We start from the raw sequence: 221,605 nt of genomic DNA on the forward strand, positions 1-221,605 counted from the left end.
CCCACCCCCCCGGGGCCGGGGGGGCGGCTTTTTTTTTAATACTCACCCCCCCCCCCCCACCCCCGCGGGGGGGGGGCGCCCCCCCCCCCCCCCCCCGCCGGTGTTTGGGGCGCCCCGCGCCACACCGGCGAGACCGACCACGGTGTTGGCCACCACCGGCAACAGCGAATAGAGGAACAGCGCGACGAAAGCCGGCGCGGTGCCGATACCGCGAATGCCGATCGCCGCCGCCCCAGGTATATGCGCGGCAACCCAGCCGAGTGGTGCGATCAGCAGGCCGAACAGCGCGATCGAGGGAATGGTCTGGATGATGTTGAGCACGTTGAGCACGCCGGCTCGGAGCCTTTCGACCCGGTGGCACAGGATGCCGAGCGGAAGGCCGCCAATCACCGCGGCAAGCAGCGAGCCGAGCGCCAGCGTTACATGCTTGGATCCTTCGGCCCAGAAACTGTCGGCACGGTTGGCGTATTCCTTGAGGATGGATAGGTCGTTCCAGCTTCCCGACATCAGCAGCAGTCCGATAGCAATCGCGGCAGCGACAAGTATGCCGAGGCGCGCCCATGGCGACAGGTTGAGCCGTGTCAGCACGTCGGCCAGCAGCAGTGTGAAGGCAAAGATGAACATCCAGAAACCGGAGGCAGGCGAGACTCTCGCAAAAGTGTTGCCCGCCGGTGTGAGGAAACTGCCGGCGACACCGATCAGCAGAGCGAGCGCGGCAAGCGCCACCACGCTGGCGGCGAAGCGAAGCACAAGCGGCGTCCTGAACAGCGCGACAAGCAAGGCCGCGACCACGATGGCGAGCAGCAACGGCCCGGTCGCTGCCGGCAATGCCTCGAGAATCGAGCGCGGCTGGCCGGGAACGATGCGATTGGCGCGGAAGGTGGCGAACGGGGCGAGGAGCGCCGCATAGGCAGCGATGGCTGCGATGACGACGCCGAGCTTGTCGAAGCGGGCGGTCATGAGGCGCATCTGTGCGAAGGGACAGACGCTTGGAGAGATGCGGCTGCGCTGATGTAACCTCTGCGCGAGGCGCCCCCCTCTGGCCTGCCCGTCCTCCGCAGCTGCAGCGCAGCTGCTGCGGAGGGTGGACCGGCCATCTCCCCCTCAAGGGGGGAGATCGGATATCGTGATGGCTTTCGCCAATTCTCAACGCCGTAGAATGAAGCGGAGCGCAGAAGCTGCCAGTCTCCCCCCTTGAGGGGGAGATGTCCGGTCCACCCTCCGCAGCAGCTGCGCTGCAGCTGCGGAGGACGGGCAGGACAGAGGGGGGTGCTTCGCACCGGTGTCCCGATCCCGCGCTGATTACTTCAAGAAGCCGTTCTTCTTCAAAAAGTCCTCGGCGACGCCCTTGACCGGCTCGCCGCCGACCTGCACGCGGCCGTTCAGTTCCTGCAATGTGACGAGGTCGAGCTTGGCGAAGACCGGCTTCAGCAGCGTCTCGATCTCGGGATGCTGTTTGAGCACCGCTTCGCGGATGATCGGCGCCGGCTGGTAGACCGGCTGCACGCCCTTGTCGTCTTCCAGCACGACCAGGCCGGATGGCGCGATGCCGCCATCGGTGCCGTAGACCATGGCGGCGTTGGCGCCGCTGGTCTGATTGGCGGCCGCCGCGATGGTCGCCGCCGTGTCGCCGCCGGAGAGCGTGATCAGTTGGTCCGGCTTCAGCGTGAAGCCGTACGTCGTCTGGAAGGCCGGTAGCGCGGCCGCCGAATTGACGAACTCGGACGAGGCCGCCAGCACCACCTGGCCGCCGCCAGCGACATATTTGCCGAAATCGGAAAGGGTGGCGAGCTTGTTGGTCTCGGCCACCTCCTTGCGCAGCGCGATCGCCCAGGTGTTGTTGGCCGGCGACGGCGACAACCAGACGATCTTGTTGGCGTCGTAGTCGAGCTTCTTGGCCGTCTCATAGGCCTTGGCGGCGTCCTTCCACACCGGATCGTCGGCCTTCTCGAAGAAGAAGGCGGCATTGCCGGTGTATTCGGGATAGATGTCGATCTCGCCGGCGGTAATCGCTTTGCGCACGACAGGCGTGCCGCCGAGCTGGATGCGGTCTGACGTCTTGATGTTGTTGGCGTTGAGAACGAGTTGGATGATATTGCCGAGCACGCCGCCCTCGGTGTCGATCTTGGACGAGACAACCACCTGGGCGCCGGCGGAGCCCATGGTGATGCCGAGCGCCAAAATCGCGCTGGCCAGAACCTTGACTGAAAACATCGTGAAAACCCCTTGCTTGGACCGGAATGCGGTGGCCGCATATGAGCATGGCTTCAGCGGCCAGTCGGGGCACACGGTTTCATAACAAGGGGCTCGGGCGCAATAATTTTGTTTCGGTTGGGCAGATTCTGCCGAACCAATCCTGACAGCACCATGTCAACCTTGCAGCGATCCGGATCAGGCGCTGGCCTTGCGCAAGCCGGTCACCTTGAGGGCGCCGAGCGCGGCGAAGCACAGGATGACGACCGGAAAGATCATCCAGTTCAGCATGGTCCAGCCCCAGGCATTGTAGACCATGCCCGACATCAGCGATGCGCAAGCGACGGAGCCGAACAGGACGAAGTCGTGAAAACCCTGAACCTTGCCCTTTTCCGACGGCCGGTAACTGGCCGCCACGATCGCCGTGGCGCCGATGAAGCCGAAGTTCCAGCCAAGGCCAAGCAGGATCAGCGACGTCCAGAACTGCCACAATGCCAGACCCGACAGGGCGACGATGGCACAGCCGATGAGCAGGACCAGCCCGGTGGCCACGATCCGCTCGGCGCCGAAGCGGTGGATCAGCGAACCGGTGAAGAAGCTTGGCGCGAACATCGCCATGACGTGCCAGGAGATACCGAGCGTCGCGTCGTTCTCGGACAGGCCGCAGCCAACCATGGCGAGCGGCGCGCCGGTCATGACGAAGCTCATCAGTGCATAGCTGCCGACGGCGCAAAACAGCGCGGCGACGAAACGCGGTTTCGTGACGATTTCAACCAGGGGCCTGGCGTCGCCGTCGGCAATGTCCACCTTGCCAGTGGCCTTCACCGGCAGGCGCAGGAACGACAGGATGATAGCGCCGACCGCGGCCAGCGGCAGGATGGAAGCGAACGAACCGGCAAACATGACCGGCGCGAACAATTCGCGGGTGAAGATGACGATCTGTGGTCCGAGAACAGCGGTGACGATGCCGCCGGCCAGCACGAAGGAGATGGCGCGCGCCTTGAACCCCGGCGGCGCATTGTCGGCGGCGGCAAACCGGAACTGCTGGACGAAGGCGCCGCCGACGCCGATGGTCAGCAGGCCGAAGGCGAACAGCCAAAAACTGCCGTGGAAAAGCGCCAGGGTGGCGACCAGACCGCCAACCGCGGTGACCACGGTTCCGGTCATGAAGCCGCCGCGCTGGCCCATCCGGCGAATGATGGCCGCCGCGGGCAGCGCGCCGAGTGCGACGCCGAGATTGAAGCCGGTAATCGGCGCCGTCGCCAGGGATTTGTCGGCACCAAGCAGATACTGCCCGGCCAGCGCACCCATCGAGATGGCGATCGGCGCCGCCGAGCCGATGATCGCCTGCGAAGCGGCGAGGATTAGAGCGGTGCGCCGCGCCTCCCTCCCCGCCTCGATGGCGATTGCCGTCACGATGCGTCCTTGCCGCGCCCCTCGCCGCGCACCCGGCGTGACACGCGGTCGAGCACGGCATTGACCAGCTTCGGCTCGTCTTCTTCGTAGAAAGCCTTGGCGATATCGACATATTCGGAGACGATGACGGCGACCGGCACATCCTCTCGCTTCATCAATTCATAGACGCCGGCCCGCATGATGGCGCGCAGCGTCGAATCGAGCCTCGACAGCGGCCAGTCCTCCGTCAGCGCCTGCCGGATAATTGGATCGATGGTCTTCTGGTTCTCGACCACACCGGTGAGAATGGCGCGGAACCATTGCGCGTCCGCCTCGCGATACAGCGCGCCATCGACTTCCTTGCCGAGGCGAAACGCCTCGTATTCGGCGGTGATCTCGAAGACACCGCTGCCGGCGACATCCATCTGATAGAGCGCCTGGACTGCTGCGAGGCGGGCGGCGCCGCGTTTGTTGGCGTGGCGCACCGTTGGCTGTCCGGTCGAGGCGGGCTCGGTCACGATTGCGCTCCGAGTTGTTGTTTCAGCGCGATCATGGTCAGCGCCGCGCGCGCCGCGAAGCCGCCCTTGTCGCCCTCCGAACGCTTGGCCCGCGTCCAGGCCTGAGCGTCGTTCTCGGTGGTAAGGATGCCGTTGCCGATGCAGACCGCTTCCTGCACCGACAGGTCCATCAACGCGCGGCTCGATTCATTGGCGACGATGTCGAAATGATAGGTGTCGCCGCGCACGACCGTGCCGAGCGCGACGAAGCCGTCATAGCTGGTCCCGCCCTCGACGGCGCCGTCCAGCGCGAAGGAGATCACCGCCGGAATCTCCAGCGAGCCGGGAACGGTGACGACGTCGTAGCTTGCGCCGGCCTCGTCCAGGGCGCTTGTCGCGCCTTCGAGCAGCGCGTCGGCAAGGTCGTCGTGAAAACGCGCCTCGACGATGAGAATGTGCGCCTTGGTCTTCGGACGAATGAACGCCTTGCCGTGTTGGGATGTACCAGCCATTAATGTCTCCGGGGTCGCCGGTGACTTAGGCCGAAGCCGGGTTGATCGCAAGCACAAGATTGCCGAACCGACATCGCCCCCTCATCCGCCGACGATCCTCGCCTCGCGAAATCGCGCCGCGCGATCTTTCGGGACGTTCCTTGGCTAGGCAGGCGATGCCTCGAGGATCGCGATCGGTGCTCCGGTGCCGATCACCCGCTCAAGCTTCAGACCTGCGCCTTCGAACAAGCTGGCAAATTGCGCCTCAGTCCGCTCCCGGCCGCCGGTGATGGCGAGCATGACCACGTCGATGGATTTGATCTGGGCCGGCTCGTCGCCCGGAGGCACGAGCGTCTCGGCGACGAGCACCCTGCCATGCTTTGGCATGGCCTCGCGGCAACGCCGCAGGATCAACCCCGCGCGTTCATCGTCCCAATCGTGGATCACCTTCTTGAGTACATAGACGTCGCCACCGGGGACGCTGTCGAAGAAATTTCCGGCGACAAACTCCGTGCGCGGCAAGTCGCCTCCGGCCCCCTGGCGCGCCGCCGCAACACCGGAGGCCAGATCCACAAGAACGCCGCTCAAATGGGGATTGCGGGCCAGGATGGCCGAAAGAAGCTGTCCATGTCCGCCCCCGACGTCGACGACCCGCGTATATGGGCCGAAATCATAGGCCGCCGCGACGGCCTCGTTGCTACCTTGGCCTAATGCGACCATGGCTCGCTGGAACAGGGCAGCCTGCTCCGGGTGGGCCGACAGCCAATCAAATCTCGAACTTCCGAACACCTTTTCGAAAGCGGGCTTTCCTGTGCGAACGGAATGCAGAAGCTGCTCGAATGCAAGATAAGCCTCGCTGTTGATCATCCGGATGAAGTCAAGCGGTCCGGGTCGATCGGACCGAAGCGCCGCCCCGACTTCAGTCAAGGCGAAACAACGAGGACGAATTTCAGTGAACACCCCCTCGGGCGCCAGAAGCCGCATGACTCGATAGAGCGATTCCGCATCCGCCTTCGCGGCGGTCGCCAAGTCCTCGACCGACTGTCCGCCGGCGGCCAGAAGATCGGGAATGCCGAGTTCGACAATGACGCGCAGCGCCTGTGACACGGCAAATCCGAGCCCCAGCCTCATGATTTGTTGCGACGGGTTGATCATGGCTTTCCCTCCGGCCCAGGTGGGAGCTTACGAGAGGTGCAAGAAGAAGTGAAGCCGGTCTGACGGCGACCTCCCCACAACCTGCCATTTAGCGATCCGGGTCGCCTTGCTGGACCCGCCTGACCGGGTTCAAAGCCCTTCGGCCGCCGCTTCAGCCAGCCGCGCCGCGTAGCGGGCCATGGTGTCGATTTCGAGATTGACGCGGTCGCCGACCTTGCGCTCGCCCCAGGTGGTGACGGTCAGCGAATGATGAATCAACAGCACGTCGAAGCGTGTGCCCTCGACCTTGTTGACGGTGAGCGAAGTGCCGTCGAGCGCCACGGAGCCTTTCGGCGCGATGAATTTCGCCAGGTCGCGCGGCGCCTCCAGCGTGAAGCGCACCGCGTCCCCCTCGTCCTTGCGCTCGATGATCTCGGCGGTGCCGTCGACATGGCCTGACACGATATGGCCGCCGAGTTCGTCGCCGATCTTCAATGCCCGCTCCAGATTGATGCGCGTACCCGATTTCCAACCCATCGCCGTCGTCAGCCTGAGTGCCTCTTCCCAGGCCTCGACCTCGAACCAGCGGGCATTCGAGCCGCTGTCGGGCAGAGCCGTGACGGTCAGGCAGACGCCGCCGCAGGAGATCGAGGCGCCGATAGCGATGGTCTCGGGGTCATAGGCGGTGTCGATGCGCAAACCCACGCCTTCCCGCAGCGGCTTGACGGCCGCGACGGTGCCTATATCGCTGACAATTCCCGTAAACATCAGATTCTATCTTCCCGTTTGGCCATGACCTTGTCCGAAAACCAGTTCCCACTTTTCGGGATCATGGCCTAGATATCCCTTATCCATTCGCCGTAGCTGTCCTCGCCAAAGCGCATCTCGCGCAGCTTGCGAAAGCCCGGCGGGATGTGGTCGGCGTCGATGGGGGACGCAATGCCGTCATCGCCGATCGCCTCAGGCCCTTGGAACAGTACGATGCGGTCGACCAGCCCATCGGCCAGGAAAGCGCTGGCTACCCTGGCGCCGCCTTCGACCAGCACACTTGCCATGCCAAGTGCGGCCAGGTCCTCGAGAAGCTCCGGCAGCGCCACGCCGCCTTCATGCGTTTCGGTGCCGATGAAGCGCACGCCGGCGCGCTCGAGTGCCGCGCGCCGCAGCGGATCGGCCTCCAGGCTCGCGGCGACATAGAGCGGCACCCGGTCTACGCCCGAAACCAGTTTCGAGGCCTCCGGCAGCCTGATCTGCCGGTCGAGCACGATGCGCGCCGGCGAGCGGTTCTCCAGTCCAGGCAGGCGTACCGTCAGCGCCGGGTCGTCCTCAAGCGCGGTGCCGATGCCGACCAGAATGGCGTCGGCCTCTGCCCGCATCAGGTAAACTTCGCGGCGCGCGACATCTCCTGTGATCGCGACCTGGCCGGCGCCTTGCCTGCCGATCTTGCCGTCACTGGAAAGCGCAAGTTTCAAAATCACTTCCGGGCGTTTTTTGAGGGATCGAATCAAATAACCGGCCATCTGCTCGCCAGCCTCCGCCGCGAGCACCCTCTCCACCACTTCAACCCCGGCGGCGCGCAGGATGGCGTAACCCTTGCCGGAAACACGCGCATCTGGATCGCTGGCAGCGCCAACGACGCGCGCGACACCCGCATTGACCAGGGCATTGGCGCAAGGCGGCGTGCGGCCGTGATGGGCGCAGGGCTCCAGCGTGACATAGGCGGTGGAGCCACGCGCCAGGGCGCCCGCCTCGGCCAGAGCCTCGGTCTCGGCATGCGGCCGGCCGCCGACGGCGGTGACGCCGGTGCCGACGATCATCGGCCCCGCGCCGTCATCGCGCACGATCAGCGTGCCGACGGAAGGGTTGGTCGAGGTCCTGCCCGCGTTCCTGCGCGACAATCTCAGCGCCGCGGCCATGAACCGGCGATCAAGGGCCGCCTGTTCGGCCCCGCTCAGTTGCGGTGCTGCCATGCTCAGCCGGCGTCCTCTTCGCTCTTTTCGTCCTCGCCCTTCAGTTCGCCCAGCAGTTCATGGAAATCCTTCGCCTCGCGGAAATTGCGGTAGACCGAGGCGAAGCGCACATAGGCGACATCGTCGAGCGACTTCAGCGCGTCCATGACCAGCCGGCCTACCTCGCCGGAGGCCACCTCGGTCTCGCCGGAGCTTTCGAGTTGGCGCACGATGCCGGTCACCGCACGGTCGATGCGCTCGGGATCGACATTGCGCTTGCGCACCGCAATCTCAACCGAGCGCAGCAGCTTGTCGCGATCGAAAGGCACTTTTCGACCTGACTTCTTGACCACGACGAGATCGCGCAGTTGTACGCGCTCGAATGTGGTGAAACGGCCACCGCAATCGGGGCAGACACGCCGGCGCCGGATTGCCGCGCCGTCCTCGGCGGGGCGCGAATCCTTCACCTGCGTATCTTCGGACTGGCAATAGGGACAGCGCATGGAGAGCCTTGGGTTCACGAATCTGGCGAGGCGAAAGGTTTAGTGCCTTTCCGGTCGGGATTGAAGCAATTCCGTCTCCGCGACGGCCTGCCGATCAGAGATAGCGAGGCGCGAGGAAGATTGCCAGCGCGGCAACCGGCCAGACGGCAATGCCGCCGACGACCGCCAGGCGGCAATCGACCCGGTCGACAGCCAGGAGGCGCGCTCGATCCTGCCGGACCGCCGCTTCAGGGCGCGACGTCGGCTGTGGCGAAACCACAGGACGCACCGAGATTGCGATAGGCCTTGGAGAAGCCGTCCATCGAGATACTGGCGACCGGCTGCTTGCCGAAGACCACGTCAAGCGCGGATGCGCGGCGCATGGCGCGCAGCAGAGCCAGGCTGGTCTTGGTCTGATTGACGACCGTCCAGCCGAGGCGGCCAGCGACGGCGTTGTCGGAATAAACCGTCGCCGACACCTGGCCGCCGGTGTCGCCGAACGTCGCGGCGATCTTCTTGCCCATCGGAAGATCCTTGTTGGCGACAGCGATCGTCACCGCCGGATAGGCGTCCGGCGGCAAGGCGTCGCCGTTCGAGATCGCAAGCGTCAACGTGCCCGGATTGCCGGCGGGATCGACGAAAGCCGTCGAAGCAGCGCAGGTTTTGCGCGCGTCCTGGCCGGTGTCCTGAATGTCGACAATGGTGGTCCACCTGCCGAAGGTGCCGGTGGCGGGTATGTCGGGAGGCGGTTGGGTTTGCGCGAAGGCAGCCCCGGCCAAGATCAGCAAAGCGGCCAGCCAGGCGGCGCCAAGGGGAACGAGGCGGGATTCGTGCATCATCTGGTCTCCGGTTCGGCCCGCCGCCCGGTCATGGGGCGGCACGCCGCTGGCGGATAAGAGACGACGCTTCGCGCTGGGTCAACCGAGATAGGGATAGAGCGGGAAACGATCCGTGAGCGCCACCACCTTGGCCTTCACGGCCGCTTCGACCGCGGCATTGCCGTCGTCGGAATTGGCGACCTTCAACCCATCCAATACCTCGGCGATCAACTTGCCGATCTCGCGGAACTCGGCCTGGCCAAAGCCGCGCGTGGTGCCGGCCGGCGTGCCGAGCCGCACGCCCGAGGTGACGAAGGGCTTTTCCGGGTCGAAGGGGATGCCGTTCTTGTTGCAGGTGATGTTGGCGCGGCCGAGCGCTGCCTCGGCGCGCTTGCCGGTGGCATTCTTGGGGCGCAAATCGACCAGCATCAGGTGGTTGTCGGTGCCGCCCGACACGATGTCGAGGCCCGTCTCCTGAAGGCTGGAGGCCAGCGCCTTGGCATTGGCGGCGACGCTTTCGGCATAGAGTTTAAAGCTCGGCTTCAGCGCTTCGCCGAAAGCGACTGCCTTGGCGGCGATGACATGCATCAGCGGACCGCCCTGCAGGCCGGGAAATACCGCCGAGTTCATCTTCTTGGCGATGTCTTCGTCATTGCACAGGATCATGCCGCCGCGCGGGCCACGCAGCGATTTGTGCGTGGTGGTGGTCACCACATGCGCATGCGGAAGCGGCGACGGATGAACGCCGCCGGCGACCAGGCCGGCGATGTGCGCCATGTCGACCATCAGGTAGGCGCCGACCGCGTCCGCGATCTCGCGGAAACGCTTCCAGTCCCAGATGCGCGAATAGGCGGTGCCGCCAGCCAGGATCAGCTTCGGCTTGGTCTCGTGCGCGGTCTTCTCGATCGCGTCCATGTCGAGCAGATGGTCGTCCTTGCGCACGCCGTAGGAGACGACCTTGAACCATTTGCCGCTCATGTTGACCGGCGAACCGTGGGTCAAATGGCCGCCGGAATTGAGGTCGAGACCCATGAAGGTGTCGCCGGGCTGCAAGAGCGCCAGGAACACCGCCTGGTTCATCTGGCTGCCGGAATTAGGCTGGACATTGGCGAAGTTGCAGCCGAACAGTTTTTTCGCGCGCTCGATCGCCAGTTCCTCGGCGACGTCCACGAACTGGCAGCCGCCATAGTAGCGCTTGCCCGGATAGCCCTCGGCGTATTTGTTGGTCATGATCGAGCCCTGCGCTTCCAGCACGGCGCGCGAGACGATGTTTTCGGAGGCGATCAGCTCGATCTCGTGGCGCTGACGGCCGAGCTCGTTGCGGATGGCGCCGAAGATCTCAGGATCGGCATCCTCGAGCGTGGTTTCGAAGAAGGATTCGAATTTGTTCGACGCTGCCGCTGCTGTTGCCATGGCCTGAAATCCTCGGGGTTCGGGGTCTGCCGCGCCATTAACACAGTTGTTTTCGCCCCGCCACGTTTGCGGCGCGAAATTTGCTGGCCGGATTGCGGCAAGGATGGCCGCCGACGCTATTTCCGGTCAAAACAGTTCCGGTCCGTCCTGAAAACAAAAAGGCCGCCCGGAAGGCGGCCTTTTGCGATACAGAGAGGCTGCTCAGAGCGAAGACGTGATCTGCAGCTCGTTGGCACCGTCGAGCGCGTAGACGTCGTCGCGGAACTGGACGACGCCCGGTCCTGTCGACCATGCCGAAAGGTAGAGGAAATGCACCGGCACCGGGTTGGTAACCTGGATCGGCGTGTTTTCGCCGGTCTTGATGGCTGCCTCGAAATGCTGGCGGTCCCAGCCAGGCGTGTCGCGCAGGATCCAGGTGACGAGATCGCGCACGTTCTGCACGCGCACGCAGCCCGAGGAATCGAAGCGCATCATCTTGCCGAACAGGCTCTGCTGCGGCGTGTCGTGCATATAGACGCCATCAGGGCTCGGGAAGTTGATCTTGACCGAGGCCATCGCGTTGCCCGCACCCGGATCCTGGCGGAAGCGATATTTGGCCGCGTCGTCAGTCGACCAGTCGACATTGAGCGGATCGACCTCGCTGCCGTCCGGCGCGAACAGGCGGATATGGCTGTCCTTCAGGTAGTCAGGATTTTTCCGCATCAATGGAATGATATCCTTGCGCACGATCGAAACCGGCGCGTTCCAGTACGGATTGACGATGATCTCGTTGATCTTGGAATTGACGATCGGGGTCTGGCGATCGATCTTGCCGACGATCGCGGTGTGGCGAAGCACGACACGATCGTTCTCGACAGCCTCGATCTGCGCCGCCGGAATGTCGACCAGCACATAACGGCTGCCGAGCGTGCCGGCCTTTTCGCGCAGGCGCTGCAGATTTGTCTGCAACTGGCCAAGCCGAATCTGTGCCGATACGTTCATTGCCGCATAGGTGTACTTGCCCAAAGCGCCGTCAGCAGGCAGGCCATGACGGGTCTGGAAGCGCTTGACCGCTGAATCGACATAAGAATCGAAGGCGGTCGAAACTCCAGCGCCTTGCGCCAGGTCGCCGGAAACCATCAACCGCTTGCGCAACGGCACGACATCGGGATCATCGACGCCGAGCTGCAACTTCTTGGTCGCGGGAACCTCTACCCAGCCGCCCTGCCCGACGATGTTCTGATACTGGGCGACAGCCTGTTCGGTGAAAGCGACGGTCTGCAGGCTGAAAATCGGCAGCGTCGAAGCCACTTTGCCGCCTTCGCTGGCGCGGGCGTCGAACTGGTCGTCCCAATTGCCGCGGGCCGAGGATTTCAGGATATCCCCGATCACATCCTGAGCACTCGCGTGGCCCGCCACCATGGCGGCAGCGAGCGCTGAGGCTCCGGAGAGGAAAAAACGGCGGCTGGTTCTCATGGACGTTCCAGACATTTGTAGCAGTTCGTTCACTTGTTGCGTTGATCATCGGGCGATCTCGCCCGCACTCTAAAATTGGCAATCTTAACAATTAGCCAACCATGGTCCGCATCGTCGAGCGCGAACGGGTGCCGGCGCGACGCGGTTTGCGGGTGAACGCTTGGTCTTGACCACAGCATCACTGCCATCCTCGGTTCCATTGGATTATGGCGGCAACGTGGCCTCGTCTCCAAATCGGGCCAGGCAGCGCTCCGAAAAGAAAAGACCGGTGCTTTTCGGCACCGGCCCTGACTGAAGGTCGCTGTTTCGGCCGCGCTTCTATGGCGCGGGCCAGATCCGATGCGGCGGACGTCAATTACATCCGGTAGGCGATGGTGTCGTTCCAGAAGCGGTCGAGCCGCTGCAGGGCGCGGTTCATCTGCTTGAACTCGTCGGTGTTGATGCCGCCGACCTGCTCGATCGAGCCGACATGGCGCTCGTAGAGACCGGCAACCACTTCCGCCACCTCGTTGCCCTTCGGCGTCAGCGAGATACGGACCGAACGGCGGTCGATGCGCGAGCGCTGGTGATTGATGAAGCCGAGATCGACCAGCTTCTTCAGATTGTAGGAGACGTTCGAGCCGAGATAGTAGCCACGCGAGCGCAGTTCGCCGGCCGTCAGCTCGGAATTGCCGATGTTGAACAAAAGCAGCGCCTGGATGGCATTGATGTCGGAACGGCCGTTGCGGTCGAATTCGTCCTTGATCACGTCAAGCAGACGGCGGTGCAGCCGCTCTACAAGCTGGAGCGATTCCATGTACAGCGAACGGATTGCCTCGCGGCGGTCGTCGGAAACGTTGGCGGTCTTCGCCGCCGGACGCGAATTGATCATTGTCTTTGCCTCTCGTTTGTCGCCCTGGTGATTTTTTGTTTTTCACCTTGATCGCGACACTATCGAATACTCATAAAATTCGACTTAAACGCTAGGGCTAACAAGAGCTTACCGGTAACAGGTTTCGAAAGAGGCTTAACGAACGGTCACCCGAACAAGGATGATTAACCTAAAGATTTAGGCAATGTTCCGAGGGCGGAATCCGGGATATCGCCAGGTCGCCAATCCGCTCAACGGCTTACCCCCGCCTCGGCCGTTTCTGCATGTAGATGACGATGCGAAAAACGATATAGAGCAGCGTCACCGCGGCATGCGAGACGACAATGAGCGGACGGTGGCCGAAGAGCTCGGGGAAGCCGGCGTACATGACCGTCTCGGTCACCGCGCAGATGAACCAGATCACCGGGCCCCAGGAGGCCAGCATCCACAGGCCGGCGGCGGCAAAGGGAAAGAACACGGCGAGCACCACCGCCGCCACTTGCCAGTGCACCGGCATCAGGTCGAAGCGCCACAGGGGGCCTGGATAGAAGCCAATCAGCTTGATCCAGTAGAGAACGCCGAACAGCAGGCAGTAGCCCGATACGACGCGCTGGAACCAGGCGAAGATAACTTCCACCCCGGAGGGCTGAAGTACGACGCGTCTGGAGGTCACCTCGCTCATAGCCGAAGCTCCCGTTCGCCGAGCGGGGCGAAATAGGCGTCGACATCCGCCTCGCCGACCGCGTCCAGGGTTGCCGGCCGCCATTGCGGCGTCGATCCCTTGTCGATGATGGCGGCGCGGATGCCCTCGTAGAAATCGTGGCCGGCAAGCATGCGGTTGAGAATGCGGAACTCCATCTTCATGCAATCGTCCATGGACAGGGTCGACCCGGCGCTGATCTGGCGCCAGGCGACGCGAAGGCTGGTCGGCGAGCGCGTGCGGATCGTCGCCAGCGTTCTTGCGGCGAAATCGTCGGCGCCCGCGGCGCGCTCCAGACTACCGATGGCGTCCTGCAGCGACGGTTGGGCGAAATGGCTGGAGATCGCCTCCAGCGTCGGCCTGTCGGTCTCCCGCCTCGCCTGGACGAAGAAACCACGCAGCACCGATTCCGGATCGCCGGTCAGGGCCAGCCGGTCGAGGAAGCCCGACTGGTCCTCGGCCTTGATGGTGTGGGTAGCCAACCCCGACCACAGCGCGTCGCCATAGCGGATGCGGTTGCCGGTCAGGGCCAGATACATGCCGAAGGAGCCGCCGAGATCAGGCAGCAAATGGCTGGCGCCGACATCCGGGAAAAAGCCGATGCCGACTTCCGGCATGGCGAACTGGGCATTCTCGGTCATCACCCGGTGCGAACCGTGGAAGGAAATGCCGACACCGCCGCCCATGACGATGCCATCGATCAGAGCGACGTAAGGCTTCTTGAAGCTGTTGATGCGGGCATTGAGCCGATACTCGTCGGCGAAGAATTCGACCGGCGGCTTTCCGGCCCGTCCGGCCTCGTAGATGTGCAGGATATCGCCTCCGGCCGAAAACGCCCTGCCCTCGGCCTTGACGACGACGACGTCGATGCCCGGATCCCGCTCCCAGGCGCGCAAAGCCTTTGCCAGAGCGTTGACCATGCGATGCGTCACCGCATTGAGCGCGTGCGGCCGCGTCAGCGTGACGATGCCGGCCCGGCCCAGATGCTCGAAGCGGATCTCGTCGCCTCCGCCAAAATCCATCGTGAAAGAATCCCTTCCCGTGCCGCCGGGACTGAAGTGCTAAAGCGTGGCGCATGGATGCGTCAATGCCGGGACGCACCGCACGGCTCCGAACGTTGGCAAAAGGCGGCTAACACCGGCGGTGCCGGCGCTTTTTATGCCGGCAGCTTTTCACGATAGGAATTTTTTCTTGACAGGGTGAGTGCAGCTATGGTAGATATTTACCTATGGTGCAGATTTGCGCCAATGACCCGCCGCACAGGCGGGTTTTTCGTTTGATGCTTCTCAACCAACGCGCCGGCGAACGCTCCAGTGGAGCGCCGGCGAACGCTCCAGTGGAGCGCCGGCGAACGCTCCAGTGGAGCGCCGGCGAACGCTCCAGAGGAACCCGTTGAACCGGGTTTCGTTGCCGTGCCACCGCAACCGCTTGGCTCGCGTCGGGGGCCGGTGCTAAAAATCGAACCGTAATGCCGGCAACGATGAGAAACCGGGCGGCATGCGTGCTGCAACGCGGCGCTGGCGGGTCTTTGAACGGGGGGTGTCCATGACTCGATTTTTGCGCCGAGCACTGGTGTCGATGGCGCTGATCGGCATCTGCCTGGCTGTCCATCCAGCCTTGGCGACAAACCTCGCCGAACTTTACCGATCGCAGACCATCGTCAACGGCAAGTACGAGAAAAACCGCCAGTCCGGTTTCAAGCGCTGTCTCGACGCGGTTCTGGTCCGGGTTTCCGGCGATCAGCGCCTGCCGGCCAAACCGGAGATGTCAGTCCTGCGCGAGAAGGCCGGCAGCTTCGTCGCCGGCTTCAGCTACCGCGACCGCATGGAAGGCATTCCCAACCATGACGATCAAGGCACGTACGATCGGCCGCACAACCTCTATTGCCAGTACACGCCGGCGGTGATCGACCCGCTGCTGGCATCGCTCGGCAGCAAGCCGTGGCTGATGGAGCGGCCACGGCTGGCGGTATTTTTGGCGACCGAGCGCGGCGCCAGGCATTTCGCGCTCGATGCCGACGATGAGCGCGGCCTGCTGATGCGCGAATCCTTCAGCAATGCCGCCGCGCCGCTTGCCATGCAGGTGGCGTTTCCCACGGCAGTGCAACTGTCGCAGGCAGCGTTGGACGACAGAAGCCTGCGCGACGCCGAGATGATGGTGCTGGACGCTGTTGCCAAGAAAGCCGGCGCCGACCAAGCGCTGGCCGGCAGTATCGTGTGGAGCGATAAGGAACTGGGCTGGATCGCCGACTGGCGCCTGGCGACGGCTGGGAATACCTATCGCTGGCAGGTGCGCGGGGTTTCCTTCGACGATGCCTTTCGCGTCGCCATGCGCGGCGCGGCGCAGATCCTGTCGGGCAATGGGCAACCGGAATAGAACGCGGCCGCTTGCACAAACGTGTCGCATTGGTCAGCGGCAAGGGGCCGTGGTAAAAACCCACCGATCCGGAGTTTAGGCAAATGAACAAATTCACCCCGACAAAGCCAGCCGGCGCGCGCAGCGTCGACGACATCACCGGCAGCCGGCGTTTGCGCCGCATGCGCAAGGCCGACTGGTCGCGCCGTCTGGTGCAGGAGAACCGGCTCACGGTCGACGACCTGATCTGGCCGATCTTCATCGTCGATGGCAAAAATGTGCGAGAGCCGATCGCCGCCATGCCCGGCGTGTTCCGCCTGTCGATCGACCTTGCCGTCAAGGAGGCTGAACGCGCGGCAAAACTTGGCATTCCCGCGCTTGCCACCTTCCCCAATGTCGACATCTCGTTGCGCGACCACACGGGCTCGCACATCCTCGACCCGGAAAACGTCATCAACCGCGCCACGCGGGCGATAAAGGACGCGGTGCCGCAGATCGGCATCATCACCGATGCCGCGCTCGACCCCTTCACCAGCCACGGTCATGACGGCATCCTGCGCGACGGCATCATCGTCAACGACGAAACGGTCGAACAGGTCGCGGCGGCAGCCGTGGTCCAGGCGGCCGCCGGCGCCGACATTATCGCGCCGTCCGACATGATGGACGGCCGGATCGGCGCCATCCGCCACGCGCTCGACGCCAACGGCTTCCAGGACGTGGCGATCATGTCCTACGCGACCAAATTCGCCTCGGCCTTCTACGGCCCCTACCGCGAGGCGGTGGGGACCGCTGGCCTGCTCAAGGGCGACAAGAAGACCTATTATATCGATCATGCCAATTCCGACGAGGCGGTGCGCGAGGCGGAGCAGGACCTCGCGGAAGGCGCCGACATGCTGATGGTCAAGCCCGGCTTGCCCTATCTAGACATCATCCGGCGGCTGAAGGACGAATTCCAGATGCCGACCTTCGCCTACCAGGTGTCGGGCGAATATTCGATGATCAAGGCGGCTGCCGCCAATGGCTGGATCGATGGCGAGAAGGCGATGCTGGAATCGCTGCTCGCCTTCAAGCGCGCCGGCTGCGACGGGATCCTGACCTATTTTGCGCCCGAAGTGGCGGAGCTGCTGAAGGGATAGCAGTCCGGCCGTTTTGGAATTTTGGCAACAATCCGCTAGAATGAATTTATGAGCAGGAATGACGTCATACGGCAGTTGCAGAGAAACGCGGATGCTATCAAAGGCATGGGCGCGACTTCGCTTTATCTGTTCGGATCGATGGCGCGGGACGACGCGCGGCCGGACAGCGATCTCGATCTGTTCATCGATTATGATCCTGCGAAGCGTTTCTCGCTGATCGACCTGGTCGGCATCAAGCAATTTCTCGAAGAGACGATGTCAGCAGAGATTGATATCACCACCCGCGACAGCCTTAACCCAATGTTGAAGGCCGATATCGAACGATCGGCTGTGCGCATATTTTGATGGCAGCGCGTCGGATCGAACCGATTCTAGCCGAAATAATAGAGGCTTTGGATGGTATTATCGCTGCCACAACCGGTAAGACTCTGGATGACTTCAACAGCGACTGGCTGCTTCGACATGGCACCGAGCGCGGGATCGAAATCGTTTCCGAAGCTGCGCGACATATTCCGGAGGATCTGACAGCTCTTGCTCCTGAGATTCCATGGAAACAAGTTCGTGGAATAGGCAACGTTTTGCGTCACGAATACCACAAGACTTCCGGCGCGATAGTGTGGGCCGTGGTGACGGATAACCTGCTCCCCCTACGTCTTGTCGTCGAACGTATGCTCGAAGCGTCGAAGCCCCGATAATTCTGACTTCCAGCACGAGCTGCGGCGCACCCTGTTTCGCCCACTGTGCAAGTGCGATGTCGCTCTCGTGATATACAACCTCTCTCCTGACGATGAAGCATTTCGGACGTCGGCTTCGTCGGGCGTCGTCGAAAAATACCGCTTGCAAATCGCAATCAGTTTGCTACAAGGAAACTACTTGCAAAACACAATCGGTTATCGAGGAGACCTTTCATGTCCAAGCTTCGCGTCAATGCATTCAGTCTGTCGCTTGACGGCTATGGTGCCGGTCCGGACCAGGATCTGCAAAATCCGCTCGGCGTCGGCGGCCCAGCCGTGCACAAATGGGCCTTCAGCACCCGCACCTTTCGGAAAATGTTCGGCGAAGAGGGCGGCGCGACGACCGGCGCCGATGAGGATTTTGCGGCGCGCAGTTTCGAGAATGTCGGCGCATGGATCCTCGGCCGCAACATGTTCGGGCCGATCCGCGGCGAATGGCCTGACGACAGCTGGAAAGGCTGGTGGGGCGACAACCCTCCCTACCACGTGCCGGTCTTCGTGCTGACGCACCACGAGCGGGCACCCATCACGATGGAAGGAGGCACGACCTTCTATTTCGTGACCGACGGCATCCATTCGGCGCTGGAGCAGGCGAAGGCGGCGGCGGGTGGCAAGGATGTGCGGGTCGGTGGCGGCGTCGCCACCATCCGGCAATATCTGCAGGAGAGATTGATCGACGAGATGCATCTGGCGATCTCGCCGGTGTTGCTTGGGAGGGGAGAGAGCCTGTTTTCAGGGTTGGATATGCTCAAGCTCGGCTATCAATGTACCGAGCAGGTAGCTACGGCGCTTGCCACGCATGTGGCCATCAAGCGGGCTTAAGAAATAGTGTGAACGTGTCGTCTGCGACTGTGGTGATTGGCAAAACCCGTGGTGCGGATTTCTTTCTCCCCGTCACTATACGGGGAGAAATGCCCGGCAGGGCAATGAGGGGCGGCGCAACCGGTCGAATATTGCGTCGCCGGGAATATCACTGATGGCAACATGGTAGCAGAATAAATTGAGCCTACGCAGCGATTTGTGAGGATTCAACCATCGACGTCGGCGCCGCCCCTCATCCGCCTGCCGGTCCTCCGCAGCAGCTTCGGAGGGTGGACCGGCACCTTCTTCCCGTATAGTGACGGGAAGAAGGGAGTAGTCCATCAATACTTCTCCGGCACGTAAAGCTCGCCGGGCAGCACCTGGCGCTCGTATTCCGGGTTGAAGACGCGCTCCGGCAGCGATATCTCCTCGTGCGGCACTTCCTCGTAGGGAACCTGCTGCAGCAGATGGTCGATGCAGTTCAGCCGCGCCCGCTTCTTATCGTTGCCCTCGACGATGAACCATGGCGCCTCGGGAATGTTGGTGCGGGCGAACGTCTCTTCCTTGGCCTTGGTGTATTGCTCCCAGCGCACGCGCGACTCCAGATCCATCGGCGACAGCTTCCACTGCTTCATCGGATCGTGGATGCGCATGAGGAAATGCATCTGCTGCTCCTCGTCGGTGATCGAGAACCAGTATTTGACCAGCGTGATGCCGGAGCGCACCAGCATGCGCTCGAACTCCGGCACGTCGTGGAAGAACTCTTCCACCTGGTCCGGCCCGGCGAACCCCATCACCCGCTCGACGCCGGAGCGGTTGTACCAGGAGCGGTCGAAAAGCACGATCTCACCGCCCGCCGGCAGATGCGGGACATAGCGCTGGAAATACCATTGTGACTTCTCGCGCTCGGTCGGCGCCGGCAGCGCCACGACGCGGCAGATGCGCGGATTGAGCCGCTGGGTGATGCGCTTGATGACGCCGCCCTTGCCGGCGGAATCGCGGCCCTCGAAAATCACCACCAGCTTCTTCTTGTGATGGGCGACCCAGGACTGCAGCTTGATCAATTCCGACTGCAAGGCGATCAAGTCGCGAAAATACTGCATGCGATCGATCGAGGGCGGATGCGAGTTCTTGTAGATCTTGGCGATCTCCATCGACAGCGCCGGCTCCGATAATTCGAGCTCATAGTCTTCGTCGAGCGTGTCGGCGAGTTCTGCTTCGAGCCAGTCCTTGGCGGGAGAATTCTGTTTTTCCTCGGTCATTTTCGCTGCTCCGCTTGCAAGCCCTGTCGGTCACGTCAGGCGCTCCAAGCTCCTGACCTGCGTCCGGGAATGGCAACACCTGAGCCGACTTCAGTATAGGCCGGCAATGACGGTTTTATTGCAGCCTGGTCTTGACCGCCGCCGCCGCTACAAATCCGCGAGGCATGATCGATCCGTCGTCGTGGCATGGCGACAAACGATCCAAATTGTCCTACAAATACCTGCTACATCGGGGCTACCCTTCCCCTCCTTTTCCCAATGCAATCGCGAGGACCGACATGGAATACCGCACCCTCGGCCGTTCCGGCTTGAAAGTTTCGACACTGACCATGGGAACCATGACCTTCGGCGGCGCCGGCGCGTTTTCGGCTGTCGGCAAGACCGACCTCGACGAGGCACGCCGGATGATCGACATCTGCATCGATGCCGGCATCAACCTGATCGACACCGCCAATGTCTATTCGAACGGCATTTCCGAGGAGATCATCGGCGAAGCGCTCGGCGGCAAGCGCAAGGGCGACGTGCTGATAGCCTCCAAGGCGCGGATGCGGATCGGCAATGGTCCCAACGATGAAGGCCTGTCGCGCTATCATCTGATCCGCGAATGCGAGAAGAGCCTCAAGCGCCTGAAGACCGATGTCATCGACATTTACTTCCTGCACGAATGGGACGGTGCAACCCCGCTGGAGGAAACCATTGCCGCGCTCGACACGCTGGTTACCCAAGGCAAGGTTCGCTATGTCGGCTGTTCCAACTATTCAGGCTGGCAGGTGATGAAGGCGCTCTCCATCAGCGACAGCCACCACCAGCCGCGCTTCGTCACCCAGCAGATCCACTACACGCTGGAGGCGCGCGAGGCCGAATACGAGCTGCTGCCGATTTCGGTCGACCAGGGGCTGGGCGTGCTGGTGTGGAGCCCGCTCGCCGGCGGATTGCTTTCCGGCAAATACCGCCGCGACAGCCCGACCGCCCGCCAACTCGCCGGCTGGTCGGAACCGCCGATCCGCGATGAGGACCGGCTGTGGCGGATCGTCGATATCCTCGTTGAGATCGGTACTCAGCGCGGCGTGTCGGCCGCGCAGGTGGCCCTCGCCTGGCTGCTCGGCCGGCCTGCCATCAGTTCGCTGGTGATCGGCGCGCGCAGCGAAACGCAGCTCAAGGACAATATCGCAGCCGCAAGCCTTGCGCTCTCGGACGACGAACGCGGGCGCCTCGACACGGTCAGCAGGCCGCCCCTGCTCTACCCCTACTGGCACCAGCAACTGACGGCAAAAGACCGTTTTGGCGCCGCCGACCTCGTGATTGACCGATGCGGCGTCTGACCCGCGATTTTCGATCATCTGGCGGGCGATACCCGCCGGCGGCTAACCCGAAATGAAGCGCCAGACCTCTGCGTCCGGTTTGACCTGGCCGCTGAGCACAAAGTATTTATAGAGCACGAGCAGGGAGATCGCCTGCTCGGTCCGCTCGTCGGCGAATGTCCGGCAATAGGCGTTCGCGGCGGCGATGATGCGTTCGGCCCGTTCGGGGTGCCGCTCGAAATAAGCCACGCGTTCCGCGAGATCGGCGAAGTCCGATTCGAGCGGCACATAATGGACATCGGGTTCGAGTTGCTTTTCGGCAAACCATGTCTCGTATGTCGGCGGCGGCATCAAGCAAAGCGAGTTGGAATTCAGGATCCATTTGAGATTGGTCGCCACGTCATTGCCTTCGAGCGAAACAATGTAGCGATAACGCTGGTGCTGGCTGATGCTGAGATAGGGTTTGCTGTACTCGGCCGGTGCGTTCGGCTTGTGCGAGCCGGCGTCGCAGAACCGCAGGTCACACACCGCATCCAGAAATCTTGTCCGGATCGGATTGTTGAGATCGCCGCGCCAGACCACGGCCGGGAGCTTGTCGGCGAATGCGGTTGCATCGGCCGGCATCTGGAAGTGACGGAACTTGTCGAGCTTCATGATGACCGCGTTCTTGTCGTCGGCGCGGATCGGCCTATCCTTGACGATCGACGGCACCTTCGGCACGTCGATCACGTCGCCGAACTCCAGGTCGATCAGCAATCCGGGATCGAAGTAGCGGGCAAATTCCTTCAGGTCGTAATAGTACATGGTCGGCGTGAAGGGCAGCCTGTTGATGCGCACGGCATCGGGGCTGGGCACGAAGCCATCCTGCAGCTTGTTGTAGTAATTCAGGCGCCGGCGCGCCGCTTCGCCCGAAAGCCTCGCCATCTCCAGGTGAGCGCCCAATCTGCGGCGGAACAATGCCTGCGGGACGGCATCGCGCGCAAAGTTGCGCGCATAGTAGAAAACCCTTGCGGTCGTTCGCGCAATTGTGGCCATAGCTCACTTGATCAAGATAAACAGGCAGCTCTCAATAGGTCGGCGCCCCGGCACTTCCTACACCATTGTGCCGCGCATCTTGCAAGTCCCCGAACAGATCGTTGTGACGTCCGGATAGTTTCGCTCCGGCTGTTGTGTTTGGCAGCCAATGCTCCTAGGCAGGGTCAGAGCCCCAGGGCCAATCAAAAAAGGAGCCGGTATGGCGCGAGCACCAAACTACGATCAGGAACGCAAGGAACGCGACCGCCAGAAAGCGGCCAAGAAGGCCGAGAAGCAGGCGGCCAAGGTCGCGGCGCGGGAACGTTCGAAACCCGAGGGCGAAGGCGAGACTGAGACCGAAACGGAAGAATGACGGCATGCGGCCCGCGAATGCGGGCCGTGCCTCAATCTCCATTGTCGTCCTGTAATCAGGCAGGAGCCTTGTCGCTGACGAAAACGTCCACTTCACGCGCCGCCGCGATAAAGGCGCGCCTGGCGTTCATGGCCGGCTTGTCCCCGGCCAGCGCGTCGTGGCAGGCCTGCAGCGCCGCGCGATGCTTAGGGCTGCGCTTTCCGGGCCAGCTGTTGAGAAGGTAATCGGAAGCCTCCCTTGCCGAGCGCAGGACCTGAGTGCTTCCCGCCGTGACGGACTTGACGGTCACGGGTGTTTCAAATCGGTTGTTTTCCATCGCCGCTCTTACGCCATCGGCGCCCGTGAAGCGAGGCCGAAAGTGCGCTTCACGTTCGGCCGGAAACTTTTCGCATGGCCCTGCCCCAGCTAGGCAGCGACGACGGCAAATCCCCTGGCGCGAAGACCGCGTCGATCGTTGGCGAGCGACGTGACCAGCCGGTCGCGGCTGCCGATGATATGGGCCGAAAGCAAGCGCGCGGCTCCATCGCCGTCGCCAAGGCGTGTCGCCGCCAGAATGGCGCGATGCTCGGCCCAGGCGCGAACAAGCGCAGCTTGATCGCGAACCTCCAGCCAGCGAGCCCGCGACAGCCGTGTCATGGCATCGCGAACGGCCCGGAACAGGAATTCGTTGCCTGACAGGCGCGCCAACTCGATGTGAAAATCCATGCCGATACGATGCCATTCCTCGCGCGGCGTTTCGTTGTCGCAGGAATCGAGCATTGCCTCGATCACATCGACGGCGCTTCTGTCGGCTTGGGCGCTCGTCAGCCGCACAGCCGCGATCTCGACCGCCTCGCGATAGACCGCGATCTGCTCGAGTTCGGCCAGATTGATGGGTGAAACCGTCCAGCCGCGCCCGTCCCTGCCGACCAGCCCCTCGGTCTCCAGCCGCAGCAGCGCCGCCCTGACCGGGGTGCGCGAGGCGCCGAAGCGGCCTTCGATCCAACGCTCGGTCAGGCGCTCGCCGGGCCCGATCTCCAACCCCAGGATCATCTCGCGAAGCTGCCGCTCGACGTTCTGCATTTGCGACATCGCGTTTCCCTTTCGAGGCCGCATTGACAGCGGCGAGGCTGAGGTCCATGACGGATACCAGCTTGGTATCCCAAATTGGTATCCGCTACAATCCCCCCGACATTCGGCAGGCAAGGCAATGGCACAGGACAATACGCAACAGCAGGGCTACAACATCCACTGGCGGCGCAATCTCGCCGTCTGCTTCGCCGGCTCGTTCAGCACGCTCATTGCCATGACCCTGCTGTTGCCTTTCCTGCCGCTCTACGTCGAACAGCTGGGCGCCGAGGGCCATGTGGCGATCGTGCAGTGGTCGGGCATCGCCTATGGGGCGACCTTCTTCGCCGCGGCGATGGTCGCGCCGCTGTGGGGACGTCTTGGCGACCGCTACGGCCGCAAGCTGATGCTGGTGCGGGCCAGTTTCGGCATGGCGCTCTGCATGTCGCTGACGGGAATGGTCGAGACCGTCTGGCAACTGGTGCTGCTGCGCCTGCTGATCGGTTTTGCCGGCGGCTATTCCTCGGGTTCGACCATATTGGTGGCCATGCAGACGCCGAAAGACCGCTCCGGCTGGGCCCTGGGCGTGTTGTCGGCGGGGATCACGGCAGGCTCGCTGGTCGGCCCCCTGCTGGGCGGCGCGCTGCCGCCACTGATCGGCATTCGCGCGACCTTCCTGTTGTCCGGCGGCGTCATCTTTGTTGCCTTCCTGGCAACGACGTTCCTGATCAAGGAGAACACGCGAACCGAGGCGGCAAAAGCCGCGTCGGCGGCGAAACCGAAAAGCGGCTGGTCGCAGGTTCCCGACAAGCGTCCGGTCGTCGCCATGCTGACCACCGGCATGCTGCTCGCCTTCGCCACCATGTCGATCGAGCCGATCATCACGGTCTACGTGCAGCAGCTCATCGAGGATCAGAGCCGGGTGACGCTGGTCGCCGGCGTCGTGATGTCGGCGACAGCGCTCGGCGCGATTGTCTCCGCCTCATGGCTCGGCAAGCTTGCCGATCGCGTTGGCCACTGGAACGTCGTCGTCGGGGCGCTGGCCGTCTCGGCCCTGCTGCTCATCCCGCAGGCCTTCGTCACCAATAGCTGGCAACTGATCGGCCTGCGCTTCCTGATGGGCCTGGCGCTTGGCGGCCTGCTGCCGTGCATCACCAGCGTTATCAGGCACAATGTGCCGGACGGCGTCGGCGGCAATGTGCTGGGCCTGTCGATCTCGGCGCAGTATGTCGGACAGGTCGCAGGGCCGCTGGCCGGCGGCTTCGTGGGCGGCCGTTTCGGCATGCCGGCTGTGTTTCTCGGCACATCGGTGCTGATGGCAGGAGGAGCGGTCTACAACTGGATTGTTCAGTCGCGGCGAACGCGGCATATGATGCTTGAGGCAGGCGAGCCCTGAGGGTTTGCCCGGCCGGACCAACCGCACAAGGGAGCGCTCCAACATGAACCTCGCCGATCCAAACGGCAGCCGTGTCCTTGTGTTTGCCGGCGGTCTCGTCGGCGCGGCGGGGGTGGCGCTATCGGCGGCGGCGGCGCATCGTGGCGGCGCCTTCACCGGCACGGCCGCGTCCTTCCTGCTGATGCACGCCCCGGTCTTTCTGGCCGTTGGCCTCATTGGCGCGAACCGCTTCCTGCGGATCGCCAGCCTCGTGCTTTTGGCCGGGCTCCTGCTTTTCGCTGGCGACCTTGTCGCGCGCGATTTGTCCGGCGCGAGATTGTTTCCGATGTCGGCGCCAATCGGAGGCAGCCTGCTCATCGCCGGGTGGATGGCGATCGCGGTCTCCGCCCTGGTGCGTCCGCGTCCCTGAGCATTCGGCGAGGCTCAGTCCCGACGGCGTCCTGGCCGGCCCCAGAAGTCACGGTTGCGCGTGGCGGGCTTTGCCAGGCGCCGCGCCTCCGGCCGCTCGGCAGCCGGCGAGATGCCCCAGTAATTGCGGTAAATGTCTGCGAACAGATGATTGATGGGATGCATGGTCTGTCTCCCTGTGCTTGAATCGATCCAATCGATGGGCAAAAAAATGCCGCCGGTCAGCTCCGCTTGCGCCTCACGAGAAAACGCAGGTCGCGAACCCACGGGCCGGCACCGTCGCGCGGCTTACGCCTGGCGGTGGTGGGCCCGATATTCCAGTCGTTGCGATAGATATCTTCGAACAGATAGTTGACGGGGTGCATGATGCTCCTCCTCGGCAATCCAGCAGGCGAATGTGCCACTTTGGATCGATTCAAACATAGGTCTTCGGCCAGCGCCGGTCAAGCAATAAATTGAATCGATCCAACGAAAATACTAGATGCAACTCAAGAACGTGCTAAATGCAGGTCAGGAGGCACGCAGAATGGCGCCACTTACCGCAGGCAATCGACGACCCGTCCGGCTGGCCGACATCGCCAAGGCTGCCGGTGTTTCGCACGGCACCGCATCCAATGTTTTCAGCCGCCCCGAGATCGTGCGCGAGGAAGTCCGTGAACGGGTCAAGGCTGCGGCCGAGGCGATGGGCTATGGCGGCCCGGATCCCAAGGGCCGGCTGCTGCGGGCCGGCAAGGTCAACGCCATCGGCGTGGCGACGGCAGAGCCCCTCTCCTACTTCTTCGACGATCCCTTTGCGCGTGTCATGATGGCCGGCATCTCCCAGGCCTGCGACGCAACGGGGGCCGGGATCTCCCTTGTTTCAGCCGCCAACAGCGAACAGCTTGCCTGGAACATCCAGAGCGCCCTGGTCGACGGCTTCATCGTCTTCTGTATCGAAGGCGGCTCGCGGCTGGTCGAGCTGGCACGAGAGCGCAAGCTTCCCTTTGTGGCGCTCGACCTGGATTCCGAGGACGGGTCAGTCGCGGCGATCGGTGTCGACAACATCGCCGGCGCCGGCCTGGCGGCGCGTCATCTGACGGATCTCGGGCATCGCCGCTTTGCCGTGCTGGCGCTGCCTTTCGCCGATGGCAGGACAGGCCTTATTTCGCCCGAGGAGCTTCGCGCCGCGGCCTATGCCGGGACACGCGATCGCCTCACCGGCTATTTCCGCGAGCTTTCGCGGGTTGGCATCGATACGTCCACAGTGCCCGTCTATGAAACCGCCAACGATGCCGCCAGCACAAAGGCCGGGCTGGAAACGATCTTTGCTTCCGGCGAGCCACCCACGGCCATCCTGGCGATGTCGGACAGAATGGCCCTGGCAACGCTCGAATGGCTGAGCGCGCGCAACTTGAACGTCCCCGGCGACGTTTCCGTCGTTGGCTTCGATGGTGTTCCGGAAGGAGCGGTATCGGAGCCGCCATTGACCACGATCGCCCAGCCGATCGCGGAGATGGGGCGCCTGGCCGTCAAGGCGATCCTGGAAAGCGATGGCCAGGCTCGCCGGCAGCAACTGCCTGTCGAACTGATCGTGCGGGGTTCGTCGGCTCCCCCAGCCGGCTGAACCGCCCGAAGCAATTCCGGGAAACAGCTCCAGGCGACTCATCGATTGGCTCTCGCCGCCACGGCCGAGATGCCGAAAGACGCACGGACGGGTTGGGGCGTCCGGGCCTTGCCCGAACCGCCGATGGCCGACAGCCATTCGAGATAGAAGGCAAGCGCGAACTGCATGGCGATGCCGGCCGATATCAGCAGGCCGTCATAGGCAAGGCCACCCGGATTGATCAGTTTCATCACCTGGGCGACCATGGCGATCACCGTGCCGGCGATGAAGACCGGCAGCGAACGCTTGCCGAGTATCGCCAGCGGATGATCGGGGCTGGTGCGGAACAGGTTGGAGAACGCCGGCAGAGCCACGAACAGGTAGCTGACCGCGAGGATATGCAACAGCCGCGGCAGCGACAGGAAGGTCTTGTCGAAACCGCCGAGCACCACGGGCAGGTTGAACCACGTTACGTGTCCCCAGAGCGGGCTGTGCACCCATACCGCCGCCGTCAGCACATAGGCGGCGGCCGCGCCGACCAGCCAGCGGTTGACCGGAATGACACCGCCGCGCCTGATATGCAGCATGGCGGCAATGCCGATGTTGAACAGGAACTGCCAGGACAGAGGATTGAGGAACCAGAAACCAGGCTCGGGATAGTTCGGCGGAGCGATCTGCCAGATGCCGGCGAAAAGCCACAGCAAGCCCGACACGGTCAGCCCAGCAAGCGGCCTGTGGCCGATGAACAGGACAAAGACCGGCGCCATCAAAAGCAGCGCGGCATAGACCGGCAGGATGTTGTTGTAGCCGAGCTGATGGCCGAGCGTGACAATACCGACCAGCACTTCGGGCGTGTTCTTCATCAGCGGCTCGATGTTGATCAGCTTCAAGAGCTCCGGCTTTTTGGCGAACACCGCCACGGCGCAGAACAAGCCCATCACCACCATTGTCGTCACGATATGGGCGATATAAAGCACACACGCCCGCCGCCACATCTTCAATGTCGCGAGAAGACGGCCGCCCGGCCGGAACTTCGTGCCATAGGCAAGCGCGACGGAGATGCCGGAGATGAGCACGAACGCCTCGGCGGCGTCCGAAAAGCCGAAATTCTTGTAGGTCAAGGCCTCGAAGGCCGTACCCGGCACATGGTCGATGAAAATGGTCAGCAACGCGAGCGCGCGCACCACATCGATACGCGTATCGCGTTCCGGCGAAGCAGGGGTGGTCATCGAGAAAAGGCCTCAAAGCTGGTCGTTCATAGGGGCAATGCGATGCCGGCGCACCGCTTCGATTCCTCCCGCAGGAAATGTATCGGCCCGAAAACGGGCTGGAGTGCGCCCGGTTCAATCAACTTTCGCAGAGCATGAAAATATTGCGTTTTGAAGCCGGCAAATTGAGCGAAACGAAATGTAATCAAAGGGATGCGGAATGACCGACGAGAACGTCGAAAACGGCAAGCTGCTGCTGGATCTGGCCTTTCCCTATCGTCTTGACGCAGCCGGCGGAACCAGCCGCGCATGCCTCTTCCTGCTGCATGGATCGGGCGTCGACGAGACAAGCCTGTTGCCACTGGCGAAAAGAATAGCGCCCGGTGCCACACTGGTCGCGGTGCGCGGACGCGTCCCCCAGGAGGATGGCTTCCGCTGGTTCGAGCGGATCACCCCGACGCGCTTCGACCAGACAAGCATTCTTGCCGAGACGGCTGCTTTCGGGCAGTTCGTCGCCAAGGTCGGGGATCGGCACGGGATCGATCCCGCAGGCGCGGTCTTCCTCGGCTATTCGAACGGCGCCAATCTGGTTTCCAGCCTGATGCTGCTCCATCCAGGCATGGTCAGGGCGGCGGCGCTGCTCAGGCCAATGCCGGTGCTTGACCAGGCGCCGGCGACGGATCTGCGGGGAACGCGGACGCTGATCGTCGCCGGCGCCGCCGACGAGACCTACGGGCCCTTCGCACCGGCGCTGGTGAGGCTGCTCAGCGAGCACGGCGCCGAGGTCGACGCACGCATTATTTCCTCAGGCCATGAAGTCGGTGATCCAGACGCTGCGATCGTCAGGCAATGGTTGGCAGGATCGGCGGCGGTGGCGCAGGCAAGCTGACCGACCCGCACGAATCGATCGCGGCGCGGAGTAAGTGAGATCCGTCTCTCTCAGATGGTCTCTGGGTGGCCCTAGCCCCGCCCCATCCTGTTCCAGGCGTCGAGACCGGCGATCTTATAGGCTTCGGCGAGCGTCGGATAGTTGAAGGTGTTGTTGACGAAGAAGTCGACGGTGCCGCCGAGATTGATGACAGCCTGGCCGATGTGAATGAGTTCGGTTGCCCCTTCGCCGACAATATGCGCGCCGAGCAGCCGGCGCGTCTCGATCGAAAACAACAGCTTCAGGAAGCCGGTGTTGACGCCCATGATATGGCCGCGCGAGGTCTCGCGGAAGCGTGCCACGCCAACCTCGTAGGCAGCACCGCTCTCGCGCACCTGCTCCTCGGATTGGCCGACGGTGGAGATCTCCGGCACCGCGTAGATGCCATAAGGAAAGGTTTCCGGCGGCGGCGGCAACGAAACACCGAAGGCATGGCAGGCGGCCACCCTGCCCTGCTCCATCGAGGTCGAGGCGAGGCTCGGAAAGCCGATCACGTCGCCGGCAGCATAGATGTTGGGCACGCTCGTCTGGAAAGTCTGCGGATCGACCTTGATACGGCCTCTGGGATCGGCATCGATGCCGACGACGTCCAGCCCCAGGCTGCCGACATTGCCGGTGCGGCCGGCGGCATAGAGCACGACCTCCGAACGGATGGTGCGGCCATCGGCCAGTTCTACTTCGGCTGCTTCAGGCTTGGAGCGGATTTCCTTCACCGCGCTGCCCAGCCTTATCGTCATGCCGCGATCGCGCATCTGGTGAATGAAATCGTCGACGATCTCGCGATCGACGAAATCGAGCATGGAGTTGCGCGGCTCGACCAGCGTCACCGGCACGTCGAGCGCCGAGAAGATCGTGGCGTATTCGACACCGATCACGCCGGCGCCGATGACGGTCAGCGTGCGCGGCAGGCGGTCGAGTTCGAGCATCTCGTCGCTGTCGAAGACGCGGCTTTTGTCGAAAGGCACGTCGCCCGGCCGGTGCGGCCTTGTGCCGACCGCGATCAGCGCGTTGGAAAAACCGACTTCGCTGTAGTCGCCATTATCTGATGTCAGGCTGACCTTGTTGGGGCCAAGAAACTTCACCGACGCACGCGCGCTCTTGACCGTATTGCGCATGAACTGGTGCTGCAGCACCTCGACCTCGTGATCGAGTGTCTTGTGCAGGCGCTCGATCAGATCGCCGACCGAAATATCCTGCTTGACGCGGTAGCCGCGGCCATAGAAGCCACGTTCGCGCCAGCCCGAGAGGTTGAGCACCGTCTCGCGCAACGTTTTCGACGGAATGGTGCCGGTATGGACGGAGACGCCGCCGAGGCGCCGGCCTCGGTCGACCACCAGCACCGACTTGCCGAGCTTGGCCGACTGCACGGCGGCGCGGCGCCCGGAAGGGCCGCTGCCGATGACCAGCATGTCGTAATCCATATTGCCCCGTCCCCTTTGCCCCAGAACGCTCTGTTGCGCCGCAGCAAGCTAATGCCATCCGTGCGGCAAATTCAACCGGTCCAGATTGTACCTCACCCCTTTCGGGCCTTGCGTGCGCTGGGGAAGCTCAACCTTGATTCCGCCGCGTGTCTTCACCATTTCATTGCTGAGCGGCCCACACCCTATGTCGGGCCTTGTTACGAGGAAATAACATGAACGCTCGCGTTCTCGACGGCGAAATCATCAACACCCGGCTCGACGATGTCAGGGCCTATGAAGGCGTGCGCACAAGGCGCATCCTGGCCTTCGTGCTCGACTACATCATCGTCGCCTTGCTCACCATTCCGTTCGCCATACTGGTGTTTTTCCTCGGACTTTTGACGCTCGGCCTTGGCTGGATGCTGTTTGGCATCCTCGTTCCGGCCGTTGCGATCCTCTACATCTGGAACACGCTGGGCAGCGCCGACCAGGCCACCACGGGCATGAAAATGATGGGCATCCGCCTCGACCGGCTCGACGGCAGGCCGATCGACGGCCTGACCGCGGTCGTCCATTCCGTATTGTTCTGGGCCGGCAACGTCATTCTCTCGCCGCTGGTCCTTCTGGTGACCCTGTTTGCCGACCGCAAGCGCACGCTGCACGATCTTCTGCTCGGCACGGTGGTCAGCCGCACCGGCCATTGACGGCATTTCTGGGAAGCGCTACCGGCGCGTCAGCGCAAATGTGAAGGCGTTCACCCAGCCGCGCCTTCATAATCCTGTTGAATTTTTCGCTTTCCGCGCCAAAGGTAGAGCGACTCGAAGGAGCGTATCCTAGACTCGATGACGCAGCATCCGACCCAGTCGCCGCAGTTCTTCCTGACCGCGCCATCGCCGTGTCCCTATCTCGACGGCCAGTTCGAGCGCAAGGTGTTCACGCATCTGGTCGGCGACAAGGCTTCGGAGATGAACGATCTCTTGACGCAAGGTGGCTTCCGGCGGTCGCAGAACATCGCCTACAGGCCGGCCTGCGAGACCTGCCGCGCCTGTGTTTCCGTGCGCATCCTCGCCCAGGAATTCGTTGCCAGCCGCAATATGAAGCGCGTGCTGCACAACAATTCCGATCTGGTCGGCGCGATGCACAATGCCGAGCCCTCGACCGAACAATACTCGCTGTTCCGCAGCTACCTCGATGCCCGCCATCGCCGTGGCGGCATGTCCGACATGACGGTGCTCGACTACGCCATGATGGTCGAGGACACCCATGTCGACACCAAGGTGATCGAATACCGGCGGCGCGGCCCCGACACGTTCATAACCGGCAAGGGCCAGGGCGAGCTGATCGCGGTGGCGCTGACCGACAAGATGGCCGACGGCCTGTCGATGGTCTATTCCTATTTCAATCCCGATTACGAGGAACGTTCGCTCGGCACGTTCATGATCCTCGATCACATCGCCCGCGCACGGGCGATGGGCTTGCCCCATGTCTATCTCGGCTACTGGGTCAACGGCTCGCGCAAGATGAACTATAAGATGCGCTTCACGCCGCAGGAGCATCTCGGCCCGAAAGGCTGGGAGCGCTACACCAACGAAGCGGTTTCACGCTGAGTTTTCCCACGGTCCACGCTTAAACTGTTTCAAGGCAGGGATGCTGGTCTTTCCACCGCTTGGCTGGAGAGTGCGCCATCGCACCGGTCACACCTGCATTTCATTGCGAGAGCTGCCGCATGTCTTCCCACAACGATCACCAGAAGGGCCTGCTGATAACCGCCATCGGCGGCCTGACCCTGACCGTCGACATTCCCTTGATCCGCCTCGCCGACGGGGAGGCTTGGACGATCCTTCTGCTGCGCGCCGGCACGACCCTGATCGCGTCGCTGATCATCTGGGCGGTCTGGCGTGCCCTGAGCAAGGATGCGCCGCAACTCATTCCCGGCAAGGCAGGACTGGTGGTTGCCACACTCTACGGACTCGGTTCGATTGCTTTCATCACCGGCGTTTTCCACACCTCGACGGCCAATCTCGTCTTCATCCTCGCCTTCACCACCATGTTCTCGGCGCTGCTGTCCTGGCTGTTCCTGAAGGAGCGGCCACGGCCGCTCACGCTGGCCGCGCTGGCGCTGATGATCCTGGGAATCGCGATCATCGTCGGCGATTCCATCGGCACCGGGCATCTGTTCGGCGACCTCATGGCACTGTGCTCCGCGCTGTGCATTGCCTGCGCTATCACCATTTCGCGTGCGAGCGGCAAGGATATGGGCTTTACGGCGCTGGTCGGCGTCGCCCTGCCCTTCGCCGTCGCCGCATTGATGGTTTCGAAGACCGGCATCCAGGTGAACGCGCCATGGTGGATCATCTTCAACGGCGCTGTCATCATGCCGATCTCGTTCTTCTGCCTCGCTGCCGGGCCGAAGTACATTTCAGGACCGGAAGTGGCGATGTTCTACCTGCTCGAAACCGTGCTGGCGCCGATCTGGGTGTGGATGGTCTTTGCCGAGACACCGAGCCGTAACAGCATGATCGGCGGCGCGATCCTGATTGTCACGCTTGTCGCCCACTCGCTTTGGCAGTTGCATCAGGGACGCAAGCGCCGCAGCGACTTTGCGGTGCATCATCCGGCCTGATACCCGGGTGATCCCGGCCTGCAAACGGCAATTTCCCACGTCAGGCGCTGGCCTTCTTCGCCGCGCCTGGCTCCGGCAGAATCTCGATCTGTGGACCGGCCTCGATTTCGGCGGCCGAGCCTGAGGCCATCTCGTCAGCCAGCTCCACCTCGCGCAGCCATTCGCGCCAGATCGCGACCAGCAGTGCCATCAGCACCGGACCGATGAACAGGCCCAGGAAGCCCATGGTCTTGACGCCGCCGATCAGGCCGAAGAAGGTCGGCAGGAAGGGCAGCTTGATCGGCCCGCCGACCAGCTTCGGACGCAGCGTCTTGTCGACGATGAACAGTTCGACCGCGCCCCAGATGAACAGTGCCAACCCAGCCATCGGTGAGCCGCTGGCCGCCAGGTAGATCGAGACCAAGGTGAAGGACAGCGGCGCGCCGCCGGGGATGAGCGCCATGACGCCGGTCAGGGCGCCGAGCGTAACCGGCGACGGGACGCCCGCCAGCCAGTAGGCGATGCCCAGCACCAGCCCCTCGCCAATGGCAATCACGGTCATGCCGGTCACTGTCGAAGAGATGGTCGCCGGCACGACGCGGGAGATCCGTTCCCACCTCGTCGGCAGGATGCGCTCGCCGAGGCGGTCGACCTGACCCGCGAAGTGCTCGCCGTCGCGATAGGCGAAAAACAGCGCGATCATCATGAACAGCAGCGTCAACAGCAGCCCGAAGGCACTGCCGCCAGCGGCCAGCACACCACGGTAGATGCTGCCGATATTGGCGCCGCTGACCAGTTGGATCAATTCGCCGATGCCGCCGGGATGACCAAGATTGGTTGTCCACTGCTCGTTCAGCCACTCACCCACGATGGGCAGCGTCGCGATCCAGTGTGGCGTCACCGCGCCATGCCGGTTGGTCTCGATGGCCCAGCCGACCCATTCGCGCACTTCGTTGATGGCGTATGTGCCGGCAAGCGCGATCGGGATCACCAGGAAAGCAAGGATGAAGAGGATGGCAAGGGTCGCGGCGATGGTGCGGTTGCCGCCGACGCCGGCCAGCAGCCGCCGGTAGAGCGGCCAGCTGGCGAAAGCGATGACAAGCGCGGCGAGCACCGGAAACAGGAAGCCGTGGAAGAAATAGACGCCGGCGGCGACGATCAGCACCAAGAGCCAGCGCGCCGCCGACAGCGGCGGAATGACGGCGGCCCGCAGCGGCGTCGACAGTCCGAACAGGCGCTGCTGCCGTTCTGGTTTCTGGATTCTTGCTTCCTTCAAACGCCCGTTTCTCCCGACACCTTCCCGTTTATGCCCTGATATAGTGCAGTAATCGTGACGATAGTCCAAATGGTGATGACGACGCTGTAATCTCCCTCGAGGGGAAGATGGCCGGCAGGCCAGAGGGGGGTCGCCGGGCAGCGAGCGCCAGCCTGCTTCGTCCGCAAAAAGAGGTCGCGTCAGGACGTACCGACCCCCTCTGTCGCCTTCGGCGACATCTCCCCCTCGAGGGGGGAGATCGCAGCTTCAACCAAACTTTCCAGTCCTCGGAAATCCCTTCGGCACCATGCGCCCTGCCGATGCCCGGGCGCCGATCCATTCGGCCAGTTCCTCGCGCGACCTTGTGAACGTGCGGTCGGCCGAATCCTGCCAGGAAAGGCCGCTTTCCAGCGTAAACGGCTTGAGGTCGAGAAGGCCGCCATCCTTGTACTTCTGCAGCCGCACGCCCTTGCCGCGGCCCATCTCCGGGATATCGGAGAGCGCGAACACCAGCATCTTGCGGTTCTCGCCGACGATGGCGAGATGATCGCCGGTGACCGGTATGCAGCGCTTGGCCTCGTCCGGCGCCTTGACGTTCATCACCTGCTTGCCCTTGCGGGTGTTGGCGATCACCTCCTCCTCCGGAACGATGAAGCCGTTGGCGTCATGTGAGACCAACAGAAGCTTGCGCTTCGGGTCGTGGACGAAGGCGGTGACGATGTCCTGGTCGTTGTCCATGTCGACGATGATGCGGATCGGCTCGCCATGGCCGCGGCCGCCCGGCAACCTATCGGCGCCGATGGTGTAGAACTTGCCGCCGGTGGTGAAGACCAGCACCTTGTCGGTGGTCTGTGCATGGAAGGCGAGCTTGAGGCTGTCGCCCTCCTTGAAGGTCAGCGTCGAGAGATCGGCCAGATGCCCCTTCATCGCCCGCAGCCAACCCTTTTCGGAAACCACGACGGTGACCGGCTCGCGCTCGATCATGGCGTGCGCGATGTCGGTCAAATCGTGCTCGGGCGCGTCCGCGAATTGGGTGCGGCGCTTGCCGATCTCGGTCTCCGGACCGAACTTGTCGCGGATGTTGGCGACTTCCCACTTGATCGTCGCCCATTGTTTGTCGTTCGAGGCAAGCAGTGCCTCGATCTGCTTCTTCTCGGCGCTCAGGCCATCGAATTCCTTGCGGATCTCGAATTCCTCGAGCTTGCGCAGGGCGCGCAGGCGCATGTTGAGGATGGCTTCGGCCTGGGTATCGGTGAGTGACCAGCGGGCCATCATCACCTGCTTGGGCTCGTCCTCCTCGCGGATGATCCTGATCACCTCGTCGATGTTGAGATAGGCGATCAGATAGCCGGCAAGGATCTCCAGCCGTCTTTCGATCTCGCGCAGCCGATGTTTCGAGCGGCGGATGAGCACGTCACGGCGATGATCGAGCCATTCCTGCAGCACGCCCTTCAGCGACAGCACGTTGGGCACCTTGCCGCGCGACAACACGTTCATGTTGAGCGGAAAACGGCTTTCAAGCTCGGTGAGCTTGAATAGCGATTCCATCAGGATGCCGGGATCGACCGACCGGCTCTTCGGCACCAGGACGACGCGGATGTCCTCGGCGCTCTCATCCCTGATATCCTCGAGCAGGGGCAGCTTGCGCGCCATCAACAGCTCGGCGATCTTCTCGATCAGCCGCGCCTTCTGCACGCCGTAAGGGATTTCTGTGACGACGATGCTCCAGGTGCCCCTGCCCTGATCTTCCTGGTTCCATTTCGAGCGCACGCGAAAGCCGCCGCGGCCGGTCTCATAGGCTTCGAGGATCGAGGCGCGGCTGTCGACGATGATGCCGCCGGTCGGAAAATCCGGACCCTGAACGAAGTCCATCAGCTTCGCCACCGGCGCGTCGCGATGCTCTATCAGGTGCAGCGCGGCATCGCAGAGTTCGGCCGCGTTGTGTGGCGGGATCGAGGTCGCCATGCCCACGGCGATGCCGGACGAGCCATTGGCCAAAAGGTTCGGGAAGGCACCGGGGAGCACAACCGGCTCCTCGTCCTCTTCATTGTAGGTCGGCCGATAGTCGACGGCGTCCTCGGTGATGCCGGACAACAGCTCGGTCGCCACGTCGGTCATGCGCGCTTCGGTGTAACGCATGGCGGCGGCGTTATCGCCGTCGATATTGCCGAAATTGCCTTGCCCGTCGACCAGGGGATAGCGCATCGAAAAATTCTGCGCCAACCGCACCAGCGCATCATAGATCGACTGGTCGCCGTGCGGGTGGAACTTGCCCATCACCTCGCCGACGATGCGGGCGCATTTGGCGAACCCCTGGTCAGGATTGAGGCGCAGCAGGCGCATGGCGTGCATGATGCGGCGGTGGACCGGCTTCAGCCCGTCGCGGACATCGGGCAGCGCCCGATGCATGATGGTCGACAGCGCATAGGCAAGATAGCGCTCTTCCAGCGCCTTCTTCAGATCCACCGGTTCGATATGATCGCCGCCGCCATTTTCAGGCGGCAAAAGCCTTTTTCCCATGGGCTCGACCTAGCCGAGCGGGTGATTCGCGGCAAGAGCGCATGCGGAGCCGGTGGAGTTGCGCGCGCGGTTTCTGCAACATGAAACCGCAAGGTCGAACTTGCCGGCCAACATCAACCTGTTACACGCCGCATCTATTGCAAAGCGCGATGGCACTCATCGGTCGGGTCTTCATTCCAAATTCACCGCTTTGCCCGATGACGTCCGGATCGGGTTTGCCTTTCGCCGGGATTTTTGACCAATGTGGCGGGATGCGCCATTTTCCCGTCCAGTTCGTCGCGGCATGGTGATGGTGCAAAGAATTCAAAAACAATTTCAGGCTCTCAGGGAATTTGCGATGACAATCAAACGCTCAACTCTCAGGAAATTCGCTTTTTCGACCTTTTTGCTTACGCTGCCGCTGAACGCGGCCCTGGCCCAGGATACCGCGGTTGCCGACCGGCTGAAGGCGGCGCTTGCCGCCCAGGGCGTCGACATCTCCTGGACCGGCGTAACCGGCGACGATACCGCCATGGTGCTGCAGGGCGTGTCGGTCAAACCGGCCGCGGAAAAGGAGGCGCTCCCAATCGGCGACGTCAAACTCGAGGGCGTGACCGAGGCAAACGGCGGCTATGATATCGCCACCGTGTCGACATCGGCCTTCGAACACAGCAAGGACGGCGTCACCCTCAATCTCAGCCCCTTCGTCATCCACGACATGACGGTCCCGGCCGATGGCGCCACCAGCCCGCTGGGCTCGTTGATGATGTACAAGTCCGCCGAACTCTCGAACATGACAGTCAAGGTCGCCGACAAGACCGCGTTCTCGATGGACGGGCTTGCCATCGAGATCACACCGCCGGCAGACGGCAAGGCGATGGAATTCACCGGCACCACGGAAAAATTCAACGCCGACCTGACGCTGGTCGAGGATCCCAAGTCGAAGGAAGTCATCAATGCGCTCGGCTACCAGAACATCTCGGGCAATCTTGAGATGGCCGGCACTTGGCAGCCCTCGGACGGCAAGTTGGAGCTGTCCAAATACGACATCTCGGTCGAGAATGCCGGCACGCTCGGCATGACCTTCGACCTTGGCGGCTACACGATGGACTTCATCAAGTCGCTGCAGGAGATGCAGAAGAAGATGGCGGCGCAGCCAGAAGGTGCCGACAATTCGGCGCAAGGCATGGCCATGCTCGGCATTTTGCAGCAGCTTTCGTTCAACAGCGCCTCGATCCGCTTCGACGACGATTCGCTGACCAACAAGGTGCTGGACTATGTCGGCAAGCAGCAAGGCATGTCCGGCAAGGACATCGCCAACCAGGCCAAGGCGATCGTGCCGTTCGGGATGGCGCAGCTCAACAATCCGGAACTGACCGCGCAAGTGACCGCCGCCGTCGGCAAATATCTGGACGATCCGAAGAGCCTCGAAATCTCGGCCGAGCCGCCGGCATCGGTGCCGTTCGCGCTGATCATGGCCGGCGCCATGTCCAATCCGCTCGACCTGCCGAAGACGCTCGGCGTCAGCGTCAAGGCCAACGAAGACTGATCGAAGTTAGCTCCCTTCTCCCCGTCACTATAGACGGGGAGAAGGTGCCGGCAGGCGGATGAGGGGCAGCGCCGACGCCTGCAAATTGCAATTCAATGCCGAACCGATTGCCTGACAGCAGGTGTCAGTTTGCTACGGCCGTTCGCCAATCACATGCAGCCGCGCTGCCCCTCATTGTCCTGCCGGACATTTCTCCCCGTATAGAGACGGGGAGAAAGGGCAGTTGCAACGCTGCCGTCAGTCCTTCTTGGGCGTCGCGACGCGCAGTGCCAGTTCGCGAAGTTGCTGCGGGCTTGCTTCCGACGGCGCACTCATCAAGAGGTCGTAGGCCTGCTGGTTCATCGGGAACATGGTCACCTCGCGCAAATTCTTGGCCCCAACCAGAAGCATGACGACGCGATCGATGCCAGCCGCCATGCCGCCATGCGGCGGCGCGCCGTACTGGAAAGCGCGGTAGAGACCGCCAAAGCGCTCCTCGACCGTGGCGCGATCCAGCCCGACCGTCTCGAACGCCTTGACCATGGTTTCGGGCAGATGGTTGCGGATACCGCCGGAAGCGATCTCGAAGCCATTGCAGACCATGTCGTACTGGAATGCCTTGATGCCGAGCAGATCGTCGCCATTGAGCGCATCGATACCGCCCTGCGGCATCGAGAACGGGTTATGGGCGAAGTCGATCTTTTTCTCCTCCTCGTTCCATTCGAAGAACGGGAAGTCCACGATCCAGCACAGTTCGAAGCGTTCGCGATCGACGAGGTTCAGCTCCTCGCCGGCGCGGGTGCGCGCGGCACCTGCAAACGACACGAATTTCTTCGGGTCGCCCGCGACGAAGAAGGCGGCGTCGCCATCGGCAAGGCCGAGCTGCTGCCGGATCGCCTCGGTGCGTTCCTCGCCGATGTTCTTGGCCAGCGGACCGGCGCCTTCGAGCTTCTCGCCCTCCTTGCGCCAAAAGATGTAGCCCAGCCCCGGCTGTCCCTCGCCTTGCGCCCAGGAGTTCATGCGATCGCAGAAGGCGCGGCTGCCGCCGGTCTTTGCCGGAATGCCCCACACCTCTGCCTTCGGGTCGTTGGCCAAAATGTTGGCAAACACCTTGAAGCCGGAGTCGCGAAAATGGTCGGAGACGGCCTGCATCTCGATCGGGTTGCGCAGGTCGGGCTTGTCGGTGCCGTATTTGCGCATGGCGACGTCGTAGGGAATGCGCTGGAAGTTCTGCGTCACCGGCTTGCCGTTGGCGAAGGTCTCGAACACGCCGCGCATCACCGGTTCCATGGTCGACAGCACGTCGTCCTGCTCGACGAAGCTCATTTCCAGGTCGAGCTGGTAGAATTCGCCCGGTAGCCGGTCGGCGCGCGGGTCCTCGTCACGGAAGCAGGGCGCGATCTGGAAATAGCGGTCGAAGCCGGACACCATGATCAGCTGCTTGTACTGCTGCGGCGCCTGCGGCAGCGCGTAGAAAGTGCCGGGATGAATGCGCGACGGCACCAGGAAGTCCCGCGCGCCTTCCGGCGACGAGGCGGTCAGGATCGGCGTCGAGAATTCCGTGAAGCCGACATCGCCCATGCGCTTGCGCATCTCGGCGATGATTTTTGTCCGCGCAATGATGTTCTTGTGCAGTGTCTCGCGGCGCAGATCGAGGAAACGGTATTTCAGCCGGATGTCTTCGGGGTAGTCCGGCTCGCCGAATACCGGCAGCGGCAATTCCTTGGCCGCCGACAGCACTTCGATCTCGCGGGCGAAAATCTCGATCTCGCCGGTCGGCAAATTGGCGTTGGTAGTCTCTGGCAAGCGCGCCTTGACCTCGCCGTCGACGCGGATGACCCATTCGCCGCGTACGGTCTCGGCAACCTTGAAAGCCGGCGAATCCGGATCGGCGACGATCTGCGTCAGGCCGTAGTGGTCGCGCATGTCGATGAACAGCAGGCCACCATGGTCGCGCACGCGGTGCACCCAGCCCGACAGGCGAACGGTCGAGCCGACGTCGCTCTTTCTCAACTGGGCACAGGTGTGGCTGCGGTAACGGTGCATTGTCATTGCTAAAAGTCCGGGGTGCTGGGTTGCGGGCCGAAGCATCAGAGCCCGGCCTGAAAATTTGCGCGAAAAGCGCATGGGAGGCCGGATTTGTCAAGGCAAGCGGACTTCGGGTTGTCTCACGACATGACCTTCAGGGTTTAAGTCTTTGCCTGCCTTGGTGCATTGCCACTAGAAGTGCTTCCTACGACCGCGCAATTATCAAGCGATCTGGAGATGCTTCGTGCCAAAACGCACTGTCCCACCGGTCATTGGGCCACATAATGGCCGCGAGTTGGAAATGATGCTTCGGGGCGACAAGCCAATGGCCTTGTTCGCGGCGGAACCGGGCATGGACGCGGAAGATGTCTTGCCGCCCCAATGCCTGCTTGGAATTGCCGCTGGCGTTGGCGGAAGCGATGGTCCAAAAGAGATCACCGATACGTGATTGCCTCTTCATGTCCTCCATCCGCCCGCTGATACCGCTCCTTCTCGCCGCAGGCATCCTGCTTGGCGGCAACGGGCTGCAAAGCACGCTGATCGCGCTGCGCGGCGCGCAGGAGGGGTTTTCGGCTTCCTACATCGGCCTGATGGGCACATTCTACTTCGCCGGTTTCCTGCTCGGCTGCCTGGCCATCACGCGCATCATGAAAGCCGTCGGCCATGTCAGGGCGTTTTCGGCGCTGGCGGCGATCGCCTCGGTCGGCACCTTGCTCCTGGTGCTGGTTCTCGATCCGGTGATGTGGTGCGCGGTGCGCTTTGTCGGCGGGTTCTGCTTCGCGGGGCTGTTCACGATCGTCGAAAGCTGGCTGAATTCCGGCGTCAGCAATCATGATCGCGCGCGCGTGCTGGCGATCTACAGGATGGTCGATATTGGCTCGGTGACCGGCGCCCAGTTCCTTATTCCCGTTTTCGGCGCCGGCGGTTTCGCCATCTTCGCCATCATGTCGATGATGATCACGCTGTCGCTCGTGCCGGTGTCGCTCGGCGACCGTTCCAACCCGACGCCGCCGGAAGAGGTCAAGCTCGACCTGGCGCGCGTCTGGCGGATCTCGCCGCTGGGCTGCTTCGGCTGCATCGCCGTCGGCGTCACCAACAGCGCCTTTCGCACATTGTCGCCGGTCTATGCCGAACAGATCGGCATGTCGGTCGCCGATGTCGTCACCTTCGTCAGCGTCGGAATCTTCGGCGGCGCCATCATCCAGTATCCGCTCGGCTATCTCTCCGACCGCTGGGACCGGCGCCGGGTGCTGTTGATGACAACCTGCTGCGCGATGTTTTCGGCACTGGCGCTGGTGTTCATCGCCGGCAGCAATCCATTGCTCAACTTCGTCCTCATCTTCGTCTTCGGCTGTTTCGCCATGCCGCTCTATTCATTGTCGGCGGCGCATTCCAACGACCGAGCCGACACGGGGGAGTTCGTTCTGATCAATGCGGCGCTAATGCTCTTCTACTCCTTCGGCGCCATTGGCGGCCCGTTTGCCGCCTCGACGGCGATGCAGTATTTCGGGCCGAGCGCGCTGTTCGTGTTCAGCGCCATCGTCTATGCGATATTCATCGCGGTCATTCTCTTGCGCATGCAGGCCCGGTCCGGCGTGCCGGCAGGCAAGCGTAGCCGCTTTACCGCGCTGTTGCGCACCTCGACGATTTTCGCGCGGCTGGCCAGAAAAAGCGGCGATGCCGACGGCCCGCCGGAACCGTGACTATGGCGCCACGGCTTGACGAAAGCCCTGCCGGCTGAAATCTAGGAAGACCTTACTCCTGCCAAAAGCGATTTGATGCACGTCATCACCACCCAGCAAGAGCTCGAGACCGTTCTCGCCGCTTTCGAAAAGTCGGATTTCGTCACCGTCGACACCGAATTCATCCGGGAAACGACCTTCTGGCCGATCCTGTGCCTGATCCAGATGGCCGCACCCGGGGTGACCGCGCTGATCGATCCGCTGTCACCAGACATCGACCTGAGGCCGTTCTTCAGGCTGATGGCCAACGAAGCGGTGGTCAAAGTCTTCCACGCCGCGCGGCAGGACATCGAAATCATCGTCCATCTCGGCGATCTCGTTCCGCACCCGGTGTTCGACACGCAGGTGGCGGCGATGGTGTGCGGCTTCGGCGACAGCGTTTCCTACGATCAGCTGGTACAGCGCATCACCGGCGCGCGGCTCGACAAGTCGTCCCGCTTCACCGACTGGCGCCACCGTCCGCTTTCCGAGAAGCAGCTCGAATATGCACTGGCCGACGTCACCCATCTGATCGAGGTCTATCGGCATCTCAGCGCCGAACTGGTGCGGGAGAACCGCGCCCACTGGCTCAACGAGGAAATGGACGTCCTGACCTCGCGCGAAACCTACGATCCACATCCCGAGGACGCCTGGAAGCGGCTGAAGATGCGGCTGCGCAAGCCGCAGGAACTGGCGATCGTGCAGGCCGTGGCCGCATGGCGCGAGCGCGAGGCGCGCGAGCGCGACGTACCGCGCGGCCGCGTGCTCAAGGACGACGCGATCTATGAGGTGGCGCAGCAGGGGCCGCGCGATATGGCGGCCTTGGCCAAGCTGCGCACGACGCCGAAAGGCTGGGAGCGCTCCTCGACGGCCACGGCTTTGCTTGGCGCGGTCAATACCGCGCTTGCCCTGCCCAAGGAGCAGATGCCGAAGCTGCCGAAGAACTTCCAGCCGCCCGAAGGGTCGAGCGCTGCGGCGGAGTTGTTGAAGGTGCTGCTGAGGATCGTCGCCGAAAAACAGGGCGTGGCCTCGAAAGTGCTGGCCTCCAGCGACGACATAGACCGCATCGCGGCGGAAGGCGAGGATGCCGACGTACCGGCTTTGCAAGGCTGGCGGCGTGCCGTGTTCGGCGAGGCGGCGCTCAAGCTGGTGCGCGGCGAAATCGGCATCAAGTTCGACAAGCGCAAGATCGCGGTATTCGACCTGTAGCGTCAGCCGCGTGTCTCATCTCCCCTTGCTGGCGAAAGGGAGTTGGCGCAACACATGCGCCGATATCGTGGTCCGGTCTTGAGGTGCCGGCCCAGCCATCTGTACAGCGTCAATCCTGGCGTCGTCTCTGGTCAACCAGGGTGAAAGCCGCCACGACGACCACCGGGATGGCGAGAAGCGCGAATTTGGTCACGATCAGCGCCGAGGCGAACGACAGCGAATCCGGGTTGGCATATAGGAAATCGGACAAAAGCCGCGCCACCGCGATGTTCTGGGCATAGTCGGCGATCGTGTAAGGCAGCACCAGCACCAGCGCGAAAATGGACTGGAGCTGCGCCGGCATGGCGCGAAAACTCTTCAATCGCCGGCCAGTGGCCAGGATCAGGCTGACCAGCATCACCGACAACAGCGCCGGAAACAGCAGATCGAAGGTCAGGTAGTGCCAAACGAGAATGATCTCGCCGCCGCGCCGGCCGAGTGCCGTCAGCCAAGCCATGCCTTCGTCCGGAGTGAAACCGAGAATGCGCATGTCGAGTGACGGCAAGCCGCCGCTCAACTGGCGGAAGTAGAAGAATTCCAACGCTGTCATGGCGATGAAAACCGCCGCCGTCAGGAAGCAGAACGGGGCGGCGTGACGGGACAGCCGCAGGATCGCCGCCGTCAGGCTCCGCCCGAGCCCGTATTGGTCAGGCTCCACCGGGATAGTTCGGGCTTTCGCGGGTGATCGTGACGTCATGGGCGTGGCTTTCACGAAGTCCGGCGTTGGATATGCGCACAAAAGTGGCGCGCTCGCGGAAATCGGCAAGATCACGGCCACCAACATAACCCATAGCGGCTTTCAGGCCGCCCGCAAGCTGGTGCAGCACGCCAGACACAGGTCCTTTGTAGGGGACCTGCCCTTCAATGCCTTCCGGCACCAGTTTCAGCGTGTCGCGCACCTCGGCCTGGAAGTAGCGATCGGCGGAGCCGCGCGCCATGGCGCCGACCGAGCCCATGCCGCGATAAGCCTTGAAGGAGCGACCCTGGTGCAGATAGACCTCGCCCGGGCTCTCGTCGGTGCCGGCCAGCAGCGAGCCGATCATGGCCGCACTGGCGCCGGCGGCAAGCGCCTTGGCGAGATCGCCGGAATATTTGATGCCGCCATCGGCAATTACCGACACGCCAGATTTATACGCGGTTTCCACCGCCGACATGATCGCCGAGAGCTGCGGCACGCCGACGCCGGCAACGATACGGGTGGTGCAGATGGAGCCTGGACCGATGCCGACCTTGACCGCATCGGCGCCGGCGTCGATCAGCGCCTGGGTGCCTTCGGCGGTGGCGACGTTGCCGGCCAGGATACGCACCGAATTGGAGAGCTTCTTGGCACGGGTCACCGCGTCCAGCACGCGCTGCGAGTGGCCGTGGGCGGTGTCGATCACCAGGAGGTCGACGCCGGCCTCGATCAGGCGTTCGGCGCGCTCATAGCCGTCATCGCCGACGCTGGTGGCGGCTGCCGCGCGCAAGCGGCCCTGCGCATCCTTGGTGGCGTGCGGGTTGAGTTGCGACTTCTCGATGTCCTTGACGGTGATCAGCCCGACGCAATTGCCTTGCTTGTCGACGACGACAAGCTTCTCGATCCGGTGCTGGTGGAGAAGCCGCTTGGCCTCGTCCTGGTCGACATTCTCCTTGACCGTGATCAGGTTCTCACGGGTCATCAGTTCGTAGACTTTCTGCGCCGGGTCGGACGCAAAGCGGACATCGCGGTTGGTCAGGATGCCGACCAGCCGCCCGGTCTTGTGGCCGCCGCTGCCGCCATTCTCGACCACCGGAATGCCCGAGATCGAGTAGGTGCGCATCAGCGAAAGCGCATCGGCAAGCGTGGCGTCGGGGCCGATGGTGACCGGGTTGACCACCATGCCGGATTCGAACTTCTTGACCTGCCGTACCTGCTCGGCCTGTTCGGCAGGCGAGAAATTGCGGTGGATGACGCCGATGCCGCCGGCCTGGGCCATGGCGATGGCAAGGCGCGCCTCGGTTACGGTGTCCATCGCCGCCGACAGGATCGGAACGTTGAGGTCGATGTCGCCCGCGATGCGGGTACGCACATCGGTTTCGCCGGGCATGACCTCGGAATGACCGGGCTGCAGCAGCACGTCGTCAAAGGTCAGCGCCAGTGCGCCGGTGGACGTTTCGATGATTTTTGCCATGGCCAGTCCTCGGAATACAGAAAAAGCGCTTGACCGGAATGGACAGCGCCGACTCGTCTTCTTCCCTTTCAGGATTGGCGCTGGCTCGTAACACGTCCCGCCGCAGATGAAAAGCCGATCGTTGCATTGCAAAGCAACAGCATCGAGCGGCTTGGGGCGCCACCCCTGGTTGCGGTCGCACGAAAGTGAAAGCAATTTAACACGACATCGGCGCCGAGCCGTGATAACCGCCCAACGTGCCGGCTTGCCTCGATCGGCGATGTCGGCGACACACAGAATCAAGTCCGGACGCGTTTTGTGAACCGCACCATTCCGCTCATCCTGGCGGTCGCGCTTTTCATGGAAAACATGGATTCGACCGTTATCCACATCGCTGCCGGCGATTGCCGTCGACATCCACACCAGCCCGATCGCGCTCAAGCTGGCGCTGACCGCCTATCTGGTATCTCTGGCGATCTTCATTCCGATCAGCGGCTGGATGGCCGACCGTTTTGGCGCCAAGAATGTCTTTCGCAGCGCGATCGCGGTCTTCATCGTCGGCTCTATCGCTTGTGCTCTCTCCGGTTCGCTGCCGGCTTTCGTGGTTTCGCGTTTTCTGCAAGGCATCGGCGGCGCCATGATGACGCCGGTCGGGCGACTGGTGCTGGTGCGCGCGACGCCGAAAAGCGAACTCGTCGCCGCCATGTCATGGCTGACCGTACCGGCGCTGGTCGGGCCATTGGTCGGGCCGCCCGTGGGCGGCTTCATCACCACTTACTTCACCTGGCACTGGATCTTCCTGATCAACGTTCCGATCGGCCTGATCGGCATCTGGCTGGCGACACGTTTCCTGCCGCAGACCGAACCGATGGAGAACCCGCCGCTTGATTTCATCGGCTTCGTGCTGAGCGGGCTGGCGGCATCCGGCCTGGTGTTCGGCCTGTCTGTGGTCAGCCTGCCCTATCTGCCGCCGATGGCCGGTGTCATCACGGTGGCGGTCGGATTGGTGTCGGGCGGGCTCTATTTGCTGCACGCGCGCCGCGCCAAAAATCCGCTGCTGGCGCTCGACCTGTTCCGCAACCAGGTGTTCCGCTCGTCGGTGCTGGGCGGCGGGCTTTTCCGCATCGGCATCGGCGCGGTACCGTTCCTGTTGCCGTTGATGTTCCAGATCGGCTTCGGGCTGACGCCTTTCCAGTCCGGCATGATCACCTTCGTCTCGGCGATCGGCGCGATCGGCATGAAATTCGTCACCGCGCTGATCTTCCGCGTCGCCGGATTCCGCCGCGTGCTGGTCGTCGGCTCGCTGGTCGCAGCGGCCTCCATCGCCATCAACGGCCTGTTCACGCCGGACACACCTTATTTGCTGATGTTGGCCATGCTTCTGGCCGGTGGCTTCATCAGGTCGATGTTCTTCACCGGCGTCAATGCGCTTGCCTATGCCGAGGTATCGGCCGCCGACACCAGCAAGGCGACGCCGATCGCCGCGGTATTCCAGCAGCTTTCGATCGCGCTCGGCGTGGCGCTGGCCGGCGGCATCCTGGAAGTGTCGACATCGATCCATGGCGGCCCGCTGACGCTGGACGATTTCCACCTCGCCTTCTTTATCGTCGCGGCGGTAGCGGCGGCGGCTTCGCTGTCGTTCGTGCGGCTGGCACCGGATGCCGGCAATGCCGTTTCCGGCCACGGCCGGCTGACAACGCCCAAGACACTGGAAACGGTCAGATCGCCGGGAGAGTGATGCGCCCTTTCCCTTCTCCCCTCGTGGGAGAAGGCAAGGCGCTATTCGCCGTCCCCCGGCCCTTCGCCATGGCTCCGGGCGCTCGAGTCCTTAACGTCCACTGGACGTTCCGATCCGGCTGATGGCGGATCGGACTCTCGCCCCTTGAAGTCCTTGGCCAACAGGTAGAGTTCGACCGATTCGTCGCGCGACGCCGGAGGCTTGACGTGATGAACCGAACGGAAGTTGCGCTTGAGCATTGAGAGCAGCTCGTTCTCGGCGCCGCCCTGAAAAGTCTTGGCCAGGAAATGCCCGCCCGGTTTCAGGACGGACAGCGCGAAATCGGCCGCCACCTCGCACAGATGCATGGTGCGGATGTGATCGGTCCGCTTGTGGCCTGTGGTGGGGGCGGCCATGTCGGACAGCACGACATCGGGTTCGCCACCCAGTGCCTCGGCCAGTTTTTGCGGCGCCTGCGGATCGAGGAAATCCATGAGCAGCACCGGCGCGCCGGGCACGGCGTCCATTTCCAGATAGTCGATGCCGATGACATGCGGATTTTCGGCCGTCGATTTGGTGCGCGCGGCCGCGACCTGGCACCAGCCGCCCGGGGCGGCGCCCAGATCGATCACCTTCATGCCGGGTTTCAGCAAATGGTGCTTGTCATCGATCTCGATCAGCTTGTAGGCCGCGCGTGAACGGTAGCCGTCAGCCTTTGAACGCTGGACGTAGGGATCGTTGATATGACGCTGCAGCCAGCGGCGCGACGATTCCTTCAGGCCGCTCTTCTTCTTGATCCGCGTCTTCAGCACGCGAATGCTGGCTGATCCTGGCTTTTCCGGTTTCTTGGTCATTGTCTGATTTCTTGTTTGAGTTTTCTCGTTTGCCGAGTTGTGGCGGTTTTTCGGATGCTGCGCGTTTCGTGAACGGCTTCCCCCACTCCGTCGCTGCTTCGCAGCGCCACCTCTCCCCCCTCCGGAGGGAGAAGGAAGGGTGCCAGGGCCTGCGACCTCGCGCCCTTCGAGATCAGGCTCTGCCACGCCCATCATTGCGCCAGACGCCGTCATCCGCCATCAGCTCGCTCAATATGCCCTCGCGCAGGCCACGGTCGGCGACGCGCAGCCGCTCCGAAGGCCAGACCGCGCGGATCGCTTCCAGTATGGCGCAACCGGCAAGTACGAGATCGGCGCGATCCGCACCGATGCAAGGATTGGCGCAGCGCTGCTGGAAATCCCAGCCGACCAATCGTTCGACCATGCGATCGACGCTGTCGCGATCCATCCACAGCCCGTCGACGCGGCGGCGATCGTAGCGTTCGAGGTCGAGGTGAACGCCCGCCAGCGTCGTCACCGTACCCGAAGTGCCGAGGAGATGAAAATTCGGGCTGGCCTTGAGATGGCTCAGCCGGTCGCGGCCGTCGAAGGCGGCCAGCCGGCCGGCGACATCGTCAACCATGGCGGCGAAGATTTCGCGCGTCACCGTGCGGCCGCCGAAACGCTCGGCCAGCGAAACGACGCCGACCGGCAGCGAAGTCCACGACACGATATGGTTCGCGAGCCGCGGCGAACGTCGGCCGGTGAGATCGATCAGCGCGATCTCGGACGAGCCGCCGCCGATATCGAACAGGACGACGCCTTGCGTGTCGCGCTCGACCAGCGAGCCGCAGCCCGAAACCGCCAATCGCGCTTCGGTCTGGCGATCGATGATTTCAAGCTTGAGACCGGCCTCGCGCTCGACGCGCTCCAGGAATTCGACGCCGTTCTCGGCCGAGCGGCAGGCTTCGGTGGCGATCAGCCTTGCCTTCTTGATCTTGCGGCCGCGCAATTTGTCGCCGCAAACCTTCAGGGCCTCGACCGCGCGGTCCATCGCCGGCTGGCCGAGCCGCCCATTGGCGGTAAGCCCCTCGCCCAGCCGCACGATGCGCGAGAAGGCATCGATGACCCGGAACTGACCATGGCGCGTGGGAACGGCGACCAATAACCGGCAATTGTTGGTGCCGAGGTCCAGAGCCGCAAAGACAGGCAATTCGCGTGCCGGCGGCCGACGGGTGCCCTGCTCCGGTCGCGGCGCTGGAACGAGAAGCGAGACGACCGAATCCGGCGGCGGGTTCGCCTCGACCGCCGGGTCGGCGGCTTTGCCTGGCGTAGGCGATCTGTTTTCCTGCGGACGCGTTTCGTCGCGCGCGAAAACCTTGCGCCCGCGCCGTCGCTTGCGCCGCTTCTTCGGCTTGCTCTTCTGGTTACGGGTCGCGTCGCCCGCCTCCCCGTTCACGGAGCGAAGCTCCGACGGGCGGCGTTGCTGCCAACTGGCGGTCCCCGAGCCTGACGGCCCTGGGGAAGCGCTGGACGCGCCCACCTCCGGCGCCCGGGCGCCGGTGTCGCGGTCTTCCACTATCGTTCCTTCCGGCGCCGCGCGAACCGATGACGGACGCAGCAGGCGCTTCAGTGTTTTAAGTTGCCGCCAGACTAACAGTGCTGCGCCAGATCACCAAGAGCCGTGTGCCGAATTTTGCCGGCTGGGCGGGCAAGCGACGTCTCTGACCATTCGGCGTAACGTTTCGGCAAGCCGGGATCGGTAGCGGAATACCTTCCCGATTCCGACAGCCGCCGGTGGAAAAGCCTTCGCGGTTGAATAGCCGGCTTCAATGAGGCATTTCTGAAATGCAGGGAAGAAATCGGAATCGCCAAATCGGAATCGCCGATGTCTCCCGCCACCGACAGAAAAGGAACGGGCCGCAACGCATGGCAATCTGGCGATGAACTGGAGACGCTATTTCTGGCCGGTGGTCGGCATCGCGGCGGTGATATTCTCGCTGCTGCTGCTCTGGCACGAACTGCGCGGCATTTCGCTCGACGATGTCTGGGACGGCCTCGCCGCCATCCCGACCCGCGGCTGGATCCTGGCGGCGCTGAGTTCGGTCGTCGCCTATGCCTCGCTCGCCGGTTACGACCACATCGCGCTCATGCACATCGGCAAGAAAGTCTCGTGGCTGTTCGTCACCCTGTGCTCCTTCACCACCTATGCGCTGTCACACAATATCGGCGGCTCGGTCTTCTCCGGCGCCGTCATCCGCTACCGCGCCTACGGCACCAGGGGCCTGACCGGCCAGGATGTCGGCGTGCTGGTGGCCATCTGCTGGATCACCTTCGTGCTGTCGACGGTCCTCGCCTCGGGCCTCGTGCTGGTCTTCGAGCCCGAGATTCTCGACCGGTTTTCCGGCATCGCCCATCATGGCCTGTCGGAAGCCGCGGGCATCGCGATGCTGGTCCTCGTCGCTGCCTATATATTCGGCAGCTGGCTGCATCTGCGCCCGCTGAAAGTCGGAAGTTTCCAGTTGCACTATCCGGCGCTGCCGATCGTCGCCAGGCAACTGCTGATCGGCCCTATCGAACTTCTGGCGGCCACCGCTATCATCTTCTTCGCCCTGCCCGAAACGCACAACCCCGGCTATTTCGTCATTCTCGGCGTCTTCCTCGTCTCTTTCTCCATCGCGCAGATCTCGCATGCGCCGGGCGGGCTCGGCGTGTTCGAGGTGGTGTTCCTGGCCGGGCTTTCGGACATGGATCCGGTCGGCGTGCTGGCTGCGCTGCTGGTGTTCCGGCTGTTTTATCTCATCATCCCGCTGTTTCTCGGGCTGGGCATCGTGCTGTTCTTCGAACGCTCGCAGTTCGGTCGCAGCCAGAGCTGAAACGCAGGATTGGACTTCAGGCCCGCGCGGCACTCGAAACGCATCATCCGAACCGGCCGACAAAACGTTGCGAATGAACCGCCGAGCAGGCTTGACTATTTTCCGCTGGCGGCTACAAGGCAGCGCTCACAGCGGCTTGCCCGCTCGGCCCGCGCGGTTCATGGCCGCGCCTGCTGGGGAATAGGTTAACGGTAGACCCACGGACTCTGACTCCGTTAGTCCTGGTTCGAATCCAGGTTCCCCAGCCATCTTTTTTCCCATTAAGATCAAACGCTTGGACATATTACGCCTTTGCAGGCGTGCCCTTCTGAATCATCTGGCGGGCAGAAAAAGCAGTAGCCGCCAATCTAAAAAGCCCTGACTCGGCGCTTTTCAAGAACGTGCGTTATAATGATCTCAAGATCGCCGCGCCGTGGCGAATGCACCGCGTCCCATTGTCGAAGCATTTCGAGGAATCTGCGGGTAGCCAGGTCAGCGCTGGCGACGTCGACCGCGCGGATCTCAAGCGCCATAGCGTCGATTAATTGGGGTCGCCGGACCTTGAGCCGCCGTGGGCTCCGCCGCCGGCGTTGTCCGATCCGCCGTGGCTGTGGAACTGACTTCGCCTGAACGTGACACTTTTAACGGGGGGGCCGACGGGAACGTGGTTGTTGTCGCCCGATCCTTTGCCGGGATGCGATCCGCCTGATTTGGCTATTGCCCCAGAGTTCAAACTCGTGCCGAGCAGAAGTGTCATGGCCGGCGGTGTCACGGCCGCAAAGCGGCCGGCCCGCTTCAGAAAGTCACGGCGCGCTTTGGCCTCCGAGACCAGCTTGTTGTTCCCTGTGCTTTCAGTTGCCATCTCAGCACTCCCCTTTTAGCTATCCTAGTCTTTCATTGGGAAAAATAGTATTGCTCCAAAAGGCTTACGTGGCGTTTGTCAGTTCTTGCGTTTCAGTAGGGAATGGCCTGCTTTCGGCGGCGCTTTGCTCTGTTCGACATTGGTGAAGCTGCAATGGAACACGCAGCCAGCCCCGAAAGTTGAACGCCAGAGCCGATGCATCGCAAACCTGGCAATCGGCATCGAAAGATCGACCAAGACATGAGCCGATGAGCACCTTTCCACTGCCGCTCGACACCCCTCCGATGGAGGCCAGGATTGCCGACGCAATCCCCGAGAACGACGGCTCTTGGCAATACGAGCCTAAATGGGATGGATTTCGGTGCCTGGCCTTCAAGAATGGCGACGCGGTCGACCTGCGTGCCAAATCCGGCAAGCCGCTCGGCCGATATTTTCCGGAAATCGTAGCCGTTCTGGGAAGTCTTCAGGCCAAACGCTTCGTCATCGACGGCGAGATCGTGATCGAGGTTGGCGGCGAGTTTTCCTTCGAGGCGCTGCAGATGCGCCTCCATCCGGCGCAGAGCAGGATTCGCAAACTGAGTTCGCAAACGCCTGCTGGACTGGTGCTCTTCGACATGCTCGCCAAACCGGGCGGCGAGATCATCACCGGCAAACCGCTGGTCGAAAGGCGGCGGGCGATCGAGGCCTTCGTGACTTCCTCGAACAGCCCGGATCTTCGCCTGTCGCAGTGCACACACGACGCCGCCACGGCAGCGCGATGGCTGAGCGGCGCCGGCCACGGGTCGACCGACGGTGTCGTCGCCAAGTTGCTCGACGGCCACTACCTGCCCGGCGAGCGCGCGATGGTCAAAGTAAAGCGGTTGCGTTCAGCCGATTGCGTCGTCGGTGGCTTCCGCTATCTCGCTGGCAGCCGCGAAGTCGGCTCGTTGCTCCTCGGCCTCTACGATGATGGCGGCAAGCTCGATCATGTCGGCTTCACCTCGACCATCGCCAACGCCGACAGGGCAGCGCTCACGCGACGGCTGGAGGGCCTGCGGGCGGAGCCCGGGTTCACCGGCAAGGCGCCGGGCGGACCAAGCCGCTGGAGCACCGAACGCAGTGGAGAATGGGAACCGCTGAAACCCGAACTGGTGGTCGAGGTCCGCTTCGATCATGTCACCGGCAAGCGGTTTCGCCATGGCACCAAGCTGCTGCGCTGGCGGCCCGACAAGGCGCCACGGCAATGCACGTTCGAACAGATCGAATAGGCCGTTATCGTTGGCCCTTCGAAGGCATGTCACGATTTTCCGCGCAAAGGGAACCAACTCAGGATTTGCCGGTTCGGACACCATCCACCGGAGGTTTCCCGACATGCCAAATGCAGCAGAAATTCTGGTCGACACTCTCATCGCCTGGAACGTCGAGGTGGTGTTCGGCTTGCCGGGGGACGGCATAAACGGCGTGATGGAGGCGCTGCGCACCCGGTCCGATAAAATCTCGTTCGTGCAGGTCCGGCATGAGGAGTCCGCCGCATTCATGGCATGCGCCTACGCGAAATGGACGGGGAAGCTCGGCGTGTGCCTGGCGACGTCCGGCCCCGGCGGCACGCATCTCCTGACCGGCCTCTACGACGCCAAGCTCGACCAGGCGCCGGTGCTGGCGGTCACCGGCATGCAGTTCCACGACCTGATCGAGACGTTCACGCAACAGGACGTCGACCTGACGCGCGTTTTCAACGACGTTTCCGTCTACAACGCCCATGTTTCGGATGCGGCGCATATGGAAAACGTCGCCAGCCTCGCGTGCCGCACCGCACTGGCGCGCAAGGGCGTGGCCCACCTTTCGATCGCCAGCGATGTCCAGGAGCAGGAGGACGACCCTTCGAAGCGCTCCAAGCGCAATCGCCCTGCCCACACGCCGCAGGACATGTTTGCCGGCCACAGCATGCCGCTGGACGCCGAACTGGACAAAGCCGCCGCCATTCTCAACGAGGCTTCGCGGGTAACGATCCTGGCCGGACGCGGCGCGCTCGGCGCGGCTGCCGAACTCGAACACACGGCACGCCTGTTGCAGGCGCCTGTCGCGAAGGCGTTGCTCGGCAAGGCCGTGCTGCCGGATGACCATCCCCACACGACCGGAGGCATCGGCATCCTCGGAACCCTGGCTTCGCAAGAGGCGATGGAAAGCTGCGATGCGGTTCTGATCGTCGGTTCCACCTTTCCCTATATCGAATACTACCCGAAACCCGGGCAGGCACGCGGGGTTCAGATCGACTGCGATGCACAACGGATCGGGCTGCGCTTTCCAGTCGAGGCAGGCCTTGTCGGCGACGCGGCCGAGACCTTACGCGCCCTCAACCGGCGGCTGACACAGAAGCCTTCCAATGAATTCCTGAGACGTTCCCAGGAGACCATGGGAAAGTGGCGTGAGATGATGAGGCAGTCGGAAGACGCGCGAGCGCATCCGCTGAAGCCGCAGTTGATTGCCCGTGCATTCGGACAAAGATTGGCCGACGATACGGTTTTGGCCACCGACTCCGGCCAGAACACCGAGCTTGCCGCCCGCCATGTCGATCTTCGCAGCGGCCAGGCGTTCGGTGTGTCCGGATCCCTGGCATCCATGGCCTGCGGCCTCGCCTACGCAATCGCCGCCGGCATCGCATTTCCCGGCCGACCGATCGCCGCCATCGTCGGCGACGGCGGCTTTGCCATGCAGCTCGGCGAATTCTCGACGGCGGTGCGCTACAAGATTCCACTGAAGCTGCTGGTCATCAAGAACAACATGCTCAACCAGATTGCCTGGGAACAGATGATGTTTCTGGGCAACCCGCAATTCGGTTGCGAGCTGCAGCCGATCGACTTCGCCAAGGCGGCGGAAGCGATGGGCGCAAAGGGCTTGCGCATCGATCGGGCCGACCAGATCGAGACGGTTCTCGACGAAGCTTTCGCCACTGAAGGGCCCGTAGTGATCGAAGCGCTGGTCGATGCCTACGAACCGATGATGCCACCCAGGATGCCGCCCGACTACGCCAAGAATTTCCGCGAGGCCTTGCCGGATACGCCGGGGCACGAACGCATCGAGAAAAATATCGCCCGGGAACCGGCGAAGTCGATGATGGATGCTGAGTGACCGGCGCCGACCGGCTGCGTCGCCGCATCGATGAATGGCTTCGGCGCATGCCGCTGCCGCCGCGCCGCAGGCATTTCGCACAGGCGATCCTCGGCCGAAAGCACTCCTGCGGGGTCACCCTCACCGTTGAGCTTCCTCGGATGGGCGCTGCAAGGCCGCGCCGCGGTCTTCGGTGCTCGGGAACAGCACCTTCAATTTGTGCTCCGCGCCGGCCCAGCTCCGCGTGTGGAATTGCCACAAGCCCCAAATGCTCGCGGCAAAGGCCAGGATGCCGACGACCAGGGCGAGAGCGATAGTCACGCCAAGGACGGCCTTGACCGTCACGCCGACAAAGACGCCGGCGATTGCACCGTTGACGACGTTCACCATGCCCGCGGTGCTGGTGAAAGCCTGCCAGGGCCTGGGCTTGAGGCCGACATCGGCCAGCAGAGCCAGATTATCGTCGTGGGTGGAGTGAACGAGATATCGCGCCATCGAAGGCGCGAGCTCCGTATAGTAGTGCCTGATGCGCGCCATGCCACGGGCGTGAACCATATCCTCGATGGCGACCTGTACGGCCCTGACGAAGGTCACCAGTCCAATGAAGTAGAGGCAAGGCAGCAGGATCAGGCTGAACAGCACGAAAGGAAGCCCCATCCTCGTCACCTGGGCCACGAAAGCGAGCGCGATCGTCGCGCTCGACACGGAAGTCAGGAACAGATTGGCGCGCTGGTTCGCCTCTTGGATGGTGGCCGCCCTGGCGGTTTCCAGCACGAAATGTTCCGTGGTCATCATCTGCAAGAGCTGCTGCCGGCGCTCGCTTTCGTTTGTTCTGATTTCCTGTGTATCGGGCATCGCCAAGAGCCTATCGACGGTCGCTGGATTGCAGGGAGCGCAGGCTGATCTTCGGCTGTCGATCCCGGCCCTGGCGCCGGTGCCAACTGGCGAACGAGCAGTCGTCGACCCCAGGAACGAATGCCGTTGGCCAGGGTTCCAGCCCCGATCGACGGCCGTTCCATGATTGCGGCCGGAAAGCGGAACCGAAGGCGATCCCCATTCGGGCAATTTTATCCCCGGATGACGAAACAATTGCCCCCGAGCATCGTTTCGCCACCAGCGATGAGCTGGTGAGGAGGCCACGATGAGCGCGACCGGTATGGATGTTTTCGACAAGACGCTGCAGACCACGAATATCTGGCTCGACGAGATCATGGCCGACCTTGGTCCGGACAGGCGCATCGCCTGGCACATATTGGGCGCTGTTCTGCGCACGTTGAGGGACAGGCTGCAGGTCGGGCTCGCCGCCAAGCTGGGAGCGGAGCTGCCGCTCCTTGTCCGCGGCGCTTATTACGATCGCTACCGCCCAGCGGCTGAGCCCGACAAGACGCGCTCGCTGGAAGAATTCTCGCAGCACATCCACGAGGAATTGAAGTCCATCCGTCCCGTCGATCCCGAGGACGCGGCGCGCTCGGTGTTCCGAGTGCTTGCGCGGCACATCGACCTCGGGCAGTCGGCAAAGGTGCGGGATGCGTTGCCGAAGGAAATCCAGGCGCTCTGGCCCGAAAGCGTCGGCGTCAAGTGACATGGCCGGCGAACCAATAGAAGCCGCCCCTGGGGCGAAGGAGAGCCCCCACGAGCGTTCGCAACGAAAGCCCGTCCCGGTTACTTCTTGACGTAGGCGCCCGGCTGCCGACCCCCTTTGGGAGCTTTGGCGTCCTTGGAGCGCTCGGCGACCGCTGGGCCGGCGCCGGACGTCTTTTCGGTCGCCGCGCTCGGGGTGGCCTGGCTTGGCGTTGCTCGTCTTGGCATTGCTTTTCTAGGCGGGTTTTGTCCTTCCGACTGGCGGGTCTTGTCTTCCACCTCTCCCAGCCGCCGCGTCAGCCCCATCCCACTGGGCGGCTTCCTGTTGCCGGCCGCCGCCTGGGAGAATTCATCCGCGGCGTCCGCGCCGGTCTTGGGCGGGTACTTGGTTGCGCCGGTTTCGTAACGGGTCTCGTTCTCGGTCATGGCATCTCTCCGATTGCATGAGGAGTAAACTTTTCCGCGCTGCGCGGGTTCCGACTGCCCGCGGGTGCATGCGGATTTTGCAGCGGGAGATCCCGACGGCTGCGCCACGTCAACGTTGGATTTTGCTGTTGCTTGTTGCCACTTCCGCGGCTTTCGCGCGTTGAGGCATGTTCAATGGGCGCGCCACACGTGACCGATCACAGTCGGATTTTTTCGGAGCCGTTTCCCGGCGGGTTTACCCGATGAGCTTCGACGCGCTCTTCTCGACCTCCATCTGCTACGGCAACGGCGCCCCGCAAGCCGGCTGGACGCTGGCATTGCCCATCACACTGCCGCTCGCCGCGGTCGTGTGGCTCTACATCGCCGGCGCTATCCGGCTCTGGCGGCGGAGCGGGCGCGGACGTCGGTTGCGATCCCGGCAAGCCTTGCTGTTTGGCGCCGGCTGGTTCGCCTTGGCGGTCGCGCTGGTCAGCCCAATCCACGCTCTGGGCGAACGCGTGTTTGCCGCCCATATGATCGAGCACGAATTGCTGATGGCGGTCGCGGCACCTCTGCTGGTGGCGTCCTGCCCGGCGGCGGCGATGATGTGGGCGCTGCCGGCGCGAATGCGCCAGGCACTCGGCGCGACCGGGCATACAGCCACGCTTCGGGCGATCTGGACCGTCATGAGCCGTCCCGTGGTGGCAACCATCCTGCATGGAGCGGCGATCTGGGCGTGGCATATCCCGGCGCTGTTCGAGGCTGCACTCGAGCAAGGTTTCTTCCACTATGCCCAGCATGCCAGCTTCCTCGGCAGCGGGCTGTTGTTCTGGTGGGTGCTGCTGCCTCGTCCCGGTCGTGAGCAGGCCTGCGGCAGCGCGGTCATGCATCTTTTCCTCACTTCGCTGCACACCGGCCTGCTCGGGGCGCTGCTCGTGGTTTCTCCAAGGCTCTGGTATCCGCAAAATGCCGTCGGCTCGAATTTATGGAATCTCAGCCCGCTCGAGGATCAGCAGGTCGCAGGCCTGGTGATGTGGATTCCCGCCGGCCTGATCTATGGCGGGGCGGCGCTGCTGATGGCGGCTCTCTGGATCCGGGCAAGCGGACACCGGCAGGCCCCGCATGACCTGCGCGCCATCTGAATCGAAACAGTCGGCCACAGGGCGATCTACAGCGCCGTCAGGCCGAGCCTCGTCCCGGCAATTGTGTCTGTTCGCTGACCTGCTTGCGCAGCTCTTCACGGGCGCGTTCCACCTGGTCCTCGCCGGCGGATTGCGAGGCGCTGCGCCCCGACCGGTCCTGCCTGTCCAGTTCATGCTCCACCGTTTCGCGCGAGCCCTCCGCCGGGTCCTCTTCCGGATGGTTGCCGCCCGCAGCCTGGTCTTGCCGCGTTTCTCCCTTGCCCCTTTTGCGCGTTTCGCCCTGTATGGGATCGTCCTTGCCTGGGACGCTTCGATTTCCGCTGGCCGTTTTGTCTGTGTTGCTCATGGGCTAGGTTCCTAGGCTTCATGGCGTGGAACCGTCCGATGCGCGTTCCGCGCCTTTTGCCTGGAGGAACGGGCATGTCCGCCATTGGTTGCGCTCGCGCGCAAGCATGCGTGCGGCATCACAGAGCGGCGAAAGCCGATTGCGAACGGAACCTTCGATTTCGGTCACGGTTAGGGCTCGGACAGCGCTATTCGAGGGAGTGGACCATGGCTCAAGCCCAGCAAGAGCTGACCGAATTTGTAATCCGCAAGGCCTTCGAGCCGGTTATGCGGGCGAAAGCGGACGGCAAATCCGAGGCCGACCGCAAGGCCCTGGAGCACGTGCAGCAAGCCACGAGGGCCGAGATCGAACGCTACCGAGGTTACAGCTCGGCCCAGGAGGTCGCCACCAACTTCAAGCGCGATCTCAGCTCCGAGCCCGCCAAGAAACTGCATGCTCAACTGCGGCGCCTGCATCTGCCGACGATCGAAGATATTCGGGAAGACTTCGACGACAAGGCCGGCAAGCTCGGGGTTAAAGCTTCTTCCTGAAGGACGCGTAGTAACGCGAGCGTCCGGCTGCATTGTCCGGCACAAAACAGCCGGGCGTAATCGTCACACAGCATGGAGTTCGGGAATCATGGCCTTTGCCCTCACAAGCCCCGCCTTCGCCGATAACCAGAGAATGCTGCCGCGATACGCGCGCGACGGTGAGAATGTATCGCCACCATTGGAATGGACGGATCCGCCGCAGGGAACCAAGAGCTTTGCCCTGGTAGTCGAGGATCCGGACGCCCCCTCGGGCATGTTTCGCCACTGGGCGGTCTACGACATCGATGCACAGCGAAATGCTCTTCCCGAAGGGACGACCTCGGGCGCCAAGACCGAGAGCCTCGGACACGGCGTCAACGATTTCGGCAATCCTCATTATGACGGTCCTCAGCCGCCGCGCGGGCACGGCCTTCATCACTATCATTTCCGGCTTCTCGCGCTCGACGTCGAGACACTGCATCTCGACGAGAAAGCCTCCATCGACGACATTCTCAAAAAGGCAAAGCCGCACGTCCTTGGCCAAGCCGAACTTGTCGGGACGTTTGAGCGAACCTAAGGGCCCGCCAGGCTCCAGCAGCCGGATGATGGACGCGGCTTCATCGGCAGCGTCTTCCAAGCCCATGCCGCATCCGTTTTGGCCCGCGACGGTTGCTGCCAAGCATCCTTTTAGAGCGATCCGCGTTATCGCCTTGGCATCCATGGGGGATTTACATGGCAAGGTGCACGGGCCCGTTCATCCGCCTCCGGCAATGGCGACGACCATCGATTGCACCCGCCTTTGCACGTTCAGCCCGAACCGCCTCCGGCAACCGTCTTCCAGGCGTCCTGAAATGGGCCGGCCCTGCGTCGACATTGGTGTCAATACTGGTCTTGAGCGGGTGCAGCGACTGGCAATCCTCGCTCCATGCACATGGTGCGAATGCCCGTGCGATTCTCGATCTCATCTGGTCCTTTGGCGCGGTTGCAGCGATCACTTGGCTGCTCGTCATGCTGGCCCTGACAATGGCGCTCTTCCATCACCGCCGGGTTCAGGCAGCGCCCCCGCCGTTACGCATCGACAGCCATCAGGAGCGCCGGTTTGGCCGCGCGGTCGGAAGCGGCGTTGCGTCGACCGTGCTGGTTCTCGCCGCGCTGACCATAACAAGCTTCTTCGCCGGCAAATCCATTGCCTCGCTGAGCGGAAAGGAGACCCTCACCGTCCGCATCACGGGGCACCAATGGTGGTGGGAGATACGCTATCCCAACGATGATCCGTCGCGGACGATCGTCACGGCGAACGAAATCCATCTTCCCTTCGGCGAGCCGGTAAAGGTGGAACTCGACTCGACCGATGTGATTCACAGCTTCTGGGTGCCAAGCCTCGCCGGCAAGAGGGACCTCATTCCGGGCCGCCCGAGCGAACTCACCCTCGTTGCCGACAAGCCCGGTACCTATCGCGGCCAGTGCGCGGAGTTCTGCGGCTACCAGCATGCCCATATGGCCATCACTGTCGTCGCGGAAAACCGGGAGGCGTTCGACGCATGGCGATCGAGGCAAGACGCCGTGGCGGTAGCACCCGCCGGCGACGAAGAACGTCGCGGCCAGCGAGCGTTTCTTTCCACCGGCTGCGCGCTCTGCCACACCGTAAGGGGCACGGCGGCCAGTGGAACCATTGGACCTGACCTTACGCATCTCGCCAGCCGACGCGCGCTGGCCGCGGATACGCTGGCCATGACGCCAGGCGCCCTTGCCGCCTGGATCGCAGATCCGCAATCGACAAAACCTGGCGCCAAGATGCCGCGCATCGACCTTAGCGCCGACGATCTCAACGCTGTCGTCACCTATCTTGGAAGCCTTGAATGAGCGGCACCACGGGAACGGCAGCCGGGCAAGAACAGGATGAGGGCGTTAAAGGCGTACGCGACACCGGGCTCGAAGCGGCGCGGCTGCGCGCCTACCTGGCGCATGCCTGGCAGACGCCGAAAGGCCTGTATGGCTGGTTGGTGACGGTCGACCATAAGCTGATCGGCCGGCGCTATATCGTGACGGCTTTCCTGTTCCTCGTTCTCGCGGGTCTGTCGGCGCTCGCCATGCGGTTCCAGCTTGCCACGCCCGAGGCCGGCCATATCGGCCCCGATTTCTACAACCAGCTCTTCACCATGCATGGCACGACGATGATGTTTCTGTTCGCCGTGCCGGTGATGGAGGCGTTCGCCATCTATCTGGTGCCGCTGATGATCGGCACTCGCAACGTCGCCTTTCCGCGGCTCAACGCCTTCAGCTACTGGGTCTATCTCTCTGGCGGCCTGATGATCTGGATCGCATTCGCTTTCGATACCGGTGCGGATGCCGGCTGGTTCTCCTATGTGCCGCTCACCGGGCCCGAATACGGCATCGGCAAGCGCCCGGATTTCTGGGCACAGATGGTGACCTACACGGAGGTGTCCGCACTCGCGGTCGCTGTCGAGATCATTGCCACGGTATTCAAGCAGCGCGCTCCGGGCATGACGCTCGACCGCATCCCGATCTATGTCTGGTCGATCCTGGTCACGGCTTTCGTCATATTGTTCGCCATGCCCGCCGTGATGGTGTCGAGCACGATGCTGATCCTCGACCGGCTGGTCGGCACCAAGTTCTTCGATCCCGCGGCCGGGGGCGACGCGCTGCTGTGGCAGCACCTGTTCTGGTTCTTCGGCCATCCCGAGGTCTACATCATCTTCATTCCCGCGGTCGGCTTCGTCTCCGCGATCCTGCCGACCTTCGTGCGCCGTCCGGTCTTCGGCTATCTCGGGATCGTGCTGTCGCTGATTGCCATCGGCTTCCTTTCCTTTGGACTGTGGGTACACCACATGTTCGCCACGGGCCTGCCGCAGCTCGGCGAAAGTTTCTTCACCGCCTCCTCGATGATGATCGCCATTCCGAGCGGCATCCAGATCTTCTGCTGGATCGCGACGATCTGGGGCGGCCGGCCGATCTTTGCCACGCCGTTGCTTTTCGTGCTCGGCTTCATCTTCACCTTCGTGATCGGCGGCCTGACCGGGGTCATGGTCGCCTCGGTGCCACTCGACCTGCAGGTGCACGACACCTATTTCGTCGTCGCGCATTTCCATTATGTGCTGATCGGCGGCGCCGTCTTCCCGCTGCTCGGCGCTGTGTACTACTGGTTTCCCAAGATCACCGGCCGCATGCTGTCCGAGAGGCTCGGCCGCTGGAACTTCTGGCTTGTCTTCGTCGGTTTCAATTTTACTTTCTTCCCGATGCACATTCTCGGCCTGCAGGGCATGCCGCGCCGCGTCTACACTTATCCGCCGGCGAGCGGCTGGGGCGAGATCAACCTGTTCATCAGCATCTCGTCCCTGGTGGTGTTCATCGGCTTTGCACTTTTCTTCCTGAACATCCTGCTCAGCCTACGCAACGGCCGCATCGCGGGAGACAATCCCTGGGGGGCCAGCACACTAGAATGGGCGACGACGTCGCCGCCGCCTTCCTACGATTTTTCGCGCCTGCCAGCGGTAACCCACCGCGAGCCGCTCTGGGCCCAACCCGACATACTCCCGGTCGTCGAAGGCCTGCGCGTCGATGCGCGCGAGGTGCTCGGCAGCACGGTCGCCGACGCCGTGCCACAACTGCGCGTGCCCTCGGCCGACAATTCGATCTGGCCGCTGCTGTCGGCCCTTGCGGTGGGCGGCGCGTTTCTGGGTTCGATATACACGCCATGGGCTGTGGTCTGGGGTGCGATACCGGTTTCGATCGGCTTCATCTGTTGGTTCTGGCCGAAAGGCGAACCGGAGGACGAGGAATGAAACAGCGTCCAGTCGCCGACGTCAGCCACCTGCCCACATATGATTTCGGAGCGGCGAGCCCGATGTGGTGGGGAACCCTCGCTTTCATCGCGCTTGAAGCCACCGGTTTTGCCTTGGGGATCGGCACCTATTTCTACCTGGCTGTGCTGGCCACGCATTGGCCGATCGGAGCGCCCGCGCCCGACCTGCTGCCGGGCACGGCAATATTGATCATTCTGCTTGCCAGCCTGATACCCAATCATCTGGTCGAACTTTGGGCGCGGCGGCAGGACCTTGTCAAAGTTCGCATCGGCATCATCGTCATGTCAATCGCCGGAATTCTCCCCCTGATCGTGCGCGTCTGGGAATTTCCCGCGCTTCGCATCACCTGGGACCAGAACGCCTACGGATCGATCGTCTGGTTCCTGCTCGGGCTGCATACGTCACATCTTCTCACCGATGTCGGGGATACGATCGTGCTCGCCGTTCTGATGTTCACGCAACAGGGCAAGGCCGGGCGCCGCTTCAGCGACGTGTCGGACAACGCCTTCTACTGGGACTTCGTGGTCGTCTCCTGGATCGTGCTCTATCTCGTCATCTATTGGTTCCCGAGGATGTGAGATGCAGGCGATCCGCACTGGTGTTTCGTGGGCAGGCCTTGCCGCCGGACCAACCGCATGGGCGATATCGCAGCAGCTCGGTTATTCGATAGCCTATTGGCAATGTCATGCCGGCTTTCCCCTCACCGCCTTGTTCTCCCTGGCGGGCGCCGCCGCCGCGATGGCGGGCGCCCTGTTGTCGTGGCGCGCCGGTCGTAACCGGAGGCACGGCACAGGCCCGCCCCTCAGAGCGCGCACACGCGCGTTTCTGGCCGACGCCTCGACCGGCATCGGAGCGCTGTTTGCGCTGATCCTGCTGGCGCAAATGGCGGCTGGACTGATTTTCAACGGGTGCGAATTGTGACCAAGCAAAAGAGCTTGGTCATCCGCCATCAGCGGCGCTCGCCTTTGCCCATCGCAAGCGTTCCGGCCCTGCCCATCCTCTTTCGGGCGAGCGCGGCCTTTTTGGCATTGTTGGCCCTTTGCACGCAGTTGCGGGCGGATGACATCCAGAAAGGCGAATATCTCGCGCGGGCCGCCGATTGCGTGGGCTGCCACACGTCCGATCCAAGCCGCCCGTTCGCCGGAGGATATCGCGTGCCGACACCGTTCGGCGACGTCTATTCCACCAACATCACACCGGACCACGATACCGGCATCGGGCGCTATTCCGCCGATGAGTTCGTACGGGCGGTCCAGGAAGGGGTCAGGCGCGACGGGGCCGATCTTTATCCGGCCATGCCCTATGACAGCTTCGCCAGGATGAGCCGCGAGGACGTGTTAGCGATCCGGGCTTATCTGCTGGCGCAAGCGCCGATCTCCCAGCCGCGGCCGCAGAACATCCTGCCGTTTCCATTCGACCAGCGCTGGGCGCTCCGTCTGTGGAAACTCGCGAACTTCCACACCGGCAGCTTCGTGCCGGATCGAAACAAAACCGAGGCGTGGAACCGGGGCGCCTATCTGGTCGAGGTGCTTGGCCATTGCGGTGCCTGCCACACGCCGAGGAACATGACATTCGGCATGGATGAGGATCGCAGGCTTGCCGGCGGCACCGCCGGCATCTGGCAGGCCTTCAACATCACCAGTGACAAGACGGCAGGCATAGGCGGCTGGAGCGATGATGAGCTGTTTCGGTTTCTCAAGACCGGCGCCACGCCTGGAAAAGCCTATGCGGGCGGTCCGATGGCGGAAACAATCATGAACAGCCTGCAACATCTTTCCGATGACGATATTCATGCCATGGTCGCCTATCTCAAGGATGTGCCTGCGCAGTCGGGAGACGAGAAGCAGCCACGCTTTTCGTGGAGCAATCCGGCTGCGGTCATCATCGATGCCGGAATGAAGGACAAGGTGCCGGGCAGTGGGACTTCGGCAAGCGACGATCTCTACCGGTCGCTCTGCTCAGGGTGCCATGGCATGGATGGAGGCGGATCGCCGGATGGTTCCTATCCGTCGCTGACCCGCAACACCACGCTCGGCGCGGCCGCTGCCGAGAACGCCGTCATGACGATCCTTACCGGCGTGAAGGCCGGCGACGTCGCGGGTCGGAAATCGATGGCGGCCTTCGGCGGCTGGCTGGACGACGGCCAGGTGGCGAACCTTGCCAATTATGTGACTGCGCGCTTCGGCAATCCTGAAGTCAGCGTCACGGCGGCCGACGTGCGCCAGATGCGGGCAGGCTCGACAACAGCGCAGACGGTCATGCTTCTGGTGGCCAAGGCACTGGTGGCGGGCGGCGCTGGATTCGTGTTGGGTCTGCTGCTTCTGTTGGCAAGGCGCCTTGGCCGTGGAGCAATCCCAGGAAAAGTATGAAACGGTTTGCCGTCCGGAGTTGCGTCGAAACGAAGCACAGAAATCCGCCCGGGCCATCTCACGTTCGGGCATAGAGATAGGCGGTGATATCACGCGCCTCTTGCGGAGACAGATTGGTGTTGGGCATGGCGGTCTTCGGATCGACGTCCCGCGCCCTGCTGATCCAGCCCATCATCGCGTCTGGAGATGTTCGCAAGGCGGTACCTGCCACATACTTTCTCGAGCAACACCTCGCAGAGAGGGACCGACCGTGCCATGAGCCCCAGGGACGCCCGGAATCTCATGGCATCCGCCGCAGCCATTGCGGATCATCGCTGGAATGGCCCGCCCTGCATCCGCGCCGACCGCCTGCACGATGCTGGTCTCGCGCAAGCTGTCACTTCGGATCGCTTCGATTCCGTACGCCGCCAGGATGAGGACGACCGCTATCGACGTGCCTTCCACCCATAGCGGCTCTGATGTCGTTTGCTTGGTGGGAGCAGTCCGTCGACCCATCGATCTGCGCCTGCCTTGAATTGCCGTCGCAATGGCGCTGCCGGCGTGTGGAGGCCCGACGGGAGGGGCCAGCCTCCGACAGCGCTTTGGGGCAGCAGCCTATTTGTTGCAGTTCTGCATATTCGACGTCGTCATGCCCGTGGGAGTGTTGTTGTCGACATCGTTACCGGCGGCATCCTTGCAGCGGTCATTCATGCCGTTCGACTTCATTGTCGAACTCGTCGCGTTTGGATCGACCGGCGTTGTCGACGGTGTCGTGCCGGTGCCCATCGTACCATTGGCGCCAGTGGTGCCGGCCGTGGTTCCCGTGCTTGTACCGTTCGTGTTGGAGCCGGAACCGTTCGACTGCGCCATCGCCGACGTAGCCAGGGCGATGGTGATCAGGGATGCCGAAAGAATTTTCGTAATCATGTAAACCTCCATCGGTTCGTGAACGCCACAACAAAAACGAACCTTATTTGGGGAGGTTCCGCTGAACAAAGCACGATTTGAGGTGTTCGTGATGCTTTTCAGCTGGATCCTGCTGATGAGCTCGGGAAGCGGTGCGCCGAAATCCTGGAGATTCATCGACGGGTCCGGTCACTCTCGATTCTTCATCAAAGAAGAACCCGGAATGTTTGGGTGATGTAGCCATTCTACTTACGCGGGTGAAAGCTACTTACGCGGGTGAAAGCCGCAAAGGCTCCGCGCTTCCACGCGCGGAGCCTTCTGCCGGTCGGCCGAGAGAATTTTACGGCTCGTCTATGTCCTGCTTCGAGGGGTTGTGCGAAATCATGCGCTCCTCCTCGTCCTCGGGCAGCGCCTCATCGCTTTCCTGGTATGCGTTGTCGTCTTCTTCCTCGGGCAATTCACCGCTTTTCATCGTGTCGTAACGGCTGTCTCCGTCTTGCGGCACGCCATCCGGCAATATCTTGCCGCCTCTAATCGCATCCCAATCCTGCTTTTCGAATGCCGGTCCTTCGGATGTATCGACTGGTTTCCTGCGTGGTGCCATCGGAGTTCTCCTGCGCATCGGCGCCTGAAACCTGCCTTCGCCCTACCGGGGTTGGCGCCTTGCCAGCACCCCGGCGCGCGCCGAACGGCGAAGGCTCAGGTCACTGCCAGTAGGGTTGGACGTGCCAGTAGCCATACGAAGCTTCGCGCGCCGGCCTGCCATCGTCGACCGTAAGTTCATCGATCGAATAGGCTGGGGCTGCCTTGAGCTGTTCAGTGCTGAAAGGCACGACGTACCCGCCTCGATCTGGATCGTAATCCAGAAGCGACCACGGCACGGCGTGGTATTTTTCACCGATGCCCAGGAAACCGCCGAAGGAGATGACGGCGAACATGATGCCATTCGCGGTCTTTTCGAGCATCACGTCGTCGATCGTTCCGATGTCTTCACCGGCCGTATTGTAGACGGTCGTGCCGATCACACGCGAAGCGCGGATGGCGTCGGTATGTCCGCTTGGGGTTGTCATATCCATGGTCTCCTATGTCCGAAATTGGGTATCTCTCAAACGAGCAGCCGGAGGCGATGTTCCAAAAAAAGCAGCCGATACCCGTTCAAAGATGCAGACTTTTTCGGTGCGAGACCGTGATCGACTTTGCGAGATTCCGCCGCTCCAGACCGAGTGACTTGGGGCGGTGCGGAACCCGCTTCGCCGTATCGCCGGGACGATGGCCCCGTGCCCTTGCCACTGATTTGGCGTTTGCGGTTTCACGAACTTCTGCCGTTCGGCGGTGTGCCGTTTTCATCCCCGATGTCGTCGGCTTGCGTGTTGTCGCGAACTGCCATGTCGGCGAGATTCAGCAGGCGTTCGGAACGGAACGGCACCGTGGCTGTTTCAAGGAGATAGGTGAGCTCGAATCTGGGAAGAGAGAAGAGCCCGTGACCCACCCCGATCCGAACAATCCCGTGCCTGTGCCGGACAATCCCAACCCGGAGCCATCCCGGCCCCCTGCCCCGCCGGAAACGCCGCCCAGCGAACCGCCTGGCGTCCCGCCGCCCTCACCCGATCCCATTCCCGAGCCGGGAAGAGCCCCACCGGAAATTCCACCGGGCACGCCGCCGGAAATTCCCGTCGAGCCCTCGTTTCCCGGCCCGACGGCCTGAGTGCGCGAGGTTTGAGTCAGCGGGTTCGCTCACCCGCCGGTCCGTTCGATCATGCCGATGATCTCCTTGATGTCGCGCGGCTCAATTGCGAGTTCCTCCAGCCCAGGCATTTCCGCCGCCACGATGTTGTCTAAGCGCATGAGATCGACCTGATTGCGGGTGATCGGGGCGCCAGGCACGAACTCAGCCACGGCCGCAAGACAGCTCCATAACCCAAACGGCACCGGCACCAGCATCGGACGCGTGTCCAGGCTTGCGGCGACTTCCTGGACCAGCTGCTTGTAGCTCAAGACACGCGGGCCGCCCAACTCGAACGTCGTGCGGTCGTGTTTGCTGCCGACCAGCCGGCTCACCGCTTCCGCGACATCCTCGACATAGACCGGCTGAAGCCGAGTTTCTCCGGCCCCGAACAGCGGATAGATCGGCATGAGCCGAAGGAGCTTCACAAGCGTGGTGAGCAAGGCATCGTCCGGTCCGGTCATGACCGCGGAGCGGACGATGATCGCGCCGGGGAAAGCATGTCGTACGGCATCCTCGCCTCGTCCTCGTGCCCCTATGTAATCCGAATGCGATCCGGGATCGGATCCGATTCCTGAAACCTGGACAAATCCTTCCGCTCCGGCCTCGCGTGCGGCGCGAGCGAGGTCTGCCGCTGCCTCGACATGCATGCGCTCGAACGTCACGTCGCCGTGTTCGACATAGAGACTGACCGCATTGACCACCGCGTACGATCTGGCCACGGCCGATGCGATGGAGGAGGGATCCAGCATGTCTGCCCTGACAGGTTCGGCCGCCGTCGACGAATTTGCGGCCGACTTTGCCGTCGTCCGGTGCGGATGACGCGACACCGCTCGAACCCGGAACGCTTTCTCAAGGAGCCGTTGCACGATCCGGCGGCCGAGAAACCCCGTTCCGCCAAAAACGGCTACGATCCGTTCCGCATTGGAGTCGTTTCGATCCATTGATCCGGTCCCTTTCAGACCGCTCGCCGCAAGGCTTGCGCGCGCTTGGCCGTTTGGAAGAATAACGCCGCGGGCGCTCTACTTGTTGCGGCGATCGACGATCGCCATCGTCGAGCCGCCGACCAGTCGCAAGAGAAAAGCGTCGGAACATTTCATCCAGCTTGCGGTTTTTGAAACGGAAGTCCTTTTCGAGGGAGTTGTCTCATGCCTGGAACCAAACATCCAAAATGGAAAGAACCGAGCGATGCCGACCTGGCCAACAATCCGGGAATCGGAAGCTCGAAAGGAACGATCAAGGAAGGCGAAGATCTCGAACTCGAAGGCGAAAACACGACTGAAGGTGACGTCGAAAACGATACGACGGCAGCCGGCGGAATCGATCCGAGACAGAAGATGCGAACCAACAAATAACGTGCCATCGCACGGGAAGGATGGCGTCAATGGCCGGAAACAAAACCCATGAGCAAAACCTTCGCATAATCGAAAAGCGCGAGAATACGAAGAATGCCGACAAGGACTTCGATGCTGACAAGGACCTGCGAAAGACCGAGGCCGAACGCGCTGCATCCAGGCAGGACAACCTCAGATCGGACGTAAGGGACATCGCCGACCGTGATGACCGGAACATCATCCGGGGAGAAAACCAGGAGAGTTCCCACAACAAGCACCGGACGGATCGCTGAGCGACCGGCACGCTTGCCGGCGCGGCGGTGGCGCGATCCGATTGGTCCCCGAAGGAGTGAACCATGCCCCTCACGCTTAGCAGTTCCGCCTTTGCGGATGGCGGAAGGATTCCCGAAAGATACACTCGCGACGGCAAGAACGTATCGCCGCCGCTGAAGTGGTCCGGTGTGCCGGACGATACCAAGAGCCTCGTTCTTGTCGTCCAGGATCCCGACGCGCCGAGCGGAACGTTCGGACATTGGGCGGTGTTCAACATGTCTCCCGAGGTTCAGGAATTACCCGAGGCGGAAAGCGGCAAACCGGGCCCCGAGGCCCTCCGGCAGGCCAGGAACGATTTCGGCAACGCGTACTATGACGGCCCTGAACCGCCGGTCGGGCACGGTGTGCATCACTACCATTTCCGGCTGGCCGCGCTCGACACGCCGAACCTCGCCATCCCTGCGAGTACCGGCGTCGAGCGCATCTGGCAGGAAGCGCAAAAGCATCTGCTTGAGCAGGCGGAACTCGTCGGGACTTACGAACGCGGCCAATAATTTGAATGGGGTCGGCTAGTCCCGATCGCGCCACGCATGAGCGGAACGGTTCTTCTCCTTGCCGGTTGTGTGGGAAAGGAGATGTCCCATGTTTGAAAGCATCATGTGGTTGGTTGTCGTCGCCGGCGGACCGTTGTTGCTGCTCGTATTGCTGGCCTATGTTCTTGTAACGCGACGACGCCGTGGCCCCGCAGAGCGCAGGGAAAGCGAGCGCGCGACCGACCGGCTCTACCGCCAGGACAAGGGTTGATCCTCTTGGGTTTGCAATCCTCTTGGGTTTGCAAATAGAGGGGATCGTATCGTGGCAAGCACGCGACGATCCCCAGTTAGGTCAGGACATTATCCTTTGCCTTAGCCATGCAAAGAACTTGTTCCCGCCTGTGGTGGCGCGAACCCGCGTGGCAGCCCACCTTGCTCTCATCGTAGCGCCGACATGGCAATCGCAGACGATGTCGTGCAGTTGCCAGTCGCTCAATTCGAAGAAGCGCTTTGCCTCACCATATGTGTCGTTCTTCAAACCCGAGGCGCGCAGAACCGGATCTTCGAAGGCGACAGCAATTGCAGATCCTTCGCCACGCACCATGGCACGTGACTCAGGATGCAAATGCTCTGTACCTGCGAACGCTCCGAGGCATCGCTCCGGATTCTGTTCGAGAAGTTCAGCCCAACGCTCGATACGCTGGCTTCGTGTCATTTCCGCAGCTGGCGCCGAGGGTTCAATGCTGGCGACGGCATGCAGTTGATCGAGTGTTTGATGTTTCATGGTCAGCTCCTGTCGAGGCGGAGAAGAGCCCACGCCTTCAAAGGAATTATCGCGCGGCGATGCTTCGACAAGAGCGGACGACTGGAAGAATTCGATGCCGCCGAATTTCAGCTGGCTGGATCGCGAACGCGACGGCAGCGTTCATTGAATGGGGCAGTTCCCACAAGCCAGTGATCCGAGATCAGGACGCGTCCAATGCTCATCCAGCCGATCGACTATTTCCTTGTTGTCTGGTTCGCTCTTGCCGCCGCTTCGACGCTCTATGTCGGCTTCGACCAATACCGCAACAACCCCGAGCCAGCGGTAATGAAATGGGGTTTCATCCTGGTGACCCTCTACATGGGTCCGCTCGGTTTGCTGCTTTATGTGCTTGCCGACAAGGAACCGCGACCGGGCGAGCACGAGGATTTCACCAGGCCGCTGTGGAAACAGGGCGCCGGTTCGACCATCCACTGCGTTGCCGGAGACGCGACAGGCATCATTCTCGCTGCCGTCGTCACGGCGACGCTCGGCCTGCCGATGTGGCTCGACCTCATCGTGGAATATGTCTCCGGCTTCGCCTTCGGCCTCTTCATCTTCCAGTCGCTGTTCATGAAGTCGATGATGGGCGGCACTTATTGGGAGAACGTGCGCAAAAGCTTCCTGCCCGAATTCATCTCGATGAACTTCATGATGGCAGGCATGGCGCCTGTCATGAGTTTCCTGATGATGGGTCGCGACATGCGCGCGATGGAACCGACCGAGCTTCTGTTCTGGGGCGTCATGTCGATCGGCGTCATCGCCGGCTTCATGCTTGCCTATCCCGCCAATGCCTGGCTGGTGGCACGTGGGCTGAAGCACGGGTTGATGACGCAGCGCCCGCAGACTACCGAAAGGGACGCTCGGCAGCCGGCGCGTCAGCGGCAGGGACAAGACCACGGCATTGCCGCCCACAAGGGTGGAGGCAGCAGCGGCCACCAGATGGAAACGGACGCTACGACGCCGCAGATCGCCACGCTCGGCCTTGTGTCCGTGCTTGCGCTGGCGATGGGCATGGCAGCGCCGGCGAATTGGCTGAACCTGACGCTGTCGGCCCGTGATGTCGGCGGGGTGATCATGCCGCAAGGCATGATCATGGACCGTGACACGCCGGCGGAAACCATGCGGGACATGGCGGCGGCCGACCCGCGCCGGGTGACGGCCTCCTATGACCTCGCCGCAAGAGGCGACCAGCAATTGCCGTTCCGCGTGGAGAATGGCGTCAAGGTTTTCGAGCTCAAGCCATCGGTGATCGGCTGGCAGATACTGCCTAATGTCAGGGTGGATGCCTATGCATACAACGGCCAGATTCCTGGTCCTCGCATCCGTATTCGCCAAGGCGACAAGGTCCGCATCAACGTCACCAACGACCTGCCGGAGGAAACGACGGTGCATTGGCATGGCATGATCCTGCCGAACCAGATGGATGGGCCCGCCGAGATCACCCAAGCACCGATCGAACCCGGACAGTCATACTCCTATGAATTCACCGCGACCCAGCACGGCACCTATTTCTACCATCCGCATGCCAAGCCGGACCGCACCCAGGCACTCGGCCTCTATGGGGCGCTGATCATCGACCCCGCCAATCCCGCGGACGAGGTTCAGGCCGACCACGACTATGTGATCGAGCTTCAGGAATGGCTGGTGCGCGAAGGGCTGACCTATCCCTCGATGCCTATGGATGGCGGCATGCCGAACTACTTCACCATCAATGGCAGGGCTTATCCCTCAACCGACACGATCCGCATGAAGGTCGGAGAGACGCTGAAGGTGCGTTTCATCGGCACCAACAATGGCTTCATCCATCCGATGCATATCCATGGCGGTCCTTTCGAGGTCGTCGCCCGCGATGGGGAAACGCTGGCTCCCTCGGCACGCTTCCTGGCCGACACGGTCAATGTCGGGCCGGGGCAGCGCTACGACGTCGTCTGGAAGGCGCAACGCCCCGGCAAATGGCTGATTCACTGCCATATCCCTCATCACACCACGAACAACAATTCCGAGGATAAGGGTGGCGGCGGACTGATGGTCGTCATCGATGTCAGCTAATCGACGAGTGTCACCGCCGCCCTGGCTTCAAATCAGGTCAGAATAGCCACGATGGTGTACGAGTTCGGATCGACGATGACAATCCTGCCGTCGGCCAAGACGAAATACTCGTAGGCTTCATAGGCGGGCACGATCTTGACGATCCGCTTCGGAAGCCGATGCAGCCGCACCTTCTTCGGCACCGTAACGCCGACCGATATGTCCACGCCGATGTCGGCAACAGGCTCGACCTTCGTCTCTCTGATCACGTTCGTGATTTCGGTTTTTTGCTCGACGGTCACGTTGTTGATCGAGGCGGTTGAATTCTGGTCGGTGGTGGTTCCGGTCTTACCTTGCGCCTGCTGATCCGTCGTGGTCGCTGTCTTACCTTGCGTCTGCTGCTCGGTCGTGGTCGCGGCCTTGCCTTGCGCCTGCTGCTCGGTCGTGGTGCCGGCCTTGCCCTGCGTCTGCTGCTCGGTCTTGGTGCCGGCCTTGCCTTGCGTCTGCTGCTCGGTCGTGGTGCCGGCCTTGCCCTGCATCTGCTGCTCGGTCGTGGTGCCGGCCTTGCCTTGCGTCTGCTGCTCGGTCTTGCCATTCTTGCAGTTGGTCGAGCCGGTTACGCAATTGCCGGATTCATCCGATTGCGTCGCTCCACCGGACTGCTGAGTCTGGGCGATTGCCGCTCCACATCCGACGCCGAGCGCCAACACACTGGTGATCAGAATGGTCTTCATGAGAGTTCTCCTTGAAAGGTCGTCCCTCTCGGCGCGAACTCTCCCCGCATGGCTTTGTTCCACCTCAAGCTAATATATCTGAAAGTTGGAACCGACCGCGGTTTGAGCAGTTCGGGCACGGGTTGCCCGCGGCCGGCATTCCGCTGGCGAGAGGTGGCTCCGACGAACGTTCGATGGAGAAACACCGATGAAAACATATCTCATAGGGACAGCAGCCAGCGTGCTCTTTCTGGCGGGTGCCGGTGCAGTTGCCGCACAGGATGTGGTGATCCAGCCGCAGGAGGAAACCGTCATCAAAGAGTACGTGAAGAAGCAGCCGCTTGCGTCGATCCAGGTTCCGGGAGTGGAACTCAATCTGGGTTCAACGTTGCCGGACACCGTTGAACTTCACGAAGTTCCCGACGTGAAATATCGTTATGTGGTCATCGACAATCGGACGGTTCTCGTCGACCCCAGCACCCGCAAAATCGTGCAAGTCATTGAGTGATCCGCAGTCTCGCCTACAGCCTGTTCGGCGCCAACCGGGCCGCGATTGCATATGCTGCGAACGACAGGAAATTCCGAGACTGATCGTCCCAACCGATGTCCGCCGCGAACGGCGGCGGACACCGCCATTGTCGCGGTGCCGCTCGCCAAGGCCATCAATCGCCCTCGCCCGGGTATTCTTGGGCCTTCAGCAACGCGGCCAGATGGGCCGCATTTGACGCCGCCATTTCAATCATCTTCACCATCGGTTCCGGTGTTCCAGGCAGATCGACGTAATTGGTATCGCCCATTGCTTGGCCCACCCAGTAAACGCCGCCATTGGCTGGCAAGGTAAAGCCGACATCATTCAGTGCTTGAAAGCATGCGGCGTGACATGCATGCGCGCCGTCCTCGTTGCCGACGATCGCCACCAACGCGACCTTGCCGCTGGCCGGCATCCGGCCCTTCTCGTCGGTCTCCGACAGAAACGCATCCATGCGTTCCAATACACGTTTGGCCACGCTAGACGGTTGGCCGAGCCAGATCGGCAGTCCCAGCACGAAGATATCGGCCTCGGCGATCTTCCGACGCAATTTCGGCCAGTCGTCTCCCTTGCCCATGTCCGACAGCACGCCGGGCCTGATGTCGTGGTCCAGCGCTCGAGCGATTTCCGCGGTGACACCGTGCGGCACCATCGCCGACAGCAGATCGGCAAGCAGCCGGTCCGTGGACGACGGCTCCGCATCCCCAGGCATTTTCAGCGTGCAATTGAGCGCGAAGGCCTTAAGTCGCATGAGGTGCTCCTGTGCGGGTTCTCAGCCCAACCGGCGAGGCCCAAACCGCGCCCGATAGGACGAGGCAACACAATTGTCGCTCCGCGACGACTTCGGCCGTCAGCGGCCCCGCATAACGCTCGCCAATCGCGGTCAGCCCGTAGCGTGAATTGGCGGCTCCTCGTTCTCGTCGGGGTTGGGCAAAGGCGTCTCGTCCGGCAGCCCTTCCGGGTCGGGCTCCTCGATCGGGTCGGGCTTCCAGTTTGGTGCCGGCATGGGCGCATCGCGATTGGGGTCGGGTTCTCTTGGCCGCTGCATCGAAATCACCTCCGTTCAGTGGAGACAACTCGTCCGCCTTGCCATGGTTCCTGGCAGAATCCACGCCATTGCCGGACCACGCATCGCCAGCGACCGCAATGCGCTATCGACAGTTTTGCAAATCCTTCGGAACCGGTCCGATTTTGAAGCCGTTGTTTTTGACAATGACCGAGGAGAACCGTCGTGAACGATAAAGCAGCAGATTTGGACAACACCTTGCCGCAAATAGCCATCGACGATCGGCAGGTAGCGCAGTTGGCGGCCACGGCCGATCTGCCTTCGAGGCAGGCCCGCGAACTGGTGCGCCGCCACGGCAACGACCCCAAGAAACTCGAAGAACTGGCGAAATCGATCAGCGCCGCGAACTGAACTCCTGCCAAAAGCTACAGTTGTACCGGTGCCGCTTCAGATCTCGATCAGGGCGTAGGGACGGCCACTCGGCTTGGCCACATGCATGGCGACGTTGTAGACCTTGGCTCCGCCGGGCGTTTGACCCTCGTAGGAGCCGCGATGGGCATGACCATGCACGACCGCACTGACCTGAAAACGATCGATTGTTTCCGCCAGGCGCGATGAGCCGAGAAACGGGAATATCTCCAGCGGCTCCCCTGCGACGGTCTCGATAATTGGCGCGTAATGGAGGATCACCAGCGTCCGTTTCGCGCGGACCTGGCGCATCGCGTTTTCGAGTTGCATTGCCTCGTTCACGCTTTCCGCGACCATCGCCTTGATCGCCCGTTCGCCGAACGAGCCAAGCATGCGCGACCCGAAGCCGCCAATGAAACCCTTCACTCCGACAAAACCGACCTCTTCGATTTCGACCGCCTGCCCTTCGAGGAGATGAACATCCGCCTGGCGCAGGATGTTCGTGACGTCTTCCACCGCGTCGGACTCATAGTCGTGGTTGCCAAGCACACCCACCACCGGGATGGAGCAGTTGCGCAGATCCTCGGCCAGCAACTCCGCTTCACGCGGCTTGCCAAGGTTGGTGAGATCTCCCGTGAGGACGAGAACATCGGCCTGGCGCGATATTTCCCCAAAAAGATCGCGATACGAGGCCTGAGCGTCTTCCCTGACATGCAGATCGCCCATCGCGGCAATTTTGAGCGTGCGTGCGCCGTCGGTTGGCGTGGCGCTCTCGTTGCGATCAGCCATCACGAAATTCTCCTACGCCGCCAACGCCGGCAAAGCCCCATTCCTTGACGTCGATTTCGTAATCGGTTTGCGAAAGCAGGCGCCCGCGACAGATCTTCATCCGGGGGGCCGGCAATTGCCTTTGCTTGCCGAGGCGCTCGAGCAGTTCATCGAGCAGCCACGCCGGAACGTGGTCTCGCTCGCTCGGATAGATCCATCTGAAATTGAGAAGCTGCATCAACAGCAGCTCCCAGTGAACCTCCAGATAGGAAAGCAGCCTGTGCCAATCGATCTGCTCGTGCGCCTTGAGAATCGTATGAGCTACGTCGGCTCCGTCGTGGCGCCCTCTGTCCTGGATGAAGCATTTGGACCAGATCAGCTCGGTCGGCCCGATGATCCTCACCCTGCTGCCCAGCAACTCCGTCTGGCGGGCGTGTTCCAGCCACCCGTCGCCGACAGGCATCATGCCATTCGCAGAGCCGAATATGACGTCGAAGAAATGCGTGCCCTTGAAAACTTTCCCAAGCCACCGGTCATCCACGATTTCGACCGCGTATCCAAGCACCTTGAAATGGGCAAGGATACGCGCGAAGTCGCCGGCCTTGCAGAAGATATCGAGGTCCTTGGTCTGGCGGGCGACGCCTGTATAGGCGCTCACCGCATAGGTTCCGGCGACGAGAAAAGGGATGTCCGTGGCGGAAAGCTCGCGGATCGCCTCGGTGTAAAACACCTCCGCCTCGGCGTTCTTGAGCGTAGGCGCCGCCTTCGCATCGATCGTGGGAAGCGCGACCAGAACGTTCTCGGGTAAAGGACCATTGGTCATGAAACGAGCGACTCCGAATCCGGTCCTAGGGTAACAATGTAGACCCGGCCCGGTTCCGCCGTGCAGCGGACGGGCCAGGATTCATCGCCGCGATGATGTGGGGACGTCCTGCGGATTCAATGCCGCCGTGCGGCGCACAATCGAGAGCCCACCTCGATTTTCGGGACGGGCTCGCCGGGATTTGCGGACAGTTGCGGTTAGCGGTTCTTGTGGCTCTGTTCGCCGGCTCTCACATGCTGTTCATGAGTGCCGCCACGCGTCCTTGAACCATCGCCCTGCTGCCGCTGGCTGTCGCCCGCCGCCTGCTGTTGCTGGCGGCCCTTGTCCATGTTCTTGTGGCTCTGCTGGCCGGCCTTCACATGCTGTTCGTGGCTACCACCTTGATTGGGCATTCTTCTTCTCCTTTGCAGTCACGAGAGGCGATAACCGCCTCCCTTGGATTAAAGAAATTGCCGCGGGAACGTTCCCAGACGTAACATTTCGTGAAGGGGGTCCGACGCGTGCGGCGTTGAACGCACTTCCGCAACGGGAAAGCCGATCGGGCGAATGACGCCAGTCACAGGGCCAATCAGCCAGTCGCGGCCGGGCCGCACTTGCGGCGGATCAGAACTTGCGGCTTAGATATAGCGAGCCTCGCAATCCAAACCGCCACTCCGCCTCCGCGGCCTTGGAAAGGCCGATTCTGCGTCCGATCAGCAGAGCAGGATCAGACATCGGCCGCGGCATGAATTCAAAGGGCAACGCATCGAGTGGCGCCCCATCGTAGGAGGCATCCACGCCGAGCGCCTGACAGAGGCGTCCAGGCCCCGAGCAGAGCAGGCGAATGTCATCAAGTCCGCGATTGGTCCGCATTGTTTCCAGCCCCGATTGGGGCTCGATTGCACGGACGAGGACCGCGCTGCCGGGAAGGCACACGGCGTTGAGGCACCAGTGCAAACCGTAGGAGCGATAGACATAGGCTGTACCTGGAGAACCGAACATCGCCTGATTGCGGAGCGTTTTGCCGCCAAAGGCGTGTGATGCCGGGTCGTCAGGGCGATACGCCTCGGTCTCGACGATGGTTCCGCCGACCCCATGCAACCGAAGCGTCGCGCCAATCATGTCGCGTGCCACAAGGTAGGCATCACGATCGAAAAAACTGCTTATTGGCAACACTGCATCCTGAACCGGCGAAGAGAACGAACCCGCCGCACCGAAACAGCTTGGTGCCACTCAGGAACGACGGGCGTCAAGGCATGACGGGAAGTGCCCAGGGCAACGACTCCGGGCAGCTGGCAGCACCGCCGGTGTTGGCCGTCTCGGGCCATTTGCCAACCTGAGTCGGAGCCGTGGGGAACTGCCCCCGCGAGGCTTGTCTGTCGTCAGGGCCGGTTGGTCACGCGGGTGCTGTCGCCGCGATCGGTCCTGTCGCGAGCATACTCGCCTGCATTGGCATCGAACCTCGTCCAGCCGCCGGCTTCGTATGTCCTGCGACGCTCCTTCAGGTCGACCGACCCGGACTGTCCAAGAATCTCCTCGGCGTTGAGAGCAAGCTCATCCTCCACCTTGGCGGTGACCAAGGTGCCGCCTCGGCGTACGCCCTCCGCATAGACGTGGGCATCGGTTTCGGGCACGCCCGATCCTGTCAGGCCGCCGACAATTCCACCGGCCGCGCCCCCCGCTACCGCACCGGCAACCGCGCCGGTGGCCGTGGCGGTAAGCCACCCGGCCGCGACCACGGGTCCGACGCCCGGAATGGCCATGACGCCCAACCCTGTCAGCAGTCCGCCGGCACCGCCGATCACGGCCCCTATTCCTGCGCCACTGGCAGCATCTTCAGCGGCTTCGGAACGATTTCCGTCGTACCAGCCATCGGCGTTGTTGGCGACGATGCTGATGTCCGACGCCGGGATTCCCGTCGCTTCCAGTTCACCGACCGCGTCGGCCGCATCGTCGTAATTGTCGAACAATCCAGTTACCGTTTTCATTTGATCTCTCCTTGCTCAGTTGCTGCTGGCGACGACGTTGCCCTGGTAGTCGAGCCCAACGGCGAAGCTTGCACCTGCCTTGCTCGCTTGGCCGCGCCAGATGCCCTGGTTGTCCTTCGTAAGCTTCGATACGTTGGAATAGCCCGCATCCTCGATGCGGCTCTTCGCCTGCGTCTCGGTGAAACTATTTGCGCCGGGGACGAGAGTGGCGGCGTTGGGAGTGTTCGTGGTCTTCACCGCGGGCGTTGTCGCTCCAGTGATGGAATCCTGCGCGGCGGCGATCTTTTCAATCATCTCCCTATGCAGCCTCAGCGTATCGACCGTCTGCTGGGCGAATGTCTTGAGGGCCGCGTTGTCGCCGTCCCGGGCATAGGTTTCGAACAGCTTGACGGCATCGGCGTGCGCCTTGCGCTGCATGTCGACATAGGCTGGATCAATTGGGCCTTGCGCCTTCTGAAGCTTGTCCAGATCGCCCTGGTGTTGGGCGTCGAGCGCCGCCGGCACTTTCAATTTTTGTTCGCCGGCAACCGCCTCCAGCTTGGCGTTGGCCGCGCCATGGTCACGAATCATCGTTCGCGCGAAATCCTTGACGCTTTGATCCTGAGCCTTGTCTTGGGCAATCTTGCTCGAATCCACTTCGAACTTGCCGCCCGCAGCGGCCTTATCGACGAAATCCTGCGCGCCGTCGGCAGCGAAAGCGGGCATTGCGAGAACAATGGAAGCAGCGGCGAATGAGGCAAGAAGGTGTCGCGTTTTCATTGGCTTTGTCCTGTCGGTGCGCGATTTCGCGGACCGCCCTAACAAGTCGAAAAGCCCTTTGTTCCGACACCGAGATGTGCCGGAGCGGACGGCCGCTGTGGGACAATTTGCCGGCTCCCGCCCTTCAGGACGAGAAGCCTTGCGACGTCGCCAAAAAGCTACTCGCAAGAAAAATATCTCGCGGCGGGAACAAATCCGCGGCTGCGCGATTGGAGGAGTGCTCTGCCGCGATGCGGCCGGTCTGCTTTCGCGGGGGGTGCCGTGCGTACAGGACATTTCAGAAAGCCAATTGTCATCCAGCCTGGCCGGATAGACCGCGACAGGGTCGTGGTTTCGGTGCCGGACGCAGCTCAAGTGCTGCTGCGCGACTGGCCGAAACCAGCATGCGCCAGGCGTCTCGCGGCAATCGAAGCGTGCCTTGCCGTCATGCGCGGCGAGAAACCGCCCAGGGTTGCACGACAAGCGTTCATTGTCGCGGCCAAGGACGCCAGAATCCTGCTCAGCGATCAGATCTAGATGGCCGAGTTCGCTCCGGCGGCATACGAAGATGCTCGGCATTCATTTCTCTGGAGATGATCATGGCCAAGGTTCCCAAATCCAGTCTTGCCGCGACCAGAGGTGAAATTCAGGCGGGCGCCACGCGCGACAAGACGCCAGGATTCGACCCTGCGGTGGCACCTCTTGAGACGGATGCCGAAGCGGCCGATACCCAGAACCCGATCGCGGATGAGAAACATACACGCCAGCCAAAATTCACGAACGATGCGACTTTCGCCAATGCGATGCGGCCGGTGGCGAGCGAGCCTGAACTTCAGCCCCGCAGCAATTGGCCGCTGCTGGTGATCGGAGTTGTCGTTCTGACGGCAGCCGCGGCCTTTTTGGCGGCAAGCATACTGCGCTGAAGCCTTCACGGCGGTGCGCCGAAACGGGACCGCCCAATCATCGGCCCTACCTGCCGGTTTGACCAGGACCGGGATTGCCGTTCATGCGCGGAAGCTCCGTCATCGGACGAAGCAGCCTTGGCCGTGCCGGATCGGAGATGTCGAGCATGTCCCAGGGAACGCGATACAAACCCTCGCCGCGGCGCAGCCGAAAGAAATCGAGCACCGCCGTGCCGATGGCGGAAGCGGATAAACGCTCGAACGCAGCATAGACGCCGATATGGAATTCGGTCACCACGAGATCGTCGCCGTCCTGCTCGGCGTGTATCTCCTCGATGTGACCGATGCTTTTGCCGCGCTGCGAGAGCACGCGGCGTCCTGCCAGATGTTCGAGGTTGACCGTGGTCATCATCAAGCTCCCGGGATGCGTCCGATGACATGATCGCGCAACCAGTCCTGCCAGGCGAAAATCGACGTCTCGCGGACATCGATATCGAATTGGATATCGACGCCGATATCTTGCACCTTGTTCCACGCTATCCGGTGCGGCTCGCCATGCCGCTTGCCGCCCAGCCTTGCCGCGAGTTGCGCCGTCCAGCGCCCGGGCCGCGCCCCAAGACGACGGGCCAGGGTGATGGCGCCGAGCTCGATCGCAACGATTCTGGGCGGCTTGCCTGGCCGCAATTCGGCGACCAGCCCGTCGACCTTGCCGATCTTGACCTGCTCGCGGTCGACCACTTGCTTGTCGAGGATATCGCGCAGCAAATCCATCATGTGCCTCCGAATATCTGCAAGGGAATGGTCACGACGGCGAGCACGAAACCGAGCGCGATGATGAAGATGACCGCGGCATTCGAGATGACGCCGTTGCGGTGCTCGCCGACATAGCGCTTGTCGTTCAGCAGGAAGAGGAAGGGAACCACGCTAAGCGGCAGGCTGGCGGCCGTCAGTGCCATGGAAAAGATGGTGAGCCGCAGCGGATCGAGGCCGAGCGCGATCGGAACGGCGGCGAGAAACGTCGACAAGGTGTAGACGCTGCTGAACCCCGGATTGTCGCGCGGCTTCTGGTTCTCGCCCCAGGTCCAGCCGAAACCCTGCGCCACCAGATAGGCTTGTTGCAGCCCGACTTCGAGCGCGGCGCCGAAGCAGGCGATGGCCAGCGAGGCGACGAACAGCACAAAGCCCCAGAAACCGAATATCGGAATCAGCATCAGCGGCAATTGATGATAATCGTCCACCTGATCGATGCCGTTCGTCGCGAGCACGAGAGCCGCCACGATCAGCACACTGACCGAGATCGTGCCACCGAAGGTCATACCCAATCCGGCTATGGCCCGATTGGCTCCAAGGTAGCTTTCGTCCCACTGGTCTTCGATCGCGCCCGAGGAATAGAACATGAACAGGTAGGGCGATATCGAGGCGCCGAGAATGCTGACTGCCATGAACCAGTAAGTGGCCGCGTCATGCGCCGGCAGAGTAGGCACAGCCCCCGTCGCGACCGCTCTCCAGTCGGGCTTCAGCATCACCGCCCCGACGACGAAACACAACGTCACCAGACCAAGGATCGATACGCCTTTCTCGATGAAGCCGAACGTGCCTTTCCACAGCAACAGCCATGCCAGAAAGGCCACCGGCAGAGCCCACCACTGGAAGCCAATGCCGGTGGCAAGTTCGAGCGCGATGGCAACGCCGCCAATCTCGGCGGACATCACCAGGAAATTGACAAGGAGGATTGCAACCAGCGGCCAAAGAAAGGCGGTGAAGCCAAATCTTTCCCGGATTCCGTCGGCGATGGTGTGATGGCTCACGGCGGCGAACCGTCCGGCCATCTCGACGAGAAAGATGATGCAGATGGTGCCGAGAACCACCGCCCAGATCAACTGAAAACCAAAGGCTGCACCCGCCTGGGCCGCCGTCGCCATCGATCCGACTTCGAGGAATCCGCCAACGCTGGTAACGACGCCGAGCGATATTTCCAACAGCTTCTTCATGGCTTCGGCGCGAAGTATCTGGCGTAGGCGGCGGCGAGCGAGCGCGAAGCTGCCCGAACATCTTGTTGCGCCTCTTGCACGTCCGGGCGACGGCCCGCCAGCACCCCTGCCCGAGCGCGCGCCACGGCGACCGACATGTCCTTGACCGCAGCCGCCAAGGCGGTTTGCTCGCCGAGTTCGGCAAATCCGGCCGATCGGATCTGCGCGTCGATGTCGGTAAGGGTGTTGCCGACCGATTGCAGTGTATCCGAAGTGTATGCGGATGGTGCCGTCCCTGCCATCCAGCCATCGAGCGTCATGGAAACGGTCCGCGCCGCGGAGGCGGCAGTGCGTGATTGCTGCTCGATCGGGTCGGAGGGCGAGCATGCAGACGACACGGCCATGAGCAACAGCAGGACGGCGCAGTCGAGACCAAGATGACCGCCTCGAAAGGCTACAGCAGGCGTTCGGTGCGCCACGCGAATGGTCTCCCCCGCCACCTGAACGAAACAGTGTCAGGCGCGCCACATTGATTTAGAGCGCCCGGTGAGCCCGTCAAATCGAAGCCGCCAATCAGTGGTGGTCAGCTAAAAGCCCGCGGGGAGCTTTGTGGTACGGCCTGAAAGCCGCAGCGGAACAAAGCATCGATCGCCGGATTAAAAAGCACGAGGGAGGCGCCACTCTAAAGCGGCAAGCTCACAGCCGGACTGATGTACGGACGTCTGACAGGAAGGATACCCAATGCCTCGTCTCATCGCCTGGATAGTCATTGTGCTGATCGTGGTGTTCGCGGCCTGGCTGTGGTTCGGGCGCGAGCCGACCGGGAACGGCGGGAGCCAACCAGCCCCTCATGCAATAGACCAGAACGGCTAAGCCGGACGATCTGTTTCGGTGCCGGTTTGAGGATGGTCGATCCTGTACTCGCGGATCAGGCCGAGAATCTGGACTCTGACCGTCTCGCGCGCCTCGGGCTGGACGAAGGGCATCAGCCGTTCGACAGTATCGGTGACCGCCTGCGGGAGGTCCGCAGCCGGATCGGTCAGCTGGCTGCCATGCTCATAGACATTCTCCGTCAGCTTCTTGTCGAGATCGGAAAAGAACCCCATCATCGTACTCCGGACCGGTACTCTGCCCCTTCAACAGCCGGACCTGCAGAAATGTTCCGCAGCAGACACCGGCATTCCAGCCCGGCTGGGACGTCATGCCCGATGCACCGCGATCGGTACGAATTGCTGCAATCGCGTCAGCGCAATGTTGTCTGGCCGGGATTGCCTCGCCTTGCTTTCGGCGGGATCAGTCGGCCGGCGTTGGCCCGCAACCCCCTGACGAACTCCTCCACATAGGGGAGCAGTTCGAAAAGCAGGATCACGGTCATCACGCAGGCGATGTAGGTCACGGGCAGCTGCTGCGATTTCCAGACAATTTCGAAGCGTGCGGTTTCCGGCCCTGCCCCGAACAGGGCGAGAAACTGGCCCCAATGAAGCGAAACGACGCTGACCAGCCCCATCAGCGGGATCATTTCCAGGAAGCTGTGAACATGCTGTTCGACCGGCGCGACGGTACGCGCCGTCGTGGCGTAGCGCACGTCCCATATCGCCGTCGCCTCATGGACGAAGAAGGCGACGATCATGACGGCGATCACCAGGGCATTCACGTCGAGGAACATGGCGGCCAGCAAGGGTATTCCCACCTCGGCGAACATCAGCAGATGGATCAGGGATTCCTTGGCGCCGGTCGTCGATTCGATGTGGGAGGCTCGATGACAAAGCCAGTCGGCAAATCCGGCTGCCAACCAGACTGGCAGCACGAAATACATCAGGATCAGCACGGTAGGATCGGACAGCATCTTCCCCTCTTCGCATCGGTGGGCCGGGAGCCACTCCCTGTCGGAGCTGGCCCTGTTGCTATCGAGCCGCTGCCTATGGCTGCCGCGGCATCTCGGTATTTTCGTTCGGATTTTTCTTGATGCCGGCGGCCGGCGAAGTGTCCTGCGGGGCGTTGCCGCCCTGGTTCTGCTCGGGCGCCCGTTTCAATGGCGAGGTGCGCCAGCCCATGTCGGCATAGAGGAAGCCTATCAGAAAGCCGATGATGACGATTGCCGCTATCACCAGCGAAATCACTGCGTTGCGTCGCTCCATTGCCCGCCTCCTTCCCTTGCCGAACAGCCAATCATGAAAATAGTTCCACAGGCGGACCGCGATCGGTGCCGCCGAACCTTGGAGATTGACGCCGGTCGAAATTGATCACGCGATGTCCCGAATTCACGGACGCGCGGGAACAATCAAGGGCGGGCCGGGTTCGGTATCCGTGCTTGCGAGGACGCCGTCCATGAAACCCGCCGTAGCCGATCGCATCGAAACGAAGAAATACGATCACCCGACAGGAGGATGGGGATCGCTGAGGTCATTGGTCCGCAAGGCATATGGCGAAGGCCTGCTTCTATCGGGAATATGGAGCACGCTGCTCAAGCAGAACAAGGCTGATGGCTATATGTGCGTCTCATGCTCGTGGGCGAAGCCGGCCGAGCCGAGGCCCTTCGAATTCTGCGAGAACGGCGCGAAGGCTACCATCTGGGATCAGACCAAGCTGCGCTGCGGCCGCGATTTCTTCGCCCGACATACGGTCACAGAGCTGCTCGACTGGCCGGACCGCGACCTGGAAAAGCAGGGCAGACTTACGGATCCCTTGCGCTACAACGCCATCACCGACCGGTATGAACCGGTCTCCTGGGATGACGCCTTTGGCGAGATCGGGATGGAGCTTCGGCGGCTCGATCCGAAGTCGGTCGTTTTCTACACGTCCGGCCGGGCCTCGCTGGAAGCCTCTTTCATGTATCAGCTCTTCGCGCGCATCTACGGGTCGTCGAACCTGCCGGACTCGTCCAACATGTGTCATGAATCCACCTCGGTCGGCCTTCCCGAATCGATCGGCTCGCCCGTTGGAACCGTGCAGCTCGACGATTTCTCCAAATGCGACATGATGTTCTTCTTCGGCCACAACACCGGGGTGACGGCGCCGCGGCTGCTGCATCCGTTGCAGGACGCGCGTCAGCGCGGAGTGCCGGTATTCACCTTCAACCCGTTGCCGGAGCGAGGGCTGAAGCGGTTCAAGAATCCGCAGGATCCAGTTGAGATGCTGTCGCCCGGCCCCGGCACCAAGATGTCGAGCGATTTCTTCCAGATCCGCGCCGGCGGCGACATCGCCGCCATGACCGGCATTGCCAAGGCGGTACTGGCACTCGATGACGCTGCGAGGAACCTCGGCGCCCCGCGTGTTCTCGACACCGATTTCATTGCGGAGCACACGCACGGCTTCGCCGAATTCGAGGCCTACCTGCGCGCCACCAGTTGGAAAGACATCGTTCAACGGTCTGGCATCGCGCGGACAGATCTGGAGCACGTCGCTGAAGTCTATGGCCGTTCGGACGCGGTGATCGGCAATTACGGCATGGGTCTGACGCAGCATCGGCATGGCACCGAGAACGTCCAGATGCTGTGCAATCTGCTGCTGATGCGCGGCAATATTGGTAAGCCAGGCGCCGGCATTTCGCCGCTGCGTGGCCATTCCAACGTTCAGGGCCAGCGCACCGTCGGCATATCCGAAAAACCCGAACTCGTTCCGCTCGACAAGTTCGCCGAATTCTATTCTTTCGAGCCGCCGCGCGAGAAAGGCCTGGACACGGTCGAGACTTGTGAAGGCGTGATCGCCGGCTCGGTGAAGGGGTTTGTTGGCCTGGGCGGTAATTTCACGCGTGCCGTGCCCGAAACCGGCCTGGTCGAGAAGGCATGGCGCGGACTTGGCCTGCATGTCGAGATCGCGACCAAACTCAATCGAAGTCATCTCCTGCCGGGAGCAGTCACCTATCTGCTGCCTTGCCTGTCACGGCTGGAAAGAGATCATCAGGCTAGCGGCGATCAAACAGTTTCCGTCGAAGATTCCACCGCCTGCATCCATGGCTCCTTCGGCTCGCGCCCCCCCGCTTCGCCCAATCTGCTGTCGGAGCCGATGATCGTGGCGGAACTGGCCAAGACCACGGTGCCGGGCATGAGTTCGATCCCGTGGGATGACTGGGTCGCCGACTATTCTCGCATTCGAGACGAGATCGAGCGTTGCTATCCGCAGCATTTTCGACAGTTCAACAGGCGGTTTCTCACCCCCGGAGGGTTCCACCGCGATATCAAGGCATCGAAACGCGTTTGGGAGACCCCCAACAAGAAGGCCAATTTCAAGCTGCCGACGACGCTTGAAGCAAATCCCGATATCGATGTCACTGGCCGCAATGTGCTTACGCTGATCACGGTGCGTTCGAACGACCAATTCAACACCACCGTCTATGGTTATGATGACAGGTTACGCGGCATCCACGGCACCCGCATGGTGTTGCTGATGAATGAGGCGGACATCCAGCGGTTCGGGCTGAGCGCCGGGCAGGAGGTCGATCTCGAAACCCATGCCGATGACGGCGTGGAGCGGCGCGTACGCGGCCTACGCGTCACGCCTTATTCGGTGCCGGAGGGCAATTGCGCCGGTTATTATCCGGAACTCAACCCCTTGGTTCCGCTGTGGCATCGGGCCAAGAAGGCTCACGTTCCAGCGGCCAAGTCGGTTCCAGTCAGAATTGTCAGCCAGGCAGGCCGGGTTCAAAGGGCAGGCGCAGGCCACGCCTCGATGTCGCCAACCAGATGATTGAAATGGGCGATCGATAATCGGGCCTTGGACGGTATCCAGCCCGAACGACTGAAACTAACCGCCAGAAGGCTTGGGAGATGCCGGCTGGCTTGGTTGGGTGCCCTGTTGATCCCCGCCGGTCGTGGTCTGCGGGGTTGGATTCGTGTCTGTCGTCGGGTTTTTGTCGACCGGCTGGCTGTTCGTCGTATCGGTCTTGGACTTGACCGGATCGGCGTTGTTGTTGCACCCAGCCAGGGAGATCAGAGCCGTCAGCGCAAACAAAGCCGCTCTCATCCCGGTCCTCCTTGGTCGGATGCCGGCAACGCAGCGTGCCAGTGCCCTTTCCGGTCGAATCGCACCGAAAGGCCCTGTTTGAAGGCGCTCCGGGCCAACATGTTGTCCAGTTCGGTATCCTCGACCGGGCTCCGCACCACTTCCCGAATGGCCTTGCAGGCCAATTCCGTCGAGACGAAATCGTATCTTCTGCTTCTGGCGAGAACGTATTGTTCCACCAGCATCTTCACGCGCCTGAGCGCGATTTCTTCGGCGTATTGCATTCTGTTGCTCCTGCGCGCCGAACTGCCGGACCCGCGGGTTGTTCCCGCTCGAACCAGAAAACCTGCCGCGCTGGAGTGACAAAGCTGCCCGCGCTATCCCTGGCACCGCAAACAACGCCATCGACAGCGTCGTTGACGGCTGCGGAACTTTCGACAGTGCCGGCGATTGACCTTCGGAACATCCACGGGCCAGAGGAGATATCGTCATGGTCAACGACAACTCCACATCCAAACCCGCCATCCGCTCGCCGAATGCCGGCGGCCTGCCGCATCCAAAACGGGATGCCAGCGATACGGATGCAGGTGCAAAACCGCCAACGCCAAAGACCGCCGGAGCGCCCCGGCCATCAACCGTTCCGCTCGACAATCCCGTGACCAACCGCAACGCCGGCGCGCGGCGTCAGTCGGGCACCACACCGCGGCCTACCGACAAGCCAGTGGATTGAGCGGCTACCCTTGGGATAATGGCGGGATAAAGGCCTTGCGAGGCGGCGCGAGGAGATCGGCCACCGTGGCCAGAATGGCGGCTTCGATTGCGGGCTTCGGCACGTACTTGCAGTCGTGGAATGGGGCCGGAACGTCTCGCTCTCCGAATCCGGTCATGAACGCGAAAGGAATGCCGCGCGCCCGCAATGTCTCCGCGATCGGCAGACTTGTTTCATTGTTCAACTGAATATCCAGCAATGCCACGTCGATTTTATCTGTGTCGACGAGTTCGAGGGCCGCGATTACAGACGGGACCGGGCCGACCACCTGGTAGCCTGCGGCGCGCAGGCCAGCCGCGGTATCCTCCGCGATCAGCCATTCGTCCTCGACGATCAGAACGCGCGGACTATCGTTCACGACCCCTCCTTGTGATTTGCCGGGAACAGGATCTCGACGCTGAGACCATCCTTAAGGAAGGCCGTCTCGACCTTGCCGCCAAGCCTGTAGCCGATCTCCCCTTGCAACAGGGTCAGGCCGAAGCCGGTGCTCGCGGGTTCCTTGACAGCGGGGCCGTCTTTCTCCCGCCAAGCGAGCGTGAACACGTCATCGTCACTCGACCACTTCACGACCACCTTGCCCCGAGGCTTGGACAGAGCGCCATATTTGGCCGCATTGGTGGCCAGTTCATGGATGGCCATACTGAGGGAAAGCCCCTGCTGCGGGCCAAGTTTCACCTCTTCGCCTTCGAGTTCGAACCGGTCGATACCAAACGGTTCGATTTCCTGGTGAAGCAACTTCTTGACCGAGGCTTCCTTCCAGCGTTCCCGGGACAGCAGGCCGTAGGCCCGTGACATGGCATGTAGGCGGCCGATAAGCGCCTGTGCGAACTCCTCTTTCGTTTCCGAACTTTCCCGGGTGCGATTGGCGATGCTGACGATGACCGCCAGCATGTTCTTGACCCGATGGTTGAGCTCCGAGATGAGCACTTGCTGATGCTCTTCCGCCTGCGCCAGGACGGTCACGTCGACCAATGTCACCACCACGCCCTGGATCCTGTTGCTCTTATCCCGATAGGGATTGATGTGGACCATGTGGAACCGGCCCTTGGTATCGCGCGCGAGGTGATGGTTCAGGGTCTCGCCTGTCTCGAATACCTTGTCGATATGCGGCTTCAACTGGGGATAGTCGAGTTGGCTCGACAGATCCGTCAACGGACGGCCGACGTCGGAGGGACGCAGGCTGAAGAAGGACGAAGCCGCCGGGGTGAAGGTCCGCACCACCAGATTGCGGTCGAGGAAAATGGTTGCGATCTCAGTGCTCTCGAACAGATTGCGCAGATCGCTGTTAGCGTGATCGAGTTCCTCTATCTTGCTGGTCAACTCCGCATTGATGGTGTTGAGCTCCTCGTTGAGCGACTGCATCTCCTCCTTCGAGGCTTCAAGCTCTTCATTGGTGGATTGCGCCTCCTCATTGACCGAGACAAGTTCCTCGTTCGACGACTTCACCTCCTCCAGAGCGGTCTCGTATTCCTCGATCGTCGATTGCAGGCGCTCTCTTGTGTCGCGCAACTCCCGTTCGAGATCGGCTGTGCTGTCGCTTTCGCGGCTCTCGCCATCCATGCCGGACCGGGCCTGCACTGGGCCTGACGGTTCGAACAGGACGAGATAAAGCGGTTCACCATTGTCGCGCTCCGCCAGCGGCTCGATCGTGAGCTTGATCGGCTGGACCCGTTCGCCGTCCTCCTCGACGGTGAGGTTTTCCCGCACGACGGTACGGCGTGTCGTCGTCGCTTCCCTGAGCGCGGCGCGCAGGTCGAGCCTTAGCCCACGGCGCGCCATGGTCAGCAACTGCCGGCTGGGTATGCCTTGCGGTGCTTCGAGATATCTGCCGGTGCGGGCGGAATAATAAACGACGTCGCCATCGCCATTGACCAGTACATGCGGTGGCGCGAAACGCTCGAGCACCTGCGCCTCGACTGCCTGGCGAAGCGGATAGCCAGGCGCTCCCTTCCTGGCGCCGGTACTTTCGTGCGGGAAGGCGCCCGACCGGCCATCGCCGATCAGCACCGGCAGTCTGACATGCGGCGACGCGTGTTCGCGCGCCTGGAAGATGCGATGTTTCTTGTCGACAGTGGCGAACAGATCATCGTGCTGGCCGACGCTTTCGGATGTGCCGAGGAAAAGATAGCCGCCGGGTTTCAGTGCGTAATGGAAAACGGGGATTACGCGATTTTGGATGCCTGTGCCGAAGTAGATCAGCAGGTTGCGGCATGAGACCAGATCCATGCGCGAGAAGGGTGGATCGCGAATGACGCTGTGAGGCGAAAAGATGCACAGCTCCCGAATTTCATTGCTGAGCACATAGCTCTCGCCATCATTGTTGAAGAATCGCTCCCGGCGTTCGGGTGAAAGACCTTTCAGCAAGGCCTCGGGATAACGTGCGGCGCGCGCCACCGCCAGCGCCGGTTCGTCTATATCGGTAGCAAATATCTGGACGCGCGGTGCCGCCGGAAGCTTCTCCATATGCTCGCGCAACAGCATGCCGATGGAGAACACCTCCTCGCCGGTGGCACATCCGGGCACCCAGACCCTGACGGCATCGCTGGCGTCCTTGCCTTCGAAAAGCTGCGGTACGATCAGGTTCTCCAGCACTGCGAAGGCCTCGGGATCGCGGAAGAAATTAGTGACGTTGATCAGCAGGTCGCGCAACAGGTTCATCACCTCGCGAGGATCCTCCTTCAGCCATTTGATATAGACGCTGATCGACTGAAGCTGAGCGATCTGCATGCGCCGCTTTATGCGACGCAGGAATGTCCTGGTCTTGTAGCCGGAGAAATCATGGCCCGAGCGGCTGCGCAATATGCCGTAGATTTCGTCGCGGACCTTGTTCAGCTCCGCCGTTTCGTCACTGTCATCGTCCGCCAGACCGTTCAGCGTGTCGAAGCTGCGGGCGAATGCGTCCAGCTTCGCCCCGATCTCCTCGGCGGGCACCGCTATATCGACGAGCCCGCTGGAAATCGCGCTCTGCGGCATGTCGGGGTTGCGCGGACCGTAGCCGTCGGACATTTGGGCGACGGTGAGCCCGCCCCGCTCCTTGATCGCCTTGGCCCCTAACGTGCCGTCGGAATCCCCCCCGGACAAGATGACGCCGACAGCGTACTCGCCCTGGTCCTCGGCAAGCGCACTGAAGAAGATATCTATGGGTTTGCGCTCCTGGCTGAACCCATTGGGCCGCCGCAGGTGCAGAACACCCCTGTCGATGGTCAGAACGACGTTCTGCGGCATCACATAGACATGGTTCGGTTGAACGGTCATGCCGTCCTCGATCACCGCAACCGGCATTGCCGTGTAGCGCCTGACAACCTCATGCAGCAGGCTTTCCCGTTTGGGGCTGAGATGCGTGATGATGACGAATGCCATGCCGGGTTGACCGGTCACTCCCTTGAACAGACCCTCCATGGCGGGAATCCCACCAGCGGACGCGCCTATTCCCGCGATGGGAAATCTCTTCAACTGCGTTGTCACGGCATGCCCCCGCTCTCGGCCAGCCCGAACACGGAATCCTCTCAAGGACCCGGCTGGACAGGACATGAGGATATAGCGCGCGGGAGAGGCGGAACAAGTCGGTGGGGATGACGTTAATCCGGTGCCCATGGTGTTCCAATGACAAGACGTCCTTCTGAAATAAGGCTCGGGACGCAAACCACGTCAGCCTCGCCGGAATTGCTCGACCATTCCGATACGGGACCCGTGCCGGACCGGATGCTGGTGCTTGCGAAACGCCTGCAGGTCGCGGTGGATGACAGATGTCGGCAAGCTCGGGCTGTCCATGCTAAATCCCGATCGAAGAAAGGATGACGAGATGCACGATCTGCGGGGTGTGCATATTCTGATCGTCGAGGACGAATGGATGCTGGCAGGCGATCTTGCGCGATATTTCAGCAATATGGGCGCTATCGTACTTGGTCCCGCGGCGACGATCGAACAGGCATCCGTTCACACCGAGGCGGCGGAGGCTGCAATCCTCGACGTCAATCTCAATGGCCGTCGGGTATTTCCGATCGCCGACGAGCTGATGCGTCGCGGCGTGCCGTTCGTGTTCTTTAGCGGCGATAGCGATATCGCCATTCCCCAGCATCTTCGCTATGCCAGCAATTTGCGAAAGTCCTCTGGCGGCCAGGCTGTATTCAATGCCCTTTTCCCGACGCAAACGTCGGGCCGGGTGGCCGGCCCCGCGCCAAATTCGTCTGACGACGTGTTTTCGCTTTTGCCCAAACTGCGGCTTGCGGCGCGCCTTTTGCTCGGAGACGTCGATGCCTCGGACCGGCTGGTCGAAAGGACGCTCGAGCGAGCGATCCAGGACATTGACCGCAGGCAGGCCGGCTTGTCGACCGAAGACTGGCTCAACGGCATCATGAGGGACGTGGCGAAATCCAGCGGCGCAAACCTCTTGCATTGAGTTTCACCTTCCGAGCCGAAGCTCCCTTGGCTGAAACGACCAAGCCCACCGCGCCATGAACCTGCCCGTGGCGTAGCTGCCCTGCTGCGAGCAAGCAGGACGTCATCAAGACCAGTTCGGCCGGTTGGCGGCCTGCTCCGATAGCTGTAAATTCAGTTCAAGGCCGAAGCGCTTGGGTCATCAATTGTTCCACCGCATCGCAAACATTTCGCAAGCCCGGCAGCCTGCCTGATCAACTCTTCTGGTTACGCTCGACGAACTTGTTGAAACGGCTGGCTTTCCCGCCGCCGGTCTCGTCCTGGTAAAGAAAAGCCAGGTCGTTCTCATCGAATATCCGGAAGAATTCATCCCATTCAATGGGCTCGAATGCCTCCTCGGGCGCGCCAAAGTCGATCCGCAGGATGCCGCCCTCGCCCTTGGTCCGTACCACTGCCGGCCTGCCTTCCCTCTCCTCGGCCCATTTGCGTATCTCGTCGTGATTGGTGGTCGTCCGTGATTGCGACATCGAAATCTCCTCTCGGTCTCGGTCTTCGCCAATTCGGCGGCGGCAAGTCGTGCTTCCTAACAGCACGGAAGCAGCAATGTTCCCGAACGGCGGGGCTGGTCGAGGGGCGTTTTCCTGCTCCTGGAAGACATCAGCCGAGGAACTTTGTTGAAGCGCGGGAACAAACCTTTTGCCAAAAAGTTCGGAACGCCAAGGCCATTTGCCCGAGGAGTTGTCGTGAAACGCATATTGGTTACAGGGGGCTGCGGTTTCATTGGCCGCCACGTCGCCCAGGAACTCATTGAGCACGATTATTCGGTATGCATTCTAGATGCGCTGCTGGAACAGGTGCACGCGGGCGAAGCGGTCAGCCTTCCCGCCGGAGCCGAATTGATCAAAGGCGACGTTCGTGATCGCGAAGCCGTCGCCAAGGCACTGGCAGGTGTCGACGCGGTCATTCATCTGGCCGCCGAAGTCGGCGTCGGCCAGTCGATGTACGAAATCGCCCGCTATGTCAGCACCAACGATCTCGGCACCGCGACGCTGCTTGAGGCGTTGATCAAGCAACCGGTCGAGCGGATCATCGTCGCTTCGTCGATGAGTGTCTATGGCGAAGGCCTCTATGCCACGCCCGATGGCCGGCGCATCGACAATGCCCGGCGTCAGGCGAGCGACATCAAAAACGGCCAATGGGATCCTCGTTCGCCGGACGGTGAACCCCTCTCGCCATTGCCCACGGACGAGGAAAAGCCGGTCGATCTCGCCTCGATCTACGCGCTCACGAAATACGCGCAGGAACGCGCCGTGCTTATCTTCGGCGAAGCTTACGGCATTGATGCGGTCGCGTTGCGCCTGTTCAACGTGTTCGGCGCCGGGCAGGCGCTTTCGAATCCCTATACCGGCGTCTTGGCGAACTTCGCCGCCCGTCTCGCCAATGGGCAACGGCCAATGATCTTCGAGGATGGCGAGCAGAAGCGTGACTTCGTTCATGTACGCGATGTCGCCCGCGCCTTTCGCCTGGCGCTCCAGCAGCGCCAGGCGAAAGGCCATGTCATCAACATCGGCAGCGGCCGGGCTTATACGATCAGCGAGGTCGCCCGGCTGCTGGCCGAGGCCATGGGAACGCCGGACCGCTCGCCCGAACTGCTCGGCAAGGCACGTTCCGGCGACATTCGTAACTGCTTCGCCGATATCTCCAAGGCGCGTGAACTGCTCGGTTTCGAGCCGCGGCAGAAACTGGAGAACTCGCTCGACGGCTTCGTTGCATGGGTGCGCAACACCGGCGCCGTCGATCGCGGCGCCGACATGAAGCGCGAACTCGAAGAACGCGGATTGGTGTCATGAGACCGGGTACTCGCAACCGTCGCGAAGCCCCCGTCGCCGTCATCGGCGGCAGCGGCTTCATCGGGTCCAACCTCGCCGACAGCCTGTTGTCGGACGGTGTGCCGGTGCTGGTGATCGACAATCTCAGCCGCCCTGGCGTCGAACAGAACCTCGAATGGCTGGCGCACAAGCATGGAAGCCTCCTTGCCGTGGAAACCATCGATGTGCGGGACTCCGTCGCCCTGGCGCCGGTGTTGCGGCGATCCAAGGCGATCTTCCACCTCGCCGCGCAGACCGCCGTCACGACGAGCCTGGTTCAGCCGGCCGAGGATTTCGACATCAACCTCCGGGGAACTTTCAACGTCCTGGAGGCGGTCCGGCGGAGCGGCGACCCCATCCCGGTGATCTTCGCCAGTACCAACAAGGTCTATGGCAGTCTCCCCGACGTCGCGGTTCGCGACGAAGGCGACCGTTGCGTGCCTTGCGACCCCGCTATCCGCGCCAGTGGCATCGACGAGACCCGCGGGTTGGATTTCCGCACACCCTATGGCTGCTCGAAAGGCGCGGCCGATCAGTATGTGCTCGACTACGCCAAGTCCTACGGCATCCCGACAGCGGTCCTGCGCATGAGCTGCATCTACGGCCCGCGTCAATTCGGCACCGAGGATCAGGGCTGGGTCGCGCACTTCTTGCTCAGCGCATTGTCAGGACGGCCGATCACCATCTATGGCGATGGCAGGCAGGTGCGCGACATCCTGCACGTCGCGGATGCGGTTGCGGCCTACCGGGCCGTGCTCAACCGGATCGAAACCATCAAGGGTGAGGCGTTCAATCTTGGCGGCGGACCGGAAAATGCCCTCAGCCTGCGCATGCTGCTGAGCGAAATCAGCCTCCTGACCGGTCGAGAGCTATCGATCCGCTACGAGGGCCAACGGGCGGGCGACCAGCCCTACTTCGTCGCCGATACAACCAAGATCAAAACCACGCTCGGCTGGAAGGCCCATGTCTCCTGGCACGAAGGTGTTCGCGACCTCACCGATTGGCTGCAGCGCCATCGGCTGGGACCGCAGCCCCAAGCCGTGAGGTACGTCGCATGAAAATCGCCCTGGTCAACCCGTTCTGGACCTACGACGACAGCATCTATTTCGGCTGCCGCCAACCGCATTTGCCGCTGGAACTCGGCTACTCGAAAGCCCTGCTCGAAGCAGCCGGCCATGAGGTGCTCATGTTGGATGGGCAACTTCAAAAGCTGGACAATTCCGGTCTTGCCGAACAAGTGGCTGATTTCGAACCGGCAATGACCGTCGTCACTACCGCGCCGACCTATCTGTTCTGGCGCTGCGCACCGCCGGAGTTGCGCGTCCCGGCCGATTTCCTTAACCGTCTTGCCGGACGGGGCGGACGCACCGTCGCTGTTGGGCCGCATGGATCGGCGACGCCGGCGCCGACATTGCGCAAGCTTGGCGTCGACATCGTCGTCCGCGGCGAATGCGAGGGGATCGTCGCGGAACTTGCCCGGCGCGACGATTGGAGCGCGGTGACGTCGACCGCCCATATCGAGAATGGGAAGGTGATCTCAAACGGCGGTGTCCACGCCAGTTCGTTCGTCGATCACCCGCCGCTCGAATGGCCATCGGAGTGGATCGCCGCCCACTCGCATCACCATCACAGGTTCGACGATGAACAGGTGGGTTTCGGCGCGGAGGTCGAGGCGTCGCGCGGCTGCCCGTACAATTGCAGCTTCTGCGCCAAGATGGATTTCCGCGATGCCTATCGCCGCCGGAAGCACGAGTTGGTCGTGACCGAAATAGATCGCCTGATCGCGCAAGGGGTCGGCTACATCTACTTCATCGACGAGATCTTCCTGCCACAGAAGGCCTTGCTGGAGGCATTGGTCGATCGCGACGTGAAATTCGGCGTGCAGACCCGCATCGATCTGTGGAAGCCGGAGTTGCTGGAATTGCTGGGCGCCGCCGGTTGCGTCTCCATCGAAGCGGGCCTCGAGAGTTTGACGGTCGAGGGCCGGGCCATGCTGGCGAAGCGCTGCCGGCTGGGCACCGAGGAACTCGCCGCTCTGCTGGTCGACGCGAGACGTCACGTTCCTTTCGTCCAGGCCAATTTGATCGGCGTCGTCGAGGATGACCCTGCCCTGGTCGACTACTGGCGGAAACACCTGATCGACAACGGCGTATGGGCCAACGAACCGGTGCCTCTCTATCCTTATCCGAGTTCACCCAGCTATCGCGAGCTTTGGGGCGAGCCCGACGACCTCGCCTGGGAACGGGCGCATGACCACTACCTCGCATCCTTCCAGACGTTCAGCGACATCCAGGAGAAGCGCCCGCGTCCGCTGGCGGAGCTGGAGGCCACATGTTGCGGACATTGACCCCGCGCTCGCGGCGCATCCTGATGACCGTTGATGCCGTGGGCGGCGTCTGGCGTTATGCGCTGGACCTGGCACGGGAACTGGTCAAGGGCGGCGACAGCGTCCTGCTTGCCGGTGTTGGTCCCCAGCCGTCCAGCCAGCAAGCCGAGGAAGCACAGTCCTTCACGACGCTGATCTGGCTGAACACGCCTCCAGACTGGATGACCCGCAACGCCGGTGATCTCGATGCACTGTCGTACGAACTGCGTGCGCCCATCCGTGACCATGCGATCGACCTCGTCCATCTCAACGCGCCGACGCAGGCGGCTGGGTTCGACGCGCCCTGCCCTGTCGTGGTGGTCTCGCATTCCTGCGTGGTGACCTGGTTCCATGCCGTCAAGGGACAGGCGGTGGACGGCGCGTGGGCCTGGCAGATGGAGCGCAACAGGCGTGGCTTCGACCGGGCGGACGCCGTCATTGCACCGAGCCGCAGCCATGCCGACATGCTCGGGACCTGCTATGGGCCGATCGCGCGCCTCAGCATCGTCAGCAACGGTGCCCGCCCGGTCCCGAAAGCAGAAAGGCGCCAACCGCTTGTTTTTGCCGCGGCTCGCTGGTGGGACGAAGGTAAGAATGCGGCGGTTTTGGATCACGCCGCGCCCCTGATTGAATGGCCCATCTTCACAGCCGGCTCGATGCAAGCTCCCGATGGTCAACGTGCCGTCTTCAAGCACGCCGTCCCTCTCGGCCCGCTGCCGTATGAGGAGGTGCGCTCATTGATGACGCGCGCCGGCATCTTCGTGTCGCCCTCGCTTTACGAACCGTTCGGCCTTGCCGTGCTGGAAGCCGCGACGTCGTCGATACCCCTGGTGCTCGCCGACATCCCCACCTACCGCGAACTATGGGACGGGGCGGCGCTGTTCTTCGACGTGCGGGATCCACACGATCTTGCCATGTGCATCGGTCATCTCTCCAGCGATGCACAGCGAAGGCGAGAGCTCGGCGAGGCCGCCGCCCGCCGGAGTCGCAAATTCTCGCTCGCACGCCAGGCGGTGGCCATGCGCGGCGTATACGACAAAGCGGCTTCGGCCATGGCGGAGCGCTGACCATGCGCTTCTTGTTCTACACCCATTCGGTCGTTTCGGACTGGAACCATGGCAACGCTCATTTTCTGCGCGGTGTGATGCGGGAACTGTTCGCGCGCGAACACCAGGTGATCGCACTTGAGCCGACAGACGGCTGGAGCCGCTCGAACCTGCTGGCCGAGAAAGGAACGTTCGCCATCGAGCGCTTCAGAAGGGATTTTCCGGAGCTGATGCCGGTGACCTACGATGCCGGCTTTGACCATGAGGCCTGGATCGCCGACGCCGATGTGGTGATCGTGCATGAATGGACGGATCCGGATCTTGTCGCTCGCATCGGCCGTGCCCGGGCCAGTGGCGGAAATTTCATCCTCCTGTTTCACGACACCCATCACCGGGCCGTATCGGCGACCGAGGCGATCTCGGCGTTGCGGCTGGAGCACTACGACGGCGTTCTCGCTTTTGGCGAAGCGTTGCGCGAAAGTTATCTTCGCGCAGGCTGGGGTAAACGCGTCTTCACCTGGCATGAGGCGGCGGACGATCGCCTGTTCAAGCCGCATCCGGAGATCCATCCCACGTCGGACCTGATCTGGATCGGCAACTGGGGCGACGACGAGCGAACCGCAGAACTCGAGGAATTCCTGATCGAGCCGACACGCGAACTCGGTCTCGACGCCACCGTTCACGGCGTGCGCTATCCCAGGCAGGCACTAGCCGATCTTACTGCCGCCGGCCTGCGCTACGAAGGCTGGATCGCCAACGCCGACGTACCGAAGGCGTTCGCGGCTCATCGTGTCACGGTGCATATTCCACGGCGCCCCTATCGGGAGGGCCTGCCCGGAATTCCGACGATCCGCATGTTCGAGGCGCTCGCCTGCGGCATTCCGCTGATTTCAGCACCGTGGTCCGACGTCGAGCAGATGTTCAGGCCAGGCATCGATTTCCTGTTTGCAGAGAATGGCTCTCAGATGCGGCATCACCTTCGCGCCGTGCTGGACGACGCGGATTTGGCCGCCTCCCTGGCTGCGTCGGGCCTCGAGACCATCCGCCTGCGGCACACCTGCCGGCACCGCGTGGACGAGCTGCTCGGCGTGCTCGCCGAATGCGGAAGCCAACACACCATCAATCCGACCTCCGCAAAGGAAGCCGCTGCATGAAGATCGCGTTTTATGGATCAAGCCTGTTGTCGTCATACTGGAACGGCGCCGCAACTTATTATCGTGGACTGCTCAAAGCTCTGTCTCAACTGGGTTACGAGATCACCTTTTATGAGCCCGATGTCTACGACCGGCAGAAGAACCGCGACATCGACGCGCCGGATTGGTGCAACGTGGTTGTCTACGAGGCGACCCAACATGCGCTGATGCAGATGGCGGAACGCGCCGCAGGGGCCGACATCGTCGTCAAGGCGAGCGGCGTCGGCTTCGAGGACGACGCCCTGCTGCGCGCCGTGCTCGACCACGCCCGCGCCGACTCGCTTGTCGTATTCTGGGACGTGGACGCCCCGGCCACGCTTGGCCAGTTGCGCGACGAACCGGACCATCCGCTGCATCATGCGCTGCGGGAAATCGACCTCGTGCTGACCTATGGCGGCGGCGACCCCGTGGTCTGGGCCTATCGGGCCATGGGCGCGAAGGAATGCGTGCCGATCTACAATGCGCTCGATCCCGAAACGCATCATCCAGTCGGCCGGCACGCCCGTTTTGCCTGCGATCTGGCCTTCCTTGGGAACCGGCTGCCGGACCGTGAAGCGCGGGTCGAGGCGTTTTTCCTGGATCCTGCCAGCGGTTTGCCGGAGCAACGCTTCCTGCTCGGCGGATCGGGCTGGGGCGACAAGCCGCTTCCCGCCAATGTCGGCTGGCTCGGCCATGTCGGCACCCGCGACCACAATGCTTTCAATGTCACTCCCAAGGCGGTGTTGAATATCAGCCGCGACAGCATGGCGGCGAATGGCTTTTCGCCCGCCACGCGCGTCTTCGAGGCGGCGGGCGCGGGTGCCTGCCTCATCAGCGATGCCTGGGTCGGCGTCGAACTTTTCCTGAAACCCGACGAAGAGATCCTTGTGGCGCGCGACGGCAACGATGTCGCCGAAATCATGCGCACCCTGACGCCCAACCGGGCAAAGGCGATCGGTGCGGCGGCGCTTCGCCGCGTGCTTGGCGAACACACCTACGCGTTGAGAGCGGACGTGGCTGACGCCGTCTTCAGGAGGCACTTCGAGCGCGGGACCGTGGAGGCAGCGGAATGACCAACCGGCTCGACATCGTCTTTCTCGGCCTATCGCTCTCCTCGTCATGGGGAAATGGCCATGCCACTACCTTTCGGGGACTGCTGAAAGGCCTGCATGAACTTGGCCACCGCGTGACCTTCCTGGAGCGCGACGTGCCGTGGTACGCCAATCACCGCGACCTGCGCGACCCTGAGTTCTGCGCCTTGCGCTACTACGAAACGACCCAGGAGTTGCACCGCGATTACGCCGGATGCCTGCAGCGGGCCGATATCGTGGTCATCGGATCCTTCGTTCCGGAGGGGCGCGCCGTCATCGACATCGTCGCTTCGCTTTGCAAGGGGCAGCTCTGTTTCTACGACATCGATACGCCGGTGACGCTTGCAAAACTTTCGGCGGACGATTGCGACTATCTGAGTCGGCGCCAGATCCCGTATTTCGATGTCTATTTCTCCTTCACCGGCGGGCCGACGCTCGACCATCTGGCGGCAAACTTCGGCGCCCGTCGCGTCGAGCCGCTCTACTGTTCGGTCGACCCGGAACGGCATCATCGGACAGCCGACCCGATCCGCTGGGATCTCGGCTATCTCGGCACCTACAGCGCCGACCGGCAGGCAACGCTGAGCGCCCTCTTGCTTGAGCCGGCACGGCGCATGCCGGACCGCCGTTTCGTCGTCGCCGGCGCGCAATATCCGCCCGACATCGTGTGGCCGGACAATGTCGAACGCATCGAGCACCTGCCGCCGGCCGAACATGCCGCGTTCTACAGCCGCCAGCGTTACACGCTGAACGTCACACGCAGTTCCATGATCGCCGCGGGATGGTCGCCCAGCGTACGCCTCTTCGAGGCGGCCGCTTGCGGCACGCCTGTCATCAGCGATCGCTGGCCAGGTCTTGACAGCTTCTTTCCCGCGTCGGCAATCCACACCGCCGGCCGGACGGAAGAGGTCGTCGGGACCCTGGCCAGGGAATCCGATCGCGCCAGGCTCGCCATGGCAAGCAGGGCGCGCGGGCTCGTCCTTGCGGCACATACCGGTGCGGCCAGGGCGCGCGAATTCATCTCGCTGCTGTCACGACCAAAACCGGCGATCCTCGATGTCGATATCGGAAGTGCAGCATGAGTGGCAGACAGGAGAAAACAGAGATGCGACGAACAAGAAAAGCGCGAGGCACCAAGACAGTGCTTGTCGCCGGCGGCGCCGGTTTCCTCGGCTCGCACCTTTGCGAAACATTGCTCCACAACGGCTGGCGCGTGATCTGCGTCGACAATTTCCTTACCGGTCGCATGGAGAACATCATCTCGATGATGGACGAGCCGGAATTCCGGCTGATCGAGCAGGACGTCTGCCGGCCGTTGGAAATCAGCGAGCCGGTAGATCGTATTTTCAACCTGGCGTGTGCTGCTTCGCCGCCGCGCTATCAGGCGGATCCGATCCACACCACGCGGACCTGCGTCATCGGAACGCTCAATCTGCTCGAACTCGCCGCCCGCAACGACGCGCGTTTGCTGCAGGCGTCGACGAGCGAAGTGTATGGCGACCCAGAACAGCACCCGCAAAGGGAAGACTATGTCGGCCATGTGAACTGCACGGGCCCACGCGCATGCTACGATGAAGGCAAGCGCACAGCCGAAACGCTTTGCTTCGATTATCTCAGGGCCGCAAAGGCTGACATTCGCGTTGCGCGTATCTTCAACACCTATGGCCCGAGGATGGACCCCGCCGACGGCCGCATCATCTCGAACCTGATCGTGCAGGCGCTTGAGAAGCGCCCGCTGACGATATTCGGCGATGGCTTGCAGACCCGGTCCTTCTGCTACGTTTCCGACCTGATCGAGGGGTTGATGCGTCTGATGGACATCGATCCCAATCCGGGCAAACCGATCAATCTGGGCAACCCCGGAGAATTCACCATCGTGCGATTGGCGGCGCTGGTGAAGACGATGACCGGCACCAAGTCGGATCTGAAGTTTCTGCCATTGCCGCAAGACGATCCTCGCCGCAGACAGCCTGATATTTCGCGTGCAAAGGCACTGCTCGGCTGGGCGCCAAAGGTGCCACTCAGGCAAGGGCTGACGCAGACGATCGGCTACTTCGCCGGGCTCGAAAGCAGCCGCGTCAATGGTCGGATGACACCGATTGCAAAGCTGAGATCCGCATCGGGCAGGATGCAGAACATCCCAGCCTGAAGCCCGCCTCCAGCCGCCTCTACCGCATGACCGTCCAGCATGGCCATGCGGTCTTCAACGACACTTTTGCCGATCACGGGAACATCCGGCCAAGCTTACGGTTCTGGCAATGGGATCCGATATGGAGAACGGAGCTGTGCAACCCAAACGATCCGCAAAAGATATCGAGCACATCGCTGAAAGGGAAACGGCTGCCTTTCTGCGGCGGGCCTCTATCACTTATCTCGAGTGCTGTGTCAGCCTGATGATGACGCATCTGCAGCGGGAGGAAGTGGCCCGGATCCTCGAACAGGAAGCAGACATGCTGCGAAGGCTGGATTGAAGCCGAACAGATCGGCGCCGGCGCCCTCCCGTATTTTCAAAGGGCTGGTCGATTCAATTCGCTGCTGGATGTCGTTGCGCGGCGACAAGCTTCGATCTGTCCAGGAACTGTATAAGGCCGGTTTCATAGCGCTTCGCGGCGCCGGTCAGCCTAACCTTTTCCGGACCGTCTTCGGATCGGGCGGCCATGCTCCAAAGTCCCATCTGAAATCCCAGATAGCAAGGTTCGAAGTAATCGATGAGGCCGGCATCGACGTGCCGCTTGGCGTCTATTTCCATACGGTCGGACAGGACCGCAACCTCGCTGTCTGAAAATCCATACTCGACCCGGGCGCCGGCAACATCCCATTCTATGCTCTGGCAGCCTATCAAATCGTGCCCCCGGCAATGATCGACGGCGTCCGTCTTGACCAGCCTCCCGTCGGCGCAAACGAGAAACTCCCAGGGGTGAAGCCTTCCGTCGACCTCGACCCGGAGCAACCCTTTCGTTGGAGCCTGCTTGGAGAACCAGTTCCGCAGTTCCGCCGCACGGCTCTCCCCAACGGCTTCGGAGGCGTTGTGCACGGCCATGTCCGCGAGCATCGGCAACGAAGCACCGGTCTCCAAAGTTCGCAGATTGACCGCACGCCAGGCCAGATAGCGTGCGAGACGCTCGATAAGTTTTTCTCTCGAGACCCCTGATTGATCCATGGTTATGCCGTCGACCCAGCGCTCGACCAGAAAGCCGTGGCAGAGCCCGACGATCTGTGGGCCGAACCCGGCATCGTGCAGCATCTGGGCGGTTTGCGCCTTGCGCTGCCCGGCTTGGCCAAGACCGGTAAATTTGACGAGCCAGCGATCGCGACCCGCCGACGCCAGGAACTTTCGCCGCTCCGCGCCGCGTTGGCTTGGAGGCCAGCGATCCTCACTGGCGTAGTGGAACTTCCGCCACTGTCCGCCGGATATCTCGATCAGGCTCAGTTGCGGACTGCCTACCGCCTCGGCTACCCAATCGCGGAGTGCCGGGATTTGCGGGCTGCCAGGAAAAGTGTGCTCGAAGGCCATCGCCGCATGTTTCCGGCAGCGCGACCATGTCTCGAGCGCATCTTGCGAAGCTTCGGCACCCGGTCCGCCCGAATGGCTGGGAAACAGGTGAATGCGCTCTGTGTCGATGCCCGATTCCCGCAACCATGCGACGACGGCGTGCATCGAACTTCCCGACAGGCCCGGCCCCTCGTCGACGATCGCGAAGCGGGCCGACGGGCTTTTTCTCCAGTCGCCGATCAATGCCGGATCGGCACGGATGCGCCTATGGAAAGGATGGCCGACTGGGCGCACGCTGAGCGGCGCCGGCGCGCCGAGCGCGGCGGCCACGATAGCCGCAAGTCCGAGACCTATGCTGCGGATGCCGATGACGCATGTGTCCGCGTCGAGACCTGATTTCTGCGCCGCGCCAAGATAGCTTTCGGGATAAAGCGCGTAATGCGCGTAGCCCTCGGCCGTGCCGGTCAGAACCTCACCGCGGCAGTCGAGCGCAGCCAGCATTTGCCGCAGACCGGGATCGATGGCGCCGCTTACGGCGAAGCCGCTTCTCCAGGACCTCGCTACTTCGAAGGCAAGACCGGCCAGCAGTCTGGCGCCTTGCCGCTGCCGCGGCGGATTGATGTCCGCGCCGTTGGCTTCGAAGTCGACGTCGGCGAGCGCCTGGACCAGTTCGGACACACTGACGAACAGCTTCACCAACGCCGCATGACGCTTGATGCCGCAAGGCATGCGGCCGAGGCTCTCGGCCATTTCGTCGGCGGCCCGGCGGAGTTGTTGCGCGTTTTCGGTCCTTTTGTGGTCGCCATAGGTGATCATCGGTGGATTTCCGCTGCCTGCCGTGCCGCAACGCGGTGCGCGAGACTTTGATCCGTGCCGGCATGCGCAATTTTTCCATGTGCCAAGGAACATTCCGGCAAGCTGGCGGTTCGGCGCAAGGAACTTACCTTCAAACAGCACAGGGCGGCAGTTTCGTGGGATCGAAAAAGGTTCGTATCGGTATCGTCGGAGTCGGCAATTGCGCATCCTCCCTGGTGCAAGGTCTCTCCTACTACCGCGAGGCAAGAGGCAATGAGCCGATCCCTGGCCTGATGCATGCGGACCTCGGCGGCTATCATGTCGACGACATCGAGGTCGTCTGCGCGTTCGATGTCGCCAAGGGCAAGGTTGGGCGCGATGTGGCCGAGGCGATCTACAGCGCCCCGAACAACACTTTCCGCTTTGCCGATGCGACGACGACCGGTGCTCGCGTCGAGCGCGGGCCTACGCTTGACGGCATCGGCAAATATCTGCGCGACGAGATCGAAGAAGCGCCTGAGCCGGTCGCCGATGTCAGCGAAATCCTGCGTAAAAGCGGCGCCGATGTGCTGGTCTCGTATCTGCCGGTGGGCTCGGAGGAAGCGACGCGCTTTTATGCCGAATGCGCGATCGAGGCCGGTTGCGCGTTCGTCAACTGCATACCGGTTTTCATCGCCTCACGCCCGGAATGGCGCCGGCGCTTCGAACAGCGCGGACTGCCGCTGGTCGGCGACGACATCAAGAGCCAGGTCGGCGCGACCATCGTGCACCGTTTGCTGGCCAACCTTTTTCGCGAACGCGGCGTGCGCATCGATCGCACCTATCAGCTTAATTTCGGCGGCAATACCGACTTCCTCAACATGCTGGAACGCGAGCGGCTGGAATCGAAGAAGGTCTCGAAGACGCAATCCGTGGCCAGCCAGTTCGACGTGCCTTTGGAGCCAGGCAACATCCATGTAGGCCCCAGCGACCATGTGCCTTGGCTTACCGATCGCAAGTGGGCCTATATCCGCGTCGAAGGCACGACCTTCGGCGGCGTGCCGCTGAATGCCGAACTCAAACTTGAAGTCTGGGATTCGCCCAATTCCGCCGGGGTGGTTATCGATGCGGTGCGCTGCGCCAAGCTGGCGCTCGACCGCGGCATCGCCGGCGCGCTGACCGGCCCGTGCAGCTATTTCATGAAGTCGCCTCCCGAACAGTTCACCGACGCCGAAGCGCGGCAGCGCACGCTCGCCTTCATCGCCGGCAAGGACGAGCCGATGCTCGATGCCGCGGAATGACCACGATCTTCTTTCTGATCCGCCATGCGGCACATGACAATGTCGGCTCCTATCTCGCCGGGCGAATGGGCGGGGTTCGCCTTGGCGAAGCCGGCAAGGAACAGGCGTCGCGCCTTGGCGGCCGCATGGCCCGGGAATCGATCGCGGCCATCTTGTGCAGCCCGCGTGAACGAACGCAGGAAACCGCCGTGCCGATCGCAACGGCCTGCAATGTCGGCGAAATCGGGATCCGCGCGGAACTGGATGAAATCGATTTCGGCACCTGGTCGGGAAAGACGTTCGAGGAATTGAGCGGCGATGCCGCCTGGCGAGCCTGGAACGATCGGCGACAGGAGGCAAGTACGCCCAGCGGCGAGACCATGCTGGATGTCCAGCAACGCATCGCTTCGCTCATGGACCGGGTTCGCGAGCGGCACCAGAACCAATGCGTGGCGTTGGTCAGCCATGCCGATGTGATCAAGGCGGCCGTCTGCAAGGTGCTTGGCTTGCCGGTCGGCGACTGCTTTCGCTTCGACATCGATCCGGCCTCCGTCACCACGATCGTGTCCGGAGACTGGGGCTCCAAGCTCATTCGCTTGAACGAAGTTGTTTGACGAGGATCTGCCGGATGCAGATGGTCATTTTCGGACTCACCGTCACATCCTCGTGGGGAAACGGCCACGCCACCCTGTGGCGCGGGCTGATCCGGGCGCTTGCCCGGCTGGGTTGGTCCGTCACCTTCTTCGAACGCAACACCCCCTACTATGCCGGAGCGCGTGACCTCGATCAGCTGGACGGCGGGAATATCGTACTTTACCCGGACTGGGAGGACATCCGCCGGGTCGCCGAGCGGGCGATCAAGCAATCGGACGTCGTCATCGTCACCTCCTACTGCCCCGACGCCGTGGACGCCTCGCGCCTGGCGCAGCAGGCATCTCGCGGACTGCGGGTCTTCTACGACCTCGACACTCCGGTCACGCTAGCCCGCATCGAGCAGGGGGAACGCCCGTCCTATTTCGGGCCTGAAGGGCTTGCCGATTTCGACCTCGTCCTCAGTTATACGGGTGGATCGGCGATCGACGCGCTGAAGACGATCCTGGGCGCGCGCCACGTGGTGCCGCTCTATGGGCATGTCGATCCCGACCAGCACCGACCGGCAGAACCGAGGGCCGAATTCGCGGGCGATCTGTCCTACCTCGGAACCTATGCGGCAGATCGCCAGGCCGGTGTCGAAAAGCTGCTGGTCCGCCCGGCCGCACGCCTGCCGGACCACCGCTTCGTCATTGGCGGCGCGCAATATCCGCAGGAATTCCCGTGGAGCGACAACATCTTCTTCGTCAGGCACCTGCCGCCGGCCGACCATCCGGCCTTCTTCTCATCGTCGCGCCTGACGCTGAACGTCACCCGCGAGGCGATGGCTCAAAAGGGCTGGTGCCCCTCGGGCCGGTTGTTCGAAGCGGCGGCATGTGGCGTACCGATCGTCACCGACACCTGGCCGGGCCTCGACAGCTTTTTCGAACCCGGCAGCGAGATCCTGCTGGCGCACGACACCGACGACGTGGTCGCAGCGCTCAAACTGCCGGTGCGGGAACTCGACGCCATTCGAAGCCGGGCGCGCGAGCGGGTCTTGGACGAACACACCTCCGCGCGCCGCGCCGCGGAACTCGATCGCATTCTGAGCGAAGCGGCGCGAAATCCGGCCGGCGAACCGATGAAGGAAGCAGTCTGATGTTGGGCATCGTGCCCGCTGCCGGACGAGGCAGCCGCATTCAACCGCTTGGTTTCTCGAAAGAGCTGCTGCCGGTCGGCAGCCGGATCGATGGGCAAACCGAGCGCCCCTGCGCGGTGAGCGAATATCTCGTGCGGCGGATGGTGCGCGCCGGTGTCGACAAGATCTGTTTCATCATCGGGTCGGGCAAATCAGACATCCTCGAATATTACGCCGCCGGCTACGGCACCGCGGCCGCTCTGTTTGTGGCGCAACCCACCCCCGTTGGCCTTTGCGATGCGATCTTCCGGGCAGCCCCCCTCGTCGCCCCGGACGAAACGGTTCTGATCGGCCTTCCCGACACGATCTGGTTTCCGGAGGATGGTTTCTGCCGGCTGGCGACGGACGAGCTGTCCTTTCTGCTGTTCCCGGTGGAGCGTCCCGAGCTCTTCGATGCCGTGGTTCTGGACCAGGACCACCGCGTGACGGAAATCCAGGTCAAGCAGCAGGACGCCGCCACGAACTGGATCTGGGGCGCCTTCAAGATGCCGGGTCATATCTTTCACCAACTTGCGGCGCTCTGGCGCGAACGGGACCGTTACGACGAATACATCGGCACGCTGATCAACGCTTACCTGGCGGCCGGTGGCAAGGCGTACGGCGTCAGGGCAGGTACCGCCTATGTCGACGTTGGAACTTTCAACGGCTATCGCACCGCCCTTCGGCTGCTTGAAAACGGCGCCACATCCGAACAACACCAACCCGCCATGATCGTGCCTGAAGTGCACCCGCAGGTGCCCCATCCGGGGTGAAGGAGCATAGTCATGCTGCATTCCGACGCCGAAATCCGCCGTCGTATCGATGCCCTTGGCCCATGGTTCCACAATATGGAACTGGCCGGCGTCGAAACCGCTCCCGATCATTTTCTCGGCAATTACCCGCTGATCAAATGGCGAAAGTTCGCCGATGTCATTCCTGCCGACCTTGCCGGCAAGGCCGTGCTCGATATCGGCTGCAATGCCGGTTTCTATTCCATCGAGATGAAACGGCGCGGCGCCAGCCGTGTCCTCGGCATCGATTTCGACGACGCCTATCTGGCGCAGGCGCGTTTTGCGGCCGAGATCGCGGACTGCGACATCGAATTCCAGAAGCTTTCGGTTTATGACGTCGGCGCCCTGCGCGAGAAATTCGACATCGTGCTGTTCATGGGCGTGCTGTACCATCTGCGCCACCCCTTGCTTGCTCTCGACCTGATCCGCGAGCATGTCGCCAGCGACCTGATGATTTTCCAGTCCATGCAACGCGGCAGCGCCGACCTGCCTGCGCTGGAGCAGAATTATCATTTCTGGACGCATGACCTGTTCGACCGGCCGGAATTTCCGAAGCTGCATTTCGTCGAACACCGCTATGCCGACGATCCGACCAACTGGTGGATTCCGAACCGCGCCTGCACCGAGGCCATGTTGCGCAGCGCCGGCTTCGAGATCTTTCTGCACCCTGAGCAGGAGGTTTATTTTTGCCGCGTTGCCGGAGAGCCGGATGGCGGCGGCGCCGTCTACCCGTTGAAAGGACTGCCCCATGATTGAAGCCGCGATGATCTGGAACGAGCCCAACAACAAGTCGCATTGGGATCCCGAGCTCGACCCCGATTGGAGCCGCTTCGCCACCATGGCAAAGCTGTCGGCCGATGCGATCGCTTCGGAGAACCCTGCCCTGACCAAGGTGCTTGGCGGCATTTCACCGATTGACCCGGGCTTCATCATGCGCATGAAGGAGCTCGGCGTGCTGGACCATGTCGATGCCGTTGCCGTGCACGGCTTTCCGCTCGACTGGAACCTGTGGCAGATCCAGGAATGGCCGCAGAAGATCGGCGAGATTTCGACCGTCACCGATCTTCCTGTCTGGGTCAGCGAAGTGGGAGTGTCGACATTCGGCGCTGACGAGATCCAGGTCTGGGGACTGCGGCGCACCGCCGAACTGCTGCTCGGCAACGCACCGCGCATCCAGTGGTACAGCCTCTATGACCTGCCGCGTGAATGGGAAGCGACGACACGCCATCGCGAGGCCGAAGGCTCCTCTTACTATCGCCATTTCCACATGGGCCTGCTGCGCCAGGACGGCACCCCGAAACCGGCGCTCGAGGAGTTTGCGCGCTACACGCCGGACATGGGCCTGGTGCAATGGTTTCATTTCGAGGATCCGCGACTGGACGACGCCGTCGCCTGGATGAAGCGGCTTGGGGTCACCAATCTGCGCACCGGGCTTTCCTGGGCAGACAGTTTCAGGCCGAATGCGCTGGACTGGTTCGACCGGCAAATGGAAGCGCTTGCCGATTTCGACGTGACCGTCACCTTCTGCTTCACGCCGGAGCATCGCGGGATGATGCCCCACCACACCAGCCCGCCGCTGGTACCGGAAGAATTCGCCGCGTTTTGTGCAAACATGGTCCACCGCTACGCGCCCGGCATGATCTCCGCCTCGCTTCCGGCGCAGCGGGTCTCCGCGGCGTGAGGCTCCCATGCGGCCCACGAATCAATCGTCTGAGACGCTGGCCGAATTCACCGCCCTTTTGACGGGCAACGACGGAACTCACGGCTCCGCCATCATGGTCGTCGTCGCGCATCCGGATGACGAGACGATCGGCATCGGCGGACATCTTGCCGGATTGCGGGCATGCCGCATCATCCATGTAACGGACGGAGCGCCACGCGATCTTGCCGATGCGCATGCCCATGGCTTCGAGACATGGCAGGACTACGCCGCTGCCCGCCGTGCCGAACTGATGGAAGCCCTGGCCGCCGCCGGCCTGCCGACGGAAGCTCTGACCGCGCTTGGCTATCCCGACAAGGAGGCCACTGCAAATCTCGTTGCGCTGGCGCAGGAACTCACGTGCCTTTTTTCCGATCCCGGGATCCGGTTCGTCTGCACACATCCGTTCGAAGGCGGCCATCCCGACCATGACGCGACCGCCTTTGCCGTTCACGCCGCCTGCCATCTGCTGCGCCGCGACCGGCGGCCGGCGCCCACCATCGTCGAAATGGCGTTCTATTCGGCTGGTCCCGACGGTCCAGTGTTTCAGGATTTCGTCAGCAATACCGGCGGCGATTGCATCGAGGTCTGCCTGACCGAAGCAGCCTTTCAGCAAAAGCAGCGCATGCTGGCCAGGCATCTCACGCAACAGCGAACGCTGGCGCCTTTTTCGACGCGCACCGAGCGCTTCCGGCTGGCTCCGGCCTACGATTTCCTGAAGCTGCCCAACAACGGCAGGCTCTACTATGAATCGCTGCCGCTGGGCTTTGAGCCTGACAGCTGGTTGCGTGCAAGCGCCCTCGCGCACGAGACGCTGCGGCTGGACCAGCCATGACGCTCACCGTCCTCAACGTCGCCTATCCTCTCGCGCCTGTCGGGCCGGACGCGGTCGGCGGTGCCGAACAGGTGCTGTCGATGCTCGATCAGGCGCTGGTGCGTGCCGGTCACCGGTCCATCGTCGTCGGTTGCCGAGGTTCCAGTGCGAGCGGCATTCTTGTGGAAACGCCGGCCGCGGCCGGCGTGCTCGACGAGGCGGCGAAGGGTCGGGCACAGCGGGCTCATCGCGCCGCGATCGCGACCGCCCGCGGCCAATGGCCGATCGACGTGATTCACCTGCACGGCATCGATTTCGACGCCTATCTGCCCGACGATGGCCCGACCCTGGTGACGCTTCACCTGCCGCTCGGCTGGTACCCGGCCGAGGCGCTACGTCCGGCGCGCGACGACCTCTGGCTTCACGCCGTATCGGCGGCCCAGCACAAGACCGCGCCGCCGGACGCCAGGCTGGTTGCCCCGATCCCGAACGGCGTCGACATCGAAGCGCTGAACCTGCCGCAGCCAAGGCGCGACTTCGCGCTGGTACTGAGCCGCATATGTCCGGAAAAGGGAATCCATCTGGCGCTGGATGCGGCCAAGCAGGCCGGCGTGCCGCTGGTCATTGGCGGGAAGGTCTATCCATACGAAACGCATACGCGGTACTTTCACGACGAGGTGAAATCCCGTCTCGACGGCCGGCGCCGCTTCCTCGGCCCGCTCGGCTTCACCGCCAAGCGGCGTTTTCTCAACGCAGCCCGCTGCCTGGTCGTCCCGAGCCTTGCGGCCGAGACCAGCTCGCTCGTCGCCATGGAAGCCCTCGCCTGCGGCACGCCGGTCGTCGCGTTTCCGAATGGTGCGCTTCCGGATGTGGTCGAACACGGCAAGACCGGGTTTCTCGTCAACAATGTCGACGAGATGGCGCAAGCCATCGTCGCGGCATCCAGCCTGGATGCAGAGACATGCAGGACCGAGGCGCGCCGGCGATTTTCGCTGGAGCGGATGATCTCGTCCTACATGGACGCCTACCAAGCGTTGGCGCGGCTTGGCACCGGCCAGGCGCACTTGGCCGCATCACTGTGAGCGAGCCCCGGCTCCGAAGCGAGATCGTCGGCGACCCCACGCAATTCGAGGCGCTGGCGCCGCACTGGTGGAAGCTATGGGAGCGGAGTTCCTCCGCCACGCCCTTTCAATCTCCAGCCTGGCTGGTGCCGTGGTGGCGCTCGTTCGCCCCGGGCGAGTTGGCAACGGTCGCCGTGTGGCGCGGCGACGATCTGGTGGGACTGGCGCCGCTCTATCTCGAACATGGGACGGCGAGCTCGAAACTGCTTCCGATCGGAATTTCGCTCAGCGACTATCTGGACATCCTGTGTGTTCCCGGCATCGAGACCTCCGTCGGCGCCGCCATTGCCGAAAGGATCCTCTCGATCGGGTGGTCGCAATGGATCTTGTCCGATCTGCCGGCAGGCAGTGCCGGCCTGGCGATCGCGCATCCCGAGTTGCCGGCATGTCAGCCAGTCGGCCATGCGGCTTGTCCCGTGCTCGCCATCGCCGGCGACGACACGCTTGCCGGGTGCGTGCCTGCGCGACGGAGACGCCAGTTGCGCCGCGCGGGCCGGGCCGCATCCAGGCGCGGCCGCGTCGCGGTAGTGCCGGCACAGGGTGATTGCCAGACATTCCTCGATCAGCTGATCCGCCTGCACGGCGCGCGCTGGGCCCGGCACGGAGACGGTGTGTTGGCCGATTTCGCTGTGGAGGAATTTCATAGGCACGCCCTCCCCATGCTTCGCCCACGAGGTCTGGCCCGATGCTGGCTGATCGCGATCGATGACAGGGTCGTCGGCGCCTATTACGGATTTCACCATCGCGGCCGCGCCTATGCCTATCTCGGGGGGTTCGACCCGGCCTATGCCGAGGAGAGCCCGGGGGCGATCCTGATCGGCCATGCGATCGCCGAATCGATCCGCGAAGGTGCGCGCGAGTTCGATTTCCTGCGCGGCCAGGAGGCCTACAAATACGGTTGGGGTGCCGTCGACAGATGGACGATGCGAAGGGTTTGGACGCGAACATGAGCGCGACAGGACCGATATCAGCGCATCGCCGGACAGCGGTCAGGCTGGCGGTGGAAGACTGCATGGCGGACGGCGCTTGCGCCGAGGCGGTCATCGCCAGGTTGGCACTGCATCTCGATACGGGGATCGGGGCAGCGGAATTGGCGGAGATCGTGCTGGACATCGATCCGGTCGACGTCCGGGACATAGCAACGCTGCGACGGATCGCCAACCTGCTTCGCCGCAGGCCGGATGTTTTTGCCACGCTGCGGAAGACGGGCGCCGCCGTTCGCCACGAACGCGACAGGGACGAGACGGATGCCGCTGTCGTCAGGCGGCTGGCCTCGGGCTTCGACGCTGCGGCGGCGATTTCGCGAGCGGCAAGCGTGCAGCTGTCGTCCCTCGGCGATGAGGAAAAGCTGTCGGCCACGACCGCCGAGATCGTCGCGTGGCTGGAAGCGCAAGACTTCACCGGAAGCGGACGAAACATTCTGGATATCGGCTGCGGCATCGGGCGTTTCGAACGCGCTCTGTCCAAATCCTTCGGCCAGGTGGTCGGCATCGACATATCGCCGCGGATGGTCGCCATCGCCCGCGAGCAATGCGCCGCGCTTGGCAATGTGGAGTTGCGGCAAACCTCCGGCCTCGACCTGGCCGAGTTCGGCGATGCATATTTCGATTGCGTGCTGGCGGTCGACAGCTTCCCCTACTTGGTGCTGGCTGGCGTGGCCGAGCGGCATTTCGAGGAAATCGCGCGCGTCCTGAAAAGGCCGGGCAGACTGGCCTTGCTGAACTACTCCTATCGCGGATCCCTGTTCTTGGACCGCGCCGACATCCGTCGGCTAGCCGAAACTTACGAATTACAGATCGTCATCGATGGCGAAAAGCCCTTTGGGTTGTGGGACGGCGATGCCTTCCTGCTTGCACGGAGCGACGGAACATTACCGCCCAATGCCAGTTCGGACGTCAAGCAAAGGGACACCGCGCAGTATCGCCAATTCGAAGGAGATCAGCATGGCATCCGGCGGCAAGAAGCACATCGGCAGCGGCAGTCAGGGCAAGGGTACCGGCGCCGGCGCAATGACCGACCTGGCCAAGGATAGGATCGAGGAAAACGCGGTTCTGTCCAACCGGGACAAAAAGCAGCACAGCGAGGAACGCGGGCAGGACGGCAATCGAATCAAGTCCGATCAATACCAGGATCATGCCGCGGACCGATTGCCCGAGGACTGAATGCTGACGCGCCGTTTTGGGGACTTCGGCCGGGCAAGGAATGAGGAAATAAATCTGTGCAAGGGGGCGGCCGGTGACGGGATCGCGCTGCGCATAAGCTTGCAAAGCCAGGTGCTGGGCACCACACTAAGAGGAGGGGAGCAAAGTGAGGGGCTCACGTCCAAGAGAATAATATGTCTCGTTCGAGCGATGATAGCACAGACCCGCATATCGGCATGGCGGTGGATAGGGAGATTGCCTCTCTGCTGACTGCCATCGAGCAGGAGCAGGTTCCCGATCGATTGACCAAGCTGGCGATCGAACTGCAGAATGCGCTCGTTGAGAAACGTCGGCGTGACGTGAGGAACTAGCTATCTGCGACCATCGACTTCCATGTCGAACTGCCCTTCCGACAGGTGATTTCGTCTTTCCATAAGCGTCTGCAACGAGCTTTCTCCAAGAAATTCGAGGACGTTGGCGCGAGCGCGGTTCAGCCGGCTTTTCACCGTTCCCACCGCGCAACCGCATATCTCGGCCGCTTCCTCATAACTGACGCCCAGAACGCCGATCAGCATCAAGACCTCGCGCTGATGTTCCGGCAGCCTCTGGATAGCGCCGTGGACCTCCTTGCTCTGAACGGACCATTCCTGAGTGGCTTCCGAAATTGGTCTCAGGGATGCGCAGTCAAGCAACCCCGGCGCTTCCCTGGCCGCGGCCTTGGCGCGCGTGTAATAGGTATTGCGCATAATGGTGAAGAGCCACGACTTCATGCGCGTCCCGGGCTCGAACTTATCGATGTTGGCGAGACCCTTGGTCAACGTCTCCTGCACCAGATCGTCGGCATCGTCGGGGACGCGGCAGAAGGTGCGAGCGAACGCCCGTAACGCGGGTATCAGGTCAACGATGGAGATTTCGCCGCTTTCCTGATTGGCCAAAGCATAGCCTCTGGATGACAATGGTCCAGCTCCCAAGAAACCAATATATGAACCCCGCCCCCGCTAAATGCATAGAAGTTTGTATCGTTCCGGGTATTGAAGGTAACTCCTTAGAAAATTGCCCGCCGGCCGAGACATCGGCCGAATCCGGCGTGTTCGCATCGCCTCACCTGCACCTTCTGCGGCTCGGTTCACAGGCTTTGCGCGCGTTTCTTTCGGGGACAATGCACCCGGACGCGTATGGAACGCTGATGACGCTAGGCACCGCGGCTTCGGCCCGGGAAGCAGCCGTCAGGCTGTGATGAACACCACGCCGGTGGCCCTAGATAGACGCAGGCTAGCGGCCGTCTGCTCCGCTGTTCTCTTGCCGCTGCTTCTTCAGAACCTCATCGGTGCCAACCAGCTTCTTCGCCCGGCCGGCGATGGTGGTGGACACCACGGCCGGCGGGTCGCTTGCGGGAAAGGAATCCTCCAGCCCTGCCTGCAGTTGATCCTCCAGCGTTTCCGGCTCTTCCGAGCGACCAGACGTTCTGCGGGTTTCGACCCTCTCCAGCGGCTGTTTCGCGTCCGGCGAAGCGCCGGCCTCCTTGATCCAGCCATAAAGCTGCTCGACCGCGAATTCCTTGATCGTCTCGAAATCGGGCCGCTCGTCCCGCGTTGCCTCGATCTGATCGATCATGGCTTTCTCGAACCGATCGAGACCATCGCTTCCGCACACCCGGGAAAGACGCCGCAACGCCTCGCGCAGCATCATCGGAGCGAAATAAGCCGAAGCCTCCGTCCTGAGTTGCTCCAAACGCTCAGGGGTGGCAGCTTGGAAGTTTGACATGGACAGCCCCTTTCTCTCGCAACTATGTCAACGACGGTTGGCTGCAGATGTTCCACCGCGGCTGAACGTCCTTTCCTGCCGGGTTACATGAACCAGGTTGCCACCAGCCCTGCCGACGCCGCAAAGATCGTTACCGTCGTCACGCCACCCAGGATATTCGTGCTTCTGCTGTTGACCTTGTCGCCCATGATCTTGCGATTGTTGGTCATGATGAGAATGAGGAGCAGAAGCGGAGGCGTTGAAAAACCCTGCACGATACCCGACCAGACCAGGGCCTTCATCGGGTTAAAGCCGAAAAAATTGAGCCCCACGGCCACCAGAGTGATCACGCCGGTCGCCATGTAGAATTCTGGCGCCTGCCGCGGCCTGGCATTCAAGCTGTTCTTCCATCCTACGGCCTGGGCGAAATCGAAGGCGGCGCCGGCCGTCATGACCGGAACCGCCAGGAAGCCGACGCCGATCACGCCGGCTGCGAAGAGAATTCCGGCAGCGTCACCGGCAAGCGGCCGCAACGCTTCGGCGGCCTGTGCCGCCGTCTCGATCTGGGTCTGCCCCGCTTCGTACAGCGTCGATCCCGTCGAAAGGATGATGAAATACATGATCAGATTGGAAAACGTCATGCCGATCAGAATATCGCGCCGAGACCGGCGAAGCTCACCTTCAGTGGCTCCCTTGCGCTCTTCGAGTGTCGTCCTGCCCTCTGCGATCTCCTCCTCCACCTCCTGGTTGGACTGCCAGGTGTAGAGGTATGCGGAAAGCGTCGTGCCGATGATGGCGACGAGTATCGACAGGTATTCGGGGCTGAATTCGATTCTCGGCAGCAGAGTACCCCGCAGGACGGAAGCCGCATCCGGCTTGGCAAGAACGGCTGAAATCACATAGGCGAGCAGAGCCAGCGCCAGCCAACGGAATACGTTGCGGATCAATTTGTAGGATCCGAATACCTGCAGCGCAAAAATGACGAGCGCGACGACAACCACGATCAATGGAGCAGGAAGCGGCACGAACAGGATGATAGCCGCCGCCATGGCGCCAAGATCGGCAGCTGCCTCGACCGTGTTGCCGATCAGCACACCCACCAGAACCGACCATAGCAGCCAACGCGGATAGAAGTCGGAAATGACCTTGAAAAGGCCGCGGCCCGAGACTTGGCCAAGCTTGGACGAGAGGTACACGACGGTGTACATCATCGGAAGGGTGACCGGCGCCGTCCACAAAAGTTCAGGTCCGAACCGGGCTCCGGCGCTTGCGTAGGTGCCAATGGCCGAGCAGTCGTCGTCGGCCGCACCGGTAATCAGTCCGAGGCCCAGGCTGCGGACGATGCCGCCATTCCGCCCGTTCGTTGCTCGGCCAACCCCGTTCGTTGCTTGGCCAACATTGTGACGAGCCCGCCCGGTCATGAAGCAGGCATTTCAGACAGAACCACGAGGGAAACCGGGACGAGCCTCATGACCATCGCTCCAGCCAGATGCCGCCGCAGCGGTCCATGAGCCGCACCAGGATTGGGATTCGAACATCCGATCGAATGTTTTGTTCCCTGATAGTGGCCGTCCCGCACGCCGCGGATTGCCCCAGGCACGACGCCGTCGACGTCATGCTAGCCAGACGTGCCGATCACCTCGTCATGCCTGTGCAGCGAGCATCGAGGAGGCGCCGGGCTGTTGTCATCGAGATGATGGCAATCTTGGCCGGCCTGGCGCCTCAATTCACACCTGAATCTAGCCCAGCCACTTCTCGTAGTCGGACACCAGCAGGTGCACCGGCGCGACATCCTCGTCGATGTTTGAGAAGCGGCCGATCGGATCGCGGAAGACGTTGTCGGTGAGATCGTCGTTGACGGTCGACACCTCGCCGATCAGCACATCCTTGCCCTCGGCCCAGAAGGCATGCCAGACGCCGGGCAGCAGGGTGACGCTCTGGCCTGGATCTAGCTTCAGAAGCCCGCCCGCCGGCAGTCTGTGGATAGTTCCGTCGACAGGAACCGACACCTCGGCCTTGGGATCGATGCCACCGTCGCGATCGTGCATGAACAGTTCCAGCACCAGCTTGCCGCCGCCACGGTTGATGATGTCCTCGGCCTTGATGTTGTGGCGGTGCATCGGCGACAGCTGGTCCTTGCGCGAGATCATGATCTTCTCGGCATAGAGCATGCCCATGCCCCTCTTCATGTCCTCGTAGCGGCCGTTGCGAACGGTGAACAGGAACAGACCGAGTTCGTCGAACTTCTCCTGGCCGTAATCGGTGATGTCCCAACCGAGCCGCGAGGTGAACACGGCCGAGGAATCGACCTGGCGCGCCTTCGCCTCCTCCGGAGACCAATAGGCGAAGGGCGGCATGATGTAGCCGAACGAGCGGATGAAAGCGTCGGCTTCGCGGATGATGTCGTTGATGGCGGAGCGTTTCATGATCGTGGTCCTCAGGTGTCGATTTTTCCGACAAATCGCATAGCCGAACGCCGATCCGGTGTCGATCCATCTTGCCTGCACGAACCTGGCGCTTACAGCGCATGGACCACAAACCCGAGCCGCTGGCCGCATGACATCGCGCGCTTTGAGGGCCATAACCCCTGCGGATTTGCCACAGGGTGACAGATGATGCCGACAATCAACGACCTCGATACGCCATCGATCCTGATCGACGCCGCGCGCGCAGAAGCCAACATCGCGCGCGCCCAGGCCCATGCGGACAAGAATGGACTGAAGCTCAGGCCTCACATCAAGACGCACAAGCTGCCCTATTGGGCGAAGAAGCAGGTCGCGGCCGGCGCCGTCGGCATCACCTGCCAGAAGATCGGCGAAGCCGAGGTGATGGCCGATGCAGGACTGACCGACATCTTTCTTCCATACAACATTCTGGGCCGCCCCAAGCTGGAGCGGCTTCTGGCGCTACACCGCCATGTCACCCTGTCGGTGACGGCGGACAGCATGGAGACCGTCGAGGGGCTGGCGGCCACTTTCACCGATACTGGTCACCCTCTTCCGGTGCTGGTCGAATGCGACACCGGCATGGGCCGCTGCGGCGTGCAGACGACCAGTGAAGCGGTTGCGCTGGCAAGGCGGATCGATAGGGCCGCAGGCCTCGTTTTCGGCGGACTGATGACCTATCCGGCCGCCGGCCGCGCAGCCGAGGCCGAAACCTGGCTTGCCGACGCCAAGCGGGCGCTGGCCGCTTCCGGTCTCGCTTGCGAACGCATCTCCAGCGGCGGCACACCGGATATGTGGCGCTCAAACAAGGCATCGGTCGTCACCGAATATCGTCCGGGCACCTACATCTATCTCGACCGCTACCAGGTCGCCAAGGGCGTCGGCAAACTCGACGATTGCGCGCTGACGGTGCTCTCGACGGTGGTCAGCCATCCGACGACAACGCGCGCCATCCTCGACGCCGGCAGCAAGGCGCTGTCCAGCGACACGCTGGGGCTGGCCGATTTCGGCGAACTGCTTGGCATTCAAGGAGCGCGAGTAACTGGCCTGAGCGAGGAACATGGCACCGTCACGCTTTCGGGCGACGGCAAGCTGCACATCGGCGAACGCGTGCGTGTCGTGCCCGATCATTGCTGCGTGGTCACCAACCTGTTCAACGAGGTCAATTTGATCGACGGCGAGACGGTGCTGGAGACGCTACCGGTGGCAGCGCGCGGCCTGATGGGGTGAGACGAGCGCTGCCGTAGCGGACGGAATTTTCAGACGCTATTCGACGAAGCTCAGTTGGCCTGCCGTGCCGCGATACGACGCATGGCGATAATCCGGCGGCGTCGGATTTCGGTGCGCATCGCCATCAGGTGCAGCGCGAAGAACAGCACCGTGAAACCGACAGCCATTACCAGCAGCGGCCACAGCAGGCTGGGGTCGATGGTCGGACCGCCAAGCCGGAACACCGAGGCCGGCTGATGCAGCGTGTTCCACCACTCGACCGAGAATTTGATGATCGGAATGTTGATGAAGCCGACCAGCGTGATGATGGCGGCGGCCCAGGCGGCGCGTCCGGCGTCGTCGAGCGCGCGGGTCAGCGCGATGATGCCGAGATACATCAGGAACAGCACGAAGACCGAGGTCAGGCGCGCGTCCCAGACCCACCAGGTGCCCCACATCGGCTTGCCCCAGATCGAACCGGTTATAAGCGCCAGCGCAGTGAAGACGGCGCCGGTGGGCGCGGCCGATTTCAGCGCGACATCGGCCAGCGGATGCCGCCAGACCAGCGTGCCGAGCGCGGAAACCGCCATCAGCGTGTAGCACATCATGGCGAGCCACGCGAAAGGCACGTGGATGTACATGATGCGCACGGTGATGCCTTGCTGGAAATCTTCAGGCGCGGTGAAGCTCATATAGAGCCCGGCGGCAAGGATGAGGGCGGCAATGGTGGCCAGCCACGGCACGACCTTGTCGGCCAGCCCGACAAAGCGTGTCGGGTTGGCAAGATCCATCCAGCCGGCCAAGCGTGAACTCGTGTCGCTCATGCGGCCTTAAATAGACCGGCAGCGTGGCTGGGGCAATCGAGTGCTGGTGTCGCAGGTCAAGTCTTACCTTCTCCCCCTGGGGAGAAGGTAAACACCGCCTTTTACGCGGCCTCGCCCTGCACTGAGCGGCTGAGGCGGCGAACCTCCTCGTCGTTGAGCAGGCCGCCGGCGCGCAGCAGGCTGGCGAAGCGGCCGTTGCGCAGCGACAATTCGGCGAAGCCACCCATTTCGACCACCTTGCCCTTGTCCATGAACACGACCAGATCGGCGTCGCGAACGGTGGTCAGGCGGTGGGCGATGATGAAGGTGGTGCGGTCGCGCCGCAATTCGTCGATCGCTTCCTTGACGCGGTCCTCGGTTTCGACGTCGAGCGCGCTGGTCGCCTCATCGAGCACCAGGATCGGCGCGTCCTTCAGCACGGCGCGGGCAATCGCGATACGTTGACGCTCGCCACCCGACAGCTGACCGCCGCGCTCGCCGACCACCGTGTCGTAGCCATTGCTCTTGGCCAGGATGAAGTCCTGCGCAGCGGCCGCGTTGGCGGCTGCATGGACCTCGTCATAGGTCGCATCGGCGCGGCCGACCCGGATGTTGTCCTCGATCGAGCGGTTGAGCAGGCCTGCATCCTGGAACACGGTCGCGATCGCATGGCGCAGCGACTTGCGGGTCACTGTGCGGGTATCGACGCCGTCGATCAGGATACGGCCGTTGGACGGCGAGAAGACGCGCTGGAGCAGGTTGATCAGCGTGGTCTTGCCCGCACCCGTCGGGCCGACGATGGCCACGGTCTGACCCGCCTGAACCTCGAAGGACACGTCGTCGATGCCTTGCCCCGAATTGGCGAATTCGAAGCCGACATTCTCGAAGCGGACATGACCGGTGACATTGGTGAGATCGCGCATGCCGTCCGGCTCGGCGGTATCGGCTGCCGAGTCCTCGAGATGATAGAACTCCTCGAGCTTGGCGCGGGCTTCCGAAATCTGGTTGGCGAAAGCCGACATCTGATCGAGCCGGGCGATCAGCAGCGTCGCAAAGCCGGTGAAGGCGATGACGTCACCGATGCGCAGCTGGCCATGGGTGACCAGGTAGGCGCCGATCAAAAGCACAACCATCATCGAAATGGTCGACGACAGGCGATGCAGCGCGTTGGCCATGGCCCACCAGTCGAGCACCGGGTTCTGCGCGTCGAGCAGGTTCTTGACGTAGCGGCGCAGCGTGTCGGCCTCGTGGCCGAGGCGATTGTAGCTCTGCAGCACGGCGACGTTGCTGACCGAGTCGGTCACATGCGCGAACACCTTGTGATAGTGGCGCTCGACGGCGGCCTGGCCCTCCTTGGTCCGCCGCATCACCAGCCGGCCGATGCCGACATAGAGAACGCCAAGCACCAGCAGCACCATCGACATGCGCACGTCCATGCTGATCGCCGTCGGGATCAGCAGAAACAGCGCAACGGCCGTGGACAGGTGCTGACGCATGAATTCGAGCCAGAGGCTGAACAGGGTCTCGACCGCGCGCAACAGCGTGTGCAGGGAATTGGAGGTGCCGCGTTGGTGATGCCAGGCAAGCGGCATGGTGATCACGCGCTCGAACGACTGGCAAAGCACTTCGCTGCGCCGGGCATGGGCAAAGCGATCGGCGCCGCGCGCGACCATGACGAAAGCGATGATGTTGAAGGCACCGAGCCCAGCCCAGAGCGCGAGCGTCGAGAACACCGAGCCGCGGTCGGAGATGGCGTCGATGACCCGGCCGAACATGATCGGCTCCAGGATGGCGATGATGGCCAGCGCGATATTGGCGCCGCAAATCAGCGCAACGCGCTTCTTGTCCGAGGCCAGATAACCCAACGCTCTCCAATAGATCTGCAGAAGTGACACTTCAGCTACTCCGCCAACTTTCTATTGTGCTCAATTTCAATATTGTGCACTGCACCATTTCCTGACACGTAACGGTTGACGCGTCGCAAAACAATGCCCCTCTATCGCTTCCGTTCCCATTTAGCGAACAAAAGATGACGACGATGCGAAATCTGACGTGATCGCCTAACAGTTTGAGATAAAAGGTGAAATGTCAGCCTTGCGGCGAAATAGTGGCAGCAGCCGAGCGCTGCCACATTTTTAATCACGGCGGACTTATACCGCCTGCGCCGAGGAAACGCAGCGGAGCCGCCCCAGGGCGCGCGCAAGTAAACGGTATATTGCAACGCACGCCCTCAAGGGCGCGCGATCGATTGATCTAACGTTCTGATTTCACGCGGGTATCTTGACGACAACCTCAGTCTGGTCACCAGCTTTGGGTTCGAAGGCCGCGGCTTTTGTTTTCGAACCATTGACTTCAAGCGAGATTGTCTTGGCTTTTTTATCGCGGACGACACGGACCTTGATCTCGGCGCCCAGCATCTTGAGCGAAGCCTCGTAGCCATCCCAATGGCTGGGGAGTCTGGGCCGGAACGTGATCTGCTTCCCGCGCCGTTCGATACCCAGTATGCCCTCCACCGCCGCACGGTAGAGCCAGCCGGCCGAGCCGGTGTACCAGGTCCAGCCGCCACGCCCGCCCTTGTCGTCGCCGGCATAGATGTCGGCTGCCACGACATAGGGCTCGACGCGATAGTGCTCGGCCGAAGCCTCGTCGAACGCGTGGGTGACCGGGTTCAACATCGAGAAGCAGCGATAGGCTTCATCGGTCAGCCCCATTTCGGCGAGGGCGATGACGAACCATGTGGCGGCATGGGTATACTGGCCGCCATTCTCGCGCACGCCGGGCGGATAGCTCTTGATATAGCCGGGATCCTTGTCCGTCTTCGAAAAAGGCGGGGTGAACAGCTTGACGATCTTGAGCTTGTCGTCGACCAGCAGCTTGGTCGCCTGCTGCATCGCCGTAGTCGAACGCGCCGGGTCGCCTTCGCCCGAAAGCACGCTCCAGGACTGGGCGATGGAGTCGATCTTGCATTCCTGCGACGCGCGCGACCCCAGCGGCGTGCCGTCATCGAAACTGCCGCGCCGATACCATTCGCCGTCCCATGCGGTGCTTTCGAGCGCCCGCTTCAGCACATCGGCATGCTTTGCCCAGGCCTGCGCGCGCTTGGTGTCGCCTTCGGTCTTGGCGACAGCGGCGAAGTCGCCCAGGGTCTTCAGCAGGAACCAGCCAAGCCAGACACTCTCGCCCTTGCCGTGCTCGCCGACGCGGTTCATGCCGTCGTTCCAGTCGCCGCCGAGGATTAGCGGTAGCCCGGCGGGACTGCTGCGCTTGATGGCAAGGTCGAGCGCGCGCGCGCAATGGTCATAAAGCGACACGGTCTTCTTCAGGACTTCCGGGGTGAAGAATGCATCGTGCTCGCCCTCGCCCAGCGACTGGCCGTCGATGAAGGGCAGTTGCTCCTTGAGGATCGTGGCGTCACCAGTCACCAGCAGGTAGCGAGCCGTGGCATGGGCCAGCCAGACCACGTCGTCCGAGATCATGGTGCGCACGCCCGCGCCGGTGCGGGGCAGCCACCAATGCTGCACGTCGCCTTCGGGAAACTGCCGGCGTGCCGCATTGAGTATCTGGTCACGCGCCAGTGTCGGATCGTGCGACAGCAACGCCAGCGTATCCTGCAGCTGGTCGCGGAAGCCGAAGGCACCACTTGCCTGATAGAAGGCCGAGCGGGCGCGGATGCGGCAGGCAAGGCTTTGATAGGGCAGCCAGTGATTGACCATGGCATCGAGCGCCTTGTCCGGCGTCTCGACCTGAATGGTGTCGAGAAAACCGCGCCACTCCCGCTCGTTGTCGGCCAGACGCTGGTCGAAGTCCTTGGCGCGATGCTTCTGCACGAGACCGATGGCCTCTGGGGCAGAGTCGGCGTCACCGAGCAGCCATAGCAGCGTGACGTCGCCACCGGCCGGAATCTCGACATCGCGGGCGATCGCCGCGCAGGGATCGTCTCCGGCCTCGACACGGCCCGACAGCGCCGCGCCGCTCAGCACCGCCTGCGGAAGCTCGCTGGAACCATGCCGGCCGAGAAACTCCGCACGGTCTGCTGTCACTGAATGAACGCCGGCATCGGCGGCGAGGAAGGCCACCCGCTCGCTGAAGTCGAGCCCATAGGGATTTTGCGCCAGCAACGCGCCGGTGGCGACATCGCGGGACGGGATTATGGTTGCCGCCGTACGCGAGCGATGCCCGCCCAGCACCCATTCGGCATAGGCATAGACGCGCAACCGCGCCGGCACCGAGCCGGAATTCTGAATGCGCAGCCGTGAGATCTTCACCGGGTCGACCGGATCGACGACATGGGTCAGGTCCATCGACAACGGCCCGCGCCTGGAGCGGAAGGTGGAGAAACCCTGGCCGTGCCAGGCCTCGTAGGTCATCGAGGGATCGCGCACCATGGCGGCGATCGGCGAGAACGCCTTGCCGCTAGCCTGATCGTAGATGTAGATGCCCTCGCCCGGCCGGTTCGTGACCGGATCGTTCGACCATGGCGTCAGCTGGTAGTCGCGGCTGTTGCGGCTCCAGGTGAAGGCAGCGCCTTCGGCCGAGGTGTGGAAGCCGAACGAGGCGTTGGAGACGACGTTGATCCAGGGTTGCGGCGTGGTGCGGCGACCAGCCAGGCGCACCACATAGTGGCGTCCATCGCCTTCGAAGCCGCCAAAGCCGTTCCATTGGCCGAGCCCGGTCCCGTCGGCGCGACTATCCTGCTGCGAGGCCGACCATGGTTCCCGCAGGACTGGCAATCCTGCCGGTTGCGAAGCGTCGCGCGCCTGCAGGGCAGCCGCCTCGGCCCTTTCGATCTGATCGAAGATGGTGCCGTTGCGCGTATGCAGGACGATACGAGCGACGGCCAGCAGCGTCTTGTAGGTGGTCTCTTCCATCAGATCGCGGCGCACCGCGAAAATGTGCTGGCGCGGACCGAGTTCCTTGCCGCGCAAGCGGCTGTTTTCGCACACCGATTCGACCGCCCGCTGCAGATCCTGGACATAGGAGGACGCCTGCTCGTTGACGACGACGAAGTCGATCATCATGCCGCGGGTGCGCATGTATTCCTGGAAACGTAGCGCCTGGGCAACGATTTCCAGGTCGGCGACATCGCCGATCCTGACCAGAAAGATCGGATAGTCGCCTGAAATACTGGTCGGCCACAGGCTCGATTGCTTGCCCAGCCCCGAGACGATGGATTCGGCCGGGAGCCGCAGGAACGGATCCGGATAGATCAGATAGCGCGCCAGCTTCTGCACATTGGCGGCGTCGGCCAGGCTGAGACCCAAATGGCGGGTCTGCACCTGCGAGCGCGTCCAGGCAAGCATGGCCTGGCGGGCAAAGCTCTCCTGATGGTCGAGCCGGTTCATGGCCTCCACCAGCTCCGCCCGGTTGGCGCCGACGACGGTCCAGAAGGTCAGCGATATCTTCTTGTTGGCGGGCACGCGTACCTGGCGGCGCAACGAGGCGACCGGATCGAGCGTGAAACCGGAATGACCGCCAAGCCTGGCACCGGGGTCGAAGGCGGCGGCGTCGACGATGGTGCGGCCACGGCCGATAAAGGCACGCCTGTCCGTCTCGGCTTCGGCATCGCGTGCCGGCCCCGACGGGTCGGTGACGAAATGCACCATCGTGATATCGGGCTCGCTGGTCTCGCGCTTGCGGCGCGTGGCGAAGATCGCCCCGTTATTGGCGGCGATTTCGGTTTCCACGAACATCTTCGAGAAGGCCGGATGCGCATTGTCGGAGGCCTCCAGTCCCAGCACCAGTTCCGTGAAGGACGTCACCTCGATGTAGCGATCGGCCGGGCCTTCGTTGAACAGGGTCACGCGCCTGCCTTCGCCATTGCCTTCCGAAATGACGATGCATTCGACCTCGGATCGCAATGTGCCGACCGATTTCACGAAGCTTGCCTTGTCGTCGGAGAACAGGGTCTGCGCCTTTTCCTCCGGCGCCTGCTTCGGCTCCGACGTCGCGGACCACCAGTCGCCAGAGGTGGCATCACGCAGGAAGATGTAGGATCCAAGCCGATCCTCGGTCGGATCCGGTTGCCAGCGGGTGACCGAGAGATCGCCCCAGCGGCTGTAGCCCGAGCCGGTCGCGGTCACCATCACCGAATAGCGGCCGTTCGACATCACACAGGTGGAACGCAGCGCCCGCAATGGATCGAGCACGATGCGGGTGTCGGGACTATCGAGCTCGGTCTCGTCCTTTGCCCGCTCGTCCGCTTCGGTCCTGACGGTCGCGGTCGGGATATCGCGCGGCGCCCTCTCCTGCAGTAGCAACTCGGCCGATTCGATCACCGGATCGCTGTGGAAACGATCACGAAGGCGGCCTTCGAAAATGGCGTCGGCGACCGCCGCGATCGACATGCCCGAGTGGTGGGCCATGTAATTGTGAACCACGGCATGGTTGGTGCCTTCCGGCACGCGTTGCGGCGTGAAGTCGACCGCATCGTAGTAGCCGTGGCGGCCAAGCGCGCCGATTTCGCGTAGCCTGGCGAGGTTCTGTACCGCCTCGCGCGGATTGAACTGCGCCGCCAGCACGGTAGCGTAAGGCGCAATCACCGTGTTCTGGCCGAGACCGCGCTTCAGCCCGAGGCCCGGCACGCCGAAATTGGTGTACTGGTAGGTCAGTTCGCGATCACGGGCATTGTAGGCCGCTTCCGAAATGCCCCACGGCACGTTCTTCTGCCGGCCGTACTGGATCTGGCGCTTGATGATCAGCTTGCTGGTCTGGTTGAGAATGCTGCCTTGCGGTTCCTTCATCACCAGCGGCGGCATCAGGTATTCGAACATCGAGCCGGACCAGGACATCAGCGCGCCCTGGAAGCCGATCTCGACGATCGGGCGGCCAAGCCTGAACCAGTGCTCGGTCGGCAGGTCGCCCTTGGCGATGGCGAACAGGCTGGTGAGCCGGGCCTCCGAAGCGAGAAGATCGTAGCAGCTTTCGTCGAGCTGGTGTTCCTCGACCCGATAGCCGATCGACAGCAGCTTGCGCTCCGGCCGCATCAAAAACGAGAACTCCATCTCGAAGGCAAAGCGGCGCGTGCGCTCGCGCAGGGTCAAAAGCTTGGCGCGCAGCGCTTCGACCGCATTGTCGTCGCTGTGGGCGTCTTGGACATGTGCTTCGCAGGTGGCCTCAAGCCTGGCCGCCCAGTCGACGATGACGTCGCTCTGTGGCGATGCCGCCTCGGTGTCGATGGCGGTGGCCAGCTTGCGGATCTCGCCCGCCAGCACGGCAAGGTTGATCGTGCGGATCGAAGCCATTTCCGGCTGTGCCTTGACCGTTTCGACCGCGCGCCGCATGCCGTCGAGACGATCGGCCAGACGCTGGCGCAGGGGGCGCAACTGGCGGCGATCGTCGGGGAGGTCGTCGAGGCTTTCGGCAAGAATGGTCACCGTGTCCAGAATGCCCTCGAAATCGCCCTGGAGGTGGACGGAAGGCGCCTCCGCCCACTCGGCGCAAGCCGCCGCCACCGCCACCAGATGACCGGCGAGATTGCCGCTATCGACAGCCGAAATGTAGAGCGGATAGAGCGGCTTCAGCGTCGTGGTGTCGTACCAGTTGAACAGATGGCCGCGACTGCGCGGCATGCTCTCTATGGTCGTCATCGTGGCGTCGATGCGGGTGATGGCGTCCGACAGGCTGATCCAGCCGAAATCGCGCGCCGAGATGACCGACAGCAGATAGACGCCGATGTTGGTCGGCGAAGTGCGCGGCGCGACGACGGGCGCGGGGCTTTCCTGGAAATTGTCCGGCGGCAGATTGTGATGCTCTGCCGTCACGAAAGTCTCGAAATAGTGCCAGGTGCGCCGCGCCACCGTTCGCAGCACATGGATGTCGGCCTGCGATATGCGCAGGCGATCCTCGGTTTCAGCCGAGCGGCTGATCCAGCTGGCGATCGCCGGCGAGCCGATCCAGAACAGGGCGAAGAAGAAGGCGACGAAGGCGCCGGTGGAATCGGCCAGCACCGGAATGGCGAGACCGACGAAGCCGATGATCACGGCGCCATGCATCATGCCGTAATAGGAACCGACATCGTTGTCGCCAGCCTTGTGCGCCTGCGAGGCGGTGCGCCATTCCAGGAGGTTCTGGCGGCTGACGAACAGCCGGTAGAGCGTGCGCACGATGGCGTCGCCCATCATCCAGGCATTATGCGCCATCAGCACGATTTTCAGCGCCACCATGGCGGTACCGAAGGCGACATCGCGCGCCAGGGCCGAGAAATGGCCGCGCGGCGTCTGGTCGCCGCTCTTGGGCAGGATGGCGTTGACGACGTCGAAGGTCGGCGCCATGAACAGGCTGAGGATCAGCAAAGCCTGCCATTGCGCGGCCTGCGTGAAGGGCAGCAGGGTCCAGCCCGCGATCGCCGCCATGACCCAGAAGATCGGCGTCAGCGAGCGGCGCAGGTTGTCGACCATTTTCCAGCGCGACAGGGCCGGAACGCCCGAGCGCGGATCGAGGATGAAGCCGAGGAGCTGCCAGTCGCCACGCGCCCAGCGATGATGGCGCGAAGCGTCGACCGAATAGCGGGTCGGGTAGTCCTCGACCAGTTCGACGTCGGTGACCAGCGCGGAACGCGCCAGCGCGCCTTCGAGCAAGTCGTGGCTGAGGATGGTGTTTTCCTCGATGCGGCCTTGCAGGGCGGCCTCGAAGGCATCGACGTGATAGAGGCCCTTGCCGGTGAAGGAACCGTCGCCGAAGACATCTTGATAGAGGTCCGAGACGGCGAACACGTAAGGGTCCAGGCCGCGATTGGCCGAAAACACGCGCTGGAAGAACGATGCCTCGTCGCCGCTGGTGAGCGAGGCGGTGATGCGCGGCTGCAGGATCGTATAGCCGGCGGTGACGATGCGCTTGGTCGCATCGAAATGCGGGCGGTTGAGCGGATGGCAGAGCTTGCCGACGAGGGTTGCCACCGCGTCACGGGTGGTGCGGGTATCGGCGTCGAGCGTCATCACGTGAACGACTTTTTCCGGCAGCGGCACTTCGAGCGGCAGGAACGTGGTGTCGCTGTCGCCACGCAACAGAAGGTCGAGTTCGTGCAACTTGCCGCGCTTGCGCTCCCAACCCATCCAGCATCCCTGCGCGGCATTGAAGAGCCGCCGGCGGTGCAGGATGTAGAAGCGCGGCGCGCCTTCCGAAGGATAGCGGGCGTTGAGGCGGGCGATCTCGGCGCGAGCGAATTCGAGGATCTCGGCGTCGGCCGAGTCGATCTCGGTCTTGCTGTCGGGCCAGTCCGACAGCAGGGCGAAATGGATCTCGTCCGCCAGATTGGCGAGGTGATGCACTTCGATGTTGCGGATGTTTTCCTCGACATCGTCACGCGAGCCGATCAGTGACGGCACAACCACCAGGGTGCGTGCCTCGGGCGGCACGCCGTGCCTGTAGTCAAAGCCGATCAGGCGTGTCGGCTTGAGGAACAGCGAAGCCACGGTGTTGAAAAAAGCAAGCGCGCCTTCGCTCGCCGGCACGGCAAACAGCACCAGCATCAGCACGATCGACGGGACCGACAGGCCGAGATTGGCAAGAGCATTGCCGGAAACGACGAGCAGCAACGCGGTCAGCGCGAAGACCGGCAGGACGATGCCCAGCCACCCGGTCCTGGCGAAGGTGCGCTTGACGGTCTGGCTGATCGTCGGCCGGTAGCCGATAGCCTTTTCAAGCTCCAGCCGGCGTGGGCCGACGAGGAAGAAACCGACGTCGGTATGCGCGGACGGAGCCGCAACGGTATCGGCGTCATCGCCAACCGCCGCATTTTCACTAGCGGCCTCGCCGGCCAGTTCGATCGCCTTTTCGGCGACGCGATACTCCGACAGGTTCGAGCGGCGCGCCAGTTCCTCGATCGCGGTCCGGTACTGATCCCGCGAGAAAAAGTCGAGCGCCGCGAAGTCCGTGCGCTCGCGCAGCACGGTATCGATGCGGCTGACGCCTTCGAACCATACCGTCCAGTCGACATCGTTGATGAGACGCAGGCCGCGAACGATGTTGCCGGTCGTCACATTGCCGCTGGACAGCGTGTGATGCTCGGAGATGATGATCTCCTCTGCATCGGAGCCAGTTTTCTCAAGCTCGCCTTCCAGCCACTCAAGGGCTTTGCCGGCATTCTGCGAGCCGTCGCGCAGACGATAGAGCAGTTGGGTGGCAAAGGTGGTGTCCTGCGCGTGCGTGCTGAAATTGGCCAGGATCGCCTGCCGGTCGGCGCTGTCGTCGGTTGCCAGGACCCTGTCGGCCGCATCGTTGGCGATCTGGCGCATCTGGCGAGTGCGGTTGACCCTGACCGCCAGCCGGCGAAGATTTTCGATCAGCACGAAGCGCAGGAGCGACGGCAACGCCCACAGTTCGCCGATCTTCAGAGGCTCGACCGACTGAAAGCCTTGGACGATCGCCTTGAACATCGTCGCCGAGACGGAACTGTCGGAATGCGCCACATAGGTCCAGGCCAGGGCCAGTGCGCGAGGCACGCTGCCGCCATTGGGCAATTTCAGCGTCGGCAGCTGGCGATAAAAGCGGCGCGGCAGATCGCGCTTGACCTGGAAAATCGTCTCCTCGACCAGGTAGTTGTTATCCAGCAACCATTGCGCCGCGGGAGTGATCGTTTCTCCCCTGGCCTGCGCCGCGTTGGTCGAACGGTAGACTTCGAGGATCTTCTTGGCGCTGTCGCGGATGCGTGCCTGGAAATCGAACGGCGTCAGGCCGAACACATCCGTGAGATCGCCGTTGGCCAGGCTTTCGCCGAGCTGCCGAAGGCGCTCCTCGGGCAGGAACGTGGATCTGATCGGCTCTTCCGTAACGGCCGGGAAGCTCGCGCTTGTCTTCTCAATCTGTGCTGGGTTCGTCTGAATATTCATTGAAAATTCCGTAAGCGGGCACTCAGCGGCGTCACCGCCACGGCAATGGCCCTAAAACCGATTCAAATGCAATTGGTTGCATGTTCCCACTTGCCGAAAGTTGTCCCCGCACCATGACAGGGCGTCATCTCTCGACAAAACTCAAAGACGAGCGCCCCTCGCTCCCGTCAGCTCTGATCGGCGAAGAGAATTCGGGCTTTTTCGTGATGCCGGCGGGAGCTTACGCTATATTTCGCCGGCATCGCGATCATGTTTGGAAACAGGCGTTAATCGTTGCCGGAGATGCCGTCGATACGGATCACGAAGAGCGTCGTGTCGCGGGTGGGCTGGACATGTACGCCAGCGGTGCCCGGACCGGCCTGCAGCGTGTCGAGCGGTCCGAGGCGAACCGGATCGGCGCCGGCGATGACGACCTCCCCGCTCAGGCACAGGATGAGGGTTGCCCTCGCCTCGGTCCGTATTTCCACCGGCGCCGAAATCACCAGCCGTTCGACGGAATGCATCATACGGCTGCGGCGGGTCATGACGTTGAGGTCAGTGATCGGTCCGCCAATCAGCGTGGCCGCGGTCCGCACGTCGGCCGGGAAGGACAGCGGCGCCGTCGCCCTGGTGACCGAAGCCGGCGGGTGGCCGGCAATATCGAGCACGATGCCCTCGCCTTCGAGCACGGCAAGGGTGCGGTCGATCCCGGCGAATTGCGAGAATGGGCCGCTGCCTTCGATACACGCCATCGAGACGCGCCAGTCGAAATCATCGAGCCCGGCGTGGGCGGGCGAGATCGCGATCTCCGTCGTCACCCCGCCGCCGTTCTTCCACGGCATCGATTTGTATTCGGCTGCCCGCGTCACGCGCATGAGATCAGCCCATCACCCGAGAATGCCGGGCAGGTTGAGCTGATGCTCCTTGGCGCAGTCGATGGCGATGTCGTAGCCGGCATCGGCGTGCCGCATGACGCCGGTCGCCGGATCGTTCCACAACACCCGCTCCAGGCGTTTGGCGGCGGCAGGCGTGCCGTCGGCGACGATGACCATGCCGGCATGCTGCGAGAAGCCCATGCCGACGCCGCCGCCATGGTGCAGCGACACCCAGGTGGCGCCGGACGCGGTGTTGAGCAGCGCATTGAGCAGCGGCCAGTCGGACACGGCGTCCGAACCGTCCTTCATCGCTTCGGTCTCGCGGTTCGGCGAAGCGACCGAGCCGGAATCGAGATGATCGCGGCCGATGACGACCGGCGCCTTGAGCTCACCCTTGGCCACCATTTCGTTGAAGGCGAGGCCGAGCCGATGCCGATCGCCGAGACCGACCCAGCAGATGCGCGCCGGCAATCCTTGAAAGGCGATGCGCTCGCGCGCCATGTCGAGCCAGTTGTGCAGATGGGTGTTGCCGGGTGTCAGTTCGCGCACCTTGGCGTCGGTCTTGTAGATATCCTCAGGGTCGCCGGAAAGAGCCGCCCAGCGGAACGGACCGATGCCGCGGCAGAACAGCGGGCGGATATAGGCCGGCACGAAACCTGGGAAGGCAAACGCATTGTCGAAGCCTTCTTCCTTGGCAACCTGGCGAATATTGTTGCCGTAATCCAGCGTCGGCACGCCGGCGTTCCAGAACGCCACCATCGCTTCGACATGCTCGCGCATCGAGGCGCGTGCGGCCTTCTCGACCGCCTTGGGGTCGGACGTCCGTTTCTCCCGCCACTCAGCCAGGGTCCAGCCCTTGGGCAGATAGCCGTTCAGCGGATCATGCGCCGAGGTCTGGTCGGTGACCATGTCGGGGCGCACGCCGCGCCGCACCAGTTCCGGCACGATGTCGGCGGTGTTGCCGACCAGGCCGACGGACTTCGCTTCGCCGGCCTTGGTCCAGCGTTCGATCTTTTCCAGCGCATCGTCCAGCGTGTCGGCACGCTCGTCGACATAGCGGGTGCGTAAACGGAAATCGATGCGGTCGGGATCGCATTCGATGGCCAGGCAGCAGGCGCCGGCCATAACGGCGGCCAGCGGCTGGGCGCCGCCCATGCCGCCGAGCCCACCGGTCAGTATCCATTTGCCCCGAAGGTTGCCGCCATAGTGCTGGCGGCCGGCCTCGACGAAGGTCTCGTAAGTGCCCTGCACGATCCCTTGCGTGCCGATATAGATCCATGAGCCGGCCGTCATCTGGCCGTACATCATCAGGCCCTTTCTATCGAGCTCGTTGAACTTCTCCCAGGTCGCCCAGTGCGGCACGAGGTTGGAGTTGGCGATCAGCACGCGTGGCGCGTCCGGATGGGTGCGGAACACGCCGACCGGCTTGCCGGATTGCACCAGCAACGTCTCGTCATCCGCCAGCGTTCTCAAGGAGGCGACGATGCGATCGAAATCGTTCCAGGTGCGCGTCGCCCGGCCGATGCCGCCATAAACGACCAGCTCGTTGGGGTTTTCGGCGACGTCGGGGTCGAGATTGTTCATCAGCATGCGCAGCGGCGCTTCCGTCAGCCAGGAGCGGGCACTGATTTCCGTGCCGCGCGGGCTGCGGACTTCGCGGATGTTGTGGCGGGGATTGTTCATCATTGTCCCTTTCGAAGGCCGCGCGTCAGCGCCCGGCCCAGTCGATGGCGGTTTCGAGTATCTGCTTCAGCGTGACGCGGATGGGCGCGGCAAAGGCGGCGTCATAGGGAACCGGCCAATTGTCTGGCGCGCCCCTCTCTTCGGGCTCGCGCATATAGCCGCGGTTGGAGAGCTCCATTTGCAGCGCATGCACACCCTGTTGCGGCTGGCCGAAATGGCGCGTGATCCAACCACCCTTGAAGCGGCCGTTCACGACAGAGGTCTCGCCGGTTTCGGCCATGATCTGGCCGATCATGGCCTGCAAGGCCGGATCGGCACTCTTGCCGTCGTTGGTGCCAAGATTGAAAACCGGCAGCGTACCCTCGAACAGTCGCGGCAGGACCGAGCGGATCGAGTGGCAGTCGTAGAGGACGATCTTGCCGTGCAGGGCACGCAAGCGGTCGATCTCGGCCTGCAATGCGGCATGATAAGGCACGAAGTATTTTTCGCGACGTTCGTCGATCTCCGACGGTCCCGGCTCTTCGCCTTCGCGGTAGAGCGGATCGCCGTCGAAGGTTTCTGTCGGGCACAGGCCGGTCGTCGCTTGACCAGGGTAGAGCGAGGCGCCGGACGGATCGCGATTGACGTCGATGACGGTGCGCGAAATGGCGGTGTGCACGACGGTTGCGCCAAGGCCGGCGGCGAAATCATAGAGCTTGTCGATCCACCAGTCGCAGTCGCGACTGCCAAGCCAGGGCGATACTAGCCGGCTCTCGAGACCGGCAAGATCGATGCCGGTGTGCGGGATGGAAACCAGCAACGGTGCGGTGCCTTGGGTGACGGTGAGCCAGGAAGGCGCGGTCATGAGAAATCCCCCAGCGCTGGCGTTCTAGTATTCGGCCTCATGAGGCAATTCCCGGCAGCGCCACCGCGCTCGCTGCCTTCACCGCCGCACCACTGCGCACCATGGCGATGGCTTTCTCCATGTCGGGATGGAAATGCCGGTCATTGTCGAGATGCGGCACCTCGGCGCGGACCAGCCCGCGCACTGCTTCCAGAGCGTCGCTCGATGCCAGAGGCGCATGGAAATCGCAGCCTTGCGCGGCGGCCAGCAATTCGATGCCGATGATGGCGGTTGCATTCTCCACCATGCCGATAAGCCGGCGCGCGCCATGCGCAGCCATCGAGACGTGGTCTTCCTGGTTGGCGGAGGTCGGGATCGAATCGACGCTGGCCGGATAGGCCTTCTGCTTGTTCTCGGAGACAAGGGCTGCCGCCGTAACCTGCGGGATCATGAAGCCGGAGTTCAGGCCGGGTTTCGGCGTCAGGAAGGCTGGCATGCCGGACAGCGCGGGATCGACCAGCATGGCGATGCGCCGCTCCGACAGCGAGCCGATCTCGCAGACGGCAAGCGCGATCATGTCCGCGGCGAAGGCCACCGGCTCGGCGTGGAAATTGCCGCCGGAAAGCGCCGTGTCGTCCTCGGCGAAGATCAGCGGATTGTCGGTGACGCCGTTGGCCTCGGTGCCGAGCGTATCGGCCGCCTTGCGCAGCACGTCGAGGGCGGCGCCCATCACTTGCGGCTGGCAGCGCAGGCAATAGGGATCCTGCACGCGCTCGTCGCCGACACGGTGCGATTCCCTGATAGCACTGCCGGCCATCAGATTGCGCAGTGCGTCCGCCGTCTCGATCTGGCCGCGATGCTTTCTCAAGAGATGAATGCGCGGATCGAACGGGGCGTCGGAGCCCCTCGCCGCGTCGGTCGACAAGGCGCCGGCGACCAGCGCCGACTGGTAGAGCACTTCGGCCTCGAACAGGGCGGCCAGCGCATAGGCGGTGGAAAACTGCGTGCCGTTGAGCAGCGCCAGGCCTTCCTTGGCGCCCAATGTCACCGGTTCCAGGTCGTGCGAGACGAAGGCGACCTTGGCCGGGAAACGGCCATGCGGAGTAAAGCATTCGCCGACACCGATCATGACAGCCGTCATATGCGACAGCGGGGCAAGGTCGCCGGAGGCGCCGACGGAACCTTGCGCCGGCACTACCGGGATGACATCGTTGGCCAGCATCGCCTCGAGCAACTCGATGGTCTGCGGCCGCACGCCAGAGGCGCCCTGCGCCAGGCTGGCCAGCTTCAGCGCCATCATCAGCCTGCAAATGGCGACCGGCATCGGCTCGCCGACACCGGCGGCGTGCGACAGCACGATGTTGCGCTGCAAGGCCTCGAGATCCTCCGCCGGAATGCGGACACTGGCGAGTTTGCCGAAGCCGGTGTTGATGCCGTAGACCGGCTGGCCCTTGGCGACGATCCTTGCGACAGCCTCGGCGCTGGCCTTGATCTTTGGCCGGCAGGTGTCGTCCAGTTTCGGCGCGGCACCGCGATAGATGGCACGCCAGTCGGCCAGCGTCGCATTGCCGGGCTTCAGGATCAGTTCGGTCATTGTCCTCTCCAAATGCGGGCATGCAGCGGGTTGAAGCCCATGCGATAGACGAGTTCGGCCGGGCTCTCGATGTCCCAGATCGCCAGATCGGCGGATTTTCCGGCTTCCAGCGTGCCGGTTTGTCCCAGGAGGCCAAGCGCACGGGCGGCCTCGCGGGTGACGCCGGCAAGGCACTCATCGACCGTCAGCCCGAACAAGGTCGCCGCCATGTTCATGGTCAGAAGCAGCGAGGTCAGCGGCGAGGTGCCTGGATTGTTGTCGGTGGCGACAGCCATCTTGACGCCATGCTGGCGAAACAGGCCGATCGGCGGCTTCTTGGTTTCGCGAATGAAATAATAGGCGCCGGGCAGGATGGTCGCCACGGTCCCTGCCTCCGCCATCGCCACGGCGCCTGCCTCATCGGTGTATTCGAGATGATCGGCCGACAGCGCTCCGTAGCGGGCGGCGAGTTCGGCCCCATGCAGGTTGGACAGTTGGTCGGCATGGAGCTTGACTGGCAGGCCAGCCGCCTTGGCGGCATCGAAGACGCGCGCCATCTGCCCGGGGGAAAAAGCGATGCCCTCGCAAAAGCCGTCGACCGCATCGGCCAGCCCCTCGGCAGCGATGGCGGGGAGAATTTCCTTGGCGACCAGATCGATAAAGGCGTCCTTGTCGCCCTTGGCTTCCGGCGGCAATGCATGAGCGCCTAGGAAGGTCGTCCGGATCGTCACAGGCCGCTGTTCACCCAGTTGGCGGGCGGCACGCAGCGATTTCTTCTCGTTTTCGAGGTCGAGCCCATAGCCCGATTTAACCTCCACGGTGGTTGCGCCTTCGGCGATCAGCGCATCGAGACGCGGCAGCGACTGCGCGACCAGGTCGCTCTGGCTCGCGGCACGTAGCGACTTGACCGAGGAAACGATACCGCCGCCTGCACGGGCAACCTCTTCATAAGTGGCGCCGGCCAGCCGCATCTCGAATTCGTTGGCGCGGTTGCCTGCATGGATCAGATGGGTGTGGCAGTCGATCAGGCCGGGCGTGACCCAGCGACCTTCGCAATCGATCGTTTCGGCGTCCTGGGCAAGCGCCGCGGGCAGCCCCGATTCAGGGCCGGCATAAACAATGCGGCCGTCGCGTGCGGCGACCGCACCATGTTCGACAACGCCAAGGCCGGCGGAACTCTCGGCCATGGTCGCCAGGCGCGCATTGCGCCACAGACGAATGCCCCCTGCCCGGCTTTTGCTTTCTTCAGCCATCATCTTTTCCGTTTCAATCGGTGGCGATTATGTATATACATATTGAAACGCACTGCAAGTAGCATCATCGCATGTAAGACAGGGAAGCGGAGAGAAAAGTGACCGACATCTTTGCGGAACAGGCGCTCCTTCCCAATGGCTGGCACAGCAATGTTCGGCTCACCTTGGCCAATGGGCGCATCGCGGACGTCGAGCTGGATAGCGCTGCGTCAACTGACGACGAGCGCCATTCCATTCTGCTGCCCGGCATGCCCAATCTGCACAGCCACGCCTTCCAGCGTGGCATGGCCGGTCTTGCCGAGCTTCGCGGTCCCTCCGCCGATAGTTTCTGGAGCTGGCGCGAGGTGATGTACCGCTTTGCGCTGTCGATGACGCCCGATCAGGTCGAGGCAGTTGCCGCGCAGCTCTACGTCGAGATGCTCGAGGCTGGGTTTTCCCGCGTCGGCGAGTTTCACTACCTGCATCACGATCGCGATGGGAAGCCCTACTCCAATGCAGCCGAAATGGCCGAGCGCATCGCGGCCGCGGCAAGCGAAACAGGTATCGGCCTGACGCTGCTGCCGGTGTTTTACGCACACTCCTCTTTCGGCGGCGCTGCCCCGAATGACGGCCAGCGCCGTTTCATCAACGATGTCACTCGGTTCTCCCGGCTTGTTGAGAAAAGCCGCGAATGCGTTCGCACTTTGAATCAAGCTGTCGTCGGGGTCGCCCCGCACAGCCTGCGCGCCGCGACGCCGGAAGAACTCACTGCGGTTGCAGCGATGGCGCCGGACGGGCCGGTCCACATCCACGTTGCCGAGCAGGTGAAGGAAGTCGACGACTGCCTTGCCTGGACCGGCGCGCGGCCGGTCGAATTTCTGCTTGGCCATGCCAAGGTCGACCAGCGCTGGTGCCTGATCCATGCCACCCACATGACCGACGCGGAAACCATCGGCGTGGCCAGGAGCGGAGCCATCGCCGGCCTTTGCCCGATCACCGAGGCAAATCTGGGCGACGGCACTTTTGCAGCCCCGCTGTTCAGGGAACATGGCGGCCGCTTCGGCGTCGGCTCGGATTCCAATGTGCTGATCGGGTTGCCCGACGAATTGCGCCAACTCGAATATTCGCAGCGTCTCGCACACCGCGCCCGCAACGTGCTGGCGGTGGCCGGCGGCTCGACCGGGCGCGCGCTGTTCGACGCCGCGCTCGAGGGCGGCAGCATCGCTCTTGGTGCCGGCGCATCACAGATCGCCGCTGGCGCATCCGCAGATCTCGTCTCGCTCGACGCCGGCAATCCCTCGCTGGCCGGCAAGACCGGCGACGCGATCCTCGATGCCTGGATCTTCGCCAATGGCAGCAAGGTCGACTGCGTCTGGGTCCATGGCAACAAACAGGTCAGCGGCGGCAGGCACACAAGGCGCGAGGCGATCGCCAGGCGTTTTCGTAGTGTGATGACGGCGCTTTCGGCATGAGCATGATCGAGGCAGCGGATGCATACGGTGGCGGCTCGCTACACCAGCGCATCCTGTCCGACATCAGCGACAAGATCCTGTCCGGCGCGTGGGCGCCCGGCCATCGCATCCCGTTCGAGCACGAGTTGACGGTCGAATACAATTGTTCGCGAATGACGGTGAACAAGGCGCTGTCGCAGCTTGCCAAGGCCGGACTGATCGAACGCCGGCGCCGTTCCGGAAGCTTTGTCCGTCGGCCGCAGTCGCAAGCCGCGGTGCTGGAAATCCACGATATCCGGATCGAGGTCGAGGCGCTCGGCCTGCCCTACCGTTACGAACGGCTGGCGCAACTGAAGCGGCGCAGCAGCGCCGAGGATCGCGCGCTGCTGGAACTTTCGGCATCAGGACCGGTATTGGCGCTCGAATGCCTGCATTTTGCCGGCCACCGCCCATTCGCGCACGAACAGCGTCTGATCAATCTCGCCGCCGTACCCGAAGCAGCCGATGAGAAGTTTCTCGACATCGCGCCCGGCCCCTGGCTGATCGGCCGCGTGCCTTGGAGCGAGGCCGAGCATCGGATCCGTGCCATTGCCGCCGGCACGCAGATGGCGACTGCGCTGGACATCAAAGCCGGCGCTCCTTGCCTGGTGGTCGAGCGGCGGACCTGGAGCGCTGAACATCCGGTCACCCATGTGCGCTTCACCTATGCAGCCGAGAGCCACACGCTGGTGGCAAGGTTCACGCCGTCACAGGGATAGCCGATCTCCCCCCTTGTGGGGGAGATGTCCGGCAGGACAGAGGGGGGCGCCGTAGAGTGCCAACCTTCATTTGCCTACCGGGAATTTTGTCCAAGTGGTTTTGATTAGCTGAAAGGCCGGCGGGACAGCGCCCCCCTCTGCCCTGCCGGGCATCTCCCCCACAAGGGGGGAGATTGGCAGCTTCAGCGTCGTCTCAGATCGCCGCCGTCACAATAATCTCGACCAGATATTCCGGCCCGGCGAGCTTGGCCTCGCCGGTGGCGCGGGCCGGTGTGTTGCCCTGCGGCACCCACTTGTCCCACTCCGAGTTCATCTCGGCAAAGGTGCTCATGTCGGCCAGCCAGATGATAGCCTGCAAGATCTTGGTCTTGTCGGTGCCGGCCTTGGCCAGCAATTCATCGATGGTCGCGAGAATGTCCCTGGTCTGGGCGGCGACGTTGCCGCCGGGCTCGCCGACCTGGCCAGCCAGATAGATGGTGTTGCCATGGATGACGATCTGGCTCATGCGCGGGCCAACATCGATGCGACGAATGCTCATGGGAGGTTCCTTCCTTTGTGGTCGCGCCTCTTTAGGGTCGCCACCCGCTTCGGGCAAGACCGCCGCGGCCAAATCCCCTTGGACCAGCGAGGACCAAGAAGCACCAAACGAAAAACCCGCCAGTGCGGCGGGCCGTTGGCGCAAATCTGCACCATGGACAAATATCTACCATAGCTGCACTCACCGTGTCAAGAAAAAATTCCTATCATGCCGGCACCGGCGATGCTGGCCGTCGTCAGGCCTTTTGCCAAGCTGCGTTCGGGAGGCCTGGATTGGCTTGTTGACTAATGTAATAACATCACATATCCAAGCCACCGCGGCAGCAGCCGAATTTCGCCGCCCCACGGATACCAGAATGACAAATACCTGCCTGACATTCCGCGACTTGACGCTTGGCTACGGCAGTCATCCGGCGATCCATCATCTCGACGGCACGATCCGCAAGGGTTCGCTGACGGCTGTGGTCGGCGCCAACGGATCCGGCAAGTCGACGCTGATGAAGGGTATTGTCGGGGTGTTGCAGCCGATGGCCGGCGAGGTCATCCGCGCGCCCGGCGTGCGGGCAGCCTACCTGCCGCAGCAATCGGAACTCGATCGCTCTTTTCCGGCGCGGGTGGTCGATCTGGTTTCGCTCGGCCTGTGGCCACGGCGCGGGCTGCTCGGCCGCTACACCAGGGAGGACCGGGAGTCGGTTAGTCAGGCGCTGATGGCGGTTGGCCTGGGTGGCTTCGAGAAGCGCCCGATCGACACGCTGTCCGGCGGCCAGCTGCAACGCACGCTGTTTGCCCGCGTGCTGCTGCAGGATGCAGATCTCATCCTGCTCGACGAGCCGTTCAATGCCGTCGATGCCAAGACGGTCGGCGACCTGATTGCCCTGATCAAGCACTGGCATGGCGAGGAACGCACCATCATGGTCGTGGTCCATGATCTGGACCTGGTGCGGCAGAATTTCCCTGAAACGTTGCTGCTGGCGCGCCAGCCGATCGCCTGGGGCGAGACCAGGGAAACACTGAAGCCGGAGAACCTGTTGCGCGCTCGCCGTTTTCACGAGGCCTGGGAGGAGAATGCGCCCTGGTGCGAGCCAGACGAGCACGCTCATGGTCATGGTCATGGCCACGATCACCATGCTCACGGGCATGATCACGACCATCATCACGGCGCCGGACCGAGGGCCGCCTGATGGACACGCTTTACGGCCTTTTCATCGCGCCTTTCGCTGATTTCGGCTTCATGCAGCGGGCGCTGTTCGGCTCGCTGATGTTGTCGCTCGGCGCTTGCCCGGTCGGCGTCTTCCTGATGCTGCGGCGCATGAGCCTGTCCGGCGATGCCATGGCGCATGCCATCCTGCCGGGTGCCGCCGCCGGTTTCCTGCTCTATGGACTTGAAATCCTGCCGATGACCATTGGCGGCCTGATCGCCGGCATCGTCGTCGCGCTTGGTGCCGGTGCCGTCTCGCGCTTCACCATCCAGCGTGAGGACGCCTCGATGGCGGCCTTCTATCTCATTTCGCTCGCCATCGGCGTGCTGATGGTGTCGATCCGCGGCTCCAGCGTCGATCTCATGCATGTGCTGTTTGGCACCGTGCTGGCGCTCAACGACGAAGCGCTGACGCTGATCGGCGGCATTGTCGCGGTGACGCTGGTCAGCCTCGGCATCTTCTGGCGGGCACTTGTCGCCGAATGTCTCGATCCGCTGTTCCTGCGCTCGGTAAGCCGGCTGGGCAGCCCGGTGCATTTCATCTTCCTCGGCCTGGTCGTGCTCAACCTTGTCGGCGGTTTCCAGGCGCTCGGCACGCTCCTGTCGGTCGGATTGATGATGCTGCCGGCGGCAGCCGCCCGCTTCTGGACGGCGCGCGTCGAGCCGATGTGCGTTCTGGCCGTGCTGATCGGCTTTGCCTCGTGCATCGCAGGGCTGTTGTTGTCCTATCATGCATCGCTGCCGTCCGGCCCGGCCATCATCCTGTCGGCCGGCGTCGTCTATTTCGCCTCGATCCTGTTCGGCACGCGCGGCATTTTGCGCGCCCGCATCGTCCATCACCGTCATAGAACGGCCTGATATCCATCCCGCCCCTAAAGGAGACTAGTCCATGCTGAAATCGATCCGCGCCGCCTTGGCGATGAGCGTTATAACATTAACCGCTTTTGGCGCATCGTCGGCCTTCGCCGCGCCGCTGAAAGTCGTCGCCAGCTTCACCGTCATCGCCGATTTTGCAAAAAATGTCGGCGGCGACCGTGTCGACATCACCACCATCGTCGGGCCGGATGGCGATGCCCATGTCTACGAGCCGAGCCCGGCCGACGCGGTGGCAATGGCCAAGGCCGACATCGTGCTGGTGAACGGCCTGCATTTCGAAGGTTTTTTGCAGCGGCTGGTCGATGCCAGCGCTACCAAGGCCTCGATCATCACCTTGACCAAGGGCGTGACCGCAATCGATTTCAAGCCTGAATTCGCCGATGCCGACGCGGCCGAGGGTGCCAGCACGGGCGGCGGCAAGACGGTCACCGATCCGCACGCTTTCCAGTCGATCGCCAACACCAGGATCTATGTGAAGAACATCGCCGATGCTTTCTGTGCGGCCGACTCCGAAGGCTGCGTCACCTACCAGACCAATGCCGCCGCCTACACCAAGAAGCTCGATGCGCTGGAAGGTGAAGTGAAGACCGCGATCCAGTCGATTCCTGAAGCAAAGCGCGTCGTCATCACCTCGCATGACGCCTTCGGCTATTTCGAACACGAATACGGCCTGACGTTCCTCGCCCCGCAAGGCATCTCGACCGATTCCGAACCGTCAGCTGCCGATGTCGCCAAGCTGGTCGAGCAGGTGAAGCAGGACAAGGCGGCGGCGATCTTCGTCGAGAACATCACCAACCCACGCCTGGTCGAGCAGATCGCCGGCGAAACCGGCATCAAGGTGGGCGGCACGCTCTATTCCGATGCGCTGTCGCAGCCCGACGGGCCGGCCTCGACCTATATCGACATGATGCACAACAACATACGTCAGATCAAAGGCGCCATTCTCGGCAGCTGAATCTGAACTGCCAGCCAGCCGGGTCGTATCGGCCCGGTTGGATTTTGCGGCGCGTAATGTCTATTTGGCAGAGAATTCCCTCAATGCGGATTGCCGCGAATGGCGGGGAGTGGCAAGACTGGCGCTAAATCAGATTGCGAGGATGCTGCCATGGAATACCGCGAAATCAGCGAGGACTATTCGGTCTCGGGCCAGATCCAGCCGGAGGACGTCGCCGCCATCAAGGCCGCCGGCTTCAAGAGCGTCATCTGCAACCGGCCTGACGACGAGCAGCCCGGACAGCCTTCGGCCGATACGCTCAAGGCGGTGGTCGAAGCCGCGGGGCTCGCTTTCCGCTACATCCCGGTGATCAGCGGCCAGATCACGACCGAGAATGTCGAGGATCAGGCCGAGGCGCTGGATGAGTTGGAAGGGCCGGTGTTCGCCTATTGCCGCTCCGGCGCACGCTGCACCAATCTCTATGGGCTGATCCAGCAGTCGAAGGGTTAAATCGGCAGCGCCCCAGTCTCCTTGAGCGTTTCGAGCACGATCGCCGTCTTCACATGCTGCACGGATTCGTGTGGCAGCAGCACGCCGTTGACGAACTCGGACAGCGATTTCAGGTCGGGCGTCACCACTTTCAGGATGTAATCCATCTCGCCGGTCAGCGCGTGCGCCTCCTGCACCTCCGGCAGCCGCGCCACCAGTTCGCCGAAGCGCCGCGCATTGTCGCGGTTATGGGTGGCCAAAGTCACCGAGATGACATTGACCAGCGAGAAGCCGAGTTTGTCGCGGTCGAGGACGGCGCGATAGCCCCTGATATAGCCATCTTCCTCAAGCCGCTGGCGGCGGCGTGAACATTGCGACGCAGACAGGTTCACGCGCTCCGACAGATCGTTATTGGTAAGCCGCGCATCGCCCTGCAAGAGAGCCATTATCTTGCGGTCAAACTGATCGATGCGCGTCTCATCCATGACTTTATCCCTCATCATGCACGTTTCTCGCACGAGATGATCATTTCAAGCGTTTGAATGCAAGCACCATGCGCTACCTCCGCGCTATGATGACGTCAGATGGTCTTTTCAGGCCAACCAGCTTCGGAGGAATGCCATGGGTCCCTTCCCGCACGACGCCCCGCCCGCCAAGATCAGCAAGGACAATCCGGCCGGCACCGACGGTTTCGAATTCGTCGAGTTCGCGCATCCGGAGCCGCAGAAGCTGGCCGAGCTGTTCACCCGCATGGGCTATATGGCGGTGGCGAAGCATCGTACCAAGAACATCACCGTCTGGCGCCAAGGCGACATCAACTATGTCGTCAATGCCGAGCCGGGCTCGCATGCGATGAAGTTCGCCGACAAGCACGGGCCTTGCGCGGCCTCGATGGCCTGGCGGGTGGTCGATGCCAAACACGCGTTCGACCACGCCGTCGCCAAGGGCGCCATACCTTACGAAGGCGACGACAAGGCGCTCGATGTGCCGGCGATCGTCGGCATAGGCGGCTCGCTGCTCTATTTCATCGAAACATATGGCAAGAAAGGCTCGGCCTATGACGCCGAGTTCGAATGGCTGGGTAAGCGCGATCCGCGGCCGCAAGGCGTCGGCTTCTACTACCTCGACCACCTCACCCACAATGTCTATCGCGGCCAGATGGACAAGTGGTGGGATTTCTACCGCAACCTGTTCGGCTTCAAGCAGATCCATTTCTTCGACATCGACGGCAAGATCACCGGACTGGTGAGCCGCGCCATCACCTCGCCCTGCGGCAAGATCCGCATTCCGCTCAACGAATCCAAGGACGAGACCAGCCAGATCGCCGAATATCTGAAGAAGTACAATGGCGAAGGCATCCAGCACATCGCCGTCGGCACCGACGAGATCTACGCCGCCACCGACAAGCTTGCCGAGAACGGGCTGAAGTTCATGCCCGGCCCGCCGGAAACCTATTACGACATGTCGTATGACCGGGTGAATGGCCACGACGAGCCGACCGAGCGGATGAAGAAGCACGGCATCCTGATCGACGGAGAAGGCGTGGTCGACGGCGGCACGACCAAGATCCTGCTGCAGATCTTTTCGAAAACCGTGATCGGCCCGATCTTCTTCGAATTCATCCAGCGCAAGGGTGACGAAGGCTTTGGCGAAGGCAATTTCCGCGCGCTGTTCGAATCGATCGAGCAGGACCAGATCAAGCGCGGCGTGATCAAGGTGCAGGCCGCGGAATAATCTGGTCAACTCGGAGTTCTTGCGGCTCGTCCCTTTATGACCTAAATTCAGGTCATAAAGGGTTCTTGACGATGAACGTTCCCATGGCGAAAGCGAAGGCCCAGCTCTCCGAGTTGGTAAAGCGTGCCCAGGCCGGCGAAGAAATCCATCTGACCCGGCATGGAGAGGTTGTCGCGACCTTGAGTGCTCCCGCCCGGCCCGGCGGCAGCAAGCGCCTGTTGGGAGCCCTGAAAGGCCAAATTTGGATATCGGATGATTTTGATGAACTTGGTCCCGAATGGGACGAGTATATTAAATGAGCCGCAAATATCTGGTCGACACTCATATTCTGCTTTGGGTACTCAACGCCGATTCACGTCTTTCGGATCATCATCGCGACATCTTTGTCGCAGGCAAGGACGTGATCGTCAGCGCCATCTCGGTCGCGGAGATTGCCATCAAGAAAGCGCTCGGCAAAGTCACGCTCACAGGCGACATCGTGGAGATTCTGCGATCGAACGGGATTCCAATCCTCGGTGTAAACGAACTCCACGCAGCAAGGCTTGAGCATTTGCCGCTCCATCATCGCGATCCCTTTGATCGTTTGCTTATTGCACAAGCTCAAATCGAAGCTCTGACGTTGGTGACCGCGGATCGGCATTTCTCAGCCTATGACGTTGCACTCGTCTGATTGCCCAGTCCCAGCCGCTCCACCTCGGCACTCCTGAGCCTGAGGTCATAATCGAGTAGGAACTCATCCAGCTGCGGCGGCTTGACCGACGTGCCGGACAGCATCGCGTGCACCTGTCCACGATGATGGATGTCATGCAGGAAGACATGGGCGAGGATATCGCCGATCCTTTCCGGGATCATGCCGTCCCCACGCCGGTCAGTGATGACCCGGCGGTCGAGGTCGGCCTCCGACAGGGCATTGCAGAAGGCGATCAGCCTGCGGTCGAATTCAGTCTGCGCCGCCGCCAAATCGGCTGCGTCATCGAAAGACGCGAAATCGTCATAGGCCTTAGCGCCGATACCGCCCTCCTCCAGGAAATCGATATAGAGAAGATCGACGGCAAGGATGTGGTTGAGCGTCGCCTTGATCGACGGAAAGAAGCTGGTGCGCGCGGCTTCGAATTCACCCGGCTTGAGCTGCAACACGGCGCGATAAAGCCGGTCGTTCGACCAGAGATTGTTGCCGGCCATGCGGCGCAGGTGATCCAGCAAGGTCATGGCGTCATCCGGCTCACCGCACCGATACAAGCCCGTTCACATAACCACAAATCCAGCGAGAACGATCAACAGCAGCCGTCATTCCATCACTCCTGCTATCGCTCGTATTTCTCGACCCTCTGCTCGATGGCGCCGAAGATCGAGTGGCCGGCCTTGTCCTTCATCTCGATGCGCACCGTGTCGCCAAAGCGCAGGAACGGCGTTTTGGGTGTGCCGGCCTCGATGGTCTCGATCATGCGCAGTTCGGCAATGCAGGAATAGCCGGCGCCGCCGGCCGAGACAGGCTTGCCCGGCCCGCCGTCGAGCTTGTTGGAGACGGTGCCCGAACCGATGATGGTACCGGCGGCCAGCGGCCGCGTTTTCGCGGCGTGAAGGATCAACGCCGGAAAATCGAAGGTCATGTCGACGCCGGCATCGGCGCGGCCGAACGGCTTGCCATTGAGGTCGGCAAGAAGCGGCAGGCTGACCTTGCCACCGTCCCAGGCGTCGCCCAGTTCGTCCGGCGTCACCGCCACCGGCGAAAACGCCGAGGACGGCTTCGATTGAAAAAAGCCGAACCCTTTCGCCAGTTCCGGCCCGGTGAGCGCGCGCAGGGTCACATCGTTGACCAGCATGACCAGCCGGATCGCGGCACGCGCCTCATCGAGGCTTGCACCCATTGGCACATCGTCGACGATAACCGCGACCTCCGCCTCCATGTCGATGCCGAAGGCCTCGTCGGCCATGCGGATTGGATCGCGCGGCGGAATGAAAGAATCCGAACCGCCCTGGTAGATCAGCGGATCGGTCCAGAAGCTCGCGGGCATCTCGGCGCCGCGCGCTTTCCGCACCAGTTCGACATGGTTCACGTAGGCAGAGCCATCGGCCCACTGATAGGCTCGCGGCAACGGCGAATGGGCAACATGCTCGTGGAAGCGCTCCGACGGGACCGCATTGTTCTCCAGCGATTCCGCGATTGTAGCGAGGTGCGGCGCGACGCGGCGCCAATCGTCGATTGCCGCCTGCAGCGTCCGCGCCAGGAACGAGGCGTCGGTGAAGCGCGTCAGGTCCCGCGAGACGACGACAAGTTTTCCGTCACGCGTTCCGTCCTTCAATGTGGCAAGCTTCATGCGGTTCCCTCTCCTTGTGCAGCATTCCCGCTGCTTTGGTTTCTTGTTTTGCGCGTGATCTTTCCCAAGAACCGGTTCCTCTTTTCGCCGACGCGGTCCTTCGGGTCGGTATCATGCGAGTTCCACAACAAGGCCGTCGCGAGCGATCGTCAAGTCGCCGGACCATGTTTTCCTGACAGCTGCGGTCCAGTCGGCCTCGCCGATCTCGGGATCGTCGGCCGGAATGAGATGATTGAGCACCAGCCTCTTCACGCCGGCATCGCCGGCGATGCGCCCGGCCTCCTCGGCAAAGCTGTGGCTGGCGAGCAGATGGTCTCTAAGCCTTGCGCCGTTGCCGGTCTTGGCCACCAGCCGCTCGATACCTTCTTCCAGCATCGCCTCGTGAACGAGGATATCGGCACCTTCGGCAAACCTGGCGAGCGGCGGAAAGAAGGCTGTATCGGCGGAGAACGCCACGCTTTTTCCGCCATGCTCGAAGCGCAGGGCAAAACAGTCGACCACCGGCGGGTGGTCGACGCGTAGCGCCATCACCTTCAAGCCTCGCTGCTCGACCACCTCGCCTTCGCCGAATTCGACGATCGAAACCAACTCACGAATGTCCGGCCGGCCCTCGTCGGCGATGCGGATCTCGATGTCGAATTCCATCGCCTGGCAAAAGTGCTGCCAATGGTGATCCGTGCCGGGCGGGCCGAACACGCCGACCTGGGTAGACAGACCCGCCGTCCAGGCGGTGTGTATCAGAGGGCCCAGTTCCAGCACGTGGTCGGAATGCAGATGTGTGATGAAGATCAGGTCGAGCGCTTTCAGGCTGAGGCCGGCGTCCGCCAGACCGCGCGTCACGCCAAGGCCGCAGTCGACGACGATGTTCCGGCCGCCAATCCGCAGCAGCGACGAACTCGGCCACGGGCCGCCCGGCCGTAGTGCCGGGCCGCCTTTCGAGCCCAGAAGCACCAGCCGGTCCGGCGTTGGCGCGCGGCTCAAGACCAGTCGCCCTCGGGCGTGCCGTTGAAGCGCTTCTTCAGGTCGGCCCAGCAGTCGATGTAATTGTCCTGCCGGGTTTCCAGTTCGGCGCCGTAGCGGGTCAGCATCTGCGGAAAGCGCGTCTCGAACATGAAGGCCATGGTGTTGTCGAGTTTGACCGGTTTCAATGCGGCGCGCGAGGCTTTTTCGAAGCCAGGCGCATCCGGGCCATGGGCCAGCATCAGATTGTGCAGGCTGATGCCGCCGGGAACGAAGCCTTCTTCCTTGGCGTCGTATTGGCCGTGGATCAGGCCCATGAACTCGCTCATGATGTTGCGGTGATACCAGGGCGGCCGAAACGTATCTTCCGCCACCAGCCAGCGCGGCGGGAAGATGACGAAGTCGATGTTGGCGGTGCCCTCCTCGCCGCTTGGCGCCGTCAATACCGTGAAGATCGACGGATCGGGGTGGTCGAACAGCAGAGCACCGACAGGCGAAAAGGTCGCCAAATCATACTTGTAGGGCGCGTAATTGCCATGCCAGGCGACGACGTCGAGCGGCGAATGGCCGAGCTCGGTGACATGGAAATTGCCGCACCATTTCACGACTAGCCGGCACGGCGTTTCCTTCTCCTCGAACCAGGCGCAAGGGGTCTTGAAATCGCGCGGGTTGGCAAGGCAATTGGCGCCGATCGGGCCGCGATCGGGCAGCGTCAGCTTGGCGCCGTAGTTCTCGCAGACATAGCCGCGCACTTCGGCATCGACGAGTTCGACCTTGAACACCAGTCCGCGCGGCAGCACGGCGATCTCGCCGGGCCGCAATTCAATGACGCCCATCTCGGTGACGAAGCGCAAAGCGCCAACCTGTGGCACGACCAGCAATTCACCGTCGGCGTTGAAGAAATGGTCGTCGGCCATCGAGCGGTTGGCGACGTAGACATGGGCCGCCATGCCGGTCTGCCCGAGCACGTCGCCGGCCGTGGTGATCGATCGCATGCCGGCGATGAAATCGGTAGGCTCCTTGGGCATCGGCACTGGGTTCCAGCGATACTGACCGAGGGCCAGCTCATGATCGCCGACATTGGGCGCGCTCTTCCACAAGGGATAGGTCGCCGGTTTGAAGCGGCCGGTGTGCTTGACGCTCGGCCGGATGCGGTAGAGCCAGGAGCGTTCATTGGTGCCGCGCGGGGCGGTGAAGGGCGAGCCGGAAAGCTGCTCAGCGTAAAGGCCATAGGCCGGCCGCTGGGGCGAATTCCGCCCTTGTGGCAGCGAACCAGGCAAGGTCTCGGTTTCGAAGTCGTTGCCGAAACCCGGCATGTAGGAAAAGGCCATCGCTTCCTCCTCGCGAAATGCTTGACCAAATTGGTTTCATTTGTAACCATCGAAAATGTAACTATCAATACCGTTTGCCGGTGGCTGGTCATGGAAATCCTGGAACTCGAAAGCTTTCTGCCCTACCGGCTCTATCGCCTTGCAGACGCCGTCAGCCGCGAATTCTCCAGGATCTACAAGGAGCGCCACGGCCTGACGCGGCCGGAATGGCGCACGCTTTCCGGGCTCGGTCAGCGCGGCACAATGACCGCGACGGAACTCGGCGAACAGTCGGCAATGCACAAGACGAAAGTGTCGCGGGCCGTGGCCGAACTCGAGCGGCGGCGCTGGCTGACGCGCACGCCCGATGAGAACGACCGCCGCGTCGAGCACCTGACGCTGACCAAGTTAGGGTCGGCGGCGTATGGCGAGATGGTGCCCTTGGCGAAAGCGTTCGAGCGGGAGCTGCTGGAAAAGCTGACCGCTGGCGAGCGTGCCGCGATCGCGGAAGGATTGGCGGCGCTGGAGAACGCGGTGAGCAAAGGCTAGGTCGGGAGCAGAAATTGGCATCTTGGCGGGACAGCGCGCCTCTATCCGGCAGGACAGGGGGGCGCCAAGGATCGCAACCGCTCTATTAGGCTTACCAGTCCATCACCACCTTGCCCGAGCTGCCGCTGCGCATCGCGTCGAATCCAGCCTGGAAATCGTCGATGCCGATGCGATGCGTGATCAGGCCAGAGACATCGAGCGGGCCCTGCACAAGCGCGATCATCTTGTACCAGGTCTCGAACATTTCGCGGCCGTAGATGCCCTTGAGATGCAGCATCTTGAAAATGACCTTGTTCCAGTCGATCTCGAAGCCGGTCGGCGCGATGCCGAGAATGGCGATCTTGCCGCCATTGTTCATGGTGTCGATCATGTCGCGGAAGGCGGGTGCGGCGCCCGACATTTCGAGGCCGACGTCAAAACCCTCGGTCATGCCGAGCGCCGGCATGACGTCGCGTAGCTTCTCCTTCGAAGCGTCGACGACATGCTGGACGCCAAGCTTCTTCGCCAGCGCCAGCCGTACCGGATTGATGTCGGTGATGACAACCTTTCGCGCGCCGACGCACTGCGCCACCAGCGCGCCCATGATACCGATCGGCCCGGCGCCGGTGACCAGCACATCCTCGCCGACCAGGTCGAAGGACAAGGCGGTGTGAACGGCGTTGCCGAGCGGATCGAAGATCGCGGCGATCTCGTCCGGCACGTCGTCGGGGATCGGCACGACATTGTGCTGCGGGATCGCCAGATATTCACCGAACGCGCCCGGCCGGTTGACACCGACGCCGAGCGTGTTGCGGCACAGGTGTCCCCTGCCCGCGCGGCAGTTGCGGCAATGACCGCACACGATGTGGCCTTCGCCCGACACGCGCTGGCCGACTTTGTACTCGGTGACCGCAGCACCGAAATCGGCGACCGTGCCGACGAATTCATGGCCGGTCACCATCGGCACAGGCACCGTCTTCTGCGCCCACTGGTCCCAATTGTAGATGTGGACGTCGGTGCCGCAGATCGCGGTTTTCTTGACCTTGATCAGCACATCGTTGGGGCCGATCTCCGGTACCGGCACCTCTTCCATCCAGATGCCCGGTTCGGCCTTGGCCTTCACCAGCGCCTTCATCATGTTCGACATTGTTCTGTTCCTTGAATCTCTTGATCCGGAATCGTTTTTGGGGGGCGGGCCGTTCAGGAAATCACGCCCAGTTCCTTGCCGATAGTGCCGAATGCTTCCACGGCGCGATCGATGTCGGCGCTGGAGTGCGCCGCCGACATCTGGGTGCGGATGCGGGCCTGGCCCTTCGGCACCACCGGAAAGGAAAACCCGATCACGTATATGCCGCGCTTCAGCATGCGCGCCGCCATCTCTTGCGCCAGGCTCGCGTCACCCAGCATCACCGGAATGATCGGATGGTCTGCTCCAGCCAGCGTGAAGCCGAGCTTGCCCATCTGCGACCTGAACCGCGCCGCATTGGCGTAGAGGCGTTCGCGCAAGCCGTCACCATTGCGGATCAGGTCGAACACCTTGATCGAAGCGCCGGCGATCGCCGGCATCAGCGTGTTCGAGAAGAGATAGGGCCGGGAGCGCTGACGCAGCCAGTCGACCACTTGGCTTTTGCCGGACGTGTAGCCGCCGGACGCGCCGCCCAGCGCCTTGCCGAGCGTGCCGGTGATGATGTCGACCCGCGCCTCGACGCCGCAATGCTCGGCCGAGCCGCGGCCGTTGCTGCCGACGAAGCCGACCGCGTGGCTGTCGTCGACCATGACCATGGCATCGTATTTGTCGGCAAGATCGCAGACGCCCTTGAGATTGGCGATGATGCCGTCCATCGAGAACACGCCATCGGTGGCGATCAATCGGAAGCGGCAATCCTTGGTTTCCTTCAGCCGCGCCTCGAGATCGGCCATGTCGTTGTTGGCATAGCGGAAGCGTTTGGCCTTCGACAGCCGCACGCCGTCGATGATCGAGGCATGGTTCAGCGCATCCGAGATGATCGCGTCATCCTCACCAAGCAGTGTCTCGAACAGGCCGCCATTGGCGTCGAAGCACGAACCGTAGAGAATGGTGTCATCCATGCCGAGAAATGCGGATATCGTCGCTTCAAGCTGCTTGTGCTCCTCCTGCGTGCCGCAGATGAAGCGCACCGAGGCCATGCCGTAGCCATAGCGGTCGAGCGTCTGCTTCGCCGCCTCACGCAGTTCCGCACTGTCGGCGAGGCCAAGATAGTTGTTGGCGCAGAAATTCAGCACCTTCTGCCCGCCGACCTCGATCTGCGCCGATTGGGTCGAAGAGATCACCCGCTCGGACTTGTAGAGGCCGGCCGATTTCAGCCCCGCAAGTTCGTTGTCGATATGAGAGAGAAATGCCGTGGTCATGGTCGAGCCTCGTTTGACGTGGGCAGACTGTCGTCCCGCCCGCTCGAAAAATCCATCGCAAAAGCGACCGGGTCGGTGGAGGTGCCGCCAACGGGAATGTCATCCGAGCGCGACAGAGGGATACCGGTACGACAGCAGTCGCGAAAGGGGCAGCAGTCGAGGCAAGTCAAATGCGGGCCGGCCGCGAAAGGAGCCGATAACCATCTCGCGATGTTCCGACGCCTCCCCCTTGCCTGTCGGCTGTCGATTTCCAGACCTGTTAACATTTGCAGGTTCATGGTCCTTCTCACAGCAATCCGTTGGCGAGAGGGCCGCCCCCGAAAATGTCGCAGCAGCCGGTGCAAACCGTTTCAGGCAAGCTCATATTGGTGATCAAGGCCGGCTATTGGCTGGCGCTGCTGATCATCGCGGCGATGGTGGTGGCCTCCTTCACACTGCTCCAGCAGATGATGGCCACGCAGCAAAACAACAATACCTTGCTCGACATCGTCAGCACGCAAAAGACGCTGTCGCAGCGCATCGTCTTTCTTGCCGGCGCAACCGGCTCTGCTTCTCGCGACCAGCAGCCGGCGCTGGTGAGCGCGCTCAAGCAGGCCACGGCGGAGTTCGAGACGAATTATGACCTGCTGCTCACACAGACAGCGGTAGATCCGGCATCGCCGGCCAAGCTCGATCCGAAATCGATCGAGAGCGTGCTTTTCGCTAAGCCTTTCCATCTCGACTATTTCTCGGTCGGGCTGATCGCCAATGGCGACCGGCTGGTCTCGGCCTTCGAATCTCAGTTCAATCATCCCGACAATGGCGGCTACAAAGGTGGCGACGAACGCGTCCACCTCGATGCCTCTGTCGCCAACGCAACCTTGTCGGGCTATGCCGCACTTGGCCAGCGCATCAATGCCGAGGCCGATGAGCGCTCCGAAAAACTGCTGTCGCTCCATCGCACGTTGTTCTACGCCACCCTCGGCGTCATCTTGCTGGTGGCGCTGTTCATCTTCAGGCCAATGTCCAACGCCATCCTGCGCAAAACGCGTGAACTGGTCGACGCGCGCAATTCGATGGCCTTCATCGCGGTTCACGACGGCCTGACCGGCCTGCACAACCGCACCTTTTTGACCGACCATTTCGACACGCTCATCAAGGGCGCGCATCGGCGGCGCGAACGCCTCGCGGTGGTCCAGCTCGACCTCGACCGGTTCAAGCAGATCAACGACACGCTCGGCCACGCGGCCGGCGATTATGTGCTGGTCGTCACGGCACAACGGATGCGCGATTCCTGCCGCGCATCGGACCTGTGCGTGCGCCTCGGCGGCGACGAGTTCGTCATGATCCTCAACGGCGCCGGCGGCACCGAGGACATCAACATGCTCGCCCGGCGCATCCTGGTGCACATCAACGAGCCGGTCGTATTTCAGGGCACGACCATCCTTCCGGGCGCCAGCGGCGGCATCGCCGTTTATCCGATAGACGCCGACAACGCACAGGATCTGTTGGTTCACGCCGACCTGGCGCTCTATTCCGCCAAGAAGATGGGAGGCGGCAACTTCTCGTTCTTCTCCGAGGAGCTGCGCCGCGAACTCGATTATCGCAAACAACTCGAGCACGACATCAAGGTCGCCGTCTCGGAGCGGGCATTCCAGGCTTATTTCCAGCCGCAGGTTTCGCTGACCACCGGCGCGATCAGCGGCGTCGAGGCGCTGGTGCGCTGGAACCATGCCGAGCGCGGCATGATCGCGCCCGGCGAATTCATTCCGGTCGCCGAGAAATGCGGCTTCATGCCGGAAATCGGCCGCATCGTCATCAGCAAGGCGATCAACGAAGCCGCCGAATGGAACCGCGCCGGGATTGCCTTCGGACGGCTTGCCGTCAATGTTTCCGGCACCGAACTGCGCGAGCATGATTTCGATACGTTCCTGTTCGAGACGCTGGAAAAGGCCGGACTGCCGCCACAGAAGCTGTCGCTTGAAATCGTCGAATCCGTCATTCTCGACGACGAGAAGACCGGAATCGCCGCCAAACTGCGCCAGATAAGAGCAGCCGGCGTCCATCTGGAACTCGATGATTTCGGCACCGGCTACGCCTCGCTCAGCCATGTCAACCCGAACGAGATCGACCGGCTGAAGATCGATCGCCGGTTCGTCCAGAACATCCACGAGAATGGCGACAACTCCAAGATCGTGCGCGCCATCACCGAGCTTGCCCGCGGCCTCGGCATCTCGATCGTCGCCGAGGGCGCCGAAACCGAGGCCGAACTCGATTCCCTGATGGCGATCGGCTGCGACCAGGTGCAGGGCTATTCCATCGCCTTCCCGATGCCGCACGACAAGGCGCTGGAATGGCTGACCGCCCGCACGCCGAAGAAGGCCCGGCTGACCGTGCTTCAAGGAAGCCTGGCATAGGCACTTTGAGAAGCAGTCGTCGGATGGCGGCTTGTCGTGATCCTAGACGGATATCGCAGCCGATGACACCGTTTCGGCTTGTACTGGCGGCAGTGTTGATGCTCACCGTCCCCGCCTACGGAGCGGATCGCACCATCTATCTTACCTTCGACGATGGCCCGCTGAGCGGCACAAGCAACATCCTCGACGTGCTGGAAGCCGAGCAGGTACCGGCGACCATGTTCATGGTCGGCATGCATGCGCAAGCGAGCGCCGCCAGCAAGGCGCTGGTCCAACGTGCCAAACAGCTTCCGTTGGCGACGCTCGGCAACCACAGTTTCAGTCACGCCAACAATCACTACCAGCACTACTACGCCGACACGGAAGGCGTCGTCGCCGACATGTTGCGGGCAAACGAGGTGCTCGGGCTGAAGCCGGTCGTGCACGCGCGTTTGCCGGGGCGCGACGTGTTCCGGCTGCCGTCGATGTCGAAGAACGACACCTCGCTTGGCCTGGCCCAGGAGGGACAAGAGGACCCCGACTACGAATTTGTCGCCGCCTCAGGTTTCTATCTCTACGGCTGGGACCACGAATGGGTACACAAGGACAGCGGCGAGCCGGTGCAGAGCGTCGATCATCTTGTCAGCGAGATCGATCACCTGTTCGGCTACGGCCGTTTCGTCAAGCCCGGCAGGCTCATCCTGTTGATGCATGACGAGATGTTCCAGGACGGTTTCGACGGCAAGACGAAGCTCACCAATCTGATCACCGCGCTGAAGCTGCGTGGCTACGCATTTGGGGCGATCCGGAGTTACGACGAGTGAGCGGCCGAACCGCACTGTAGCCGCGGGTCAGGCACCGACGTTGGCCCGCAATGCCGCCAGCACCTGCGCGAACTCGGCCAGGCGCTCGTCGGACAACCCCGTCCGAAGTCGCTTGTCGAACACAAGCGCAGCCTTGCGCAATGTCTCGAACGTCGCCTCTCCCGCGTCCGTCAACTCGACCAGATGAACCCGGCGGTTGACGGGATCGCGGCGGCGCGTCAACAGGCCCTGCACCTCCATGGCGTTCAGATGGTGGGTCAACGTCGCGCCCTGGATGCCGATCATACCGGCAAGCTCGCGCTGATTGGCGAGCTTGCTCGACTTGACCGACAGCAGAGTGAGCCAGACGGGCAGCGTACCGCCCGCTTCGACCAAAGCCGCGTCGAAAGCCTGGGCGACAAGCTTGGCGGTGCGGGCGAGATTCATCCCGACTGGCGGGCGGTCAAAAGGCGTCATGAGCGGACCCTAGAGCAACAAACAGGACGATGGAACTGGCCGGACTTTATACATTGACATCTAATCGTTAGATATCTACCTTTATGGCGAACGGCGGGCAAAAAAGAGGAAATGCGGTCATGCAATATGTCTATATCGTCGTCCTCGGTCTTCATGTCATGGCCGGCGTGTTCTGGGCCGGCACCACCATCGCGGTCGGCCGCGATCCGGAAATTCGGGCGGAACGGTTCTTCCGGCCCCAAATGGGCGCGGCGGGCCTGGTTTTCCTCACCGGCATACTGCTCTGGTATTTCTTCCATGAGGGCCTTTTCGGCCCGATGGAGAAGGTGCTGGCGCTGGGTATCGCCACGGCGTTGATTGCCGCCGGCGTCCAGGGCGCGCTGGTGGGTTCCGCCACCAGGCAGCTTGCCGGCACCGACGCGGCGACGGAAGGCCGCTTGCGCGCGAAAATGACCAGAGGCGAGCGCATCGCCGGCGGGCTGCTGGTCATCACGGTGCTGTGCATGGCGACCGCCAGGATGTTCTGAGACGCAGGAATACTCCACAGAATCGTACGTTGTCTGGCGAAGAGCCAATGACGTGCGGGCGCGTGGTCATGCCGATGTACACGGGCTCTCGTACGCCGGTTGGGCCGCGCGCCACAAATTTTCGCTAAGGTCAGATCCTCAAGCCGAACCTGATGCCGTCATAGATGGCGGCATGGATGTTGCGCGAAGCGACGGCGTCGCCGATCCTGAACAGGACGAAACCACCTTGCGGGTTGCGCGCGGGAAAGATGTCGCCGCCATGGACCAGCCGCTCGTAATCCACCGCCCCGCCATTCTTGGATAGCGGTTTAAGCGACAGATAGAGGTCGTCGAGCGGGGCCGTGCCGTGCTCGACCACGACCTGGTCGACCCTGCGCTCGCCGCGCCAGCGATCGGCAAAATCAGAAGCCAGTTCCGCGACCAGCTGATTGCCCTCGCGCCGCACCGAACGCAGCCGCGTGTTGATGGTGACGGTGACGCCCTTTTCCTGGAAGGCCCTGACATAGGGCACATGGTTCATGCCGCCCATTTCCGGGGCGAAGAAGCGCTCAGGTGAAACCAGCTCCAGCCTTGCACCGCTGTTTGCGATCAATTCGGCGGCGCCCATGCCCTGATGGCCGCCATTATCGTCATAGAGCAGCACGTTTTCGGCAGGCTTGACGCTGCCGGCCATGATGTCCCAACTCGAAGTGACGAGATCGTCGCCAGCGGTCAGCGGCGGGTTCTGCGGCAAGCCGCCGGTGGCGACCACCACGACATCGGGCGACAGCGCCAGCACGTCGCCCTTCTCCGCCCACGTATCATAGCGGATTTCGACGCCGAGCCGGTCGAGTTCGGCCAGCCGCCAGTCGATGATGCCGATCAATTCCTTGCGGCGCGGGTTCTGTGTTGCCAGCCGCACTTGCCCGCCCGCTTGTGAAGATGCCTCCAGGATCGTGACTTGGTGGCCTCTCTCGGCCGCGACGCGCGCCGCCTCCAGCCCACCGGCACCGGCGCCGATGACGACGACCTTTCTCCGCGGCCCCTCGGTCTTGACGATGATGTGCGGAATATCGGCCTCACGGCCGGTCGCCGCATTGTGAACGCAGAGCGCCTCGCCGCCTTCATAGATGCGGTCGAGACAGTAGGTGGCGCCCACGCATGGCCGGATCTCATGCTCGCGGCCTTCCATCACTTTCTTGACGATGTGCGGATCGGCGATATGGGCGCGGGTCATGCCGACCATGTCGAGCTTGCCAGTGGCGATGGCATGGCGAGCGGTGGCGACGTCGGAAATTCGCGCCGCGTGGAAGGTCGGGAACTTCGTCGCCGCCCTCACCTCGCCGGCGAAATCGAGATGCGGCGAAGAGCGCATGCCGGTCACCGGGATAACCTTGGTCAGCGCCGCGTCGGTCTCGATCGAGCCACGGATGATGTTGAGGAAGTCGACCTTGCCGGAACCGGCCAGCCGCCTGGCGATCTCGATGCCTTCCTCCTTCGACAGGCCTTTTTCGAAATCCTCGTCAGCGACCATGCGGATGCCGACGACGAAATTTTCGCCGACCGCCGCGCGCACGGCGTCAAGTACCATGTCGGTAAAACGCAAGCGATTGTCGAGCGAGCCGCCGAACTCGTCGTCGCGGTGGTTGGTGGCCGGCGACCAGAAGCCGTCCATCAAATGGCCGTAGGATTCGAACTCGATGCCGTCGAGGCCGGCGGCCTGGCAGCGCTGCGCGGCCGAAGCATAGTCGGCGACGATGCGCTCGATATCCCAGTCCTCGATGGTCTTCGGGAAAGCACGGTGCGCCGGCTCGCGCACCGGCGATGCCGATAGCACCGGCAGCCAGTCGGCCTTGTTCCAGCCGGTGCGGCGGCCAAGATGGGTGATCTGGATCATCACCTTGCAGTCGTGCTCGTGGCAGGCGTCGGCGAGTTCAGCGAGCCACGGCACGATCCTATCGTCATAGACATGCAGGTTGCCGAAGGCGGCGGGACTGTCGCGCGAGACGATGGCCGAGCCGGCCGTCATCGTCAGCGCCATGCCGCCCTTGGCCTTCTCGGCATGATAAAGCCGGTAGCGCTCCTTCGGCATGCCGTCCTCGGAATAGGCCGGCTCATGGCTGGTCGACATCACCCGGTTCTTCAGCGTCAGGTGCTTGAGTTGGTAGGGCTGGAGAAGCGGATCGCTACTGGTCATCGTCTTCCTGCTGGTTCAAATTGTGCTGCACACTTTTCGGTCCGGTGCTAATGAGCGGCAAATTCGAAGGAATAACCGCCCATGATCGACACCAAAACCCTCACCCAGCTCGGCGCTCACGTCGAGACGCCACAGAGCCCGGAAGCAGCGGTCCTGGAAACCGTGCCGTTTTCGCGCGGCGACGGCCCGCCGGCCATCGTGCGCTTCACCTGCCCGGAATTCACGTCGCTTTGCCCGGTCACCGGCCAGCCGGATTTCGCCCATATCGTCATCGACTACGCACCCGACGCGGCCCTGGTGGAATCGAAGTCGCTGAAACTGTTCATGACCTCGTTCCGCAATCACGGCGCCTTCCATGAAGACTGCACCGTGATGATCGGCCGGCGCATCGTGGCGGCGACCAAGCCGCTGTGGCTGCGCATCGGCGGCTATTGGTATCCGCGCGGCGGCATTCCGATCGATGTGTTCTGGCAGACCGGTGCGCCGCCCGAAGGTGCCTGGCTGCCTGACACTGGAGTGGCCCCCTATCGCGGACGCGGTTAACTCGACCATCATTCGCACTGATATTGGCTGAGCGCCCATTCGCCGGTCACCGACAGCAGGTCCGATATCTTCCATTCGCCGCCCACCCTCTTGAATTTCCATTCAAGACGGTGCGGGTTGCCGGCGGCGACGAAGGCGACGATAACCTTGGCCTGGTCGCCATTGATCGCCTCGAGCGTCCTGAGGCTTTTGTCGATCCCGGCCTTGTCATAGTCCGCATTGTCGAGCGCCATGTTGGGGTCAAGGCACTCGCCCTGTCCGGATTTGCGCAAGGCATCGCTCTTGTCGAGCACGGTCTTCGCCGGATCGGTGAAATGGCTGCGCTGCGCCGGGTCGATCTCCAGGCCGGCCTGATCGTAGAATGGCCGCACTACGGCTGTCGGCGATCCCGGCCGGATGGGCGCGGCTGGCTCGCTCGGCGGCGAGGCAGCGGGCGGCGTTGCCGGTTCCACCGCGCCGCCGGGTGCATTTGAAAGTGGCGCTCCGCTGTCGCCCGGCGCCGTGTCGGCCGGGGCGTTCGCCGGCGGCGCGCCAAGCAGCCCCTGCGCAGCGGCGGCGCTCAAAGCCGCCGCCAGCAGGCACATGGTCGATAGTGCCAGGAACAAGCGGCGGGCCATGGCATCACTCCGGATCTTGACCCGCCACGCATTCGAGCTGGCTCAGCGTCCAGTCGCTGGTCTTCGAAGCGATATCCGAGATCTTCCACCTGCCATCGACTTTCTTCAGCGTCCAATGCATTTCGCGTTGGGAATCATCTCCTTCCGGAAAAAGCTCGAAGCTCGCCACCACCTGCGCGGTGTCGCCATCCAGCGTCTCAGACAGTTTCAGGGTCTTAGAGACGGTCTTCTGGTCGAAATCCTGCGCGTCGAGGCCCGGGTCGAAGTCGACACAGGCGACCTGATCCGGATTCTTCTTGATTGCCTGATCGTTGAGATCGAACAGCTTCGTCACCGGTTCGGTGAACCGGTCGCGATATTGTGCGTCGGCCTCGAACTTGACCTCCGGAACGTAGAAGAACCTCACGGCGTCGGACGCTGGTCCGGCAAACGCGGCTGCTGGCAAGGCTATCGAAAGGGCGGCAGCGAGCACTGTCAGTCTCATGCAGAATCTCCGGCTTTTGATGGCTTGAGGCGATCAATACCACGCATCCTGCATATCGGCTTTTTTGCGGCCCATGAAGTCCCGCTGCACCTTGTTTCAGCCGTCCAGCCAGACGCTCTGGAGGTCCATCTCGAAGGTCTGGTGGACAGCGTAGTTCTTCACCTTTTTGTTCATGTGGCTGTAGAGCTTCTGCCAGTAGGGCTGAATGATGACGCCTGAATCCTGCAGGATCTGTTCGACGTCCTTCATCACCTCGCGCCGCTTGGCCACGTCGATGAGCGAAAGAGCCTGCTTGAGCTTGGCGTCGAAATCTGGATTCGCATAGGCCGTTTCGTTCCAGGCCTCGCCGCTGCGGTAGCCGAGCGCCAGCACCTGGACGCCGAGCGGGCGCATGTACCAGATCGTCATCGAATAGGGATATTTCGTCCAGTCGTTCCAGAAGGTCGAGCCCGGCAGCACCGTGCGCTTCACCTTGATCCCGGCATCACGCAGCTGGCCGGCAATCGCGTCGCCGGTGTTCTTCTGCCAATCGTCCTCGATGGTGATCAGTTCATGCTCGAAGTCGGCCTGTCCGGCTTCCGCCATCAGCTTCTTGGCGCCGGCCGCGTCGCGGGTCTTTTTGGGCAGCGAATAGTATTCCGGATGGATCGGGCTGACATGGTGGTTTTCACCGACGGTCCCTCGCCCGGCATAGCCAAGTTCGAGAACCGCATTGTTGTCGACGGCCATTTGCAGCGCGTTGCGCACCCGCTGATCATCGTAGGGCTTATGCGTGATGTTGGTGCGCGCAACGAGCGTGGTCGCTGTCGCCACCTCGGACTTTTCCAGGCCCATCTTGTCGAGAATGTCGATGAAGTCGGCGGGGCTCTCGAAGTTGAGATCGATCTCGCCGGAATCGAATGCGTTCACCGAAGCATTGAAGTCGGTGCCGTAGTCGATGAATTCCACGCCATCGAGAGGGGCTTCGCCACCCCACCACTTGCCGTTTTCACGCCGCTTGACGACCGCTTTCTGGCCGACCGAATAGGACACCAGCTCGAACGGGCCGGTGCCGACCGGTTTTTTGACCGGGTCCGCGCCGTCGGCGTCGAAATTGCGGTGGACCACCAGCGCCGGATAGTCGGTGAAGTTCGGGATCAGCGAGATGTCGGGTTCGCTGAGCTTCAGCTTGACGGTGTTGTCGTCGATCTTGGTGATCGCGCCATCCCTGGCCTTGCCCGTCTTGGCGTCGATGAGCGCACCGACGCGCGCGGCCATGGAATTGCCGGCGACACTCTTCTCGCACCAGCGCGTCAGGTTTTGCACCACATCATCGGCACTGAAGGCATCGCCGTTGTTCCAGGTGATGCCCTTGCGCACATGCAGCACGTATTCGGTGGCGTCGTCGTTGATATCCCAGCTTTCGAGCAGCACCGGCTCGAACGTGAATTGTCTGGTATAGCGTACAAGCGGCTCCAGCCAGCAGCGCGAGATGTTCGCCAGTTCCACCCAGTCGTAAGTGCGCGGATCCTTCTGCGCCTTCACCGACATGGATATATGCAGCGTTCCGCCTTTCTTTGGCTCCTGCGCCACCGCCTGGTCCGGCACGGCAAGGCCGATCATGCCGTAGGCAAGGGCCGTCGATGCGCCGAAGGCGCTTGCCAGTGCCAAGAACTCGCGCCGGTCGATCCGGCCTGCGCGTGCTTCTTCGGCCATCGCCTCGATGGCACTCGGAACGCGATCACCATTGCTTCTGAAGAATGTCATTTTTTCCTCCCTTTGTTCGCGTTGGGCGTTCGCCTTCTGCATCAACTGACGCTGTCCGGCAGCCTCTCCTCGCGCCGCGCAATAAAATCCTTGAGGCCATCGGCGATGCCGTCGTCGAGCTTCGGTTCCTCATAATCCGCGAGCATGTTGCGCGCTTTCTCGCGACCACGCGTATCGTGGTCCTTCGCGCCTTCGGCCTTCCACTGTTCGAACGAGTTGAAGTCCATGATGCTGGGCATGAAGAAAGCGGACTCGAAATGTTCCAGCGTGTGCTGGGTGCCGAGGAAATGGCCCTGCGGCCCGACCTCGCGGATCGCTGCCATCGCTTCCTTGAAATCGTCGAACGGGAGCCCGCCCGCATATTTGTACCAGCCGACAAGCTGTTCGCAGTCGGTCGCGAATTTCGAATAGCCGCAGGTCAGGCCGGCCTCGAGCCATCCGGCGGAGTGCCAGATGTAATTGGCGCCGGCGAGGATGGCTGCATGCATCAGCATGTTCGCTTCGTAGCCCGCCTGGGCGTCGTTCAGCTTCGAGCCGACATGAAAGCCCGAGGTGCGCCACGGCAGCCGGTATTTCCGCGCCAGCGCTCCCATCAGATACATCATCTGGGCGGCCTCCGGCGTGCCGCCCATCGGGGCGCCGGTCTTCATGTCCACGGTAACCATGAACTGTCCGTAGATCTGCGGCGAACCCGGACGCAGCAGCTGCGTGAAGGCGATGCCCGCTAGCGCTTCCGCGTTGACCTGCGCCACCGCTCCCACGGCGGATGCCGACGTCGAGGCGCCACAGAGAGCGAAGGGCGCCAGTATCAGCGGCTGGTTATGGCGCGCATAGACCTTCATCGCGTCCAGCATGGTGGCATCCCACACCAGCGGCGAGTTGCAGTTGGTGATCGACACCAGGACCGGGTTGTCGCGGACATAGTCCTCGCCGAACACGATGCCTGCCATGGCCATCGTGTCTTCGGCACGATCCTTGGATGTGACGATGCCCATGAACGGCTTGTCGGAGTGCTTCAGCGCCGAATGGATGATGTGGAGGTGACGCTTCGGCACCGCGATTTCCATCGGCTCGCAGATGATCGAGCTCGACGAATGCAGCGCCGGCGCCATGTAGGCCAACTTGTGGAAATTCTGCAGGTCGGCGAGCGTGCCGTAGCGCCTGTTGTTGTCGAGGTCACGCACATAAGGCGCGCCATACATCGGCACGAAGATCGAGTTGTTTCCGCCCACGCGCACCGAACGCTGCGGATTGCGGGCATTGAGCGTGAATTCCGACGGAACCTTCGAGACGAGCTCCATCAGGAGGGCGCGGTCGATCCGGACTCGTGTCTCAGAGACGTCGGCGCCGGCCGCCTTCCAGATGGCGATCGCCTCGTCGTCACGAAACTCGCACCCCACCTCCTCGAGGATTGCGAGCGACTCCTGGTGGATCAGTTCGACCGCCTCGTCGGGGACCATCTGGTAGACGGGAATCTGGCGAACCAGCGTCGGAAACGACGTCACGGGAGCGCCGCGCAACGCCTTGCGTCCGAGACGACCGCCGCTTCGACGGTTTGCATGTTCGATCACTTCAACGGCCGGTGCGTTCATGGCAGCTCCATCCCACTCTTGGCGCCAACCTAACGAGACAAAATCCTGATGTGACGCTGGAAAATCCTGATCTCTTGTATAAGCTGTGCTTATGCGAAGCCTACGCCACCTCCTGCCTTCGGCCGGCAGCCTGATCGTCTTCGAGGCGGCCGGGCGGCTGTCGAGCTTTACCGCCGCCGGACGCGAGCTCGGCATGACGCAGGCGGCGGTCTCCTACGCCGTGCGCGGGCTGGAAGAACAGCTCGGTGCCCAGCTGTTCCAGCGCCGCCACCGCCAGGTCGTCCTGACGGAAGCGGGCGAGCGTTTCCACGCCGACGTCTCGCTCGGCCTTTCGCACATTCGCAAATCCGCGGAAGATCTGCGCCTGCAAGCCACTGGCGGCCATGTGACGCTTGCCGCATCGACGGCTTTCGGCTCCTTCTGGATGATGCCGCGCCTGCAGCAATTCCGTGACGAATTGCCGGGCATCGACCTGCGCATCCAGACCGCCGATCGCGATCTCGACATCATCGCCGAGGGTATCCCGCTCGCAGTGCGCGGCGGCGAGCCACGGGACTGGGCGGACTACCATTCGTTGCCGCTCGCAGACGAGGAGATCTTCCCGGTCGCCGGCACCAGCTATGTGACAAAGTTCGGCATGCCGGGAACCGTCGCTGAACTGGCCAAGCACCGCCTGATCCATCTCGAGGAGCCCTATCGCGAGGCGGCGAGCTGGGATGAGTGGTTCGAATCGGCCGGCGCCCGCCTCGGCGATACCGCACGCGGCCTGCGCATCAACGACTATGGCCTGGTGATCCAGGGCGTGATGGAGGGGCAAGGCATCGCTCTAGGTTGGCGACACCTTGCGGAGCGGCTGCTGGCGTCCGGCCTGCTGGTGCCGGTAACCGATCATGTGCTGCGGACCGGCAAGGCGTTCTATGTCATCTGGCCGAAGAACCGCGAGCTCAGCGACAATGCCCGCAAGGTGCGGGACTGGCTGGCGGCGCAGGCGTGAGGCGAGAAGGATCCATTTGGTCGCCTTGTCGCGGTCACCGCAATTCACCCCTCCCGCTCGCAAGTCGAATCCGCCTATAGTGCTTCCATGCCCATTCGCCAGCTTTCCGAAACGATGATCAACCAGATCGCCGCCGGCGAAGTCATCGAGCGTCCGGCAAGCGTGGTCAAGGAACTGGTCGAGAACGCGCTCGACGCTGGCGCAAGCAAAGTCGAAATCGTCACGTCGGGCGGCGGGCTGAACCTGATCCGCGTTACCGACGACGGCTCCGGCATCCCCGAAAAAGAGCTGGCGCTGGCGATTGCGCGTCACTGCACCTCCAAGCTCGCCGAGGACATTCACGACATCCGCTCGCTCGGCTTCCGCGGCGAGGCGCTGCCGTCGATCGGCTCGGTGTCGCGGCTGTCGATTCGCTCGCGCACGGCAACAAGTGACGGCGCCGCCGAGATCGGCATCGAAGGCGGCCGTATCTTGCCCGTCAGGCCGGCGGCTGCCAATCGCGGCACCACGGTCGAGGTGCGCGATCTGTTTTTCGCCACGCCGGCCCGGCTTAAATTCATGAAGGGCGAGCGCGCCGAAAGCTCGGCGATCAGCGACGTGGTCAAGCGCATCGCGATTGCCTTCCCCTCCGTGCGGTTCACGTTGGCAGGCTCGGATCGCTCGACACTGGAATTGCCGGCGACGGATGACAGTCCGGAAGGCAGCCTGCGCCGGGTCGCCCAGGTGATGGGCGCCGAATTTCCGGACAATTCGATCGCCATCGACGCCATGCGTGAAGGCGTGCGTCTGACCGGGCACGTGTCGATCCCGTCCTTCACCCGCGCCAACGCGCTGCAGCAATATGCCTATGTCAACGGCCGTCCGGTGCGCGACAAGCTAATTGCCGGCGCCATTCGCGGCGCCTTCGCCGACGTCCTGCCGCGCGACCGCCACGCGGTCACCGTGCTGTTCCTGACGCTCGACCCGGCCATCGTCGACGTCAATGTTCATCCGGCCAAGGCGGATGTACGCTTCCGCGATCCTGGCCTGGTGCGTGGGCTGATCGTCGGCTCGATCCGCCAGGCGCTGGCCGATGCCGGTATCCGCGCCGCGACTTCGGGAGCCGCCGGCATGATGGCGGCATTCCGGCCGGGAGCCGCACCATACAGCCACGGCGGGCCGGCAAACGGTCATCGCAGCTATGAGGCAGCGTACCGGGCTTCAGGCCCCGCCGGTTTCGACCATGGTTTCGATCCGGCACGATCGCCGCAGCGACCGCTCGACATGGGTTTCGAGAGCGCGGGCTTCGGCCATCGCGGTTTGCACGAGAACGACCAAGCTGCGTTCGATGCGGGTCCGCTTGCCAGCGCCGATGCGCGCGCCGGGCAGAGCGAGGCGGCCGAGACGCTGCTCGGCACGGTGCTGGGCGCGGCGCGCGCACAGGTGCACGAAAACTATATCGTCGCCCAGACCAGGGATTCGCTCGTCATCGTCGACCAGCACGCCGCGCATGAAAGGCTGGTCTACGAGGCGCTGAAGAATGCACTGCATTCGCGGCCGGTCGCCTCGCAGATGCTGCTTCTGCCGGAGATCATCGATCTACCGGAAGAGGATGCCGAGCGGCTGGCGATGCATTCCGAGACGTTGGCGCGCTTTGGGCTCGGCATCGAGCGCTTCGGACCTGGCGCGGTCGCCGTGCGCGAGACGCCGTCAATGCTTGGCGAAACCAATGTCCAGCAACTGGTGCGCGACCTCGCCGACGAGATCGCCGACAACGACACTGTCGACACGCTGAAGGAGCGGCTGGACAAGATCGCCGCCACCATGGCCTGCCACGGCTCGGTGCGCTCAGGCCGCCTGCTCAAGGCTGAGGAGATGAACGCGCTGCTGCGGCAGATGGAGGCGACGCCTGGATCCGGCACCTGCAACCACGGCCGCCCGACCTATATCGAGCTGAAACTGGCGGACATCGAGCGGCTGTTCGGGCGGCGCTGAAGGACGCGGGCAGCAACGCTTATCCAGCTGTTTTACCTTTTCAAATTCACCACGATCACACCACCCAGCGCCAGCGCGCCGCCGAGGATGCCGAGCAGCGTCGGCACTTCGCCCAACCAGAAGAAACCGATCAGGGCGGACATGGGCGAGACCAAATAGAGGAAGTTCGAGGCGCGCGCCGCCGGCAGTCGCGACAGCGCGGTCGCCCAAGCGGCATATGCGATCAGGCTGGGCACGATGCCGAGAAAGATGACGGCGCCGAGGCCAGCGGTGTCGGCAACCGCGGCCTGTGCCAGGCCGCTTGGCAGAAAGGGCGACAGGCAGAGCGCGCCGAGTACCATGTTGGACGCAGCGATGGTCAGCGGGTGATGACGGGCGAAGAGCGGCTTCTGGACGATGGTGTTGACGGCCGAGCACAACGCCGAACCCAGCACCAGCAGCGCCCCGGCGTTGAAATGCAGGCCGTGCCCGTCGGCCATGGCGATGATGCCGATGCCGCCGAAAGAGATTGCGGTGCCGAGCCATGCCATCTTGGAGAAACGTTCGCCCAGCAGCGCCATCGCCATGATAGCGGTGAAGATGGGGCTGACATTGATGATGAAGCCGGCGGCTCCCGCCGAAACCGTCAGTTCGCCGAAATTGAGCATTGCCGTGTAGAGCGCCACGAAAATGGCGCCGCCAAAGGCCAGGCGCCACACTTCGTCGAGCCTGGGCAGTGCCGGACGCTTGACCGCAAGAAAAATCGCCGCCGGCACAGCGGCGATGGCAAAGCGCAACGCGCCGAGTTCCAGCGGTCCGAAGGCGGCGAGGCCGGCGCGGATCGCAGGAAAGGCGGACGCCCAACCAATCACCGTCAGCGCCACGGCGATGGCTGCCCTGGCATCCATCCGCTGTGTCGAATTCAACGTGCCCGTCGTCGCGCTCATCTCGCCGTCCTCGTGTTCCTTGGCCTCGAAATGCAGAAAACGCCTTTTTGGGCTGGTTGACAAACGACCAAATCGCGGATCACCTGTGACTATGGATCACAGCTCAGACATGATGGTGCCTCTCGAAACGCTGCGCGCCTTCGATGCCGCGGCACGCACCGGGAGCTTTTCGGCGGCGGCCGAGAAACTCAACATCACCCATGGCGCTGTCAGCCGGCAGATCGCCAAGCTCGAGGATTGGCTTGGACTGAAAGTATTCGATCGCGGCGCGCGCGGCGTCTCGCTGACGATCGAGGGAAACCGGCTGCATCTGCGCACGGCGGAAGCCTTCGCGCTGATATCGAGCCATTCCGACCGCTGGGTCGAACCGCGCGGCACCGCGGTAGTGCGGCTGACCTCGATTCCCTCGGTCAGCGGGTTGTGGCTGATGCCGCGCATGGCGGCGCTGGAGAACAACCCGTCCAAGTTGCGCATCGTGCTCGATGTCGACATCCGCCAGGCAGACCTTGCCGACGAGGGCATCGACCTGTCGATCCGCTGCGGCCGTGGCGGCATTCCGGGCCGCATCTCGGTGCAGCTTTTCGAGGAGCATGTTTTCCCCGTCGCTTCACCGGAACTCGCGCGCGAAATCGGCCACGGCGACCCTGCCCGGCTGCTCAAATTTCCTCTGATCAACGATTCCGACGCGTCGGCCTGGCGAGCCTGGTTCGCTGCCCAAGGCATGGACTACCGCCCACGCCCGCAGGACCGCCGCTTTGAGGATTACAATCTGGTGCTCGACGCCGCCGCCTATGGGCTCGGCATCGCGCTGGCGCGGCCGCCGCTGACCGGGCACCAGCTGAAGTCGGGCCGCATAACGCCCGTCGATGAACGCACCGCGCTCAATCCGGTGTCCTACTGGCTCGACCGGCCGATGGGGCGGCCACGCACCGCTGCCGCCGACCTCGCCCGCCGCATCGCGCAGCAGGCTGGATTGGCGCCAGCGAAGATCGAGGAGTTCATCGAAGCCGAGAGATAAGCTCCCGGACGGCATCCCGAGGACCAGTCGAGCCGAAGCTCAGCGAAGCAACAGCAGAACGAACCCGACGATCACGGTCGCCAATAAGCCGGTCATTGCCGAAACAAAGCCAATTTTCACCAGCAGGCGCTCGGCGCCCGGTTCCGCAGCACGGGATTGATCGGCCGGCCTTCTCCGTCCAGCCGGCATCTCCAAGGCGGCGGCGTTGCGCGACACCGGATCCCGGGGTGGGATAAACGCAAGCAATGATAACGCCGCAGCCCTGGCAGGGGCATTGTCGTTGGCCGTTGTCGAAGGCGGCAACACGCCTCGCGTCGTTTCGGCCTCGGGCGTTGCTTTTCTCGCCCCGACCGTCGTCAGCACCGCCTCTTCTCTCGTCTCGAGCTGGGCCAGATAGGCCTCGACGATAGCAGCCGAAGCAACCTGCTGCGATTTGGCGGCCCCCGGCGCCGCCGGCATGGCCAACAGCGCCGGCGCTGTGCGTCGTGCCAACATGGAGGGCGCCGGGGGCTGGACCAGTTCCTTGACCAGCGCCGTCCTGGCCGGATCAGCCTTCGCCGACGGCAGGGGTTGCGGCGTCATCGCCTCTTTGAGCAAGGAAGCCAGGCGGGCGGAAGAAATATCCATCATGCCCCCAACAAAAGCGCTTTTCAGCCTATGACTAGCGCATCAGCATTGTCTCAGGCTTGCCGCATGCTTGACCTTGCCGGCAATTTGTGGCGATGAAACCCCATGAACCTCGATACCACCGCATGATGAACCGTTTCGAAGGCCCTGGCGGCAAGGAAGCCCGCATCCGCTATCTCGACGGCGACTTTCAGGTCACCAGCCCTGGCTCGTTCGTGCGCTGCGCGGTGACCGGCGAAAACATCCCACTGGACGAGCTGAAATACTGGAGCGTCGCCAGGCAGGAGCCCTACGTCAACGCCGCCGCTTCGCTGCGCCGCGAGATCGAGCTGCATCCGGAGTTGCGCAAGCGCAGCTAACCCCTCAGCTTGCGCTGCCGCCAGGCGTCGAGGGTTTCGTCGATGATGCGCTCCGGCACATGGTCGAGCTCGAAGATCGTGTCGATTTCCAGCACGTCGAGCCGGTCGAGAAAATCCTGTGATGCGCCGTGGCGCAGCCGGGCGGCGTCCTTGGCAGTGGTGATGAGGCCGAGCCCTTCCGCGCGTGCCGTCGCCGTCAACTCGGCAAGCTCGTCCTCGGCGTAGAAATGATGGTCCGGAAAGGGCCGGGAGAGCGCCACTTCGCCACCGGCCTCGCGCACCGTGTCGAAGAATTTCGCGGGATGACCGATGCCCGCGAAGGCGAGAAATCGCTTTCCCGCAAATCCGTGCCTGCTGCTTGGCTCGGTACGCGCCTCAAAGATCGGCCGGCCGGCGCGGGCCGCCTGGCGGACCACGGCATCGGCGGCCGCGCCCTCGCCCATCTTCAGCAGCCCGCTTGTGAAGACCAACTGGTCGACGATCCTGGCCCTGAGCGGCCCACCGGGAATGACGCGGCCGTTGCCGATGCCATAGCGCGCATCGACCACGACCAGGGCGTAGTCGATATGGATCCGAGCGCTCTGGAATCCATCGTCCATGATCAGGAAATCGCAGCCATGGGCCTCGATGAGCAGCCGGGCGCCGGCAGCGCGGTTCGGCGTCACCGCGACCGGCGCGTGTTCGGCCAAGAGCAGCGGCTCGTCGCCGACATGCCTGGCGGCGTCGTGATACGGATCGACGATATGCGGCTGCGCGAACGAGCCGCCATGCCCGCGCGACAGGAAACCGGGATTGAGCCGCATGCGCTTGGCCTGCGTGGCCAGGGCGATTGCGACCGGCGTCTTGCCGGTTCCGCCAACGGTGAAATTGCCGATGCAAAGCACCGGCGCCTCGACCTTCTCGCGCGTGGCGTGGCGCATGCGGCGGCCGGCGACGAGCGCATAGACGGCCGACAGCGGCGACAACGCCGCCACCCGCCAATCCGGCTCCTCCCACCAGAAGGGTGGCGCTTCGGAGGCCACGTTAACGCCCGTTCGCGCCCTTCAGGCGCGACTTGACGACCAGCGGCTGGATGTAGGGTTCGAGCGACTTCAACGTACGCGCCAGCGCGCCGCGCATCTCGTCGACGGTTGCCGCCCCTGCCGCCATCATCTCGTGGCGAGCGACTTCATTGGTCAGCAGGAAATTGACGGCGCCGGCCAGCATGTCGCGATCGCGCACCAGCTTGGCGCCGCCGCTGTCGAGCAGGCGCTGATAGGCCTCGCGAAAATTCTGCACGTTGCGGCCCGCCAGAACCGCCGTGTCGAGCATGGCCGGCTCGAGCGGATTCTGGCCGCCCTCGGAGGTCAGCGAGCGGCCGACGAAGGCGATCTCCGTCAGCCTGAGATAAAGCCCCATCTCGCCGATCGTATCGCCGAGCAGGATATCGGTGTCGGGCGCGATCCTGTCGCCTTTGCTGCGCCGCGCCACCTTCAGGCCCATGCCGGAAATCTGCGCGGCAAGCGCCTCGGCACGATCGGGATGGCGCGGAACGACGATCGTCAGCAGGCCATGGTGACGTCTGTGCAGCGTCGCGTGGACTTCCGCCGCGACCACTTCCTCGCCGTCGTGGGTGGAGATCGCCGCCCAGGTCGGGCGCTCGCCGATCTGGCGTTTCAGCGCCGCCAGCGCCCGTTCATCGACCGGCGGCGGATTGGTGTCGACCTTGAGGTTGCCTGACACCGTGACCGGCCGGGCGCCGAGCGCCAGGAAGCGCTCACCGTCGACATCGGACTGTGCAACGACATGAGCGAGATTTTCGAACAGTGCCTCGGCGATGTTGGCCCGTTTCTTCCACGAGGTGAAGGAGCGGTCGGAGAGCCTGCCATTGACCAGCACCTGTGGCACGCGGCGCGCGCCAAGCTCGAGGATGGTCATCGGCCAGATCTCGGATTCGGCGATGATGGCGAGGTCGGGCTGCCAGTGATCGAGAAACCGGCTGACCGCCGGCTTCAGGTCGAGCGGCACATATTGGTGGATGATGCGACTGCCGAGCCGTTCGTCGGCGACCTGGGCCGAGGTGACCGTGCCGGTCGTCAGCACGATGTTGACACCGTAATCGAGAATGCTCTCGACCAGCGGCACGACGGCTATGGTCTCGCCGACGCTCGCCGCATGGATCCAGATAACAGGCCCTTCGGGACGCGGACGGCCGGCGACGCCGTAGCGCTCGCGGCGGCGGTGACGGTCTTCCTTGCCCCGCGAGGTACGCCAGGCAACGTAGGGGCCAACCAGCGGGTAGGCTGCCGCGCCGGCGAACCGGTAGGCCGACAGCATGGCGCGCGCCCAGCGGCCACTCATCGCGGACCATCCACGAGGCGGTAAGCCTCGGCCGTCGCGGCGTTGAGCGCGACCGTGATTTCCTGGCGCTTGCGCTCCATCTCCGCATCGTCGGCGTCGGCCGCCACGAAGATCGGCGTGCCGATGACGATCGACGAGCGGCCGAACGGCAGGTTGATGGTGGTCCGGTCCCAGCTCTTCTCCAGCACCTTGCGGCGGCTGGTGGTGATGGCGACAGGCAGGAGCGGGCGGCCGGACAGCCGCGCCAGGAGAATGATGCCAAGCCCCGCGTCGCGCGGCGTGCCATGCGGAATATCTGCGATCATGGCAACGTTCTTGCCGGCGCCGAGCGACTTTTTCAGGGCGATGAGCGCCTTGGCGCCACCCTTGTCGAGATGCCTCGCATTCTCACGCCCGCCGGACCCGCGAACCGCCTCGATGCCGAATTTCTCCAGCATCAGCGCATTGAGCTCGGCATCGGCACTGCGCGAGACCATGGCGACCAACGGCTTTCGCTTGGGGTAGTAGGCCGGCGTAAGCAGATGCTGGCCGTGCCACAGAGCGATGATGCCGGGCTCGAACTGCGCATAGGCACCGCCCGAAAACCGCGCCGAGCCGTCCACGACGCGATTGGTCAGCCGCACGAGCCGCACGAACTGGGCGAACAGGCTGGCAATGGCGTTCTTGACGAATCGCGACTGCGCCAGCGGTTCGCGAATTTTGCGCCAGAAGGCCTTGGTCGCGCGGCTGCGCCCCCTGCCCGTGGGCGCGGCGCCGCCGGCTCGCTCCTTCGCCAGGTCATGCTCCATCGAAGTCAACCGACGGCCTTGTTGTCGGGATCCAGCAGACGGTGCAGGTGAACAACGAAATAACGCATATGGGCATTGTCCACGCTGGCTTGCGCCTTGGCCTTCCACGCCGCATGCGCGGATTGATAGTCCGGATAGATGCCGACCATGTCGAGCGCCTCGAGATCGCGGAATTCGGTGCCGCCAAGCGTCTTCAGCTCGCCGCCAAACACCAGATGCAAAAGCTGTTTCTTTCCGTCTTCCGCGGCCATGTCGGTCCTTCACATATCGTGAGTTTGTGACAGGTCTAGACCAAAGCCGCCGACTTTGGAACCTTCGAAAACGCTTTCACGCCTCCAGCCCGGCGATGACGCCGGCAAGCACCGCCAGCAGTTCGCCGCTGCCGGCGGCCAGCGTGCCGTGGCGGATCACCTCGCCGGCATAGAGCGGGGCGCGGCCATGCCGGTCGAGCAACTGTCCACCGGCCTCGCGCAGGATGAGGTCGGCCGCGGCAATGTCCCAGTCATGCGCGTTCGGCTTGACGAAGGTGGCATCGAGCGAACCGTTGGCGATCATGGCAAGCCGATAGGCCAGCGAAGGACTGTAAGGCGCCCGCTTCAGCCGCCGCTGCCATTCGGCCGGCATCAAATCGATCAACTGCTTCAGTCCGGAAATCTCGGCCGTGCCGGTCAGTTCGCGAACCGTGATGCGCTTGCCGTTGCGGAAGGCGCCCTGGCCGGGCAAAGCCCAATAGGTCTCGTCAAGCGCAGGACATTCGAGCACGCCGGCGAGCGTGCGGCCTTGCTCGACGACGGCAACACTGACGCACCAGGTGCGCTGGCCCTCCAGAAAGCCGCGCGTGCCGTCGATCGGGTCGACAACGAAGGTGCGTCGCGCCGAGAGCCGCACCGGATCGTCTATCGTTTCTTCCGACAGCCAGCCATAATCCGGCCGTGCCGCAAGCAGCGTCCGGCGCAGATAGGCGTCGGCGGCGTGATCGGCTTCGCTGACCGGCGACGTGCCGCCCTTCATCCAGACTTGCGGGTTTTGGCCGAAGTAGCCCATCGCGATGGCGCCCGCCTCGCGGGCAGCGTCGCGCAGCAGAGGCAAGTCCTGGGTGGCGCCTGCGGTGGTCAGTTCATGCTCCGGCAAGGGTCATGCCTTCAATCAGAAGCGTGGGAGAGGCAGTGCCGAAATTGCGGTCGAGATCATTCGCCGGCACCATATTGAGGAACATGGTCTTCAGGTTCGAGGCGATGGTGACCTCCGCGACGGGATAGGCAAGCTCGCCGTTCTCGATCCAGAAGCCGGATGCGCCGCGGCTATATTCGCCGGTGACCATGTCCATGCCCTGGCCAAACACCTCGGTGACATAGAAGCCGGTCTTGAGCGATCCGATCAGGTCCTGAGGCGAACGCTCGCCCGGCTCGATGGCGAGATTGGTGGAAGACGGCGAGACGGAGGAGCCATTGCGCGCGCCGCGCCCGTTGGTGGTGAGCCCCAGTTCCCGCGCGGCCGATGTCGATAGGAACCAATGGTTGAGCACGCCCTTCTCGACCATCAACAGCTTCTCGCCCTCGATGCCTTCGCCGTCGAACGGACGCGAAGCCTGGCCACGGCGCCTCAGCGGCTCGTCGGTGACGGTGATGGCGGCTGCGGCGACTTGCTTGCCCATCATGTCGCGCAGGAACGACGTCTTGCGCGCGACGGAAGCGCCATTGATGGCGCCGGCAAGATGGCCGGCGATGCCGCGCGCGACGCGCGGGTCGAACACCACGTCGATCGGTCCGGTCGCCGCCTTGCGCGCGCCGATGCGGCGCACGGCACGTTCGCCGGCCTTGCGGCCGATATCCTCGGGCGCATCGAGATCGGCAAAGTGCTGGCGCGAGGAAAATTCATAGTCGCGCTCCATGCCGGTGCCTTCGCCGGCAATGACACTGGTCGAGCGCGAAAAGCGCGAGGCGACATAGTGTCCGAGAAAGCCATGCGAGGTGGCCAGCACCAGTCCGCCCAATCCCGCACTGGCATTGCTGCCGGCCGAATTGGTGACGCCCTTGACGGCAAGCGCCGCCGCCTCCGCCGCCAGAGCCGCCTCCTTCAACTGATCGGCGGATATTTCGGTGGCGTCGAACAGGTCGAGGTCGCGCGTCTGCCTGGCAAGCAGTGCCGGATCGGCCAGGCCCTGATAGGGATCCTGCGGCGATACCTTGGCCATGGCGACAGCGCGCTCGGCAAGTGCGGCGGGGTCGGATGCCGCTGTTGCCGAGACGCTCGCCACTTTCTGGCCGACGAAGACGCGCAGCGAGACATCCTCGCTCTCCGACGCTTCGGTGGCTTCGACCTTGCCGAGACGCACCGACACACCGGTCGAGCGGCCGCGCACGGCAACCGCATCGGCGGCATCGGCGCCCGCCTTTTTGGCAGCTTCGACCAGAGCCGTGACGCGGTCGGTCAATTTAGCTGCGTCTGGTGTATCGGTCATGCGCGAGATCCTGCTGTTGCGGCCGGCCCATGGCCGCCGCCCACCATCTATTGTTCCGGTCCGCCTTGTGCAATGGCATAGGCTTCAATCAAAATGCCGCGGCTCACGGGTTCGCCGCTCGAACCGTGGCATAGAAACCCGGCCTTATAGCCTGCTCGGAGCATTTTCGATGACACCTTTTCACCTCGCCTTCCCAGTCCGTGATCTCGATGAAACCCGTACTTTCTATGGCGAGGTGCTGGGTTGCGCGATCGGCCGCTCGTCGGCGACCTGGGTCGACTTCGACCTTTACGGCCACCAGATGTCGGCGCATCTGCGGCCCGCGCAAGCCGCCAGCGACGGCAAGGTCGACGGCGTCACCGTGCCGATTCCGCATTTCGGCGCCGTGCTGTTGATGGACGACTGGCAACGTCTGGCCACGCGGCTGGAGGCACGAGACGACATAGACTGGCTGGAACGGCCGATGGTCCGTTTCGAGGGGGAGCCCGGCGAACAGGCGACGCTGTTCATCCGCGACCCCTCTGGCAATGCCTTGGAATTCAAGGGCTTTCGCTCATTGGAGCAGGTTTTCGCGCATTGACACGGCTTGGCCGCGGCGCGCGGATTCAAGACCCGGCGACCGGTGTCCAGATCACGTCCTCGATTTTTTGCGCACCGGTCGCCAGCATCGCCAACCGGTCGAAGCCGAGCGCGATACCGCTGGCCTGCGGCATGACGGCAAGGGCGGCGAGGAAATCCTCATCGAGGGGATAGTGCTCGCCATAGATGCGCTCTTTCTCGTCCATCTCGATGATAAAGCGCCGGCGCTGCTCGGCCGCGTCGGTCAGTTCGCCGAAGCCGTTGGCAAGCTCGACGCCGCAGCAATAGAGTTCGAAGCGCTCGGCGACGCGCGGGTCTTGCTGGCTCGGCCGGGCAAGTGCTGCCTCGGCGACCGGATATTCGCAAAGAATGGTGGTGCGGCCGATGCCAAGATTGGGTTCGATCTTCTCGACGATCACGCGGCTGAACAGATCGGCCCAGCTGTCGTCAGGCGCGGTGCGCAGGCCGGCGCGGGCCACGGCGGCGTAAAGCGCGTCGCGGTCGGTGCTGCCGTCGGCAGCGACAGTGGCCAACAGGTCGATGCCGGCATGGCGGGTGAAGGCATCCGCCACGGTCAGCCGTTCCGGCTCCGCGAAGGGATCGCAGTCGCGGCCACGGAAGGCAAAGCGCGTCGTCCCGGCCGTTGTCGCGGCGACCGCCAGCAGCGCCGCACAATCCCGCATCAGGGCTTCATAGGTCTCCCCCACCCGGTACCATTCGAGCATGGTGAACTCCGGGTGATGCAAGGGGCCGCGCTCACGGTTGCGGTAGACCGGGCCGAGGCTGAAAATCCTGACTTCTCCGGCCGCAAGCAGCTTCTTGCAGGCAAATTCCGGCGAGGTGTGGAGATAAAGCGGCGAACGCACGCCGTCCGGCCCGATTGCCTCGGTGACGAAAGCCGCCAGATGCGCCTCGTTGCCGGGCGAGACCTGCAGCGCCGCCGTTTCCACCTCGACGAAGTCGTGGCGGGCGAACCAATCGCGCAAGGCGGCGGTGAGGCCGTTGCGCAGCATCAGGCGCGGGCGGCGGTCGGCATGGACATGCGGCGTCCACCAGGGCGAAGCGGCTGTCATCGACGGACAGCAGGCATGTCGGTTTGCAGGAGGGGCTGGCGGTTCGCGCCAAGATGCGCTAGGCCCCCATCCAGCGCCGCACAAGCCGGCAAACGCCAATCAACTCTTGCAGGATTTAAAACCGTGGTGAAAGTCATCGCCAGTTCGCTCCGCAAAGGCAATGTCGTCGACAAGGACGGCAAGCTTTATGTGATCCTCTTTGCCGAAAACATCCACCCAGGCAAGGGCACGCCCGTGACGCAGCTCGACATGCGCCGCATCGGCGACGGGGTGAAGGTTTCGGAGCGCTACCGCACCACCGAGCAGGTGGAGCGCGCCTATGTCGAGGAGCGCGAGCACACGTTCCTTTACGCCGACGGCGAAGGCTATCACTTCATGAACCCCGAGACCTACGACCAGGTGGCGGTTTCGGAGAGCGTGGTCGGCGACGCCGCGCCCTATCTCAAGGAAGGCATGCCGGTGCAGGTCTCACAGTTCAACGGCGTCGCGATCGCGCTGGTGCTGCCGCAGCGCGCCACCTTCGAAGTGGTCGAAACCGAGCCGGTGACCAAGGGCCAGACGGCATCCTCCTCCTACAAGCCCGCCGTACTCTCCAACGGCGTGCGCACAACGGTGCCGCCGCACATTTCCGCCGGCACCCGCGTGGTGGTAATGACGGCCGATGGGGCCTATGTGGAACGGGCGAAGGACTGAGGCGAGCGGCTGGCACCAAAAACTTCTCAGCCTGACCAGCATTTCGCCGGGCTCGCGACTATCTCACACTAGCCCGGCAGCCATCTCTTCGTGTTCTCCTCCTCATGGTTGTCGTCATCTCCGCACCGGATGCTGCGGTGGACGTGACAGCGATTGCTCCGAGCTGGCCGGAAACGCTCGAAGTTCGTAACATTCCACGCTCATTTGTCCTCTTCCATCCCCTCTCCTCATTGCAGCACCTTTCCTCCTCCCACCGCGCCGCGCTATTTTTCATGCAACGTGTCGCAGAAGGCTCGCGCGGTTCGTCCTCGGACGGAAGAAGGAGAACGCCATGCGAAAACTTATCGTCACCGAATTCATCAGTGTCGATGGCATTGCCGAAGTCGAGAAGCTGCCCAGCGTCACCTGGAACGACGAGATGAACAGGTTCAAGGAGGACGAGCTTGCCGACAGCGGCGCCATGCTTTTGGGGCGCACGACCTACGAGATTTTTGCCGGCTCGTGGCCCATGGAAACCGGAGATTTTGCCGACCGGTTCAATGCGCTGCCGAAGTATATCGCCTCGAACAGCCTGACGGCGCTGGACTGGAAGCCAGCCGAGCTCCTGCAGGGTCGCCTGACGGATGCCGTCAGAACGCTGAAGCAATGCAGCGGCGGCAACATTTACGTGCATGGCAGCCTCAGCGTTGCTCAGGAATTGCTGCGTCACGATCTGGTCGACCGTGTGAGGCTGCTCAGCTATCCCGGCGCCGTCGGCCAAGGCAAGCCGCTGTTTCCGCCCGGCGAGAAAGTGCCGCTCGAGCTGATTTCGGCCACGCCGTTCAGCAACGGCGTTGTGGCGCTCGAATATGCGCCGCTAGCTGCGAAATCGTAAACCGGTTAGGGGCTTTCCTTGGAATCGGGAACAGGCTCTTATCTCTTTGTTTGAACCGGATCTTTCGGGGTCATGGCAGCGGTTCGCCTGAGACATCCTCACCCAGCCTTCTTCCCACGTCTCCCCTTGACGGCAGCGCCTTCCCGGGCCTCCACCACCCTCTCCACCTCCCGCTTCAGCTGATCCTTGATCGCCACCGTCTCGCTCATCAAAGATTCGATCTTCAGAAAATCGAGCACGCGGTATTTTGATACCGATGGACGGACCAGGATGTCGGGCGGGCATTGTTTGAGCTTGTGGGCGGTGATCGACTGCATCATCAGCTGCGTGGCGCCGAACATCAGGTCGACGGAGGTCGGGCGTTTGCGGTCGACTTCCTCCGGCGCGCCGACCACGTCGACGGCGATTATGATGTCGGCGTCGTTCTCGATCAGGTCGAACGGCACGGGATTGTACATGCCGCCATCGATCAGCAGCCGGCCGTCGCGCGTCACCGGGCGGAATACGGCGGGAATCGCCGCCGAGGCGGCAAGCGCCGAATGCAAGTCACCGTCTTCCAAGACCGCGAGCTTATGGCCGAAATAGTCGGTCGCCGTCACTTTCAGCGGGATTTTGAGTTCAGCGAAGGTTTCGGGGATGGCGTCGGGCAGGAAGGCTTTCAGGATGCGTTCGACATTGAACTGGCTGAGGCGGATGCCGCCTTGCATCGCTTCCGCGATGGTGCCCGGCCGAGCCCGCCACATGCGGCTCACCACTTCGGCGCGGCGTCCGAGGATCGAGCGGGCATAGTCGTGGATATCCTTGCCCGTCATGCCCGAAGCCATGCCGGCGCCCATGATGGCGCCGATCGACGAGCCGGCTATCGCCACCGGCCGGATGCCGAGTTCGTCCAGCGCCTCGATGACGTGGATGTGCGCCAGCCCGCGCGCGCCGCCACCGCCGAAGGCAATGCCGAAGCTAGGCGCCATTTTGCATGGCTCCTGCCCGTGGGACCTCCAAATGACCTATTTGTGGTGGAGACCGCCGATTGTCGAAGCCGGCGCCGCCCCTCATCGCCCTGCCGGGCACTTCTCCCCGTATAGTGACGGGGAGAAGGGCGCTGGCAGCGACGCTGGCGCCCCTCTTGCTACGCTGACCACTAGCGACATAGGGGCCGACGCTCATCCCTTGCCGGCTCCGGCCAGCGGAGGCCCGACGACCATGATGGTCGGCTCGGCCGATAGCAGCTTTCTGGCCGCCGCCTTGACCTGATCGAGCGTCACCGCGTTGATGTAGCCGGCGCGGCGCTGCATGTAGTCGATGCCGAGATCGTCGAGCTGAAGCTCGACCAGCGTCGCGGCGATGGCGCTGGAGGAATCCAGATTGTTGATGGCGTAGGCGCCGATCAGGTATTTCTTGGTCGCCGCCAGTTCGGCCTCGGTTGGCCCCTCTTCGGCCAGGCGCTTGATCACGTCGCGCACGATGCCGAGCGTCTCGGCCGCGCGGTCCGAGCGCGTGCCGGTGGTGATGATCAGCGCATCGGCATGGTCCTGGTTCACCAGCGACGAGTTGACGCTGTAGGCCAGCCCGCGCCTTTCGCGCACTTCCTGAAACAGGCGCGAGGTGAAAGTGCCGCCGCCGAGGATTTCGTTCATCAGCACGGCGGGGAAGAAATCCACCGCCTTGCGCTTCACGCCGGGATAAGCGAGTTGCAGCGACGTTTGCGGCAGGTCGTAACCGATCTCGATATGCTGCCCCAGCAACGGCTCGATGTCCGCTACCGGGGCGAGCGTCTGGTTCTGCGGCAGATCGCCGAACACCATGTCGAGCTTCTTCTTGAGCGTTCCAGCGTCGATGGCGCCGACCACGGCGATGTGCAGGCCGCTGCGTGCGAACACCGCCTTGTGCAAGGCTTTCAAGTCATCCGGCGTAATTGCCGCGATGCTTTGCCTGGTGCCCTGGTCGGAGCGCGAATAGGGGTGGTCGCCATAGATCGCGCGCGCCCACCGGTTCTGGGCGACCGTGTCGGGATCGTTCTCGGAGGCAATGATGCCGGACAGGATCTGGGCGCGGATGCGGTCGATCGGACCCTGGTCGAAGCGCGGCTCGTTGACCGCCAGCCGCAGCAGGTCGAATGCCTCGTCGCGCTGCTCGGCCAACATGCGCATGGAGCCGTAGATGCCGTCGCGGCTCTCGTCGAAGCTCATTTCGCCACCGGCATCGTCGAGCTTGATCTGGAAGGCTTCCGAATCGAGAGGGCCGGCGCCTTCGTCGAACAGGCCGGTCATCAGATTGGCGAGCCCTTCCTTCCCAGGCGGATCCTGCGTCGAGCCGCCGCCAAAGACGAAACGGATGGCGACGACCGGCACGGAATAGTCCTCCACGAGCCAGGCCGTGACCCCCTTGGACGAAGTGACGGACTGGATGTCCATGGCGCGGGCGGCAAGTGCCGGCAGGACCAGGAACACGATGGAGAGGAAGAGGGTTGCGAAAGCGCCGCGCATTGCGGCAATCGCTTCACTGTACCGGGAGAGGATGCCGGTCCACCCTCCGCAGCTGCAGCGCAGCTGCTGCGGAGGACGGGCAGTCAGGTGCGGGGCAGCGCAAGCGCTCAATTTCGTCATCGGGTCAGTTCTCCGCCTTGGCTTGCGGCAACAAATAGCCGGTCGTCGACCGGGAAAGCACCAGATAGCGCGCGGCAACGGCCTTGACTTCGCCGGTCGTGACCTTGCGGATGCGCTCCGGCCATTGCTGAACATCCTGCACGTTGCCGCCGGTGGCCAGAGTCGCGCCGTAGATATTGGCCATGGACTCCTGCTTGTCGCGGGCAAAACTCATCGACCTGATATAGCGGTCCTTCGCCTTTTCGAGCTCCGCTGGGGTCACACCGTCGCTGGCGATGCGCGCCACCTCCGCATCGACCGCCGCCTCGACCTCGGCCAGCTTGGCCTCGCCAACCGGCGCGCCATAGACAATGAAATTGGTGTCGTCGAGCATCGTGCCGTCAAAAGAGGCCCCCGCACTGGAGGCGATGCCTTGCTTGACGACCAGCGCCTGGTAAAGCCGGCTGCGGTTGCCGCCGCCGAGAATCTCGGCCAACAGGTCGAGCGCTTCGGCCTCGCCTGGCTTGGCGGTGTGGTAGGACGGTACAACCCATTGCATCGAGAAATTCGGCACACTGACACGGGCGTCGGAGAGCGTGACCGTGCGCCTGGTGTTCTGCTCCGGTTCGACCGGGCGAATGCGCGGCGGCAAGTCGGGCCCGCGGAGCACCTTGCCGTAGGTCTTCTCGGCCAACGCCCTCACCGTCTCCGGCTCGACATCGCCGGCCACGATCAGCACGGCGTTGTTGGGGCGATAGTATTTGTCATAGAAAGCGATCGCATCGGTGCGGTTCAGTTGCTCCATTTCCTGCATCCAGCCGATGACCGGAATGCGATAGGGCTGATTTTGCCAGAGCGTGGCATCGACTTCCTCTTCGAGCACGGCTTGCGGATTGTTGTCGATGCGCGATCGGCGCTCTTCGAGGATGACATCGCGCTCGGTCTTGATGACTTCGTCGGTGAGGATGAGGTTGCGCATCCGGTCGGCCTCGAAGCCCATCATCAGTTCGAGTGCCGACGGCGCTACCGTCTCGTAGAAGGCGGTGTAGTCGTAGGAGGTGAAGGCGTTGTTGGAGCCGCCAATGTCGGAGACGGCGCGGTCGAATTCACCGGCCGCATGCTGGGTGGTCGCCTTGAACATCAGATGTTCGAAGAAGTGGGCGATACCGGATTTGCCGGGCGGCTCGTCGGCGCTGCCGACCTTGTACCAAACCATGTGGGTGACGATCGGCGCGCGATGGTCTGGGATGACGACGACTTCCATGCCGTTGTCGAGCAGGAAATCCGTTATCTTGAACTCGGCCGGGACGGTATCGGGCAACACAAGGCTCTCGGCCGGCATGGGGCCGGTCATGAACAAAGCCAGTGAGGTCGCCAGCAGCGTCGTCCGCAACCATTCGGCTCTGAATGTCATCAATGGCTCCGGTTTCTTCGTGATGGGACGATAGGCGGGGCGCCCGCGACAAGCAAAGTGAATTGTTGGTCGTTTTTGCCCCGCAAACGAGGCCGCAAAGAGGCGCGCTTGGGCAGGCAGAGACCCGAGACGCCCGCTCAGCCAGCCTTGATGAACCGGATCACCGTTTCGCCATAGCCGCGCTCGTCGAGCACGGAAAACCCGGCACCTGGCTCGAAGGCGGCCGCCGCGGCCTCCTCGACCACGCACAACGCGCCGGGCCGCAGCCATCCGCCCGCCTTGGCTGATTGCAGGGCGCGCTCGCCAAGGCCCTTGCCATAGGGCGGATCGGCAAAGACAAGGCCGAACGGCGCCAGCGTGCCGGCCTCGCCAAGCGCGGTAGCATCGCGGCGGAAGATCTTGGTACGCCCGGTCAGGCCGAAGGCCTCGACATTGTCGCGGATCAGGCCACGGCCTTCGGCCGATTCCTCGATGAATACGCCATAGGACGCACCGCGCGACAGCGCTTCAAGACCGAGCGCCCCAGTGCCGGCGAACAGGTCGAGCACGCGTGCGCCGTCCAGTTGCTCCGCGAAACGATGCGCCAGCACGTTGAAGACGGCCTCGCGGGTGCGATCGGTCGTTGGGCGGATGGCGCTGCTGCGCGGCGTCGCCAGCGGACGCCCGCGAAACTCACCGCCGACGATCCTCATTTCGTTCCGGGCCTCATTTCGTTCTGGGCCTCATCTCGTTCTGGGACCCTTGGGACCGTTGCGCGGCCGCTCGCCGCCCGGACGTTCGCCATGCGGCTTGCCGGCTGGTTTGCCGCCGGGCTTGCCGTAGGACGGCTTGAACGATGCCTTGCGCGCCTTGGCGTCGGCCGCCTTGGCGGCGTCGGCTTCCGCCCTGCCCTTGCCGATCGGCCGGGCGCCCGGCGCCATCCAGACATTGGCCTTGCGCTGGCCCGGCGGCTCGATCGGCCGCTGCTCGCGCTCGGATTTTTTGCCGCCGCGAGGCTTGTCGCCGAAGCCACCGCGGGGCTTATCGCCAAAATTGCCGCGTGGCTTGTCACCGAAGCCGCCGCGTTCCGGCCTTGGACCGCGCTCGCCAAAGCTCCTCTCGGGCCTCTCGGCCCTGTCGGGACTTGTCGACAATTTGCCGAGCGCTTCGTCGCGGCTGCCTTCCCGGCGCTTGCGGTTCTTGATCAACCCGCCCTCGCCGATCGGCCGGCGCTCGCCGTCGCGGGTGAATTTCGGCCGCTCAGGCTCGACCTCACGCGTTTCGGTGCGCCGGACCGGCTTGTTGGAAAATGGCTTGGAAATCTCGGCGTCGAAATTGGCGCCGGATTCCTCGACCAGGCGCTCGCCGAGCTGGTCGCGCAGCACCCGGCCCTTGACCTCCAGCACATGGCCTTCGGGAAGATCCTCGAGCTGGAAGGGTCCATAGGAGATGCGGATCAGCCGCGTCACGTCGAGGCCGAGCGCGCCGAGGATGTTCCTGACCTCGCGGTTCTTGCCTTCGCGCAGGCCGATCGTCAGCCAGGCATTCGAGCCCTGCTCGCGGTCGAGGCTCGCCTCGATGGCGCCATAGAAGACGCCGTCGACCGCAATGCCCTCACGCAGGCCGGCAAGCGCGCTTTCCTCGACCTTGCCGTGGACGCGCACGCGGTAGCGGCGCAGCCAGCCGGTCGCCGGCAGTTCCAGCACGCGTGACAGGCCGCCGTCATTGGTGAGCAGCAGCAGGCCTTCGGTGTTGATGTCGAGGCGGCCGATGGTCATCAGCCGCGGCAGTTCGGCCGGCAGCACGTCGAAGACGGTCTTGCGGCCCTCGGGATCGCGGTTGGTGGTGACGACGCCGGCCGGTTTGTGGAACAGGAACAGGCGCGTGCGCTCGATCGGCGGGATTTCCATGCCGTCGAGGTGGATGATGTCGTCGGGCATCACGTTGAAGGCCGGCGAAGACAGCACCCGTCCATCGACCTTGACACGGCCGGCCGCGATCAACTCCTCGGCATCGCGGCGCGAGGCAAGGCCGGCACGCGCCAGCCGCTTGGCGATGCGTTCGCCGGCTTCTTCCGCAGCCTCCGCCGGACGCGGGCGCGGCTTGAAGCTGCCCGACGCGCCTTGCGGCCGATCGCCAAAATCACGCTTCGGCCTGTCGCCGCCAAAGTCACGCTTTGGACGATCAGCGAAGTCAGGCTTGGGGCGGTCACCGAAATCGCGCTTGGGACGATCGAAACGCCTCTCGCCACTCTCAGCCGCGGCAGGACGATCGCCGCGCGGTGCGTAGGGCTTGCGTGGACCTTCGCGCTTTTCATAGGGCTTGCGCTCGCCTTCGGCCGCCATCGGCCGGTCGCCACGCGGCGCGTAGGGCTTGCGCGGTCCTTCGCGCTTTTCATAAGGCTTGCGCTCGCCTTCGGCCGCCATCGGCCGGTCGCCACGCGGCGCATAGGGCTTGCGTGGACCTTCGCGCTTTTCATAAGGCTTGCGCTCGCCTTCGGCCGCCATCGGCCGGTCGCCACGCGGCGCATAGGGCTTGCGCGGTCCTTCGCGCTTTTCGTAAGGCTTGCCCTCGGTGCGGGGGCCTTTGTTGAAGGGCCGGTCGCCGCTCTTGAAATCGCGCTTCGGCCGATCGCCTTCAGTGGCCATCGGCCGGTTGCCGCGCGGCGCGTAAGGTTTTTTGGCGCCGAAGGACGGCTTGCCGCCCCGATCGCCTCGCGGAGCCGCCGGTTTCTTGCCCGGGCCTTTTTGGCGCGGAGATTTCTTGTCGTTGTCGTCCATGTGGCCTTTGTCCGTTTGCGCTGCTACAGCGTGGCGCATCCTTTCGGGCGCGCAACGAACGCTGTAGCACTTTGATTTGGCGCATGATCTTTTCCGAAAATCGAGTCCCGACTTTCGAGGTTATGCGCTCAATAACAGGATCACCGCCGAGTGGCGAGGAGATAATGGGAATGGAAACCGCGTGAAGCGGCCGGATTTCATGGCGCTGGCGCTGGCGGAAGCCGAAGCGGCAGCCTTGCGCGGCGAAGTGCCGGTCGGGGCCGTCGTCGCCGACGGCGCGACGGTTGTTGCCAGTGCCGGCAACCGCACCCGCGAGCTTGCCGACCCGACCGCGCACGCCGAGATGCTGGCGATCCGCCAAGCCTGCCGCAAACTGTCAGCCGAGCGGCTTACCGGGCACGATCTCTATGTGACGCTGGAACCCTGCGCCATGTGCGCCGGCGCCATTTCGTTCGCCAGGCTGCGCCGTCTGTATTTCGGAGCCGCCGACGACAAGGGCGGCGCGGTGGTCAATGGCGTGCGCTTTTTCGCCTCGCCAACCTGCCACCACGCGCCGGATATCTATCCCGGCATGGGCGAGATCGAATCCGGCCTGCTGCTCAAGGAATTTTTCCGCGACCGCCGCAACTGAACTGCACGCTGCAACCGTCGGCTTGACGCGTTTTTACAGCGACGGCAGCCAGTCGAACCAGCCGCTGCCCTTCTTGCCTTCCGCCTCTTTCTTGAGACGGCGTTCTTTCTTGTACTCGTCCTCGCCAAGATCGCCCTGCGGCGCCGTGTCGGAAGCGACGCGATACTGCACTGGCGGCTCGCTGAGATATTTGCGGGTGTTCGGATCACCCTGCTTGCTGTCGGCAAGGCGGCGCTGGATTTCGGCGGCGCGACCCTTGTCGGAATCAGCTGGAGTCCAGCGTGGCGGATGGCTCGAACCCGAATCCGCCATCGCCTTCCTGACCGATTCCGGATCGGTCTGCACGTCGTCGACGATCTGCGATTGGTAGTCCGGATCGTCCTGGTGGGCGGTGGCGTCGGCGCGCAGCCGGGCGCGGCGCTGTTCGGGCGATTCGGGCCATTCGGCGCTTGCCGTCTGGATGCTGTCCTGCGGGGCGGGCAAAGCCTCCTTCTGGCCGGGCGCCGGCTTTACCAGCGTCGGACGCGGCTTGTAGTCGATCTGTTCCTTGTGCTTTGGCGCAATGGAAAAGGCACCAGAGAGATCGCCGGCCAGCTGTTCGCCGGCGGTCTTGTCGGTGCCGTAGGTCGGCGAGCCGACGCAGCCGGCCAGAGCGAGGCCCGATGCGACAAGCGGCGCCAACAGCGCAAGGCGCGCGTTATATCTCTCGGTCATGCCAAAAAGTCCCACTCTAGACAGCCTCTCGATCGCCACCGGCCTTGTGTCCGGTCCCCATCGTCCAAGCACTTGCGACGGAAATCCGGCGACAATTTGTCTTCCGGAGTTTCGCGTGTTTACCTCAACCACTCGTTAAGGGCAACGCACGGGCGGATTTGCACCGCCCGGCGTGGCATTTGTGCACCGATACGCGGCACACCCGTCAAAGCCGGCCGAGCGCCTTGAGTTCATGCAGCACGGCAGCGTCGCGCGCCGAAACGTCGGGAAATGCGGGATCCTGCCCGACATCGGCGGTGTAGCGCCAGGAGCGCGCGCATTTGACCAGGCCGCGATCCTCGGCCTTCTCGACCACCACGGCGACATCCTTGACGTCGTCGAGCGTGAAGGCGTCTTGCGGCGCCTGGCCATGGGCAATGACGAGATCGCTGGTGATCGCCATCTCGGCCATGTCGACGTCCGATATAGCCGCTTCGAGTGCCGCGTCGTTGATCGTGACGACCGGCACCGCCTCCAGCGAGGAGCCGATCACCTTCTGGGCACGCGCGATTTCCAGCGCGCCGGTGACGACGCGGCGCACCTGCCTGACCTTGCGCCATTTCTCCGCCAGCGCGTCGTTGCGCCAGTCCGCCGGGATTTCCGGAAACTGGTCGAGATGCACGGAGACAGCATCCGGATGACGGTCGAGCCAGGCCTCTTCCATGGTGAAGGGCAGCATGGGCGCCAACCACTTCACCAGGCAGTCGAAGAGATGGCGCACCACTTGAACAGAGGCCTTGCGCTTGATGCTCGACGGCGCGTCGCAGTAGAGCGCGTCCTTGCGGATGTCGAAATAGAAGGCCGACAGCTCGACCACCATGAAATCGAGCAGCGCGCGGGTGACGCGCTTGAACTCGAAAGCGTCGTAGCCCTGGCGCACCACCTCATCCAGTTCGGCCAGCCGATGCAGCATCAGCCGCTCCAGCTCCGGCATTACCGCCAGCGGCACCTCCTTGCCGTCGTCATGGGCGAGTGTGCCCAGCATCCAGCGGATGGTGTTGCGCAGTTTGCGGTAGGCGTCGATGTTGGTCTGCAGCACGTTCTTGCCGAGCCGCTGGTCTTCCCAATAGTCCGTCGTCACCACCCAAAGGCGCAGGATATCGGCACCGGACTGCTTGATCACATCCTGCGGCACGACCGTGTTGCCGAGCGATTTCGACATCTTGCGCCCGTCCTCGTCCATGGTGAAGCCATGGGTGACGACGGTGTCGTAAGGCGCCCTGCCCCTGGTGCCGCAGCTTTCGAGCAGCGAGGAGTGGAACCAGCCGCGATGCTGGTCGGAGCCTTCCAGATAGACGTCCGCCGGCCACTTCAGATCAGGACGGTCCTCCAGCGTGAAGACGTGCGTCGAGCCCGAATCGAACCAGACGTCGAGGATGTCCATCACTTGCTTCCACCTGGAAACATCGTGATTCCCGAGGAAACGCTCCTTGGCTCCGGCAGCGAACCAGGCGTCGGCGCCTTCCTTCTCGAAGGCCTCCACGATGCGCTGGTTGACGGCCTCATCCTTCAATACGTTGCCGTCCTCGTCGGCGAAGATGGCGATCGGAACGCCCCAGGCGCGCTGGCGCGACAGCACCCAGTCGGGCCGCTCCTCGATCATGGCGCGAATGCGGTTCTGACCGGCGGCCGGCACGAAACGGGTGTCGTCGATGGCCTTCAGCGCGCGGCTGCGCAGCGTCGTGCCGTCGCCAAGGTCCTTGTCCATGTAGACGAACCATTGCGGCGTGTTGCGGAAGATGACGGGCTTTTTCGATCGCCAGGAATGGGGATAGCTGTGCTTCAGGCGACCACGCGCGAACAGAGCGTTGCGCTTGATCAACTCGTCGATGACCGCCTGGTTGGCGTTTCCCTTCTTGCCATTGTCGTCGATGACGCGCGCGGGCCCGCCCTCGCGGTCGGGGCCGAAGCCGGGTGCCTCCCTGGTGAAAAAGCCGGCATCGTCGACGGTGAAGGGGATCACGGTGTCGATGCCACGCGCGCGCAGCTCGGGCGCCGCGTCCATCCAGGCGTCGAAGTCCTCGCGGCCGTGGCTGGGGGCGGTGTGGACGAAACCGGTACCGGCATCGTCGGTCACGTGATCGCCCGAAATCATCGGCACCGGGAACTCATAACCACCGCCGAGACCCTTGAAGGGATGCGAAAGCACAAGATTTCCAAGCTGTTCGGCGCTGACGCCGTGAAGGCGGTTCAAGGTGACCTTGGCCTTGGCCTGGCTTTCTTCGGCCAAGCTGTCGGCAAAGATCAGCCTCTCACCCGGCTGCGGACCAAAGGCGTTCTCGGCCGCCGTGACTTCATAGAGGCCATAGGCGACGCGCGGCGAATAGCTGACGGCGCGGTTACCCGGGATGGTCCATGGCGTCGTCGTCCAGATGACGACATGGGCGTTCAGCAGATCCAGCGACCGTCCACTCAGGTCGGGGTTGAGCTCAGCCGGTTGTCCGTCCACGACGTTGGCGACGACGAGATTGGCGACCGGAAACTTGGCCCAGATCGTGTCCGATTCATAATCCTGGTACTCGATCTCGGCCTCGGCAAGCGCCGTGCGCTCGACGACGCTCCACATCACTGGCTTCGAGCCGCGGTAGAGCTGGCCCGACATGGCGAATTTCAACAGCTCGCCGGCGATGCGCGCCTCGGCATGGAAGGCCATCGTCGTGTATGGTTTCTGGAAATCGCCGACGACGCCAAGCCGCTGGAATTCGCCGCCCTGCACCGAGATCCAGTGCGCGGCGAAATCACGGCACTCCTGACGGAATTCGTTGACCGGCACCTCGTCCTTGTTCTTGCCCTTGGCGCGGTACTGCTCCTCGATCTTCCACTCGATCGGCAGGCCGTGGCAGTCCCAGCCGGGTACATAGTTGGAGTCGTAGCCGCGCATCTGGAACGAGCGCGTGATGACATCCTTGAGGATCTTGTTCAGCGCATGGCCGATATGGATATTGCCGTTGGCGTAGGGCGGACCGTCATGCAACACGTATTTCGTGCGGCCGGCCGCACTTTCGCGCAGCTTGCGGTAGAGGTCCATGTCCTGCCAGCGCTTGACCAGCACCGGTTCCCGCTCGGGCAAGCCGGCGCGCATCGGGAAATCCGTCTGCGGCAGATAAAGCGTCTTCGAATAGTCGATCGTTTCGTCGGTCATTGGTCTGCCATGTCGTGCCCGGCCAGACGGCCCGCGGCGTTGAAGTCATCGCTTTGACGCATGTCGTTTTCCCAAAACCGGGGCCACCTTTGGGCGATATGCATTATGATGTGGAAAAGCGCGAGAGGCCGCGCGCAAGATTCCCGGCGGTTCCAGCGGCGCTCAGGCCGCCCGAAACACCGGGCCGGTAATTCGTATCGCAATGGCGACGGGACGCGAAAAGCTCGTCATTGGAGGGCTTTTAGCGGAGATATGCGCAGGAATAAAGCGTCTCTCGTTCGATTCACCTACATGGCGAAGTCGAAACGGTAGGTGGTCGACACGCCGACCATGAACTGGTTGCGGTCGCCGCGCTCCCGGACCAGGCTGGAGTCGGCCGCCGGACCTTCCAGCCGCGAATATTCACCGAACAGGCTGGCGGTCATCGGCTCGGTCACCTTCCACGTCACCGCTCCACCCAGGCCGACGGATTTCAGGCCGCCGCCGGGATTGTACTGGCTCAGCCCCGAGGCCACGGCTTCCTGCGCGTTGACGCCGTAATAGGCGTCGAAATAGCCGGCCGAGGCAAACGAGACGCGCGGCCCGCCAGAAATCCTGACGGTTGGCGTCACATCGTAGAAGGCGTCGGCGGCGATGTCGGCGACGAAGCCGTTATGAGCGCGGATGCCGCGCCGCAGTTCGGCACGCGCACGTATCCAGTCCGTCGGATAGAATTCGAAGAAGCCGCCCACCTCGCCGCCCCAGCGGACCGAATCGAGGCCCTTGAGCTCGTCGGCATCGCCGTCGTCGCGCGAGAACAGGAACTTGCCGGTCAGGCCGGCGCGAACGCCGTCATCGTCGACAAGCGCCAGCGAGATGTTGTCGTTGCGCGAGGTGAAACGGGCCGCGGGGCCGGCCTTGCCCAGCGAAATGATCGGCGAGGCGCTGAGCAGATACTGTCTCCCGCCCTCGAAATTGGGCGCCACCATGCCGGTGGCACCTACAGTCAGATACCAGTCGCCGGACAGCCAACCGAAAGCGCCCTCACCGGCCTCGGCCGCACCTGACGCAGCCAGCATGACGATAGCCAAGGCTGCAGAAATCTTTCCGACCGGACTCATGGTTACTCCACTAACACGATGCAACTGTCGTTCAGCGACAGCTTTGAAGAGGTTTTGGTAAAATTTGATTTAAGGACGAGACATCCGGCTCGCATTGCTTGAACCATCGGGCCCGCGTTCGGCTGGACGCGGATCGGCACCGGGGCTAAGTTGCCGCACCCCTGTGGTCCTCGATGGAGGTGGCGATATGAGCTTGCGCGGCGAGACCCTGAAGAACGCGATTGGCCAGACGCAAGCAAAGTGGGGATGGTTTGTCGGCCTGGGCGTGTTGCTGCTTATTCTCGGCGGCATCGCCTTCGGCAATCTGTTCATCGCCACGGTGGCTTCGGTGTATGTCGTGGGCTGGCTGATGCTGGTGGCCGGCATCATCGAAATCATGCATGCATTCGGCGTCAGGACCTGGGGCCGCTTCTTCTATTGGCTGCTGAGCGGATTGCTTTATGCGGTCGCCGGATTTTTTGCTTTCGACAACCCGCTGCTGGCTTCGGCGGTGCTTACCTTCCTGCTGGCCGTAGCACTCGTCGCTTCCGGCGTGCTGCGCGCCTGGGTCGGCTATGGCCACCGCCCGGAACGCGGCTGGGGATGGATCGTCGTCGCCGGCATCATCAGCGTGCTTGCGGGGTTGATCATCGCCATGGGTTGGCCGGTCAACAGCTTATGGGTGCTGGGGCTTTTCCTGGCGATCGACCTGATCTTCCAGGGCTGGAGCTTTATCGCCGTCGGCCTGGCACTGAAAAAATAGTTTCTTGCCCGGGCATGATCTTGTCCGAGAACCGGTTCCCACTTTCCGCTGACGCGGAGCTTTGGTTCGGGATCATGCTTTAAAAAGCGATGGCGGCGTCGAGCTGCGAAAGCGGCTTCACGCCGGCCAGCAGTGCCTTGGCCTCGGCTTCGTCACGCTTCATCTGTGCGACCAGCGCATCGAGCCCGTCGAACTTGATCTCGCTGCGCAGGAAGCCGAAGAACGACACCTGGCAAATCTCGCCATAGAGATCGCCGGAAAAATCGAAGACGAAGGTTTCCAGAAGCGGCGCGCCGTTGTCGTCAACGGTCGGGCGGCGGCCGAAACTGGCGACGCCGTCATGCAGCGTGCCGTCGGCGCGGCGAAATCGGACGGCATAGATCCCTTCCTTGAGGGCGGCTTCCGCTGGAAGCCTCATATTGGCTGTCGGAAAGCCGAGCGTTCGCCCGAGCTGCTGGCCGCCCATCACTTCGCTTTCGACAGTAAAGCGATAGCCGAGCAGGCCGGCGGCTTCGGCCACCTCGCCGACGCTGAGCAATTCGCGAATACGGCTCGACGAAACCACTTCGGCACCCTCGTCGCGAAAAGCGTCGACGAGCGTGACGCCGAAGCCATGGCGTTCGCCTGCCGCCATGAGATAGGCGGGCCCTCCCTGGCGGTCCTTGCCGAAATGGAAATCGAACCCGGTCACGGCATGGGTAATGCCAAGCGTCCTCTCCAGCACATCGGTCACGAAAGCTTCCGCCGACAGCGAGGCGAACTCGCGTGTGAACGGCTGCTCGACAAGGGCGGCAAAGCCCAGCAACGACAGGAGCTGCGCCTTCATCGGCGGCGGCGTCAGCACGAACAGCGGCATATCGGGCCGAAAGACCTTTCGCGGGTGCGGTTCGAAGGTCAGCACCAGGGCCGGCACGCCACGCCGCACTGCCTCGGCCAATGCCCGTTCGAGCACGGCCTGGTGGCCACGATGGACGCCGTCGAAATTGCCGATCGCGACAACGCCGCCGCGTAGGCTGGAGGGCAGCGGTGCGATGGCCGAAAGGTGCTGGAAGGCTTCCATCGTCACCTACTGGAGTCTGGGAATGACGGCCACCGGACGATAGCCGTGCCGTTCCAGAAAGGCCCCGAGCCGCGCCAGGTCCGGTTGCAAAGCATCGCCATAGTCGCGGGCATGTATGCCACCCGAGACATAGAGAACGTCGAAGCCATTATCGGCGGCGCCCTTCACGTCAGTCATCATGCCGTCGCCGATGGCCAGCACTTGCGAACGCTCGAGCGGCCGCCCAAGGCTCTCGGCAACCTCCTTCATCGCGAGTTCATAGACGGGGGCGTATGGCTTTCCGGCGATCAGCGTGCGGCCGCCGAGTTGGGCATAGTCACGCGCCAGGGCCCCGGCGCACCAGATGATCCGTTCCCCGCGCTCGACCACGATGTCGGGATTGGCGCAGATGAAGGGCAGGTTCCTTGCCCGCAGCCGCCGCAGCAGCTCGGCATAGTCCTCGGGCTTCTCGACCTCGTCATTGAACAGCCCGGTGCAAACGACGCCGGCTGCCTCGAACTCCTCGACAAGCTCGACGTCGAGGCCGTCATACAGGGTCAAATCGCGATCGGCGCCGATGTGGAAGATCTTTCGCGGACCTTCCGCGATCAGCTCGCGCGTCACGTCGCCCGAGGTCACCACACGGTCATAGGCCGATGGCGGAACGCCGATCGCGCTCATCTGAGCCACGACATCGGCGCTGCGGCGCGGCGAGTTGGTGATAAGCACCACGGGAATGCCGGCCGCCCGTGCCGCCGCCAGCGCGGATGCGGCGGCCGGGAAATGCCATTCGCCATTGTGCACCACGCCCCAGACGTCGCAAAAAATTGCCGAATAGGCGTTCGACACGTCTGCGAGCGAGCCGATGATTTCAGGCGAATCCGCCATGCCGTTTCCTTCGATCATGATCGTTGCGAGTGCCGCCGCCGACGCTTCGCCGCAGCCGGTCCGAATTATCCGAACCGGCCCACGCTGTCACCAGCTTTCGCCCGCCTGCACCGGACATCCACCACCGTTCACTGGTTGGTTAACGAGCTTTGAAAGTGCAGCCTGACCTTGGATATGATCCAGAAACCTGAAATTTAACGATTTATGACACCCTCCCCCGCTGATTATCGATTTGGCGGGGGCAGCTGTGACAATGATCCGAAGATTCGGAAGCGACCGGCGTGGCAATTATGCGCTGATGACCGTGCTCGCCATGGTGCCGCTGATGGGCGCCGTGGCGATCGGCGTCGACTATACGGAAATGGTGCATGAGCGGCAGAGCGCCTTGAACGCCCTGGACGCCGCCGGCATCGCCACCGCCCGGCAGATCGTTGCCGGCGCCAGTGATGCCGATGCCGTGGCCTATGCCAAGAATTTCTTCGAGGCCAATCTCTCGCATATCGATCCAGCCAACACCACGCTGTCCGTGACGCTGCCCAACAACAACACCGGCGGCGGAACACTGAAGCTTTGCGGCACCCTAACCTATAAGCCCTATTTCGAGCCGGCGGCGAGATTGCTGCTCGGCGGCAGCGGCGGCACCACCGACGTCGCGTTCAACACATGTTCCGAAGTGCGTCTGAAGGACACGCTGGAAGTGTCCCTGGTGCTCGACAATTCGGGCTCCATGACGGAACTCGGCAAGGGCTCGAACAAGGTGCGGTTCGACCTCCTCAAGGACGCCGCCAAGCAGTTGGTCGACCAGTTGACCGGCCAGGCCCAGCAGATGAAGCAGATCACCAAGCCGGTCCAATTCAGCCTCGTCCCCTTCGCCGCCTCGGTGAATGTCGGCCCGGCCAATGCCTCGGCGGCATGGATGGACACGACCGGTATCTCGCCGATCCATCACGAGAATTTCGACTGGACGAACACCATGACCCAGCTGAAATCTCCCTGGGGATCGACCAAATACGCAGAGAATATCGCCGGCGTCTGGTACGCGAAGGGCACCGGTTGGGATGCGACCCAGAAGGACCGGCCGCTAACGCGGTTCTCGGTCTACAACCAGATGAAGCGCGTTGTGACGGTAAGTTCGACGACGACATGTATCGGCTCCGGCAGGAACCAGGTTTGCACGACAACGACGACACCATCAACCTATGGCAGCGTTGCGTCCTGGGGTGGATGCGTCGAGTCCCGTCCTTACCCCTACAACATCCAAGATACGGCTGCTTCGGCCGGAACACCCGCAACCCTATTCGTGCCGATGTTCGCGCCCGATGAAACCGACCTTACCGACAGCAGTAGCCGTCCCGCCAACAATAATTGGCACACGGACGTTCCGGCGGGCATACTCGTGCCGCCGGTCACGAGTGCGGAACGCCAGCGCTACATGCCGAAATATTTCGCCGATCCGGGCACCACCGTTACTTCGGGCTTTGGCATGGACGCCGGCCCTAACACCAGCTGCAGCACGACGGCGATCACACCGCTCACCGATGTTTCCACGACAGCCGGGGCAACCACGGTCAAGACAGCAATCGACGCCATGGCCGCTGATGGCGCCACCAACGTGCCGGAAGGAATGTCGTGGGGCTGGAGAACACTCTCCAGCACCGCTCCCTTTACCGACGGCCGGCCCGAGACGGAGAAAGGCAACGACAAGGTTCTGATCGTGCTGACCGATGGCGCGAACACCTATTACACGCCAACGTCGGTGACGGCGCAGAGCTACTCTGGAACCTACTGGAATTCTGGTGGCAACGACCTGGCCGGCAGCAAGGCCATCTACTCGGCTCTCGGCTACGTCGTGCCTTTCAGCAACGGCTACAGCTATGGCCGGATCTTCCTTGGCACCAGCGGCAACGTCAACAAGACCGACTATTCCAATGCCAACTACACAAAAGCGGTGAACGAGCATTTCACCACGCTTTGCAATAACGCAAAAGCCGCTGGCGTCATGGTGATGACGATCGCACTCGACCTGGACACGAGCAACGCGGCCGAAAAAACGCAGATCGATGCGCTGAAAGCCTGCTCATCCGATTCGCGCGTCACCAAGGATCCGACCGACTCGACCAAGCCTATGAAATTGTTCTGGAATTCGACCGGAGCGACGCTGTCCAATGATTTCAAGACGATCGGCAACGAATTGTCCAACCTGCGCATCGTCAGCTGATCGACAAATTCTGAACGCCCCGCCCCGGGGGCGTTCAGTTTGAACGACCCCGTGGCCGCGGCTCCTGGATTGGTTAGCGCTTGGTGAAACGCCGACGAGGCAATCGAGCGGTTTCCCAAACCCGTCCTTCAGCGTTTTGTGGAAAGCTGGCGCCGATCGAGAATCCGCCGGCGGGGGCCGCTGCAAGACATGCATGAAATCTGGCGTCAGTTCTGCCGCGACAGGCGCGGCAACTATGCTCTCGTGACGGTCGTGGCGATGGTGCCGCTCATGGGCGGCGTGGCGATCGCCGTCGACTATACCGAAATGAACCGCGAAAAGCAGATGGTGACGAACGCGCTCGACGCCGCCAATTTCGCCACCGCGCGCCGGCTGACGGAAGGCGCGACCGACGACCAGCTGAGAGCCTACGCGCTCGACTTCTTCAATGCCAACCTGAACGATATCAATCCCGCGAACGCGACGCTCAACGTCACCTTGCCAACCAGCACCAGTGGCGGTGGCCTGCTTACGATGACCGCACGGCTTGACTACGCGCCCTATTTCTATCCTGCCTTCGCCCAGCTCGTCGGCAAATCCGCGACCGACGCGAACCAGAAGATCAGCTTCGACGTCACCTCCGAGGTGCGGCTGAAGAACACGCTGGAAGTCGCCCTCGTGCTCGACAATTCGGGATCCATGGTCACGCCCGGTACCGGCTCGGGGCAGAAGCGTATCGATCTCCTCAAGACCGCGGCGAAGCAGTTGGTCGACACGCTTGCCCAGCAGGCCGTGGCGATCAAGCAGGTCGACAAGCCGGTGCAATTCGGCCTCGTGCCATTCGCCGCTTCGGTCAATGTCGGTCCTGGCAACGGCAATGCGTCCTGGATGGACACCGAGGGCCTGTCGCCGGTGTCGAACGAGAGCTTCGACTGGTCGGCTTTGAACGCGGCCGACAAATACGCCCAGCAGGCCAACGGCATCTGGTACAAGCGCGGCACCGGCTGGGGCAGCGAGGAAGGCCAGATGCTGACCCGGTTTTCGCTCTACCACGACATGAAGGTCGTCACCAACCACGAGCGCGTCGTCAACAGCAAGCGCGTGGTGTGCGACGAATACAACTCGAACAACACCTGCAAACGCAACCACGACGAATATGACTACATCGATTCCTACGGTCCGTTCGCCAGCTGGCAAGGCTGCGTGGAGGCCCGGCCCTATCCCTACAATGTCAACGACACGCCGCCCGCCGGCGGCTCGGCGAACACCGGCATAGGCGTCGGCGATCCGGCAACGATGTTCGTGCCGATGTTCGCCCCGGACGAGCCTGGCAATCACTGGAAGCTCACCCAGGATCCCGACGAAGCCGCGCCGCAAACCTATGGTGCCGTCAACAGCTGGTGGAACGACAACCCTTCAAGCAGCACCGGCCAATCGCGGCTGCGCAACATGGCCAAATATTTCCAGCCGCGGCCGATCGATGCGCCGGCGCTGGCGGCCGGCAACGGCCCGAACTACAGTTGCACCACCAATCCTATCACGCCGCTGACCGACGTCAGCGACGCCAACGGGCTCACCGCGATCAAGGCCGCGATCGACCTGATGCAGCCGAACGGCGGCACCAATGTTCCGGAGGGCATGGCATGGGGCTGGCGGGTGGTTTCGAGCCGTCAGCCGTTTACGCAGGGACGTTCGGAAACGGAGAAAGGCAACGATAAGGTGGTGATCGTGCTGACCGACGGCGCCAACACCTATTACACGCCCTCGTCGCTGGGTTATTCCGACCCCGCGGGCTCGAAATCGACCTATGCGTCCTACGGTTATCTTAATCCCGGTTACAACGGCACCTCGGTCGGCCGCCTGTTCATGGGCACATCGAGCGCCATCGGCCAGTTCGACTATTCGAACGGCAATTATACCGGCGCGCTCAACGAACAGATGGCGACGCTTTGCAACAACGCCAAGGCGGCCAACATCATGGTGATGACGGTTGCGCTCGATCTGTCCACGACAAAGGCCAGCGATCTGCAGGCAATCAATGCATTGAAATCCTGCTCGTCGGACTCGCGCTTCCGCAAGGATCCGACGGACGCGAGCAAACCGGCCAAACTGTTCTGGAACGCGACGGGCGCGAGCCTGTCGAACGATTTCAAGGAAATCGGCAACGAACTGTCGAACCTGCGTGTGGTCGGCTGATGCACGTCGCCCGAAAGTGATTCCGGTTTTGAGATAACGACATGCACAAAGAGCAAAGACTGAAAGCGCGCATCGCGTAAATCCGTTTCGACGTGACCCTCCTTAGCCCCAGGATGGCTTCCCTGGCGCAATGCTTGGCGCCACCAAGCTCTTGCAAGCGCCGGTCGGGGCGGGCACACGTTGGCCACTCGCGAGATCGCGCATCATCGCCGCGCGCTGGGGACCAACCGATGCCCGAAACCGCCAATCATCTCGCTTTCGCGCTGGTCTGCCTCGGCATGGTGCTGACGCCGGGTCCGAACATGATCTATTTGATCTCGCGATCGCTGTCGCAAGGGCCAAAGGCCGGACTGATCTCGCTTGGCGGTGTCGCGGTCGGTTTTCTCTTTTATGTGCTGTCGGCCGCGCTCGGCATCACGGCGCTGCTGCTCGCCGTGCCCTATGCCTACGACGCTCTACGCTTTGCCGGCGTGCTTTATCTCTTGTGGCTGGCCTGGCAGGCCGTGAAGCCCGGCGGACGCTCGCCGTTCCAGGTGCGCGAACTGCCGAAGGATGGGCCGCGCAAGCTGTTCGCCATGGGCCTGATGACCAATCTGCTCAATCCCAAGGTCGCGGTGCTTTACCTGTCGTTGCTGCCGCAGTTCATCAGCCTCGGCAAGGGCCATGTCCTGTCGCAGCTACTGGTGCTCGGCGCGACGCAGATATCGATCAGCCTGACCGTCAATGCGATCATCGCGGTGACGGCCGGTTCGATCGCCGCTTTCCTTGCCGGGCGGCCATTGTGGCTGGTCATCCAGCGCTGGATGATGGGCACCGTGCTGGCGGCACTGGCGCTGAAGATGGCGACCGACGCGCAACGCTGAGGGCGAAAGCTTCAAGCGCGGTCTCGCTCTCAGACTAGCCGCCGAAGACTTCTTTCAGAAGGCACGGACGTCGCTTATGGATCGCTCGGCGGCAGCCGCATTGTAGTGCGCGCAGTGACCATGGGCCTTGAAGCGGCCCGGACTCGGTATCGAGGGGCGCGCGCGCTACATCGGCCGTCTTGTCTGTTCCCCCCGCTCCGGTTCGACCACCTTGCGGTAAAGGTGCCAGGTGGCATGACCAAGGATCGGCATGACCACGGCCAGTCCGGCAAACAGCGGGATAGAGCCGATCACCAGAAGTACGGCGACCATCAGGCCCCACAGCGCCATCTGCAACGGGTTGGCCATCACCACCCTGGCAGAAGTCTCGATCGCCGAGACGGCGCCGACATCGCGATCGAGCAGCAGCGGGAAGGCAACAACCGTCGTCGCCAAAACCACCGCGGCGAAGACGAAGCCGGCGGCGTTGCCGGCGAGGATCAGCGTCCAGCCCTTGCTGGTGGTCAGCACCTCACGCACAAAGCTGCCGATCGAAGCCGGCGGCTGGTCGCCGAACAGGCCGATATAGATCGATTGCGCGGTGTACAGCCACAACAGGAACAGGGCCACCAGCATGATGCCGATCACCGCGATTGACGGAATCGCAGGCGAGCGGCGCACGTCGAGTGCGTGCCACCAGGAGGTGTTCATGCCAAGCTCGCGCCGACGGCTGATCTCGTAAAGACCGAGCGCGGCGAACGGGCCGACCAGTGCGAACCCCGACATCAAGGGATAGATAAGCTGGATGGCATTGGCGCCAGACGACGTCCACCGCGTCAGGATCAGGCCGACGATAGGGTAGATCAGGCACAAGAAGACATAGTGCGACGGTTTTGCCCAGAAATCCTCGACGCCGAGGCGCAGCGCGTCCCATAGATCAGACGTGGTGATATGGCGCACCGAGGGCTGTACATGCATCCCTCGCGCGTCCGCCATGACATGAAAGCCGGCCATAACCTTCCTCCTGTATGTCGGGGACGGTCACCGCCAGGATGGCCGCCCATAGCTGCCCTTCTCGCACAGGCGCTATCCTAGCCGATTTAGGGGCGGTTGTCGCCAAGTCCATGGAATCGAGCGATGTTCGATTTCAACTTTCGCTCCCGGCGGAAGCAGGCTTTGCCTTCGCTCGGCGCCTGGTGGGCGCATACCGAAGACGATCGGACCGGCCGTTCCCTGGAAGCAAATCTCGAAACCGCCGCCTAGAACCTTCGGTTCGGCCGGAATTTTCGTCGCCCTGCCCGGCAAAAGCCATGATCGCCATTATCTCAGGCGAGCATGACCATTGCGAAAATCGAAAACCACCCGATCCCGAATCCGAACAGGCGCATGCTGCTGAAGGGCGTCGGCCTTGCCGCACTAGTAGGGCTCGCCGCCTGCGGCACCGTTTCATTGCCAGCCGGCGAAGGTGCCGGGGCCTCCTCCTCCGCCACCAGCACGCTGGCGGGCATCCGCGCCACCGCGGGGTTGGGGCCGCTCGCTCCCGATGCACAGCTGGAAAAAGCGGCACTCCAGCAGGCCGGCTACATGGCCGGGCGCGGCCGCATGAGCCACACCACCGGATGGGGCAAGGATTTCGCCTCGCGCGTCAAGGACAATGGCATTGGCGGGGCGGCGGCCGAGAACATCGCCGAGGGCCGCTTCGACCTTGAGAAACTGTTCGACATCTGGGTGCATTCGCCCGGCCACCGCCGCAACATGCTCGACCCGCGCTTCACCCGCTTCGGCCTTGCCTATGTACGCGACGGCCGCGACAGCGCTGTGCGCTACTGGAGCCTCGTGCTGGGAAAGTAGGCGCTTCCGCCTGCCCTCAATCCATGTGCGCGGCCGGTGCGCCGTCGGCCGGCGCCTGCTTTGGTTTGCGCAGCAGGAAAACGAACGGGATGGCAATCAGCGTCATCACCATGAGTATTTTGAAGTCATTGACGTAAGAAATCATCATCGCCTGAAGATTGACCACGCGATCGATCTGCGACAGCGCCGTCGGATCGCCGCCCGCGGCTGCCGGCGAAACCGCCCAGAGATTGGGATTGAAAGGATTGATGAAGGCGGAAAGCTCGCTGTGGTTGACCTGCGTGTTGCGGACCATCAGGACCGTCACGACCGACACGCCGATGGACGAGCCAAGATTGCGCACCAGGCTGAACAAGGCGGTGGCATCGGTGCGGAAGCGCACGTCAAGCGTGGCGAAGGCCACCGTCGACAGCGGCACGAACACCATTCCCATGCCCAAGCCCTGGATGACGCCGGAGCTGATGATCAGCCAGTTGTCCATCTGCGGCGTGAAGCTGGACATGGTGTAGAGCGATTGCGCGGTCAGCAGGAAGCCGATGACGACGAGGATCCTGGCATCGATCTTGCTCATGAGCCGCCCGACGACGAGCATCGAAATCATCGTGCCGACACCGCGTGGCCCCATGACGATGCCTATGGTGACGGTCGGATAGCCGAAGATGGTCGACAGCATTGGCGGCAGCAGCGACATGCTCGCCAGGATGAGCACGCCCATGACGAAGATGAACGCCAGCCCGGTCACGAAATTGCGGTCGAGGAATATCTTCGGATCGATGAAGGGATGTTCCGCCGTCATCGTATGGATGATGAACACCCAGAAACCGGTTATCGAAAGGCCAAGTTCGATCCAGATCTCGATCGAGGAAAACCAGTCGACCTCGCCGCCGCGATCGAGCAGCAGCTGCAACGCGCCGACGCCGAGCGATATCATGGCGAAACCGAAGAAATCGAAGCTCCGCACCCGCCGGGCAATGGCGGGCAAGTAGGCGGCCATGCCGAGGAAGGCGATGATGCCGACCGGCAAATTGATGAAGAACACCCAGCGCCAGTTGAAATTCTCCGTCAGCCAGCCGCCGAGCGTCGGCCCCAGGATTGGCCCCAGCATGATGCCGGCGCCCCAGATGGCCATCGCCTGGCCGTGGCGCTCCCTGGGATTGATGTCGAGCAAAAAGGTCTGTGACAACGGCACGATCGCGGCGCCGAAGACGCCTTGCATCAGCCGGAAGAACACTATGGATTCCAAACTCCACGCCAGGCCGCACAGCATGGAAAAAACGGTGAAGCCGACCACCGAGGTCAGGAACAGTTCCTTGCGGCCGAAGCGGTCGGCCAGCCAGCCGGTGACCGGCGTCATGATGGCGGCGGCGACGATATAGGAGGTCAGCACCCAGTTGATGTTGTCGGGGGAAGCACCGAGATCGCCGGTCATGGTCGGCAGCGCTACGTTGGCGATCGTGGTGTCGAGCGCCTGCATGATCGTCGCCAGCATGAGCGCGACCGTGATCAGGCCGCGATGCGGCACTTCTTTGAAAGGTTCGGGTGTGCTCATGACGTGGAACTTCCAGCAGGTAACAAAAACGTGTACAACGGGTTTCCGGGCGGCAACGCCTCCGTTGAGAGACCTTCATCGCGGTGGGACGCGATCATCGATGTGGGGGTTACATCGACTGAAAGTCTCGATTGAGCGGATGCCTGCCGCCCGGAAACATCAGGACCGACGGATCGTGGAAGATTTCGGATTCGGTCCAGGCGCAATGCGGTCCGGCCTAAACGCTGATCCTTTCCACTCTTCCATCAGACCAATCCTGCTACTCGCCTCACCCGCCTGGTCTCTGCGGGCTTGGCCTGACTTTACTGCGCGGCCTCGCCGGCCTTGGCGTGACCGAAGATCGACGGCAGACCACGCGCGACGCCGGTGTCGACGGTAACCGTGGCGCTCATGCCGGTGCGCAGCGCCATCTTGGCGTCGGCATCGGTCAGTTCCAGCCGCACCGGAATGCGCTGCGTGACCTTGACCCAGTTGCCGGTGGCGTTCTGGGCAGGCAGCAGCGAGAACTCCGCGCCGGTTCCCGCTCCGATCGCCTTGACGGCCGCTTCGAAGGTCTTGCCCGGATAGGTATCGACCATGATCTCGGCCTTCTGACCCGGCTTCATGTGGGTGAGTTGGGTTTCCTTGAAGTTGGCGTCGATCCAGGTGTCGCCGGTTTCGACCAGCGAAAACAGCGGTGTGCCGGCGCCGACGAACTGGCCGACCTTGAACGACGAGGCCTGGCTTATGACGCCGTCGGCGGGCGCCTTCACCGTCGTCTGCGCCAGGTCGTAGGCCGCCTTGTCGCGCGCGGCGAGCGCGGCCATCACCGTCGGGTGCTTGTCGGTCTCGATGTCGGGATTGCCGCCAAGGGCGGCCTTGGCGCTGATGATGCCTTGCTCGGCAACGGCAAGCTGCTGCTTTGCCTTGTCGAGATCGTTCCTGGCTTCATCGAGCGCGGATTTTGCGTTGATGCCCTTCTGGGCGAGATCGGCGGCGCGGTCGTATTGCGACTGGGCGTAACCGACCTCGCTGACGTCGGACTTCTGCTGAGCCTGAGCCTGGCTGTAGGCGGCACGCAGTTGCTCGACATTGAGACGCGCGGCAGCCACCGCCGCGTCGGCCTGGGCGAGCGCGATCCGGTAAGGCTCGGGGTCGATGGCAAACAGAAGATCGCCCTGCTTCACCATCTGATTGTCCGATATGGCAACCTGAACTATGCGGCCCGCCGTATCCGAGGCGATCGACACCTTGGCCTGCTGCAGGTTGGCGTTCTCGGTCTCCTGATAACGCCCGCCGGTGATCCAGACATAGCCGCCGCCGATGGCCAATGCCGCCGGCAGGACAAGCATCAAAAGCAAGCGGCCAATGCGGCGCTTCTTCTTTGGCTCCGGCACCGGCTGCACCGGAGCGACGGCAACGGGAGCAGAGGCCGGTTGTGCCGGCGCTTCCATCTCCACCTTGGGAGTGGCATTCTCGTCTATCTTGGCTACTGCGTTCATGCTGCTGCGCCTTCCGCATTCTTGATCTTTTCGTCGGACGACGCGTCGTCCTCGGCGAGGTTCCGTGCCATGGTGTCAAGCGCCCTGATCAGGACGCCACGGTCCTCCGGCGAAACGCCGACAAGCGAATCCTCATAGACTTCGCCGGCCAGGCTCTTGACCTCGGCATAGGCGGCGCTCGCCTTGGCGGTCGGGAAAATCATGCGCACGCGGCGGTCGGTGGCATCGGCCCGGCGCTCGATCCAGCCGCCCTCCTCCATCCGGTCGACAAGGCGCGAAACGCTGATCGGCTCGATTTCGAGCAGTTCGGCGAGCCGCGCCTGGGTGACACCCGCTTCCTTGGCGACACGCACCATGAGGCGCCATTGCGCTGAGGAGAGGCCAAGCCCGCTGGCGCGCGTCTCGAAGCGCTTGCGCATCAGGCGCTGCACGTCGTGGATCAAAAATCCCAATCTGTCTATGCCATCTGAAACCATGAGCGACATATATAATAAGCGTGCTTACTATTCAAGGTGCCGCATTGCGCCAGAGGCATGCAAACGTGCATGGCAGCCGCGCGATGCAGTCGTGGTTAGCGGTTGATGAACACCTGGCCGGTGCTATGGCAAGTCGGCATGACGGTGTCCGCTGCATCAAGCGCAATGGGCTATACGCTGGTCGCGTGTGACATATTGATGTACAGCCTCGGGTCAGGATCGGGGGATCAACGACATGCCGACGCTTTACGCTCTCAAGCCGGCTTTCCAGGGCAGGCTGCGGCCGCTTGTCAATCGGCTGGCGGCCATCGGGGTCACCGCAAACAGCATAACCATCCTGGCGGCCCTGATGTCGATCGCGGCCGGGGCGGCCATCGCGATCCTGCATGAATGGCGCTCGCTGCTGCTGCTCATTCCCGTGGTGATGTTCGTGCGCATGGCGCTGAATGCCGTTGATGGCATGCTGGCGCGAGAACACGGACAGGCCTCGACGCTCGGCATGTATCTCAACGAATTTTGCGACGTCGTTTCGGATCTTGCGCTGATCCTGCCGTTTGCCGCCTTTCCACAGTTCAGCCCATGGGGCGTCGTCGCTTCCGCCCTGACCGCGGTGCTGACTGAATTCGCCGGCGTGCTCGGCATCGCCGCCGGGATCGGGCGAAACTATGCCGGGCCATTCGGCAAGAGCGACAGGGCGCTGGCACTGGGCGTGGTCGCGGTGCTGTGCGCCGCCGGGCTCTGGCCGGTATCCATCGCGCCGCTCGTGTTTCCGGCCATGGCAACGCTTTCGCTGTTGACCGCCATAAACCGGATACGCGCCGGCCTTATTGGCAGCGCCAACTGAGCATCGAGGCTCGCCATGCCGCCAGAGGGAAAGACCATGATGCACGAACCGATCGCCCCCGCGGCCGCGGAAGGCCTCGAGCGGCAAGCGCAAGAGCGGGTCTTCCGCAGCCATGACGGGACGGAGATCTTCTACCGGTTCTGGCCGGCAGCTTCCGCCGAGGCCAAGGGCGCTGTGGTGCTCTTCCACCGCGGCCACGAGCATGGCGGCCGCATGGCCCACCTCGTCGACGAATTGCTGATGCCGGACCACGCCTTCTACGCCTGGGACGCCCGCGGCAATGGCCGCTCGTCCGGCGAGCGCGGCTATGCCCCTTCCTTCTCGGCTCTGGTGCGCGACATCGACTGCTTCATGCGCGAGATCGCCGCCAGGGACGGCGTCGCCACGCAGGATATTGCGCTGATCGCGCAATCCTTCGGCGCGGTGCTCGCCGCCGCCTGGGTGCACGACTATGCGCCGAAACTGCGCGCCATGGTGTTGGCTTCACCAGCCTTCTCGGTCAAGCTCTACGTGCCTTTCGCCAGGGAAGGCATCGCGTTCTGGCAGAAGATCAAGGGCCGCTTCTTCGTCAATTCCTACGTCAAGGCGAAGTTCCTGACCCATGATCCCGTGCGCATCGCCTCCTTCGAGAGCGATCCCCTGATCACGCGGCCGATCGCCTCCAATATTCTGGTCGAACTCTACCAGCATGCGGCGCGCATGGTTGCGGACGCCCGCGCCATCACCGTGCCGACGCAGCTTCTGCTTTCGGGGAGCGACTGGGTGGTGCGCCACGGCCCGCAGCACGAGTTCTTCGTCAATCTCGGCAGCCGCACCAAGGAACGCCATGTGTTGCCGGGTTTCTTCCACGACACGCTGGGCGAGCGCGACCGGGCGCAGGCGCTCGACCTGATCCGGCCATTCCTGGCAAAACAGTTCGCCGCACCGGATGCGCCGGTCGACCTGAAACAGGCGGATATCGCCGGCTACACGCGCGACGAGGCCGACAGGCTTGCCTCACCGCTCGATCCGCTGTCGCCCAAAGGGCTTTATTGGGCATTCAGCCGTGCCTCCATCCGCATGGGCGCCTGGGTCTCGTCGGGCATGAAGGCAGGCGTCACCACCGGCTTCGATTCCGGCTCGACGCTGGATTACGTCTACGAGAACGACGCGCGGGGCGTTACGCGCATTGGCCGCATCGTCGACCGCGTTTTCCTCGAAGCCATCGGCTGGCGCGGCATCCGCCAGCGCAAGCTGCATCTTGAAGAGCTGATCGGCTCCAGCCTGGCGACGCTCAATGCCACTGGGCGGCCAGCGCACATTCTCGACATCGCCGCCGGCCACGGCCGCTATGTTCTCGATGCCATTGTGAAGAGCCCCGACCAGCCGGCGAGCGTGCGCCTGCAGGACTATTCCGACCTCAACGTCCAGCTTGGCCGCAAGCTGATTGCCGAGCGGCAATTGCCGGCGAGCATCTCGTTCCAGCGTGCGGACGCTTTCGATGCCGACATGCTCGCCGGCGCCGATCCGGCGCCCGATCTCGCCATCGTTTCCGGCCTCTATGAACTGTTCCCGGACAACGCGATGATCGGCCGCTCGCTCGGCGGGCTTGCCCACGCCATGCAGCCGGGCAGCCTGTTGCTCTACACCAACCAGCCCTGGCATCCGCAGCTCGAAATGATCGCCCGCAGCCTGACTTCGCATCGCGGCGGCCAGGCCTGGGTCATGCGCCGGCGCACGCAAGGCGAGATGGACCAGCTCGTCGAAGCCGCCGGTTTCGAGAAGCTCGATCAGCGCATCGACCAGTGGGGCATCTTCACCGTCTCGGTCGCGCGGCGCCGCTGAACAGGATGGTGTCGTCGCTTGCATCCAATGTGCGCCCTGAGCCTTATGGCCGGGTAGTCCTCAGGGCAGCCCTTTGGCTGGCCTTGCTGGCACCGTTCTTCTATCTCAGCTACGGCTTCGCCAACTGGCTGGCGTCGCGGCGCGACCACGTCGGCAGCATCGTGTTCTCCTGGGAACACAGCATTCCCTTCCTCGCATGGACCATCGTGCCCTACTGGTCGATCAACCTGTTCTACGGCCTGTCGCTGCTGCTCAACGACAGCAGGCAAGGGGTCGACCGCCTGGCCGGGCGTTATCTCGCCGCGCAGATCGTCGCTGTCTCCTGCTTCATCCTGTTCCCGCTCGCCGCGACGTTCGTGCGGCCGGAAACGACCGGCCTGCCAGGCTTCCTGTTTGCCGTACTTGGCGGTTTCGACAAGCCGTTCAACCAGGCGCCCTCGTTGCACATCGCCCTGCTGGTGATCATCTGGGACCACTGGCGCCACCAGCTCGGCGGCCTTCTGCTGCCGCTCTGGCATGGCTGGTGCTTCCTGATCGGCGTCTCGGTGCTGACAACCTGGCAACATCATTTCATCGACATCCCGACTGGCGCGCTGCTCGGCTTTTTCGCCCTGTGGCTGTTTCCGCGCGACGGCAAGTTGCCGTTTTCGGGCGCCCGGCCGACCAGCAATGCCAAGGCGCGCCGGCTGGCGCTGTTCTATGCGCTGGGCGCCGTCGTTGCGCTCGCCGGTGCCTGGTTCGGCGCCCTCCTTTCCGCCGTCGCGCTCTTCCTGCTCTGGCCGGCGCTGGCGCTGGCCATCGTCGCCTTCGCCTATGCCGGGGCCGGTGCAAAGGTGTTCCAGAAGAGCGCTGGAGGCCATGTGTCCCTGGCAAGCCGCGTCCTGCTTTGGCCCTACCGGCTGGGCGCCAGGGTGAATGTCGCGATACGGACGCACAAGCTCCAGCCGTTCGTAGCCGTCGCTGACGGTGTCTTTTTCGGCCGTCTTCCGACGGCAAGCGAGGCCAACGGCTTCGGCACGGTCATCGATGTTGCCGCCGAGCTTGAAAAGCCGGCGGGAGCGGATTGCCGCTGGATCAGCTTTCCGATGATCGACCTGTTGCCGCCGCCCGTAACGATACGACAGCAGGCAGCCAATGCGCTGGAGAGCGCGCGCCGCGACGGTACTGTGCTGGTCTGCTGCGCGCTCGGCTTCCAGCGCAGCGCCGGCGTTGTCGCCGAGTGGCTCACGGAGACCGGCAGAGCCAAGACGCCGTCTCTTGCCCGCGAGATGCTGACGGCCACCGGCCGGCCGATCCATCTTGCCGAGGCCACCGAGCAGGCGGCGTCATGACGGGCAATGCCGACCAGGAACGCGCCGATCGCTTCGCCCGCACGCTGATGAAGCAGGCCGCATGGCCGGCCGCGGTAGTGGTGGCCGCAAATAGCCTCGCGCCCCTGGCCGCGTCGGCGCGCGGCGCCTTCGAGACCTTGCCCGCGGCCATTGCTCTGTCAGTCTCGGCCGCGAGCGCGGTTGCCGTGCTGGCGCTGTCGGCGCTTCTGGTGTTCGACGCGCTGTTGTTCCGGCTGATGGCCAGCCACAATGACGAGGCTGCCGGTGGTGCGGCGGTAGATGACATGCTGGGGCGCATGCGGCTGAAACCCTCCCCGTCCACGCCACGCCCGCTCGACGACCGCATCGCCGGCAGCCGCCGCTTGCTGTTCAAGCAGCGGTTCGCCCTGGCCGTGTTCGCCGTAGCGCTTTTGACGGCAGGGTTTTGGGCGCCACTATGAACAAGCTTTCGCTCAAGACCTTCACCTTGCTGCAGACGGTAACCTCCGTCGGCCTCTCGGCACTAGCCTGGGTGGTGACCGGGGTGCGCCCGATCTGGAACGGCAGCCTGCCCTCCGGCCGACAGCGCATCTATTTCGCCAATCACACCAGCCATGGCGACTTCATCCTGCTGTCGGCCTGCCTGAGCGAGAAGGAGCGCGCGATCACCCATGCGGTTGCGGCCGGCGAGTACTGGGGAAAGTCGCGGCTGCGCCGCTTCATCGCCAAGGACATGCTGTCGTCCGTGCTCATTAACCGGCAATGGACGACGCCTGAAGAAAACCCGATCGAGATCATGCTGTCGGTTCTCGACCAGGGCCATTCGCTGATCCTGTTTCCCGAGGGCACCCGCAACATGACTGAGGAGCCGCTGCTGGGCTTCCGCTCCGGGCTCTACAATCTGTCGATGGCGCGGCCGGAGGTCGAGCTCATTCCGTGCTGGATCGAGAACATGTCGCGTGTGCTGCCCAAGGGCCAGTTCCTGCCGGTGCCGCTGCTGTGCCGCGTCGTCTTCGGCCCACCGGTGGCGGTGGCCCCGGGCGAAGAACGCCGCGCCTTTCTCGAGCGTGCCCACGCCACGCTCCTGGCGCTCAACCCGCGTCCCGAGCGAGGCGATTGATGCGCCACGAAATCTCCATCCTGATCCTCGGCCTGCTCGCGGTGCTGACCACTGCCAGCATCGTCGCAGCCATACTCTCGGTGCGGGCGCCAAAGCCGCTCAGCTCGACGCTGGTCAATCTCACCCAGCGCATCAACGCCTGGTGGGTGATGGTGGCGTTGTTGACGGTCGCCTTCTTTTTCGGCCGCTACGGCATGACAATCCTGTTCGCACTGATTTCCTTCGCGGCGCTGCGCGAATTCGTGACGCTGACGCACACCAGCCGCAGCGACCATTGGGTGCTGCTCGGCATGTTCGGCATCATCATTCCCTTTCAGTACTGGCTGGTATGGACCGCCTGGTACGGGCTCTTCGTCATCTTCATTCCGGTCTACTGCTTCCTGTTGATGCCGGCCATTACCGCGCTGCATGGCGATACCGAACGCTTCCTCGAGCGGATCGCCGCGCAGCAATGGGCGGTGATGATCTCGGTCTATTGCGTCAGCCATGTTCCGGCGCTGCTGACACTCGACGTGCCGGGTTTCGAAGGCCGCACCCTGTTGCTGATCGCCTTCCTGATCATCGTCGTGCAAGGCAGCGACGTGCTGCAGTACATCTTCGGCAAGCTCTTCGGAAAACACCGGTTTTCGCCGAACGTCTCGCCGTCGAAAACCTGGGAAGGCCTGGTCGGCGGGCTGGTGTCCGCGAGCCTGCTCGGTGCGCTATTGTCGTTCGTGACGCCGTTCTCGCCGCTGCAAGCGGCGGGAGTGGCCTTCGTCGCCTGCTCGATGGGTTTTCTGGGCGGGCTGGTCGCCTCGGCCATCAAGCGCGACCAGGGCGTCAAGGACTGGGGCCATCTGATCGAAGGCCATGGCGGCATGATGGACCGTACCGACAGCCTGGTCTTCGCGGCTCCGATCTTCTTTCACATCGTGCGCTATTTCTGGACGGTGTGAGCCGGCGGACCTTGACTGCCGGAGAAAGCCGCCGGCCTCGCGCCAACGGAGGCGGCCAGCGGCTCGCCGACAATTGTCGTGCGAATTGCGCTAATGCCGGCCGCTGGCGGCATTGGGCGTTCATCGCGACGCGCCGGGCGGCAGGCCTGCTACAATTCCAGGTTCCAGTTCTGGCCAACCAGATCCTTGCCGAAAGAGTGATGGCGCTCTTCGTCGGTGAGCTTGAAGCCTGCCGCCTCGTAAATGCGGCGTGCCGAAACCAGAATGTCGTTGGTCCACAAGGTCAGCGTCTTGTAGCCCTTGGCGCGGGCAAAGCCGACGCATTCGTCGACCAGCCGCTTGCCGATGCCAAGGCCCCGCGCCGAATGTTCGACATAGAGCAGGCGCAGCTTTGCCACCTCGTCCGACTTGCGCACGAGGAAGACCGAGCCGACGACCTCGCCTTCCCGCTCGGCGATCCAGCTGCGTTCCCATTTGGGGTCGAAGGATTTTACGAACGCGGCGAGAATTTCGGCGACCAGCGCCTCATAGGTCTCGTCCCAACCATAGTCCTGGGCATAGATGAGGCCCTGGCGATGCGTGATCCAGCCGATGTCGCCGACCTGCAAAGGCCGCAACAGGTAGGGAACCTTTGGTTCCGCCTTGTCGCCGAGCAGGCGTTGCACCGTGCCCATCGCCTTGACCAGCCTGTCCTGTCCGGCCGGCGGAAGCTTGTCCAGCAAGGCCTGGACCTGGTCGTGCGAATCCCGGTTCAGCGGCGCGAAAGCCTTTCGGCCGGCCGCCGTCAGCGCGATCGAGGAGCGCCGCGCATCGGCTTCCGTCGCCTCGCGATCGACCAGGCCACGCTCCTCGAATTTCTTCAGGAGACGACTGAGATAGCCGGGGTCGAGCGCGAGGTCGCGCACCAGATCACTGGCGACAAGTCCGTCGCGATGCGCGAGTTCGTAGAGCACGCGCGCCTCGGTCAGAGAGAAAGGGCTCTTCAGCAAGCCTTCGTCGAGCAGCCCAATCTGGCGAGTGTAGAAGCGGTTGAAGGCCCGCACCGCGTCGATACGGTCCTTGCCCGGCGGATGGTGGATGGTCATTGGACGTTCCTCCTGTCCGGAAGAGGATCAACGATTTATTTGACTTAGTCAAGTAATCGCCTGTTGCAAGCCGCATGATCGAAGCTTGACCTTTTGAAGGCGGCGGGGTGCGGAGAACGCTCGCCAAGCGCAGGCTCAGCCCATCGGCAATGCAGGCCAGCGATCGACAATGCGGCCGGCGGAGAACACCGCGATCGAGCCGAAATGCTGCAACACCGCCTCGCTCTGCGTCGGCCGCAGGAAGGCGTAGTCGCCGGGCCTGACGGTCGCATCCACGGGCAGCCCCATGAATTGCTGGTTGGAGGACAGGCCAAGCAGGGCGTTGGGCTTCATGCCTTCGGGAAATGCCGGTTCAGCCATCCACTTGCCGCCATAGAGATAGCAGCCCTTGCGCGGGAACCGGCCGAGCGCCTGCAGCAGGCGGGTGACGGCCAGCGGGCCTGGCAGCATCGGCTCGACCACTTTCAGGATCGGCGTCGCGATGAAGGCCGCCGGCTGGAAACCGTCGAGGCCGGGCGTATCGAAATCGCTGGGCAGCACGAAGGCCGAGCCCATCGACACTTCGTTGGCGACGCCGCGACGATGGAGCAGTGCGGTCTTGCTGCCGCCGATGTTCAAGATGTTCCGCTGACCGGCGGCGAGGCAGGCGACGAAGGCGGCGGCCCGCTCCGACGCTTGTCCCAACGCCTTGGCCGGCCCGCCGAACAGGCCGGGAATGTGCGGCGCGTGCGCCTCGTAGGCCATCACGCCTTCGCAATGCAGCCGTTCGTGTCCCGGCAGCGCGTTCAACGCTTTCGACAAGGCCTCGGGATCGGCGAACCCGCCGCGATGCAGCCCGACATCGATCTCGAAAGCAATGCGCAGTTCGACGCCGAGTTCCGCCGCAAGCGCACCGTATTCCGCCAGCCTCTGCTCGCTGTCGATCAGCCAGCAGATACGCGACCAGTCGGCGGCATCCTTCGCAACGACAGCCCTTGCCGCTTCGACCGGAACCGGCTTGCCGTACAGGAGATCGGCATCGGGAAAGGCCTTGAGCACCGCCTCGCTGATCGGCGGGTGGAAGGTCATGAACCGATTTGTACCAAGCGCCTTGCCGAGGTGAGAAAGCAGCGGCAGGCAGGCCAGCGACTTGTCGACCAACCGCACCGCAAGGCCGGGATCAAGCCTCTCCTTCACCAGGGCAACGTTGCGATCCAGCCTGTCGAGATCGAGAACCAGACACGGCTGGAAGATACCGGCTGTTCTCAACGCATCCGAAAGAGCGGCGAAATAGGCGTTCATTGCTCGATGCCGAAGAGGCCGGCCATATAGCGCGAGACGAAGCGATTTTGCGGGTCGATATCGCGGCGCACCGCCATCGCGTCGTCCCAGCGCGGGTAGAGTTTTTTCAGGTCCGCCGCTTTCAGGCTGTGCATCTTTCCCCAATGCGGCCGGCCGCCATATTTGCGAAAGATCGGCTCGGCCGCGCGCATGAACGGCAATGGATCGTTCGCCGCATCATGGTGGATGGCGATCGAACAGGTAAGCCTGTGGTAGAAGGGCGAAAGCCAGAATTGATCAGGCGCGACCGAGCGCACCTCCATCGGAAAATAGACCTCGGGAAAATGCTTCTCCGTCAGTTCGATGATCTCGGCCAGCGCCTTCGGTCCCTCCTCGAACGGCAGGTGATATTCCATCTCGTTGAACCTCGTCTGCCGGTCGCTGGCATAGACGTTCAGCCAGTCCTGCACATAATCCTCGGCCGAAACCTTGGCGACGGCGCCCAGGATCAGCCGGCGGCGCAGCGACGGCAGCCAGGCGAGCCCGGTGCGCAACCGGCGCAGCGTCCTCAAACCGGCCTCGTCTGCCTCCGGCGGCCGCGCGGTGGGTGCGGCGTCGCTCAAGTCACTCGCGATGAACTGCGCGTAACCGGAAAACGGAATGTAATAGAACTCGGCCGATCGGTGCGCGGCCATCATCGTCTCGAAATCGCGCAGCATGTCGGCGATCGGCAGCACCCATTTGCGTCGGCGCAACCGGTAGGTCGCGATGTTGTTCAAGGTCACTTCGCTGAGCACGCCGAAGGCACCGAGCGCGACGCCGGTGGCGTGGATCACGTCCCGATCGGCGGCTCGGGTGAACTCGCGCAATTTGCCGAGCCCGTCGACGATCTGCACCGCTTCCAGTTGCGTGTGATAGGCGCCGAGCGTCGGTCCCGAGCCGTGCGTGGCGGTGCCCAGCGCACCGCCGATCGCCTGGCGGTCGATGTCGCCCATGTTCGGCAGGCCCTGGCCGATGTCTTGCAGCATGCGCATGAGCGGGCCAAGCCGCGTCCCTGCCCGTACGCGCGCCTGATGTTTTTCGGCGTCACGCGAGACCAATCCCTGGAGCTTCTCCAGCGACAGGATCGTGCCTTGCGATTTCACCAGCGGCGTAAAGGAATGGCCGGCGCCAACGACGCGCAGCGGGCCGGGTGCCGTACGAACCAGATCGCTGAGTTCGCCAGCATCGGCGGGGCTGGCGATCAGCCGCGGTTCGGCGGTGACGTAGCCCGACCAGTTGCTCCAGGTGTTCGACATTCTTCCGGGCTCAGGCTTTTCGTTGGATGGTGATCTCTTCCGAAAACCGGTTTCCACTTTTCGGGGTCATGGTCTGGCGCGGCGGTGCCGCGACGCGAGGATGAACAGGCCGAGCAGCGCCACGCTGGCAACGGCACTGGCGGCGGCGAATTCCGGCACCGGCCGGAAATCCCCGCCATCAATAAGCAGCGACGCCGCGATCGGTCCGATCGCCAGGCCAAAAAGCTGGGCAGCCGGCACCAGAAGCACGGCCGTGCGCGTCTCGTCGGCGGTGATGGCCAACCGGATCTGGTAGGGCACGATGAACAAGAGGATGAAGCCCATGACCAAAGCGGCGGCCCAGAATGTGGTGAGGCCGGGACCACTGGCGAGAACCAGCGAGCTTGAGAGCGCGACCGCGCCGATTGCCGTGATGGCGAGGCGATAATCGATGCGCGCCTCGAACATTGTCGCCGTCATCGCGCCCAGAACCTGCGCCGCAAGGCTGGCGGAGACGATCAGGCCGACAGTGCGCCCATCGATGCCGAACTGGGTGCCAAGCGGCTCCAAAAAAGCCCAGACCGCGCCGAAGAACATGAAATAGCAGAAGACCGATAACAGCGCGGCGATCGAGGGAACCGTCAGCACATTGGCCAGATTCTCGTCCTTCGGCAGATCGGCGTAGTCGCCGGGAACGAGAAAGGCGACCGCCAGCGACGCCATGCAGACGACAGCGAGAACGATGAAGCCGCCGCTCGAACCGGCGGCCGGGACGACGTAGAGCGCCAGCAGCAGCGCCAGGGCGCATTGCGCCAGCGTCTGCATAGTGACGAAGTAGCCACCAATACGCTCGGCGCGGCGCGAACGCGCGATCAACTCGGTGGCGACCGCCACCAGGCCACCCTCGGCGAGCCCCGCCAGGGCGCGGGCCGAAATCAGCATCTGGGGCGTATCGGCGTAGGCCGTCCACCAATTGGCCGCCGCCAGCAGGACCAGAAGGACGGCGCTTTTCCAACGCATGTTGCGGGCCGACAGCAGCATCGCCACGACGGCCGAACCGATGGCGATGGCGATCATCTCGGCGGTGGCGACCAGCGCCAGTTCGTCGCCGGTGACATGACCCTCGGTGTAAAGCGCGCCGAGCAGTACGGGTTGCAGCCCGAGAATGAGCAGGCCGACCGAACCGATCCACAACGCCGCGGCAAGCTGCGCGCCCGTCGGATTGCCGACCAACCAGTCGCCATTCTCCGCCCGTTCCGCATTCGTCGACCTCAAACGCGCCTCCCCAACGTCCTTGCCGCGCCGCAGAAAAACTGACAATCTGTCAGCATTTCTGGAAACTGATAGTTAATCATGTTTGTTGTCAACCAGAAATTTGGAACTCTCGCGAGAGATCGGGCGCATGAAAGAAGAAGCAGGGCGAACGGCGACCGAGCCCAGGCGTAGACCCAAGCAGGAGCGCAGCCGCGAGCGCATCGACGCCATACTGTCGACGACGATGCGGCTGATCGGCGAGAAAGGCATCGACGCCGTCACGATGAAGGAGGTCGGCATGCTGGCCGGTGGGCCTATCGCCACCGTCTACCATTACTTTCCCAGCAAGTCGGCGATCCTGGCGATGCTCTATGAGCGCTTTTCAGAGGTCAGCCGCGCCAGGCTGATTGCGATCATCGCGGACATCCGCGAGGCGAAGGACGTGATCATGGCCGCCGACCGGCTGCTTGACGACTATCACAGCCGCGTCGCCGGGGATCCGGCCATCCAGGATCTCCAGAACGCCATCCAGGCCGACAAGGCGCTCAAGAATCTCGACATCGCCGAGACCAGACACCAGGCAAAATTGTTCTGCGACCATGTCACCGTCTTGCTCGATCCGCACAAGCGCGAACAGTTCGAACGCATGGTTCTGCTGATCTTCCAGCTCGCCGGCAGCGTGGTGCGTCTGGCGCTAGCGGAGGGCGAAGCGGAAAGCCGCCGGACCATCGAGGATTATCGGTCGATCATCCACACCCAGTTGCGGCAGTTTCTGTAGAGAAGTTCACCCGTTTCACGGAAACAGCGAACCGCTCCATCTCCTTGTTTTGACGCAATTGCCAAGGGAAAGCGCTATGCGCTTTCCCGGGAAAACCGCTTCGCGCGCGGCCCTTGCCGCGAGCAGCGGATGGAGCATGGCCTCCATCGGTACCATCGACGTCTATGCGGGTTCGGCAACGACTTATTGCTTCGCGACGCTGGCCATGCTGATAGACGAGGCGGGCAGTTGGTTCGACAATGTGCGCTTCGTGCCGAGCGGCTCCTACCCGCTGGCGGAACGATGCCCGCTTCTGGTGCTTGGATCGCCAAAACGCAGGTAAGCTCATTGTCCTGCGCGGCGCGGCTTCGATCGAGCAAATCATCGCGCCGAGCGCCTTGACTCTCACAGGCCGGCGGCCTATTTCAGCGCCACGTTAGCACTCACCACTCGTGAGTGCTAATTGCATGTCCGGCGTCGCCGGACGGAGGAACTGTTCTCACCGTTCTCATCGAGGAAGAAAAAATGGCAAAGTCGAAGTTCCGCCCGCTTCATGACCGCGTGGTCGTTCGCCGGGTCGAATCCGAATCCAAGACCGCCGGCGGGATCATCATCCCCGACACGGCGAAGGAAAAGCCGCAGGAAGGCGAGATCATCGCCGTCGGCTCCGGCGCTCGTGACGAAGCTGGCAAGCTCGTTCCGCTGGACGTCAAGGCTGGCGACCGCATCCTGTTCGGCAAGTGGTCGGGCACCGAAGTCAAGCTCAATGGCGAAGACCTTCTGATCATGAAGGAATCCGACATCATGGGCATCATCGGCTGAATATCGGCCTCACCATCCTTTAAATCTTCGGGCTTACCCCAAGCCCCTGCCAGGAGTTAAAACATGGCTGCCAAAGACGTAAAATTCTCCCGTGACGCCCGCGAGCGCATGCTGCGCGGCGTCAACATCCTCGCTGACGCGGTGAAGGTCACGCTCGGCCCCAAGGGCCGCAACGTCGTCATCGACAAGTCGTTCGGCGCTCCGCGCATCACCAAGGACGGCGTCACCGTCGCCAAGGAAATCGAGCTTGAGGACAAGTTCGAGAACATGGGCGCGCAGATGGTCCGCGAAGTCGCTTCGAAGACCAACGACATCGCCGGCGACGGCACCACGACCGCGACCGTTCTGGCACAGTCGATCGTCCAGGAAGGCCACAAGGCCGTTGCCGCCGGCATGAACCCGATGGACCTGAAGCGCGGCATCGACCTCGCCGTCATCGAAGTCGTCGCGGCGCTCGGCAAGGCTGCCAAGAAGATCAAGACTTCCGAGGAAGTTGCCCAGGTCGGCACGATCTCGGCCAATGGCGACGAGTCGGTCGGCAAGATGATCGCGGAAGCGATGCAGAAGGTCGGCAACGAGGGCGTCATCACGGTTGAGGAAGCCAAGACCGCCGAGACCGAACTCGAAGTCGTCGAAGGCATGCAGTTCGACCGCGGCTATCTCTCGCCCTACTTCGTCACCAACGCCGACAAGATGGTTGCCGAGCTCGAGGACGTCTACATCCTCCTCCATGAGAAGAAGCTCTCCAACCTGCAGGCCATGCTGCCGGTTCTCGAAGCCGTCGTGCAGACCTCGAAGCCGCTGCTCATCATCTCGGAAGACGTCGAAGGCGAGGCTCTGGCCACGCTGGTCGTCAACAAGCTGCGTGGCGGCCTGAAGATCGCCGCCGTCAAGGCGCCGGGCTTCGGTGATCGCCGCAAGGCCATGCTGGAAGACATCGCCATCCTCACCGGCGGCCAGGTCATCTCGGAAGACCTCGGCATCAAGCTCGAGAACGTCGGCCTCAACATGCTCGGCCGCGCCAAGAAGGTGTCGATCTCCAAGGAGAACACCACCATCGTGGACGGCGCCGGCAAGAAGGCCGAGATCCAGGGCCGCGTCGCCCAGATCAAGCAGCAGATCGAGGAGACCACCTCGGACTACGATAAGGAGAAGCTGCAGGAACGTCTCGCGAAACTCGCGGGCGGCGTTGCGGTGATCCGCGTCGGCGGTGCGACGGAAGTCGAAGTCAAGGAGAAGAAGGATCGCGTCGATGACGCCCTCAACGCGACCCGCGCGGCCGTCGAAGAAGGCATCGTTGCAGGCGGCGGCGTCGCCCTGCTGCGCGCTTCGGCCAACATCAAGGCCACCGGCGTCAATGCCGACCAGGCCGCCGGCATCAACATCGTTCGTCGTGCGCTGCAGGCTCCGGCCCGCCAGATCGCGGCCAACGCCGGTGCGGAAGCATCGATCGTTGCCGGCAAGATCCTTGAGAACAAGGGCGCGACCTTCGGCTACAACGCCCAGACCGGCGACTATGGCGACATGATCGCCATGGGCATCGTCGATCCGGTCAAGGTCGTTCGCACGGCTCTCCAGGACGCGGCCTCGGTCGCCGGCCTGCTCGTCACCACCGAAGCCATGATCGCGGAGGCTCCGAAGAAGGAGTCGGCTGGCGGCGGCATGCCTGGCGGCATGGGCGGCGGCGGCATGGGCGGCATGGGCGGCATGGACTTCTAAGAAGTCCATAAAGCACGCCCATGAATCCAAGTTGCTCAAGCCCGCAAGCGGGCTTGAGTGGCGGCATGGACTTCTAAGAAGTCCATAAAGCACGCCCATGAATCCAAGTTGCTCAAGCCCGCAAGCGGGCTTGAGTGGCGGTATGGATTTCTAATCCACACTTCCATCAACTCAGATACCGAAAGGGCGCCGGAAGGCGCCCTTTTGCGTTGAGACAACGACGGCATCATCAGCAGGTCATCTGCCATAAAAGCGTGCAAATGACTTTCTCTTGTGCAGTTCACGAGCGAAATCAGTGGCTTCCATAAGCCTTTGCAATGGATTTGTCGGACAATATTTTTTAAGACATTCGCGACTACTAATGAGCGAGAGCCCGGCTGGGCCGCTCTAAAGTGTGTCAGGTCAACACCGATGCAATTCTTGCGACGATTTTTGCGGAACCGAGACGGCAACGTGCTGATCACCGCGGCACTGGTAATGCCGATGCTGATCGGCATGGCCGCCCTGGTGACCGAATATGGCGGCGCGCTGGTCGAGCGTGTCGACAATCAGCGCATCGCCGACCTGTCGGCCTATGCAGGTGCCCTCGCCTACAATGCGAACAAGTCCACCAACCAGATGACCGCCACCGCCGTCAGCGTGGCGGTGCTCAACGGCGTTCCCGCCGCCAATGTGCAGGTCAGCCTTGTCGCCTCCCCGAAAACGCCAGCCGTCAACGCCGTTTCGGTGTCGATCAATACCTACAAGACCCTGCTTCTGGCACGCGTCTTGAGCGATCGCGAGCAATTGCAGATTTACGCCAGTTCGGTGGCCGAGCTTGGCGCGCAGCCGCAGACACCCGGATGCATGCTTGCGCTTGACGGCACACAGACCGGCATCACGCTGAGCGGCGGCACCGCGATCACCGCGCAGAAATGCACGGTATCCTCGAACAACACGGTGACCGTCCCCTGCGGCACCAGCATTTCGGCGATCGGCGTCAACTACAACTCCGCCGCGGCCCCAAGCCAGCCTTGCAACGGCATCACCGGCCCCAACGGCGCGGCGGCGGTGATCACCAAGAAATCGACTCCCGATCCGCTGGCCGGCAATGCCGCGGTCGCCGCCGCGGTTGCCCGCATTGCCACAGTGGCCGCGCTTTCGACGACGTCCGCGCCGACGGCGCCGACAACCCCCATTGGCAACAGCATCGACTTCGGCTGGAGCCCGGGCTCCACCAAAAGCCAAGCGATCGTACTCGGCTGCACCGCCACCTGGGCACCGTCATCATCGACCTGGACGCTGGATTGCGGCAGCAAGACAACCGTCAACCTGGGCACGATCACCATCGGCGGCGGCATCAACGTCAACTTCGCCACGGGAGGCGCGGCAACCACGGTTTACAACATTGCCGGCGACCTGACGACGAGCGCCACGACCAATTTCGGCCCCGGCACCTACAATTTCGCCAAGACGCTCACCACTGCGGGAAGCACGACTTTCGGCGCTGGGACCTTCAATTTCGGCAAGCAGGTGACCACCGCCGGAACCACCACATTCGGCGCCGGCACTTTCAACTTCACCAAGGGACTGACGACCAGCTACGGCACCACCACGTTCGGCGCCGGCACGTTCAAGATCGGCATCAGCGACAATAATTGCGGCGGCATCGCGCGCGTCGGCCTCTGCAACAGCGGCACCTTGACCTTCGGCGGGCCGAGCACTTTCGAGCTGCCCGGCGGATTCAACAACACCGGCGGCGCCACGCTCACCTTCGGTTCGGGAACATCCAACAGCTACAAAATCGGCCCGGGCAGCAATGGCGACGCCATCACGCTCGGCGGCGGCTCCCAGACGATCATGGCCGACGCCACCAGTTCGGGCGTGTTTCAGGTGGTCGGCAATGTGAATGGCGGTGGGGGCGGCAGCTGCTTCGTCATACCGGCCACGGCGCAACACGACATCGCCGGCAATTTCATCGGCTCGGGCGCCATCCTGCTAGGCGCCGGCGTCTACACGGTCGACGGCTATTTCGCACTCGGCGGCAATGGCGGCGGCAGCGCCGTTTGCAATGGCAGCACGTTCAGCATCAGCGGCGCCAATGTGACGCTGGTGCTGTCGGGCAAGGCCAAATCGAGCTCGGGAAGTTGCAACGGCTATGTCTTCTGCGTCGCGGCCGGCTACAGCAACATCGTACTCACCGCACCGCAGTCGGGCGCCACCGCCAAGCTCGCGGTGATCGGGCCGACCTCAAGCTCGAACATTGGCGGCGCCACCTTCGCCGAGGGCGGCTCCAACGCCCAGATCTCCGGCGCCTTCTATTTCCCCTACGGCCCGATCGTCATGAATGGCGGCTCCAGTGTGCTGGGCTCGCCATCCGATTCAAGCAAGTGCCTGCAGATGATCGGCTCGCTCATCACGCTGTCGGGTGGCACGGCCGCTGCATCGGAATGCATCGCCGCCTCGAGCACCAGCGCCAGCAGCAAGGTGAGCCTCGTACAATGAGAACTCCGTTTCGCCTCGATCGCTACATGTCCACCATTCGGCATTCTTCATTCATCGACTTCCTGAGGCGCGAGAAGACAGGTGTCTCGGCGGTCGAATTCGCGCTGGTCAGCCCGGTCCTGCTGCTCATCCTTGCCGGGACCGTCGATATCGGTGGTTCGCTGAAAGCAAAATTCGAACTGAGCTCGGCAGTCTCGGCCGGCTCGAACTACGCCTTGCTCAATGGCGACAAGGTCAATTCCTCGGGAGGCAGCGCGCTGGCCGGCAACATCGCCACTGTGGTCACGAGCGGACTGGGCGGCAATGGCGGCAACATTCAGGTCGTCATCAACAACGGCCCGGCTCTCGCGTACGCCGCCAGCACATCCACCGCGACCCAAACTGGCACTGCCGCCAACGCCGACCTCTGCTATTGTCCGGGCAATTCGGGGGCGGTGGTCTGGAGCACGCCGGTAACGTGTGGCAGCATCTGTCCTGCTGGCGGGATCGCGGGGAAATTCGTGACGATCTCGGCGAGCAAGCCTTACGCGCCGCTTTTCGGCGGTTTCGGTATCGTCAACGACGGCAACATCACCGTCCAGTCGGCGGTGCAGCCGCAATGAGGCACGGCCGGTCATTCCTGAGCGACAGATCCGGCGCCAACGCCGTCGAGTTCGCACTTCTGTCGGTGCCGTTGCTGATGGTGCTGATGGGCACCTTCGAGTTTGGCCGCATGTATTGGGCGCAGCATGTACTGGATGAAATCGCCGCGGCAGGAGCACGCTGCGTCGGCGTGCTGCAGAGCGGATGCACGCAAAACGGGGTCTACAACGCCACCACTGCG

Annotated in this window: 219 protein-coding genes, 1 tRNA gene and 2 pseudogenes (1 of these 222 cut by a window edge); 106 read left to right on the forward strand and 116 right to left on the reverse strand. The window is 63.0% G+C overall.

Annotated elements, in window-relative coordinates:
• Nucleotides 1–84: 84 nt before the first annotated feature.
• The 15 genes and pseudogenes from NKJ26_RS08420 to NKJ26_RS08490 form a co-directional block, all read right to left on the reverse strand.
• A pseudogene (locus NKJ26_RS08420) lies at nucleotides 85–960 on the reverse strand (ABC transporter permease); the annotation flags it as partial.
• 342 nt (nucleotides 961–1,302) lie between these two features.
• A complete protein-coding gene (osmF, locus tag NKJ26_RS08425) occupies nucleotides 1,303–2,214 on the reverse strand; it encodes a glycine betaine ABC transporter substrate-binding protein OsmF (RefSeq protein ID WP_502903096.1) in 912 nt (303 codons plus the stop codon).
• Nucleotides 2,215–2,391: 177 nt separating this feature from the next.
• Nucleotides 2,392–3,609: an MFS transporter gene (locus NKJ26_RS08430; protein ID WP_352694903.1), complete on the reverse strand. Its 1,218-nt coding sequence runs from the start codon at nucleotides 3,607–3,609 to the stop codon at nucleotides 2,392–2,394.
• The gene (nusB, locus tag NKJ26_RS08435) at nucleotides 3,606–4,106 is read right to left on the reverse strand and encodes a transcription antitermination factor NusB (protein ID WP_352602549.1); all 501 of its coding nucleotides are present in this window, start codon (nucleotides 4,104–4,106) and stop codon (nucleotides 3,606–3,608) included. The genes NKJ26_RS08430 and nusB overlap by 4 nt, the downstream gene beginning before the upstream one ends.
• Nucleotides 4,103–4,597 (reverse strand): 6,7-dimethyl-8-ribityllumazine synthase, encoded by a 495-nt coding sequence (gene ribH / locus NKJ26_RS08440; RefSeq protein ID WP_352602551.1) that lies wholly within the window; start codon nucleotides 4,595–4,597, stop codon nucleotides 4,103–4,105. Before ribH ends, nusB begins: the two co-directional genes overlap by 4 nt.
• Nucleotides 4,598–4,741: 144 nt before the next feature.
• Nucleotides 4,742–5,731, reverse strand: a complete 990-nt coding sequence (locus NKJ26_RS08445; RefSeq protein ID WP_352694904.1) for a methyltransferase — start codon at nucleotides 5,729–5,731, stop codon at nucleotides 4,742–4,744.
• A 129-nt stretch (nucleotides 5,732–5,860) separates the two neighbouring features.
• Nucleotides 5,861–6,478, reverse strand: coding sequence for a riboflavin synthase (locus NKJ26_RS08450; protein WP_352602555.1), 618 nt, complete (start codon nucleotides 6,476–6,478; stop codon nucleotides 5,861–5,863).
• 68 nt (nucleotides 6,479–6,546) lie between these two features.
• A complete protein-coding gene (gene ribD, locus NKJ26_RS08455) occupies nucleotides 6,547–7,677 on the reverse strand; it encodes a bifunctional diaminohydroxyphosphoribosylaminopyrimidine deaminase/5-amino-6-(5-phosphoribosylamino)uracil reductase RibD (protein WP_352694905.1) in 1,131 nt (376 codons plus the stop codon).
• A gap of 2 nt (nucleotides 7,678–7,679) precedes the next feature.
• Complete coding sequence (nrdR, locus tag NKJ26_RS08460; protein WP_027028007.1) at nucleotides 7,680–8,159, reverse strand: transcriptional regulator NrdR; 480 nt, start codon at nucleotides 8,157–8,159, stop codon at nucleotides 7,680–7,682.
• A 227-nt stretch (nucleotides 8,160–8,386) separates the two neighbouring features.
• The gene (locus NKJ26_RS08465) at nucleotides 8,387–8,974 is read right to left on the reverse strand and encodes a hypothetical protein (protein WP_352695066.1); all 588 of its coding nucleotides are present in this window, start codon (nucleotides 8,972–8,974) and stop codon (nucleotides 8,387–8,389) included.
• Between the two features lie 81 nt (nucleotides 8,975–9,055).
• Complete coding sequence (glyA, locus tag NKJ26_RS08470) at nucleotides 9,056–10,369, reverse strand: serine hydroxymethyltransferase (RefSeq protein ID WP_352694906.1); 1,314 nt, start codon at nucleotides 10,367–10,369, stop codon at nucleotides 9,056–9,058.
• A gap of 201 nt (nucleotides 10,370–10,570) precedes the next feature.
• Nucleotides 10,571–11,824: a L,D-transpeptidase family protein gene (locus tag NKJ26_RS08475; RefSeq protein ID WP_352598350.1), complete on the reverse strand. Its 1,254-nt coding sequence runs from the start codon at nucleotides 11,822–11,824 to the stop codon at nucleotides 10,571–10,573.
• A gap of 355 nt (nucleotides 11,825–12,179) precedes the next feature.
• Nucleotides 12,180–12,695, reverse strand: coding sequence for a transcriptional regulator LdtR (ldtR, locus tag NKJ26_RS08480; RefSeq protein ID WP_027028003.1), 516 nt, complete (start codon nucleotides 12,693–12,695; stop codon nucleotides 12,180–12,182).
• A gap of 238 nt (nucleotides 12,696–12,933) precedes the next feature.
• On the reverse strand, nucleotides 12,934–13,356 hold the full coding sequence (locus tag NKJ26_RS08485; RefSeq protein ID WP_352598351.1) for a DUF6163 family protein: 423 nt from the start codon (nucleotides 13,354–13,356) through the stop codon (nucleotides 12,934–12,936).
• Nucleotides 13,353–14,396 (reverse strand): enoyl-CoA hydratase/isomerase family protein, encoded by a 1,044-nt coding sequence (locus NKJ26_RS08490; RefSeq protein WP_352694907.1) that lies wholly within the window; start codon nucleotides 14,394–14,396, stop codon nucleotides 13,353–13,355. The genes NKJ26_RS08485 and NKJ26_RS08490 overlap by 4 nt, the downstream gene beginning before the upstream one ends.
• Nucleotides 14,397–14,919: 523 nt before the next feature.
• On the opposite strand from NKJ26_RS08490, the gene NKJ26_RS08495 reads away from it, so the two are divergent.
• The 5 genes from NKJ26_RS08495 (at nucleotide 14,920) to NKJ26_RS08515 (ending at nucleotide 18,421) form a co-directional block, all read left to right on the forward strand.
• A complete protein-coding gene (locus NKJ26_RS08495) occupies nucleotides 14,920–15,750 on the forward strand; it encodes a DUF8605 domain-containing protein (protein ID WP_352694908.1) in 831 nt (276 codons plus the stop codon).
• 83 nt (nucleotides 15,751–15,833) lie between these two features.
• Nucleotides 15,834–16,865: a porphobilinogen synthase gene (hemB, locus tag NKJ26_RS08500; RefSeq protein WP_352694909.1), complete on the forward strand. Its 1,032-nt coding sequence runs from the start codon at nucleotides 15,834–15,836 to the stop codon at nucleotides 16,863–16,865.
• Between the two features lie 48 nt (nucleotides 16,866–16,913).
• Complete coding sequence (locus NKJ26_RS08505; protein ID WP_352694910.1) at nucleotides 16,914–17,210, forward strand: nucleotidyltransferase family protein; 297 nt, start codon at nucleotides 16,914–16,916, stop codon at nucleotides 17,208–17,210.
• Nucleotides 17,210–17,560, forward strand: a complete 351-nt coding sequence (locus tag NKJ26_RS08510; protein WP_352694911.1) for a HepT-like ribonuclease domain-containing protein — start codon at nucleotides 17,210–17,212, stop codon at nucleotides 17,558–17,560. The genes NKJ26_RS08505 and NKJ26_RS08510 overlap by 1 nt, the downstream gene beginning before the upstream one ends.
• 213 nt (nucleotides 17,561–17,773) lie before the next feature.
• Nucleotides 17,774–18,421: a dihydrofolate reductase family protein gene (locus NKJ26_RS08515; RefSeq protein ID WP_352694912.1), complete on the forward strand. Its 648-nt coding sequence runs from the start codon at nucleotides 17,774–17,776 to the stop codon at nucleotides 18,419–18,421.
• Between the two features lie 320 nt (nucleotides 18,422–18,741).
• On the opposite strand, the gene ppk2 is transcribed toward NKJ26_RS08515, so the two are convergent.
• Nucleotides 18,742–19,662, reverse strand: a complete 921-nt coding sequence (ppk2, locus tag NKJ26_RS08520) for a polyphosphate kinase 2 (protein WP_352694913.1) — start codon at nucleotides 19,660–19,662, stop codon at nucleotides 18,742–18,744.
• Nucleotides 19,663–19,940: 278 nt separating this feature from the next.
• Here ppk2 and NKJ26_RS08525 point away from each other — a divergent pair, with 278 nt between their 5' ends.
• Nucleotides 19,941–20,984 carry an aldo/keto reductase gene (locus tag NKJ26_RS08525; protein WP_352598360.1) on the forward strand — a complete coding sequence of 348 codons (1,044 nt, stop codon included), beginning with the start codon at nucleotides 19,941–19,943 and terminating at the stop codon, nucleotides 20,982–20,984.
• 42 nt (nucleotides 20,985–21,026) lie between these two features.
• On the opposite strand, the gene NKJ26_RS08530 is transcribed toward NKJ26_RS08525, so the two are convergent.
• A complete protein-coding gene (locus NKJ26_RS08530; RefSeq protein WP_352598361.1) occupies nucleotides 21,027–21,998 on the reverse strand; it encodes a glycosyl transferase family 90 in 972 nt (323 codons plus the stop codon).
• Nucleotides 21,999–22,197: 199 nt separating this feature from the next.
• On the opposite strand from NKJ26_RS08530, the gene NKJ26_RS08535 reads away from it, so the two are divergent.
• A complete protein-coding gene (locus tag NKJ26_RS08535) occupies nucleotides 22,198–22,350 on the forward strand; it encodes a hypothetical protein (RefSeq protein ID WP_081689681.1) in 153 nt (50 codons plus the stop codon).
• Between the two features lie 55 nt (nucleotides 22,351–22,405).
• Here NKJ26_RS08535 and NKJ26_RS08540 read toward each other — a convergent pair whose 3' ends face one another.
• Together NKJ26_RS08540 and NKJ26_RS08545 are read right to left on the reverse strand one after the other, a co-directional pair.
• Nucleotides 22,406–22,666, reverse strand: coding sequence for a DUF982 domain-containing protein (locus tag NKJ26_RS08540; protein ID WP_352598362.1), 261 nt, complete (start codon nucleotides 22,664–22,666; stop codon nucleotides 22,406–22,408).
• Between the two features lie 89 nt (nucleotides 22,667–22,755).
• Nucleotides 22,756–23,421, reverse strand: a complete 666-nt coding sequence (locus NKJ26_RS08545) for a GntR family transcriptional regulator (RefSeq protein WP_352598363.1) — start codon at nucleotides 23,419–23,421, stop codon at nucleotides 22,756–22,758.
• Between the two features lie 118 nt (nucleotides 23,422–23,539).
• Here NKJ26_RS08545 and NKJ26_RS08550 point away from each other — a divergent pair, with 118 nt between their 5' ends.
• Nucleotides 23,540–24,793, forward strand: a complete 1,254-nt coding sequence (locus tag NKJ26_RS08550; RefSeq protein ID WP_352694914.1) for an MFS transporter — start codon at nucleotides 23,540–23,542, stop codon at nucleotides 24,791–24,793.
• Between the two features lie 43 nt (nucleotides 24,794–24,836).
• Nucleotides 24,837–25,202, forward strand: a complete 366-nt coding sequence (locus NKJ26_RS08555; RefSeq protein WP_352694915.1) for a DUF423 domain-containing protein — start codon at nucleotides 24,837–24,839, stop codon at nucleotides 25,200–25,202.
• A 14-nt stretch (nucleotides 25,203–25,216) separates the two neighbouring features.
• On the opposite strand, the gene NKJ26_RS08560 is transcribed toward NKJ26_RS08555, so the two are convergent.
• A complete protein-coding gene (locus tag NKJ26_RS08560; protein ID WP_352598366.1) occupies nucleotides 25,217–25,366 on the reverse strand; it encodes a hypothetical protein in 150 nt (49 codons plus the stop codon).
• Nucleotides 25,367–25,422: 56 nt separating this feature from the next.
• Nucleotides 25,423–25,566 carry a hypothetical protein gene (locus tag NKJ26_RS08565; protein WP_352694916.1) on the reverse strand — a complete coding sequence of 48 codons (144 nt, stop codon included), beginning with the start codon at nucleotides 25,564–25,566 and terminating at the stop codon, nucleotides 25,423–25,425.
• 161 nt (nucleotides 25,567–25,727) lie between these two features.
• Between NKJ26_RS08565 and NKJ26_RS08570 the strand changes: the two genes are divergently transcribed.
• Complete coding sequence (locus NKJ26_RS08570) at nucleotides 25,728–26,804, forward strand: LacI family DNA-binding transcriptional regulator (protein WP_352694917.1); 1,077 nt, start codon at nucleotides 25,728–25,730, stop codon at nucleotides 26,802–26,804.
• Between the two features lie 38 nt (nucleotides 26,805–26,842).
• On the opposite strand, the gene NKJ26_RS08575 is transcribed toward NKJ26_RS08570, so the two are convergent.
• Nucleotides 26,843–28,012, reverse strand: coding sequence for an OpgC family protein (locus NKJ26_RS08575; RefSeq protein ID WP_352694918.1), 1,170 nt, complete (start codon nucleotides 28,010–28,012; stop codon nucleotides 26,843–26,845).
• A 199-nt stretch (nucleotides 28,013–28,211) separates the two neighbouring features.
• Here NKJ26_RS08575 and NKJ26_RS08580 point away from each other — a divergent pair, with 199 nt between their 5' ends.
• Nucleotides 28,212–28,880 (forward strand): alpha/beta hydrolase, encoded by a 669-nt coding sequence (locus NKJ26_RS08580; protein WP_352694919.1) that lies wholly within the window; start codon nucleotides 28,212–28,214, stop codon nucleotides 28,878–28,880.
• A 71-nt stretch (nucleotides 28,881–28,951) separates the two neighbouring features.
• Here the strand turns inward: NKJ26_RS08580 and sthA are convergent, their stop codons facing one another.
• Entirely contained in the window at nucleotides 28,952–30,340 is a 1,389-nt protein-coding gene (gene sthA, locus NKJ26_RS08585; protein WP_352598371.1) for a Si-specific NAD(P)(+) transhydrogenase, read from the reverse strand.
• A gap of 212 nt (nucleotides 30,341–30,552) precedes the next feature.
• Here sthA and NKJ26_RS08590 point away from each other — a divergent pair, with 212 nt between their 5' ends.
• The 3 genes from NKJ26_RS08590 to NKJ26_RS08600 all read left to right on the forward strand — a co-directional run bounded on the left by NKJ26_RS08590 (nucleotide 30,553) and on the right by NKJ26_RS08600 (nucleotide 32,942).
• Nucleotides 30,553–31,023, forward strand: coding sequence for an RDD family protein (locus NKJ26_RS08590; RefSeq protein WP_027027987.1), 471 nt, complete (start codon nucleotides 30,553–30,555; stop codon nucleotides 31,021–31,023).
• 138 nt (nucleotides 31,024–31,161) lie between these two features.
• On the forward strand, nucleotides 31,162–31,926 hold the full coding sequence (locus tag NKJ26_RS08595; protein WP_352694920.1) for an arginyltransferase: 765 nt from the start codon (nucleotides 31,162–31,164) through the stop codon (nucleotides 31,924–31,926).
• A gap of 119 nt (nucleotides 31,927–32,045) precedes the next feature.
• Nucleotides 32,046–32,942, forward strand: a complete 897-nt coding sequence (locus NKJ26_RS08600; RefSeq protein WP_352694921.1) for a DMT family transporter — start codon at nucleotides 32,046–32,048, stop codon at nucleotides 32,940–32,942.
• Between the two features lie 40 nt (nucleotides 32,943–32,982).
• Here NKJ26_RS08600 and NKJ26_RS08605 read toward each other — a convergent pair whose 3' ends face one another.
• Entirely contained in the window at nucleotides 32,983–34,197 is a 1,215-nt protein-coding gene (locus NKJ26_RS08605; protein ID WP_027027984.1) for an AI-2E family transporter, read from the reverse strand.
• A gap of 246 nt (nucleotides 34,198–34,443) precedes the next feature.
• Entirely contained in the window at nucleotides 34,444–36,696 is a 2,253-nt protein-coding gene (gene parC / locus NKJ26_RS08610; protein WP_352694922.1) for a DNA topoisomerase IV subunit A, read from the reverse strand.
• Nucleotides 36,697–37,033: 337 nt separating this feature from the next.
• On the opposite strand from parC, the gene NKJ26_RS08615 reads away from it, so the two are divergent.
• Nucleotides 37,034–38,224, forward strand: a complete 1,191-nt coding sequence (locus NKJ26_RS08615) for an aq_1923 C-terminal domain (RefSeq protein WP_352694923.1) — start codon at nucleotides 37,034–37,036, stop codon at nucleotides 38,222–38,224.
• A 237-nt stretch (nucleotides 38,225–38,461) separates the two neighbouring features.
• On the opposite strand, the gene aspS is transcribed toward NKJ26_RS08615, so the two are convergent.
• On the reverse strand, nucleotides 38,462–40,249 hold the full coding sequence (aspS, locus tag NKJ26_RS08620; RefSeq protein WP_352695067.1) for an aspartate--tRNA ligase: 1,788 nt from the start codon (nucleotides 40,247–40,249) through the stop codon (nucleotides 38,462–38,464).
• A gap of 440 nt (nucleotides 40,250–40,689) precedes the next feature.
• Here aspS and NKJ26_RS08625 point away from each other — a divergent pair, with 440 nt between their 5' ends.
• A complete protein-coding gene (locus tag NKJ26_RS08625; protein ID WP_352694924.1) occupies nucleotides 40,690–41,934 on the forward strand; it encodes an MFS transporter in 1,245 nt (414 codons plus the stop codon).
• 75 nt (nucleotides 41,935–42,009) lie between these two features.
• Nucleotides 42,010–43,161: a ribonuclease D gene (gene rnd / locus NKJ26_RS08630; protein WP_352694925.1), complete on the forward strand. Its 1,152-nt coding sequence runs from the start codon at nucleotides 42,010–42,012 to the stop codon at nucleotides 43,159–43,161.
• A gap of 109 nt (nucleotides 43,162–43,270) precedes the next feature.
• Here rnd and NKJ26_RS08635 read toward each other — a convergent pair whose 3' ends face one another.
• A complete protein-coding gene (locus NKJ26_RS08635; RefSeq protein WP_352694926.1) occupies nucleotides 43,271–43,897 on the reverse strand; it encodes a hypothetical protein in 627 nt (208 codons plus the stop codon).
• Nucleotides 43,848–45,350: an IMP dehydrogenase gene (gene guaB, locus NKJ26_RS08640; RefSeq protein ID WP_352598381.1), complete on the reverse strand. Its 1,503-nt coding sequence runs from the start codon at nucleotides 45,348–45,350 to the stop codon at nucleotides 43,848–43,850. The genes NKJ26_RS08635 and guaB overlap by 50 nt, the downstream gene beginning before the upstream one ends.
• Before the next feature lie 297 nt (nucleotides 45,351–45,647).
• Between guaB and NKJ26_RS08645 the strand changes: the two are divergent.
• Nucleotides 45,648–47,067: pseudogene (locus NKJ26_RS08645) on the forward strand (MFS transporter).
• Nucleotides 47,068–47,108: 41 nt separating this feature from the next.
• Here the strand turns inward: NKJ26_RS08645 and NKJ26_RS08650 are convergent.
• Complete coding sequence (locus NKJ26_RS08650; protein ID WP_352695068.1) at nucleotides 47,109–47,900, reverse strand: RlmE family RNA methyltransferase; 792 nt, start codon at nucleotides 47,898–47,900, stop codon at nucleotides 47,109–47,111.
• Between the two features lie 172 nt (nucleotides 47,901–48,072).
• Complete coding sequence (locus NKJ26_RS08655; RefSeq protein ID WP_352694927.1) at nucleotides 48,073–49,437, reverse strand: Ppx/GppA phosphatase family protein; 1,365 nt, start codon at nucleotides 49,435–49,437, stop codon at nucleotides 48,073–48,075.
• A 364-nt stretch (nucleotides 49,438–49,801) separates the two neighbouring features.
• Between NKJ26_RS08655 and NKJ26_RS08660 the strand changes: the two genes are divergently transcribed.
• Entirely contained in the window at nucleotides 49,802–50,734 is a 933-nt protein-coding gene (locus NKJ26_RS08660; protein WP_352694928.1) for a lysylphosphatidylglycerol synthase domain-containing protein, read from the forward strand.
• 174 nt (nucleotides 50,735–50,908) lie between these two features.
• A tRNA-Gln gene (locus tag NKJ26_RS08665) sits at nucleotides 50,909–50,982 on the forward strand.
• 272 nt (nucleotides 50,983–51,254) lie between these two features.
• On the opposite strand, the gene NKJ26_RS08670 is transcribed toward NKJ26_RS08665, so the two are convergent.
• Entirely contained in the window at nucleotides 51,255–51,575 is a 321-nt protein-coding gene (locus NKJ26_RS08670) for a hypothetical protein (RefSeq protein WP_352598386.1), read from the reverse strand.
• A 248-nt stretch (nucleotides 51,576–51,823) separates the two neighbouring features.
• Here NKJ26_RS08670 and NKJ26_RS08675 point away from each other — a divergent pair, with 248 nt between their 5' ends.
• Together NKJ26_RS08675 and NKJ26_RS08680 are read left to right on the forward strand one after the other, a co-directional pair.
• Nucleotides 51,824–52,822 carry an ATP-dependent DNA ligase gene (locus tag NKJ26_RS08675; RefSeq protein ID WP_352694929.1) on the forward strand — a complete coding sequence of 333 codons (999 nt, stop codon included), beginning with the start codon at nucleotides 51,824–51,826 and terminating at the stop codon, nucleotides 52,820–52,822.
• Between the two features lie 103 nt (nucleotides 52,823–52,925).
• Complete coding sequence (locus tag NKJ26_RS08680) at nucleotides 52,926–54,683, forward strand: thiamine pyrophosphate-dependent enzyme (protein ID WP_352694930.1); 1,758 nt, start codon at nucleotides 52,926–52,928, stop codon at nucleotides 54,681–54,683.
• Nucleotides 54,684–54,803: 120 nt separating this feature from the next.
• Here NKJ26_RS08680 and NKJ26_RS08685 read toward each other — a convergent pair whose 3' ends face one another.
• Nucleotides 54,804–55,517: a hypothetical protein gene (locus tag NKJ26_RS08685; RefSeq protein WP_352694931.1), complete on the reverse strand. Its 714-nt coding sequence runs from the start codon at nucleotides 55,515–55,517 to the stop codon at nucleotides 54,804–54,806.
• Nucleotides 55,518–55,803: 286 nt separating this feature from the next.
• Between NKJ26_RS08685 and NKJ26_RS08690 the strand changes: the two genes are divergently transcribed.
• Nucleotides 55,804–56,244: a DUF2267 domain-containing protein gene (locus NKJ26_RS08690; RefSeq protein WP_352598390.1), complete on the forward strand. Its 441-nt coding sequence runs from the start codon at nucleotides 55,804–55,806 to the stop codon at nucleotides 56,242–56,244.
• An 80-nt stretch (nucleotides 56,245–56,324) separates the two neighbouring features.
• On the opposite strand, the gene NKJ26_RS08695 is transcribed toward NKJ26_RS08690, so the two are convergent.
• Nucleotides 56,325–56,669, reverse strand: coding sequence for a hypothetical protein (locus NKJ26_RS08695; protein ID WP_352694932.1), 345 nt, complete (start codon nucleotides 56,667–56,669; stop codon nucleotides 56,325–56,327).
• A 242-nt stretch (nucleotides 56,670–56,911) separates the two neighbouring features.
• Between NKJ26_RS08695 and NKJ26_RS08700 the strand changes: the two genes are divergently transcribed.
• The gene (locus NKJ26_RS08700; RefSeq protein WP_352694933.1) at nucleotides 56,912–57,790 is read left to right on the forward strand and encodes a cytochrome c oxidase assembly protein; all 879 of its coding nucleotides are present in this window, start codon (nucleotides 56,912–56,914) and stop codon (nucleotides 57,788–57,790) included.
• Nucleotides 57,791–57,827: 37 nt separating this feature from the next.
• Here the strand turns inward: NKJ26_RS08700 and NKJ26_RS08705 are convergent, their stop codons facing one another.
• Nucleotides 57,828–58,136 (reverse strand): hypothetical protein, encoded by a 309-nt coding sequence (locus NKJ26_RS08705; RefSeq protein WP_352694934.1) that lies wholly within the window; start codon nucleotides 58,134–58,136, stop codon nucleotides 57,828–57,830.
• A 206-nt stretch (nucleotides 58,137–58,342) separates the two neighbouring features.
• Between NKJ26_RS08705 and NKJ26_RS08710 the strand changes: the two genes are divergently transcribed.
• The 7 genes from NKJ26_RS08710 (at nucleotide 58,343) to NKJ26_RS08740 (ending at nucleotide 64,838) form a co-directional block, all read left to right on the forward strand.
• Nucleotides 58,343–58,666: a hypothetical protein gene (locus NKJ26_RS08710; RefSeq protein WP_352694935.1), complete on the forward strand. Its 324-nt coding sequence runs from the start codon at nucleotides 58,343–58,345 to the stop codon at nucleotides 58,664–58,666.
• 88 nt (nucleotides 58,667–58,754) lie between these two features.
• Nucleotides 58,755–59,222 carry a YbhB/YbcL family Raf kinase inhibitor-like protein gene (locus NKJ26_RS08715; RefSeq protein WP_352694936.1) on the forward strand — a complete coding sequence of 156 codons (468 nt, stop codon included), beginning with the start codon at nucleotides 58,755–58,757 and terminating at the stop codon, nucleotides 59,220–59,222.
• Between the two features lie 299 nt (nucleotides 59,223–59,521).
• Nucleotides 59,522–60,508 (forward strand): cytochrome c oxidase subunit II, encoded by a 987-nt coding sequence (gene coxB, locus NKJ26_RS08720; RefSeq protein ID WP_352694937.1) that lies wholly within the window; start codon nucleotides 59,522–59,524, stop codon nucleotides 60,506–60,508.
• On the forward strand, nucleotides 60,505–62,448 hold the full coding sequence (ctaD, locus tag NKJ26_RS08725) for a cytochrome c oxidase subunit I (protein ID WP_352694938.1): 1,944 nt from the start codon (nucleotides 60,505–60,507) through the stop codon (nucleotides 62,446–62,448). Before coxB ends, ctaD begins: the two co-directional genes overlap by 4 nt.
• A complete protein-coding gene (locus NKJ26_RS08730; RefSeq protein ID WP_352694939.1) occupies nucleotides 62,445–63,047 on the forward strand; it encodes a cytochrome c oxidase subunit 3 in 603 nt (200 codons plus the stop codon). The genes ctaD and NKJ26_RS08730 overlap by 4 nt, the downstream gene beginning before the upstream one ends.
• A gap of 1 nt (nucleotide 63,048) precedes the next feature.
• Complete coding sequence (locus tag NKJ26_RS08735) at nucleotides 63,049–63,390, forward strand: hypothetical protein (protein WP_352694940.1); 342 nt, start codon at nucleotides 63,049–63,051, stop codon at nucleotides 63,388–63,390.
• A 233-nt stretch (nucleotides 63,391–63,623) separates the two neighbouring features.
• The gene (locus NKJ26_RS08740; protein WP_352694941.1) at nucleotides 63,624–64,838 is read left to right on the forward strand and encodes a c-type cytochrome; all 1,215 of its coding nucleotides are present in this window, start codon (nucleotides 63,624–63,626) and stop codon (nucleotides 64,836–64,838) included.
• 58 nt (nucleotides 64,839–64,896) lie between these two features.
• On the opposite strand, the gene NKJ26_RS08745 is transcribed toward NKJ26_RS08740, so the two are convergent.
• From NKJ26_RS08745 to NKJ26_RS08765, 5 genes are all read right to left on the reverse strand, one after another.
• Entirely contained in the window at nucleotides 64,897–65,049 is a 153-nt protein-coding gene (locus NKJ26_RS08745) for a cytochrome c family protein (protein ID WP_352694942.1), read from the reverse strand.
• A gap of 383 nt (nucleotides 65,050–65,432) precedes the next feature.
• Nucleotides 65,433–65,900, reverse strand: coding sequence for a hypothetical protein (locus NKJ26_RS08750; RefSeq protein ID WP_352694943.1), 468 nt, complete (start codon nucleotides 65,898–65,900; stop codon nucleotides 65,433–65,435).
• 163 nt (nucleotides 65,901–66,063) lie between these two features.
• Nucleotides 66,064–66,327 (reverse strand): hypothetical protein, encoded by a 264-nt coding sequence (locus NKJ26_RS08755; RefSeq protein WP_352598403.1) that lies wholly within the window; start codon nucleotides 66,325–66,327, stop codon nucleotides 66,064–66,066.
• 100 nt (nucleotides 66,328–66,427) lie between these two features.
• Nucleotides 66,428–66,793: a PRC-barrel domain-containing protein gene (locus NKJ26_RS08760; RefSeq protein ID WP_027027956.1), complete on the reverse strand. Its 366-nt coding sequence runs from the start codon at nucleotides 66,791–66,793 to the stop codon at nucleotides 66,428–66,430.
• A 664-nt stretch (nucleotides 66,794–67,457) separates the two neighbouring features.
• The gene (locus NKJ26_RS08765; RefSeq protein ID WP_352694944.1) at nucleotides 67,458–68,390 is read right to left on the reverse strand and encodes a complex I NDUFA9 subunit family protein; all 933 of its coding nucleotides are present in this window, start codon (nucleotides 68,388–68,390) and stop codon (nucleotides 67,458–67,460) included.
• A gap of 204 nt (nucleotides 68,391–68,594) precedes the next feature.
• On the opposite strand from NKJ26_RS08765, the gene NKJ26_RS08770 reads away from it, so the two are divergent.
• The 4 genes from NKJ26_RS08770 to NKJ26_RS08785 all read left to right on the forward strand — a co-directional run bounded on the left by NKJ26_RS08770 (nucleotide 68,595) and on the right by NKJ26_RS08785 (nucleotide 69,857).
• Nucleotides 68,595–68,801: a hypothetical protein gene (locus NKJ26_RS08770; protein ID WP_352598405.1), complete on the forward strand. Its 207-nt coding sequence runs from the start codon at nucleotides 68,595–68,597 to the stop codon at nucleotides 68,799–68,801.
• Nucleotides 68,802–68,830: 29 nt separating this feature from the next.
• Complete coding sequence (locus NKJ26_RS08775) at nucleotides 68,831–69,073, forward strand: hypothetical protein (RefSeq protein ID WP_352598406.1); 243 nt, start codon at nucleotides 68,831–68,833, stop codon at nucleotides 69,071–69,073.
• A gap of 63 nt (nucleotides 69,074–69,136) precedes the next feature.
• Complete coding sequence (locus NKJ26_RS08780) at nucleotides 69,137–69,607, forward strand: YbhB/YbcL family Raf kinase inhibitor-like protein (RefSeq protein WP_352598407.1); 471 nt, start codon at nucleotides 69,137–69,139, stop codon at nucleotides 69,605–69,607.
• 88 nt (nucleotides 69,608–69,695) lie between these two features.
• Nucleotides 69,696–69,857 (forward strand): hypothetical protein, encoded by a 162-nt coding sequence (locus tag NKJ26_RS08785; protein WP_081689675.1) that lies wholly within the window; start codon nucleotides 69,696–69,698, stop codon nucleotides 69,855–69,857.
• Nucleotides 69,858–69,938: 81 nt separating this feature from the next.
• Here NKJ26_RS08785 and NKJ26_RS08790 read toward each other — a convergent pair whose 3' ends face one another.
• Nucleotides 69,939–70,370 (reverse strand): hypothetical protein, encoded by a 432-nt coding sequence (locus NKJ26_RS08790; protein ID WP_352694945.1) that lies wholly within the window; start codon nucleotides 70,368–70,370, stop codon nucleotides 69,939–69,941.
• A gap of 195 nt (nucleotides 70,371–70,565) precedes the next feature.
• Here NKJ26_RS08790 and NKJ26_RS08795 point away from each other — a divergent pair, with 195 nt between their 5' ends.
• Nucleotides 70,566–72,440 (forward strand): multicopper oxidase domain-containing protein, encoded by a 1,875-nt coding sequence (locus tag NKJ26_RS08795; RefSeq protein ID WP_352694946.1) that lies wholly within the window; start codon nucleotides 70,566–70,568, stop codon nucleotides 72,438–72,440.
• 32 nt (nucleotides 72,441–72,472) lie between these two features.
• Here the strand turns inward: NKJ26_RS08795 and NKJ26_RS08800 are convergent, their stop codons facing one another.
• Entirely contained in the window at nucleotides 72,473–73,153 is a 681-nt protein-coding gene (locus NKJ26_RS08800) for a DUF1236 domain-containing protein (protein ID WP_352694947.1), read from the reverse strand.
• A 187-nt stretch (nucleotides 73,154–73,340) separates the two neighbouring features.
• On the opposite strand from NKJ26_RS08800, the gene NKJ26_RS08805 reads away from it, so the two are divergent.
• Nucleotides 73,341–73,640 carry a DUF1236 domain-containing protein gene (locus tag NKJ26_RS08805; protein ID WP_352694948.1) on the forward strand — a complete coding sequence of 100 codons (300 nt, stop codon included), beginning with the start codon at nucleotides 73,341–73,343 and terminating at the stop codon, nucleotides 73,638–73,640.
• 154 nt (nucleotides 73,641–73,794) lie between these two features.
• Here the strand turns inward: NKJ26_RS08805 and NKJ26_RS08810 are convergent, their stop codons facing one another.
• Both NKJ26_RS08810 and NKJ26_RS08815 read right to left on the reverse strand, forming a co-directional pair.
• Complete coding sequence (locus NKJ26_RS08810) at nucleotides 73,795–74,412, reverse strand: flavodoxin family protein (protein WP_352694949.1); 618 nt, start codon at nucleotides 74,410–74,412, stop codon at nucleotides 73,795–73,797.
• Nucleotides 74,413–74,544: 132 nt separating this feature from the next.
• A complete protein-coding gene (locus NKJ26_RS08815; protein ID WP_081689674.1) occupies nucleotides 74,545–74,709 on the reverse strand; it encodes a hypothetical protein in 165 nt (54 codons plus the stop codon).
• Nucleotides 74,710–74,892: 183 nt separating this feature from the next.
• On the opposite strand from NKJ26_RS08815, the gene NKJ26_RS08820 reads away from it, so the two are divergent.
• Complete coding sequence (locus NKJ26_RS08820) at nucleotides 74,893–75,078, forward strand: hypothetical protein (protein ID WP_352598412.1); 186 nt, start codon at nucleotides 74,893–74,895, stop codon at nucleotides 75,076–75,078.
• A 36-nt stretch (nucleotides 75,079–75,114) separates the two neighbouring features.
• On the opposite strand, the gene NKJ26_RS08825 is transcribed toward NKJ26_RS08820, so the two are convergent.
• The 6 genes from NKJ26_RS08825 to NKJ26_RS08850 form a co-directional block, all read right to left on the reverse strand.
• Complete coding sequence (locus NKJ26_RS08825) at nucleotides 75,115–75,864, reverse strand: metallophosphoesterase family protein (protein WP_352694950.1); 750 nt, start codon at nucleotides 75,862–75,864, stop codon at nucleotides 75,115–75,117.
• Nucleotides 75,857–76,666 (reverse strand): nucleotidyltransferase family protein, encoded by an 810-nt coding sequence (locus NKJ26_RS08830; protein WP_352598414.1) that lies wholly within the window; start codon nucleotides 76,664–76,666, stop codon nucleotides 75,857–75,859. The genes NKJ26_RS08825 and NKJ26_RS08830 overlap by 8 nt, the downstream gene beginning before the upstream one ends.
• Before the next feature lie 197 nt (nucleotides 76,667–76,863).
• On the reverse strand, nucleotides 76,864–77,058 hold the full coding sequence (locus NKJ26_RS08835) for a hypothetical protein (RefSeq protein ID WP_352598415.1): 195 nt from the start codon (nucleotides 77,056–77,058) through the stop codon (nucleotides 76,864–76,866).
• Between the two features lie 211 nt (nucleotides 77,059–77,269).
• Nucleotides 77,270–77,818, reverse strand: a complete 549-nt coding sequence (locus tag NKJ26_RS08840) for a DNA-3-methyladenine glycosylase (protein WP_502899451.1) — start codon at nucleotides 77,816–77,818, stop codon at nucleotides 77,270–77,272.
• Nucleotides 77,819–78,027: 209 nt separating this feature from the next.
• On the reverse strand, nucleotides 78,028–78,633 hold the full coding sequence (locus tag NKJ26_RS08845; RefSeq protein ID WP_352598418.1) for a general stress protein: 606 nt from the start codon (nucleotides 78,631–78,633) through the stop codon (nucleotides 78,028–78,030).
• Between the two features lie 15 nt (nucleotides 78,634–78,648).
• Nucleotides 78,649–79,392, reverse strand: a complete 744-nt coding sequence (locus tag NKJ26_RS08850) for a DUF4142 domain-containing protein (protein WP_352598652.1) — start codon at nucleotides 79,390–79,392, stop codon at nucleotides 78,649–78,651.
• Between the two features lie 336 nt (nucleotides 79,393–79,728).
• Between NKJ26_RS08850 and NKJ26_RS08855 the strand changes: the two genes are divergently transcribed.
• Complete coding sequence (locus NKJ26_RS08855; RefSeq protein WP_502899464.1) at nucleotides 79,729–79,908, forward strand: DUF982 domain-containing protein; 180 nt, start codon at nucleotides 79,729–79,731, stop codon at nucleotides 79,906–79,908.
• A gap of 62 nt (nucleotides 79,909–79,970) precedes the next feature.
• Nucleotides 79,971–80,294, forward strand: a complete 324-nt coding sequence (locus NKJ26_RS08860; protein ID WP_352598419.1) for a hypothetical protein — start codon at nucleotides 79,971–79,973, stop codon at nucleotides 80,292–80,294.
• Between the two features lie 46 nt (nucleotides 80,295–80,340).
• On the opposite strand, the gene NKJ26_RS08865 is transcribed toward NKJ26_RS08860, so the two are convergent.
• The 4 genes from NKJ26_RS08865 to NKJ26_RS08880 are packed head-to-tail and all read right to left on the reverse strand — an operon-like array spanning nucleotide 80,341 to nucleotide 82,563.
• A complete protein-coding gene (locus NKJ26_RS08865; protein ID WP_352694951.1) occupies nucleotides 80,341–80,682 on the reverse strand; it encodes a hypothetical protein in 342 nt (113 codons plus the stop codon).
• A 2-nt stretch (nucleotides 80,683–80,684) separates the two neighbouring features.
• A complete protein-coding gene (locus NKJ26_RS08870) occupies nucleotides 80,685–81,044 on the reverse strand; it encodes a hypothetical protein (RefSeq protein ID WP_352598421.1) in 360 nt (119 codons plus the stop codon).
• Nucleotides 81,044–82,264, reverse strand: coding sequence for an NRAMP family divalent metal transporter (locus tag NKJ26_RS08875; protein ID WP_352598422.1), 1,221 nt, complete (start codon nucleotides 82,262–82,264; stop codon nucleotides 81,044–81,046). The genes NKJ26_RS08870 and NKJ26_RS08875 overlap by 1 nt, the downstream gene beginning before the upstream one ends.
• Complete coding sequence (locus NKJ26_RS08880) at nucleotides 82,261–82,563, reverse strand: hypothetical protein (protein WP_352694952.1); 303 nt, start codon at nucleotides 82,561–82,563, stop codon at nucleotides 82,261–82,263. Before NKJ26_RS08880 ends, NKJ26_RS08875 begins: the two co-directional genes overlap by 4 nt.
• Before the next feature lie 421 nt (nucleotides 82,564–82,984).
• Between NKJ26_RS08880 and NKJ26_RS08885 the strand changes: the two genes are divergently transcribed.
• Nucleotides 82,985–83,116, forward strand: coding sequence for a hypothetical protein (locus NKJ26_RS08885; protein ID WP_352598424.1), 132 nt, complete (start codon nucleotides 82,985–82,987; stop codon nucleotides 83,114–83,116).
• Here NKJ26_RS08885 and NKJ26_RS08890 read toward each other — a convergent pair.
• The 3 genes from NKJ26_RS08890 to NKJ26_RS08900 form a co-directional block, all read right to left on the reverse strand.
• On the reverse strand, nucleotides 83,113–83,349 hold the full coding sequence (locus tag NKJ26_RS08890) for a hypothetical protein (RefSeq protein WP_352694953.1): 237 nt from the start codon (nucleotides 83,347–83,349) through the stop codon (nucleotides 83,113–83,115). The genes NKJ26_RS08885 and NKJ26_RS08890 overlap by 4 nt on opposite strands.
• Before the next feature lie 137 nt (nucleotides 83,350–83,486).
• Nucleotides 83,487–84,089, reverse strand: coding sequence for a diguanylate cyclase (locus NKJ26_RS08895; protein WP_352694954.1), 603 nt, complete (start codon nucleotides 84,087–84,089; stop codon nucleotides 83,487–83,489).
• 73 nt (nucleotides 84,090–84,162) lie between these two features.
• The gene (locus NKJ26_RS08900) at nucleotides 84,163–84,381 is read right to left on the reverse strand and encodes a hypothetical protein (RefSeq protein ID WP_352598427.1); all 219 of its coding nucleotides are present in this window, start codon (nucleotides 84,379–84,381) and stop codon (nucleotides 84,163–84,165) included.
• Nucleotides 84,382–84,571: 190 nt separating this feature from the next.
• On the opposite strand from NKJ26_RS08900, the gene NKJ26_RS08905 reads away from it, so the two are divergent.
• The gene (locus tag NKJ26_RS08905) at nucleotides 84,572–86,929 is read left to right on the forward strand and encodes an FdhF/YdeP family oxidoreductase (protein WP_352694955.1); all 2,358 of its coding nucleotides are present in this window, start codon (nucleotides 84,572–84,574) and stop codon (nucleotides 86,927–86,929) included.
• A gap of 57 nt (nucleotides 86,930–86,986) precedes the next feature.
• Here the strand turns inward: NKJ26_RS08905 and NKJ26_RS08910 are convergent, their stop codons facing one another.
• Nucleotides 86,987–87,205: a hypothetical protein gene (locus NKJ26_RS08910; RefSeq protein WP_352598429.1), complete on the reverse strand. Its 219-nt coding sequence runs from the start codon at nucleotides 87,203–87,205 to the stop codon at nucleotides 86,987–86,989.
• Entirely contained in the window at nucleotides 87,202–87,468 is a 267-nt protein-coding gene (locus tag NKJ26_RS08915; RefSeq protein WP_352598430.1) for a hypothetical protein, read from the reverse strand. Before NKJ26_RS08915 ends, NKJ26_RS08910 begins: the two co-directional genes overlap by 4 nt.
• A gap of 206 nt (nucleotides 87,469–87,674) precedes the next feature.
• Here NKJ26_RS08915 and NKJ26_RS08920 point away from each other — a divergent pair, with 206 nt between their 5' ends.
• The gene (locus tag NKJ26_RS08920) at nucleotides 87,675–87,914 is read left to right on the forward strand and encodes a hypothetical protein (protein WP_352694956.1); all 240 of its coding nucleotides are present in this window, start codon (nucleotides 87,675–87,677) and stop codon (nucleotides 87,912–87,914) included.
• Nucleotides 87,915–87,918: 4 nt separating this feature from the next.
• On the opposite strand, the gene NKJ26_RS08925 is transcribed toward NKJ26_RS08920, so the two are convergent.
• Both NKJ26_RS08925 and NKJ26_RS08930 read right to left on the reverse strand, forming a co-directional pair.
• Nucleotides 87,919–88,311 carry a response regulator gene (locus tag NKJ26_RS08925; RefSeq protein ID WP_352598432.1) on the reverse strand — a complete coding sequence of 131 codons (393 nt, stop codon included), beginning with the start codon at nucleotides 88,309–88,311 and terminating at the stop codon, nucleotides 87,919–87,921.
• Nucleotides 88,308–91,418: a CheR family methyltransferase gene (locus NKJ26_RS08930; protein WP_352598433.1), complete on the reverse strand. Its 3,111-nt coding sequence runs from the start codon at nucleotides 91,416–91,418 to the stop codon at nucleotides 88,308–88,310. The genes NKJ26_RS08925 and NKJ26_RS08930 overlap by 4 nt, the downstream gene beginning before the upstream one ends.
• Before the next feature lie 274 nt (nucleotides 91,419–91,692).
• Here NKJ26_RS08930 and NKJ26_RS08935 point away from each other — a divergent pair, with 274 nt between their 5' ends.
• A complete protein-coding gene (locus NKJ26_RS08935) occupies nucleotides 91,693–92,352 on the forward strand; it encodes a response regulator (RefSeq protein ID WP_352598434.1) in 660 nt (219 codons plus the stop codon).
• Nucleotides 92,353–92,584: 232 nt separating this feature from the next.
• On the opposite strand, the gene NKJ26_RS08940 is transcribed toward NKJ26_RS08935, so the two are convergent.
• On the reverse strand, nucleotides 92,585–92,857 hold the full coding sequence (locus NKJ26_RS08940; protein WP_352598436.1) for a hypothetical protein: 273 nt from the start codon (nucleotides 92,855–92,857) through the stop codon (nucleotides 92,585–92,587).
• Between the two features lie 216 nt (nucleotides 92,858–93,073).
• Here NKJ26_RS08940 and NKJ26_RS08945 point away from each other — a divergent pair, with 216 nt between their 5' ends.
• The 9 genes from NKJ26_RS08945 to NKJ26_RS08985 all read left to right on the forward strand — a co-directional run bounded on the left by NKJ26_RS08945 (nucleotide 93,074) and on the right by NKJ26_RS08985 (nucleotide 102,343).
• Entirely contained in the window at nucleotides 93,074–94,180 is a 1,107-nt protein-coding gene (locus NKJ26_RS08945) for an NAD-dependent epimerase/dehydratase family protein (RefSeq protein WP_352598437.1), read from the forward strand.
• Complete coding sequence (locus NKJ26_RS08950) at nucleotides 94,177–95,256, forward strand: NAD-dependent epimerase/dehydratase family protein (protein WP_352694957.1); 1,080 nt, start codon at nucleotides 94,177–94,179, stop codon at nucleotides 95,254–95,256. The genes NKJ26_RS08945 and NKJ26_RS08950 overlap by 4 nt, the downstream gene beginning before the upstream one ends.
• Complete coding sequence (locus tag NKJ26_RS08955; RefSeq protein ID WP_352694958.1) at nucleotides 95,253–96,545, forward strand: TIGR04295 family B12-binding domain-containing radical SAM protein; 1,293 nt, start codon at nucleotides 95,253–95,255, stop codon at nucleotides 96,543–96,545. The genes NKJ26_RS08950 and NKJ26_RS08955 overlap by 4 nt, the downstream gene beginning before the upstream one ends.
• A gap of 23 nt (nucleotides 96,546–96,568) precedes the next feature.
• Nucleotides 96,569–97,630, forward strand: coding sequence for a glycosyltransferase family 4 protein (locus tag NKJ26_RS08960; RefSeq protein WP_352694959.1), 1,062 nt, complete (start codon nucleotides 96,569–96,571; stop codon nucleotides 97,628–97,630).
• A 2-nt stretch (nucleotides 97,631–97,632) separates the two neighbouring features.
• Entirely contained in the window at nucleotides 97,633–98,763 is a 1,131-nt protein-coding gene (locus NKJ26_RS08965; protein ID WP_352694960.1) for a CgeB family protein, read from the forward strand.
• Complete coding sequence (locus tag NKJ26_RS08970) at nucleotides 98,760–99,854, forward strand: CgeB family protein (RefSeq protein WP_352694961.1); 1,095 nt, start codon at nucleotides 98,760–98,762, stop codon at nucleotides 99,852–99,854. Before NKJ26_RS08965 ends, NKJ26_RS08970 begins: the two co-directional genes overlap by 4 nt.
• Nucleotides 99,851–100,954 carry a CgeB family protein gene (locus tag NKJ26_RS08975; protein ID WP_352694962.1) on the forward strand — a complete coding sequence of 368 codons (1,104 nt, stop codon included), beginning with the start codon at nucleotides 99,851–99,853 and terminating at the stop codon, nucleotides 100,952–100,954. Before NKJ26_RS08970 ends, NKJ26_RS08975 begins: the two co-directional genes overlap by 4 nt.
• A gap of 23 nt (nucleotides 100,955–100,977) precedes the next feature.
• The gene (locus tag NKJ26_RS08980) at nucleotides 100,978–102,021 is read left to right on the forward strand and encodes a UDP-glucuronic acid decarboxylase family protein (RefSeq protein ID WP_352694963.1); all 1,044 of its coding nucleotides are present in this window, start codon (nucleotides 100,978–100,980) and stop codon (nucleotides 102,019–102,021) included.
• Nucleotides 102,022–102,142: 121 nt separating this feature from the next.
• Nucleotides 102,143–102,343, forward strand: a complete 201-nt coding sequence (locus NKJ26_RS08985; RefSeq protein WP_352598446.1) for a hypothetical protein — start codon at nucleotides 102,143–102,145, stop codon at nucleotides 102,341–102,343.
• A 53-nt stretch (nucleotides 102,344–102,396) separates the two neighbouring features.
• Here NKJ26_RS08985 and NKJ26_RS08990 read toward each other — a convergent pair whose 3' ends face one another.
• Nucleotides 102,397–104,181 carry a protein kinase family protein gene (locus NKJ26_RS08990; protein ID WP_352694964.1) on the reverse strand — a complete coding sequence of 595 codons (1,785 nt, stop codon included), beginning with the start codon at nucleotides 104,179–104,181 and terminating at the stop codon, nucleotides 102,397–102,399.
• A 155-nt stretch (nucleotides 104,182–104,336) separates the two neighbouring features.
• Between NKJ26_RS08990 and NKJ26_RS08995 the strand changes: the two genes are divergently transcribed.
• The 12 genes from NKJ26_RS08995 (at nucleotide 104,337) to NKJ26_RS09050 (ending at nucleotide 114,103) form a co-directional block, all read left to right on the forward strand.
• On the forward strand, nucleotides 104,337–105,440 hold the full coding sequence (locus tag NKJ26_RS08995) for an inositol-3-phosphate synthase (RefSeq protein ID WP_352598448.1): 1,104 nt from the start codon (nucleotides 104,337–104,339) through the stop codon (nucleotides 105,438–105,440).
• Entirely contained in the window at nucleotides 105,437–106,033 is a 597-nt protein-coding gene (locus NKJ26_RS09000) for a histidine phosphatase family protein (RefSeq protein WP_027027915.1), read from the forward strand. The genes NKJ26_RS08995 and NKJ26_RS09000 overlap by 4 nt, the downstream gene beginning before the upstream one ends.
• A gap of 14 nt (nucleotides 106,034–106,047) precedes the next feature.
• On the forward strand, nucleotides 106,048–107,148 hold the full coding sequence (locus tag NKJ26_RS09005) for a CgeB family protein (RefSeq protein ID WP_352694965.1): 1,101 nt from the start codon (nucleotides 106,048–106,050) through the stop codon (nucleotides 107,146–107,148).
• The gene (locus NKJ26_RS09010; protein ID WP_352694966.1) at nucleotides 107,148–107,939 is read left to right on the forward strand and encodes a sugar phosphate nucleotidyltransferase; all 792 of its coding nucleotides are present in this window, start codon (nucleotides 107,148–107,150) and stop codon (nucleotides 107,937–107,939) included. The genes NKJ26_RS09005 and NKJ26_RS09010 overlap by 1 nt, the downstream gene beginning before the upstream one ends.
• A 12-nt stretch (nucleotides 107,940–107,951) precedes the next feature.
• Nucleotides 107,952–108,713 (forward strand): TIGR04290 family methyltransferase, encoded by a 762-nt coding sequence (locus tag NKJ26_RS09015; protein ID WP_352598451.1) that lies wholly within the window; start codon nucleotides 107,952–107,954, stop codon nucleotides 108,711–108,713.
• Nucleotides 108,706–109,638, forward strand: a complete 933-nt coding sequence (locus NKJ26_RS09020) for a glycoside hydrolase 5 family protein (protein WP_352694967.1) — start codon at nucleotides 108,706–108,708, stop codon at nucleotides 109,636–109,638. The genes NKJ26_RS09015 and NKJ26_RS09020 overlap by 8 nt, the downstream gene beginning before the upstream one ends.
• A gap of 7 nt (nucleotides 109,639–109,645) precedes the next feature.
• The gene (locus NKJ26_RS09025; protein WP_352694968.1) at nucleotides 109,646–110,491 is read left to right on the forward strand and encodes a PIG-L deacetylase family protein; all 846 of its coding nucleotides are present in this window, start codon (nucleotides 109,646–109,648) and stop codon (nucleotides 110,489–110,491) included.
• The gene (locus tag NKJ26_RS09030; RefSeq protein WP_352694969.1) at nucleotides 110,488–111,552 is read left to right on the forward strand and encodes a glycosyltransferase family 4 protein; all 1,065 of its coding nucleotides are present in this window, start codon (nucleotides 110,488–110,490) and stop codon (nucleotides 111,550–111,552) included. The genes NKJ26_RS09025 and NKJ26_RS09030 overlap by 4 nt, the downstream gene beginning before the upstream one ends.
• A complete protein-coding gene (locus NKJ26_RS09035; RefSeq protein ID WP_352694970.1) occupies nucleotides 111,549–112,541 on the forward strand; it encodes a GNAT family N-acetyltransferase in 993 nt (330 codons plus the stop codon). Before NKJ26_RS09030 ends, NKJ26_RS09035 begins: the two co-directional genes overlap by 4 nt.
• Nucleotides 112,538–113,623 carry a class I SAM-dependent methyltransferase gene (locus NKJ26_RS09040; protein ID WP_352694971.1) on the forward strand — a complete coding sequence of 362 codons (1,086 nt, stop codon included), beginning with the start codon at nucleotides 112,538–112,540 and terminating at the stop codon, nucleotides 113,621–113,623. The genes NKJ26_RS09035 and NKJ26_RS09040 overlap by 4 nt, the downstream gene beginning before the upstream one ends.
• Nucleotides 113,535–113,753 (forward strand): hypothetical protein, encoded by a 219-nt coding sequence (locus NKJ26_RS09045; protein WP_352694972.1) that lies wholly within the window; start codon nucleotides 113,535–113,537, stop codon nucleotides 113,751–113,753. The genes NKJ26_RS09040 and NKJ26_RS09045 overlap by 89 nt, the downstream gene beginning before the upstream one ends.
• A 173-nt stretch (nucleotides 113,754–113,926) precedes the next feature.
• Nucleotides 113,927–114,103 carry a hypothetical protein gene (locus NKJ26_RS09050; protein ID WP_352598456.1) on the forward strand — a complete coding sequence of 59 codons (177 nt, stop codon included), beginning with the start codon at nucleotides 113,927–113,929 and terminating at the stop codon, nucleotides 114,101–114,103.
• On the opposite strand, the gene NKJ26_RS09055 is transcribed toward NKJ26_RS09050, so the two are convergent.
• From NKJ26_RS09055 to NKJ26_RS09070, 4 genes are all read right to left on the reverse strand, one after another.
• Nucleotides 114,104–114,667, reverse strand: coding sequence for a sigma-70 family RNA polymerase sigma factor (locus NKJ26_RS09055; protein WP_352598457.1), 564 nt, complete (start codon nucleotides 114,665–114,667; stop codon nucleotides 114,104–114,106). It abuts the gene before it with no gap.
• 337 nt (nucleotides 114,668–115,004) lie between these two features.
• The gene (locus tag NKJ26_RS09060) at nucleotides 115,005–115,418 is read right to left on the reverse strand and encodes a hypothetical protein (RefSeq protein WP_352598458.1); all 414 of its coding nucleotides are present in this window, start codon (nucleotides 115,416–115,418) and stop codon (nucleotides 115,005–115,007) included.
• Between the two features lie 161 nt (nucleotides 115,419–115,579).
• Complete coding sequence (locus tag NKJ26_RS09065; RefSeq protein WP_352598459.1) at nucleotides 115,580–116,896, reverse strand: Nramp family divalent metal transporter; 1,317 nt, start codon at nucleotides 116,894–116,896, stop codon at nucleotides 115,580–115,582.
• Between the two features lie 318 nt (nucleotides 116,897–117,214).
• Nucleotides 117,215–117,901, reverse strand: coding sequence for a D-lyxose/D-mannose family sugar isomerase (locus NKJ26_RS09070; protein ID WP_352694973.1), 687 nt, complete (start codon nucleotides 117,899–117,901; stop codon nucleotides 117,215–117,217).
• A 189-nt stretch (nucleotides 117,902–118,090) separates the two neighbouring features.
• Between NKJ26_RS09070 and NKJ26_RS09075 the strand changes: the two genes are divergently transcribed.
• A complete protein-coding gene (locus NKJ26_RS09075) occupies nucleotides 118,091–119,149 on the forward strand; it encodes a D-TA family PLP-dependent enzyme (RefSeq protein ID WP_352694974.1) in 1,059 nt (352 codons plus the stop codon).
• A 50-nt stretch (nucleotides 119,150–119,199) separates the two neighbouring features.
• Here the strand turns inward: NKJ26_RS09075 and NKJ26_RS09080 are convergent, their stop codons facing one another.
• The 8 genes from NKJ26_RS09080 to hutI form a co-directional block, all read right to left on the reverse strand.
• Nucleotides 119,200–119,952, reverse strand: a complete 753-nt coding sequence (locus NKJ26_RS09080; protein ID WP_352694976.1) for a heme ABC transporter permease — start codon at nucleotides 119,950–119,952, stop codon at nucleotides 119,200–119,202.
• Between the two features lie 101 nt (nucleotides 119,953–120,053).
• The gene (locus NKJ26_RS09085) at nucleotides 120,054–121,826 is read right to left on the reverse strand and encodes a glucan ABC transporter ATP-binding protein/ permease (protein WP_352598463.1); all 1,773 of its coding nucleotides are present in this window, start codon (nucleotides 121,824–121,826) and stop codon (nucleotides 120,054–120,056) included.
• A 372-nt stretch (nucleotides 121,827–122,198) separates the two neighbouring features.
• A complete protein-coding gene (locus NKJ26_RS09090) occupies nucleotides 122,199–130,757 on the reverse strand; it encodes a glycoside hydrolase family 94 protein (RefSeq protein WP_352694977.1) in 8,559 nt (2,852 codons plus the stop codon).
• A gap of 266 nt (nucleotides 130,758–131,023) precedes the next feature.
• The gene (locus tag NKJ26_RS09095; protein ID WP_352694978.1) at nucleotides 131,024–131,611 is read right to left on the reverse strand and encodes a HutD/Ves family protein; all 588 of its coding nucleotides are present in this window, start codon (nucleotides 131,609–131,611) and stop codon (nucleotides 131,024–131,026) included.
• 12 nt (nucleotides 131,612–131,623) lie between these two features.
• The gene (gene hutU / locus NKJ26_RS09100; RefSeq protein ID WP_352694979.1) at nucleotides 131,624–133,297 is read right to left on the reverse strand and encodes a urocanate hydratase; all 1,674 of its coding nucleotides are present in this window, start codon (nucleotides 133,295–133,297) and stop codon (nucleotides 131,624–131,626) included.
• A 22-nt stretch (nucleotides 133,298–133,319) separates the two neighbouring features.
• Nucleotides 133,320–134,138, reverse strand: a complete 819-nt coding sequence (gene hutG, locus NKJ26_RS09105; protein WP_352694980.1) for an N-formylglutamate deformylase — start codon at nucleotides 134,136–134,138, stop codon at nucleotides 133,320–133,322.
• 37 nt (nucleotides 134,139–134,175) lie between these two features.
• Nucleotides 134,176–135,711: a histidine ammonia-lyase gene (hutH, locus tag NKJ26_RS09110; RefSeq protein ID WP_352694981.1), complete on the reverse strand. Its 1,536-nt coding sequence runs from the start codon at nucleotides 135,709–135,711 to the stop codon at nucleotides 134,176–134,178.
• Nucleotides 135,708–136,943 (reverse strand): imidazolonepropionase, encoded by a 1,236-nt coding sequence (gene hutI, locus NKJ26_RS09115; protein ID WP_352694982.1) that lies wholly within the window; start codon nucleotides 136,941–136,943, stop codon nucleotides 135,708–135,710. Before hutI ends, hutH begins: the two co-directional genes overlap by 4 nt.
• A 98-nt stretch (nucleotides 136,944–137,041) precedes the next feature.
• Here hutI and NKJ26_RS09120 point away from each other — a divergent pair, with 98 nt between their 5' ends.
• Together NKJ26_RS09120 and hutC are read left to right on the forward strand one after the other, a co-directional pair.
• Complete coding sequence (locus NKJ26_RS09120) at nucleotides 137,042–138,394, forward strand: formimidoylglutamate deiminase (protein WP_352694983.1); 1,353 nt, start codon at nucleotides 137,042–137,044, stop codon at nucleotides 138,392–138,394.
• Nucleotides 138,391–139,131 (forward strand): histidine utilization transcriptional repressor HutC, encoded by a 741-nt coding sequence (gene hutC / locus NKJ26_RS09125; protein ID WP_352694984.1) that lies wholly within the window; start codon nucleotides 138,391–138,393, stop codon nucleotides 139,129–139,131. Before NKJ26_RS09120 ends, hutC begins: the two co-directional genes overlap by 4 nt.
• Before the next feature lie 193 nt (nucleotides 139,132–139,324).
• Here the strand turns inward: hutC and NKJ26_RS09130 are convergent, their stop codons facing one another.
• Entirely contained in the window at nucleotides 139,325–139,669 is a 345-nt protein-coding gene (locus NKJ26_RS09130) for a RidA family protein (protein WP_352694985.1), read from the reverse strand.
• A gap of 355 nt (nucleotides 139,670–140,024) precedes the next feature.
• On the opposite strand from NKJ26_RS09130, the gene aztA reads away from it, so the two are divergent.
• The 4 genes from aztA (at nucleotide 140,025) to NKJ26_RS09150 (ending at nucleotide 143,186) form a co-directional block, all read left to right on the forward strand.
• A complete protein-coding gene (aztA, locus tag NKJ26_RS09135; RefSeq protein WP_352694987.1) occupies nucleotides 140,025–140,849 on the forward strand; it encodes a zinc ABC transporter ATP-binding protein AztA in 825 nt (274 codons plus the stop codon).
• On the forward strand, nucleotides 140,849–141,724 hold the full coding sequence (gene aztB, locus NKJ26_RS09140; protein ID WP_352598474.1) for a zinc ABC transporter permease AztB: 876 nt from the start codon (nucleotides 140,849–140,851) through the stop codon (nucleotides 141,722–141,724). The genes aztA and aztB overlap by 1 nt, the downstream gene beginning before the upstream one ends.
• 31 nt (nucleotides 141,725–141,755) lie before the next feature.
• On the forward strand, nucleotides 141,756–142,697 hold the full coding sequence (aztC, locus tag NKJ26_RS09145; protein WP_352694988.1) for a zinc ABC transporter substrate-binding protein AztC: 942 nt from the start codon (nucleotides 141,756–141,758) through the stop codon (nucleotides 142,695–142,697).
• Between the two features lie 150 nt (nucleotides 142,698–142,847).
• Entirely contained in the window at nucleotides 142,848–143,186 is a 339-nt protein-coding gene (locus NKJ26_RS09150) for a protein tyrosine phosphatase family protein (protein WP_352694989.1), read from the forward strand.
• Here the strand turns inward: NKJ26_RS09150 and NKJ26_RS09155 are convergent.
• On the reverse strand, nucleotides 143,183–143,650 hold the full coding sequence (locus tag NKJ26_RS09155) for an Lrp/AsnC family transcriptional regulator (protein WP_027027888.1): 468 nt from the start codon (nucleotides 143,648–143,650) through the stop codon (nucleotides 143,183–143,185). The genes NKJ26_RS09150 and NKJ26_RS09155 overlap by 4 nt on opposite strands.
• A gap of 136 nt (nucleotides 143,651–143,786) precedes the next feature.
• Here NKJ26_RS09155 and hppD point away from each other — a divergent pair, with 136 nt between their 5' ends.
• The 3 genes from hppD (at nucleotide 143,787) to NKJ26_RS09170 (ending at nucleotide 145,569) form a co-directional block, all read left to right on the forward strand.
• Nucleotides 143,787–144,899 (forward strand): 4-hydroxyphenylpyruvate dioxygenase, encoded by a 1,113-nt coding sequence (hppD, locus tag NKJ26_RS09160; RefSeq protein WP_352598477.1) that lies wholly within the window; start codon nucleotides 143,787–143,789, stop codon nucleotides 144,897–144,899.
• 83 nt (nucleotides 144,900–144,982) lie between these two features.
• Nucleotides 144,983–145,198 carry a type II toxin-antitoxin system Phd/YefM family antitoxin gene (locus tag NKJ26_RS09165; RefSeq protein ID WP_502899454.1) on the forward strand — a complete coding sequence of 72 codons (216 nt, stop codon included), beginning with the start codon at nucleotides 144,983–144,985 and terminating at the stop codon, nucleotides 145,196–145,198.
• Nucleotides 145,195–145,569, forward strand: a complete 375-nt coding sequence (locus NKJ26_RS09170) for a type II toxin-antitoxin system VapC family toxin (RefSeq protein ID WP_352598478.1) — start codon at nucleotides 145,195–145,197, stop codon at nucleotides 145,567–145,569. The genes NKJ26_RS09165 and NKJ26_RS09170 overlap by 4 nt, the downstream gene beginning before the upstream one ends.
• Here the strand turns inward: NKJ26_RS09170 and NKJ26_RS09175 are convergent.
• The 4 genes from NKJ26_RS09175 to hmgA form a co-directional block, all read right to left on the reverse strand.
• Nucleotides 145,548–146,108, reverse strand: coding sequence for a DinB family protein (locus tag NKJ26_RS09175; RefSeq protein ID WP_352694990.1), 561 nt, complete (start codon nucleotides 146,106–146,108; stop codon nucleotides 145,548–145,550). The two genes, NKJ26_RS09170 and NKJ26_RS09175, sit on opposite strands and share 22 nt — an antisense overlap.
• Nucleotides 146,109–146,203: 95 nt before the next feature.
• Nucleotides 146,204–147,217, reverse strand: coding sequence for a fumarylacetoacetate hydrolase family protein (locus NKJ26_RS09180; RefSeq protein ID WP_352694991.1), 1,014 nt, complete (start codon nucleotides 147,215–147,217; stop codon nucleotides 146,204–146,206).
• A gap of 111 nt (nucleotides 147,218–147,328) precedes the next feature.
• Nucleotides 147,329–148,198 carry an MBL fold metallo-hydrolase gene (locus NKJ26_RS09185; protein WP_352694992.1) on the reverse strand — a complete coding sequence of 290 codons (870 nt, stop codon included), beginning with the start codon at nucleotides 148,196–148,198 and terminating at the stop codon, nucleotides 147,329–147,331.
• On the reverse strand, nucleotides 148,195–149,508 hold the full coding sequence (gene hmgA, locus NKJ26_RS09190) for a homogentisate 1,2-dioxygenase (protein WP_352694994.1): 1,314 nt from the start codon (nucleotides 149,506–149,508) through the stop codon (nucleotides 148,195–148,197). The genes NKJ26_RS09185 and hmgA overlap by 4 nt, the downstream gene beginning before the upstream one ends.
• Before the next feature lie 90 nt (nucleotides 149,509–149,598).
• Here hmgA and NKJ26_RS09195 point away from each other — a divergent pair, with 90 nt between their 5' ends.
• A complete protein-coding gene (locus tag NKJ26_RS09195; protein WP_352694995.1) occupies nucleotides 149,599–150,036 on the forward strand; it encodes a MarR family winged helix-turn-helix transcriptional regulator in 438 nt (145 codons plus the stop codon).
• 91 nt (nucleotides 150,037–150,127) lie between these two features.
• On the opposite strand, the gene tdh is transcribed toward NKJ26_RS09195, so the two are convergent.
• Both tdh and NKJ26_RS09205 read right to left on the reverse strand, forming a co-directional pair.
• Complete coding sequence (gene tdh, locus NKJ26_RS09200; RefSeq protein WP_023739257.1) at nucleotides 150,128–151,162, reverse strand: L-threonine 3-dehydrogenase; 1,035 nt, start codon at nucleotides 151,160–151,162, stop codon at nucleotides 150,128–150,130.
• A gap of 53 nt (nucleotides 151,163–151,215) precedes the next feature.
• Nucleotides 151,216–152,403 carry a glycine C-acetyltransferase gene (locus tag NKJ26_RS09205; protein WP_352694996.1) on the reverse strand — a complete coding sequence of 396 codons (1,188 nt, stop codon included), beginning with the start codon at nucleotides 152,401–152,403 and terminating at the stop codon, nucleotides 151,216–151,218.
• Between the two features lie 323 nt (nucleotides 152,404–152,726).
• Between NKJ26_RS09205 and NKJ26_RS09210 the strand changes: the two genes are divergently transcribed.
• Nucleotides 152,727–154,799 (forward strand): putative bifunctional diguanylate cyclase/phosphodiesterase, encoded by a 2,073-nt coding sequence (locus NKJ26_RS09210; protein ID WP_352694997.1) that lies wholly within the window; start codon nucleotides 152,727–152,729, stop codon nucleotides 154,797–154,799.
• A gap of 62 nt (nucleotides 154,800–154,861) precedes the next feature.
• Nucleotides 154,862–155,602, forward strand: a complete 741-nt coding sequence (locus NKJ26_RS09215) for a polysaccharide deacetylase family protein (protein WP_352694998.1) — start codon at nucleotides 154,862–154,864, stop codon at nucleotides 155,600–155,602.
• 27 nt (nucleotides 155,603–155,629) lie between these two features.
• Here the strand turns inward: NKJ26_RS09215 and NKJ26_RS09220 are convergent, their stop codons facing one another.
• Nucleotides 155,630–156,058: a MarR family winged helix-turn-helix transcriptional regulator gene (locus NKJ26_RS09220; RefSeq protein ID WP_352694999.1), complete on the reverse strand. Its 429-nt coding sequence runs from the start codon at nucleotides 156,056–156,058 to the stop codon at nucleotides 155,630–155,632.
• Nucleotides 156,059–156,177: 119 nt separating this feature from the next.
• Between NKJ26_RS09220 and NKJ26_RS09225 the strand changes: the two genes are divergently transcribed.
• Nucleotides 156,178–156,585 carry a hypothetical protein gene (locus NKJ26_RS09225; RefSeq protein WP_352695000.1) on the forward strand — a complete coding sequence of 136 codons (408 nt, stop codon included), beginning with the start codon at nucleotides 156,178–156,180 and terminating at the stop codon, nucleotides 156,583–156,585.
• Nucleotides 156,586–156,715: 130 nt separating this feature from the next.
• Here NKJ26_RS09225 and NKJ26_RS09230 read toward each other — a convergent pair whose 3' ends face one another.
• Nucleotides 156,716–158,761, reverse strand: a complete 2,046-nt coding sequence (locus NKJ26_RS09230; protein WP_352695001.1) for an oxidoreductase — start codon at nucleotides 158,759–158,761, stop codon at nucleotides 156,716–156,718.
• Between the two features lie 81 nt (nucleotides 158,762–158,842).
• Between NKJ26_RS09230 and queF the strand changes: the two genes are divergently transcribed.
• The gene (queF, locus tag NKJ26_RS09235) at nucleotides 158,843–159,304 is read left to right on the forward strand and encodes a preQ(1) synthase (protein WP_010915503.1); all 462 of its coding nucleotides are present in this window, start codon (nucleotides 158,843–158,845) and stop codon (nucleotides 159,302–159,304) included.
• A gap of 8 nt (nucleotides 159,305–159,312) precedes the next feature.
• On the opposite strand, the gene NKJ26_RS09240 is transcribed toward queF, so the two are convergent.
• From NKJ26_RS09240 to NKJ26_RS09255, 4 genes are all read right to left on the reverse strand, one after another.
• Nucleotides 159,313–159,921, reverse strand: a complete 609-nt coding sequence (locus NKJ26_RS09240; RefSeq protein ID WP_352695002.1) for a hypothetical protein — start codon at nucleotides 159,919–159,921, stop codon at nucleotides 159,313–159,315.
• Nucleotides 159,922–159,925: 4 nt separating this feature from the next.
• Nucleotides 159,926–160,405: a DUF3828 domain-containing protein gene (locus NKJ26_RS09245; RefSeq protein WP_352695003.1), complete on the reverse strand. Its 480-nt coding sequence runs from the start codon at nucleotides 160,403–160,405 to the stop codon at nucleotides 159,926–159,928.
• A 96-nt stretch (nucleotides 160,406–160,501) separates the two neighbouring features.
• Nucleotides 160,502–162,151 carry an ABC transporter substrate-binding protein gene (locus NKJ26_RS09250; RefSeq protein WP_352695004.1) on the reverse strand — a complete coding sequence of 550 codons (1,650 nt, stop codon included), beginning with the start codon at nucleotides 162,149–162,151 and terminating at the stop codon, nucleotides 160,502–160,504.
• Between the two features lie 41 nt (nucleotides 162,152–162,192).
• Nucleotides 162,193–163,743: a trimethylamine methyltransferase family protein gene (locus tag NKJ26_RS09255; RefSeq protein WP_352598493.1), complete on the reverse strand. Its 1,551-nt coding sequence runs from the start codon at nucleotides 163,741–163,743 to the stop codon at nucleotides 162,193–162,195.
• 91 nt (nucleotides 163,744–163,834) lie between these two features.
• Between NKJ26_RS09255 and NKJ26_RS09260 the strand changes: the two genes are divergently transcribed.
• On the forward strand, nucleotides 163,835–164,737 hold the full coding sequence (locus NKJ26_RS09260) for a LysR substrate-binding domain-containing protein (RefSeq protein WP_352598494.1): 903 nt from the start codon (nucleotides 163,835–163,837) through the stop codon (nucleotides 164,735–164,737).
• An 87-nt stretch (nucleotides 164,738–164,824) separates the two neighbouring features.
• A complete protein-coding gene (gene mutL / locus NKJ26_RS09265; protein WP_352695005.1) occupies nucleotides 164,825–166,711 on the forward strand; it encodes a DNA mismatch repair endonuclease MutL in 1,887 nt (628 codons plus the stop codon).
• A 32-nt stretch (nucleotides 166,712–166,743) separates the two neighbouring features.
• On the opposite strand, the gene NKJ26_RS09270 is transcribed toward mutL, so the two are convergent.
• Nucleotides 166,744–167,637, reverse strand: coding sequence for a DMT family transporter (locus NKJ26_RS09270; RefSeq protein WP_352695006.1), 894 nt, complete (start codon nucleotides 167,635–167,637; stop codon nucleotides 166,744–166,746).
• 91 nt (nucleotides 167,638–167,728) lie between these two features.
• Here NKJ26_RS09270 and NKJ26_RS09275 point away from each other — a divergent pair, with 91 nt between their 5' ends.
• Entirely contained in the window at nucleotides 167,729–168,655 is a 927-nt protein-coding gene (locus NKJ26_RS09275; protein ID WP_352695008.1) for a LysR family transcriptional regulator, read from the forward strand.
• Nucleotides 168,656–168,694: 39 nt separating this feature from the next.
• Here the strand turns inward: NKJ26_RS09275 and NKJ26_RS09280 are convergent, their stop codons facing one another.
• Nucleotides 168,695–169,282, reverse strand: coding sequence for a hypothetical protein (locus NKJ26_RS09280; RefSeq protein ID WP_352695009.1), 588 nt, complete (start codon nucleotides 169,280–169,282; stop codon nucleotides 168,695–168,697).
• 125 nt (nucleotides 169,283–169,407) lie between these two features.
• Here NKJ26_RS09280 and NKJ26_RS09285 point away from each other — a divergent pair, with 125 nt between their 5' ends.
• Nucleotides 169,408–169,641, forward strand: coding sequence for a DUF2093 domain-containing protein (locus NKJ26_RS09285; protein WP_352695010.1), 234 nt, complete (start codon nucleotides 169,408–169,410; stop codon nucleotides 169,639–169,641).
• Here the strand turns inward: NKJ26_RS09285 and lpxK are convergent.
• The 6 genes from lpxK to NKJ26_RS09315 form a co-directional block, all read right to left on the reverse strand.
• Nucleotides 169,638–170,663, reverse strand: coding sequence for a tetraacyldisaccharide 4'-kinase (gene lpxK / locus NKJ26_RS09290; RefSeq protein WP_352695011.1), 1,026 nt, complete (start codon nucleotides 170,661–170,663; stop codon nucleotides 169,638–169,640). The two genes, NKJ26_RS09285 and lpxK, sit on opposite strands and share 4 nt — an antisense overlap.
• Before the next feature lies 1 nt (nucleotide 170,664).
• Entirely contained in the window at nucleotides 170,665–171,981 is a 1,317-nt protein-coding gene (gene waaA, locus NKJ26_RS09295; protein WP_352598502.1) for a lipid IV(A) 3-deoxy-D-manno-octulosonic acid transferase, read from the reverse strand.
• On the reverse strand, nucleotides 171,978–172,769 hold the full coding sequence (locus tag NKJ26_RS09300; RefSeq protein WP_352695012.1) for a lysophospholipid acyltransferase family protein: 792 nt from the start codon (nucleotides 172,767–172,769) through the stop codon (nucleotides 171,978–171,980). Before NKJ26_RS09300 ends, waaA begins: the two co-directional genes overlap by 4 nt.
• Before the next feature lie 5 nt (nucleotides 172,770–172,774).
• Entirely contained in the window at nucleotides 172,775–173,020 is a 246-nt protein-coding gene (locus tag NKJ26_RS09305) for a DUF4170 domain-containing protein (RefSeq protein ID WP_352598504.1), read from the reverse strand.
• A 76-nt stretch (nucleotides 173,021–173,096) separates the two neighbouring features.
• Nucleotides 173,097–173,900, reverse strand: coding sequence for a 3'(2'),5'-bisphosphate nucleotidase CysQ (locus tag NKJ26_RS09310; protein WP_352695013.1), 804 nt, complete (start codon nucleotides 173,898–173,900; stop codon nucleotides 173,097–173,099).
• Nucleotides 173,887–175,230 (reverse strand): TldD/PmbA family protein, encoded by a 1,344-nt coding sequence (locus NKJ26_RS09315; protein ID WP_352695014.1) that lies wholly within the window; start codon nucleotides 175,228–175,230, stop codon nucleotides 173,887–173,889. The genes NKJ26_RS09310 and NKJ26_RS09315 overlap by 14 nt, the downstream gene beginning before the upstream one ends.
• Before the next feature lie 169 nt (nucleotides 175,231–175,399).
• Here NKJ26_RS09315 and NKJ26_RS09320 point away from each other — a divergent pair, with 169 nt between their 5' ends.
• Nucleotides 175,400–175,810: a VOC family protein gene (locus NKJ26_RS09320; protein ID WP_352695015.1), complete on the forward strand. Its 411-nt coding sequence runs from the start codon at nucleotides 175,400–175,402 to the stop codon at nucleotides 175,808–175,810.
• Between the two features lie 25 nt (nucleotides 175,811–175,835).
• Here the strand turns inward: NKJ26_RS09320 and epmA are convergent, their stop codons facing one another.
• A complete protein-coding gene (gene epmA, locus NKJ26_RS09325; RefSeq protein ID WP_352695016.1) occupies nucleotides 175,836–176,882 on the reverse strand; it encodes an EF-P lysine aminoacylase EpmA in 1,047 nt (348 codons plus the stop codon).
• Between the two features lie 123 nt (nucleotides 176,883–177,005).
• On the opposite strand from epmA, the gene efp reads away from it, so the two are divergent.
• The gene (gene efp / locus NKJ26_RS09330) at nucleotides 177,006–177,575 is read left to right on the forward strand and encodes an elongation factor P (protein ID WP_027027854.1); all 570 of its coding nucleotides are present in this window, start codon (nucleotides 177,006–177,008) and stop codon (nucleotides 177,573–177,575) included.
• Nucleotides 177,576–177,906: 331 nt separating this feature from the next.
• Nucleotides 177,907–178,449: a dihydrofolate reductase family protein gene (locus NKJ26_RS09335; RefSeq protein WP_352598509.1), complete on the forward strand. Its 543-nt coding sequence runs from the start codon at nucleotides 177,907–177,909 to the stop codon at nucleotides 178,447–178,449.
• A gap of 98 nt (nucleotides 178,450–178,547) precedes the next feature.
• Here the strand turns inward: NKJ26_RS09335 and NKJ26_RS09340 are convergent, their stop codons facing one another.
• The 5 genes from NKJ26_RS09340 to NKJ26_RS09360 all read right to left on the reverse strand — a co-directional run bounded on the left by NKJ26_RS09340 (nucleotide 178,548) and on the right by NKJ26_RS09360 (nucleotide 185,204).
• Nucleotides 178,548–179,417, reverse strand: coding sequence for a patatin-like phospholipase family protein (locus tag NKJ26_RS09340; RefSeq protein WP_352695017.1), 870 nt, complete (start codon nucleotides 179,415–179,417; stop codon nucleotides 178,548–178,550).
• A 192-nt stretch (nucleotides 179,418–179,609) separates the two neighbouring features.
• The gene (locus NKJ26_RS09345) at nucleotides 179,610–180,932 is read right to left on the reverse strand and encodes a M16 family metallopeptidase (RefSeq protein WP_352695018.1); all 1,323 of its coding nucleotides are present in this window, start codon (nucleotides 180,930–180,932) and stop codon (nucleotides 179,610–179,612) included.
• 124 nt (nucleotides 180,933–181,056) lie between these two features.
• Nucleotides 181,057–182,445 carry a M16 family metallopeptidase gene (locus NKJ26_RS09350; RefSeq protein WP_352695019.1) on the reverse strand — a complete coding sequence of 463 codons (1,389 nt, stop codon included), beginning with the start codon at nucleotides 182,443–182,445 and terminating at the stop codon, nucleotides 181,057–181,059.
• Nucleotides 182,446–182,582: 137 nt separating this feature from the next.
• Nucleotides 182,583–183,137, reverse strand: a complete 555-nt coding sequence (rsmD, locus tag NKJ26_RS09355; protein WP_352695020.1) for a 16S rRNA (guanine(966)-N(2))-methyltransferase RsmD — start codon at nucleotides 183,135–183,137, stop codon at nucleotides 182,583–182,585.
• Nucleotides 183,138–183,167: 30 nt separating this feature from the next.
• The gene (locus tag NKJ26_RS09360) at nucleotides 183,168–185,204 is read right to left on the reverse strand and encodes a pseudouridine synthase (protein ID WP_352695021.1); all 2,037 of its coding nucleotides are present in this window, start codon (nucleotides 185,202–185,204) and stop codon (nucleotides 183,168–183,170) included.
• A gap of 181 nt (nucleotides 185,205–185,385) precedes the next feature.
• On the opposite strand from NKJ26_RS09360, the gene NKJ26_RS09365 reads away from it, so the two are divergent.
• The gene (locus NKJ26_RS09365) at nucleotides 185,386–185,835 is read left to right on the forward strand and encodes a nucleoside deaminase (RefSeq protein ID WP_352695022.1); all 450 of its coding nucleotides are present in this window, start codon (nucleotides 185,386–185,388) and stop codon (nucleotides 185,833–185,835) included.
• A 33-nt stretch (nucleotides 185,836–185,868) separates the two neighbouring features.
• Here the strand turns inward: NKJ26_RS09365 and NKJ26_RS09370 are convergent, their stop codons facing one another.
• From NKJ26_RS09370 to NKJ26_RS09380, 3 genes are all read right to left on the reverse strand, one after another.
• Complete coding sequence (locus tag NKJ26_RS09370; protein WP_352695023.1) at nucleotides 185,869–186,549, reverse strand: hypothetical protein; 681 nt, start codon at nucleotides 186,547–186,549, stop codon at nucleotides 185,869–185,871.
• A 205-nt stretch (nucleotides 186,550–186,754) separates the two neighbouring features.
• Nucleotides 186,755–189,730 carry an isoleucine--tRNA ligase gene (ileS, locus tag NKJ26_RS09375; protein ID WP_352695024.1) on the reverse strand — a complete coding sequence of 992 codons (2,976 nt, stop codon included), beginning with the start codon at nucleotides 189,728–189,730 and terminating at the stop codon, nucleotides 186,755–186,757.
• 287 nt (nucleotides 189,731–190,017) lie between these two features.
• Nucleotides 190,018–190,830 (reverse strand): MipA/OmpV family protein, encoded by an 813-nt coding sequence (locus tag NKJ26_RS09380; RefSeq protein WP_352695025.1) that lies wholly within the window; start codon nucleotides 190,828–190,830, stop codon nucleotides 190,018–190,020.
• Between the two features lie 187 nt (nucleotides 190,831–191,017).
• On the opposite strand from NKJ26_RS09380, the gene NKJ26_RS09385 reads away from it, so the two are divergent.
• Entirely contained in the window at nucleotides 191,018–191,572 is a 555-nt protein-coding gene (locus NKJ26_RS09385; RefSeq protein ID WP_352695026.1) for an HdeD family acid-resistance protein, read from the forward strand.
• Nucleotides 191,573–191,651: 79 nt separating this feature from the next.
• Here NKJ26_RS09385 and NKJ26_RS09390 read toward each other — a convergent pair whose 3' ends face one another.
• Together NKJ26_RS09390 and NKJ26_RS09395 are read right to left on the reverse strand one after the other, a co-directional pair.
• Complete coding sequence (locus NKJ26_RS09390; RefSeq protein ID WP_352695069.1) at nucleotides 191,652–192,632, reverse strand: bifunctional riboflavin kinase/FAD synthetase; 981 nt, start codon at nucleotides 192,630–192,632, stop codon at nucleotides 191,652–191,654.
• A gap of 6 nt (nucleotides 192,633–192,638) precedes the next feature.
• Nucleotides 192,639–193,499, reverse strand: a complete 861-nt coding sequence (locus tag NKJ26_RS09395; RefSeq protein WP_352695027.1) for a TIGR01459 family HAD-type hydrolase — start codon at nucleotides 193,497–193,499, stop codon at nucleotides 192,639–192,641.
• A 253-nt stretch (nucleotides 193,500–193,752) separates the two neighbouring features.
• On the opposite strand from NKJ26_RS09395, the gene NKJ26_RS09400 reads away from it, so the two are divergent.
• The 3 genes from NKJ26_RS09400 (at nucleotide 193,753) to NKJ26_RS09410 (ending at nucleotide 198,755) form a co-directional block, all read left to right on the forward strand.
• Nucleotides 193,753–195,717, forward strand: coding sequence for a pilus assembly protein (locus NKJ26_RS09400; protein ID WP_352695028.1), 1,965 nt, complete (start codon nucleotides 193,753–193,755; stop codon nucleotides 195,715–195,717).
• A 189-nt stretch (nucleotides 195,718–195,906) separates the two neighbouring features.
• Complete coding sequence (locus NKJ26_RS09405) at nucleotides 195,907–197,892, forward strand: pilus assembly protein TadG-related protein (protein WP_352695029.1); 1,986 nt, start codon at nucleotides 195,907–195,909, stop codon at nucleotides 197,890–197,892.
• A 230-nt stretch (nucleotides 197,893–198,122) separates the two neighbouring features.
• Entirely contained in the window at nucleotides 198,123–198,755 is a 633-nt protein-coding gene (locus tag NKJ26_RS09410) for a LysE family translocator (protein WP_352695030.1), read from the forward strand.
• Nucleotides 198,756–198,920: 165 nt separating this feature from the next.
• On the opposite strand, the gene NKJ26_RS09415 is transcribed toward NKJ26_RS09410, so the two are convergent.
• A complete protein-coding gene (locus NKJ26_RS09415; RefSeq protein WP_352598524.1) occupies nucleotides 198,921–199,748 on the reverse strand; it encodes a DUF2189 domain-containing protein in 828 nt (275 codons plus the stop codon).
• A 321-nt stretch (nucleotides 199,749–200,069) separates the two neighbouring features.
• Here NKJ26_RS09415 and NKJ26_RS09420 point away from each other — a divergent pair, with 321 nt between their 5' ends.
• A complete protein-coding gene (locus NKJ26_RS09420; RefSeq protein ID WP_352695031.1) occupies nucleotides 200,070–200,585 on the forward strand; it encodes a CAP domain-containing protein in 516 nt (171 codons plus the stop codon).
• 16 nt (nucleotides 200,586–200,601) lie between these two features.
• Here the strand turns inward: NKJ26_RS09420 and NKJ26_RS09425 are convergent, their stop codons facing one another.
• The 3 genes from NKJ26_RS09425 to NKJ26_RS09435 form a co-directional block, all read right to left on the reverse strand.
• Entirely contained in the window at nucleotides 200,602–202,134 is a 1,533-nt protein-coding gene (locus NKJ26_RS09425) for a DHA2 family efflux MFS transporter permease subunit (RefSeq protein ID WP_352695032.1), read from the reverse strand.
• Between the two features lie 302 nt (nucleotides 202,135–202,436).
• Entirely contained in the window at nucleotides 202,437–203,615 is a 1,179-nt protein-coding gene (locus NKJ26_RS09430; RefSeq protein ID WP_352695033.1) for an HlyD family secretion protein, read from the reverse strand.
• Complete coding sequence (locus NKJ26_RS09435) at nucleotides 203,612–204,091, reverse strand: MarR family winged helix-turn-helix transcriptional regulator (protein ID WP_352598656.1); 480 nt, start codon at nucleotides 204,089–204,091, stop codon at nucleotides 203,612–203,614. Before NKJ26_RS09435 ends, NKJ26_RS09430 begins: the two co-directional genes overlap by 4 nt.
• Before the next feature lie 235 nt (nucleotides 204,092–204,326).
• Here NKJ26_RS09435 and NKJ26_RS09440 point away from each other — a divergent pair, with 235 nt between their 5' ends.
• Genes NKJ26_RS09440 through NKJ26_RS09465 form a run of 6 tightly spaced genes read left to right on the forward strand, consistent with a single transcriptional unit; the run spans nucleotide 204,327 to nucleotide 210,124 of the window.
• Nucleotides 204,327–204,935 (forward strand): CDP-alcohol phosphatidyltransferase family protein, encoded by a 609-nt coding sequence (locus tag NKJ26_RS09440; RefSeq protein ID WP_352695034.1) that lies wholly within the window; start codon nucleotides 204,327–204,329, stop codon nucleotides 204,933–204,935.
• 39 nt (nucleotides 204,936–204,974) lie between these two features.
• A complete protein-coding gene (locus NKJ26_RS09445; RefSeq protein ID WP_502903099.1) occupies nucleotides 204,975–206,759 on the forward strand; it encodes a bifunctional alpha/beta hydrolase/class I SAM-dependent methyltransferase in 1,785 nt (594 codons plus the stop codon).
• 5 nt (nucleotides 206,760–206,764) lie between these two features.
• The gene (locus NKJ26_RS09450) at nucleotides 206,765–208,090 is read left to right on the forward strand and encodes a phosphatase PAP2/dual specificity phosphatase family protein (protein ID WP_352695070.1); all 1,326 of its coding nucleotides are present in this window, start codon (nucleotides 206,765–206,767) and stop codon (nucleotides 208,088–208,090) included.
• A complete protein-coding gene (locus NKJ26_RS09455; protein ID WP_352695036.1) occupies nucleotides 208,087–208,530 on the forward strand; it encodes a hypothetical protein in 444 nt (147 codons plus the stop codon). Before NKJ26_RS09450 ends, NKJ26_RS09455 begins: the two co-directional genes overlap by 4 nt.
• Nucleotides 208,527–209,189 carry a lysophospholipid acyltransferase family protein gene (locus NKJ26_RS09460; RefSeq protein ID WP_352695037.1) on the forward strand — a complete coding sequence of 221 codons (663 nt, stop codon included), beginning with the start codon at nucleotides 208,527–208,529 and terminating at the stop codon, nucleotides 209,187–209,189. The genes NKJ26_RS09455 and NKJ26_RS09460 overlap by 4 nt, the downstream gene beginning before the upstream one ends.
• Entirely contained in the window at nucleotides 209,189–210,124 is a 936-nt protein-coding gene (locus tag NKJ26_RS09465) for a phosphatidate cytidylyltransferase (RefSeq protein WP_352598533.1), read from the forward strand. Before NKJ26_RS09460 ends, NKJ26_RS09465 begins: the two co-directional genes overlap by 1 nt.
• A 149-nt stretch (nucleotides 210,125–210,273) precedes the next feature.
• On the opposite strand, the gene NKJ26_RS09470 is transcribed toward NKJ26_RS09465, so the two are convergent.
• From NKJ26_RS09470 to NKJ26_RS09485, 4 genes are all read right to left on the reverse strand, one after another.
• Nucleotides 210,274–211,209: a bifunctional helix-turn-helix transcriptional regulator/GNAT family N-acetyltransferase gene (locus tag NKJ26_RS09470; protein WP_352695038.1), complete on the reverse strand. Its 936-nt coding sequence runs from the start codon at nucleotides 211,207–211,209 to the stop codon at nucleotides 210,274–210,276.
• Between the two features lie 135 nt (nucleotides 211,210–211,344).
• Nucleotides 211,345–212,490, reverse strand: a complete 1,146-nt coding sequence (locus NKJ26_RS09475; RefSeq protein ID WP_352695039.1) for an alanine racemase — start codon at nucleotides 212,488–212,490, stop codon at nucleotides 211,345–211,347.
• Nucleotides 212,487–213,767, reverse strand: coding sequence for a D-arabinono-1,4-lactone oxidase (locus tag NKJ26_RS09480; RefSeq protein ID WP_352695040.1), 1,281 nt, complete (start codon nucleotides 213,765–213,767; stop codon nucleotides 212,487–212,489). The genes NKJ26_RS09475 and NKJ26_RS09480 overlap by 4 nt, the downstream gene beginning before the upstream one ends.
• 66 nt (nucleotides 213,768–213,833) lie before the next feature.
• Nucleotides 213,834–215,021, reverse strand: a complete 1,188-nt coding sequence (locus NKJ26_RS09485) for an MFS transporter (protein WP_352695041.1) — start codon at nucleotides 215,019–215,021, stop codon at nucleotides 213,834–213,836.
• A gap of 127 nt (nucleotides 215,022–215,148) precedes the next feature.
• Here NKJ26_RS09485 and NKJ26_RS09490 point away from each other — a divergent pair, with 127 nt between their 5' ends.
• From NKJ26_RS09490 to groL, 4 genes are all read left to right on the forward strand, one after another.
• The gene (locus NKJ26_RS09490) at nucleotides 215,149–215,778 is read left to right on the forward strand and encodes a TetR/AcrR family transcriptional regulator (protein ID WP_352695042.1); all 630 of its coding nucleotides are present in this window, start codon (nucleotides 215,149–215,151) and stop codon (nucleotides 215,776–215,778) included.
• 136 nt (nucleotides 215,779–215,914) lie between these two features.
• Entirely contained in the window at nucleotides 215,915–216,100 is a 186-nt protein-coding gene (locus NKJ26_RS09495) for a hypothetical protein (protein ID WP_352598540.1), read from the forward strand.
• 182 nt (nucleotides 216,101–216,282) lie between these two features.
• The gene (gene groES / locus NKJ26_RS09500; protein WP_006203049.1) at nucleotides 216,283–216,579 is read left to right on the forward strand and encodes a co-chaperone GroES; all 297 of its coding nucleotides are present in this window, start codon (nucleotides 216,283–216,285) and stop codon (nucleotides 216,577–216,579) included.
• Nucleotides 216,580–216,642: 63 nt separating this feature from the next.
• Entirely contained in the window at nucleotides 216,643–218,298 is a 1,656-nt protein-coding gene (groL, locus tag NKJ26_RS09505; RefSeq protein WP_027027821.1) for a chaperonin GroEL, read from the forward strand.
• A 35-nt stretch (nucleotides 218,299–218,333) separates the two neighbouring features.
• Here groL and NKJ26_RS09510 read toward each other — a convergent pair whose 3' ends face one another.
• On the reverse strand, nucleotides 218,334–218,795 hold the full coding sequence (locus tag NKJ26_RS09510) for a hypothetical protein (RefSeq protein WP_352695043.1): 462 nt from the start codon (nucleotides 218,793–218,795) through the stop codon (nucleotides 218,334–218,336).
• On the opposite strand from NKJ26_RS09510, the gene NKJ26_RS09515 reads away from it, so the two are divergent.
• The 3 genes in view from NKJ26_RS09515 to NKJ26_RS09525 are tightly spaced (at most 26 nt apart) and all read left to right on the forward strand, a layout consistent with a single transcriptional unit that may run on beyond the window.
• Nucleotides 218,776–220,782 (forward strand): pilus assembly protein TadG-related protein, encoded by a 2,007-nt coding sequence (locus tag NKJ26_RS09515; RefSeq protein ID WP_352695044.1) that lies wholly within the window; start codon nucleotides 218,776–218,778, stop codon nucleotides 220,780–220,782. The genes NKJ26_RS09510 and NKJ26_RS09515 overlap by 20 nt on opposite strands.
• A gap of 26 nt (nucleotides 220,783–220,808) precedes the next feature.
• Nucleotides 220,809–221,384: a TadE/TadG family type IV pilus assembly protein gene (locus NKJ26_RS09520; RefSeq protein ID WP_352598542.1), complete on the forward strand. Its 576-nt coding sequence runs from the start codon at nucleotides 220,809–220,811 to the stop codon at nucleotides 221,382–221,384.
• Nucleotides 221,381–221,605, forward strand: the 5' portion of a protein-coding gene (locus tag NKJ26_RS09525) for a TadE/TadG family type IV pilus assembly protein (protein ID WP_352598543.1). It continues 216 nt past the right edge of the window; 225 of the gene's 441 nt are visible here — the first part of the coding sequence; its start codon is at nucleotides 221,381–221,383; the stop codon falls past the right edge of the window. The genes NKJ26_RS09520 and NKJ26_RS09525 overlap by 4 nt, the downstream gene beginning before the upstream one ends.

The organism is Mesorhizobium sp. M0152 (assembly GCF_040322415.1).
Classification (GTDB): Bacteria; Pseudomonadota; Alphaproteobacteria; order Rhizobiales; family Rhizobiaceae; genus Mesorhizobium.

Excerpts from the sequence above, each read along its gene's own strand:
- osmF (WP_502903096.1), bottom strand. The coding sequence starts at position 2,214 with ATGTTTTCAGTCAAGGTTCTGGCCAGCGCGATTTTGGCGCTCGGCATC.
- ribH (WP_352602551.1), bottom strand. The coding sequence starts at position 4,597 with ATGGCTGGTACATCCCAACACGGCAAGGCGTTCATTCGTCCGAAGACC.
- NKJ26_RS08445 (WP_352694904.1), bottom strand. The coding sequence starts at position 5,731 with ATGATCAACCCGTCGCAACAAATCATGAGGCTGGGGCTCGGATTTGCC.
- NKJ26_RS08450 (WP_352602555.1), bottom strand. The coding sequence starts at position 6,478 with ATGTTTACGGGAATTGTCAGCGATATAGGCACCGTCGCGGCCGTCAAG.
- ribD (WP_352694905.1), bottom strand. The coding sequence starts at position 7,677 with ATGGCAGCACCGCAACTGAGCGGGGCCGAACAGGCGGCCCTTGATCGC.
- nrdR (WP_027028007.1), bottom strand. The coding sequence starts at position 8,159 with ATGCGCTGTCCCTATTGCCAGTCCGAAGATACGCAGGTGAAGGATTCG.
- NKJ26_RS08465 (WP_352695066.1), bottom strand. The coding sequence starts at position 8,974 with ATGCACGAATCCCGCCTCGTTCCCCTTGGCGCCGCCTGGCTGGCCGCT.
- glyA (WP_352694906.1), bottom strand. The coding sequence starts at position 10,369 with ATGGCAACAGCAGCGGCAGCGTCGAACAAATTCGAATCCTTCTTCGAA.
- NKJ26_RS08475 (WP_352598350.1), bottom strand. The coding sequence starts at position 11,824 with ATGAGAACCAGCCGCCGTTTTTTCCTCTCCGGAGCCTCAGCGCTCGCT.
- ldtR (WP_027028003.1), bottom strand. The coding sequence starts at position 12,695 with ATGATCAATTCGCGTCCGGCGGCGAAGACCGCCAACGTTTCCGACGAC.
- NKJ26_RS08485 (WP_352598351.1), bottom strand. The coding sequence starts at position 13,356 with ATGAGCGAGGTGACCTCCAGACGCGTCGTACTTCAGCCCTCCGGGGTG.
- NKJ26_RS08490 (WP_352694907.1), bottom strand. The coding sequence starts at position 14,396 with ATGGATTTTGGCGGAGGCGACGAGATCCGCTTCGAGCATCTGGGCCGG.
- NKJ26_RS08495 (WP_352694908.1), top strand. The coding sequence starts at position 14,920 with ATGACTCGATTTTTGCGCCGAGCACTGGTGTCGATGGCGCTGATCGGC.
- hemB (WP_352694909.1), top strand. The coding sequence starts at position 15,834 with ATGAACAAATTCACCCCGACAAAGCCAGCCGGCGCGCGCAGCGTCGAC.
- NKJ26_RS08505 (WP_352694910.1), top strand. The coding sequence starts at position 16,914 with ATGAGCAGGAATGACGTCATACGGCAGTTGCAGAGAAACGCGGATGCT.
- NKJ26_RS08510 (WP_352694911.1), top strand. The coding sequence starts at position 17,210 with ATGGCAGCGCGTCGGATCGAACCGATTCTAGCCGAAATAATAGAGGCT.
- NKJ26_RS08515 (WP_352694912.1), top strand. The coding sequence starts at position 17,774 with ATGTCCAAGCTTCGCGTCAATGCATTCAGTCTGTCGCTTGACGGCTAT.
- ppk2 (WP_352694913.1), bottom strand. The coding sequence starts at position 19,662 with ATGACCGAGGAAAAACAGAATTCTCCCGCCAAGGACTGGCTCGAAGCA.
- NKJ26_RS08525 (WP_352598360.1), top strand. The coding sequence starts at position 19,941 with ATGGAATACCGCACCCTCGGCCGTTCCGGCTTGAAAGTTTCGACACTG.
- NKJ26_RS08530 (WP_352598361.1), bottom strand. The coding sequence starts at position 21,998 with ATGGCCACAATTGCGCGAACGACCGCAAGGGTTTTCTACTATGCGCGC.
- NKJ26_RS08535 (WP_081689681.1), top strand. The coding sequence starts at position 22,198 with ATGGCGCGAGCACCAAACTACGATCAGGAACGCAAGGAACGCGACCGC.
- NKJ26_RS08540 (WP_352598362.1), bottom strand. The coding sequence starts at position 22,666 with ATGGAAAACAACCGATTTGAAACACCCGTGACCGTCAAGTCCGTCACG.
- NKJ26_RS08545 (WP_352598363.1), bottom strand. The coding sequence starts at position 23,421 with ATGTCGCAAATGCAGAACGTCGAGCGGCAGCTTCGCGAGATGATCCTG.
- NKJ26_RS08550 (WP_352694914.1), top strand. The coding sequence starts at position 23,540 with ATGGCACAGGACAATACGCAACAGCAGGGCTACAACATCCACTGGCGG.
- NKJ26_RS08555 (WP_352694915.1), top strand. The coding sequence starts at position 24,837 with ATGAACCTCGCCGATCCAAACGGCAGCCGTGTCCTTGTGTTTGCCGGC.
- NKJ26_RS08560 (WP_352598366.1), bottom strand. The coding sequence starts at position 25,366 with ATGCATCCCATCAATCATCTGTTCGCAGACATTTACCGCAATTACTGG.
- NKJ26_RS08565 (WP_352694916.1), bottom strand. The coding sequence starts at position 25,566 with ATGCACCCCGTCAACTATCTGTTCGAAGATATCTATCGCAACGACTGG.
- NKJ26_RS08570 (WP_352694917.1), top strand. The coding sequence starts at position 25,728 with ATGGCGCCACTTACCGCAGGCAATCGACGACCCGTCCGGCTGGCCGAC.
- NKJ26_RS08575 (WP_352694918.1), bottom strand. The coding sequence starts at position 28,012 with ATGACCACCCCTGCTTCGCCGGAACGCGATACGCGTATCGATGTGGTG.
- NKJ26_RS08580 (WP_352694919.1), top strand. The coding sequence starts at position 28,212 with ATGACCGACGAGAACGTCGAAAACGGCAAGCTGCTGCTGGATCTGGCC.
- sthA (WP_352598371.1), bottom strand. The coding sequence starts at position 30,340 with ATGGATTACGACATGCTGGTCATCGGCAGCGGCCCTTCCGGGCGCCGC.
- NKJ26_RS08590 (WP_027027987.1), top strand. The coding sequence starts at position 30,553 with ATGAACGCTCGCGTTCTCGACGGCGAAATCATCAACACCCGGCTCGAC.
- NKJ26_RS08595 (WP_352694920.1), top strand. The coding sequence starts at position 31,162 with ATGACGCAGCATCCGACCCAGTCGCCGCAGTTCTTCCTGACCGCGCCA.
- NKJ26_RS08600 (WP_352694921.1), top strand. The coding sequence starts at position 32,046 with ATGTCTTCCCACAACGATCACCAGAAGGGCCTGCTGATAACCGCCATC.
- parC (WP_352694922.1), bottom strand. The coding sequence starts at position 36,696 with ATGGGAAAAAGGCTTTTGCCGCCTGAAAATGGCGGCGGCGATCATATC.
- NKJ26_RS08615 (WP_352694923.1), top strand. The coding sequence starts at position 37,034 with ATGACAATCAAACGCTCAACTCTCAGGAAATTCGCTTTTTCGACCTTT.
- aspS (WP_352695067.1), bottom strand. The coding sequence starts at position 40,249 with ATGCACCGTTACCGCAGCCACACCTGTGCCCAGTTGAGAAAGAGCGAC.
- NKJ26_RS08625 (WP_352694924.1), top strand. The coding sequence starts at position 40,690 with ATGTCCTCCATCCGCCCGCTGATACCGCTCCTTCTCGCCGCAGGCATC.
- rnd (WP_352694925.1), top strand. The coding sequence starts at position 42,010 with ATGCACGTCATCACCACCCAGCAAGAGCTCGAGACCGTTCTCGCCGCT.
- NKJ26_RS08635 (WP_352694926.1), bottom strand. The coding sequence starts at position 43,897 with ATGACGTCACGATCACCCGCGAAAGCCCGAACTATCCCGGTGGAGCCT.
- guaB (WP_352598381.1), bottom strand. The coding sequence starts at position 45,350 with ATGGCAAAAATCATCGAAACGTCCACCGGCGCACTGGCGCTGACCTTT.
- NKJ26_RS08650 (WP_352695068.1), bottom strand. The coding sequence starts at position 47,900 with ATGACCAAGAAACCGGAAAAGCCAGGATCAGCCAGCATTCGCGTGCTG.
- NKJ26_RS08660 (WP_352694928.1), top strand. The coding sequence starts at position 49,802 with ATGAACTGGAGACGCTATTTCTGGCCGGTGGTCGGCATCGCGGCGGTG.
- NKJ26_RS08670 (WP_352598386.1), bottom strand. The coding sequence starts at position 51,575 with ATGGCAACTGAAAGCACAGGGAACAACAAGCTGGTCTCGGAGGCCAAA.
- NKJ26_RS08675 (WP_352694929.1), top strand. The coding sequence starts at position 51,824 with ATGAGCACCTTTCCACTGCCGCTCGACACCCCTCCGATGGAGGCCAGG.
- NKJ26_RS08680 (WP_352694930.1), top strand. The coding sequence starts at position 52,926 with ATGCCAAATGCAGCAGAAATTCTGGTCGACACTCTCATCGCCTGGAAC.
- NKJ26_RS08685 (WP_352694931.1), bottom strand. The coding sequence starts at position 55,517 with ATGCCCGATACACAGGAAATCAGAACAAACGAAAGCGAGCGCCGGCAG.
- NKJ26_RS08690 (WP_352598390.1), top strand. The coding sequence starts at position 55,804 with ATGAGCGCGACCGGTATGGATGTTTTCGACAAGACGCTGCAGACCACG.
- NKJ26_RS08695 (WP_352694932.1), bottom strand. The coding sequence starts at position 56,669 with ATGACCGAGAACGAGACCCGTTACGAAACCGGCGCAACCAAGTACCCG.
- NKJ26_RS08700 (WP_352694933.1), top strand. The coding sequence starts at position 56,912 with ATGAGCTTCGACGCGCTCTTCTCGACCTCCATCTGCTACGGCAACGGC.
- NKJ26_RS08705 (WP_352694934.1), bottom strand. The coding sequence starts at position 58,136 with ATGAGCAACACAGACAAAACGGCCAGCGGAAATCGAAGCGTCCCAGGC.
- NKJ26_RS08710 (WP_352694935.1), top strand. The coding sequence starts at position 58,343 with ATGGCTCAAGCCCAGCAAGAGCTGACCGAATTTGTAATCCGCAAGGCC.
- NKJ26_RS08715 (WP_352694936.1), top strand. The coding sequence starts at position 58,755 with ATGGCCTTTGCCCTCACAAGCCCCGCCTTCGCCGATAACCAGAGAATG.
- ctaD (WP_352694938.1), top strand. The coding sequence starts at position 60,505 with ATGAGCGGCACCACGGGAACGGCAGCCGGGCAAGAACAGGATGAGGGC.
- NKJ26_RS08730 (WP_352694939.1), top strand. The coding sequence starts at position 62,445 with ATGAAACAGCGTCCAGTCGCCGACGTCAGCCACCTGCCCACATATGAT.
- NKJ26_RS08735 (WP_352694940.1), top strand. The coding sequence starts at position 63,049 with ATGCAGGCGATCCGCACTGGTGTTTCGTGGGCAGGCCTTGCCGCCGGA.
- NKJ26_RS08750 (WP_352694943.1), bottom strand. The coding sequence starts at position 65,900 with ATGAATCTCCAGGATTTCGGCGCACCGCTTCCCGAGCTCATCAGCAGG.
- NKJ26_RS08755 (WP_352598403.1), bottom strand. The coding sequence starts at position 66,327 with ATGGCACCACGCAGGAAACCAGTCGATACATCCGAAGGACCGGCATTC.
- NKJ26_RS08760 (WP_027027956.1), bottom strand. The coding sequence starts at position 66,793 with ATGACAACCCCAAGCGGACATACCGACGCCATCCGCGCTTCGCGTGTG.
- NKJ26_RS08765 (WP_352694944.1), bottom strand. The coding sequence starts at position 68,390 with ATGGATCGAAACGACTCCAATGCGGAACGGATCGTAGCCGTTTTTGGC.
- NKJ26_RS08770 (WP_352598405.1), top strand. The coding sequence starts at position 68,595 with ATGCCTGGAACCAAACATCCAAAATGGAAAGAACCGAGCGATGCCGAC.
- NKJ26_RS08775 (WP_352598406.1), top strand. The coding sequence starts at position 68,831 with ATGGCCGGAAACAAAACCCATGAGCAAAACCTTCGCATAATCGAAAAG.
- NKJ26_RS08780 (WP_352598407.1), top strand. The coding sequence starts at position 69,137 with ATGCCCCTCACGCTTAGCAGTTCCGCCTTTGCGGATGGCGGAAGGATT.
- NKJ26_RS08785 (WP_081689675.1), top strand. The coding sequence starts at position 69,696 with ATGTTTGAAAGCATCATGTGGTTGGTTGTCGTCGCCGGCGGACCGTTG.
- NKJ26_RS08790 (WP_352694945.1), bottom strand. The coding sequence starts at position 70,370 with ATGAAACATCAAACACTCGATCAACTGCATGCCGTCGCCAGCATTGAA.
- NKJ26_RS08795 (WP_352694946.1), top strand. The coding sequence starts at position 70,566 with ATGCTCATCCAGCCGATCGACTATTTCCTTGTTGTCTGGTTCGCTCTT.
- NKJ26_RS08800 (WP_352694947.1), bottom strand. The coding sequence starts at position 73,153 with ATGAAGACCATTCTGATCACCAGTGTGTTGGCGCTCGGCGTCGGATGT.
- NKJ26_RS08805 (WP_352694948.1), top strand. The coding sequence starts at position 73,341 with ATGAAAACATATCTCATAGGGACAGCAGCCAGCGTGCTCTTTCTGGCG.
- NKJ26_RS08810 (WP_352694949.1), bottom strand. The coding sequence starts at position 74,412 with ATGCGACTTAAGGCCTTCGCGCTCAATTGCACGCTGAAAATGCCTGGG.
- NKJ26_RS08815 (WP_081689674.1), bottom strand. The coding sequence starts at position 74,709 with ATGCAGCGGCCAAGAGAACCCGACCCCAATCGCGATGCGCCCATGCCG.
- NKJ26_RS08825 (WP_352694950.1), bottom strand. The coding sequence starts at position 75,864 with ATGGCTGATCGCAACGAGAGCGCCACGCCAACCGACGGCGCACGCACG.
- NKJ26_RS08830 (WP_352598414.1), bottom strand. The coding sequence starts at position 76,666 with ATGACCAATGGTCCTTTACCCGAGAACGTTCTGGTCGCGCTTCCCACG.
- NKJ26_RS08835 (WP_352598415.1), bottom strand. The coding sequence starts at position 77,058 with ATGCCCAATCAAGGTGGTAGCCACGAACAGCATGTGAAGGCCGGCCAG.
- NKJ26_RS08845 (WP_352598418.1), bottom strand. The coding sequence starts at position 78,633 with ATGAAAACGGTAACTGGATTGTTCGACAATTACGACGATGCGGCCGAC.
- NKJ26_RS08850 (WP_352598652.1), bottom strand. The coding sequence starts at position 79,392 with ATGAAAACGCGACACCTTCTTGCCTCATTCGCCGCTGCTTCCATTGTT.
- NKJ26_RS08860 (WP_352598419.1), top strand. The coding sequence starts at position 79,971 with ATGGCCAAGGTTCCCAAATCCAGTCTTGCCGCGACCAGAGGTGAAATT.
- NKJ26_RS08865 (WP_352694951.1), bottom strand. The coding sequence starts at position 80,682 with ATGACCACGGTCAACCTCGAACATCTGGCAGGACGCCGCGTGCTCTCG.
- NKJ26_RS08870 (WP_352598421.1), bottom strand. The coding sequence starts at position 81,044 with ATGGATTTGCTGCGCGATATCCTCGACAAGCAAGTGGTCGACCGCGAG.
- NKJ26_RS08875 (WP_352598422.1), bottom strand. The coding sequence starts at position 82,264 with ATGAAGAAGCTGTTGGAAATATCGCTCGGCGTCGTTACCAGCGTTGGC.
- NKJ26_RS08880 (WP_352694952.1), bottom strand. The coding sequence starts at position 82,563 with ATGACGCTCGATGGCTGGATGGCAGGGACGGCACCATCCGCATACACT.
- NKJ26_RS08885 (WP_352598424.1), top strand. The coding sequence starts at position 82,985 with ATGCCTCGTCTCATCGCCTGGATAGTCATTGTGCTGATCGTGGTGTTC.
- NKJ26_RS08890 (WP_352694953.1), bottom strand. The coding sequence starts at position 83,349 with ATGGGGTTCTTTTCCGATCTCGACAAGAAGCTGACGGAGAATGTCTAT.
- NKJ26_RS08895 (WP_352694954.1), bottom strand. The coding sequence starts at position 84,089 with ATGCTGTCCGATCCTACCGTGCTGATCCTGATGTATTTCGTGCTGCCA.
- NKJ26_RS08900 (WP_352598427.1), bottom strand. The coding sequence starts at position 84,381 with ATGGAGCGACGCAACGCAGTGATTTCGCTGGTGATAGCGGCAATCGTC.
- NKJ26_RS08905 (WP_352694955.1), top strand. The coding sequence starts at position 84,572 with ATGAAACCCGCCGTAGCCGATCGCATCGAAACGAAGAAATACGATCAC.
- NKJ26_RS08910 (WP_352598429.1), bottom strand. The coding sequence starts at position 87,205 with ATGAGAGCGGCTTTGTTTGCGCTGACGGCTCTGATCTCCCTGGCTGGG.
- NKJ26_RS08915 (WP_352598430.1), bottom strand. The coding sequence starts at position 87,468 with ATGCAATACGCCGAAGAAATCGCGCTCAGGCGCGTGAAGATGCTGGTG.
- NKJ26_RS08920 (WP_352694956.1), top strand. The coding sequence starts at position 87,675 with ATGGTCAACGACAACTCCACATCCAAACCCGCCATCCGCTCGCCGAAT.
- NKJ26_RS08935 (WP_352598434.1), top strand. The coding sequence starts at position 91,693 with ATGACAGATGTCGGCAAGCTCGGGCTGTCCATGCTAAATCCCGATCGA.
- NKJ26_RS08940 (WP_352598436.1), bottom strand. The coding sequence starts at position 92,857 with ATGTCGCAATCACGGACGACCACCAATCACGACGAGATACGCAAATGG.
- NKJ26_RS08950 (WP_352694957.1), top strand. The coding sequence starts at position 94,177 with ATGAGACCGGGTACTCGCAACCGTCGCGAAGCCCCCGTCGCCGTCATC.
- NKJ26_RS08955 (WP_352694958.1), top strand. The coding sequence starts at position 95,253 with ATGAAAATCGCCCTGGTCAACCCGTTCTGGACCTACGACGACAGCATC.
- NKJ26_RS08960 (WP_352694959.1), top strand. The coding sequence starts at position 96,569 with ATGACCGTTGATGCCGTGGGCGGCGTCTGGCGTTATGCGCTGGACCTG.
- NKJ26_RS08965 (WP_352694960.1), top strand. The coding sequence starts at position 97,633 with ATGCGCTTCTTGTTCTACACCCATTCGGTCGTTTCGGACTGGAACCAT.
- NKJ26_RS08970 (WP_352694961.1), top strand. The coding sequence starts at position 98,760 with ATGAAGATCGCGTTTTATGGATCAAGCCTGTTGTCGTCATACTGGAAC.
- NKJ26_RS08975 (WP_352694962.1), top strand. The coding sequence starts at position 99,851 with ATGACCAACCGGCTCGACATCGTCTTTCTCGGCCTATCGCTCTCCTCG.
- NKJ26_RS08980 (WP_352694963.1), top strand. The coding sequence starts at position 100,978 with ATGCGACGAACAAGAAAAGCGCGAGGCACCAAGACAGTGCTTGTCGCC.
- NKJ26_RS08985 (WP_352598446.1), top strand. The coding sequence starts at position 102,143 with ATGGAGAACGGAGCTGTGCAACCCAAACGATCCGCAAAAGATATCGAG.
- NKJ26_RS08990 (WP_352694964.1), bottom strand. The coding sequence starts at position 104,181 with ATGATCACCTATGGCGACCACAAAAGGACCGAAAACGCGCAACAACTC.
- NKJ26_RS09000 (WP_027027915.1), top strand. The coding sequence starts at position 105,437 with ATGACCACGATCTTCTTTCTGATCCGCCATGCGGCACATGACAATGTC.
- NKJ26_RS09005 (WP_352694965.1), top strand. The coding sequence starts at position 106,048 with ATGCAGATGGTCATTTTCGGACTCACCGTCACATCCTCGTGGGGAAAC.
- NKJ26_RS09010 (WP_352694966.1), top strand. The coding sequence starts at position 107,148 with ATGTTGGGCATCGTGCCCGCTGCCGGACGAGGCAGCCGCATTCAACCG.
- NKJ26_RS09015 (WP_352598451.1), top strand. The coding sequence starts at position 107,952 with ATGCTGCATTCCGACGCCGAAATCCGCCGTCGTATCGATGCCCTTGGC.
- NKJ26_RS09020 (WP_352694967.1), top strand. The coding sequence starts at position 108,706 with ATGATTGAAGCCGCGATGATCTGGAACGAGCCCAACAACAAGTCGCAT.
- NKJ26_RS09025 (WP_352694968.1), top strand. The coding sequence starts at position 109,646 with ATGCGGCCCACGAATCAATCGTCTGAGACGCTGGCCGAATTCACCGCC.
- NKJ26_RS09030 (WP_352694969.1), top strand. The coding sequence starts at position 110,488 with ATGACGCTCACCGTCCTCAACGTCGCCTATCCTCTCGCGCCTGTCGGG.
- NKJ26_RS09040 (WP_352694971.1), top strand. The coding sequence starts at position 112,538 with ATGAGCGCGACAGGACCGATATCAGCGCATCGCCGGACAGCGGTCAGG.
- NKJ26_RS09045 (WP_352694972.1), top strand. The coding sequence starts at position 113,535 with ATGGCATCCGGCGGCAAGAAGCACATCGGCAGCGGCAGTCAGGGCAAG.
- NKJ26_RS09050 (WP_352598456.1), top strand. The coding sequence starts at position 113,927 with ATGTCTCGTTCGAGCGATGATAGCACAGACCCGCATATCGGCATGGCG.
- NKJ26_RS09060 (WP_352598458.1), bottom strand. The coding sequence starts at position 115,418 with ATGCTGCGCGAGGCGTTGCGGCGTCTTTCCCGGGTGTGCGGAAGCGAT.
- NKJ26_RS09065 (WP_352598459.1), bottom strand. The coding sequence starts at position 116,896 with ATGACCGGGCGGGCTCGTCACAATGTTGGCCAAGCAACGAACGGGGTT.
- NKJ26_RS09070 (WP_352694973.1), bottom strand. The coding sequence starts at position 117,901 with ATGAAACGCTCCGCCATCAACGACATCATCCGCGAAGCCGACGCTTTC.
- NKJ26_RS09075 (WP_352694974.1), top strand. The coding sequence starts at position 118,091 with ATGCCGACAATCAACGACCTCGATACGCCATCGATCCTGATCGACGCC.
- NKJ26_RS09080 (WP_352694976.1), bottom strand. The coding sequence starts at position 119,952 with ATGAGCGACACGAGTTCACGCTTGGCCGGCTGGATGGATCTTGCCAAC.
- NKJ26_RS09090 (WP_352694977.1), bottom strand. The coding sequence starts at position 130,757 with ATGAATATTCAGACGAACCCAGCACAGATTGAGAAGACAAGCGCGAGC.
- NKJ26_RS09095 (WP_352694978.1), bottom strand. The coding sequence starts at position 131,611 with ATGCGCGTGACGCGGGCAGCCGAATACAAATCGATGCCGTGGAAGAAC.
- hutU (WP_352694979.1), bottom strand. The coding sequence starts at position 133,297 with ATGATGAACAATCCCCGCCACAACATCCGCGAAGTCCGCAGCCCGCGC.
- hutG (WP_352694980.1), bottom strand. The coding sequence starts at position 134,138 with ATGACCGCGCCTTCCTGGCTCACCGTCACCCAAGGCACCGCACCGTTG.
- hutH (WP_352694981.1), bottom strand. The coding sequence starts at position 135,711 with ATGACCGAACTGATCCTGAAGCCCGGCAATGCGACGCTGGCCGACTGG.
- hutI (WP_352694982.1), bottom strand. The coding sequence starts at position 136,943 with ATGGCTGAAGAAAGCAAAAGCCGGGCAGGGGGCATTCGTCTGTGGCGC.
- hutC (WP_352694984.1), top strand. The coding sequence starts at position 138,391 with ATGAGCATGATCGAGGCAGCGGATGCATACGGTGGCGGCTCGCTACAC.
- NKJ26_RS09130 (WP_352694985.1), bottom strand. The coding sequence starts at position 139,669 with ATGAGCATTCGTCGCATCGATGTTGGCCCGCGCATGAGCCAGATCGTC.
- aztA (WP_352694987.1), top strand. The coding sequence starts at position 140,025 with ATGACAAATACCTGCCTGACATTCCGCGACTTGACGCTTGGCTACGGC.
- aztB (WP_352598474.1), top strand. The coding sequence starts at position 140,849 with ATGGACACGCTTTACGGCCTTTTCATCGCGCCTTTCGCTGATTTCGGC.
- aztC (WP_352694988.1), top strand. The coding sequence starts at position 141,756 with ATGCTGAAATCGATCCGCGCCGCCTTGGCGATGAGCGTTATAACATTA.
- NKJ26_RS09150 (WP_352694989.1), top strand. The coding sequence starts at position 142,848 with ATGGAATACCGCGAAATCAGCGAGGACTATTCGGTCTCGGGCCAGATC.
- NKJ26_RS09155 (WP_027027888.1), bottom strand. The coding sequence starts at position 143,650 with ATGGATGAGACGCGCATCGATCAGTTTGACCGCAAGATAATGGCTCTC.
- hppD (WP_352598477.1), top strand. The coding sequence starts at position 143,787 with ATGGGTCCCTTCCCGCACGACGCCCCGCCCGCCAAGATCAGCAAGGAC.
- NKJ26_RS09165 (WP_502899454.1), top strand. The coding sequence starts at position 144,983 with ATGGCGAAAGCGAAGGCCCAGCTCTCCGAGTTGGTAAAGCGTGCCCAG.
- NKJ26_RS09170 (WP_352598478.1), top strand. The coding sequence starts at position 145,195 with ATGAGCCGCAAATATCTGGTCGACACTCATATTCTGCTTTGGGTACTC.
- NKJ26_RS09175 (WP_352694990.1), bottom strand. The coding sequence starts at position 146,108 with ATGACCTTGCTGGATCACCTGCGCCGCATGGCCGGCAACAATCTCTGG.
- NKJ26_RS09180 (WP_352694991.1), bottom strand. The coding sequence starts at position 147,217 with ATGAAGCTTGCCACATTGAAGGACGGAACGCGTGACGGAAAACTTGTC.
- hmgA (WP_352694994.1), bottom strand. The coding sequence starts at position 149,508 with ATGGCCTTTTCCTACATGCCGGGTTTCGGCAACGACTTCGAAACCGAG.
- NKJ26_RS09195 (WP_352694995.1), top strand. The coding sequence starts at position 149,599 with ATGGAAATCCTGGAACTCGAAAGCTTTCTGCCCTACCGGCTCTATCGC.
- tdh (WP_023739257.1), bottom strand. The coding sequence starts at position 151,162 with ATGTCGAACATGATGAAGGCGCTGGTGAAGGCCAAGGCCGAACCGGGC.
- NKJ26_RS09205 (WP_352694996.1), bottom strand. The coding sequence starts at position 152,403 with ATGACCACGGCATTTCTCTCTCATATCGACAACGAACTTGCGGGGCTG.
- NKJ26_RS09210 (WP_352694997.1), top strand. The coding sequence starts at position 152,727 with ATGTCGCAGCAGCCGGTGCAAACCGTTTCAGGCAAGCTCATATTGGTG.
- NKJ26_RS09215 (WP_352694998.1), top strand. The coding sequence starts at position 154,862 with ATGACACCGTTTCGGCTTGTACTGGCGGCAGTGTTGATGCTCACCGTC.
- NKJ26_RS09220 (WP_352694999.1), bottom strand. The coding sequence starts at position 156,058 with ATGACGCCTTTTGACCGCCCGCCAGTCGGGATGAATCTCGCCCGCACC.
- NKJ26_RS09225 (WP_352695000.1), top strand. The coding sequence starts at position 156,178 with ATGCAATATGTCTATATCGTCGTCCTCGGTCTTCATGTCATGGCCGGC.
- NKJ26_RS09230 (WP_352695001.1), bottom strand. The coding sequence starts at position 158,761 with ATGACCAGTAGCGATCCGCTTCTCCAGCCCTACCAACTCAAGCACCTG.
- queF (WP_010915503.1), top strand. The coding sequence starts at position 158,843 with ATGATCGACACCAAAACCCTCACCCAGCTCGGCGCTCACGTCGAGACG.
- NKJ26_RS09240 (WP_352695002.1), bottom strand. The coding sequence starts at position 159,921 with ATGGCCCGCCGCTTGTTCCTGGCACTATCGACCATGTGCCTGCTGGCG.
- NKJ26_RS09245 (WP_352695003.1), bottom strand. The coding sequence starts at position 160,405 with ATGAGACTGACAGTGCTCGCTGCCGCCCTTTCGATAGCCTTGCCAGCA.
- NKJ26_RS09250 (WP_352695004.1), bottom strand. The coding sequence starts at position 162,151 with ATGACATTCTTCAGAAGCAATGGTGATCGCGTTCCGAGTGCCATCGAG.
- NKJ26_RS09255 (WP_352598493.1), bottom strand. The coding sequence starts at position 163,743 with ATGAACGCACCGGCCGTTGAAGTGATCGAACATGCAAACCGTCGAAGC.
- NKJ26_RS09260 (WP_352598494.1), top strand. The coding sequence starts at position 163,835 with ATGCGAAGCCTACGCCACCTCCTGCCTTCGGCCGGCAGCCTGATCGTC.
- mutL (WP_352695005.1), top strand. The coding sequence starts at position 164,825 with ATGCCCATTCGCCAGCTTTCCGAAACGATGATCAACCAGATCGCCGCC.
- NKJ26_RS09270 (WP_352695006.1), bottom strand. The coding sequence starts at position 167,637 with ATGAGCGCGACGACGGGCACGTTGAATTCGACACAGCGGATGGATGCC.
- NKJ26_RS09275 (WP_352695008.1), top strand. The coding sequence starts at position 167,729 with ATGGATCACAGCTCAGACATGATGGTGCCTCTCGAAACGCTGCGCGCC.
- NKJ26_RS09280 (WP_352695009.1), bottom strand. The coding sequence starts at position 169,282 with ATGGATATTTCTTCCGCCCGCCTGGCTTCCTTGCTCAAAGAGGCGATG.
- NKJ26_RS09285 (WP_352695010.1), top strand. The coding sequence starts at position 169,408 with ATGATGAACCGTTTCGAAGGCCCTGGCGGCAAGGAAGCCCGCATCCGC.
- waaA (WP_352598502.1), bottom strand. The coding sequence starts at position 171,981 with ATGAGTGGCCGCTGGGCGCGCGCCATGCTGTCGGCCTACCGGTTCGCC.
- NKJ26_RS09300 (WP_352695012.1), bottom strand. The coding sequence starts at position 172,769 with ATGGAGCATGACCTGGCGAAGGAGCGAGCCGGCGGCGCCGCGCCCACG.
- NKJ26_RS09305 (WP_352598504.1), bottom strand. The coding sequence starts at position 173,020 with ATGGCCGCGGAAGACGGAAAGAAACAGCTTTTGCATCTGGTGTTTGGC.
- NKJ26_RS09315 (WP_352695014.1), bottom strand. The coding sequence starts at position 175,230 with ATGACCGATACACCAGACGCAGCTAAATTGACCGACCGCGTCACGGCT.
- NKJ26_RS09320 (WP_352695015.1), top strand. The coding sequence starts at position 175,400 with ATGACACCTTTTCACCTCGCCTTCCCAGTCCGTGATCTCGATGAAACC.
- epmA (WP_352695016.1), bottom strand. The coding sequence starts at position 176,882 with ATGACAGCCGCTTCGCCCTGGTGGACGCCGCATGTCCATGCCGACCGC.
- NKJ26_RS09335 (WP_352598509.1), top strand. The coding sequence starts at position 177,907 with ATGCGAAAACTTATCGTCACCGAATTCATCAGTGTCGATGGCATTGCC.
- NKJ26_RS09340 (WP_352695017.1), bottom strand. The coding sequence starts at position 179,417 with ATGGCGCCTAGCTTCGGCATTGCCTTCGGCGGTGGCGGCGCGCGCGGG.
- NKJ26_RS09345 (WP_352695018.1), bottom strand. The coding sequence starts at position 180,932 with ATGCGCGGCGCTTTCGCAACCCTCTTCCTCTCCATCGTGTTCCTGGTC.
- NKJ26_RS09350 (WP_352695019.1), bottom strand. The coding sequence starts at position 182,445 with ATGACATTCAGAGCCGAATGGTTGCGGACGACGCTGCTGGCGACCTCA.
- rsmD (WP_352695020.1), bottom strand. The coding sequence starts at position 183,137 with ATGAGGATCGTCGGCGGTGAGTTTCGCGGGCGTCCGCTGGCGACGCCG.
- NKJ26_RS09360 (WP_352695021.1), bottom strand. The coding sequence starts at position 185,204 with ATGGACGACAACGACAAGAAATCTCCGCGCCAAAAAGGCCCGGGCAAG.
- NKJ26_RS09370 (WP_352695023.1), bottom strand. The coding sequence starts at position 186,549 with ATGACCGAGAGATATAACGCGCGCCTTGCGCTGTTGGCGCCGCTTGTC.
- ileS (WP_352695024.1), bottom strand. The coding sequence starts at position 189,730 with ATGACCGACGAAACGATCGACTATTCGAAGACGCTTTATCTGCCGCAG.
- NKJ26_RS09380 (WP_352695025.1), bottom strand. The coding sequence starts at position 190,830 with ATGAGTCCGGTCGGAAAGATTTCTGCAGCCTTGGCTATCGTCATGCTG.
- NKJ26_RS09385 (WP_352695026.1), top strand. The coding sequence starts at position 191,018 with ATGAGCTTGCGCGGCGAGACCCTGAAGAACGCGATTGGCCAGACGCAA.
- NKJ26_RS09390 (WP_352695069.1), bottom strand. The coding sequence starts at position 192,632 with ATGGAAGCCTTCCAGCACCTTTCGGCCATCGCACCGCTGCCCTCCAGC.
- NKJ26_RS09395 (WP_352695027.1), bottom strand. The coding sequence starts at position 193,499 with ATGGCGGATTCGCCTGAAATCATCGGCTCGCTCGCAGACGTGTCGAAC.
- NKJ26_RS09400 (WP_352695028.1), top strand. The coding sequence starts at position 193,753 with ATGATCCGAAGATTCGGAAGCGACCGGCGTGGCAATTATGCGCTGATG.
- NKJ26_RS09405 (WP_352695029.1), top strand. The coding sequence starts at position 195,907 with ATGCATGAAATCTGGCGTCAGTTCTGCCGCGACAGGCGCGGCAACTAT.
- NKJ26_RS09410 (WP_352695030.1), top strand. The coding sequence starts at position 198,123 with ATGCCCGAAACCGCCAATCATCTCGCTTTCGCGCTGGTCTGCCTCGGC.
- NKJ26_RS09415 (WP_352598524.1), bottom strand. The coding sequence starts at position 199,748 with ATGGCCGGCTTTCATGTCATGGCGGACGCGCGAGGGATGCATGTACAG.
- NKJ26_RS09420 (WP_352695031.1), top strand. The coding sequence starts at position 200,070 with ATGACCATTGCGAAAATCGAAAACCACCCGATCCCGAATCCGAACAGG.
- NKJ26_RS09425 (WP_352695032.1), bottom strand. The coding sequence starts at position 202,134 with ATGAGCACACCCGAACCTTTCAAAGAAGTGCCGCATCGCGGCCTGATC.
- NKJ26_RS09430 (WP_352695033.1), bottom strand. The coding sequence starts at position 203,615 with ATGAACGCAGTAGCCAAGATAGACGAGAATGCCACTCCCAAGGTGGAG.
- NKJ26_RS09435 (WP_352598656.1), bottom strand. The coding sequence starts at position 204,091 with ATGGTTTCAGATGGCATAGACAGATTGGGATTTTTGATCCACGACGTG.
- NKJ26_RS09440 (WP_352695034.1), top strand. The coding sequence starts at position 204,327 with ATGCCGACGCTTTACGCTCTCAAGCCGGCTTTCCAGGGCAGGCTGCGG.
- NKJ26_RS09445 (WP_502903099.1), top strand. The coding sequence starts at position 204,975 with ATGCACGAACCGATCGCCCCCGCGGCCGCGGAAGGCCTCGAGCGGCAA.
- NKJ26_RS09450 (WP_352695070.1), top strand. The coding sequence starts at position 206,765 with ATGGTGTCGTCGCTTGCATCCAATGTGCGCCCTGAGCCTTATGGCCGG.
- NKJ26_RS09455 (WP_352695036.1), top strand. The coding sequence starts at position 208,087 with ATGACGGGCAATGCCGACCAGGAACGCGCCGATCGCTTCGCCCGCACG.
- NKJ26_RS09460 (WP_352695037.1), top strand. The coding sequence starts at position 208,527 with ATGAACAAGCTTTCGCTCAAGACCTTCACCTTGCTGCAGACGGTAACC.
- NKJ26_RS09465 (WP_352598533.1), top strand. The coding sequence starts at position 209,189 with ATGCGCCACGAAATCTCCATCCTGATCCTCGGCCTGCTCGCGGTGCTG.
- NKJ26_RS09470 (WP_352695038.1), bottom strand. The coding sequence starts at position 211,209 with ATGACCATCCACCATCCGCCGGGCAAGGACCGTATCGACGCGGTGCGG.
- NKJ26_RS09475 (WP_352695039.1), bottom strand. The coding sequence starts at position 212,490 with ATGAACGCCTATTTCGCCGCTCTTTCGGATGCGTTGAGAACAGCCGGT.
- NKJ26_RS09480 (WP_352695040.1), bottom strand. The coding sequence starts at position 213,767 with ATGTCGAACACCTGGAGCAACTGGTCGGGCTACGTCACCGCCGAACCG.
- NKJ26_RS09490 (WP_352695042.1), top strand. The coding sequence starts at position 215,149 with ATGAAAGAAGAAGCAGGGCGAACGGCGACCGAGCCCAGGCGTAGACCC.
- NKJ26_RS09495 (WP_352598540.1), top strand. The coding sequence starts at position 215,915 with ATGGCCTCCATCGGTACCATCGACGTCTATGCGGGTTCGGCAACGACT.
- groES (WP_006203049.1), top strand. The coding sequence starts at position 216,283 with ATGGCAAAGTCGAAGTTCCGCCCGCTTCATGACCGCGTGGTCGTTCGC.
- groL (WP_027027821.1), top strand. The coding sequence starts at position 216,643 with ATGGCTGCCAAAGACGTAAAATTCTCCCGTGACGCCCGCGAGCGCATG.
- NKJ26_RS09515 (WP_352695044.1), top strand. The coding sequence starts at position 218,776 with ATGCCGATGCTGATCGGCATGGCCGCCCTGGTGACCGAATATGGCGGC.
- NKJ26_RS09510 (WP_352695043.1), bottom strand. The coding sequence starts at position 218,795 with ATGCCGATCAGCATCGGCATTACCAGTGCCGCGGTGATCAGCACGTTG.
- NKJ26_RS09520 (WP_352598542.1), top strand. The coding sequence starts at position 220,809 with ATGTCCACCATTCGGCATTCTTCATTCATCGACTTCCTGAGGCGCGAG.